This is a genomic window from Delftia sp. K82 (genome assembly GCF_002193035.1).
GTDB classification, from domain to species: domain Bacteria; phylum Pseudomonadota; class Gammaproteobacteria; order Burkholderiales; family Burkholderiaceae_C; genus Comamonas; species Comamonas acidovorans.
The window spans coordinates 1,584,830-1,811,730 of sequence record NZ_MYFL01000001.1 but is presented as its reverse complement, the minus strand read 5'-3'; the positions used below and the strand labels follow the sequence as shown (position 1 = coordinate 1,811,730).

Below are 226,901 nucleotides of genomic sequence, written 5' to 3'. Positions count from 1 at the left end.
GGTGGACGATGCCTGCCACCATGCGCGCCGAGGCGATCAGCCGGTCATCCAGCACGGTGCGCAGTTCGTTGCGCATGTCCGAGAACATCCAGGCCGCCACCCCGCCCCACAGCGTGCACAGCGCCAGGCACAGACATGCCAGCAGGCGCACGCGCAGGCTGCGCATCATGGGTGCAGGCCCAAGCGATAGCCCTCGCCGCGCACCGTCTCCACCAGTTCATGGCCCAGCTTGCGGCGCAGGTGGTGCACATGCACGTTGACGGCATTGCTCTCCACGTCCTGGCTGTAGCCGTAGAGGCTGTCGCGCAGTTGCTCGGTGCTCAGGATGCGGCCCGGCGACTGCAGCAGCGCGCGCAGCAGCGACCACTCGCGGCGCGACAGCTCCACCGTGCGGCCCTGGCGCTGGATATGGCCTGCAGCGGGGTTGATGCGCACCTCGCCCAGCTCGATCCAGTCCACGCTGCGGCCGGCCGCGCGGCGCAGCAGCGCATGCAGGCGCGCCGCCAGTTCGTGCAGGTCAAAGGGCTTGACCAGGTAATCGTCGGCGCCGGTCTGCAGGCCTTCGATGCGCTGTGACACGGCATCGCGCGCCGTCAGCACCAGCACGGGCACCTGCAGGCCCTGGCCGCGCCAGCGCGCCAGCAGCGAGAGGCCATCCTCGTCCGGCAGGCCCAGGTCCAGCACGCAGGCATCGAAATGCGAGGAACGGATGGCCGCATCCGCCTGCCCGGCCGAGGCCACGGTATCCACGCCGAAGCCCTGCAGCTGCAGGCCGGCTCGCACGCCGCTGGCCACCAGCGCGTTGTCTTCCACCAAGAGAACATGCATGTTGTTGTCCGCAGGGCCTGGCGCCAAGCCCCGCCGTCTGTATCCAAGTCGGGAACGAAAAGCGACTGAGCATCGCAGATTTGTAGCTAGGTGTGCGCCAGCATGCCGAATCTCGCAGGCACGCGTACAAGAATGCGGCCAGGCGGCCCGCTCAGGGCCGGGCCAGCAGCCCGCCCAGCAGCAGGTCCAGCGCCGCCGCGCCGCGCTCCAGCCGCAGGTCAGCGTCCTCGCCCTCGGCAATCCAGAAAGCCGCTTCGGCCAGGCTGCCGTAGATCAGCGATGCCAGCGCCTGCGGATCGGCCCGGGCCACGATGCCCTGCGCCATGAGGTCCGCAATCAGTGCCTGCATGGACGCAATGCAGTGGCGCTGCGATTGCGGCAGCGCACCGCCCAAAGCCGCGCGCGCATCGCGCAGCACGATGCGCTGGATTTCAGGCTCCAGCGCCATTTCCAGGTAGGCCCGGCAGCGGCTGCGAAAGCCCTGCCAGGGATCCTGGGCATGGGCGGTGATGGCCTTCAGGCGTTCATCCACCTCGGCATCGATCTGCTCGACCACGGCGGCCAGCAGGCCCTGCTTGTCGCCGAAATGGTGGTACAGCGCGCCCCGCGTCAGGCCCACCTGCGCGGTGAGATCGTCCATGGAGGCATCGGCGTAGCCCTGCTCTCCAAAGGCCTTGCGGGCCGTGGCCAGCAGCGTGGCGCGGGTTTCTTCCATCTCGGCGCGGGTGCGGCGAACCATGGCCAATCTCCTTGCATACGGCGTGCATGATTATTTACATACGCCGCGTATGTATATAGGATTCTATTCATACGCAGCGTATGTATTTTCTCTGTCCCGCGACGGCGGTGCAACACCCCCACCTGTTTGAAGGGATCTGGACTATGAATTCGTCTTCCTCCACGCGGCCCGAACCCGCCGCGCGCCGCCCGTGGCTGGCCGTGTCCGCCGTGGGCCTGGCCACCTTTTCCGTGGTGACCACGGAAATGCTGCCGGTCGGCCTGCTCACATCGATTGCCGGCAGCCTGGGCACCTCCATGGGCAGGGCCGGCCTGATGATCTCGCTGCCGGCGCTGCTGGCCGCGCTGTTCGCGCCGCTGGTGGTGATGGCGGCGGGCGGCATGGACCGGCGCCGCATCCTGTGCGGACTGCTGGCCCTGCTCGTGCTGGCCAACCTGGCCTCGGCGCTGGCGCCGTCGCTGATCTGGCTGCTGGCCGCGCGCGTCCTGGTGGGCTTTTGCATGGGCGGCATCTGGGCAATCGCGGGCGGGCTGGCGGCACGGCTGGTACCCCAGGCGTCGATGGGCCTGGCAACTTCCGTCATCTTTGGCGGCGTGGCGGCGGCCTCGGTGCTGGGCGTGCCGCTGGGCGCGCTGATCGGCGATTTCGCGGGATGGCGCTGGGCATTCGGTGGCATGGCAGGCTTCAGCGCACTGGTGCTGGCGCTGCACGTGGCCGTTCTCCCCTCCCTGCCTGCCACAGGCTCGGCCAACCTGCGCCAGTTCAGCCATCAGCTGGCCAACCGCAGGCTGCAGGCCGGGCTGGCACTGACGCTGCTGCTGGTGGCCGGGCATTTCATGTCCTTCACCTTCGTGCGCCCGCTGCTGCTGACGGTGTCGGGGTTCGATGCGCAATGGATGAGCGCGCTGCTGCTGGCTTACGGCATCGCGGGCATTGCGGGCAACTTCCTGGCGGGCATCATCGCGGCGCGCCGCACGGTGCCGAGTCTGACGGCGATCGCCATGGGCCTTCTGCTGGCGCCTGTGCTGTTCCTGTCCGTGGGCGAATCGCCAACCGGTGGTGGCGCCGTGCTGCTGGTCTGGGGCCTGGCCTACGGCGGCGTATCGGTGGGACTGATGACCTGGATGATGCAGGCTGCGCCACGCGCCGTGGAAATTGCCACGGCGCTGTACGTTGGCGTCTTCAACATCGGTATTGCGCTGGGCTCATGGGCAGGCGGCCAACTGGTCGATGGCTGGGGGCTGCACGCCACGCTCTGGCTGTCTGGCGGATTTGCCGCTGCGGCCTTGCTGCTGTCTGCGGCCATGGGATTGGTTGGGCGAAATGGACCGGTCGCAGCCTGATGGCCATGAGGCCGTTAACCCCCCGTTAATTCCCCGCTGCCAGCATCCACGACCTGTCAGCCCGCATGGCTGAAACTCCCTTCCATGCATCTCCGGTCATCCCCTCTTCTTTCGTCCTTCCTGCCCTTGCTTGCTGGCCTGCTGCTGGCGCCTTCGCCTGTTCTTGCCGGAGCGGCCGAGCCTGGCGGGCCGTCAGCGCTATCGGCGCTGGGCGCCTGGCTGCACCTGCCCGCCAGCCTGGCGCTGGGGCCGCTGGCCCTGCCGACGGGCGTGGTGGTGGCCATGCTGGCCTGGCTGCTGGCGCAGTGGCTGGCGCGCAGGAATGAAAGGCGCACGGGCCAGGCCGTGGATGCGCTGCTGTGGCAAAGCACCCTGGCCGGCCTGCTGGCGGCGCGACTGGCCTATGTCGCGCAGTGGTGGACCGAGGTCGCGCCGGCCCCCTGGGATTGGAGCGGGATGCCGGCCTTCGCAGGCCGCATCATCGATATCCGCGACGGGGGATGGAACCTCTGGGCCGGGCTGCTGGCCGCGCTGCTGTACATGCTGTGGCGCAGCCGCCGCTCCCCGGTGCTGCGCCGCGCCACAGGGCTGGCGCTGGGCGCGGGGGCGGCCCTGCTGGTGCTGGGCCGCCTGCTGCAGGCGCTGCCCTCCGCAGATGCACCGGCCCTGCCGACCTTCACCCTGGTCAACGGACAGGCGCAGCCGGTCTCGCTGCAGCAGTTGCAGCAGGCCGATGGCAAGCCCATGGTGATCAACCTCTGGGCCACCTGGTGCCCGCCTTGCCGGCGCGAGATGCCGGTGCTGGCCCAGGCCCAGCAGCAGCGGCCCGATGTGCGCTTCATCTGGATCAACCAGGGCGAGCCAGCCGAGACCGTGATGGGCTATTTGCAGCGCGAGCAGGCGACGGCCCCGCTGCCGCTGGCCCAGGTGCTGTTCGACCCGCAGCAGCAGGCCGGCCGGCACTGGCGCCAGCGGGGCCTGCCTTCCACCTATTTCTATGGCGCCGACGGCCGGCTGTGCGGCATGCGCATGGGCGAGCTGTCGCGCGCCAGCCTGGCCCAGCATCTGAAGGAATGTTCATGAGCGCTTCCCCCCTGTTCCCCCTGCCTGCACTGGCAGGAGCCCTGGCCCTGTCGGCAGCCTTGGCCCTGCCGGCCGCGGCGTCCGAGCTGCCATCGGAGGAGTTTCTGGCCCAGCAGGGACTGACCCTGGTGGGACCGCTGCCGGCCGTGGGCGGACTCAAGGCCTGGGCCGCCTACCGCGACCGCCAGCCCGTGCCCATCTACCGCATGCCCGACGGCAAGCACTGGGTGCTGGGCACGGTGATCGACGCCCAGGGCCGCGACGTGAACGCCCAGGCCCTGCAGGCCGCCGTGCAAAAGCCAATGGGCGAGCAGCTGTGGGGCGATGTGCAGCGCGCCCAGTCCATACCGGATGGCCGCGCCGACGCGCCGCGCACGGTCTATGTGTTCACCGACCCCAACTGCCCCTATTGCAACCAGCTGTGGAACGATGCCCGGCCCTGGGTGGAGAGTGGCCAGGTGCAGTTGCGCCACATTCTGGTGGGCATCCTCAAGCCCAGCAGCGAGGGCAAGGCCGCCGCCTTGCTGACCGCGCGCCAGCCCGAGCAGGCCCTGGCCGAGCACGCACGCGCCTATGCCAGGGCCGGCCGCGCCAGCGCAGAGGGCGCGGGCGCCACGCCGCTGGCCCCGGTGCCGCAGGCCACGCGGCAGGTGCTGGCCAACCATGCCTCGCTGATGTCCACCTGGGGACTGCGTGCCACGCCGGCCCTGGTCTGGAAGGATGACAAGGGAGTGGTGCAGGTACGCACCGGCCTGCCGCCGGGCCTGCTGGAAGAGGTCATGGGGCCGCGTGGCAGGAAATGACGAGGACGACCATGAGCACAAGCCGTTCTCCCGCCGCTTCCACCTCCTCCAGCGACTGGAGTGACCTGTTCCCCGCCCGGCCGGATGCGCCGCCGCTGCGCATCGTGCTGCATGCGCCCACGCCCGGCGCCCTGGCCCGTGCACGCAGCAATCTGGCCAACCTGCGCCAGGACCGGCCCGGTGCCGAGGTCCGCATCGTCATCAACGGCCCGGCCGTCGAGGCGCTGCTGGACGCCGCGCCGGGCACGCCGCAGCATCTGGATGCGGACGCCCTGGCTCATGCGCTGGTCTGCCCGAACACGCTCAGGAAGCTGGGCCGCGAGGCGCCTGCCGGCATGCGCGTGCTGCCGCAGGGCGGCATCGAGTCACTGGCCCTGCTGCAGCAGTCGGCCTGGTGCTACGTGCGCTGCTGAGCGGCCTGCGCCAGCGAGGCCAGGCAGCGCGCCTGCCATTGGTATTCAGGCTCGAACGATTCGCGGTCCGTGACGGCGCCGTGGCCGCCCTCGCCATAGACCATGGCGTAGGCCGCATAGTCGGCCGCCTGCAGCGCCCGGCCCGCCAGCCCATGGGCCGTGGCATAGGTGGCGGACACGGCGGCATGGCCGCAGCCGTCGAGGGAGCGTGATCCCTGGTGGTGGTTGGCCAGGCTGGCAGCCTCGCGGGCCAGGCGGTCCAGCTCCTGCCTGTCGATCTGGCCGTCCAGGTAGCGGCGAAGGCCTTGTGCGCAGCGGATGACGTCCGGGTCTTCCAGCAGGTGCGCGATGCGGTCCACGCAGGCCTGTGTGAATTGCAGCCTCAGGTGCTCGCCGGCTTCGGCGGCAAGGTCCAGTTCCGAAGCAAGGCTGTTCAGGGCATGGTTCATGGAGAACTCCTTGGCAGTGGCGACACAAGCAGCGTAGACCGGGGCCGCGCACGGAAACAAGAGGGTGATTTCCGATACGCGCCCTGCATTCCCGAGGAATGCAGTCACCCTGTTAACCCCGTCTTAATCCCTGCGCCACACGCTATGGACTGCCTTGGGCGCCTGTCCATGGCAGGCAGTCGGTGGCGCTTTGCAGGCACTCGGCAGCCACTTGGAAAGCCCATTGCTTGACTCACATCAAGCCACCAAGGCCCTGAATTTCATATATTAAATTCAATATAAAAAGCATATTTTTAATGCTTTATTGAGTTTGAGCGACCACGATCCGTGGCCGCAGGACGATGAAAGACAGGCCATGCCAAAAACATCCCGCGCCGGCAGCGGCTGCAACGACTGCAGCTGCAAGCCCTCCTCCCAGGACATCCCCGCCCCTACCCTCTCCCATGCGCAGCCCGCCGCCGGCAAGCGCGGCTTCCTGCAGGACCTGCTGGCCGCTGCCATGGCGGCCGTGGCCCTGCCCGTGGCGGCGGCCGCGCCCGACACCCCCGGTTTTCAACCGCCGCGCCGTCCCGGCGAGGCCGGCAGGCGCTACGGCATGCTGGTGGACCTGCGCCGCTGCATAGGCTGCCAGGCCTGCACGGTGAGCTGCTCCATGGAGAACCTGCCACCGCTGGGCCAGTTCCGCACCACGGTGCTGCAGTACGAGGTGCAGCACGCGGGCAACGAGGACCTGCCGCCGGCCATGCTCAACCTGCCGCGCCTGTGCAACCACTGCGACAACCCGCCCTGCGTGCCGGTCTGCCCGGTGCAGGCCACATTCCAGCGCAGCGACGGCATCGTGCTGGTGGACAACGAGCGCTGCGTGGGCTGCGGCTACTGCGTGCAGGCCTGCCCCTATGACGCACGCTTCATCAACCACGAGACGCAGACCGCCGACAAGTGCACCTTCTGCGAGCACCGCCTGGAAGCCGGACTGCTGCCGGCCTGCGTGGAAAGCTGCGTGGGCGGCGCCCGCGTGATCGGCGACCTCAACGACGAGGGCAGCGAGATCCGCCAGCGCATGCGCGAGCACGCCAAGGACCTCAAGGTGCTCAAGCCCGCCATGGGCACGGACCCGCATGTGTACTACCTGGGATTGCCCGACGCCTTCGTCGACGGCGTGGACGGGCAGGCCAGCGTGCGGCTGGTCACTTCCCACTGAACGCAAGGAGCACCCCATGCACATCGTCGAACTCCTGACCCCCGCCTACGAATCGGCCTGGCTGCCCTGGGCCGTGCAGTACTTCTTCCTGGCCGGCATTGCCACGGGCGCCGCCCTGCTGGCCGCCGCCTGCGCCTGGGCGCCGCGCGCCAGCGCCATGGCGCGCCTGCTGCCGGCCGCCGTGCTGGTGCTGGCCGTGAGCGCCATCGCCGCGCCCGTGTCGTTGCTGGCCGACCTGCACCAGCCTGCGCGCTTCTGGCATTTCTATGCGCACTTCACGCCGTGGTCGTGGATGTCGGTGGGCGCCCTGCTGCTGCCGGTCTTCGTGGGACTGGCGCTGGCCTTCGTGCTGGCCTGGTGGCTGGGCCGGCCGCAGTGGCTGCGCTGGCTGGCGCCGCTGCTGGCCGTGTCTGCGCTGACCATCACCGCCTATACCGGCGCCGAGCTGATGGCCGTGCGCTCGCGCCCGCTGTGGAACACGCTGTGGGTGCCGCTGAACCTGGCACTCACGGGCTGGCTGGCCACGGTGGGCTGCATGCTGGTGACGGCGCGCTTTCTGCCCGCCCGCCACCGCCCCGATGCCGGCGCCCTGCAGGCCCTGCGCGTGCTGGGCCTGGCGCTGGCGCTGTGCCTGCTGGCCATGGTGGCGGTCTGGGCCGTTGCCGGCTGGCTGGGCCAGGGCCGCTCCTTCCAGGCGGCGCTGCAGCTGTGGCAGCAGTTTCCGGTCTGGCGCCTGAGCATGCTGGGCTCGGCCGTGGCCGGTGCCGCCCTGCTGTGGGCGCTGGTGCGGGGTGGGCAGCGCATGGCCTGCCCGCGCTACACGCTGGCCCTGGGGCTGGGCCTGGCCGCCGCGGCCTGGGCCTTCCGCTGGGCGCTGTTCATGGGCGTGCAGGGCGTGCCCAAGTACGGCGCGGGCCTGTACATCTACCACATGCCGCTGGGCGGCGACGGCCTGCTGGGCATGCTGGGCGTGGCCGGCCTGTGCATCGCGCTGGTGACGCTGGCCACCTGGGCGCTGGAGCTGTTTCCCGCGCGCTCGGCCGCGGCCCGCGCCCTCTGACACCGCCGCCCTGACGACCCCTTACCCATTCACGGAGCGCGGCCCGCCACCGGCCGGCCGCGCCACAGAAAGCCTTTCATGACCGACAAGAAGAAACTCCCCCAAGCTCCCGAAGATTCCCTGGATGCCGAGGCCACATGCCGCCGCCTGCTGCTGCGCGGTGGCCTCACCGCCAGTGGGCTGGCCGCCTTTGCGGCCGGCTACGGTGAAACACTGGCGCGCGGTGCCAAGGGCCTGGTTGCAGGCACCTCGGGCACGCCCACGGCCAGCGCCACGCGCGGCAATTCGCTGACGCCGGAGTTCCGCATCGACCCGGCCACGGGCGCGCTCGCCACCCAGCCCGGCCAGGTGGTCAGCCCCTCCAGCTGCCTGGGCTGCTGGACGCAGTGCGGCGTGCGCGTGCGTGTCGATACCGCCAGCAACCGCATCCTGCGCGTGGCAGGCAACCCCTACCACCCGCTGGCCACCACGCGGCCAGCCGCCATGGACGAACCCGTGCGCGAGGTCTACGCCAAGCTGGGCAAGGAGCTGGGCCTGGAGGGCCGGGCCACGGCCTGCGCGCGCGGCTCGTCCATGCTGGAGCACCAGAGTGCGCCGCACCGCGTGCTCACCCCGCTCAAGCGCGTGGGCCCGCGTGGCAGCGGTCGCTGGCAGAGCATTTCCTTCGAGCAGCTGGTGCAGGAAGTCTGCGAGGGCGGCGATCTGTTCGGCGAAGGCCAGGTCGAGGGCCTGCGCGCCATCTGGGACACCAAGACGCCGCTGGACGCCGACAACCCCGAGTTCGGCCCGCGCTCCAACCAGTTGCTGGTGACCGACGCCTCCAACGAAGGCCGCGCCCAGCTGCTGCGCCGCTTTGCAGGGCCGTCCTTCGGCACCGTGAACGTCAGCAACCACGGCGCCTACTGCGGCCAGAGTTTTCGCGTGGGTGCGGCAGCGGCCCTGGGCGACCTGCCCGGCATGCCGCACGGCAAGCCGGACTGGAGCCATGCCAGCTTCGGCCTGTTCATCGGCGCGGCGCCCGCGCAGTCCGGCAACCCCTTCCAGCGCCAGGGCCGCGAGCTGGCCGAGGCCCGCTCGCGCGAGGACAACCGTTTCCGCTACGTGGTGGTCTCGCCCGTGCTGCCGACCTCGTCCAGCCTGGCTGCGGGCAGCGGCAACCGCTGGCTGGCCGTCAAGCCGGCCAGCGACCTGGCCCTGGCCATGGCGCTGATCCGCGTCATCCTGGACGAGGCGCGCCATGACACGGGCTTTCTCGCCCAGCCCGGCCCGGCCGCCATGCAGGCGGCAGGCGAGGCGTCCTGGAGCAATGCCACGCACCTGCTGGTCAACGACCCCGGCCACCCGCGCCATGGCAGCTTTCTGCGCGGCGCCGACGTGGGCTGGGCCCTGCCCGCGCCGGCCGAAGACGGCAAGCCGGCCCAGGATGTGTTCGTGGTGCAGCGTGCCGATGGCAGCCTGGCGCCGCACACCCAGGCCGAGCCTGCACAGCTGATGGTGCGCACCCGCGTGGCCGTGCCCGGCATGAAGGCCGAAGGCGCGGACCAGGCCCCCGAGCTGTCGGTCTGCTCCTCGCTGGCCAAGCTGCATGAGCAGGCCAGCCTCAAGACACTGGACGAATACGCGGCGCTGTGCGGCGTGGCGCGCGGCGAGATCGAGGCGCTGGCGCGCGAGTTCACCAGCCATGGCAAGCGCGCCGTGGCCGATGCGCACGGCGGCACCATGAGCGGCGCGGGCTTCTACACCGCCTACGCCATCAGCATGCTCAACACCCTGGTGGGCAACCTCAACGTGCAGGGCGGCCTGGTGCTGGATGCCGGCCCGTTCGGCCCCTTCGGCCCGGGTCCGCGCTACGACTTCGCCAACTTCGACGGCAAGGTCAAGCCGCGCGGCCTGGCGCTGTCACGCCACCGCCAGCCCTACGAGAAAAGCGCGGAATTCCAGCGCAAGCGCGAGGGCCAGCCCGAGGGCGCGAAGGACTACCCCGCCGCCCAGGCCCCGTGGTACCCGGCCGTGGGCGGCCTGTCCAGCGAGATGCTGGCCAGCGCGCTGGCCGGCTACCCCTACCGCGCCAAGGCCTGGATCAACCACATGAGCAACCCCGTCTACGGCATTGCGGGCTTTCGCAATGCGCTGGTGGACGATCTCAAGGACCCGAAGAAGCTGCCGCTGATCGTCTCCATCGACCCCTTCATCAACGAGACCAGCGCGCTGGCCGATTTCATCGTGCCCGATACCGTGACCTACGAGAGCTGGGGCATCTCGGCGCCCTGGGCCGACGTGGTGGCCAAAAGCTCCACCGTGCGCTGGCCCGTGGTGCAGCCCGCCGTGGCGCGCACGGCCGGCGGCCAGCCCGTGAATGTGGAGAGCTTCCTCTTCGCCGTGGCAGAACGGCTGGGCCTGCCCGGCTTTGGCGAGGCCGCCATCAAGGACGCCCAGGGCCAGCCCCATGCGCTGCGCTCGGCCGAGGACTTCTTCATCCATGCCCTGGCCAACGTGGCCTGGGCAGGCGGCAAGCCCGTGCCGGCGGCCAGCGATGACGACATCGCCATCACCGGCGTGGACACGCTGGTGCCCGCGCTGCGCCAGCGCCTGAAGGACGATGAATGGCGCCAGGTGGCCATGCTGCTGACGCGCGGCGGGCGCTTCGACCGCATCGAGGACGCCTGGAAGGACGGCCACACCCGCAAGGCCCACGCGCCTGCCCTGCAGGTCTGGAGCGAGGAGCTGGCCCGCATGCGCCACGCCATGACGGGCGAGCGCTACAGCGGCTGCCCCACCTGGTATCCGGCGCGGCTGGCCGACGGCAGCGCCATGCGCACGCATTTCGGCGAGCAGCAATGGCCGCTGCTGCTGACCTCGTACAAGTCCAACCTGATGAGTTCCATGTCGATTGCCGTCTCGCGGCTGCGCCAGGTGCATCCGCACAACCCGGTGTCCCTGCACCGCGATGACGCCGAGCGGCTGGGCATCGCCAACGGCGACACGGTGCGCATCCGCACGCCTGGCGGCGCGGTGACGGCCGTGGCCATGGTGCGCGATGGCGTGATGCCGGGCACCGTGGCCATCGAGCACGGCTACGGCCACCGCGAGCTGGGCGCGGGCCGCCACAGCATCGACGGCCAGCCCATGCCGGTGAACGCCGAGCATGCCAATGGCGTGAACCTCAACGACCTGGGCTTTGCCGATCCCACGCGGCCCGGCTGCAAAAACGTGTGGGTGGACTGGGTGTCGGGCGCCGCGGTGCGCCAGGGCCTGCCTGCGCGCATCGAGAAGGTCTGATCAGCGGGCGGGGCTGGCGACAGGTGCAGCGACTGGTGTGGTGGCGGCCTGCCAGCCGCCGCCCAGCGCCTGGTACAGCGCAATGGCGTTTTCCAGCTGGCTCTGGCGCAGGCGTATGACTTCCTGCTGGGCCTGGTAGAGATTGCGCTGGGCGTCCAGCTCTTCCAGGTAGCTGGCGTAGCCGGCCTCGTAGCGGTCCTTGGCAAAGCCCAGGGAGCGCTGCAGCACCGCCTCGCGTTCGCTGGCGTGCTGCCACTGCGACTGCAGGCGCCGGGTGCCGACCAGGGCGTTTTCCACATCGGCCAGGGCCTTGATCACCACGCCACGGTAGGCATAGGCGGCCTGGTCGCGCTGGGCGGCGGCGGCGTCGAACTGCCCCTGCAGCCGGCCGCCCGTGAACAGCGGCGCCAGCACGCTGCCACCCAGGGCCCAGACCGTGGCCGGGTGGTATTGCAGGGCGTTGACCAGCAGGCTGCCGGCGCTGGCCGTCAGCGAGACCTGGGGCAGGAAGGCGGTGCGCTGCACGGCCAGGCTTTCGTCGGCGGCCGCCAGTTGCAGCTGCGCCCGTGCAATGTCGGGGCGGCGCTGCAGCAAGGCCGAAGGCAGGCCGGCGGCCGGCGCAGGCGGCGGTGCGCCCAGCGCAGCGGACTGGCCGTCGGTTGTTGCCATGAGCGCGGCAGCCTGCTCGTCACCCTCGCCACCGGCCAGCAGCAGGAGCGCCGTGCGCTGGCGCGCCAGCGACAGTTCCAGCTGCTCCACGGCCTGCTGCACGCCCTGCAGCTCGGCCTGGGCCTGGGTGAGCTGCAATTGCGAGGTGTAGCCGACGCGCGCCTGCTCATCGGCCAGGCGCAGGGCCTGTTCGCGCGAGCGGGCCGTGGCCTGGGCCACTTGCAGCTGCGATTGCAGCGAGCGCAGGCCCACATAGGCCTGGGCCGTGGTGGCGGCCACGGCCAGGGCCACGGCGTCGCGGTCGGCCTCGCTGGCCTGCAGGCGCAGGGCGGCGGCCTTTTCCAGGTGGGCGATGCGGCCCCACAGATCAGGCTCCCAGCTGGCCTGCAGGCCGGGCTGAACCGAGCGCGTGTGCGCCAGGCCCCGCGCGCCCAGGCTGCGGCCCGTGGAGGCGCCGGCCGTGGCCGAGAGCTGGGGCAGGCCCGCAGCGCCTGCCACATCCAGGTTGGCCCGCGCCTCATCCACGCGCGACAGGGCCAGCAGCACATCGTTGTTGCGGGACTGGGCCAGTTCCACCCAGCGCGTGAGCAGCGGATCGCCAAAGGCCTGCCACCACGATGCCTGGACGGCGGCGGCCGGCTCCTGCCCTGCCCCGCTCCACTGGGCGGGCATGGCGGGCCGGGCCGCTTCGGGCGCGGTGCTCAGCGGCGGCACGCTGCAGCCGGCCAGCGCGGCGGCGCAGGCGATGGCCAGGACCAGTGCGCGGGCGGTCATGGGCGGGCCTCCGGTTGGGGTGCGGGCTGCTGTGCGAGTTGCGGTTCGGGCTGCTGTGCGGGTTGGGGCTCAGGCTGCGCCGTATCCAGCCGCACCACCACCGACATGCCCGCGCGCAGCCTGGCGGCCAGTTCCTGGTCGGGATCGATTGCAATCTTGACCGGCAGGCGCTGCACGACCTTGGTGAAGTTGCCCGTGGCGTTGTCGGCCTTGAGCACGCTGAATTCCGAACCCGTGGCCGGCGCGATCTCCAGCACGCGGCCCGTGAGGTGGGCGCCGCCCAGCGCATCGACGCTGAAGCGCACAGCTTGTCCTATGCGCACCTGGGCGGTCTGGGTTTCCTTGAAGTTGGCCACCACCCACAGCGTGTGCGGCACCACGTACATGAGCTGGGAGCCGGCCGTGACGTACTGGCCCCGGCGCACGCCGACTTCGCTGACCTGGCCATCGCCGGGCGCGTGCACCACGGTGTTGTCCAGGTTGATCTGGGCCTGGCGCAGCTGCGCCTCGGCCATCTGGACCTGGGCTTCGAGCGAGGCGCGGTTCACCGTCGTCGCCTTGATCTTCTGGGCGTTGATCTCGATGTCGGCCTGGGCCTTGGCCACGTTGGTGGACGCCAGGCGCGCGGTGGCACGCACCTTGTCGCGCTCGTTGAGCGAGACGGAGCCGCGCTCGGACAGCGCCTGCACGCGCTGCAGCTCGGCTGCGGCGCGGTCGGATTCGGCCTGCGCCGCCGCCAGGCCGGCGCGGCTGGCGCCCAGCGTGGCGCGGTTCTGGGCCTGGGTCTGGTCGGCATTGGCCAGCTGCGCGCGGGCATTGGCCAGCTGGGCCTGGGCCTGTGCCTGGGCAGCTTCGTAGGTGCGTGCGTCGATGCGCACCAGGGGCTGGCCGGCCTTGACGTTCTCGTAGTCCTGCACCAGCACCTCGGTCACATAGCCGCTGACCTGGGGCGCGAGCACGGTGACGGCGCCGCGCACATAGGCGTTGTCGGTGCTGACCACGGTGCCCGCGAAGGGGAACAGGTTCCAGGCACGCAGCACCAGCAGCACGCCGGCCAGTGCGACCACCAGCATCACCAGCACGCTGCGCAGCGAGGGCTTGATGAGCTTGGGCGATGGCGATGGCGATGACGATGGCGAAGGCGAAGGCGCCGCAGCGGGAGCCGGCGCAGGCGAGGCAGAGGCGGCCGTGCTGCCATTGGAATTTTCGGAGTCACTCATGTTGTTGTCTTTTCTCTGGGCGAACGGTTTCAGGCGCGGGCGACGGGTTGGGTGGGCGGCTGGCCCGGCGCGTCCTGCGGCGCGGCGGCATCGGTGCCGCGCATGGCCGAGGCATCGGCAGCGGCGGCGCGCATGCGCTCCACGAAGGCGCGCTGGCGTGCGCGGCCGGCCAGGGCCAGCATCCACAGCAGGTAGAGCACGGCCACGCCGGCCGTGAGGGCGAACACGTCGTTGTAGGCGCGCACATTGGCCTCGCGGCGTGCGGCCTGCGCCAGCTGGGCCGTGCCCTGAGCCGCACGCAGGGCCGGGTCGGCGATTACGCGGGCCAGGCTTTGCTGCTGCAGGCGCAGGCGGTCGGCCACGATGGGGTCGGTGGGATCGACGTCGGCCACGATGGCGGCCGAATACACCTGCTCGCGGTGCATCTGGTAGGTGCTCAGCAGGGCCGAGCCCATGAGCGCGCCCATGGCCTGCGTCATGGAGATGGTGACGATGGCCGTCAGCATGTAGTGCGCGCCGAACTTCAGGCCCTGCACCACGCCGATCAGCATCAGCGGCCCCATGAACAGGCCCGCGCCCACGGCCATGAGGAACTGGCTGCCGAAGAAGTCCTCGGGCCGGGCCAGGCTGGTGCGGCTGTGGTCCAGCCAGGCCGCCAGCGCGAACAGCACGATGGAGCCCACGATCTGCTTGCCCATGTTCTCCAGCCCGAAGGTCAGCGCCGACACGGCAATGCCCACGATGGTGCCCAGCAGGATGACGATGAACAGCGGCTGCATCTGGTCCACCGTCATGCCCAGCATGCGCTGCATGCCGATCACGCCATAGGTCTGCTCGGTGGTCAGAAAGCGCAGCAGCAGCGCACCGGTCACGAAGCGCACCGTGGGCGCCAGCACGAACCAGCGCGTCTGCAGCATGGGATTGCGGCGGTGGTGCTCGATGTAGAGCGCCACGCTCAGCAGGACGATGGAGCCGATCAGCATCCAGGCCAGCCAGGGCGTGTCCAGCCACCAGTGGTTGTAGCCCTGCACCAGCACGGCGATCAGCAGGCCCACGCCGGGCACCATGAGGAAGAAGGTCAGGAAGTCCAGCCGCTCGAAGCTGCGGATATGCACGCCCGGCGGCAGCTTGAGCACCACCACGCCCGCGAACGAGATCAGGGCCAGGCCGGCCTCGAACAGATAGAGGTTGTGCCACTCGCTGTTGAACAGCAGGCCCGGCGAGAGGATCCAGGCCAGCGGCGTGGCGATCTGCCCCAGCCCCACGCCGATGACCAGCATCTTGAGCACATGCTTGCGCGGCGCGGCCTGCAGCATGTAGAGCGTGCCCAGCGTGCTGCAGGTGGCGCCCGCCAGGCCGCTGGCCGCGCGCAGCATGAGCAGGCTGGTGTAGCTGCCCAGCACCAGGTGCAGCAGCGTCAGCAGCGCATACAGGCCCAGCCCGATCTCGGCGAACAGCCGCATGCCGAACTGCTGGCGGAACTTGTAGACCAGCAGGTTGGCCGTCATGTTGAGCATGACGTAGGCGCCGGTCAGCCAGGCGGCCTCGGAAGACGTCAGCCCCATCTGGCCCTGGATGGTGGGCAGGTTGGCCGTGAACAGTGCATTGCCCAGGCCGCCCGTCAGCGCCACCAGCACGGCGATCAGGCCATAGGCGGCGCGCACGGCCGGCTGGTGCAGCGGCATGGACGGCGAGCCCGGCAGGCTGGGCTTCTCATGCTCCTCCCAGTCCGGCGGGGGCTTGAGGTAGACGACGGGGGGCGACGGGGGCAGCACGGGCCCCGGTGGAGTGGGTGTGGTGGCCATGTCAGGCCTTCAAGCCTTGCCAGACGATCTGCAGCGCCTTGCGCGCCAGGGTGCGCCGCTGCTGCGGCGTCTCGCCGCGCAGCGAGGCGCCCAGCATGCCGAAGACCAGGGACAGCTCGGCCTGCGTCAGCGGCTGGCGGCAATGGCCACAGGCCACGGCCCGGTCCATGGCCGGCCGAAAGATCTGCCACATGGCAACGCGGGCCTGGGCGATGACCTCGTCGCCGCGCTCCACCGTGCGCCAGTAATCGGTGATGGGGGCCGAGACCGCAATGCGCTCGGCCAGGCGCGACAGCAGCTTGTAGAAGGCATCGTCGTCCTCGGCCATGGCCTCGGCCGCGAGGCGCATGTTGTCCAGCGAACGCTCCAGCAGCGCCAGCATCAGCGCACGCCGGTCAGGAAACTGCCGGTACAGCGTGGCGCGGCCGACTTCGGCGCGCTCGACCACCAGGTCCAGCGGCGCGGTCACGCCATGCTCGGAAAACACGGCATCGGCCGCGTCCAGCAACTGGGCGCGGCGGATATCGGCACTGGGTCTTTTGGAAGTCATGCGGACAATTATCGGACAAAGTTGTCCGTTAAATGTCCGCAACCGGCCTATCCCATGGCAAGGCCATGGACAAAAAAGCCAGCGGTTTCCAGCAGCGGCAAGGCCTCTACAGGTCGGTCAGCGGCAGCAACTGGCGGCGGCTGTCAAAGCGCCGCGACTGGCCGTCCAGAGGATCGGTGAAGGCCAGGCTGCGCGCCAGCAGTTGCAGCGGGCGCGAGTAGTCGCCCTCGGGCATGTCATGCACTTCGGGATAGAAGCCGTCACCCCACAGCGGCAGGCCCAGGGCGGCCATGTGCACGCGCAACTGGTGGCGCTTGCCGCTTTCGGGCTCCAGCCGGTAGCGCGCCCAGCGGCCGCGCTGCTCCAGCACCTGCATGTGGGTGCGGGTGTTGGGCGTGCCGGCCACCTCGTGCATGCGAAAGAAATGGCCGCTTTCCTCCATGCGGCTTTCATGCGTGCGCGGGAAAACCACGTCCTCGCGCCAGGGCGCGACGGCCTCGTAGGTCTTGTGGATGGCACGGTCGCGGAACAGCGCCTGGTAGATGCCGCGCGTGGCGCGCTGCACCGAAAACACCACCAGTCCCGCCGTGTCGCGGTCGATGCGGTGGATGGGCGACAGCTCGGGCAGGTCGAACGCGCGCTTGAGCCGCACCAGCAGCGTCTGCTGCAGGTACCTGCCGGCCGGCACCACGGGCAGGAAATGCGGCTTGTCGGCCACCAGCAGATGCGCGTCGCGGTGGAGGACCTCGGCCTCGAAGGGGATGGGCGGCTCGGCCTGCAGCTCGCGGTAGTAGTAGTAGCGCAGGCCCGGCGCAAAGGCCGTGTCTGCATCGGCGGCGCGGCCATGCTCGTCCACCACCTCGCGCAGCGCCAGGCGCCGCAGCCAGTCTTCGCGCGCCACGGCCGGCAGGCGCTCGGCCAGAAAATCGATCAGCAACCCGCGGCCCTGGCTGGGCAGCACCACGCAGCTGGGGCTGACGCCGTCGCGTATGGGAAGAACCTTGGGGTCGTGGGCGTTGTGCATGGGGCGGCGATTCTAGCGGCGCAGGACTTCCGGCGCGCCGTCATCCCCACCGCCCGCGGCACCATCGGCCGTCACCAGCACGCCCGCCGAAACGATGTAATCGGCCGCGCTTTCGATGTCGCCGCGCAGCGCCTCCTTGGCGGCTGGCGCATCGCCGCGACGCAGGGCCTCGACCAGGCGCGCGTGGTGGCCGACCGCCACCTGTTCGCTCACGCGGCGCGAGCCCGAGCGCATGTCGTGGTTGAGGATGGGACCTATGCGCAGCCACAGCGCCTCGATCATCTGCAGCAGCATGGGCATGCCGGCCGCGCTGTAGACGGCGAAGTGGAAATCCTTGTTGAAGGCGATGAGCCGCGCGCCGTCCGGCGCGGCGCTGGCCATCTCGGCCGCAAAGCGGTCCTGCAGGGCGGCGATGCGTTCCAGCTCGGCGGCCGGCAGTTGCCGTGCCGCCTGCTCCGTGGCCAGGCCTTCGAGGTTGACGCGGATGCGCGTGATCTCGCGGAAGGCGCTTTCCGTCATCAAGGGCACGCGCAGCGCGCGGTTGGGCGTGAGTTCCAGCGCCTGCTCGGCCACGAGCCGGTGCACGGCCTCGCGCACGGGCATGACGCTGACGCCCAGCGCGCTGGCCGTGGTGCGCAGCGAGATCTGCTCGCCCGGAATCATCTGGCCCGTGATCAGCAATTCCCTGAGCTGTGCATAGACATCGCTGCTGAGGGTCTGCCGTTTGAGTGGGGTGACTAGTTCGTTGATGGCCATGGCGGCGATGGTAGCGCGGCGCCGCCGCTGTCATGGCGCATAGGGTATTCACCATATTTGATCTGTGATCACAGATACAAAATCCAAACCCAACCCGAATCCCTTTCACCTTTGTTTGAGTTCCCAAGGAGTCCCCGCATGTGGAAAAACGATCTTCTGGCCGGCCAGCGCGTCCTGGTGACGGCGGGCGCCGCCGGAATCGGCCTGGAAATCAGCCGCGCCTTTGCCGAGGCCGGCGCGCGCGTCATGGTCTGTGACGTGGCCCAGGCCAGCCTGGATGCGCTGGCTGCCGCCCTGCCCGGCGCCAGCGGCCGTCTTGCCGATGTGTCGGATGCCTTGCAGGTGCAGGCCCTGTTCAAGGCCGTGGACAACGAATTGGGTGGCCTGGACATCCTCGTCAACAACGCCGGGGTGGCCGGCCCCACGGGCGCGGTGGAGACGCTGGACCTGGCCGACTGGCAGCGCACGCTGGATGTGAACATCACCGGCGCCTTCCTGTGCACACGGCTGGCCGTGCCCCGGCTTCGGCAATCGGCACGCGAGGGCCGGCAGGCGGCCATCGTCAACCTGTCTTCGGCGGCAGGCCACCTGGGCATGCCGGGCCGCACGGCCTATTCGGCGTCCAAGTGGGCCGTGATCGGCTTCACCAAGTCGCTGGCGCTGGAGCTGGGCGCCGACGGCATCCGGGTGAACGCCATCCTGCCGGGCGCCGTGGACGGCCCGCGCATCCGCGACGTGATTGCCGCCAAGGCGCAGGCGCGCGGCCTGCCGCTGGAGGACGTCACGCGCAGCTACACGCACCAGGCCGCGCTGGGCCGCATGGCCACGGCGCGCGACATTGCCAACATGGCCGTGTTTGCCGCCAGCCCGCTGGCCGGCCATGTCACGGGCCAGGAGCTGGCCGTCGATGGCCTGACCCAGGCGCTGAGCTGAGCGCCCTCTCCTCCTCCCCTCCTCTCGCCTTTTCACCGTTTGCAAGGACCTTCCATGGCCACCCGCACCAAAGCCATCATCACCTGCGCGCCCACGGGCGCCATCCACACGCCCAGCATGTCGCCCCACCTGCCCGTGACGGCCGAGCAGATTGCGCGCGCCGCCATCGATGCCGCCGAGGCCGGCGCCGCCATCGTGCACCTGCATGCCCGCGATCCCCGCGACGGGCGCCCTTCACAGGACCCGGAGCTGTTCCGCCCCTTTCTCAAGGCGATCCGTGCCGAGAGCGATGCCATCGTCAACATCACCACGGGCGGCAGCCCGCACATGACTGTGCCAGAGCGCATGCGGCCCGTGACCGAGTTCCAGCCCGAGCTGGCCTCGCTGAACATGGGCTCGATGAACTTCGGCCTGTTCCCCATGCTGGAGCGCTTCAAGAACCTGGAACACGCCTGGGAGCGCGAGCACCTGGAAAACAGCCGCAACCTGGTCTTCAAGAACACCTTTGCCGATATCGAAGGCATCCTGCGGCTGGGCCAAGCCCAAGGCACGCGCTTCGAGTTCGAGTGCTACGACATCAGCCACCTGCACAACCTGGCGCATTTCGTGGACCGGGGGCTGGTTCAGGGGCCCGTGTTCGTGCAGTCGGTGTTCGGCATCCTGGGCGGCATCGGCGGCCACCCGGAGGACCTGATGCACATGCGCCGCACGGCCGACCGCCTGCTGGGCAGCAACTACCAGTGGTCCATCCTGGGCGCCGGGCGCAACCAGCTGCCGCTGGCCACCATGGGCGCGGCCATGGGCTCGCATGTGCGCGTGGGGCTGGAAGACTCTCTGTGGATAGGCCCGGGGCAGCTGGCCACCTCCAGCGCCGAGCAGGTGCGCCGCATCCGCACCGTGCTCGAGGCCCTGAATGTCGACGTCGCCACGCCTGACGAGGCGCGCCGGATGCTGGGCCTCAAGGGTGCGGCCAATGTGGCCTTCTGAGCCCCCTTTCCCCCCATCCAGCACATAGCACCAGAGCCTGCAGCAGCAGGCCGGGCCGGTCCCTGGAAGTTCCGCCCCACGCCCCCCAAGCCTTGAAGGAGACAAGCACCATGTCCAGCCATTCCGTCCATGCGCCGCCGCCAGTTCCTGGCAATGCGGCCAGCAGTGCCAGCGCGGCGCTCAACGCCCGCATCTTCCGCAGGCTGATGCCGCTGCTGGTGCTGTCCTATGTGATCAGCTTTATAGACCGCACCAACATTGCGCTGGCCAAGTCGCACATCGAGGTGGACCTGGGCATCTCGGCGGCCGCCTACGGCCTGGGCGCGGGGCTGTTCTTCCTGAGCTACGCCCTGCTGGAGGTGCCCAGCAACCTTGTCATGCACAGGGTGGGCGCGCGGTTCTGGATCACACGGATCATGGTGACCTGGGGCCTGCTGTCGGCCGGCATGGCCTTCATCACCGGAGAGACCTCGTTCTACGTGATGCGCGTGCTGCTGGGCGCCGCCGAGGCGGGGTTGTTCCCCGGCGTGATGCTCTACCTTACCTACTGGTTCGGCCGCGAGGAACGGGCCCGCGCCATCGGCTACTTCCTGCTGGGCGTGTGCATTGCCAACATCCTCAGCGGCCCCGTGGGCGGCGCGCTGCTGCAGATGGACGGCTTCCTGGGCTGGCATGGCTGGCAGTGGATGTTCGTGATCGAGGGCCTGCCCGCCGTGGCCCTGGCCTGGGTGGTCTGGAAGAAGCTGCCCGACGGCCCGGCCAGCGCGCCCTGGCTGACGGCCGCCGAATCGCGCGAGGTACTGCAACGCCTGCAGGCCGAGCAGGACCAGCAGGCCAGCGCCGGCCAGGTGGGCCACTCGCTCCGGGACTGCCTGCGCGACCGCCAGATCTGGCTGGCCATCCTTGTCTACTTCTGCCACCAGATCAGCATCTACACGGTGATCTTCTTCCTGCCGGGCATCATCGGCACCTACGGCCAGCTCTCGCCGCTGCAGATCGGCACGCTCAATTCCGTGCCCTGGATTGCAGCGGCCATCGGTGCGGCCTGGCTGCCGCGCTTTGCCACCCACCCGCAGCGCTGCCGGCGCATGCTGCTGGCGGGCCTGGCCACCATGGCCGCCGGCCTGCTGGTGGCCGCGCTGGCGGGCAAGGCCTCGCCCGCCCTGGGCCTGCTGGGTTTCAGCCTGACGGCGCTGATGTTCTTCGTGGTGCAGTCCGTGGTCTTCCTGTTTCCCGCCTCGCGGCTGGCGGGCGCGGGGCTGGCGGGCGGCATAGCCCTGGTCAATACCTGTGGCCTGGTGGGCGGCTTCATCGGTCCCACGGTGATGGGGATGATCGAACAGGCCACGGGCAGCACGCGCAACGGCCTGTTCATCATGGCGGGCCTGCTGGTGGTGGCCGCCCTGGCATCCACCCGGCTGCGCCAGGGCCAGGAGACGCCGTGATGACGACCCCTTCCCCGCCGCAGGCCGCGCTGTAGGTCAATCTCCTGTATGCGGGCCTGCCGGCTGCCCGCCAGCGCGTCCCGGGCCTTGGCAAGCGTTTTCATGGCGATAGGATGGACCGAATCCCATTTAGCGGCCCCCTGCGCCATGACAGACACAGCGACCGACACAGCGAACCACAGCCCCGCCACACCAGCACCCCACCGCCCAGCCCGCCGCCGCTGGCTGCGCGCCCTTTTGTGGACGGTGTCGGCCTTGGTGCTGCTGCTCGCCGTGGTTGTGGTCCTGATCGCCACCTTCGACTGGAACCGGGCCAAGCCCTGGGTCAACGAGCGCGTCAGCGAAAGCACCGGCCGCCACTTCGCCATTGAAGGCGACCTGCGCCTGCGCTGGACCTGGCCACAGCCCCTGGACCAGGGCTGGCGCCATTGGGTCCCGGGCGTGACCATCGAGGCCGAGCAACTGGCCCTGGGCCAGCCCGAAGGCTGGCAGGTCGAGCAGGAGCCGGCCAAGGGCAGTGCCGAGCTGCCCGCCCTGCCTGCGCCGCCCGACCAGTTGAACAAGGGCCGCCTTCCCGAGGAAAAAGCCAAGGAACAGCCCAAGGGAAAGGCGAAGGACAAGGACGAAGGCAAGGACAAGGACTCGCAGGCCAGCCCTTCCGCGCCCAAGATCGACAGCGACAGCATCGTCCTGGCCGACGAGAAAATGGCCCCACCCCCGCGCGACGCCGACACCATGGCCACGGCCGCGCGCGCCACGGCCAGCCTGCGGCTGTGGCCGCTGCTGGGCCGGCATGTGCTGCTGGACCATCTGCAACTGGAAGGCCCTGACCTGGTCTTTGCCCGGCGCAAGGATGGCAGCAACAACTGGACCTTCAAGCGCCCCGAGCACACAGGGCCGCGCTGGCGTTTTCAGGTAGCGCAATTGAGCCTGCGCGGCGGCCTGGTGGGCTGGAGCGATGGCGTGCGCCAGATGGCGGTGCGCGCACGTCTGGACAGCCTTGTGCAGCCGCCCAGTCCAGACTTTCCGTATGGCATGCGCGTCGGCCTGACCGGCCGCATCGCCAAGGCCACGGTCGAGGCCCAGGGCCTCATCGGCCCCGTGCTGGACCTGCAAAGCGAACAGGCACGCTTTCCCGTGAAGCTGTGGGCCCATGCGGGCAGCCTGCGCGCCCGCGCCGAGGGCATTCTCGACAATCCCAGGGCGCTCAAGGGCATGGACCTGCAGGTGCGCCTGCGCGGCTCCAGCATGGCCGACCTGTTCCCGCTGACGGGTCTGCTGCTGCCGCGCACACCGCCCTTCGACACCAATGGCCATCTGGTCGGCAGCCTGGAGCCGGGGCGCGCCGTCTGGGATTACGAGGAATTCGATGGCCGCGTGGGCCAGAGCGATCTGCGCGGCACGCTGCACTACGCATCGGGCAAGCCGCGCCCCAAGCTCAGCGGCGATCTGGCCTCGCGCAAGCTGCGCCTGGCCGACCTGGGGCCGGTGGTGGGAGCACCGTCCACCAAGCAGGGACAGAAGACCCGGCAGGCGGCCAGCGGCAAGGCCCTGCCCGCGCAGCGCTTTGACACCAGCAAGTGGAATGCCATGGACATGGATGTGCGCTTCAAGAGCGACCGCATCGAGCGACCCCAGGCCCTGCCCATCGAGGACTTCAGCGTCCATGCCGTCATGGACAACGGCGTGCTGCGCCTGTCCCCGCTGCGCTTTGGCATGGCCAAGGGCAGGCTGGACATCGAGGCCGTGGTGGACAGCGGCGCCAAGCCGCCCAAGGCCAGCCTCCAGGGCAAGGTCCAGGGGCTGCAGCTGTCGGCCCTGTTCCCCGAGATCGAACTGATGAAGAAAAGCCTGGGCAGCATGGACGGCGCGCTGGGGCTGGAGGGCCGGGGCCAGTCCATTGCCGAATGGCTGGGCACCAGCTCGGGCGACATCCGCCTGTATGTGCGCGATGGCCGCTTCAGCAAGCAGCTCCTGGACCTGGCCGCGCTGAACCTGGGCAGCGTCATCGTCACCAAGCTGTTCGGCGCCGACAAGGAAGTGCAGCTCAACTGCGCCGTTGCCGACCTGACCGTGAAGCAGGGCATTGCGCGCACCCGCAACGTCAAGCTGGCCACGCCCGAGGCCATCATCGAGGCCACCGGACAGATCAGCCTGGCGCAGGAGACCATGGACCTGCGCATCGTGCCCGAGTCGCTGAAGTGGAAGTTCTTCTCGCTGCGCACGCCGCTGTACGTGCGCGGCAGTTTCGCCCAGCCCAAGGTGGGGGTGGAGCCCGGCCCGCTGCTGCTGCGCGCGGGCGCGGCCGTGGCCGCCGCCGTGGTGGCACCCGCCGCCCTGGCCCTGGTGCCGCTCACGGTGCCGGCCGCCGAGGAAGATGCGCAATGCCAGCGCCTGCTGGCAGAAAGCAGCAAGAAGTAGACGCGTGGCCCGGATGCGCGGCAAGCGCCGCGCTGCATTGGCGCAAAAAGGCTAGCAAACCCGGTGGCAATGTGACGAAATAGCGCCGCAGCACACAGGCATCGAGACGCGGCGCCGGCAGGTCAAGGGCCTCGCCAATGCACTCGCAGACGATGCGCAGGCAGCGGGCGCCCTGGCGGCAGCGGCAGCGCGCCGGCCCCGACGGCCCGTGTGCAGGAACGCTCTGCCAGAGCACCCCTTCGCTGTAGCGATCCATGCATTGCGTATTTCCCCTTAGCCCCTGTGACGGCGCAAGCCGTTGATTTCGCTTAACCTTGACGTTCGCTTTTCTCCTGTGCCAAGTCCTTTCCCCATGTCCTCCAAAGTCCAGTTCCGCCTGCGCGTATACAACGACAGCACCATTGCCATCGGTCCCGGCAAGGTGCAGTTGCTCGAAGCCATTGCCGAGGCGGGCTCCATCTCGGCCGCGGCCCGTTCGCTGGGCATGTCCTACCGGCGCGCCTGGGTGCTGGTCGACGAGATGAACCGTGCGTTGCAGACACCGGCCGTCAACACCAGCGCCGGCGGTGCCCACGGCGGCGGCGCCTCGCTCACCTCCACGGGCGAAGCCATCGTCAGGCATTACCGCTCCATAGAGACCACGGCGCGCATGGCGGCGGCGGCCGATATCGCCGCGCTGACACGCCTGCTCAATCCCCAGGGAACGAGCGCATGAGCGCGGCCGGCTCCACGGCGCAGGCCGTCGCCTGCCGCCCCATCGGCCATGTGCGCAGCCGCTTCACCGACCCGGTGGGCATGCCCATACAGACGGCGGGCGCGGCCGACGAGGCCGGCCGCGTGGAGCTGCTGCCCGAGTTCGAGGCCGGGCTGCGCGACATCGAAGGCTTTGACTACCTGATCCTCATCACCCACCTGCACCAGGCCGTGGAAAAGCTGGAAGTCGTGCCCTTCATGGACGACAGCAGCCACGGCGTGTTCGCCACGCGCGCCCCGGCGCGGCCCAACCGGCTGGGCCTGTCCATCGTGCGCCTGGTGCGGCGCGAAGGACTGCTGCTGCATTTCCTGGGCAACGACATGCTGGACGGCACGCCCGTGCTCGACATCAAGCCCTACGTGCCCAGGCTGGATGTACGCCAGACCGAGCGCATAGGCTGGTTCGGCAAGCGTATCGACCAGATGCCCGACATCCGCGCGGACGACCGCATGGCCTGAGCCTGCAGCGGCAGCAACGGCAACAGCCCTCAGTGGAAATTGCGGCTCGCCACGCCGGCGCCGCCCAGGCGGCCCAGCCAGCGGCTCATGTCGCGGGCGCGGTGCACGATGAGATGGCGCACGGCGGGCACCTCCTGGCTGGCCTGCTCTGCAGGCGCTGGCTCGCCGCAGTCCTTGCCGCCGCCCCAATCCGAGCTGCTTTGCCAGATGCCCTCCACCGCCAGCAGCCGCGCGCCCAGCAAGGGCTCGCCCCAGCGCGTGACGGTATCGGGCCAGACCACCAGGTTGACCGTGCCCGTCTCGTCCTCCAGCGTGATGAAGAGGGTGCCCTTGGCCGTGGGCGGGCGCTGGCGCACGGTGACGATGCCGCAGGCCCGCACGCGCATGCCCGCCAGCGTGTCGCGCAGCTCCAGCGCCGTGCGCAGCCCGTGGCGGCGCAGGCGGTCACGCAGCAGGGCCAGCGGATGGCGGCGCAGGCTCAGGCCCGTGGCCGCGTAGTCGAACAGGATTTCCTCGCCCTCGGGCGCGGCGGCCAGCTGCACGGGCACCTCGTGCACGGGCACGCCCGCGAACAGCGGCGGCTGCACCTGCAGGGCCGCCGCATCCCACATCTGCTGGCGGCGGTGGCCTGACAGGCCCTGCAGCGCATCGGCCGCCGCCAGGGCCTGCAGCTCGGCGCGCTGCAGCCGGGCGCGCAGAGCCAGGTCCTCGGTGCTCCTGAACGGCGCCTGCGCGCGGACCTGCGCCACGCGCTCGCCCGAAGTCTTTGGCAACTGCGCCACCATGCACAGACCCAGGCGCACGGCCGGCTGCGGCAGCTCGACGCCGGCAATGCGCTCGTGCGGCGCCTCCAGCGTGCAGTCCCAGTCGCTGTGGCGCACATCGACGGGCAGCACGCGCACGCCGTGGCGGCGCGCGTCCTGGATCAGTTGCGAGGGGGTGTAGAAGCCCATGGGCTGGGCATTGAGCAAGGCCATCAGAAAACAGGCCGGCTCATGGCGCTTGAGCCAGGCGCTGGCATAGGCCAGCATGGCGAAGCTGTAGGCATGGCTTTCGGGGAAGCCGTATTCGCCAAAGCCCAGCATCTGGCGGAAGATGGCCTGGGCAAATTCGGCGCTGTAGCCGTTGGCCAGCATGCCGTCGATCAATGGGCGCTCGAAGCGGTGCACGCCGCCCTTGCGCCGCCAGGCCGCCATGGAGCGGCGCAGCTCGTCAGCCTCGCCCGCCGAGAAGTTCGCCGCGATCATGGCGATCTGCATCACCTGCTCCTGGAAGATGGGCACGCCCAGCGTTCGTTTCAGCGCATCCTCGAGCGCGGGCTTTTCCAGGACCAGCTCGCCACCCTGCCGCCGACGCTCGCGCGCCTGCAGATAGGGATGGACCATGCCGCCCTGTATGGGGCCGGGCCGCACGATGGCGACCTCGACCACCAGGTCGTAGAACACGCGCGGCCGCAGCCGGGGCAGCATGCTCATCTGGGCGCGGCTCTCGATCTGGAAGGTGCCCACGGTGTCGGCGCGGCAGATCATGTCGTAGGTGGCGGCGTCCTCCTTGGGAATGTCGGCCAGCTCCCAGCGCGGCCCGCGCAGCGCGGCGCGTGCCTTCAGGCTGCCGCGCAGCACGGTGAGCATGCCCAGGGCCAGCACATCGACCTTGAGCAGATTCATGGTGTCCAGATCGTCCTTGTCCCACTGGATGACCGAGCGGCCCTCCATGGCGGCCGGCTCCACGGGCACCAGCCGCGTCAGCGGCCCGTCGGTCAGCACAAAGCCGCCCACGTGCTGGCTCAGGTGGCGCGGGCTGTCGCGCAGTTGCAGGGCCAGCTCCAGCCACAGCCGCGCACGCTGGGGCGACAGTTGCGGGCAGTCGTCGCCCAGCCGCTCGCGCAGCCGGGCCAGGCGCAGCAGCTTGGAGCGCACCCAGCCCAGGGCCGGGTCATCGGGTTCGGGCTCCGGCTCGGCCGCTTCGTCCTCGGCATCGCTGAACCAGTGGTGCTGCCGGGCCATGGCGTCGATCAGCACCGCATCCACGCCCAGGGCCTTGCCCGCGTCGCGCAGTGCACCACGTGTGCGCCAGCAGCTGACCACGGCCGTCAGCGCCGCACGGTCACGGCCGTATTTTTCGTAGATGTACTGGATGACGGTCTCGCGCCGCGCGTGCTCGAAGTCCACGTCGATATCTGGGGGCTCGCTGCGCTCGCGGCTGATGAAGCGCGCGATCAACAGCGTCTGCAAGGTTGGATCGACGGCCGTGATGCCCAGGCAGAAGCAGACCACCGAGTTCGCGGCCGAACCCCGGCCCTGGCACAGGATGTCCTGACTGCGAGCGAATCGCACGATGTCGTGCACGGTGAGGAAGTACATCTCGTAGCCACAGTCGGCGATCAGCGCCAGTTCCTCTTTGAGCTTGTCGCTCACCGCGTCGGGAATGCCTTGCGGATAGCGCCCCGCCGCTCCCTGCCAAGTATGCCAGGCCAAGGTCTGGCGCGCGTCCATGCCGGGCAGCACGCTTTCCTGCGGATAGTGGTAGCTGATCTCACTGAGCTTGAAATCGCAGCGCGCGGCAATCTGCAAGGTTGCATCCAGCATGGCGCGCGGATAGATGCCGCCCAGCCGAAACCGCGAGCGCAGATGCCGCTCGGCATTGGGGTGCAGCTCGAAGCCGCACTCGGCCACCGTGCAGCCCAGGCGCAGCGCCGTCACCAGGTCCTGCAGCGGCTTGCGCGAGCGCGCATGCATGTGCACGTCGCCGCAGGCCACGCAGGACAGGCCCAGTAACCCTGCCACGTCCTGCAGGCTTTGAAGCCACAGGCTGTCGTCGGGCGCCAGCAGCAGCTCCACGCCCAGCCAGCAGCCCGGCCCCAGCTGCGCCACGGCGGCCTGCACGGCCTCGGCCATGGCGGGCACATCGCCGGGCAAAAGCTGCGCACGCTGCGGCACAACGATGCATTCGCAGCCTTCACGCAGCAGATGCCAGGGGCTGTCCGCATCGACCAGGTACTGGCCCTTTTCGGCACGGGCGCGCGCCGCGCTGATGAATTCGCAGAGGTTGCCCCAGCCGTTCAGATCGCGCGCCAGCGCCACCACGCGCAGCGGCCCCCAGGCGAATTCGCTGCCATGGATCAGGGCCATCTCGCAGTCGCGCGCGGCCTCGAAGGCCCGCACGGCGCCGGCCACCGAGCATTCGTCGGTCAGGGCCAGCGCCTGGTAGCCCAGGGCCTTGGCGCGCTGCACCAGTTGGGCGGGCGAAGAGGCGCCGCGCAGAAAGCTGAAGTTCGACAGGCAGTGCAGCTCCGCATAGCCGGGCAGGCCCGGGCCCGATGCCATGCCGGACACCGGCCCGGTGGCCTGGGGTGGGGGCTGCAGCCGCTGCAACTGCGGGGGCGGCGGCTCCAGCAGGATGTCCTGTTCAGCCATAGATGCCTTGCGCAAACCAGGCGGCGGGCGACAGCAGGGCCGGCATGCCTGGCAGCCGCTCCGATGCAGGCGCGCGCTCGCGGTAGATCCAGACATGGCCGACAGCCGCGTTGCTGGCCACGAAATAGTCACGCACGGCCAGCGCCGCATCGGCCTGCGGCTCTCCCCACCAGCCGGCCTCCAGCCGATAGGGGCCGGCCAGCAATTGCAGCGGCCCCTGCCAGCAAGGGCGGCTGCCCTGCAGGAGCAGCGGCTGGGGCGGATCAAGCAGCCAGGGCGGCAGCAGGCCCTGCCAGGGGTTGGCCGCCTTGCGCGCGTGCGCGGGCCGCCGCGGCGCCTGCGGGGTCTGCAGGGCCTCGCAGGCCGGGGTCCAGCGCTGCATGGCCTCGGGCCGGTGGTCCGATTGCAGCTGCGCCACCCGCACGCCCTGCGCACCACGGCGGGCCGAGACGCGCTCCACCCATTCATGCCAGGCCATGCCGCTGGCTGCGTCTGTCGAGCCTGCCGCCTCGCCCAGCGGCGCCGGGCCGGGCGCGGCCGGTGGCAGGCAACTGCCGGCATCGGCCGCGAAAGGCGCGGTGTCCAGCGCCACCAGCTCCAGCATGTCCGCAGGCGCGCGCCAGGGCGTGCGGGCCAGGCGTTCGCGCAGCAGGCGCTCCATGTGCTCCAGCGCCTGGGCGGGGCGGGCCGTGCGGATGTCCAGCGCTTCCCAGGCCGGCAGCTGCGTGCCGTCCACGCGCCGCAGATCGTGGTGCCAGCGCAGCTGCAGGCCCAGCACGCCCTGGTGGCGGGCCTGCAGCCAGGCCTGCAGCGCACGCAACAGGGGCCGGGCGGCCTGCAGCAGGGCCTGGGCGTCGCTGGCCGGATAGCCCAGGTCGGCGCGCAATGCAAAGTGCTCGGGCAGCTCCAGCCAGTCCAGCGCATGGGGGCTGCTGCCATAGGCCTGGTCCAGCGCCAGCAGCGCCGGCAGCCCGATGCGCCGCGCCAGGCCCGCGCGCGGCAGGGCGCGCAGCTCGCCCCAGCGGCGGCAGCCCATGCGCTCCAGGGCCGGTGCATGCGGCTCCAGTGCGGGCAGTGTCCAGATGGGCAGTGCGTCGGCAGGCGGCCAGGGCTGGCGCGAATCCGTACCCTGCATGCGCCAGCGCAGACGCGCCAGCGCCTGCCATGCCGTGGCGCCCCGGGCCCAGGACGGCATCCGGGGGCCGCCCGCCTGGCCGCCCTCGGGCTGCTGTTCGCGCAGCGCGCGCAGCAGGCCCAGCAGCATGGCCTGGCGACCGCCCCACAGGCGCTCCACGCTGCCCACCTCCATCAACGCCACGGCCTGCCCTGCCCCGTACCAGAGAGCCACGCGCGGCGTCCAGCGCAGGGCCCACCAGGCCTGCTGCGCGCAGGCACTGCCTTCGCCATCACTGTCGCCGTTGCCCTGGCCATCGCCCTGCGCGACATGCAGCGGCCAGGCAATCCAGTGCAGTGCTTGATTCGGCTGTGCCATGGCATCTCACCCCAGGGTGTGCGCTGCCGCCTGCAGGGCGGGCGCTTCGGCGGGCAGCAGTTGCCCGTGTCCATGAAGCCAGCGCTGCGCCTCGTCCGCCTGCCGGGTGCGCCGCTGGGCCTGGGCCTGCAGCACGTCCTGCCAGGCCCAGTGGTGCAGGGGCAGCTTCAAGGGATGCTCCAGCGCAGGCCCCCGGCGCTTGAGCAACTGCACGCGCAGGCAGGCTGGCGTGCCGCCTTCGCCCGGCTCCCCCAACTCTGTCTCCACGCGCAGCCGCAGCGGCGCGGGCGAGGCCACCGTCTGCAGGGCGGCCGAGGCCTCGCGCCACAGCCACAGAATGCGCCCCTGCGCAGCGGCCGCCCATTGCAGCCGGCGCAGCGTGGCCATGGGCAGACCGGCTGGCAGCCAGGCCAGCACGGCCAGCACGTCGCGGCAGCGCAGTGCCTGCTCACAGACCCAGGCCAGCCCTGCCCCATCGCCTGCCGGGTGGGCGCCGGGGTGGGTGTCGGCCTCCACGCAGCACAGCCGATGCGCCGCCACGCCTGCCGCTTCCAGTCCCGGAGCAAAAGGCCTGCAAGGCGGCGCCACCAGAACCACCTGGCCCGCGCTGCGCTGCATCAGGGCCGCCAGGCCCGGCAGCAGCAGCGGCCACTCGGCATGGCCATGCGCGGGTTGCAGCAGCTCGACCATGGCACCCAGCGGCCAGCCCCCGCCCGGCAATTGCGCATCCAGCAGCGCATGGCCCGAAGGCTGGACCCGCTGTTGCAGCGCCTGCTGCCAGCCATCGCCCCGCCACACGCCCTGCAACTGAGGCAGCACACGCGCCGCGCCCGCCATGGGGGCGGGCTGCGCAGGTTGGGAGGCGTGGGGCGTGGTCATGGGGGAAATCTCAAATACTGTATGAATATACAGCACTCTTGATTTCCAAGAAATCCACGGATGTAAAAAAGCCGGGCAAGCCCGGCTGTCTCAGTGTGCTGGCGCTCTCGCTGCGCCGCCCGCTGGGGGTGTGGCGTCGATCTGCATGCAGGCTTCGCACCATTGCGCGACCGCTGTGTCCACGGCATGGGTGCGGGCGTTGATGGCGGGCCAGCGGCGCAGGCAGGCGTTGACGATGGCCTGCAGTTGCCACAGCGCCTCGCGGCTGAGCAGGGCCAGCTCGCTCATGCCCTGCACGTCGTCCTTGAGGTAGGCCAGCAGGTCGGTTTGCTGGCTGGGATGCAGGCCGGCCTCGGCCAGCTGCTTTTTCAGGCCGCCGATGCTGGAGTCGATGTAGACGGCCGCCTGGTGGTCGGGCATGGCCTGCCAGCGCTCGGGGAAGGCCTGGCTGAACGTGTCCCACATCTGGAAGGCGGCCGACAGCGCTGCCACGCTGTGCGTGACCTCGGCCTGCAGCGGCGGCAGCGGCGTGCCCGGCGAGATCTCGTCGTACAGCAGCGGCAGCAGGATGCCGACCAGATCGGCCGGATAGCGGCGGTGGTTCATGCGCAGCATCAGCGACAGGCGCTGGCCGGGCAGGTCCTGGAATTTGTCGAAGAAGGCCGAGACCACCTCGGCCAGCAACAGGATACGGCCCATTTTGGAGATGGCTTCGCCATGCACGCCGCGCGGATAGCCCGTGCCGTCCATGCGCTCGTGGTGCTCGAGCACGGCCATTTCCACGTCCTGCGAATACGCGCCTGCGCCACGCATGATGAGCATGCCCGTGACAGAGTGCGCCACCAGGTGCTTGCGCTCGGCGCCCGTGAGCCGGTAGTTGGGGTCGGTCCAGGCCGGGTCCATGTAGAGCATGCCCACATCGTGCAGCAGGGCCGCCGTGGCCAGCGGGCCGCATTCACGCTCGCTCCATTCGCTTTGCAGCGCCAGGTAGACGGCCACCAGCATCATCTGCAGGCTGTGGGCGAACAGCTCGGGCCGCTGCTCGCGCATGACCGTGAGCTTGAAGGCGATCTGCGGCGGCAGCACCATCAGGCGCAGCGGCGCCAGCAGCCGGTCCGTGCCGCCCAGCGACTGCACCAGGCGGCGCATCAGGTCCACGGTTTCGCACTGCACCATGGCCTGGGCCTCGATGGCCAGCACGTCCACGCGGTTGTCCACGCCCAGGTGCTTGTCGATGGGGTCGCGCAGCTTGTGCTTGACCAGGCGCTCGTACATGTTGCCGTCAATGCGCGCACCCTTGTCCACGAGCTTGACGCCCTTGTCGTTGAAGATGGGCTCGCCGGTGACCACGTTGCAATGCTCGGCCATGTCGGTGACGGCGCGCAGGAAATGCACGCCCTCGTCCTTCCATCCCTGCGCTGTCGGTGGATTGCGCACGGCCGCGACATCCGTCATAGAGGCTCCCATTGGCTCGAAATCTGAAATATAAGCAAAAGAGCCCGCGCAAGGCGGGCTCTCGTTGCGCAGGCCTGCCAAGGCAGGCCGTGCACGGCAACATCAGCGAATCAGCGTCACGCCGGTCTTGGACTGGATGTCCTCGAAGCTCACTTCGGGGGCCAGTTCCACGAGCTTCAGGCCCTGCGGCGTCACGTCCATCACTCCCAGGTCGGTGATGATACGGTCCACCACGCCCACGCCGGTCAAAGGCAGGGTGCAGGCGGGAAGAATTTTGAGATCGGTCGTGCCATCCTTCTTCTTTGCCACATGTTCCATGAGCACGATGACGCGCTTGACGCCCGCCACCAGGTCCATGGCGCCGCCCATGCCCTTGACCATCTTGCCGGGAATCATCCAGTTGGCCAGGTCGCCCTTCTCGGACACCTGCATGGCGCCCAGAATGGACAGGTTGATCTTGCCGCCACGGATCATGGCGAACGACTGGTCGCTGCCGAAGATGGACGAGCCGGCAATCGTCGTCACGGTCTGCTTGCCGGCGTTGATCAGGTCGGCGTCCACGGCATCCTCGGTCGGGAAGGGGCCGATGCCCAGCATGCCGTTTTCGGACTGCAGCCACACTTCCTTGTCACCCGTGTGGTTGGCCACCAGGGTGGGAATGCCGATGCCCAGGTTGACGTAGAAGCCGTCTTCGAGTTCTTGGGCCGCGCGGGCGGCCATCTGGTCTTGGGTCCACGGCATGGTCAGGCTCCTTGTTTTTCTGTGATGGTGCGCTTTTCGATGCGCTTTTCGGGATTCGGGTTGTGCACGATGCGGTGCACGTAGATGCCGGGCAGGTGGATGTCGTCCGGTGCGATCTCACCGACCTCGACCACCTCTTCCACTTCCACGATGCAGACCTTGCCGGCCGTGGCGGCGGCAGGGTTGAAGTTGCGCGCCGTCAGGCGGAACTGCAGGTTGCCGCTCTTGTCGGCACGGTGGGCCTTGACCAGGGAGACATCGGGCACGAGCGAGCGCTCCATCACATAGGTCTCGCCGTCGAATTCGCGCAGCTCCTTGCCCTCGGCCACCATGGTGCCCACGCCGGTCTTGGTGAAGAAGGCGGGAATGCCGGCGCCGCCTGCGCGCAGCTTCTCGGCCAGCGTGCCCTGGGGCGTGAATTCCAGCTCCAGCTCGCCGGCCAGGTACTGGCGCTCGAACTCCTTGTTCTCGCCCACATACGACGAGATCATCTTCTTGATCTGGCGCGTCTCCAGCAGCTTGCCGAGGCCAAAGCCGTCCACGCCCGCGTTGTTGGAAATCACCGTCAGGCCCTTGGCGCCGCTGTCACGCAGCGCGTCGATCAGGGCCTCGGGAATGCCGCACAGGCCGAAGCCGCCCACAGCCAGCAATTGCCCGTCGGCCACGACGCCCTGGAGCGCCTGCTCCGCGGAGGGGTAGAGCTTTTTCACACATGTCTCCTTCAGATTGGATGCGCTACGATACTACGTACTTGCATAGGTAGTTTTTCGTAAAGATTTGCCCATGGATATAGATTACCGGCTGGCGTTCGAAGCCGCCCCCGTCGGCCTCGTGATCTCGCGCAATCGCACCATGATCGACTGCAACCGCCAGGTCTGCGAGATGTTCGAGGCCTCGCGCGAGGTGCTGATCGGCCAGACCTTCCAGATCCTCTACCCCAGCGCCGACGAGTACGAGCGGCTGGGCGCACGCATCGCGCCCATTCTCAACGCCCGGGGTTTCTACTCGGACAACCGCATCATGAAGCGCGCCAACGGCGAAACGTTCTGGTGCCATGTCACGGGCCGCACGCTGGACCGCAGCGACCCGCATGCCTCGGGCATCTGGAGCTTCGAGGACCTCAGCGCCCACCGTCCCGTCAAGGCCGAGCTCACGGGCCGCGAGCGCGAGGTGGCCGCCCGCCTGCTGGAGGGGCTTACCTCCAAGGAAATCGGCCGCGCCCTGGCCATCAGCCACCGCACGGTGGAGATCTACCGCGCACGGCTGATGCGCAAGTACGGCGCCTCCACGGCTGCCGACCTGGTCCACAAGCTGGTCTCTGGCTGACAGGGCGACGGCCTACACGGGCCGTATCCGCCCGCGCAACACAATGCCTTGGCAAAAAGCATGCCCGGCACGGTGCATGCGGGAGGCGGTGAAATTTTTTGGCTATGGCGCAGTTGAGATTTGCCAATCGCCAAAGCCTTGCTGCATCCATAGAACGAAACAACAATAAAAGCAATTCGATAGCACGCAGCTATTGATTTTCCAAGCGCCGCGCTGCCTGAGTGCAAGCCGGCGCCGCTACCACCCCTCGATCAAGGAGAGACCATGACCCACAAGCTCACCACCGCCGCAGGCGCCCCGGTTGCCAACAACCAGGACTCGCTCACGGCCGGCCCGCGTGGCCCGATGCTGCTGCAGGACCTGTGGCATCTGGAAAAAATGGCCCACTTCAACCGCGAAGTGATTCCCGAGCGCCGCATGCACGCCAAGGGCTCGGGCGCCTTCGGCACCTTCACCGTGACGGGTGACATCACGCGCTACACCCGCGCCAAGGTGTTCTCCGACATCGGCAAGCAGACCGAAGTGTTCGCGCGCTTTTCCACCGTGGCCGGCGAACGCGGCGCGGCCGACGCAGAGCGCGATATCCGCGGCTTCGCCGTCAAGCTCTATACCGAGGAAGGCAACTGGGACCTGGTGGGCAACAACACGCCGGTGTTCTTCTTCCGCGACCCGCTCAAGTTCCCCGACCTGAACAAGGCCGTCAAGCGCGATCCGTACACCAACCTGCGCTCGCCCGAGAACAACTGGGACTTCTGGACCGGCCTGCCCGAGGCGCTGCACCAGATCACCATCGTCATGAGCGACCGGGGCATTCCGCGCGGCTACCGCCACATGCACGGCTTCGGCTCGCACACCTACAGCTTCATCAACGCCAGCAACGAGCGCCACTGGGTCAAGTTCCACTGGGTCTGCCAGCAGGGCATCGAGAACTTCGGCGATGCCGAGGCCGCCGCCGTGGTCGCCTCCGACCGTGAAAGCAGCCAGCGCGACCTGCTCGAAGCCATCGAGCGCGGCGAGTTCCCGCGCTGGAAGCTGTGCGTGCAGATCATGCCCGAGCATGAAGCCGAGACCTACCGCTTCCACCCCTTCGACCTGACCAAGGTCTGGAGCAAGAAGGACTACCCGCTGATCGAAGTGGGCGTGATGGAGCTCAACCGCAACCCGCGCAACTACCACGCCGATGTGGAGCAGGCCTCGTTCACGCCGGCCAACCTGGTGCCGGGCATCGGCCCCTCGCCCGACCGCATGCTGCAGTCGCGCCTGTTCTCGTATGGCGATGCCGCGCGCTACCGCCTGGGTGTGAACCACCACCAGATCCCCGTGAACGCGCCGCGCTGCCCCTACCACGCCTACCACCGCGACGGCGCCATGCGCGTGGACGGCAACTACGGCGGCACCATCGCCTACGAGCCCAACACCAAGGGCGAGTGGCAGGAGCAGCCCGCCTTCGCCGAGCCGCCGCTGGCCCTGCACGGCGCGGCCGACCGCTGGAACTACCGCGAGGACGATGCCGACTACTTCACCCAGCCCGGCGACCTGTTCCGCCTGCTCACGCCCGATGCGCAGCAGCGCCTGTTCGAGAACACGGCGCGCAACATCGCCGGTGTGTCCGAGCACATCGTGCAAAAGCACATAGCGCACTGCACCCAGGCCGACCCCGCCTACGGCAAGGGCGTGGCCGATGCCATTGCCCGCCAGAAGGCCGGCACGCTCTGACCGGCTGACGCCCACGGCAAAACGCCCCCGCATCGCCGGGGGCGTTTTTCATGGCGCGCCCTGCCCTCAGGCCACGGCCTTGAAGGCGGGAAGCTTGTCGCCCAGCCGCTTGCCCATCTCCGTGCCCAGCGCCTGCAGGCCGCTCATGGGGCGCACCATGACCTCGAATTCCCGGATCAGCCCCTGCTCGTCGAAGCGGATGAAGTCGATGCCCTTGAGGTTCTTGCCGCCCACGCTGGCGCTGAACTCCAGCACCACGTCCAGGCCGTCATCGCTGGCCATCTGGCGGTGGTAGGTGAAGTTCTCGAACACCTGGACCACGGTGGACAGCGCCAGCATCAGCGCGGGTGCCGAGGCATAGGGCGTGTTCGCCATGGGCGAGCGGAACACTGCATCGGGGTGGACGATGGTGTGCAGCTCGCCCAGGTCGCTGGCGGCAACCATGCGATGCCACAGCTGCAGGGAGCGGGCGACTGCGGGATGGGCGTTCTTCGGGGGCTGGGACATGCTTGTCTCCTGGTGGTTGAGGTGGAAAACGGAATCGGGCGGCGCCCTCAAAGGCTGGCCGCCAGCGTGGTGCCTTGCACGATGGCGCGCTTGGCGTCGAGTTCGGCCGCCACGTCGGCGCCGCCGATCAGGTGCACGCTGCAGCCCGCCGCGCTCAGGGCTGCATGCAGCTCACGCTGCGGCTCCTGGCCCGCGCAGAGCACGACGTTGTCCACCTCCAGCAATTGCGGCTGGCCGTCCACGGTGATGTGCAGGCCGGTGTCGTCGATGCGCTCATAGGCCACGCCCGAGCCCATGGCCACACTGCGTGCCTTCAGCGAGGTGCGGTGTATCCAGCCCGTGGTCTTGCCCAGCTGGTCGCCCACCTTGGTGGACTTGCGCTGCAGCAGGTGCACGCGGCGCGGCGAGGGCTCGACCTGCGGCTGCGCCAGGCCGCCGGCCTGGGCGTAGTCCGTGTCTATGCCCCACTCCGCATAGAACTTGCGGGGCGCCACGGCGCCGCTGTCGCCGGCATGGGTCAGGTACTCGGCCACATCGAAACCTATGCCGCCCGCGCCGATGATGGCCACGCGCTCGCCCACGGGCCTGTCGCCCTGCAGCACGTCCAGGTAGCCGAGCACCTTGGGATGGTCCACGCCGTCAATGGCGGGAACGCGCGGCCGTATGCCCGTGGCCAGCACGATCTCGTCATAGCCGCCCTCGATGAGCTGGGCCGCCTCCACGCGGTGGCCCAGGCGAAGGTCCACGCCGCCCAGCTCCAGCTGGCGGCGAAAGTAGCGCAGCGTCTCGTGGAACTCCTCCTTGCCGGGCACCTTCTTGGCAATGTTGAACTGCCCGCCGATCTCGCTGGCCGCATCGAACAGCGTCACCGCATGGCCGCGCTGCGCGGCGGTGACGGCAAAGCTCAGGCCTGCGGGGCCGGCGCCCACCACGGCAATGCGCTTGGCGGCGGGCGCGGGCGCAATCACCAGCTCGGTCTCATGGCAGGCGCGCGGGTTGACCAGGCAGGAGGTGATCTTGCCGCCAAAGGTATGGTCCAGGCAGGCCTGGTTGCAGGCAATGCAGGTGTTGATCTCGTCGGCACGGCCCTGGCGTGCCTTGCGCACGAAGTCGCCATCGGCCAGCAGCGGCCGGGCCATGGAGACCATGTCGGCATAGCCCTCGGCCAGCAGGCGCTCGGCCACTTCGGGCGTGTTGATGCGGTTGGAGGTGATCAGCGGGATGCCCACCTGCCCCATCACGCGCTGCGTGACCCAGGCATAGGCGGCGCGCGGCACCTTGGTGGCGATGGTGGGGATGCGCGCCTCGTGCCAGCCTATGCCCGTGTTCAGCAGCGTGGCGCCCGCGGCCTCGATGGCCTGGGCCAGCGCAATCACTTCCTCCAGCGTGGAGCCGCCTTCCACCAGGTCCAGCATGGACAGGCGGTAGATGATGATGAAGTCCCGCCCCACACGCTGGCGCGTGCGCCGCACGATCTCCACCGCAAAGCGCATGCGGCCCGCGTAGCTGCCGCCCCATTCGTCATCGCGGTGGTTGGTGCGCGCCGCAATGAACTCGTTGATCAGATAGCCCTCGGAGCCCATGATCTCCACGCCGTCGTAGCCCGCATGGCGGGCCAGGGCTGCGCAGCGCACGAAGTCCTCGATGGTCTGCTCCACCTCGTCGCCCGTCAGCGCATGCGGCACGAAGGGGTTGATGGGCGCCTGCAGCGCGCTGGGCGCCACCAGCCCGGGCTGGTAGGCATAGCGGCCGAAGTGCAGGATCTGCATGGCGATCTTGCCGCCCTCGGCATGGACGGCCTGCGTGACGATGCGGTGCTGGTCCGCCTCGTGTTCGTTGACCATCATGGCGCCGCCCTTCATGGGCCGGCCGCGCTCATTGGGGGCGATGCCGCCCGTGACGATCAAGCCCACCTCGCCGCGCGCCCGCTCGGCGTAGAAGGCGGCCATGCGCTCGAAGCCATTGGGCGCCTCTTCCAGGCCCACGTGCATGGAGCCCATGAGCACGCGGTTTCTGAGCGTGGTGAAGCCCAGGTCCAGTTCAGCATTCAGGTGGGGGTAGTGGGTCATGCCTGTCTCGCTTTTTTATGCAACTGATTGCATGAATGTAGTCAGCCTCCTTTATTTATGCAACTGGTTGCGCAAAAAATTGCAGAAATGACTGCAGCGCTTGGCCACACCTCCATGCAGGCCCGTAAGATGGCGCCCAGCTCCAGCGCCTTTCTTGTTGCCGATGTCCCTGCCACACGCCCTTCTCACTGCCCTGGTCGAGCATCCCTGCTCGGGCTCGGAACTTGCCGAGCGCTTCGACCGCTCCATCGGCTATTTCTGGAACGCCACGCACCAGCAGATCTACCGCGAACTCGCCCGGCTGGAGGAGGCGCAATGGATCGAGGCCCTGCCCGCCGAATCCGGCCGGGGCCGCAAGCGCCAGTACCGCATCCTGCCCACGGGCCGCAAGGAGCTCAAGCGCTGGGTGGCCGAGCAGGAAGACCCCAAGCCGCTGCGCGAGGAATGGATGGTCCGCCTGCGTGCCGAGGCGGTGGTGGGACCCTGCGGACTGCAGGACGAAGTGCAGCGGCTGCTGGCACTGCACCAGGCGCAGCTGGACGTCTACCAGCGGCTGGAGCAGCGCGACTTCCTGGACAAGCCGCCCACGCGCGAGCGGCGGCTGCAGCACCTGGTGCTCAAGGCCGGCATACAGCAGGAGCAGCTGTGGATAGGCCTGCTGCAGGAAGCCCGGGAGATCCTGGACATGCCGGCCAGGCCCTGAGCAACGGTTGCGACGACTGAGACGGCTGAGACGGTGCGACGGCCGCCTCAGCCCTTGCTCAAGCCGTGCAGCACCAGCCCCGGCGCCTCCAGCCGGGCACGCAGAATGCGCCCGTGCGTGGAGTCCGTCACATACAGCGTGCGGCGGTCCGCGCCGCCAAAGGCCAGGTTGGTGAGCGAGCTTCCCGGCACGCCACGCAGCACCTGCACGGGCTCGGCACGGTGGTTGAGCACCCACACCAGGCCCAGGCCCGGGTTGGCCACCAACAGCCGGCCCTGGTCATCCACGGCCAGCCCGTCGGGGCCGCTGGGGCCGTAGGAGGTGAAGAACTGCCCCACCTTGGCCACGCTGCCATCGGGCAGCAGGGGCACGCGCCAGACGCAGTTGCCGCGCGTCACGGCCAGGTAGAGAACGCGGCCGTCGGGCGACAGCGCCACGCCGTTGGGGCTGGGCACGTTGGCCAGCAGCAGGTCCAGCCGGCCATCGGGCCGCAGGCGGTACAGGCGGCCGCTGGGATCGTGCAGGCCGCTCTGGCCCTGGTCGGTGAAGTAGAGGTTGCCCTCGGCATCGAAGACCAGGTCGTTCACGCCCTTGAAGCGCTCGCTGTTGCGCCGCTGCAGATAGGGGCTGACGCGCCCCGTGGCCACCTCCAGGCGCATCAGGCCGTTCTTGTAGTCGGTGATCAGCAGCGTGCGCTCGTCAAGGAACTTCATGCCGTTGGGCTCGCCGTCGTACTCGGCCACCAGGGTCCAGGCGCCTTGCGGATCGATGCGGAACACGCGGCCCCAGGGAATGTCGGCCACGTACAGATGGCCGGCAGCGTCGAACACCGGCCCTTCGAGGAAGGAGTCGGTCACGGCGCCGCTGCGGTTGGCATCGGCCCAGTCGCTGCGCTCGGGGCGGCGCAGCGCGTCGGGCATGGTGGTGAACGATTCGAGGTCGCAGACCTGGGGGGCTTGCAGCAGGAACATGGTGTCTGTCTTTCTTGGAGTGTCAGGCCGCGCCGTCGAAGCCATACAGCCTTGCGGGGTTGTCCACCAGGATGCGGTCCATGGCCTCGTCCGTGCCGGCCCATGCCTGCAGCAGGTCCACCAGGTCGGCGTCATTGACGGAGCCCGGCGCCTCGGTGGTGTGCGGCCAATCGCTGCCCCAGACCAGGCGCTCGGGTGCGGCGCGCACCAGGTCGCGGCCCAGCGGCAGCGTGTCGGCATAGGAAGGGCCGCCCACCGATGAACGCATATAGGCGCCGGAGAGCTTGACCCAGGTGTTGCCGCCGTCGAGCAGCCGGCGCAGCGCGGCATGGGCCGCGCCCTCCACGCCAGCCACGCCCTCCATGCCCTGCATGCCCGCGGCCGGGTCGATACGGCCCAGGTGGTCCACGACCAGGGGGACGGGCAGCGCACCCAGCACAGGCTCCAGCGCCACCAGTTGCTCAGGCTGCACAAAGACCTGCACATGCCAGCCCAGCCGTGCGACCCGGTGCGCCAGCGTGACCAGCATGTGGGCCGTGGTCTCGCCCCAGGACTGCGGCGAGACAAAGTTCACGCGCAGCCCGCAGACGCGGTGCGCGGCCAGCCGGTCCAGCTCGGCATCGGCCACGTCGTGGGCGACCACGGCCACGCCGCGCGCCACATCGCCCAGGCGCTCCAGCGCATCCAGCGTGCAGGCGTTGTCCGTGCCATAGGTCGAGGGCGTGACCACCACGGCGCGCGAAGTGCCCAGGCGCTGCTGCAGTTGACGGTACATGGCCACGTCGGCCTGCGGCGGCGTGCGCGGCCAGTGCGGCGACGGCGCAAAGCGCGCATCGAAGATGTGCATGTGACTGTCGCAGGCCAGCGGCGGCAGCGTGCGGAAAGGCCGGTTCGTGCCGGCCGAATGTGCAACGGCGATGGTCGATGCGTTCATGGCCATGCGCTCAGTCCAGCACGATGGCGCCCTTGCGCACCACCTCGCCCCACTTGGCGTCTTCCTTCTGGAGGAAGGCCGCGAACTCGGCCGGCGTCGATGCCATGGGCTGGGCGCCCAGATCGCTCAGGCGCTGGCGCACCTCGGCTTCCTGCAGCACCTCGGACAGCGCCTGGTGCAGGCGCGCGGCCACGGGCTCGGGCGTGCCCGTGGGCAGGAAGATGCCGTTCCACTCATAGGCCTCGTAGCCGGGAATCACGGTCTCGGACACGGTGGGCACATCGGGCAGGCGGGCCGAGCGCTGGGGCGCCGCCACGGCCAGGGCGCGCAGCTTGCCACCCGTGACCAGCGGATAGGTGGCCGCCATGGTGCCGAACATGAAGTCCACCTGCCCACCCATCACATCGGCAATGGCCGGCCCGCCGCTCTTGTAGGGCACGTGGACCATGTCCAGATCCAGCCGCTGGCGGAACAGCTCGGCCGCCAGGCGCTGCACCGTGCCGCTGCCGCCAGAGGCGAAGTTGATCTTGCCCGGCTGCGCCTTGGCCCTGGCCGCCAGGTCGGCCACGCTGCGCACGGGCGAGTCAGCCTTCACCACGACCACATTGGGCATGAGCAGCACCAGCGACAGCGGCTGCAGCGCGCTGCGCGCATAGGGCAGCCTGGCGAAGAGATGCGGGTTGATGGAAAACGGCGTGGCGTCGTAGAGCACCGTGTACCCGTCGGCGCGCGCCTTGGCCACCTGGCTGGCGCCAATCGTGCCGCTGGCGCCGGGCCGGTTGTCCACGATGATGCTGGTGCCCAGCCGCGCGCCCATGCGCGTGGCCAGCAGGCGCGCGGCCGCGTCGGCGCCGCCGCCGGGCGCATAGGGCACGACCAGGGTGATGGGACGCTCGGGAAAGGCGGCCTGGGCCACGGCGGCGGCCAGGGCGCAGGCCGCGATCAGGGTTCCGGCAAGGAATTTCATGGCTTGTCTCCAGATTTTTTAGAGGGGGCGGCGGCCGAATCAATCCGCCTTCAGGTTCAGTTCGCGGGCGATCTGCGCATAGGACGCCACTTCGCCTGCCACGCGCTGCGCAAAGGCGCTGCCGCAGCTCGACTCGGCATCCATCCCCAGGCCGTGCAGCTTTTCCGCAGCCGATGCACTCTTGGCAAACTCCACGGCCACGCGCTCCAGCGCCTGGGCCACGCCGTCGGGAATGCCGGCCGGCGCGAGCACGCCGTACCAGACATCGGCCGAGTAGTCGCCGCCGCCCGCTTCTGCAAAGGTGGGCACCTGGGGCAGCAGGGACGCGCGTCTGGGCGAAGCCACGGCCAGCGCCGTGAGCTTGCCGCTGCGCACCTGGGGCAGCACCGAGCCCAGCGTGGCGAACGAGCTGTCGAGCTGGCCGCCCATGAGATCCGTGACCACGGGCGCCGCGCCCTTGTAGGGCACGTGGTTGAGCTTCAGGCCCTTGGCCCGCGCAAACATCTCGGTGGCGAAATGGCCCGAACTGCCCATGCCTGCCGTGCCGGCCGTGACGCTGCCGGGCCGGCTGCGCGCCTGGTCCATGTACTCCTGCAGGTTGCGCGCCGGCATGCCCGGCCCCACGACCAGCACCGTGGGGCTGCTGGCCACCGTGCACAGCGGCCGGAACGAGCGCACCACGTCGAACTTCACGCGGCCCTGGTACAGCGCCGGGATCATGCTGTGGTTGGTGGCGCCGAACAGCAGGGTGTAGCCATCGGCCGGCGCACCAGCCACGGCCTGCGCGGCCACGATGGTGTTGGCCCCGGGCTTGTTGTCCACCACGAAGGGCTGGCCCAGCGCCTTGCCCGCATGGTCGGCAAAGGCGCGCGCCACCACATCGGTGGGGCCGCCTGCCGCAAAGCCCACGACCAGCCGCACGGGCTTGGCCGGATAGTCCTTCTGCGCCAGCGCGGGCTGGGCGCCCAGCGCGGCCAGCCCCACGGCGGCCAGCAGGCCGCCGCGCAAGGCCAGGCGGCGGACCTCTTGAAAATTCCTCGACATCGCTTGTCTCCTCAAATCACATGCATGCACATGCATGGGCCAAGGGCGCGCACGGCGCCCCTGCCCTGGCTCAGGCGCCGGCCGCCGCAGGCACGCGGGCCAGCACCTCCAGCACATTGCGGGCCGCGCCCACGCCCATGTTCACGTAGGCATCGCCGGTCACGCCGCCGATATGGGGGCTGAGCACGATGTTTTTCTCGCCCTGGAACGGGTGGCCGGCCACCATGGGCTCCACCGCAAAGCTGTCCAGCCCTGCGGCCGCCACCTGGCCCGAGCGCACGGCGGCCAGCAGCGCGGCCTCGTCGATCAGGCCGCCGCGTGCGGTGTTGACCACGATCACGCCGCGCCTGCAGGCCGCCAGTGTGGAGGCGCCGAGCATGCCCCGGTTTTCCTCGGTCAGCGGGCAGTGCAGCGAAATCGCGTCGGACTCGCGCCAGATGGTTTCCAGGTCCACGGGCTGCACGTAGGCGGGCAGGTTCTTTGCGAAGGGATCGAAGCCGATCACGCGCATGCCCAGCGCATCGGCCATGCGCGCAAAGCGCAGCCCGATGGCGCCCAGCCCCACCAGGCCCACGGTGCGCCCGCCCAGCTCCAGGCTCTTGTGCGTGGCCTTGTCCCAGTGGCCTGCGTGCATGCGGGCATCCAGCGCCACCACCGACTTGGTGCAGGCCAGCAGCAGGGCCAGTGCCTGCTCGGCCACGGCCGCCGCATTGGCGCCAGCGGCGGCCACCACGGCAATGCCGCGTTCGGCGGCAGCCGCCTTGTCGATGGTGTCCGTGCCGCTGCCATGCTTGGAGATCACGCGCAGCGAGGGCGCCGCGTCCATCACGGCCGCACCCACCTTGCCGTAGCGCACGATGATGGCCACGGGATCATGGGCGCGGCACAGCGCAACCAGGTCCTCTTCGGTGGGCGTCTTGCCCGCATAGACGATCTCGTGCCGGGCCAGCAGGTCCAGCGCCTGTTGCGCCAGATCGGCGCCGGTGACGATGATGGTGCTCACAGCGATTCCCCTTCCTTGAGCACGCCGGCCGCGCGCAAGGCCGCGGGCAGCCACTTCGATGCCGTGTCGCCGCGCGCAATGGCCTCGATGCGGGCGGCCTCGTCGGCCACCTTCTTCACGGCCAGCTCCAGCATGGCGGGGGCCTTGGCGCGCTCGATGACGACCACGCCATCGGCATCGCCCACCACCAGGTCGCCCGGGTGAACCGTCGTGCCACCAGCGGAGATGGCGTGGTTGATGCGGCCCGGCACGAACTTGGTCGGGCCTGCGGGATTGAAGCCTGCGCTGAACACGGGAAAGTCCAGCTCCAGCAGCTCCAGCCGGTCGCGGATGGCGCCGTCCACGATGACGCCGGCCAGGCCCAGCTTCTTGCAGGCGCTGAGCATCAGCGTGCCCATGAGCGCCGCCGTCTGGTCGCCCTTGCCGTCGATGACCAGCACGTCGCCGGGCCGGGCCAGCGCGATGGCTGCGTGGATCATGAGGTTGTCGCCGGGGCGCACCTCGACGGTGAAGGCCGGGCCGGCCACCTTCATGCCCTGGTGCACGGGCGCCACGCGCGAATGCATGGTGCCGCGGCGGCCCGCCACGTCGGCCAGGATGGCGGCCTGAAAGCCGGCTGCGCGTTGCACGACTTGGGCGTCCACGCGCTCTATGTCACGGATGATTTCTGGGAGTTGGCTCATGATGGTCCAGTGAGATGGGGGGAAGAAAAACAGGAAGATCAGGAAGATGTGCGCGCGTCAGTCGGCCTTGATGCCGGCCTCGCGGATGAGTTGGGCCCACTTGGCGGAGTCGGATTTCTGCAGCTCGCCCAATTGCCGGGGGCGTGCCGCCGACCATGCCGGCCTCGGCCATGGGGGGCACGTCAGGCAGGGCCTTCAGGCGCGCCGCCGAGGTCACGGCCAGCGCGGGCGTGTCGCCCTTGTAGGGCACGTGGATGAAGCGCACGCCGCCCTGCCTTTGCAGCAGTTCGCCCTGCATCTGCAAGACGGTTCCGCTGCCGCCCGAGGCAAAGGCCAAACGGACGGGCACGGCAAGGCTGTCGCAGTCCATGGCGAGATCTCGATGGAGGAAGAAAAAGGAAGGGAGGAGGAAGCGCGGAGGAAGCGAAAGGGCTGGCGCCCCTGCCCCCGGGGCTCAGTCCAGGCTGGCGCCCGAGTCCTTGACGATGCGTGCCCAGCGCGGCACCTCGGCGCGCAGCAGCGCGGCGAACTTCTCGGGCGAGCCGCCCAGCACCTCGCCGCCTTCGGAGCGCAGCTTCTCGGCCACCTCGGGCACCAGCAGCGCGTCGTTGATGGCCTTGTTCAACTGCTGCACGATGGCTTGGGGCGTCCCGGCCGGCGCCAGCACCCCGAACCAGGTGACGGCCTCGAAGTCCTTGTAGCCCGACTCGGCCAGCGTGGGCGTCTGCGGCAGCTGGTCGGACCGCTTGAGCGAGGTCACCATCACCGCGCGCAGCTTGCCGTTGCGCACCTGGCCCAGCAGCGTGGGCACGGCGGACATGTAGAAATCGATCTGCCCGCCCACCAGGTCGGTCATGGCCTGGGCCGCGCCCTTGTAGGGCACATGGCGCAGCTTGATGCCGGCCGCGTTCTCGGCCAGTTCGCCGGCCAGGTGAGCCACCGTGCCGTTGCCCGAGTAGCCCAGCGTGAGGCCGTCGGGCTTGGCCTTGGCAGCCTTGACCAGGTCGTCAAAGGTCTTGTAGGGCGAGTTGGCGGGCGCGGCCATGACGATGGGCGCCGAGGACACCAGCGCCACGGGCACCAGGTCCTTCAGCGGGTCATAGGGCAGCTTGGCGTACAGCGAGGGGTTGATGGCCAGGTTGCTGGTCTGGCCCATGACCAGGGTATGGCCGTCCGGCGCGGCCTTGGCCACGGCATCCACGCCCAGGTTGCCGCCAGCGCCGGGCCGGTTGTCCACCACCACGGTCCACTTGTTGTGGTCCGCCAGCCGCTGGGCCACGGTGCGCGCAATCATGTCCGTGCCGCCACCGGGCGGAAACGGCACCACCAGGCGGATGGGCTTGCGGGGATAGGTGTCCTGGGCCTGGGCAGCGCCCATGGGCACGATGGCGGCAACGCCGACCAGGGCGGCAAGAAGGCGTGCGTTGAGGCAACGCGAAAGCGAGGGAATCGGCATGGCGGTTTGTCTCCGTTTGTTGTGTCCAACGCCCGCATGGCTGCGGTGCGTGGGACGAACTTTATGAAAACGTTTCAACCCATACAATGCCGTTTCATACAGCGCAACCAATTGCACGCCTTGCACCATGAACAAGTCCCCCAGCACGCCTTCCCCGGCGCAGCCATCCGATGACAAGGCCAGCCCGGCCAAGGACGGCGGCGTGATTGCCGTCACGCGTGCCTTGCAGTTGCTTGGCGCCTTCGCCCTCGGGGAGTCGCACCTGTCCCTGGCGGAACTGAGCCGGCGCTGCGCGCTGCACAAGACCACGGTGCTGCGGCTGGCGCGCACGCTGGCGCAGTCGGGCTTCATGGTGCAAAGGGACGATGGGGACTGGCGCCTGGGCCCGGCCGCAGGCTGGCTGGGTGCGCGCTACCAGGCGGGCTTTGATGTGCAGAACGTGCTGGAGCCCGCGCTGCGCGCGCTCACGCAGGCCAGCGGCGAGAGCGCGGCCTTCTATGTGCGCGAAGGCAATGTGCGCACCTGCCTCGTGCGCGTGGAAGGGCCGCAGGCGCTGCGCCACCATGCGCGCATGGGCGAGGGGCTGCCGCTGGACCAGGGCTCGCCGGGGCGCGTGATCCTGGCGTTTTCAGGCGAGCCGGGGCCGGTGTACGAGCAGATCCGCCAGCGCGGCTACCACTGGTCCATCGGCGAGCGCGAACAGGGCGTGGCCACGGTGTCGGCGCCGGTGTTCGGCATGCACTGGCGGCTGATGGGGTCGGTGTGCATCTCGGGGCCGGCATCGCGCCTGCCCGAGTCCCGGCTGGAAGCCATGGCGCAGACCGTGGTGGCGGCGGCCAACCAGCTGTCCTATGCGCTGGCGGGCAGCGCCAGAACACAGGCCCCTGTGGTGCGCGCCAGCCAGTGGCATCCCTGAGACCACCTTCCGGGGCGACGCCCGGAAGGTGGATGGCCGCTTACTGCAGCGCGCCCATGGGCAGGGCGATGGGCTTGCCGTTGAGCGTGACCTGGCCGGCCTGCATCTTGAGCGCGCTGACCAGCTTGTCGCCTTCCAGGCGGGCATAGCCCGTGGCCTGGGCCATGCCCAGCATGCCTTCCACATCCTCTGCCGAGACATCGGGCTTGCCCGATGCCTTGATCAGCGGCTCCAGCCAGGCCTTGGGCAGGCTGGCATTGGCCTGCAGTGCCGAGGTCTTGAGCAGCGCCGGCATCCAGCCGGCCTGGGCGACCTGCTCCTGCGTGGGCGCGCTTTGCACTTCGGCGCCGTACTCCAGGTGGCCGGTCTGGCCCTGGTAGGTGGCCTGCAGCTTCATGGAGTAGGCCGGCAGGGCCGCCACCAGGCGCGGGGCGTTCTGCATCAGCACGCCCATGCCCTGCTCTTCCAGCGATTCCAGCGCCTTGGCCAGGCCCTCCTTGCGGTAGCCCTCGACCATGACGCGCTGGAAGCCGCGCAGCGCCTCGATGTCCAGGCGCTGGATCTTTTCCTCGTAGCCCACGGACTCGAAATCGATGGGGCCGATGCGGCCCGTGCCCTTGACCTGGGTGGTCATGCCCAGCGTGGTCTTGTCGGACTCGATGACCGAGCTGCCGTCCACGTTCTTGAGGTCCAGCAGCGTCTTGGCCTCGCCGCCTTCGGCGGGCGTGCTGCTCATGCCGAAGCGGGCGATGCGCACGCTGGCCTTGCCGGGGCCCAGGCCCCACAGGCCGTCGATGACCTTGTTCTCGAAGCTGCTCTCCAGGCCCGTGAGCATGATGCTGGTGCGCTCCACGGGCACTGCGGCCGGCTGGGTGGGGAGGGCCTCGTCGTTGTCGGATTCCTCCTCCTCGCCCTCTTCCTCTTCCACGCCCATGGACTTGTCGCGGCTGGGCAGGCCCAGCAGGGCCACCTCGGGCCAGCGCCAGGTGCCCTTGACGCTGCCACCGCCCAGGGCCGTGTCCAGCACCATTTCCTGCCAGCGCATGGTGACTTCCTGGTCGCCCAGCTCGCCGGCGGGCAGCAGCAGGCGCACATCCTGGCCGCCCGTGAAGTGGTGCACGCTGGTCAGCGTGGGGGCTGCGGCCTTGGCCAGCATCTGCGTGCTCTTTTCGTCCAGGCCGTCGAGCGCAAAGCGCGTCTCTGAAACCGCTGCCGCCAGTCGGCCACCGGCCAGCGGGCCGTGGCGCACCGTGGTGTCCACCACCAGGCGCACGGGCTTGGACGCAGCGACCGGCTCTGCTGCGGCGGGCGCTTCAGCTGTGTCGGCTGCTTTTGCCGCGTCAGCCGTTTCAGCCGCTTCGGCGGCCTGAGCTTCCGCCGCAGGCCACTGCAGCACCAGCTTGGCCTGGGAGGAGAGGAATCCCTTGTGGTACTCGTCGGTCACGACGACTTTCTCGCCCAGCACCTTGCGCAATTCGGCCACGGCCTCCTTGTAGCCAGCCTCGGCCCGCTGGCCGGTATACCAGGTGGTTCCTCCATAGCCCACGACGGCCAATGCCACGGCAGCGGCCACTACGGTTTTCTTGTTGCTCATTGTGAATATCCCGTGATGAATAAGACCCTCCCCCTCGGGCGGGCCGCGCGACTGTATCAGTTCGGCGTTTCACCACGGAACGGCAATGGCCCATGCAATGGCGCACCTGCGCCGCCCGTGGCAGGCCCATGTGGGCACACGCCTTTGCGCAGCCCTTGCCAGGCCTTGTCTTGCGCCGTTCTCAAGGCCCGCGCCCATGGCATTGCCCAGGCGCGACAGGCGCCCGGGTTTTTCAATTGCTTACCATTGCCGCGCATGATTGGCATGCCAATGGAATGCGCAACGCACGCTATGCCGCCATGGATATGGCGTCAATCACGCCTTTGCGGAATTCTTCGGCTTTTGCGGTGTCTTCACTTGCCGTCAATGCGGCCTGCCAATGCGGCCTGTCATTGCGCCCCTATGCCGGCAACGTGCCTGCAATGGCCGCATTCACCCGGCCTGCAGCAAGAAAGGCAGGGCCGCGTCCAGCAGTGCATCGGGCGCCTCCTCGGCGATGTAGTGTCCACAGGCCAGCGGCCGGCCGCGCACATCGTCGGCCACGAGCTGCCACTCGCGCAGCGGATCGAAGCAGCGGTGCACCACGCCCTCCTCGCCCCAGAGCACCAGCAGCGGCATGGGCAGCCTGCGTCCCAGCCGGCGGTCTTCGCGGTCATGGTCGAGGTCGATGCCGGCCGATGCGCGGTAGTCCTCGCACATGCCGTGCGCGCTGCCCGGCAGCGCCAGGCAGCGCTGGTACTCGGCCAGCGCACGGGGATCGAAGGGCGCCAGGCCGGCGCTGCGCCGGCCCATGATCTCGCGCACATAGGCGGCGGGATCGGCCTCGATCAGGCGCTCGGGCAGCGGCGCGGGCTGGATGAGGAAGAACCAGTGCCAGTAGGCGCGCGCAAAGGCCTCGCCGGTCTGCTCGTACATGGCCAGCGTGGGCGCAATGTCCAGCAGCACCAGACGCTGCACGCTGGCGGGATAGTCCATGGCCAGCCGGTGCGCCACGCGCGCGCCCCGGTCATGCGCCAGCACGCTGAAATGCTCATGGCCCAGCCGCGCCATCAGCCGCAGCAGGTCGCGGGCCATGGTGCGCTTGCTGTAGTTGACATGCTCGGGGTCGCCGGCCGGGCGCGAGGAGTCGCCATAGCCGCGCAGGTCGGCCAGCACCACGGTGAACTGCTGCGCCAGCCGGGGCGCGACGCGGTGCCAGATCGCGCTGGTCTGCGGGTGGCCGTGCACCAGCAGCAGGGCCGGCCCCTGCCCGCCCACCCAGGCGTTGATCTCCACCCCGTCATCGACCGTGATGCGCTGCTGGCGCAGGCCCGGCATCCATGGATCTGTGTGCATCCCGGAGATTCCTTCTACGTTGTTCATGACTGTCAGCCTGCCATGCTAATCAGTAAACCAGGCTGCATAAATAGCAAAATACTGCATTGATCCATCAGTTCAATTTACGAATCAACCATCCACCGCATCCACCATGGACGGCTTTTCCGACCTGCGTTTCTTCTCGCTGCTGATCCGCGAAGGCAGCCTGGCCGCTGCGGCCCAGCAGATGGGCGTGACGCCGCCCGCCGTCAGCCGCCGCCTGTCCCTGCTGGAGCGGCGCCTGGGCGTGCGCCTGCTGCAGCGCACGACACGGCGCATCCACCTGACGCCCGAGGGCGAAGCCTACCTGCTGGACGGGGCGCGCATCCTGGCCGACCTGGAGGCGCTGGAGCGCAGTATCTCGGGCACGCGCGCCACGGCGCGCGGCCCGCTGTCCATTGCCTGCACGCTGGGCTTTGGCCGCCAGCGGCTGGCGCCCGCGCTGTCGGCCTTTGCGCGCGCGTATCCCGAGGTGCAGGTGCAACTGCAGCTGACGGACAGGCCCGTCAACCTGGTCGAGCAGGGCTTTGACGCCGTGGTGCGCTTTGGCGCCCTGCCCGACTCCGCCCTCACCGCCCGCCTGCTGCTGCCCAACCGCCGCGTGCTGTGCGCCGCGCCCTCCTACCTGGATGCCCATGGCGAGCCGCGCCAGCCCGCCGACCTGCAGGCCCACCGCTGCATCGTGATCCGCGAGAGCGACGAAACCTACGGCAGCTGGCGCCTGAGCCGGCGCACGCGCCAGGGCCTGAGCGAGCACAACATCAAGGTCAACGGCGTGATGAGCACCAACGACGGCGCTGCAGCCCTGGCCTGGGCGCTGGACGGCCACGGCATCCTGCAGCGCTCGCTGTGGGACGTGGCCGCGCCGCTGGCCGCAGGCGCGCTGCGCGAGGTCCTGCCCCAATGGCAGCTGCCTGCGGCCGACATCTACCTGGTGCACGCCACGCGCAGCGAGATGTCGGCCAGAATACGCGCGCTCACCGGCTTTCTGGGCGACTGGTTTGCACAACGGCCTGAGCCGGACATGGCGCCCGCCTGAGCCCGGGCGCAATCTGCAACCTCGGCGGCAGACAGGCTGTCATGCGCGTTCACCCCGCGCAGCGCAGGCCATGCGAACATGGCCCGCAACGACAACCACCACACCCAGGAGACAAGACACATGGCCACCGCCCGCTACCCCCAGCCCGAACTGTCCAGCCTGCCCGAGGACATCCGCACCCGCATCCTTGAAGTGCAGGAAAAGGCAGGCTTCATTCCCAACGTCTTCCTGGCCTTTGCGCGCCGCCCCGCCGAATGGCGCGCCTTCTTCGCCTACCACGATGCCCTCATGCTCAAGGAAGAAGGCAGCCTGACCAAGGGCGAGCGCGAGATGATCGTCACCACCACCAGCGCGGCCAACCAGTGCCTGTACTGCGTGGTGGCCCACGGCGCCATCCTGCGCATCTACGAAAAGCAGCCCTACGTGGCCGACCAGGTGGCCGTCAACTACCGCAAGGCCGACATCAGCGCCCGCCAGCGCGCCATGCTGGACTTCGCCATGAAGGTCTGCGAACGCAGCCATGAAATCTGCGAGGCCGACTTCGAGGCGCTGTACCCGCATGGCTTCGACGACGAGGACATCTGGGACATCGCCGCCATCACCGCCTTCTTCGGCCTGTCCAACCGCATGGCCAGCTTTGCCGGCATGCAGCCCAATCCCGAGTTCTTCCTCATGGGGCGCGTGCCGCGCGAGAAGAAATAAGGCGTCAGATTGGGACGGCTTCATGGAAAATCCAATCCCGTAGCCTCCAATGATCCTAGGAATAATCTGAAAATAAGCTGAGAGATATTCTGGAAAAATACCGACCAAAGGTCATGATTCGGTGCGCTTTTCAAGATGGACGCTTGGCTATTTTCTTTTCTTGACAGTCATTAACACGGGATTCCTGATGTAGCGCATTAGCTGGATTCCCGCACTCCGGCGTAAAAAGAACCGTTCGAAGCCACCCTGCCGCCCAAGGGGGCTCTCTTGCCGGCCTCCCTGAAGATGCACAGCATGGCCCCGCAGCCAGCCAAGAGCAGAACCAACTGCCCGAGCCGCGCGTGCGCACCTGTCCAGTTTCTTCAGGGAGAACCCATGAATTCGGCAATAAAGGCAATTGCGGGCAGCCTGGCGCTGCTGATGGCAATGGCGGCGTGGCCCGTCCATTCCCAGGAAGTCATTCCCGACTTCTACAAAGATCCGGGAATTCAACCCAATCGCAGCTATGTGAACCAGGTATTCGGTGAATTCATTGATCCATTCACCGGCGCACTGCAACTGCATTACGTGGATATCCACCTGCCCGGCAATGGCGGCTTCGACCTGAAAGTAGTACGTTCTTACAACAGCACATCGGTAGAGCCCACGAATCCGGCGCTCCATGAATCGCTGGCGGGCGTGGGCTGGAACATCCATTTTGGAAGGGTGCTCAAGTCCCGCGAAACCAGTATTTGCTTCAATAAGAACAGCCAGACCATCGCTGACAACCCCGTGCTGGAGCTGCCTGACGGCAGCCGCCAGCTGCTGGCTTTCACAGGCACGACCGCACCACTGCTGATCACCACGCAGCGTTGGCGCGCCGACTGCATCACCAGCGGCGCGGGTGGGCTGGCCATCACATCACCCGACGGCACGCGCTACGACATGAACCAACTGGTCAATCTGGGTGGCGGCCCATATCCCACATATGCCTGGTTGACGAGCCGCATCACGGACCGCAACGGCAACTACGCCACCATCCAGTACGCGGCGGCCGCCTCGCCGCAGATATCCAGCGTGGTCACAAGCGATGGTCGCTCAGTCCAGTTTTTCTATGCGGACAGCGGTATGGCGAGCCGGAGGATCACCGCCATCAGCGCGGCAGGCCAGACCTACCACTACGCCTATCAGGGCATCTCAAACGTCAGGGACAAATTCCAGCTCGGCTCCGTCACCCGGCCCGACGGTCTGCGCTGGATCTATGACTACAACGGGAACCTCAACAACACCCCCGGCAGCCACATCATGCGGCGCCTGACCTACCCTCAGGGGGGCTCCATCGGCTATCAATACGGTTTCGTCCACTTCGACACCCAGGCCAATCCCGCCAGCCGCTCTACCGTGGTCACGGCCAAGTCCACAAGCACGGGAGGCAACTGGTCCTTCAGCTACGCGCCCGGACGCCCCGGCGCACACGACGTAACCACCGTCAACACCCCCTCAGGCACCGTGACCTACCGGCACATAGGGCCCAATTACTCTAGCTCGGGCAGCGTATGGATGGTGGGCCTGCTGGCCTCCAAAAGCCTGGGTAGCAGCCAGACCGAGACCTACACCTGGGGCAAGCAGAAGATATCGAGCGAGAACAACTTCCGTCCCGGCGCCTTCGCTACCAAGGTCGATATCGGTGAATTCAACGCCCCGCTTCTTGCAGAGCGCACCATCACACGAGACAACGCCAGCTATACGACCCGCTACAGCAACTTCGACACCTATGGCAATCCTGGCACGATCTCCGAATACGGCCCATCGAGCGGCAACCGCACCACCAGCCTGAGCTACTACATCAACCCGTCCAAATGGATAGTGCGCCAGGTGCAAAGCGAAAGCCATGCGGGCGGCAGCATATCGCGCAGCTTCGACGGCAATGGCAACATGACCTCCATCACCCGCGATGGCATCCAGACCCGCCACGCGTATGACGGCCAAGGCAACCTGAGCGCCACCACCTTCCCGCGAGGGCTGACACACTACTACGGTGGCTACAGGCGGGGAATAGCCCAATCGGAATCGCAGCCCGAGGGCATTTCCATCTCGCGGACGGTCAGCGATGCGGGCAACGTCACTTACGAGACCCGGGGTGACGGCAGTACCTGGACCTATGGCTATGACGGTCTCAACCGCATCATCTCCGTCGGCTATCCCGCAGGCAACAGCGTCCAGATCAGCCATGGCACCACCACGCGCACCGTCAGCCGGGGAGCGCTCACCCAGACCACCAGCTTCAACGGCTTCGGCCAGCCGGTGTCCGTCAACCATGGCGGCATCGTGCGAAGTTTCAGCGTCGACGCGCTGGGCCGCAGAACCTTTGAATCCGACCCGGGCACCAGCGCAGGAACCGCCTACCGGCACGACATCCTGGACCGCGTCATCTCCATACGCCATGCGGATGGCAGCACGCAGGGCATAGGCTACGGCCCCGCCACACGCGCCGTGGTGGACGAACGCGGTCTGACAACCACCTACCGCTACCGCGCCTACGGCGACCCCGACCAGCCGCTGCTGATGGCCATCTCCACACCGGAGCCGTCCACCAACCTGTCCATCGGCCGCAATGCCAGGGGACTGGTGACCTCAGTCACGCAAGCGGGCATCACACGAAGCTACGGCTACAACGGCAGCTACCAACTGACATCCATCACACACCCAGAGACCGGCACCACAAGCCTGGGCCGCGATGCCGCAGGCAACATGATCTCAAGGATCACAGGGACCGTAGGCACCATCCAATACCGATACGACGGGCACAACCGCCTGCAGTCCATCAGCTACCCCGGCTCCACCCCGGACGTCACGCACAGCTACGACAGGGCCCACCGCCTGCTGAGCACGGCCACATCCGAAGCCACACGTCGCTTCACCTACGACCGCAACGGCAACCTCACGCGGGAGGAGTTGGCTGCAGGTGGCTTCAATTGGAATGCTGGCTACAGCTACAACGGCAATGACCAATTGGCATCCATCACCTACCCACTGTCTGGCTCCACCGTCAGCTACACACTGGACAGTCTGGGCCGGCCCACGGCCATGCCCGGCTACATCAGCAGCGTCAGCTACTGGCCGTCCAGCCAGATCCAGCGCATCGCCTATGCCAACGGAGTGCAGTCCGAATATGGCCAGAACGAAAGGCTGCTTCCCGCTTCGTTCGCCACCTCGCGCCAGGGCAGCTATTTCCACCGATCCATCCTGACCTATGACCGCACGGGCAATCTCACCAGCGTTAGGGACACGGCCGATGCGGACTATGACCGTACCTTCGGCTATGACGGCGTGCACAGACTGGTATCCATGGGCACCTCCAGGGGGCGCGGAAGCATCAGCTACAGCGGCTCCGGCAACATCACCCGCCAGAGCCTGGGCAGCGAACTGATCGACTACCGCTACGACAGCCGCCACCGCCTGTCCTCCATCACCGTCAATGGCGGCCCGACCAACCACTTCACCTACGACACGGCTGGCAACTTCATCCAGAGCAGCCAGAAGTCCTACACCTACGACGCCGTCCCCAACCTCGTGTGCGCCGACTGCTGGGGCAGTAGTCCCATCCGGTATGCCTACGACGGCGACCAAAAGCGCACAAGCACCGCCAAGGCAGGAGTCACCACCTACGAGTTCCACGGCGTGCACGGCAACCTGCTCGCGGAATACGGCAACGGCCAGCTCACCGAATACATCTACCTCAACGGCAAGCGCATTGCACAGAAAGTGAGCGCCCGATGAAGAACGCCATCCACCAATCCTGCCGGCGCCTGCTCGCAGCTGTCGCGCTGCTTCTGGCAGTCCTGCTGACCGCACCCGCTGCGCTGGCCCAGGCCACCATCACCTACTTCCACAACGACGCGGCAGGCACTCCCTGGCTGGCCACCAACCAGGCCGGTACCGTCCTCTGGAAGGAAAACTACCTGCCCTATGGCTACCGCCAGAAGGTGGAACCGGCCAGCGCGGACAACAAGCTGTGGTTCGCCGGCAGGCCCTACGACCCCGACACGGGCATGACCTACATGGGCGCGCGGTACTACATGCCGCTGCTGGGCCGGTTCACGGGCATGGACCCCAAGGAGGTGAGTCCCGAGCAGATCCACAGCTTCAACCGCTACGCCTACGCCAACAACAACCCGAACAAATACCTGGACCCGGACGGCAAGCTTGCGGAAACCGTCTGGGACGCGTTCAATATTTCCCTGGGCTTCCAGAGCCTGGTCAGCAATGTCCAGGAAGGGAACTGGAGCGGTGCCGCGGTGGATGCTGCAGGTATTGCGATTGATGGAGTTGCAGCGGCGATACCTGTGGTGCCTGGAGGGGTTGGGGCGAGTATTGCGGCGTATCGGGCTGTAGAAGGCACAGTATGGGGGCTATCCGTCTCCCAAACCAAGCTAGCCCTGTCTTCTGCACAAAATGCATATAAAGGCAGTACCGTTGTTGGACATGCTCTAGCGAAGCACTCGGGAAGACATCCTGAGACATGGGGAAAGATGAGCGGCTCTATGGGAACATGGAACGAGCAAGGAATGAATCATTTTCGCGACATAATTCGCTCCCCTGGGAAATTCACACAAAAGAAAGCTGAAAATGGGACAGCCTTTCTAGAAAAAAGAATTGAAGATGGACGTGGCGTAAGATTAAATATGGATGGAACATTTAAAGGATTTCTAGACTAATGACGACCGAACTTGTTGAGCTTGTTTTCGACAAAATTCCAGATAATTTACTTAATATTTTAGTTGCAAATATAATCCAATCCTACAACATTTTAGAAATATCTCATAGTGAATTGGGAAAAATTGCCGATCTCCATAATGATCAGGATTTTATACAACACCTCAAGTCCGGACCTACCCCTGCCTCCATTTTCATAACATCAACTTGGGCAAGCATTGGGAAAGTAAAGATTCGTCAGCCTCTCATCCGGCTACTTCGTTTTGAGCAGATAAATGAGGTAAGTATTATTTTCTCGAATAACGATATAGATGAAATTGATTCAAAAAATATCATCATGTCGCTTGCACTCGGCTCGAAATATCTTTCACAAATATCTCATTCAGATGATTACTACTGTGGTTACGAGCCAGCAACAGACCAAGAAACCAGATTTTTCTCAAAGGATACTATAGGACCTTTGAATAAAATATAGCGTACAAAATATCGCAAAGAACTGCCAAGTCCTTGAGGGATTGGGGCGAGTATTGCGGCCTATCGTTCAGGCGCCAAAAGCGTCACTGTTACAGAAGAGGTAATTCGTGCAGCCCTAAAGACTCCGATATGCAAACCACCCAAATATCGATATCACAGCCTGTGGTAGAGAGATATGTCCGACGCTTGGAAGCCGGAGACGTTGCACCGCCCATAAAATTTGATGAAAAAATTGTCGATGGTCACCATAGATATATGGTGGGAAGAGTTGTAGGAAAGGAACCTGCACAAACTCCTGGGGCTCTATCTCCAAGGCAGATAACAAAAATAAATCCCATACAAAATTTAGAAATAAAACATAGAGATTGGTAGAATAAATGATTATCATTAATTGTCAAACCGGTTCTAACATAGAGATTGATGCCGTATCTCCTCAAGGAGCCAATCTAAATTGATTGAACTTGCACAGAGCACTATTTGAGGAGGCAGACCTTTCTGGCGCCGGTTTTTCCAATGCAAATTTGCGAAGCGCACTATTTACACGTGCAGTATTAATTCAAGCAAATTTCGAAGGTCCAAAAATAATGAATGCGGTACTAACAGCAGCAAATCTAGAAAAAGCAAATCTTATGAACGCCGAATTGGATGCTGCAGATTTCTCTCAAGCCAATTTACGGGGAGCCAATCTACAAGGCGCAGAGCTCGATTCCTGCAGATTTTTTGGCGCAGATCTTAGAGGTGCAAATTTGGCTAACGTACGCATTACGAAAACAGACTTTAGAGATGCGTTATTTGATGAAAATACAATATTTCCAAAAGATTTTCAATCTTCTCGCACTTCATTTTAAAAGAATTATGAATTTTCGAAAATCGTTTCTAACAATCTCTCTACATCCGCCCGACGAAGTCATCCACCACGCAATTATCCTGAGCTATGAATATGTCAGAATACTATGGACCCACGGTAAAGGCCGCTGAAATGGTCGGTACCTTGATTGGAATAACCACTAGTGGCAAAGAACAGGATTGGGAAATAGAATTTGCAGATCCTGAAATTATTCCCAGATTATTGAATGCACTAGAATTGAGAGAATTCGACGACGAGGCAAAGACTGCACTCTATCTTTTGCTGCTTGCCTCCTTAGAACTAGAATTCTCTTCTGGAAAGAAAAATCAACTGCATATTGTCAGAACAAAAGAAATCATCGGCGGCGACAAAAACTCTTTAAAGAAGATGCAATTTTATTGGATAAATCTAAAAAAATCGGAACATCAATCTCTTATGAAAGATATCCTACATATTCAAAATTTCAATAGTTCTATTTAAAAAATAGCGCGCACGGCAATTCTTCCTGCAATACAGCAACGTTCAGCCATCCGAATACATTCGACTCAAAAGCAAGCGCGTTGACCGAGTTCTTCCTCATGGGGCGCGTGCCGCGCGAGAAGAAGTAGGCTGGCCGACATGCGCCCCCTGGCGCGCCGCAGCACCCTCTGCCAAACCCCGGCATATCTCCCCCACCTGCCCCACGGCCCCCAGCAGGCGCGGCGTGGGCTCGTTGGCGCAGTTCAGGCGCAGGTGGTTGGGCAGGTCCGAGCGCGATGAGAACAGCGGGCCGGGGCTGACGCCAATGCCCAGCTCCAGCGCGCGGCGGTGCACCTCCAGTGCATTGACCTGGCGCGGCAACTCCACCCACAGCAGAAAGCCCGCGCGCGGGGCCGAGACGCGGGTGCCGGGCGGAAAGCTGGCCTCGACCCTGGCCGTGACGGCCTGCACCCCGGCCTGCACGCGGGACTTGAGACGGCGCAGGTGCCGGTCGTAGTCGCCGCTGGCCAGCACCTCGCTCACGGCAGCCTCCAGCAGCGGCGCACCGGCCCAGTCGCCCGCCAGGCGCACCTGCAGCACCTGGGCATGGAAGCGGCCCGCCGCAATCCAGCCCACGCGCCAGCCCGGCGCCAGGGTCTTGGACACGGAGCCGCAATACAGCACGTTGCCGCTGCCGTCGAAGGCCTTGCAGGCCGGCGGGCGCTGGCCGTCGCCTGCAAGGTCGCCATAGACATCGTCTTCGATCAAGGGAATGCCCGCCCGCTCCAGCAGCGCCACCAGGGCCTGCTTGCGCTCCACCGGCATGCTGGCGCCCAGCGGGTTCTGCACGGTGGGCGATGCCAGCACGGCAGCCGGCCGGTGGCGGGCAATGGCCTCGGCCAGCGGCTCCAGCAGCAGGCCTTCGCGGGGATCGGTGGCAATCTCCAGCGCCTTCAGGCCCAGGTCCTCCAGCAGCAGCAGGCTGCCGAAATAGGCGGGCCGCTCTACGGCCACGACATCGCCGGGCTTGCACACGGCGCGCAGCGCCAGCCGCACGGCCTGGGTGGCGCCTGCCGTCAGAACAAGGTCATCGGGGCCGAAGCGCGCACCCCATTGCGCGGCCCGGGCCGCTATCTGGCCGCGCAGGTCGGCGCGGCCCGGCGGCATGCTGTAGGTCTGCCCGTGCGCGTCCAGGCGGCGCCCGGCGGTCTGCAGCGCGCGCTGCAGCCGGGCCGTGGGCAGCCAGGCCGGATCGGGCAATGCCGCACCCAGCGGGATCAGGCGCGTGTCGGGACTGCTGAACAGCGAGCGCGCCAGGGCCGACAGGGTCACGGGCACGGGGCGCGACGACGGGCGGGACGCCTGCAGCGCCGCGCCGCCCGTTGCCTGCCGCACAAAGTAGCCCGAGCGCGGGCGCGCCACGATCAGGCCCTCCGCCTCCAGGCAGCGCAGCGCCTCCAGCGCGGTCGGCAGGCTGACCTGCTCGCGCTCGGCCAGGCTGCGGGCGGAGATCAGCCTGTCGCCGGGGCGCAGTGCGCCACAGGCCAGCGTCTGGCGCAGGGCCTGGGCAATGCGGCGGTACTGGGGCAAGGGTTCGTTGGTGGTGGGCATGCCAATCTGTACAGGTCAGTTTTCTTGGATTCTGCTTATACAGGCATTGGTGGCCCCGATTTATCGTTGCAGCCATCAAGCAACCCGAGGAAACCCATGCAAGCCAGCAATTTCGATCTCCAGGCCTACTTCCGCCGCATCGGCTTCAGTACCGGGGACTCCGCCCAGGCGAATGCCGCCACCCTGCATGCGCTGATGCGCCAGCAGCTGTTTTCCGTGCCTTTCGAGAACCTCGACGTGCAGGCCGGCAAGATCGTCTCTCTGGTGCCCGAAGACATTGCGGGCAAGATCCTCGGCGGCGCCCGGGGCGGCTATTGCTACGAGGTGAACGGCCTGTTCGCCATGGCGCTGCAGGCCCTGGGCATTGCCTACCGCTTTGTGGCGGCGCGGCCCATGTTCTACCCTGCCCGCCGGCCCCGCACCCACATGGCCCTGGTGGCCGAGGTCGAGGGACGGCGCTGGCTGTGCGACCTGGGCTTTGGCAGCTACGGCATACGCGCCCCCATGGCCCTGGACGTGCTGGACACCGAGGTCCGCCAGGACGGCGACACCTTCCGCCTGAGCCTGGACGACCAGGGCGAATACCTGCTGCAGGCCCGCGTGGACGGTGAATGGGCCAACCAGTACGCCTTCAACCTGTCGCCCCAGGAGTGGGTGGATTTCGCCCCCGCCAACTACCTGAACTCCACGCACCCGGACGCCATCTTCGTGCAAAAGCGGGTGGTGGTGGTGCACCAGCCGGCCGGCCGCATGATCCTGGTGGGCGACGCGCTCAAGACCATCACGGCCAGCGGCACTGAGACCAGGCAGCTGGCGCCTGATGAGATCCAGCACGTGCTGGGCAGCCTGTTCGGACTGGCGCCCGAGCGCCAGGCGGCTGCCGTGTGCTGACCCTCTAAGCCAGGCGGGTCGAATCCCGCTCGATCAGCTCGAACCCCAGGTCGAACGCCGAGCGCCCGGCACTGTGGCCCTTGCAGCGTGCCAGCACGAGTTCGGCGGCCAGGCGGCCTATGCCCGGTCCGTCCACATGCACGGTGGTCAGCGACGGCAGCAGGTGGGCCGCGAAATCGGCATTGCCGAAGCCCGAGACGGCCAGGTCCACGGGCACGCGCAGGCCGCGCGCCTGGGCTTCCACCAAAATGCCGTGGGCCAGCATGTCCGAGCTGCAGACCACGGCCTGCAGATCGGGCTGCTGCGCCAGCAACTGGCCCAGCGCCTGCCGGCCCAGCTCCAGGCTGCCGGGCGCGGACACGGTGACCGTGGGCACCTCGCGGCCCCAGGCTGCAAGAAAGCCCTCGCGCCGCTGCTGGGCCCGGTGGTCGCTGCCCGTGGCCATGCCCACGCGCTGCAGGCCGCGCGAGAGGAAATAGCCGGCCAGCGCGCTGCCCACCTTCAGGTGGGAAAAGCCCACCACCATGTCCAGCGGCCGGTCGCTGAAGTCCCAGGTTTCCACCACGGGAATGCCGGTCCTGCGCAGCCGCTCGCGCGCCTTGTCGGACTGCACCAGGCCCATCATCACAATGCCGTCGGGCTGGCGCCCGATCATGGCGTTGAGCACCTCTTCCTCGCGCTGCTCGTCGTAGAAGGTCTGGCCCAGCAGCAGCTGATAGCCCTCCTGCGCCAGCGTTGCCGTCAATGACTGCACCGTGGGCAGAAACTGCGACACCGACAGCGCGGGCACTACGCCGGCCACCATTCGGCTGCGGCGGGACTTGAGCCCGCCCGCCAGCAGGTTGGGGATATAGCCCGTGGCCTCCACGGCCTGGCGCACGCGCTCGCGCGTCTTCTCCGAAACGATGGAAGGATTGCCCAGTGCGCGCGAGGCCGTGATCAGCGAGACGCCGGCCGCCTCGGCCACGTCGTGCAGCGTGGCGGGCCTGGGTGGTGTGGGTGTGTTCATGGGCAAGCGCGATCGCGGGCTGGTATCGGGGACGGGCCTGAAGATAGCAGACCGCCTTCCACGCACGGGCGCCAAGCCTGCCCTGCATCGCAGAAATCGTGATTGACAGCCAAAATGACAACGATATCATTTTGCTGAAAGCGCAAATCCTTGCATCTACAAATTGGCATCGGCGCTTTTTCATTTCCCCGGAAATGACAACGATGTCATTCACAAATCAGGAGACAAGATGAATCACATTCTTCGTGCCATGGCGCTGGCCCTGGCCGCGCTCGCTGCCTTTTCTGCATCGGCCCAGGCCTGGCCAGACAGGCCCGTCACCCTGGTCGTGCCCTTCCCTGCCGGCGGCTCCACCGACCAGGTCGCGCGCGCCGTGGCGCCCAGGCTGGGCGAGAAGCTCAGGCAGTCCTTCGTGGTGGAGAACAAGGCCGGCGCCACGGGCACCATCGGCGCAGCCTTCGTGCAGCGCGCGGCGGCGGACGGGCAGACCTTTCTCGTCACCTCGCTGGGCCCGCTGGTCATCGTGCCCCACCTGATCAAGAACCTGCCCTACGACGCGCTCAAGGACTTCGACCTGATCACCGTGGCCGTGCAGTCGCCCAACGTGCTGGTCGTGCCTGCCGCCTCGCCGCACAAAAGCGTGGCCGACGTGGTCGCCCACCTCAAGGCCCATCCGGGCAAGATGAGCTTTGCCTCGGCCGGCCACGGCTCCAGCGACCACCTGACGGCCGAACTGTTCTGGCAGCAAACGGGCACCCAGGGCGTGCACATCCCCTACAAGGGCGGCGCGCCCGCCCATGCCGACCTGATCGGCGGCCAGGTCGATGCCTCGTTCCAGAACATCAATGCCGTGATCCAGCACATCCGGGCCGGCAAGATGCGCGCCCTGGCCGTGACCAGCCCGCGCCGCTCGCCCGTGCTGCCGGACCTGCCCACGCTGGCCGAGGCCGGGGTGAAGAACGTGGAAGTCGCCTCCTGGCAGGCCATCGTCGCGCCCAAGGGCCTGCCGCCTGCGCTGCGCGACAAGGCCCATGCGGCCTTTGTCGAGGCGCTCAACGATCCCCGGGTGCGCGAGCAGTTCGTCTCCATCGGCTACGAGATGGTGGCCGGCACGCCCCAGCAGTTCGCCGAATTCCAGCGCCAGGAATACGCGCGCTGGAAGACGGTCATCGAGGCCGGAAAGATCAGCATCGACTGATGCCTGCCCCTGTCCTTTTTCCAACTACCGCACTCCCGCAGCCATGACTTCTTCCGCGCTCTCCGAAACCACCAGCCAGGACCGCATCCAGTGGATACGCCTGTCGTCCTGCTACCTCCCCCTGGCCAGGCCCATCAGTGATGCCAAGGTGCTCACGGGCCGCCAAAAGCCCATGACCGAGGTCGCCATGCTGTTCGCCGAGATCCAGACCCGCGACGGCCACCGGGGCCTGGGCCTGAGCTACGCCAAGCGCGCAGGCGGCCCCGGCCAGTTCGCCCATGCCAGCGAGATCGCACCCACCCTGCTGGGCGAAGACCCCAACGACATTGCACGGCTGTGGACGCGCATGTGCTGGGCCGGCGCCTCCGTGGGCCGCAGCGGGCTGGCCGTGCAGGCCATCGCGGCCTTCGACGTGGCGCTCTACGACATCAAGGCGCGCCGCGCGGGCCTGTCGCTGTCCAAGCTGCTGGGCTCGCAGCGCGAATCCGTGCGCTGCTACAACACCTCGGGCGGCTTTCTGCACACGCCGCTCGATGAGCTCAAGCGCAACGCCAGCGCCTCGCTGGAGCGCGGCATTGGCGGCATCAAGCTCAAGGTGGGCCAGCCCGACTGCGCGCTGGACATACGGCGCGTGGAGGCCATGCGCGCCCACCTGGGCGATGCCGCGCCCATCATGGTCGATGCCAACCAGCAATGGGACCGCCCCACGGCCCAGCGCATGTGCCGTGTCTTCGAGGAATTCAACCTGGTCTGGATCGAGGAGCCGCTGGACGCCTACGACCACGAAGGCCACGCCGCGCTGGCCGCGCGCTTCGACACGCCGATTGCCACCGGCGAGATGCTGACCAGCGCCGCCGAGCACGGCGATCTCATACGCCACCGCAGCGCCGACTTCCTCATGCCCGACGCGCCGCGCGTGGGCGGCATCACGCCCTTCCTGCAGATCGCGGCCCAGGCCGAACTGGCCCACCTGAGCCTGGCGCCCCACTTCGCCATGGAGCTGCACGTGCACCTGGCCGCCACCTGCGCCAACGAGCCCTGGGTGGAACACTTCGACTGGCTGGAGCCGCTGTTCAACGAACGCCTGGACATCGCCAATGGCCGCATGCTCGTGCCCACGCGCCCTGGCCTGGGGCTGAGCCTGAGCGAGCAGGCGCGGCGCTGGACGCGCGAAAGCGTGGAGTTCGGGGAGCGGGGCTGAGGGTGCCTACCCATCCAGCCCGTACTTGCGGATCTTGTCGTGCAGGGTGGTCTTGGGCATGGACAGGGCTTCGGCCGTGCGCGCCAGGCTGCCGGCGTGGCGGCGCAGAGCGTCGGCGATGAGGGCGCGCTCGAAGGCCTCGACAGCGGCGGACAGCGGCCGGGGCGCGGCGTCCTGCGCGGTGATGCCGGCCGGCTGGCCGAAGGGGGGCGAGCCGGTCTCGATGCCCAGCACCGTGCGCTCGGCCACGTTGCGCAGTTCGCGCACGTTGCCGGGCCAGTCATAGCCCAGCAGTTGCTGCACGCGCGCGGTGGTCAGCTCGGGCACGGGCCGCTGGTGGCGCGCCGCGCCCTGCAGCGCGAAGTGCTCGAACAGCAGCGGCACGTCCTCGCGCCGCTCGCGCAGCGGCGGCAGCGAGACCGTAGCCACGTTCAGGCGGTAGTAGAGGTCGGCGCGGAACAGGCCCTGCCTGCTGAGTTCGAGCAGATCCACCTTGGTGGCCGCGATCACGCGGCAGTCGATGGGGATCAGGGTGTTGGAGCCCAGGCGCTCCAGCACGCGCTCCTGCAGCACGCGCAGCAGCTTGATCTGCATGGGCAGGGGCATGCTCTCGATCTCGTCCAGGAAAAGCGTGCCGCCGCTGGCGTGCTCCAGCTTGCCGATGCGCTTCTTGCCCGCGCCGGTATAGGCGCCGGCCTCGCTGCCGAACATTTCGCTGTCGAACAGCGTATCGGGCAGGCCGCCGCAGTTGACGGCCACGAAGTTGCCATCGCGCCGCGCGCTGGCTTCGTGCAGACAGCGCGCCACCAGTTCCTTGCCCGTGCCGGTCTCGCCCTGGATCAGCACATCGGCCGCGCTCTGCGCCAGCCCCGTGAGCATCTGGCGCAGCTGCCGCATGTTGGGCGCGCGGCCTATCAGCCGGTGCTCCAGGCTGTCGCGCTGGTCCAGCTGCTGGCGCAGCGCCCGCACTTCCAGCACCAGGCGGCGGCGCTCCAGGGCGCGGCGCACGGCGCCGACCAGGGTTTCGGGGGCGAAGGGTTTCTGGATGAAGTCCTGGGCGCCGTCCTTCATGGCCTGTACGGCCATGGAGATGTCCCCGTGGCCGGTGATCAGCACCACGGGCAGTTCCGGGTCCATGGCCACCAGTTCGCGCAGGAAGGCCATGCCGTCCATGCGCGGCAGGCGGATGTCGCTGACCACGATGCCCGCGAAGTCGCGCGACAGGCGCCGGCGCGCCTGCTCGGCGCTGCCCACGCTTTCGCAGGCGATGCCTTCGAGCTGCAGCGCCTGCTCGCAGCCGAGCACGATGTCGGGGTCGTCCTCGATGATCAGGACTTTGAGGGCGTCGGTCATGGTGTGTCGGCAGAGGGTGTGGAGGGAGCCAGGGCCAGGCTCAGCGTGAAGACGGCGCCGCCGCCCGGATGGTTGCTGCCCGTCAGCGTGCCGCCGCATTCACGCACGATGCCGGCCGACAGCGCCAGCCCCAGGCCCAGGCCCACGCCCTCTTCCTTGGTGGTGAAGAACGGCTGGAACAGATGGGCCTGCGCCGCTTCGCTCAGGCCCGGGCCGTGGTCGCGCACGGTGACCTGGGCGCGGCCATCGGCCACGGCGCAGGCCAGCTCCAGGCAGGGCGCGGGCTGGCCGCGCATGGCGTCCAGGGAGTTGTTGATCAGGTTGATCAGCACCTGCTCGATGCGGTTGCGGTCGCACCAGGCCACGGCCTCGGGCACGCCGTCTTCGCGCAGGATGCGGGCGCCGGTCTCGGCCACGCGCGACTCCAGCACGGCCAGCGCATTGTCCAGCGCATGCGCCAGCGGCACGGCCTGGCTGGCGCCGCTGGACTTGCGCGCGAAGTTGCGCAGCTGGCCGGTGATGCGGCCCATTCGGTCGGCCAGCTGCGCCATGCGCTCCAGGTTCACGCGCGTGGTTTCGGTATCGCCGCGCTCCAGAAAGCGCTGGCTGTTGCCGGCCAGGGTGCGCAGCGCCGTCAGCGGCTGATTGAGTTCATGGGCGACGCCCGTGGACAGCTGGCCTATCACGGCCAGCTTGCCGGCCTGCACCAGCTCGTCCTGGGCGGCGCGCAGCGTGGCCTCGGCGTGGGTGCGCTCGGCCACCTCGGCCTGCAGCGCCTCGTTGGCGGCCGACAGGTCGGCCGTGCGCTGCTCCACCTTGCGCTCGAGCTCGTCGTGCGCGGCCTGCAGCGCCTCGCGCGCTGCCAGCCGGTCGCGCAGGTGGCGGCGGCGCTCGTTGACCATCATGGCCAGCAGCAGCACAAAGGCCGCGCCCACGGCCGCGGCCAGCGCGCGGCTCTGGGCCAGCTGGTCGACCTGCTCCAGGTGCGAGAGCACGGTGATCGTCCAGGGCGTGCCAGGCAGCTGGCGCGACTGGGCCAGGAAGCGGCCGCTGACCGGGTAGACCGAGCCTGGCGATTCCTCGCCATGGCGGGCAATGCGCACCAGGCGCGCGCCCTGGCCCAGGTCGCGCAGCACCTGCAGGCCCAGGGGCTCCAGCGCGCGGCGGTTGTACTGGCGCGTGTGGTCGAAGGCGGCGCGCGTGCCCTCGTCCAGCGTGCGCAGGGTGGTGAATTTCCAGTCGGAGACCGTGCCCAGGATGACGACGCCGTTCTCGTCGCCCACCAGCACGGGCGCCTCCACCGTGGACCACGATTGCTCCAGCTGGTCCAGGCTGACCTTGACCACGGCCACGCCCAGCGTGTGGGTGTCGTCACCCAGGGTGGAGGCCAGGTAGTAGCCGGGCTCGCCGCGCGTGGTGCCAATGCCGAAGAAGCGCGCGCCGCCCGTGGCCATGGCCGTGCGGTAGTAGGGGCGAAAGCTCAGGTCCTCGCCCATGTAGCTGTCGGAGCGCCGCCAGTTGCTGGAGGCCACAACGTGGCCGCGCGCATCGACCAGGTAGGCGGTCAGCGTGCCCGCGCGGTCGTTGAGCTGCTCCAGGTAGGCGTTGACGCGATTGGTGAGCTGCTCGTCGCCGGGCTCGGCCAGCAGCCTTTGCACATTGCCTTCCAGTGCCAGCACGTCGGGCAGGAAGGCGTATTTGCCGATCTCGCGCTGCAGGCTGGCGCCGTACAGCTCCAGCCGGTGCATGCCCGTGGCACGCAGATCGGCGATGCCCAGCCGCTGGGCCAGCAGGTACGCACCCCAGCCGCTCAGCCCGCTCAGGGCAAGCCACAGCAAAAGCAGGATGAGCTGGCGCAGGGGGCGGCGGGCGGGCATGGTGAAGGCACCGATGTTATCAGTGCCCCCCAGCGCCGCCTGGGCCTCAGGCCGAGACAGCGGGCCGCCCTTGCTCGGAATGGTCCGTGGGCAGCAGGGACTCGTCGTCATCCGTGGCCGCGGTCGGATCGACGGCGCCTTCCCACTTGGCCACCACGGCCGTGGCGATCGCATTGCCCAGCACATTGGTCAGCGTGCGGCCCATGTCCAGGAAGTGGTCGATGCCCAGGATCAGCAGGATGCCCGCCTCGGGCAGGCCGAACATGGGCAGCACGGCGGCCACCACCACCAGCGAGGCGCGCGGCACGCCGGCAATGCCTTTGCTGGACACCATCAGCACCAGCAGCATGGTGATCTGGGCCGTCAGCGTCATGTCGATGCCGTAGGCCTGGGCGATGAAGATGGCCAGGAAGGTGGTGTAGACCATCGAGCCGTCCAGGTTGAACGAGTAGCCCAGCGGCAGCACGAAGCCGATGATGCGCGGCTTGATGCCGAACTTCTCCAGCTGCTCCATCAGCTTGGGATAGGTCGATTCGCTGCTGGCCGTGGAAAAGCCCACCAGCAACGGGCCGCGGATCAGGTTCAGCAGGCGGAAGATGTCACGGCCCAGCACGCAGTAGCCGGCCACGATCAGCAGCACCCACAGCGTGGCCAGGGCCAGGTAGAAGCACAGCATGAACTTGCCGAACACCGACAGCATGCCCAGGCCATGGATGGTGATGGTGCCGGCCACGGCACCGAACACGCCCACGGGGGCGAAGCGCATCACGTAGTCGGTGACCTTGAGCATGATGTGGACCACTTCGTCCATCAGGCCCACCATGGAGCGCGCGGCCTGGTTGTGCAGGTTGCCCAGCGCAATGCCGAAGAACAGCGCGAACACCAGGATCTGCAGCACCTCGTTGGTCGCCATGGCCTCGAAGATGTTCTTGGGGAACACGTGGGCGATGAAGTCCTTGAGGTTCAGCGCCGAGGTCTTGAGGTTCAGGCCCTCGGCCGACGACGGCAGGGCCACGCTCAGGCCATGGCCGGGCTGCAGCACGTTCGCATAGATCAGGCCGATGGCCAGCGAGCAGAACGAGGCCACGATGAACCAGCCCAGCGCGCGGCCGCCGATGCGGCCCACGGCCTTGGCGTCGCCCATGTTGGCCAGGCCCGACACCAGGGTGGCGAACACCAGGGGCGCGATGATCATCTTGATCATGCGCAGGAAGACGTCGGTGAGGATGCCGAAGTAGCTGGCGATTTCCTTGGCGGCCTCGGGCGTGGGTGCGTAGCTGTTGCAGGCATAGCCCACCAGCACGCCGAGGACCATGGCCACGAGCACCATGGTGGTCAAGCGGTTGAATTTCATGCGGATTTTTTCGTTGGACGTATTTCGGTCTTGCAAGCGAGCCCGGCCGCCACGGCTGCCGGCCACGGGCCGGATGCCACAGCGAAGACGGGCTTGTCTCCCTGCATACACAACCACGATGCACGTGGCCTGCGCCTGACAGTGCACAGACCGTGCCAGCCACATCCGGCACCTGCACCCCGCGCTAACTGCTTGATTCGCCTATATCGACCTTACTTTTATGCATAAGGTGGCACGGAAATCCGAACGATGGAACGCCTGCATCGTTCGGAAAACCGGATGGCCGGGCCTGCCGCCTCCGGCCCTCCCGGCCGGCGCTATCATTCGCACCGGCCTCCTGTCACGGGGCCGGTGCTTCAAAACACCTCCATCACACAGCGGCACAACCTCTTCGAAAGCGAGGTCTGTCAATGCAATTCACGGATCAATGCAATCGCAAAGGCCAGTGAATTCGCTTTGCAATGGAGCATCAAGCATGAACACCGTTTTCCTCGCACTCGCCTGCGCGCCCTCTGCTGGCGCCGCCCCTTCCACACGGAGGGCCCAGGCATGAACCCCGCCCAGCCCAAATCCGCCACGGACAGCCACAGCACCCGGCAGCTGTCCAACGCCCTCACCCAGGTGGACCATCTTGTGCAGCAAGGCTGTGCAGAGATTTCCTCCATCGCCCAGCTGGCCCTGGCCTGGCTGGAGACCCCCAAGGGCCACCGCCACATGGACGTGGTGGCCCGCGCCCTGCAAAGCATCCGCGACAGCGCCGAGACGCTGGCCGACTACGCCGGCACCGAGGCCCATGCCATGGGCTGCGGGTTTGAAGACGCAGCCGAGATGCGCCGCGCCGAAGCGGCCGAGGCAGCCGCCAAAGCCATGGCGCAACTGTTTGAACGCCGGCCGGTGCCCGGGCAGGACGGCAGCAGCAGTTGATGTTCCGGCGCCTTTAGAGGGGCCCGCTCTCCCAGGGTCCCGCACCGTGTCTTCACCGGTGCGTCAACCCTGCGCCAACCCTGCCTCAACCCTGCGTCTGGGGCCCCAGGCGAAAAACACTCACGGACTGCACAAGGTCATGCGCTTGCTGCCGCAGGCTCGTGGCTGCCGCCGCCATTTCCTCCACCAGGGCTGCGTTTTGCTGCGTCGCCTGGTCCATCTGCGTGACCGCCTCGCCCACTTGTGCCACGCCGCTGCGTTGTTCGGCGGAAGCCGCGCTGATCTCTCCCATGAGGTCGGTGACGCTGCGTATGCTCGTCACCACTTCAGCCATGGTGCCCCCCGCACGGTCGGCCAGCACAGAGCCCTGCTCGACCCGCTCGACGCTGTCGGAGATCAGGGCCTTGATCTCCTTGGCCGCCGCCGCGCTGCGGCCGGCCAGGCTGCGGACCTCGGAGGCCACCACAGCGAAGCCGCGGCCCTGTTCACCGGCACGCGCAGCCTCCACCGCAGCGTTCAGCGCCAGGATGTTGGTCTGGAACGCGATGCCGTCGATGACGTTGATGATGTCGGCGATGCGGCGCGAACTTTCACTGATGCCCTTCATCGTGTCCACGACCTGGGTGACCACCTCGCCCGCCTGCCCGGCCACGCCGCTGGCCCGCTGCGCGAGCGCGTTGGCCTTGCCGGCACCCTCTGCGTTCTGGGTCACGGTGGCTCCGAGCTGTTCCATGGAGGCCGCCGTCTGTTCAAGCGCGCTGGCCTGGCTCTCGGTTCGCGAGGACAGGTCGGTGTTGCCCTGGGCAATCTGCGTGCTTGCACTCGCCACGGATTCGCTGCCGCTGCGCACGACGGCCACGACCTGCGATAGCGCATCACTCATCTCGCCGAGGCTGCGCAGCAGGGTCCCCACTTCATCGTGGGTGGTGGCCTCCACCCGCTGCGTCAGATCCCCGCATGCCACCGCGCGCGCCACCTGGATGGCCCGGCCGATGGGGCCCGTGATGGAGCGCGTGACCCAGGTACCCAGCAGAGCGGCCAGCACGACGGCCACCAGCGCGCCGCCCAGCTCGAACGCCAGCGTCATTGCCGCCAGCGACTCGGTGCGTGTCAGGCGCTCGGCCATGAGCTGCTCCTCCTCACGCACCAGGTCCGCCTGCAGTGCGCGCAGCCCATCCATGGCCGCCTTCTCGCGCCCCAGAGAGAACTCGCGGACCAGATCCTCGACCGTCGCCGTGCCGTCCTGGACTTGCCGCCGCAGCGCTTGCAGCGGCTGCACCGCCTGCACGAATTCACGGTGGCGCAGCCGGATACCGTCGAGCCGGCGCTGCTGGGCGGGGTTGTCCTCGGTCAGGCGTACGGCCTCCTGCCAGGAGGCCTCGAACTCCTTGAGTCCTTCATCCCAGGGGGCAAGAAAACGGGAGTCACCCGACAGGAGATAGCCTCGCGAGGCCGTCTCCATGTTGACCATGCCCGTGAGCATGCGCTGTCCCTGGGACATGACCTTGAAGGTGTGCTCGTTCCATTGCTGGGCCTCCTTGAGCCGGGACTGACTGCTCACGGCCAGCGCGATGACAAGAAGAAAAATGGCGATGACGCATGCGAAGGCAGCTGCGAGACGGCGGGCCAGTGGCCAGTTGGACAAATTCATGATGATCATCGGTACGAACTGCGTGGCCGGAAAGACTGCACAAGGGCGCGGCGATCATGGTGTGAAGCCTCGCCTGCGCCTGGGCAGTCATCTCCTGGCCGGGATCTACAAAGCACTCGCGCCAGCGGCCTGCCGGGTGGCGGCCAGCGGGTCCGCGCTTTGTTTCTCTATGTAATATATTGGACAAAACATATTTTTGTCCTAGACAATTCGCAAAATCCCTCAAAACATCCCGGCCATGGCCGGACGTTTTGTCCCCTTCAGATCAATGACGCCACTTTCTGACCCCCTGCCTTTGGCGCCTGGCCCCGGGCTGCCCATCTCGGCCGTCGAACGCGAGACCGGACTTGCCAAGGACACCCTGCGTGTCTGGGAAAGACGCTATGGCTTTCCAAGGCCTGAACGGGATTCGGCAGGCGATCGCCGCTACCCGGCAGACCAGGTTCGACAACTGACCCTGATCCGGCGGCTCATGGATACGGGGCTGCGCCCCAGCAAGCTGATGGGCGTGGATCTGGACGGCCTGCAGGCGCTGCTGGCCCGCGCCGACACCTCGCCGGGCAAGGATTTGTCCAGGACAAATTCAGAGAATGCAGCAGACTCTGACCGCTTCGCACCCATGCTCAACGCCATTGCCGCCCATGATCCCGCCCAGCTCAGGCATTGCCTGAGCCTGGCCCAGTCGCGCATGGGTCTGGCCGGTTTCGTGACCACGCTCGTGGCCCCGCTGACCGCAGCGGTCGGCGAATTCTGGGCACAGGGGCGTTTTGAAGTGTTCGAAGAGCACCTGTACACCGAGGTGCTCACCGGCGTCTTGAGGCAGGCAATCGCCTCGCTCGCCCCCCCTTCCCCGCCGTCCGCGCCCAAGGTGTTGCTGACCACGCTGCCGCAGGAGATGCATGGACTGGGACTGCTCATGGTCGAAGCCCTGCTGGCCCTGGAAGGCTGCAACTGCGTATCGCTGGGCACCCAGACGCCCATCGGCGACGTGGCACAGGCCGCGCGGGCGCATCGCGCCGACATCGTGGGGCTGAGCTTCAGCAGCGCACACAACGGAGCGATGGCGCAGGCTTGCCTGGGCGAGCTGCGCAGCCACCTGCCGCCGTCCATCGAGTTGTGGGCCGGTGGAGCATGCCCGGCGCTTTATTCCAGCCCGGTCGCAGGCATGACGCCGGTGCGCCATCTCACGGATCTGCAACCGCTGGTCGCCCGATGGCGGCAGACGACAAGAACATCAAGGACATACGCATGAACTTTCCCGCCCCCCGCCCTGTCTTCACCGCCAGGCGGCGCACCCTGCTGGCAGCGGCCCTTGGCGCCGGCCTGCTGGCCAGCGGTTGCGCCAGCATGCGCCCGCCCGGCTCGGTCACGCCCGTCTCACCGTTCGATCTGCAGCGCTACCAGGGCCTGTGGTACGAACTGGCTCGGCTGGACCATGGTTTCGAGCGGGGCATGACCGATGTGACCGCCGAGTACACGCCGCAGGCAGACGGCAGCGTGAAGGTGGTGAACCGGGGGTTTTCCGTGCCCCGGGGCCAGTGGCAGCGCGCCGTCGGCAAGGCCTTGTTCACGGGCAAGCCGGACACGGCTTCGCTCAAGGTCTCCTTCTTCGGCCCGTTCTACGGCGGCTACCATGTGGCCGCCCTGGACCCTGACTACCGCTGGGCGCTGGTCCTTGGGCCGGACACGCAGTACTGCTGGATACTGGCAAGGGAGCCGAAACTGCCCCCGCAGACGCTGCAATCCATCGTCGCCAAGGCCGCGGAACTGGGCGTAGATACCGGCGCGCTGATCTGGGTCAGCCATGAGCGGCACCAGGAAGCGCACAGCCAGGAGGCTTCGTGAACGGCGCGCCCCCCGTCGCGGTGATCGGCGCGGGAATGGCAGGTTTGGCATGTGCACAGCTGCTGGCCGAGGCTGGCTGCCGCGTGGATATCTTCGAGAAAAGCCGAGGCCCATCCGGGCGCATGAGCACGCGGCGCGCGCAGGATCCGCAGGGTGGGTGGCAGTGCGATCACGGCGCTCCATCGTTTGCGGCACAGGACCCGGAGTTTGTGCAGGAGGTGCGCCAGTGGGAGCAGCACGGCGTTGCCGCCGCCTGGCGTCCGCGCGCAGTGCGGCTGCAGGGCACGGACGTGGTGCCCGCAGAGGCAGGCCCCGACCGCTGGGTGGGCGTGCCGCGCATGACCTCTCCCGCAGCGTTTCTTGTCCAGCGGCTTGCACAACAGGGGCATGGCGCACGGCTGCACCTGCAAGCCACGGTTCAGCAGTTGCAGTACGAATCTGCCTGCTGGACTGTGCACTGTGCCGAACACGGGCAGATCGGATCGGAATACTGCGCCCTGGTTTTGGCAGTGCCTGCACCGCAGGCGGCAGCCTTGCTGGAGCCGGTCTCGCCCTATGCGGCGGCACTGGCTGCCAGCGCGCGCATGCAGCCTTGCTGGGTGGCCATGCTGCGCACCGACGCCCCCCTGCCGCTGGACTGGGATGCGGCAGAAATCACGGATGGCCCGCTGTGCTGGGTGGCACGCGACAGCGCCAAGCCAGGACGACAGGGGCCGCAAGTGCCGCAAGGACCTCAGACCTGGGTGCTGCATGCCAGTGCACGGTGGAGCCAGGATCACATCGAGTCGGACGCCGAATACGTGGCCCGGCAACTGCTGCAGGCATTCGAGGCCCTGGCCGGCCCACTGGCCGGCTCTCTGCCAGGCGGCCTGCGCGTCACTGCCCACCGCTGGCGCTATGCGCTGCCGGCGCCGCACCTGGTCAACCGCTGCTGGTGGGACGCACCTGCGGGCCTGGGCCTGTGCGGCGACTGGATGTGCGGCGCAGGGGTCGAAGGCGCCTGGCTCAGCGGACGGGCGCTGGCCCGGCGCGCCCTGGCCACGCTGACGCGCTGAACCACAGGAACGCCCGCACCATGCACAAGAAGCCCCACCTGCCCTCCAAGCTGTGCGCGTGCTGCGGTCTTGCGTTCACATGGCGCAAAAAATGGGCACGTGATTGGGACGAGGTCAAATACTGCTCGCAGCGCTGCCGCACCGCGCGACTGCCGCCTGATCCCACTCCCCCATCTGCAGGCCGTCAGCCAAGGCGCTGACCTCCAAACGGGCCATGCGTCCCGCACATCCTGGAGCCCGTGGCCGCAGTCATGCCGGCCCCATAATGCGCCACCCATTGATATCAAGGAATTGGCACCTATGTCTTCCGGCGGCTTTCACGTCCACGGCCCACACGATCACGAACTAGAACATGCTGCCCAGGGCGAGCATGGCCAAACCGCCCACCACGGCATCGGCGGCGGCAGCCTGACCAACCAGATCGCCATGTGCACGGCAGTCATCGCCACGGTGGGCGCCATCTTCGCGTACATGGGCGGCGCCACCCAGGCCAATGCCGGGCTGTACAAGAACGACGCAGCCATCAAGAAGACCGAAGCGGCCAACCAATGGGCCTTCTTCCAGGCCAAGAGCACCAAGCAATCGCTGTCCGAGTTCGCGCGTGATCTGGCGACCACGGAGGACAGGCGGGCGGCCTACCAGGCCAAGGTGGAGCGCTACGAAAAGGAAAAGGACGACATCAAGCGCGATGCCGACCGCCTGGAAGCCGAGGCCCGGCAATGGGACGAGAAGTCCGAGATGCAGATGCATCTGCATCACCGCTGGGCGCAGGCCACCACCGCGCTGCAGGTCGCCATTGCCCTTGCAGCCATCGCGCTGCTGACCAAGAAGAAATGGCTGGAATACGCCATGCTCGGCGTGGCAGCGCTAGGCCTTGGCGTGGGCGGGCTGGCCATGCTGCACATCTAGAGCGTGTGGCAAAGCCGCAAAGCCGCATATCCGCCTTGGAAGGCAGCTGTGAAACAGCCCCCTGATTCCCCGGCCTTGCCTGCGGCTCAGTCCTCGCTGGGACGGGGGTAGCCTGCCTCTGCCCAGGCTTGCGCAGACGTCCGGGTGAGCTGATGGTCCGGCCTGACTCCCACCTTGGCCAGCTCGCTGCCGTCGGCGGCAGTGGCGGTGAGCGTGGCGCTGGGATTGTCTTCATCGGGCTCGATATCCAGAGAGACGGTCACGCGTGACCCGCCCACCATGATCTGCACATCCTTGTGCAACTGCGCTGCCAGATGCTGCTCATGCCGGCGCATCACCTCGTGCGCCGTCTTCACCAGCGTGTTGAAGGCGGAAACGTCCAGCGGCTTGGGATTTTTCTTGTCGCGGCCCATGGTCCACGGGCCGACCAGGCTTGGCTCCACCTGGCCGTCCTGGGTCATGGCAACGGCCCAGCCATCGTCGTCTTCATTCTTGATGACGCGGGCCTCCCAGCCGTTGTGATGCCAAAGGCGGTCTTCGAAGATTGAGACGACTTCTTGTTCGAGTTCTGCGGACATGTCCAGACCCTTCCCTTGTGGAAACTATCGAGCCCGAAATTCTACTGTCTATCCATACAGTTCGCGCGCAGGGGTCTATTCCCAAACCGTGGACTCCCAAGAGACGAAAATGCTTCCCGATGGCACCGGAGACGGCATGAACAACGACCTTGCACACCAGGATCCTGAACTGTTGCGCCGGCTGCTGCGCGCGAAGGACAGCATTGACGCCGCATCGCACGAGGCCTGGCCTGTCGGGCGACTGGCGCAGGTCAGTGGCGTGTCCGAAGCGCACTTCGCCCGGTCGTTCAAGCAGGCCTTCGGCAGTCCGCCGCACCGGTACTTGCTCACGCGGCGCATCGAGCGGGCAATGACGCTGCTGCGCGAAACCGATCTGGCCATTACCGACATCGCCTTTGATACAGGCTGGGCAAGCCTGGGCACCTTCGGACGCACCTTCCGCGATATCACAGGCGACAGTCCCAGCGCAGTCCGGGTGCGCGCCCGGGCGACGATGCGCGAGCTGGGCCGCGTGCCCGCCTGCATCGTCAGCGCCGCGCACCGCCCCGACCTCACGACCGCAGTTTCGGAGAAGCGACGCCGGGCAACAAGCGATACAAACGAACCCGAACAACAGGAGATCCCATGATTCAAGGCGTTGAAGTGGTTGGTTTGTATGTGCGCGATCAAGACGAAGCACTCGCGTTCTATGTCGACAAGCTCGGGTTCCGCGTCCACACGGACGTGGCAAACGGCGACTATCGCTGGCTCACGGTGCAGCACCCGGAACAGCCGTCGTTCCAGCTCGGCCTGTTCACACCCGGCCCGCCCGTGCTCGACGCAGCAACGGCGCAGGCAGTGCGCGCGATTGTGGCCAAAGGCGCCATGCCGCCCCTCGTACTGACCGTGGATGACTGCCGCGCGGCCTACGACCGAATGCTAGCAAGCGGGGTGGAATTCACGCAGGAACCCGTGGCACGGTACGGCACCGTGGACGCAGGCTTCCGCGATCCGTCGGGGAACGGGTGGAAGATGATCCAGGCGCGCCGCTAAGAGAGGCCGCCTTGAACTGGAACCACCGGATCCGGCAAATCCACCGCTGGCTGTCCGTCGCCTTCACGGTCACCGTCCTCGCCAACTTCATTGTCCGGGCGCAGGGGGAACCTCCCTCCTGGGTCAGCTACTCGCCGCTGCCCCCGCTCTTTCTCTTGCTGTTGAGCGGTCTGTACCTCTTCGTGCTGCCGTACGTCTGCATGCGACGCAGTGGAACAAGGAAGCCAGGCGATGCGAGGTAGGTATCTTGGCCCTTGAATGGCCGCCAGCACGCATTCTTCGACAAGGGCACGTCGCGCTCGCCGCAAATTGCCGCTGGAGCGAAGGGCTTGCGAGTACGATAAGCTTCAAGCCTTGTTGAAGGTCAAGGAGCCCTTGTCGAAGGTTGCGCATGAACATTGGTGAACTGAGCAAACGCACAGGCCTGTCCACATCACGCATTCGTTTTTATGAGCAAAGCGGTCTGCTGCAAGCGGCTGAGCGTGGCTTGAATGGCTACCGCAGCTATCCGCCTGAGATGGTGCAGATGCTGGAGCTGATTGCGATGGCGCAAGGCGTGGGCTTCAGCCTGGATGAAATTCGTGCACTCTTGCCGCCCGGCCTGCAAGGCTGGGACCATGAGGCCGTCGTGGGCGCGCTGCGCCAAAAAATTGCCGATATCAAAGCCATGGAGAAAAAGCTGCAGACCAGCAAAAAGCAGTTGCAGGCTTTGTTGACTGATATTGAAGCGCGGCCAGACAACATGGATTGCCATGACAACGCACGCCGCGTGCTCTCCCATGTACTGGCCCAGCAATCCGAATCCCTGGCCTCTGAAGCAGCGGCCGAAGAAAAAATGGGCAAGCTCATGCGCACCGGACACAGGAAGCGGGCAAGCGTGGCATAGGCCTGCGGCAGTTTGGAACGCGGCCCTAGCGCCTTGCCAAAGCCTGCACCACCTGCTTTGCAGTCGCTTTGGCCGACCCCGGGTTTTGCCCGGTGATGAGGCGGCCATCGGCCACCACATACGAGATAAAAGGCAGCAAGGCTTTTTGATAGCGCGCACCGCGCATCTTCATTTCCTGCTCAGCGTTGTAGGGCATGGACCGGGCCACTCCGGCCAGGATTTCTTCCGTCCATGAAAAACCCGTGACCCGTTTGCCCGCGACCAGCAAAGAGCCGTCGCTGAGCTGCGTATTGAGCAGGCCGCAGTAGCCGTGGCAAACCGATGCAACGATGCCACTTCGCTCCCAGATGCTGCGTGTGATGCGCTGCAGCCCTGCACTATCGGGAAAATCCCACATCACCGCATGCCCTCCAGTGAAGTAGATGGCATCGAAATCGTTCGCATCGATATCGGCAGGTGCCGCAGTGTTCGCCAGCAGGGCCATGCGCGCGGGATCATCGAGCCAGGCTTTGGCCGAAGCATCGAAGAGCGGCCATTGGAGTGCGCGCGGCTCCAGCGGTACGGCGCCACCCAGCGGGCTCACCAGTTGCTGCGGGTACCCTTGCGAAGCAAACACATCCCAGGCATGGGTCAGCTCCGACAGCCACAGCCCTGTGGCGTGCGCAGGGTCGTCGTAATGAGCGACATTGGTGACGACATGCAAGACACGTGGCGTACTCATGAAGACTCCTGCGCGATTTGCTTGAGGCCCTGTGCGTAGCTGGTGACAGCAAAGTCGGGAAAGCGGCGCTTGAACTTGGACGAATCAAACACATTGTCGTGTGCGTAGCGTGGCAGCAGTTCACGCAGTTCGCGCACAGGCTTGGAGACCCAGCCAGCAACCACCATGACCAGGTGGCTCAGTACCTTGTAGCGCGACTCAACCCCAAAGGTTGCAGCCGCCAGGTTCACAAAGGCCTGATAGGTCAGCCGCTCGTCCCAGCAGGGCAGATGCCATGTCTGGCCATACGCATCTTGCGCATTGCCAATGGCAGCCATGGCGCGGCTTGCATCGGGCGTCCAGATCAGGGTGCGCAGCTTGTCGTCACGCACCGGCACTTTGGCCTTCTGGCCCGCCTTGAGCGGGCCGATCACCAGGGTGTTGGTGATGCTTTGGGTTTTGCCGGGGCCGTAGAACTCTGGCGCGCGGGCAATGGCGACGGGGATATCGCCGCGCTGCATCTCGGCCAGCACCATCTCGGCCATCAAGGCGCGCACGCGCCCCTTGCGGCCCACCGGGGCAAAGGCGGTTTCCTCGGTCTGCCGCTGCGCGGTTTGCGGGTACATGTAGGTGTTGTCGAAGTAGACAAATTTGGCCCCCGCTGCCCGCGTAGCATCGAGCGCATTGCGCAGCATGGCAGGAAATTGCCGCTCCCATAACTCGGTGTCTGGTGGCAGGCCAGCGGTGAAGTACACGACCTCGCTGCCACGCACGGCCTCCAGGGTTTGCGCGGAATTCATCAGGTCGGCGGACACCAGCTCGTCCGTATCGTTCACCTTGCGCGGCTTGCGGCTGACCAGGCGCAGGTTCTGCGTGTAGTTGCGATGGAGCTCGCGCGCCAGCTCCACAGCGATCTGGCCATTGGCGCCCAAAATGGTTTGCATATCGATCCTTGCAGCATCTTGTGTGATGAGAGGACAAGGAGCTTAAGCTTCAACTTGAGTTGAAGGTCAAGCGGCAAACTACAGATCCCTGATACCAGGTCAAAGACAAACCCGACGGCTCGCTGGCTGTCTGCAAAACCCCGGCGTCTCCATCATGCCGGGGAGCCTGGGGCCTGGGGCCTGGACACTGCGACCTGCTTTGGTGCACCTGGTGAAGGTCCGGTTCGGGCGCCTGTGCATGAGCCGCGATAGCGGACCTCCAGCAGTCGCCAGGCTGCGTTGGCGTTCACTGTCATTGGACTCAGCCGCCTTCACACGCCCGTATTGCATCGGAGTGTTTCCCCCCGCCCTGTCAAATGTTCTTCCCGTAGAACGGGACCAGCTTGGCCACCACGGCCTCAACGTATTCAGGGACCCAATAGGTTTCAATGTGGGTTGCTCCCTGGATCTTGAACAGCTCCTTGTCCTTGGCACCGCTGGCCTTGGCGAACGCCTCCTCGGTCATGTAGAGGCTGTCCGCCTTGCTGCCGGCAATCATCAACAAGGGTTGTTCGATCAGTTCGATCTGGTCAGTGGCGTCCCAGCGCATCAGGTCCAGCAGGCTGCTCGTCGTGTACTTGAAGGTCGAGCCGGGATGGGCATGCGTGCGCCAGTAGTACTCATAGCCCTGTCGGTACATCTCGAAGGGCAGCGCTGCGATCTGCTCGTCCGTCATGTCCGCGTCGCCCGAGTAGAGGATCTTGCCACCGGCCACCTGCTGAGCACGGGCATCCGAGGCCTGCTTCAGGCGCTGCTGGATCGTGGATAGCTGCGAGTCTGCGAAACCGTTGCGGCGGACCCTGCCGGAGTTGAACATGCTCAGCGTTGCGACGGACTTGAAGCGCTTGTCCGTCTTCGCCGCTGCCAGCGAATAGCCGCCGCCACCGCAGATGCCGAGGAGGCCGAGACGATCCGCATCGACGCCCGCGTAGGTGGTGATGAAGTCCGCCATGCCATGAATGTCCTCGATGCGGTTCATCGGCGTGTCCACTGAACGCGGCAGGCCACCGCTGCCGCCTTGATAGGCTGCATCGGCCGTGATCGCCACGTAGCCGTGCTCGGCCAAGCGTTGGGCATACAGACCGGCGGTCTGTTCTTTCACACCACCGTTGGGGTGTGCAACGACGACAGCGGGGTACTTCCTTGCCGGGTCGAAGTTCGCCGGCGTATAGACATTGGCCACGATGTCCAAGCCGCCGAGTTTGTACTTCACCGGGTGGATGTTCACCTTGCCAGGCAGGTTCTGCGTGATGGCGTCGCCATAGACGAGCGTGAAGGGGTTCTTCTTGTAATCGGCCGCTGATGAGGGCGAGGGAAAGGCCATGGCTGTAACTCCGAGGGCTGCTGCAGAAATTGCGATGGCAGAAGTGCCCAGGAACTCGCGGCGCTTCGTGTCAATGGATACGTGGGTCATGGGTCGTCCGATCTACTGAGACATCTGTGCGGTTCTTGCGAACCAGGCGAAAGGGTCAATCGAGCCTCTTCCTGGTGAGGAAGGAGGACACCAGGTCCGCGATCTGGACGTTGTTCAGGTCGGACATGGTGAAGTGGGTGTTCCCGCGTATGCCCACCTCAGGCAGATGCACGAGCTGCGCATCTCCGCCGTGCCTGTTGACGGCGTCCACCCAAAGGCGAGCCATGGCGAGCCGGACGCGCCAGTTGTCCTGGCCGCGCTCGGTGGTGGGCTCAGTCGGGAAGTTGTCTCCGTAGTAAATGACGATGGGGATGCGGGTGAGCTTTTGGAAGTCTTGTGCCGAGACAGCCTCCGGCGCCAGGGTTCCCGCAGCGCTGGGCATGGCGGCCGGCAATTCCCCCGGCGGGAAGATGAAGCCGCTGCCCGGCTCGAACGCCACGACGCCCTTGACGTTGGCGCTCTTGATGGCTGTCAGCCAGCCAGGTCCGCCGCCCTGCGAGTGCGTGAAGAGGATGGCCGGGCCTGTCTTGGTGAAGAGCGCAGCCATCGCCTCGGCGATCACGTTGGCGTCATAGGCGCCGGTGTTCGGCGTCACCGAGCGCAGGAACTGGTTCAGTGTCTCCGGCTGGCGGTCGAACTGCACGTTGTCGAAATAGCTCGGCCACTTGCCAAAACGGAACTGGTCGAAGAACAGCTGGTCGTAGGGCGTCGGCTCGGTCGTCGTGGCGACGGTGCTGTTGCCGGCCCTGCCTCGGCGCGGCTGATCGACAAGGTAGACCGGGAAGCCGCGGCGCAGGAACAGGTTCTGGAAGCCCTCGCGGCCATCCGACGTCGTTTCCCAGCTCCGAGCCGACTGGAAGGCGCCGTGCAGCATCACGATGGGCAAAGGCCTCGGATTCTGCGGGACCTGATAGAAGGCGTAGAGGTGATCGCCGTGGAAGCTTTGCCCTGCGCTTGTCGGCTTGTCGTTGTCGTAGACGCCGGGCACCGTCTTCACAACGCCACCGACCGCGAAGCTGCCCTGGCGCTGAATGGCCAGGGGCCTCGGCGAACTGTCCGAATGAGAGGCGCAGCCTGCCAGCGATACAGCCAAGACAAGTGCTCCTGCGCGGAAGATGGGGATGATGCTCATCATCAGCCTTTTGATGCAGCGTCGAGGGCCTGCACGAGTGCGTCATTGGCGCGGGCTGCCACCTCGGGGCCGACCTCTTGCGCCAGCGCTTGGCTCAGCTGCCGCAGTTGCGATGCGGTCAGACCCACGCGCAGGCTGGCTCGCATGTGGGACCGCAGCTGGTTCTCTGCACCCGGTGTCGCAGCCAGCGCTCCGACCGTGGCCAGCTCGCGGCTGCGCCAATCGAGGTTGTCGCGCTCGAAAATGTCGCCAAACAGGTGCGCCTGCAGAAACTGATTGATGATCGGCGCGAACTCGAACACCGGGCCCTGGACCGGTCCACCTGAAATCTCGGTCTGATTGGCCTGGCCGGCCAGCACCAACTCACGACCGGTGGACACGGCTCGGCTGGGGTCGTGACCCGGAGCGTCGTGCAGGCCGCGCTGCTTGCGCAGCTCGACGACCTTGAGCAGTTCACCGAGCGCATTGAGACTTCTGGGGAAGCCCGCGTAGGCATAGAGCTGCACCAGGACCTCCTTGGCCTCGCTGACTGTCATGCCCGCGTCCAGCCCCTGGTTCAGTGCCATGCCCAGCCGGGGCATGTCACTGATTGCCGTGAAGGCGGCGATGAGCGGAATGGCGCGTTGCCTGGGGCTCAGCGAATCGGACGCAGGCTGCACGACCCTCTGTGGCTCCTGTGGCTTCTGTGGCTTCTGTGGCTGCTGTGCCCTCTGGCCGGTCATCGCGGAAAGGCCTGCGCTCACCACGGCGGCCTGGTAGTCCTGCTCGCAGAGTTTGTCCTGCCAGGCCACGGAGCTGCCGTTTTCTTTCTCGGCGATGGCGATGTGGGTCATGGAGCCTGACGGCCCGGCGCCATGCCAGTGGCGCACGTTGGGCGGGATGGTCACGACATCGCCCGGGCGAATGATGAGCGCCGGCTGGCCTTGTTGTTGCACAAGGCCCTGTCCCTCGGTGACGATCAGCGTCTGACCGAGCGGATGGGTATGCCAGGCCGTCCGCGCACGGGCCGTGAACGTGACGGTCGCTCCACCGGCCGTTGCGGGGAGCAGCGCCTGAAAGGGTGAGCTGATGCGGACGTCGCCGGTGAACGTCTGGGCCGATCCAACGCTGACCTGCTGCGCAGACGCGGAGCGAACTTCGACGACGGGCGGCATTGCGCCAGGACCGGCAGACTGCGCCGCAGCGGCTGTCACCGCACCGCTCAGGGCCATTGAAAGCAGTGATTTCACGAGAGCGCCTCCTGTTGTGTCGCCTGATGGCGGCGGTGCGGCTTGACGATAAAGAACCACGAGACGATCAGCGCCAGGCCGAGCAGCAGAGCGGCCACGTCCATGACGGCAGCAATGCGATGCGCGAGGGCAGCACTGTCTTGTTGCTCGATGGACGAACCAGCGCTGGCGAAGACAAGAACCAGCAGTCCAAGCCCCAGTGCTCCCCCCAACTGGTGAGCCACGTTGACCAGGCCGGAGGCAGCACCCGCGTCCTCACGCGCCACTCCCGCCACACCGGCCGCGGTCAGCGGCGCCAGCAACAAGCCCTGGCCCAGTCCGATCAGGACCATGGGCGGGGCGATGCCGCTCCAATAGCTCGATAGCGCATGCGCTTGACCCAACCAGGCGAGGCCCACCACTCCGAGCAGCAGGCCGGCGAGAAGCAGCGTCTCGTTGCCGAAGCGGCGGGCCAGCCCGGGCACGGCCATGGCCGAGGCAAAGTTGGGCAGCGTCACGGGCAGGAAGGCAATGCCGGCTTGCATGGGCCGCAGATGCAGCACGCCCTGCAGAAACTGCGTGCAGAAGAACCAGAAGCCAACGGCGCCGCCCAGGAAGAGCATGCGCGTGATGTACGCACCGGCTCGCTGCGGGCTGGTGAACAGGCGCATCGGCAGGATGGGTTGCCGGACCCGGCGCTCAATGCCGATGAAGAGCAGGATCATCAGCATGCCGCCGACCAGGGCCCCCTGTGCGAGGCCATCGTGCCAGCCAGCTTCGGCTGCTCGAACCAGGCCGTAGACCAGCGCCGTCATCCCTATGGTCGAGCTGATGGCGCCGCCCACGTCGAACTGGCCTTCCTGCTTCTGGGTCTCGGCAATGTGGCCACGCGCAGCGACGATCAGCAGCAACCCTATCGGCAGGTTGATGAAAAAGCCTGCGCGCCAGGACACCAAATCAGCGAACAGGCCGCCCAGGACCAGGCCCAGGGTTGCGCCGACACCGGCAGCCGCCGCGTACAGCGAGAGCGCCCGGGTGCGGCCTGGCCCCTCCGCGAAATGCGTGGACAGCAGTGCGAGCGTGGACGGCGCAAGGACGGCGGCGCCTACACCTTGAATTGCGCGGGAGACCAGCAACCAGCTTGCGCCAGGCGCCAGGCCGATGGAGACGGAGGCGAGTGTGAACAGCGCCAGCCCCAGGATGAACATCCGCCGGCGGCCCAGGATGTCGCCAGCGCGGGCACCCAGGAGCAGCAAGCCACCGAAAGCCAGCGTATAGGCATTGGTCACCCAGGACAGTTGCGCCGAAGTGAAGCCCAGGCTTGCCTGGATGCGGGGCAGACCCGTGATGACGATGGAGATGTCCACGACGATCATCAGGTAGCTGGCAACGATGATGGCCAGGACCTTGTTCTCGTTGCGGCTTGGGCAGGATTGCGCGGCGTTCATCGCGGTCACTCAGATGTCCAGCCTGCGCTCGGACATCCACTTGACGATGGCCGGGTCGCGGTGAGAGAAGAAGCTGCTCGTGTTGGTGTCGAGCGTGGCGATGCTTGCCATGTGGGCGTCGCTGAGTGCGAAGTCGAAGATGGCGATGTTCTCTGCCATGCGCTCCTTGCGGACCGACTTCGCGAGCGCGACGACCCCGCGCTGTACCAGCCAGCGCAGCACCACCTGGCCGACCGACTTGCCGTAGTGCCGGGCGATGCCGAGCAGCACTTCGTTCTGGAAGAGGCCGTTGCGGCCTTCGGCAAACGGAGCCCAGGCCTCGGCCTGCACACCCGTCTCTCTCATGAACGGCACGGCTTCCAACTGCTGCTGGAAGGGATTCACTTCGACTTGGTTGACCGCCGGTGCAATCTCGTTGAACGCCTTGATGTCCATCAGGCGGTCCGGTTGGAAATTGCTGACGCCGATGGCGCGCAGCTTGCCCGCGCGGTAGGCGTCCTCCATCGCGCGCCACGAACCGTGGACGTCGCCGAAGGGCTGGTGAATCAGGTACAGGTCGAGGTAGCTGAGCTGCAGCCGACGCAGGGACTTGTCGATGGCTTGCTGCGTGCGCTCGTAGCCGGTCTCCTGCACCCAGAGCTTGCTGGTGACGAAGAGCTGGTCACGCGGCACGCCACTGGAGCGCAATCCCTTGCCGACCGCTTCTTCGTTCATATAGGAGGCGGCGGTATCGATCAGCCGGTAGCCGGCTTCGATGGCATCGACGACGCTGCGCTGGCACTCATTGGCATCGGCGATCTGGAAGACGCCATACCCGACCATGGGCATGTGAAGACCGTTGTTCAGAACGACGTGTTGCATGAGCTTTGCCTTGTAGAGGTTCGATGGCACGAACTTTAGGCAAGGGACTGGCATCTGGATATATGCATTTGAGTTGTTGAATTAACATCAATTCAATGACAATGAAAGCCGCGAGGAGGCCACTCATGGCGATCAACGAGCTTCGATCCATCACGACCTTTATCAAGGCAGCGGAACTTGGCAGCCTGCGCAAAGCTGCAGCAGACCTTGGCATCAGCCCCCAGGCGGCAAGCAAGGCATTGGCCCAGCTGGAAACCCATCTGGACGTGCGCCTGTTCCATCGGACAACGCGTGTGATGTCGCTGACCGATGCAGGACAGCGGCTGTTCGAAGACGTGCGGCCGGCCGTGACGGGAATGCACAGAGCGCTGCAGTCCGCCAAGTCGGCACGGGATGAATTTGCGGGCCCGCTGCGCATCACGGGACCTCGCACCACGTTCCAGCCGATTCTCTGGCGCCTGGTCGACGAGTTTTGCGATATGCATCCAGGGATCCAGCCCGACGTCCTGCTGGACGACCGTATCGGCAACTGGGTGGAGGATCGCGTGGACGTGGGCTTTCGCCTCGGCCCGTCGCCCCATGAGGGCGTGATTGCACGACGGCTGTTCCCTGTTCAGTTGCCCATCTGCGGCGCACCTTCTTACTTCGCGAAGCACGGTGTGCCCGAGTCGTTGGCTGACCTGGCCACACACCGCTGCAGCGCCTATCGGCATCCGAGCACGGGGAAAGTGCTGCCGTGGCGGGTGAAGATCGACGGCCAGGCCGCCGACCAGCCAGTCGCCCCGACGATCTGCAGCAACGACGAGCTGTTTGAGCTGCAAGCCGTCCTGGCCGGCAAGGTGCTGGCCCAGCTCGCGGGCGTCACCGCGGCACCGTTTATCCGCTCCGGCAAGCTGATCCCGATCCTCGTGGACCACATGCCGGACTACGCCAGCTACTTCGTCTACTTCGGAAGCAGGTCGTCCCAGCCAGTACGAGCCCGTGCATTCATCGATTTGGCCGTTCAACGTCTGGCGGACAACCCGGAGTACGTACTCAACCCGAGCGAGCTCCTGGGCAAAGTCGGGCGACCAGGCCGCGCTTGATGCGGCGCAAGCAACATCAGCCATGGCCCCGAACGCAAGGCGCCCCCTCCCCCTTCAACGCCCCCGCATCCCCATCAAAACCTCAATCGTCACCGTCGTCGCGTCGTCATCCGGCCGTTTGCGATGCGCGATGCCCAACGCCCTTGACAGTGCTGGCCGCAGGGGTCGCGTGGTGATGCGGGGGTCAGGCTGCGGTGCGCCGGCCTCATGGGGCAGCAGCGCGGCGCCGTAGCCCGCCGCCACCAGGCTCTTCATTGCGTCGTTGTAGTTCAGCTCGATCCGTGCCTGCGGCCGGGCGCCGCCTGCGGCAAACCATTCGGCGGTCTGGCGCGACAGCCGGGTGCCACGGTCGTTGGCGATCAGGGGACGGGCTGCAAGCCACGCGGGCGTGATGTGCCGCGGCGGCTCCCAGGCGGCCGGGATGAAGGCCAGCACGGGGTCCTGGCGCCAGGCCTGCACCTGCAGCCCGCGCAGCACAGGCTGCGGCAGGGCAACGATGCCGATGTCCAGGCTGCCGGCAGCCAGGCGCGCCAGGGCTTCCTCGCTGGTCATCACCGCCACTTGCACGTCGATCTCGGGATGCCGGGCGGCCAGGGTTTCCAGTGCCTGGGGCAAGAGGTGCGCGAGTGCGCCGGTGGAGGCGCCCAGGCGCACGCGGCCCCCGCGCGTGGCGATCTGGCGCTGCACGGTCTGCAGGAGATCGTCGGCCTCGGCCAGGAGCTGGCGCGCCTTGTCTATCAGCAGGCTGCCCGCCGATGTGGCGGTGACGCCGGCCGGTGCGCGGTGCAATAGACGTGTTCCCAGACGTTCTTCGAGCTGCGCCACATGCAGCGTCACCGTGGGCGGCGCCAGGTGCAGCACCTTGGCGGCGGCAGCGAATGAGCCCAGGTCGGCCACCGTCAGCAGGGTGCGCAGACGGTCCAGATTGATTTCGCGCATGGTGCGGTGTCCCAGGTTGTCAGCAATTCAGGAATCATGAATCCGTAGTTTGTCAGATTCAACTGGTCTGCATGCGGCAGGCGCTGCACCATGCGCTCCACACCCAATCGGAGCAACCCATGACCTCTCTTGTTTTCATCGATGGCGACCAAGGCACCACCGGCCTGCAGGTGCGCGAATGGCTGGCGGATCGGACCGACCTGCGCCTGCTGCAACTGCCGGCCGACCTGCGCAAAAGCACGGCGCACCGCGCCGAGGCGCTCAACGACTGCGACATCGCCTTGCTGTGCCTGCCGGACGAGGCTGCGCGCGAGGCCGTGGCGCTGGTGCGCCGGCCCGGCGTGCGCGTGATCGATGCGAGTTCTGCGCATCGCACCGCGCCGGGCTGGGTCTATGGCCTGCCGGAACTGGAGGCAGGCCAGGCTGAACGCATCGCCCATGCCCGGCGCGTCAGCAATCCCGGCTGCTATCCGACAGGTGCGCTGGCACTGCTCAGGCCCTTGATCGACGCGGGCCTGCTGCCCCCCGACTACCCGCTGGCCATTCACGCGGTATCGGGCTATTCGGGACGGGGCCGCGCAGGACTGCTGGACCATGAGGGCGCTGCCGCCGCGACTGCCGTGCCCCTGCAGGTCTATGGCCTGGGACTGCACCACAAGCACGTGCCCGAGATCCAGCAGCATGCCGGCCTGGCCCATGCGCCGGTGTTCGTGCCGGCCTATGGCCACTACCGGCAAGGCATCGTGCTGACCATCGCCCTGCATCTGCGGCTGCTGCCCGCTGGTGTGACCGCCCGCAGCCTGCACGCTGCCCTGCAGGCGCGGTACCAGGGCCAGCCCTGCATCGAGCTGCAACCCCTGGAGGAGGACGCCGATGCGCAGCGGCTCGATCCGCGCGCGCTCAATGGCAGCAACCGGATGCGGCTCGCGGTGTTCGGACAGCCGCAGGAGCAGCAGGTGCTGCTGACCGCCGTGTTCGACAACCTGGGCAAGGGCGCAGCCGGCGCGGCGGTGCAGAACCTTGATCTGATGCTCGGGCTGCAGCCAATGCTGCAGCCACTGCTCCAAGGCTCAACGAATCCGTCGCGCATTCCCCTCCCCCTCTGAGCAAGGGGGCATGCGCGCCCTGCCGAGCGCGGCGAGCTGGCCGCCGCCTCGCTGCTGGCGCGCATGGCTCATCCAGGCTGCCCCGCCAGCAGTTGCTGGCCAGACCGAAGCTGGTGCTGCGCAAGTCGGCCTGAATCCGGGCGTGCGATCAGCCGGGACTGGTGCCTGCGCCCACCATCTCCCGCACCCAGCCCGGCAACTCGATGGCCTTCTGCCTGGGAAAGTCCACCCAGATCACGGTGCCGCCGCCGGCCGCGCAGATGACGCCGGGTTCGGAGATGCGTTCCATGGTTCCCCAGGTCTCGAACGTTGTGCGGCCGGGGTCGCTGACGTACATCTTGAGCAGCACCTCGTCGGGATAGGCCAGCTGCTGGTGGAAGTTGCAGAACGCATTGACGATGACCGGCCCCTGCCCGCCCGGCGTAGGCGCCATGCCCGCTTCAACCATCCAGTCGATGCGGGCAGTCTCCAGATAGCGGAAGTACATGGCGTTGTTGACATGGCCCATGGCGTCCATGTCGCCCCAGCGCACTTTGAATCGCATCTCGTGAACCCATTTTTTATATTCTGGAATTTCTATGCGCATGCCTGCAGTCTCCTTGTTGTAGCGCCACCGCAAGGCACCATGCCCCACAGCCCCCGGTCACTGTGCAGCAGGGCGGATTCCCGCGCTGTCACCTATCAGCAACGACGGGGTCCACGCACGTCATAGAATCCACCGCATTGCGGCATTTGCGCTGCAGCCGAACGAACGTTCGGTCTGCCGAACATCCTGTTTTTTCAATATCCAAGCGAGACACCCCGATGACGAACGAAGAAATCCTGGCCCAGTATGGGCCGCGCGAAGCCATGGAATACGACGTGGTGGTGGTTGGCGGCGGCCCCGGCGGCCTGGCCACGGCCATCCGCCTCAAGCAGCTGGCGGCCGAAAAAGGCCAGGATGTCTCCGTCGTCGTGCTGGAAAAGGGCTCGGAGCCCGGTGCCCACATCCTGTCGGGCGCCATCATGGACCCGCGTGCGCTGACCGAGCTGATCCCTGACTGGAAGGAAAAGGGCGCGCCCCTGACCCAGCCCGTCACCGATGACGCCATGGTTTTCCTGGGCGAGAAATCCGCCCTGCGCACCCCCAACTTCCTGCTGCCGGCCTGCTTCCAGAACCATGGCAACTACATCGTTCGCCTGGGCTACGTGGTCAAGTGGCTGGGCGAGCAGGCCGAGGCACTGGGCGTTGAAATCTTCCCGGGCTTTGCTGCCGCCGAGGTGCTCTACAACGACGACGGCTCGGTCAAGGGCGTGGCCACCGGCAACATGGGCATCGGCAAGGACGGCGAGCCCACGGGCGAGTTCCAGCTGGGCATGGAGCTGCACGCCAAGTACACGATCTTTGCCGAAGGCTCACGCGGCCACCTGGGCAAGCAGATCATTGCCAAGTACCAGCTGGACGCCGGCAAGGACCCGCAAAGCTACGGCCTGGGCATCAAGGAGCTGTGGGAAATCGACCCGGCACGCCACAAGCCCGGCTTCGTGATGCACACGGCCGGCTGGCCCATGGACAGCAAGACCTACGGCGGCGCCTTCCTCTACCACCTGCACGACAACAAGGTCACGCTGGGCTTCATCACGGGCCTGGACTATGCCAACCCCTACCTGAGCCCCTTCGAGGAATTCCAGCGCTGGAAGACCCACCCCAACATCCGCTACTACCTGGAAGGCGACGAGTCCAAGGGCATCAAGCCGGCCAAGCGCCTGGGCTACGGCGCGCGCGCCATCACGGCAGGCGGCCTGCTGTCCCTGCCAAAGTTCGTGTTCCCGGGCGGCGCGCTCGTGGGCTGCGACGCAGGTTTCCTGAACGTCAGCCGCATCAAGGGCAGCCATGCCGCCATCAAGACCGGCATGCTGGCCGCCGAGGCCGCCTATGACGCCATCGTCGCGGGCCGCCAGGGCGACGAGCTGGGCGCCTATGTAGAGGCCTTCGAGAACAGCTGGCTGTACGAAGAGCTGAACAAGTCGCGCAACTTCAAGGCCTGGTTCAAGAAGGGCCTGACCACGGCCACGCTGATGAACGGCATCGAGCAGTTCGTGCTCAAGGGCAACATCCCCTGGACGCTGCACCGCGACAAGCCCGACCACGCCTACCTGAAGCCTGCGGCCGAGTGCAAGCCCATCGACTACCCCAAGCCCGATGGCAAGCTGACCTTCGACCGCCTGTCCAGCGTCTTCATCAGCAACACCAACCACGCCGAAGACCAGCCCGCCCACCTGACGCTCAAGGACGCCTCGGTGCCCGTGGCCATCAACCTGGCCAAGTACGCAGGCCCCGAGCAGCGCTACTGCCCGGCCGGCGTCTACGAGTTCGTGGACGACACGGCCCAGGGCGGCAAGCGCCTGCAGATCAACGCCCAAAACTGCGTGCACTGCAAGACCTGCGACATCAAGGACCCCACGCAGAACATCGTCTGGGTCACGCCCGAAGGCGGCGGCGGGCCGAACTACGCGGGCATGTGATCCGCACGCCACACCGGCCCTCCTCTGAAGCCTGCCCAAGCCTGCTTGTGCAGGCTTTTTCTTTGAGCGCCGTCAAAGCCATGCAGGCCCAGAAAGCATAGAAGGCCATCCGAAAGGCGCTTGCACGCAATAAAAATGCACGACAAAGCCCAAAACAAGCCCCTGAAGACGCAAACCTGCACCACCAAACCTGTCCAACACGCATGAAAAAGTTGCACCTAGGGCATTCCCCGCAGATTTCATGCCAATTTTTAGATACAAACCTATAGGTGAAAACCGGGTCGTCCAAACGCCAAGGCGTACAGGGCGGCTGCAGTAGACTTTGCCGCGAAGCGCCGCGACCGTCCTGTGCGGCCTTCTGCTGAGCAAACAGGAACAAACACAAGCACGTTGGAGATACACGTATGAAGCACTTGTCTTGGGCGCCCCTGGGCGCGCTGGCCCTGGCAATTTCCGCCATCACGGGCGGCGCCCACGCCGCTGACGAGAAGTCGGTCGCAGTGACCGCCATCGTCGAGCACCCTGCACTCGACGCCGTGCGCGACGGCGTGCAGGCCGCGCTCAAGGAAGCAGGCTACGAAGCCGGCAAGAACCTCAAGTGGCAGTACCAGAGTGCCCAGGGCAACACCGGCACGGCCGCGCAGATCGCACGCAAGTTCGTGGGCGACAAGCCTGACGCCATCGTGGCCATCGCCACGCCCTCGGCCCAGGCCGTGGTCGCATCGACCAAGACCGTGCCCGTGGTGTTCTCCGCCGTGACCGACCCCGTGGCCGCCAAGCTGGTGCCCAGCTGGGAGCCGTCCAAGAACAACGTGACCGGCGTGTCCGACCTGCTGGCCCTGGACAAGCAGATGGATCTGGTCAAGCAGGTCGTGCCCAACGCCAAGCGCGTGGGCATGGTCTACAACCCCGGCGAGGCCAACTCCGCCGTGGTGGTCAAGGAACTCAAGGCCCTGCTGCCCAAGCTGGGCATGACCCTGGTGGAAGCCGCCGCACCCCGTTCCGTGGACGTCAGCAGCGCCGCGCGCAGCCTGGTCGGCAAGGTCGATGTGATCTATACCAATACCGACAACAATGTGGTCTCGGCCTACGAGTCGTTGGTCAAGGTCGGCCAGGACGCCAAGATCCCGCTGGTGGCCTCGGACACCGACTCCGTCAAGCGCGGCGCCGTGGCTGCCCTGGGCATCAACTACCGCGATCTGGGCGAGCAGACCGGCCGCATGGTGGTGCGCATCCTCAAGGGCGAAAAGCCCGGCGACATGAAGACCGAAGTCAGCACCAAGATGGAGCTGTTCGTGAATCCCGGCGCCGCCGAGAAGCAAGGCGTCAAGCTGTCCGACGCGCTGGTCAAGTCGGCCGCCCAGGTGATCAAGTAATACCCGGGGTTTGCCTGCCCGGGAGCAACCCGAGCAGTGCGCCCACGGTGGCAGGCGCCATGGCAACATGGCCCTGCCCTTTTTTTAAGTCGTTTTCTGTCCCACGCGCCTGTCGCTCCTCCTATGTCTCTTTTCTCATTGCTCGGTGCCGTCGAGATCGGCCTGATCTTCAGCCTGGTGGCGCTGGGCGTCTTCATCTCGTTCAGATTGCTGCGCTTTCCCGACCTCACGGTGGACGGCAGCTTCCCGCTGGGCGGCGCCGTCTGCGCCATCCTGATTTCCACGGGCACCAATCCCTGGCTGGCCACGCTGGCCGGCACGGCCGCGGGCGCTGTGGCTGGCCTGATCACGGGCTGGCTCAATGTGCGCCTGAAGATCATGGATCTGCTGGCCTCCATTCTGATGATGATCGGCCTGTATTCGGTCAACCTGCGCATCATGGGCGGCCCCAACGTGCCGCTGATCAACGAGACGACGCTGTTCACCCTGCTGCAGCCCGACAGCGTGGCTGACTATGTGATGCGCCCGGTGATCCTGTTCGTGATCGTCGTGCTCGCCAAGCTGGGCCTGGACTGGTTCTTCGCCACCGAGCGGGGCCTGGCCATCCGCGCCACTGGCTCCAACGCCCGCATGGCACGCTCGCAGGGCGTGAACACCGGCGCCATGATCCTGCTGGGCATGGCGATCTCCAACGGTCTGGTCGGCCTGGCCGGCGCGCTGTTCGTGCAGACCCAGGGCGGCTCGGACATTTCCATGGGCATCGGCACCATCGTCATCGGCCTGGCTGCCGTGATCGTGGGCGAGTCCATCCTGCCTTCGCGCCGCATCGTCTGGGCCACGCTGGCCGTGGTGGTGGGCGCCATCGTGTACCGCTTCTTCATTGCAGCGGCCCTCAACAGCGATTTCATCGGCCTCAAGGCCCAGGATCTGAACCTCGTCACCGCCCTGCTGGTGACCGTCGCCCTGGTGATCCCCCAACTGAAGCGCAAATTGGCGCAAAGGAAATGACACCCCCTGAGCGGCTATGCCGCTTCCCCCCTCTCTACTCGCTCCGCGAGGGAGGGGAACGACGCCATCGCTGCGGGGCGGCCCTTGCTAGGCGTCCCTGAGTTTGGACCGCGTCAGTTCAAGCACCACGCCTTGAGCGACTGAACGAAGAAATACCGGAGATTGCACTCATGCTGAGCGCACAACAACTCGAAATCACCTTCAACCCCGGCACGCCCATCGAAACGCGGGCGCTGCGCGGCATGTCGCTGGACATTCCCGACGGCCAGTTCGTCACCGTCATCGGCTCCAACGGCGCCGGCAAGTCCACCTTCCTGAACGCCGTCTCGGGCGACCTGTCCGTGGACAAGGGCCGCATCGAGATTGCCGGCCAGGACATGACGCGCCTGCCCGTGTGGGCACGTTCCGAACGCGTGGCCCGTGTCTTCCAGGACCCCATGGCGGGCACCTGCGAGGACCTGACCATCGAGGAAAACATGGCCCTGGCCCAGCGCCGCGGCACCTTCCGCCGCCTGAGCCGCGCCGTCAAGGCCGAGATGCGCGACAACTTCCGCGAGCGCCTGTCCATCCTGGGCCTGGGCCTGGAAAACCGCCTGACCGACCGCATCGGCCTGCTCTCTGGCGGCCAGCGCCAGGCCGTGAGCCTGCTGATGGCGGCGCTGCAGCCTTCGCGCATCCTGCTGCTGGACGAGCACACCGCCGCGCTCGACCCGCGCACGGCCGACTTCGTGCTGCAGCTGACGGCGCGCATCGTCTCCGAGGCCAAGCTCACCACCATGATGGTCACCCACAGCATGCGCCAGGCGCTGGACGTAGGCGAGCGCACGGTGATGCTGCACCAGGGCCAGGTCGTGCTCGACGTCAGCGGCGAGGAACGCGCCCGCATGGACGTGCCAGACCTGCTGCACATGTTCGAGAAGGTGCGCGGCGAAAAGCTGGCCGACGACGCGCTGCTGCTGGGCTGAGCGCCCCGCACTTCCGGGAACAAGGGGCGCTGCGGCGCCCCTTGTTCATGGGATGGCTACGGGCTGGCTATACCCACACATCGTTGAGCGCCGTCCTCTCGCCGCCTTCCTCCCCGGTGTTCAGCACCCCGCGCGGCTCAATCAGCATGAGGCGGGCTTCCCGCTTGGCGCTGGGCTTGTGCTCCGTGCCTTTGGGGACCACGTAGAGCTCGCCCTGGCGCAGCAGCACATGGCCATCACGGAAGTCGATGCGCAGCTCGCCATCCAGCACCAGGAAGGCTTCATCCGTTTCGGCATGCGAGTGCCAGATGAACTCGCCCTGCACGCGCACGATCTTGAACTGGTAGTCGTTCATCTCGGCGACGACGCGGGGGCTCCACTGGCCGGTGAAGCGGCTGAATTTCTCGGGGAAGTTGATGGCCTCGTAGGGGCGGTTTCCAACGGGGAACGTCATGGGCAGACCTTATGAAAGCGTGTGAAGCCTCCATGCTAGGAAGCGCCATCCCTCCGGTCTTGCACGATCGTGCAGCTCAGGCCGCGCCCAGGCGCCTGAGCCAGCGCGCCGGCGGCACGCCATAGGCCATGGCGAACTGGCGCGCCATGTGGCTCTGGTCGAAGAAGCCGGCCTGCAGTGCAGCATCGGCCACGCCCTGCCCCGCCAGCAGCAGGCGCCGCACGGTGTCCAGCCGGCGCATGGTCAGGTAGCGGTAGGGGCTGGTGCCGTAGAGCGCGCGGAAGTCACGGCACAGCCGCCAGCGGTCCAGGCCACTGGCCCGGGCCAGGGCATCCAGGGTCACGCCCTGCTCCAGCGCGTCGTGGATGCAGGCGCGGGCGCGCTCCACGGCCCCCAGGTCGGGCAGGCGTCGGACGTTGCGCCGGCCCGCCACGGCGTCCAGCGCCCATGCCAGGTCGTAGATGGCGTCGTCGCGCGCCAGCGGTTCCAGGTCTTCATCCAGGCCCTGCAGCAGCGGCAGCAGCGCGGCCTTGAGCCGCGGATCGGCAGACAGCCCGCCCTCGACAAAGGGCAAGGGCCTGCCGCCCAGCACCTGCTGGATCAGGGCCGGCTCCACATAGACCATGCGGTAGCGAAAACCGGCTTCGGTGCCCGCGTGGCCGTCATGCAATTCGTCAGGGTGCAGCACCATGGCGCCACCGGGCAGGCTGTGCCGCTGGCTGCGGCGGTAGGCAAAGCTCTGCACGCCGGACAGCGTCAGGCCCAGTGCATAGGTGTCGTGCCTGTGGGGCGCATAGCCGTGCCCGCCGAAATAGGCCTCGATGCGCTCCAGGCCAGCGCCCAGTTGCGAATGCCGGACCCAGTCGCTGGAGATGCTCGTTTCTGCCATGGGGCTTGGTGGTGAGGGGTGTGCAAAGCAGCAGCAGATGGTAACTGCGGGCCAGTGACCTCAAGGCGAGCAGGCCGGCTGCTCCGCGCCCGGCACGGCCTGGCTTGCCGGTGCGCGGCGCATGCCCGCCGACACCACCCACCCCAGCAGCGCGATCAGTGCAGCACCCCATTCGGCCTGCTGCAGCCCCCGGGCGGTGGCCTCGCGCAGCGCATCGGGCACCGTAATGCCGGCCAGCGGCGCCGTGGCCACCATGACCAGCAGGGCCAACCCCAGTGCCGCGCCCACTTGCTGGGCCGTGGCCGCAATGCCCGAGGCCACGCCCTGCTGCGCAGCCGCCACGCCCTGGCCGGCCACCACCCACATGGCGGTCCAGCACGCGCCCTGGCCCAGGCTGAGCACCACGAAGCCGGGCACCAGCCAGACATAGCTGCCGCCCAGCGGCAGCGCCCAGGCCATGTAGGCCAGGCCGATGGTGCCTGCGGCCCAGCCCCCCATCAGCACGGCGCGCGGTGTGGAGCGGTGCAGCCAGTGTTCGGCCCAGCGGATGCCCAGCGTGCAGACCGCCGTGGGCAGCAAAAAGGCCATGCCGGCCTGCAGCGGGCTCCAGCCGAAGATCTGCTGGAAATACAGCGCCAGAAAGTAGTACTGCACGCCAAAGCTGCTCATGAAGAGCATGGTCAGCAGCATGGCCGCGCGCAGGCTGGGCACGCGCAGCAGGGACAGCGGCATCAGCGGCGAGACGATGCGGGCCTCGATGCGCCAGAACAGCGCCAGCGCCGCGATCGCCACGGCCAGCGTCCCCAGCGTGGCGGCGCTGGCAAAGCCCCATTCAGGGCCTTGCACCAGAGCCGTCACCAGCAGGCTGCTGCCCACGGTCACGCTCAGGCAGCCGGCCAGATCAAAGCCCTGGCCCGGCGCGGCGCGCCCGGTCTGGGCCGAGGGCGGCAGAAAGCGCAGCGCCGCCATGGCACAAGGCCAGGCCACGGGCACCAGCACCCACAGCACCCAGTTCCAGCCCAGCGTCTGCGTGAGCACGCCGCCCAGCAGCGCGCCGGCCGCCAGCCCGCCGGCCGACGCCATGCTCCACACGGCCAGGGCGCGGTTGCGCTCGGGCCCTGCCGCATACAAGGTGTTGATCAGCGACAGCGTTGCCGGAAACAGCAGCGCCCCGGCCACGCCCTGCCCTGCGCGGCCCAGCACCAGCTGCCAGGGCTGCGAGGCAAAGCCGCCGATCAGGGAGGCCAGGCCGAACAGCGCCATTCCCGCCACATACATGCGCCGCTTGCCCAGCAGGTCCGCGCAGCGTCCGCCCAGCAGCAGGCAGCCGCCAAAGGCCACGCTGTAGGCACTGACCACCCATTGCAGATGGTGCGCGTCCATCTGCAACTGCTGACCCATGGCGTCGAGCGCGACGAACACGATGGTGGCATCCAGCGCAATCAGCAGCTGGGACAGGGACAGCAGCGCCAGCGCGGCGCGCGGGTGGCGCAGGGCGCCGGGGGAATCGGTCATTGGCATGGCGCCGATCCTAATTAATGCACTTGTGAAGATAAACAGCAGATTTTCATTTTTCTTATGCAAAATTGCATTAATCGAATCTGGAGACATGCCATGGATCTCAACGCCGTGCACCTGCTCATCAAGGTGGCCGAAAGCCGCAGCTTCACCCAGGCCGCCACGCTGCTGGGCACCAGCCAGCCCCGCATCTCGCGCGCCGTGGCGCAGCTGGAGAAAGACCTGGGCACGCGGCTGCTGCACCGCAATACGCGCAGCGTCTCGCTCACGCCTGATGGCTGCGCGCTGGTGGACCGCTGCGCCCCGCTGATCGCCGGGCTGGAAGAGGCGCGCCAGCTGGTCAGCGACCGGCGCTGCGCCCCCAGCGGCGTGCTGCGCATGACGGCGCCGTCCATGCTGGGCCGCATCGTGCTGGTGCCGCTGCTGGGGCAGTTGCTGCGCGAGCATCCGCAGCTGCAGATCGACACCAGCTTCACCGACCGCATGGTGGACATGGTGGAAGAAGGCTTTGACGCGGCCGTGCGCATAGGCCCGCTGGCAGACAGCCGCATGATTGCCCGCGCCCTGCCGCCGCTGCGCTGGGTGACCGTGGCCTCGCCCGCCTACCTGGCGGCGCGCGGCACGCCGCAGACGCTGCAGGAGCTGGCGCAGCACAGCTGCATGGCCGTCTACAACCACTACCTGGGCCGGCGCGTGCCCTGGCAGTTCCTGGCCGGCAATGGCGAGACACTGGACTGGCCTGCGCCGCAGACCGTGACCTTCGACAGCGGCGATCCGCTGGTGGAAGGCTCGCTGGGCGGCCTGGGCGTGGCCCAGGTCATGGAGTTCGCGGTGCGCGAGCACCTGCAGGCGGGCCGGCTGGTGCGGCTGCTGCCCCAGCACGAGGGCCGAGCCCGCGAGCTGTCCCTGGTCTACCCGCGCACGCGCCAGGCCTCGCCGCGCATCAAGGCACTGGCCCAGCTGCTGCTGGCGCAGACGCAGTGGTAAGCAGGCAGGCGGGCCGCAGACGGCGTGGCGCCATGCACACAGTGGGTTCGGATTCAGTTCCGCTTATGTGGGTGAAGGGGGATTAAACTCCTGCCTTTCCACGATGGCAGCGTTCTCGGACAATCACGCCTTTTCGTGGTGCATGCACCTTGATGGGGCCGCGACACAGCGGCTCTTTTGTTTTTCCTGTTTTGCATTCCTGCCCCCGCGCCGGCCAGCGGCCGCGCGGGATCTGATCCACCAATCGACACATCCATGGCAGCAGACAACTCCAAGAATGCCGCTCCCACCGCGCTCAGGCGCGAACTCAAGGCGCGGCATCTGTCCATGATCGCCATCGGCGGCTCCATCGGCACCGGCCTCTTCGTTGCCTCGGGCGCCACCATCTCGCAGGCCGGCCCCGGCGGCGCCCTGCTGGCCTACATGATCGTGGGCCTGATGGTCTACTTCCTCATGACCAGCCTCGGCGAAATGGCCGCGAACCTTCCCGTCTCGGGCTCGTTCGCCACCTACGGCGCGCGCTATGTAGACGAAGGCTTCGGCTTCGCGCTGGGCTGGAACTACTGGTACAACTGGGCCGTCACCATTGCCGTGGACCTGGTGGCCGCCCAGCTGGTCATGGCCTACTGGTTCCCCGACGGCAACGGCATGCTGTGGAGCGCCCTGTTCCTGGCCATCATGTTCGGCCTCAACGCCATCTCGGTCAAAGGCTTCGGCGAGGCCGAGTACTGGTTCGCCGCCATCAAGGTGACCACCGTCATACTCTTCATCGGCGTGGGCGTGCTCATGATCCTGGGCATCGTGCGGGGCGGCGCGCCTGAAGGCGTCTGGGGCAACTTTGCCCTGTGGAGCCAGGGCGACGCGCCCTTTGCGGGCGGTTTCTCGGCGCTGATCGGCGTGGCCATGATCGTGGGCTTTTCCTTCCAGGGCACGGAGCTCATCGGCATTGCCGCTGGCGAATCCGAGAACCCCGCCAAGAACGTGCCCCGCGCCGTGCGCCAGGTGTTCTGGCGCATTTTGCTGTTCTACGTCTTCGCCATTCTGGTCATCAGCCTGCTGATCCCCTACACCGATCCGCACCTGCTCAAGAATGATCTGGGCGACATCAGCGTGAGCCCCTTCACCCTGGTCTTCGAGCGCGCGGGCCTGCTGTCGGCCGCTGCCGTGATGAACGCCGTGGTGCTGACCTCGGTGCTGTCGGCCGGCAATTCGGGCATGTACGCTTCCACGCGCATGCTCTACACGCTGGCCTGCCAGCGCATGGCGCCGCGCATGTTCTCGTATGTCAACAAGCGCGGCGTGCCCACGCTGGCCCTGCTGGCCACCACCGTGGTGGCGGCGCTGTGCTTCCTGACCAACATCTTCAGCCCGCAGCTGGTCTACATCTGGCTGCTGAATCTGTCGGGCATGACGGGCTTCATCGCCTGGCTGGGCATTGCCATCAGCCACTACCGCTTCCGCAAGGGCTTCGAGGCCCAGGGCCTGGACCTGAACCAGCTGCCCTACCGCGCATCCTGGTTCCCGTTCGGCCCCATCTTCGCCTTCGTGCTGTGCATGGTGATCACGCTGGGCCAGAACTACGAGGCCTTCATGGCCGACCGCATCGACTGGACCGGCGTGGTCGCCACCTACATCGGCCTGCCGCTGTTCCTGCTGATCTGGGGCGGCTACCGCCTGGTCAAGGGCACGCACATCGTGAAGTACAAGGACATGCAGCTGGGCTCCAACGTCGATTGACGCCCGGCCCAGTCCCCATGAAAAACAGCCCGCAGATGCGGGCTGTCGTCTTTCAGGCATCGGCCGACCATACGGCCAGTTCGTACCCGTCCGGATCGGTGAAGTGGAACCTGCGGCCACCCGGGAACGCGAACACCGCGCGGCTGATCACGGCCCCGGCAGCCTCCACGCGGCGCTGCGCCTCGGCCAGATCGTCGGCGTAGAGGATGACCAGCGGGCCACCGGGACGCACCTCCTCGCCCGTGGTGAAGCCGCCCGTCAGCCGGCCATCGCTGAACTCGGTGTAGGCCGGCCCGTAGTCGGTGAAGGTCCAGCCGAAGGCCTCGCCGTAGAACGCCTTGCTGCGTGCGATGTCGGCCACGTTGAACTCGATGTTGTCGATCTGGTGGTTCTTACCCCTGATGCCCATGTGCTGCTCCGTTGAATACTGGTAGGCCGCCATCATCGGCCACGCCGTGGCAGCGGTCTTGAACAAAACGGCCAGCCGGGCCGCTCAATCCAGCAGTTGCTGCAGGGCAGCGCTGGGCGTGATGCCGCACAGCGCCCTCACCTCGCGCGACAGATGCGCCTGGTCCGCGTAGCCCGCGTCCAGGGCCAGCGCCGCAAGACCTGCCTGCCGGTCCGACCGTGCCAGGGCCAGCAGGCGCTGAAAGCGCAGCACGCGCTCCAGCGTCTTGGGGCCGTAGCCAAACTGCGTGTGGCACAAGCGGCGCAGGCTGCGCTCCGGCATGTCCAGCTGCGCGCGCATGGCGGCCAGCACACCGGATTCATCCCGCCCGGCTGCAGCCGCCACATTGAACAGCTCCATGGCCTGCCGGTCCGGCGCTGGGGCGTCGCGGCCCATTTGCACCAGTCCATGGATGAACACGGCCTGCCCTCCGCCCGGCTGCGCATCGTTGATGCGATGCACCCACTCCCGCGCGCGCGGCCCCAGCAGATCGCCCAGTTCCACCGCCTGCCCCACGATCTCGTCCATGGGCAGGCCCAGCCAGGCGCTGGCCGCACCGGGGCCGAAGCGCGCCCCCCATACCTCGGACCCCGGCACCAGCGCAGGCCGCGCAGCCACCCTGTCAGGCCCCACGGCCAGCAGCCGCCCGCCTTTGCAGACGATGTCCACGCAGCCATCGGGCACCACGAGAAAGCCACCGGCATAGTCCGGGGCCACGGTGCTGCTCCACAGGCACTGGAAGTGCGGCTGCAAGGCGGGCGGCGGGGAGTGTTCGCGGTAGGGGGCGGGCGGCGGCGCCTGGCCAGAGGGCATGGACTTCAGACCCCCAGCGGCAGGTCGGCCTTCTTCAGCGTGCGCAGCACAAAGCTGGACTGGCTGTGGCGAATGCCCTTGATCTTGTAGAGCTTCTCGCGCAGCAGGCGCTCGTAGTCACGCGTGTCCTTGACGACGACGCGCAGCAGGTAGTCGTACTCGCCCGAGACCAGGTGCGCCTCCACCACCTCGGGAATGGTCGCCAGCATCTCGCCGAATTTCTCCAGCGTGTTGTCCGAATGGCTGTCCAGCGTGACCTGCACCAGCACCGTATCGCCCAGGCCCAGCGCCAGCGGGTTCAGGCGCACGGTATAGCCCTCGATCACCCCCGCCTCTTCCAGCTTCTTGATGCGCGCCCAGCAGGGCGAGGCGCTCAGGCCCACGGCCGCGCCGATTTCCTGCAGGCTGGCGCGCGCGTTGGCCTGCAGGGCGGAAAGAATCTTTCTGTCGAGGGTATCCATGGCCGGCAATCTACTGCAAAACAGGCAGACGCAGAATAATTTTCTGTAGCAACGCCTGTTTTGAAGAAATAAAGCAGCATTTTCTGAGGCCAAACGCGCACACTTGTCTGCATGGGAGCACGCTTACCGGCGCAGCAAAACCATTCACCCAGCCCCGCCGACTACCGCCAGCGCCCGGATGCGTGATCCAGACCAGGAGCCCGTTACAGGCCGCCCCGCTTATCCGCAGCGGGGCGGCCTGTTGCATTGGGGCACCTGGCAGAAGGCAGACAGCGCTTTCCCGCAATGGCCGCCGGTGCACAATGGCCCCCCGCAAGCCTGCACGGCGGACATATATGGGCGCACGCCACATCAACCAATCGGACCCTTGATCCACACGCAAGACAACCCCACCGAAGGCGGCCGGGGGCACTGGCAAACAGGTGCTGCAGCGCAATGGCTGATGCAGACCCTGGTGCAGGCCCTGGCAGCCGCAGCGCTTCTGGCACTGCTCACCCGCTTGCTGCCCAACCCACAGGCCGCCCAAGGCATTGCGGTCTTTCCCGGCAGGAGCATGGCGCCGGCCGCCATGCTGCTTTACGCGTACATGGGCTCGGCCCTGGCCATCACGCTGATGAGCCTGATCCTGTGGTGCTGGCTCAGGGAAAGGCTCTACATTCTTTGCGCCGCGCTCCTGGCAGCCGGCTTTGCCTACGCTGCTTTCCGTTACCGGCCCGAAGGCCTGTGGCTGCCCGGCGCCGACCAGCCCCAACATGCGCTGTCCATCGCCTACTGCAGCTTCTGTGTGGTGGCGACGGTGTTTTTCAGCCAATTGTTCGAGTTCCGTCGCCATTGGATCTGGGCTGCGCACCTCTTCAGCGTGGTTGCCTGGCTGAATGCCATCGCACTGGGCATGGCACTGTTGGGTGACTATCCGCAGATCTCGCGTGCCGTGGTGTTCACGGCCCTGGTGTCCACATCGTTCGGTGCGGTCTTCGTGCTGTACCTGCTGGTGGTTCGAAGGCAGTGGCAATACCTGCCGGGCGCGCTGGCGTTTGCGGTGCCTTCCGCCCTGGGCATCCTGAACCTGCTGAGAACCCAGGGCCTGCTGCCGGATGTTGCGCTGCCATCGGCCCAGATGCTCTGGTTTGCCGGGCGTGTTTCCGAGGCCATCCTGCTGGGAATGGCGGTGACCAATCGCACGCGGGTGGCGGAGCATGCCCTGCGCAGTGAGCGGATGCAGGCCCTGTCACGCGCCCAGGCGGCCGAGCGCGAGCTGGAATCCAAGGTCCTGCAGCGCACCGCACAGCTGCAAACAGCCCAGCAGGCCTTGCAGACCGCCTTGCACAGCGAGCGCGAGATGCGGCTGGAGCAGCGCCAGTTCTTCAACATGATCAACCACGAGTTCCGCACCCCGCTCACCATCGTGGACGGCGCCGCGACCGAGCTGCAGACGTTCCCGACGACGGACGCGGATTCCCTCATCGAGCAGGCGTCGCAGATACGCAGGGCTTCGCGCCGGCTGATGAACCTGGTGGACACCTGCCTGATCAACGACCGGCTGGACGCGGGCGCGTTCCGGCTGCAACTGGAACAGACGCCAGTGGATGAACTCCTGAAGGAGTCTGCAGAGCTCGTCGGCTGGTCCCGGCGGCATCGCCTGAAACTGGATCTGGAACACGGCCCGCAGCAATGGCAATGCGACCCTGTCCTGGTGCGCATTGCCATCTCCAACCTTGTCGGCAACGCCATCAAATATGCCAAGGCGGGTGACATCACCCTGGCCGCCCGCTGCGATGCGTCCGGTGACCTGCTGATTTCCGTCAGCGACCAGGGACCGGGCCTTGCGCCCGAAGCGGCAGGACAGGTTTTCGAGCCCTATGAACGCGCAAGCGCCACCCGGCACGTCAACGGGCATGGTCTGGGCCTGTCCGTGGTGAGGCGCATCGCCAGGCTGCACGCAGGCGACGCGTTCTTCCAGCCGGCCGCCGGAGGCGGGGCCTGCTTTGTCATCCGGCTGGGCCGGTTCCTGCCCGGCACGGCAGATGCCCGCCAGGAACGTCCGCCAACGGCAAGGCCGGCCGCCGTGCCGCCGGGCATGCCCGCCTGACGCGGGCAAGGCCGGGGCCTTCGCCGGTGAAGCAGGGCGTGCTCGCGGCGCTCATGGGGCCGCCGCTGCACGGGCCGTCCCGCCCTGCACCACCAGCAGCACGCCACCCAGGATCAAGGCCACGCCGGCCAGGCGCGTCGCATTGACCGGCCGTGCACCCAGGCCCATCAGGCCGAAGTGGTCGACCAGCACCGAGACCACGATCTGCCCCGCCACCACGCAGACCAGGAAGCCGCCTGCGCCCAGCCTGGGCGTGACGGCGGCCGCGCTGGCCACATAGATGGCCCCCAGCACACCGCCTATCCATAGCCACCATGGCCCCGCTGCCGCCTGGCCCATGGCCGGAGCGGGCGCGCGCAGCACCCACAGTGCAGGCACCACGACCATGACGCTCACGGCCAGCGAGACCAGCGCGCCCCACAGCGGGTGGCCCAGCAGGCGGCCCACCAGGGCGTTGCTGGCGGCCTGGAATGGCAGGATGGCCCCCGCCAGCAGCGCCAGCGCCACGGGAGCAAGAGCGGTGAATGTGCTTTTACCTGTCATGCAGCAAGACCTTTCTTCTTCTGTCAATCGATGCCTGCATGCTCTCGCATCCAGCACGTTGATGGAAATCGTTTGTGTGCACGGTCTATATTCATGGCATGGATGAACTGCGCCGGATCGACCTCAACCTGCTGCTGGCCCTGCACGCCCTGCTGGCCGAAAAACATGTGACGCGCGCGGCCCTGCGCCTGCACAAGAGCCAGCCGGCCATGAGCCATTCGCTGGCGCAGTTGCGCGAGCATCTGGGCGACCCGTTGCTGGTGCGGCGCGGCGGCCGCATGGCGCTGACGGCACGCGCGCAAGGCCTGGTGCAACCGCTGACTGATGCGCTGGGCAGCCTCAACGGCCTGCTGGCGCAGACGGAATTCGACCCGGCCCACGCACGCGGACGGCTGCGGCTGGCGCTGTCGGACTACGCATCGCGCATCGTGCTGCCGCCGCTGATGCGGCATCTGCGCCAGCACGCACCCGGGCTGGACCTGGCCATCAGCCAGTCCACGCGCGAGGTGATGCTGGCCCAGCTGGCCGATGGCGAACTGGACCTGGCACTGGGGCCCTTCCCCGACGCACCCGACCTACCCGAGGGCATCGAGGTGCAGGAACTGTTCCAGGAGCAGTTCGTGAGCGTGGCCGACCAGGCCGTGCTGCCGGCACGCGGCGGGCTGTCACTGCAGGACTGGCTGCAGCGTCCGCACGTCATGCTGGCCATGCGGCCCGACGCCAGCGAGGAGATCGAACGGGCGCTGGCCGCCCAAGGCCTGAGCCGCCGTGTGGTGCTGGCCCTGCCCCACTGGAGCGCGGCGCTGGAGGTGCTGGCAGGCACCGACCTCGTGCTGACCGTGGGCAGCCGCGCCATCGGTGACCTGCGCCGCCACAAAACGCTGCGCCGTTTCGCTCCGCCGCTGGAGCTGCCCTGGTTTGCCTACCAGCAGGCATGGCATGTGCGCAAGCAGGGGGATGCCATGCATCGGTGGCTGCGCAACTCGATGGTGCAGTGCTGTACTGCGCAGGGGCAAACACAGGCGTAAGAGCAGGAGTAAGCGCAGGCCGCAGCCTCAGGCCGTCACCCCCACCCTCAGCAACTGCTTCTGTATCTTCCCGCTGGCCGTCTTGGGCAGGGCCTCGCGGAAGTGGTAGCGGCGCGGGCGCTTGTAGGCGGCCAGGCGGTCGCCGTGGACCAGGAAGGCGTCCAGCGCCTCGGCAGTGGGCGTGGCGCCAGGCTTGGCGACCACGTGGGCGGCGACTATCTGGCCCCAGCGCTCGTCGGCCTCGCCGATGACGGCGACCTCGAGCACGTCGGCATGCTCGACCAGCGCGTCTTCCACCTCACGCGGATAGACGTTCTCGGCGCCCGAATTGATCATGTAGTCGATGCGGTCGCGGATCCAGAGGTAGCCATCGTCGTCGATGTGGCCCAGGTCGCCCGTGTGGTACCAGCCGTGCGCCAGGGCGCGGGTGTTGGCGTCGGGGCGGTTGAGGTAGCCGGCCATCATGCAGGGGCCGCGCACCAGGATTTCGCCCACCTCGCCTGGCAGGCAGGCCTCAGCCGGATCGGTGGGGGCGTTGTCTTCGCGCAGCCTGGCCACGATGAGGTCATGGCCCATGGAGGGCAGCCCGGCCGAGCCCGCGTGCGAGAGTTGCTCGCGCGGCAGGAGGATGGACATGCAGGGCCCCATCTCGGTGGTGCCGTAGACCTGGACCAGGTCGCTGCCGACCTTGCGCGTCCATTCGCGGATCAGGTGCGGCGCCATGGAGGCGCCGCCGTACTCCACCAGCCGCAGCGCGGGCGCCTGCTCAGGCGAGGCAATGGGGTCGGCCAGCAGAATGGTGACCATGGTGGGCGCCGCGAAGAAGAAGCTCACGCGCTCTTCGCGGATCAGGCGCCAGGCCTCGGTCACGTCAAAGCGGCGCAGCAGCACCTGGGTGGCCCCGGCCTGCAGGCGCGGCAAAAAGCTGGTGTGTAGCTCGGCCGTGTGGTTGAGCGGCGCCATGGCCAGGCCCACGTCGTCGCGCGTGAACTGCATGGTCTGGTGCATGAGGGCGTTGTGCGCCAGCTTGCTGCGGTGCGTATGCAGCACGCCCTTGGGCCGGCCCGTGGTGCCGCTGGTGTACATGAGGATGCAGGGGTCGCTCTCGCGCACATGGGCCTGGGGCGGCGCGCTGCTGCGGCCCCTGGCCAGGGCGGACAGGCGCTGCGTGGCCCAGACCGGCAGCGGGTCGGCCGGGGCATCGTCGGCAAAGATCCAGTGCTCGATGCCCGTGCCTGCGCCTGCGGCAGTGCCACCACCGCCTTCGGCCTTGAGCAGGGCCTGGGCGCGTGCGGCCACCTCGCCGCCCTCGTGCTCGAAGACCAGGGCGCGCGCTGCGCCGTCCTTGAGGATGAAGGCCAGCTCCTGGGCTGCCAGCCGGTAGTTGATGGGGTTGAAGATGGCGCCCAGGCGCGCGGCCGCCAGCATGGTGAAGACAAAGGCTGGCGTGTTGTAGAGAAAGGCCGCGACCACGTCGCCATGGCCTATGCCCAGCTCGGCCAGGCCGTGGGCGTGGCGGTTGACTTCGGCATCGAGCTGGGCATAGGTCCAGGCGCGGCGCTCGCCGCCCTCCCAAGCCACCAGGGCTTCCTTGTTCGGCAGGTAACGTGCCGGCCAGGCCAATGTGTCTCCCAGCGTCTGCTGCATGTGCGCTTCTTCCTTCTCGCTCACGAGATTTCATATATCGATGCATCTCAATGTAGGAGATTTTTTAGACAGTTATGCAATTTGCAAATGCATCCATGCAGGCAAGCGCATGGAGCTGCGGTCGGCCCGCGGAAATCCCGAAGCCGCGCGGACGCTGGCCGCAGCTAGAATGCGCCGGTCAGGAGAGAGTGCCCGCCCGGCCGCAATGGTCACAGGCAGCGGCACCGCCGAAGGCGCAGGGTTCGTCCCGAACGCTCAGGCAAAAGGACTGGCACCGCCTGCCGCCACGGCCGCAGGCGTTCCTAGCTGGAGAGAGATGCAGGGCACGGCGGTGTGCCCCATCCACCGAAGGAGCAAGCCCCACGCATGGAAGGTGCGGGTGAATCTCTCAGGTAAAGCGGACAGCAGGGCAGGACATCCCGGGATTCCGGGATGGCGTTGTGCCTTGCCCCTTGCCGAAAAGAGAGTCCCTCCTTGACCGCTGCCTCCACCACCGATCTGCTCAAGACCCCGCTGTTCGACCTGCACCAGGAACTGGGCGCGCGCATGGTGCCGTTTGCCGGCTACTCCATGCCCGTGCAATACCCGCAGGGGCTGATGGCCGAGCACCTGCACACGCGCGAGGCGGCAGGCCTGTTCGATGTCTCGCACATGGGCCAGATCAGCCTGCGCGGCCCGGATGCCGGCGCGGCGCTGGAATCGCTGCTGCCCATGGACGTGCTGGGCCTGGGCGAACACCGCCAGCGCTACGGCCTGCTGCTCAACGACGCGGGCGGCATTCTGGACGACCTGATGTTCGTGCGCCGCGAGGACGACCTGTTCCTGATCGTCAACGGCGCCTGCAAGCACGAAGACCTGGCGCACATAGAGGCCCGCATTGGCGGGCGCTGTGAAATCGAGCCCCAGTTCGACCGGGGCCTGCTGGCGCTGCAGGGCCCGCAGGCAGCAGCCGCCATGGAGCGCCTGCTGCCCGACACGGCCGGGCTGGTGTTCATGACGGGCGGCTACTTCGACTGGGAAGGCGCCGAGCTGTACATCACGCGCAGCGGCTATACCGGCGAGGACGGCTTCGAGATCTCCCTGCCCGCCAGCCACGCCGAGGCCTTTGCCCGTGCCCTGCTGGCCCAGCCCGAAGTCAGGCCCGTGGGCCTGGGCGCGCGCAATTCGCTGCGCCTGGAAGCCGGCCTGTGCCTGTACGGCAACGATCTGGACACGACCACCACCCCGGCCGAGGCCGCCCTGAACTGGGCCGTGCAGAAGGTCCGCCGCATTGGTGGCGAGCGCGAAGGCGGCTTTCCCGGCGCGGCCACCGTGCTGGCCCAGCTGCAGTCGCCCGAGCTGCTCACGCGCAAGCGCGTGGGCCTGGTGGCCCTGGAGCGCGTGCCCGTGCGCGAAGGCACGGAGCTGCTGGACGCCAGCGGCCGCAAGGTCGGCCAGGTCACCAGCGGCCTGCTGTCGCCCACGCTGAACCAGCCCGTGGCCCTGGCGTACGTGGAGCCGGGCAGCGCCGCCGTCGGCACCACGCTGCAGGCCATGGTGCGCGGCAAGGCCGTGCCCATGCAGGTGCAGGCCACGCCCTTCGTGGCGCCCCGCTATCACCGCGGTTGAGGACAGCCTGCGCGCTTGGCGTGGATCGAGTTCGGCGGATTCGTTTTTCCTGCCATCGCATGCCGCTACAGTGCGCACTGACCTTTCTCAAACCGCCTTTCACAGGTTTCTTTTTCAGTTTCTATCGGAGCAAGCCATGAGCATCCAGTATTCCAAGGACCACGAATGGATCAACGCCGCCAACCCTGACGCGGCCATCGTCGGCATCACCCTCCACGCGCAGGATGCGCTGGGCGACGTGGTGTTCGTCGATCTGCCCGCCGTGGGCACCAGCTTCAACCAGGGCGATGTGGCCGGCGTGGTCGAGTCCGTCAAGGCCGCCGCCGATGTCTACATGCCCGTCAGCGGCGAGATCGTCGAAGTCAACGAAGCCCTGCGCGACGACCCCTCCCTGGCCAACAGCGACCCGCTGGGCGAAGGCTGGTTCTTCAAGGTCAAGCTCAGCGACGCAGGCCAGCTGGCTGCGCTGCTCGACGAAGCCGCCTACACGGCCTTCGCACAGAGCAACTGACGCCACTTTCCGGCCAGGACGGGCGCCAGGGCCCGCCCTGGCGCTTTTCAGCTTTTGAGACAGGTCCCTCCATGCTGATGTCCTCCACCCAGCCCCTTGCCGCCCTCGAGAACGCCACCGAATTCGTGGCCCGCCATATCGGCATTGCGCCCGAAGACGAGGCCCACATGCTCAGCGCCATTGGCGCGGCATCGCGCGATGCGCTGATCGACGCCATCGTCCCGCCCTCCATCCGGCGCCACCAGCCCATGGCGCTGCCGCCGGCGGCCACCGAGGCCCAGGCGCTGGCCGAACTCAAGGCGCTGGCAGGCCGCAACCAGCTGCTCAAAAGCTTCATCGGCCAGGGCTACTACGGCACGCACACGCCCGGCGTCATCCTGCGCAACATTCTGGAGAACCCGGCCTGGTACACGGCCTACACGCCCTACCAGGCCGAGATCTCGCAAGGCCGCATGGAGGCCCTGGTCAACTTCCAGACCATGGTCTGCGACCTGACGGCCATGCCGATTGCCAACGCCTCCATGCTGGACGAGGCCACGGCGGCCGCCGAGGCCATGACGCTGGCCAAGCGCTCCGTCAAAAGCAAGAGCAACCGTTTCGTGGTGGCCGGCGATGCCCACCCCCAGACCATCGAAGTCATCCAGACACGCGCCGCGCCGCTGGGCATCGAGGTGCTGCTGGCCAACTCGCTGGAGGAATGGAACCAGCTGATGGAGGGCGACTACTTCGCCGTGCTGGCCCAGTACCCCGCCACCAGCGGCCGCATCGACGATCTGCGCGCCGACGTGGACAAGGCCCATGGCAAGCAGGCCGCCTTCATCGTGGCCACCGACCTGCTGGCGCTGACCCTGATCACGCCGCCCGGCGAATGGGGTGCCGACATCGTGGTGGGCACCACCCAGCGCTTTGGCATGCCCATGGGCGCGGGTGGCCCGCACGCCGCCTTCATGGCCTGCCGCGACGAGTTCAAGCGCTCCCTGCCCGGCCGCCTGGTCGGCGTGAGCGTGGACGTGCATGGCAAGCCCGCCTACCGCCTGGCACTGCAGACGCGCGAGCAGCACATCCGCCGCGAGAAGGCCACCTCCAACATCTGCACGGCCCAGGTGCTGCCCGCCGTCGTGGCCAGCATGTACGCCGTCTACCACGGCCCCGAGGGCCTGGAGCGCATCGCCCGCCGCGTGGCCTCGTACACGGCCATCCTGGCGCGTGGCCTGGCCGAGCTGGGCGCGCCGCTGCGCGAGGTGCCCAGCTTCGACACGCTGAGCCTGCACACGGGTGCGGCCACGCAGGCCATCGTGGAGCGTGCCGTGTCCCTGGGCGCCAACCTGCGTGTGTATTTCAAGGAATACCTATGCATCTCGCTGGACGAGACCACCACGCGCGCCGATGTCGAGCTGCTGTGGAAGATCTTCGCCCTGGACGGCCAGGCCCTGCCCAGCTTCGCCGCCTTCGAAAAGGGCGTGGAGCCGCTGATCCCTGACAGCCTGCGCCGCAGCAGCGACTTCCTCACGCACCCGGTGTTCAACACCCACCGCTCCGAGACCGCCATGCTGCGCTACATCCGCCAGCTGTCGGACAAGGACCTGGCGCTGGACCGCAGCATGATCCCGCTGGGCTCCTGCACCATGAAGCTCAACGCCACCAGCGAGATGATTCCCATCACCTGGCCCGAGTTCGCCCAGGTGCACCCCTTTGCCCCGGCCGACCAGCAGCAGGGCTATGCGGAACTGGACAAGCAGCTGCGCGACTGGCTGTGCCAGGCCACGGGCTACGCCGGCATCAGCCTGCAGCCCAATGCCGGCAGCCAGGGCGAGTACGCGGGCCTGCTGGCCATCAAGGGCTGGCATGCGAGCCGGGGCCAGTCGCACCGCAACGTCTGCCTGATTCCCAGCAGCGCCCACGGCACCAACCCCGCCAGCGCGCAGATGGTGGGCATGCAGGTGGTGGTCACCGCCTGCGATGCCAACGGCAACGTCGACATGGCGGACCTGGCGGCCAAGTGCGAGCAGCACAGTGCCAACCTGGCCTGCATCATGATCACCTACCCCAGCACGCACGGCGTGTTCGAGACCCAGGTCAAGGAGCTGTGCAAGCTGGTGCATGACCACGGCGGCCGCGTCTACGTGGACGGCGCCAACATGAACGCCCTGGTGGGCCTGGCCGCGCCGGGCAGCTTCGGCGGCGATGTCAGCCATCTGAACCTGCACAAGACCTTCTGCATTCCGCACGGCGGCGGCGGCCCGGGCGTGGGCCCGGTCTGCGTGGTCGAGGACCTCGTCCCCTTCCTGCCCGGCCATGCCACGGCAGGCCTTGCGGGCGGCACGGGTGCCATCAGCGCCGCGCCGCTGGGCAATGCGGCCGTGCTGCCCATCAGCTGGATGTACATCCGCATGATGGGCGCCCAGGGCCTGACCCTGGCCACCGAGACCGCCATCCTCAGCGCCAACTACATCAGCGCCCGGCTGCGCGACCACTACCCGACGCTGTACGCGGGCGAGCACGGCCATGTGGCGCACGAGTGCATCCTGGACCTGCGCCAGTTCAAGGAAAGCACGGGCGTCATGGCCGAGGACGTGGCCAAGCGGCTGATCGACTACGGCTTCCATGCGCCCACGCTGTCCTTCCCCGTGCCCAACACGCTGATGGTGGAGCCCACCGAAAGCGAAAGCCTGTACGAGCTGGACCGCTTCGTGGACGCGATGATCGCCATCCGCGAGGAAATCCGCGCCATCGAGCAGGGCCGCCTGCCCCAGGACGACAACCCGCTCAAGAACGCGCCGCACACGGCCGAGACGCTGCTGGCCTCGGAATGGGCCCACCCCTACAGCCGCGAGGCCGCTGCCTACCCGGTGGCTGCCCTGCGCCAGTCCAAGTACTGGTGCCCGGTGGGCCGCGTGGACAACGTCTACGGCGACCGCAACCTGTACTGCAGCTGCATCCCCGTGGACGCTTACCTGAGCTGAAGCACCTGCCACCGAAAGGGGCGCTTGTGGCGCCCCGCCTGGCGCGCGTACACTGCGGCCCTGCCCGCGCCGGGCTCCGGTAATCTGCCGGACGCCGGGCGCGGGCCACCAGGATTTGTGCGGCATGTGCCGCTTTCCCCAGCGCCAGCCCGCGATGAGCAGCCCAGACCATTCCGATCCGCCTCGCGACGACGAGCACCTGCCCCTGCATGCGCTGCTGGCGCCCGGCGCCGACCTGCCCCCCGTCGAACGCTTTCCCCTCTTCCAGCCCGAAGACGACCCGCTGCAGGCCCTGGTGGCCGAGCTGCGCAACTACCAGCGCGAACTGGAAATCCAGAACCGCGTGCTGGACTACAGCCAGGCCGTGGCCGAAAGCGCCTCCGAGCGCTTCGAGGCCCTGTTCGCCAGCATTCCCCTGCCCCTGCTGGTGGTGGACGAGCACGACATGGTGGTGCAGGCCAACGCCATGGCGCACAGCGCCTTCCAGCCCTCAGAGCATGACCGGCTGCTGGTGAACTTCGCGCCCTTCGTGCACCCGGACGACGCCGAGCGCGTGCGCGAGACCTTCTCCGCAGCACGCGAGCTGGGCCGCACCGAGGCCCACGAGGTCTGCTTCGAGATCACCGAGCAGCACCAGCTGCGCGCCGACCTGCACGTGGCCTGCATCGCCATCCCCCAGCAAAGCGGCCCGCCCATTGCCCAGTACCTGTGCGCCGTGGTGGACCAGGGCCCGCTGCTGGCCGAGCGCCTGGCGCTGCAGCAGCGCAACCACCAGCTGTTCCTGAGCGAGCGGCGGCTGGAATCGGTCATCAACTCGGCGCTGGACGCCATCATCTGCCTGGACTCGGACCAGCGCATCACCGTCTTCAATCCCACGGCCGCCGCCCTGTTCCTGTGCCCGCCGCACGACGCGCTGGGCAGTCCGCTGGAGCGTTTCCTGCCCGATGCGGCACAGGCCCTGTCCTTTGCACCGCTGACCACGCAGGCCGTGCTGGGCGAGATGACGGCGCGCACGGCCAGCGGCCGCGAGATTCCGGTCGAGGTCAGTGTCTCCTTCGAGCACCACAGCGGCGGCGAGACCACCACCGTGTTCGCGCGCGACCTCACCAGCCGCAAGAAGGCCGAGGCCCAGCGCAACGAACTGGAAGACCAGCTGCGCGAATCGCACAAGATGCAGGCCCTGGGCACCATGGCCGGCGGCATTGCGCACGACTTCAACAACATCGTGGGCGCCATCCTGGGCAACGTGGAGCTGGCCAAGGCCGACTGCGGCGGCAATGCCGCGGCCATCGAAAGCCTGCAGGAGATCGAAAAGGCCGGCCGCCGCGCGCGCGACCTGGTGCGCCAGATCCTGACCTTCAGCCGCAACGAGCCGCCCCAGCGCAAGCCTGTGCAGGCGCGCGAAGTCATGGGCGACACGGCGCGGCTGCTGCGCGTGACCCTGCCGCCCGCCGTGGAGCTGCAGGTGCATGTGCCGCCGCAGCTGCCCCCCATGCTGGCCGACGCCATGCAGGTGGAGCAGGCCCTGTTCAACCTGTGCACCAACGCCATGCACGCCCTGGGTGAGCGGCGCGGCCTGATCCAGATGGACGCCGACCTGGTGCGCCCCGACCAGCGCCTGTGCGAGCGCCTGGGCCTGCCGCCCGTCAGCTACGTGGCGCTGTCGGTGCAGGACAACGGCCCCGGCATGGATGCGCGCACGCTGCAGCGCATCTTCGAGCCCTTCTTCACCACCAAGCCCGTGGGCCAGGGAACGGGCCTGGGCCTGCCCGTGGTGCACGGCGTCATGCGCAACCACGGCGGCGCCGTGGACGTGTACAGCATTCCAGGACAAGGCAGCCGCTTCACGCTGTACTTTCCCCCGGCCGACGCCCTGGCGCCCGCCGAGCACGCACCAGCCCAGGCGCCCGTGGCCGAAACGCCGCCCAGCCTGCCGGAGCCGCTGGCAGCCGCAGAAACCCCGACCGGCCCGCAGTTCGCCCTGCTGCCCGACCCGCAGGCCGCACAGCAGCATGTGATGTACGTGGACGACGACCAGGCCCTGGTCTTCCTCGTGCAGCGCCTGCTGCGCCGTCGCGGCTACCAGGTCAGCGGCTTCACCGATCCGCACGAGGCCACCGAGGCGCTGCGCGCCGCCCCCCAGGACTACGACCTGCTGGTCACCGACTACAACATGCCCGGCTACAGCGGCATCGACCTGGTGTACGAGGCGCTGTCCATCCAGCCCCTGCTGCCCATCGCCCTGGCCTCGGGCTACATCACCGCCGAGATCGAGCAGGCCGCCATGGCCGCAGGCGCCCGGGCCCTGGTGCACAAGCCCAATGACGTGGAGGAGCTGTGCGCCACCGTGCACAGGCTCCTGAATGAACGGTGAGCGGCTCAAGCGCTGAACGGCTGCAGGAGTGCCCCGGTGCTGGTACTGCTGCCGATGCCGATGCAGATACCGATGCAGGTGTCTCCTGCCTGTACGAGGACGCCGAGCTGCTGGTGCTGGACAAGCCCTCCGGCCTGCTGTGCGTGCCCGGGCGCGGCCCCGACAAGCAGGACTGCCTGAGCGGCCGCGCCTTGCAGCGCTGGCCCGATGCGCTGGTCGTGCACCGGCTGGACCAGGCCACCTCGGGCCTGGTGGTCATGGCGCGCAGCCTGGCCAGCCAGCGCCTCCTGAGCAAAGCCTTTGCGCAGCGCCGCGTGCACAAGCGCTATGTGGCCGTGGTCGCCGGCCGCCCTGCCGCGCAGCAGGCCGACGCCTGGCAAAGCATCGACCTGCCGATAGCCGCCGACTGGGAACGGCGCCCCCTGCGCATCATCGACGCCCTGCAGGGCAAGCCCAGCCAGACCCTGTGGCGCGCCATGCCCGCAGCCACCGAAGACCATGGCACACCCACCACGCGGGTGCAACTGCAGCCCGTGACGGGCCGCACCCACCAGTTGCGCGTTCACATGGCGGCGCTGGGCCATCCCATCCTGGGCGATGCGCTCTATGCCGATGCCGCCGTGCAGGCCCTGTCGCCGCGCCTGCTGCTGCATGCGCACCAGCTGGAGCTGGCCCATCCCCTGTCGGGCCAAACGCTGCGTTTCGAATCCGCCGTGCCGTTTTGATCCACCGCAGAAACACGCAAACCGGCGCCCTCTGGCGCGTTGCTGCAATGCAACATTCCGTGTACGTGTTTCCCCTTCTTGCAGTCGGTCATATTGGTTTCATGCAGCACCGTCTGGGTGCACCGTCGGCATCAGGCGTTTTCGTCGCCCAAAACCGGCGTTGACAAGCGGCCTGCGATGGCATCCAGCCCTTAGCGAAAAGCCTGCATGCGCGCCAGCCCCGGGATACCCTGTTGCCATTGGTAACCAGGAGATTAATCTGTGCTTCTTTGCGCGGATCGCCCCTACAGGAGCCACCGCGTTTTTCAGAACGCTTTACCCAAAGTTGAAGGAAGTACTCATGAGCATTCCGTTCCGCATGCACACCGTCGTCGCCGCCCTGGGTTTGGCTGGTGCCGCCTTGTTCTCCACAGCGCATGCGCAAATCAAGATCGCCATGGTGGTTCCCACCACCGGCCCGCTGACGCAGTACGGCGACATGGTCAAGGAAGGCGTGAACACCGCCGTGGAAATGGCCAATGCGGCTGGCGGCGTCAATGGCAAGAAGATCGAGCTGGTGTCCGTCGATGACGCCTGCGAACCCAAGCAAGGCCCCGTGGCCGCCAACCGCGTGGTCAACGCCAAGATCGGCTACGTGATCGGCCCCGTCTGCTCGGGCGCATCGATTGCCGCCGCCCCGATCTACAACAACGAAGGCGTGGTCGTCGTGACCCCCTCGGCCACCTCCCCGGCCCTGACCGACGGCAAGAACTACCACTTCATCTTCCGCACCATCGGCCGCGATGACCAGCAGGGCCCAGCCGCCGCCAAGTTCATCCTGGAAAAGGCCAAGCCCAAGAAGGTTGCCGTGCTGCACGACAAGCAGTCGTATGGCCAGGGCATTGCCTCCTCCGTGCGCGACGACCTGAAGAAGGCCGGCGTGGAAGTGGCCCTGTTCGAAGGCATCAACGCCGGCGACAGCGACTACTCCGCCGTCATCACCAAGCTCAAGAGCGCCGGTGTGGACTTCGTCTACTACGGCGGCTACCACCCTGAAATGGGCCTGCTGCTGCGCCAGGCTTCCGAGCAGGGCCTGAAGGTCCGCATGATGGGCCCCGAAGGCGTGGGCAACCCCGAAGTCAACGCCATCGCCGGCAACGCCGTCGAAGGCATGCTGGTGACCCTGCCTGCAGACTTCTCGGCCAACCCCAAGAACGCCGCCGTGGTCAAGGCCTTCAAGGACAAGAAGCGCAATCCTTCGGGCGCCTTCCAGCTGACCGCATTTGCCGCCACGCAAGTGCTGCTGGACAGCATCAAGGCCGTGGGCGACAGCCCCGCCAAGGTGGCTGACCACCTGCACAAGTCCAACTTCGAGACCGTTCTGGGCTCGGTGGGCTGGAACAAGCAGGGCGACCTGAAGTCCTTCGACTTCCAGGTGTTCGAATGGCACAAGGACGGCAGCAAGTCGGTCGCTGCCAAGTAATCCCCCTCGTTGACTGGCCGGGGCACGCTTGCGCGTGTCCCGGTTGTCTGCATCCTGGCCTTTTAGGCCTTTTCCTGTTTTGGGGCGGCATTACACCATGTCAGAACTCTTACCTCAGCTGATACAGCAGCTGTTCAACGGACTGTCCCTGGGCGCCATCTATGCCCTGATCGCCATCGGCTACACAATGGTCTACGGCATCATCGGGATGATCAACTTCGCCCACGGCGACATCTACATGATCGGCGCCTACATCGGCCTGGTCACGCTGTCGGCCATCGGCACGACAAGCGGCCTGCCCGTGTGGGCCATCATCGGCCTGATGCTGGTGGTGTCGGTCTTCGTCACCGGCGTCTACGGCCTGGTGGTGGAACAGGTGGCCTACAAGCCGCTGCGCCGCAGCCCGCGCCTGGTGGCCCTGATCTCGGCCATCGGCATGTCCATCTTCCTGCAGAACTGGGTGGCCCTGGGCCAGGGCGCGCGCGACATGGCCGTGCCCTCGCTGCTGCCGGGCGCGCTGCGTTTCGGCGCCGAAGGTGGCTTCGAGATCTATGTGCCCTACTCGCGCATCCTGATCATCGTGGTCGCCATCGTGCTCATGGTGCTGCTGACGCTGTACATCCGCCATTCCCGCATGGGCCGTGCCTCGCGCGCCTGCGCCCAGGACATGCACATGGCCAGCCTGCTGGGCATCGACACCAACCGCGTGATCTCGTTCACCTTCGTGCTCGGCGCCATGCTGGCGGCCGTGGGCGGCGTGCTGATCGCGCTGGCCGTGGGCAAGCTCAACCCGTTCATCGGCTTTCTGGCCGGCATCAAGGCCTTCACGGCGGCGGTGCTGGGCGGCATCGGCTCCATCCCCGGCGCCATGCTGGGCGGCGTGCTGCTGGGCGTGGCCGAGACCTTTGCGGCGGCCTACATCTCGTCCGAGTACAAGGACATCGTGGCCTTCGGCCTGCTGGTGCTGATCCTGCTGTTCCGCCCCACGGGCCTGCTGGGCAAGCCTGAAGTGGAGAAGGTCTGATGAAAGCCAAACCCACCTTGAACCTGCGCGACGCCCTGATCGCCACGGTGATGACCGCCGTGGTCGTCACGCCCATCTTCGGCCTGCACCTGGAGCGCGCCGGCACCCGCACCATCATCAACCCCGACTGGACGGTGGTGGCCTGGGCCTGCGCCCTGGTCTTCCTGGTGCAGCTGCTGCGCCCGCTGATCGCGGCGAAGATGCCCAAGGTCTCGCTGCCCTCGCTGCCACACGCACGCCCCAGCCACCGCAACGGCCTGATCCTGGCCGCCCTGCTGATCGCCGTGTCCTGGCCCTTCTTCGCGGGCCGCAACGCGGTGGACATCGCCACGCTGGCCATGATCTACGTGATGCTGGGCCTGGGCCTGAACATCGTCGTGGGCTTTGCCGGCCTGCTGGACCTGGGCTTCGTGGGCTTCTACGCCGTGGGCGCCTACACCTATGCGCTGCTGTTCCACTGGGCCGGCTGGTCCTTCTGGGAAGCGCTGCCGCTGGCTGGCGCCGCTGCCGCGATGTTCGGCTTCGTGCTGGGCTTTCCGGTGCTGCGGCTGCGCGGTGACTACCTGGCCATCGTGACGCTGGGCTTTGGCGAAATCATCCGCCTGATGCTGGTCAACCTGACCAGCATCACGGGCGGGCCGGACGGCATCTCCAGCATCCCCAAGCCCACGGTGCTGGGCCTGGAGATGACGCGCAATCCCTCCACCGAGGGCGGCACGACCTTCCACCAGTTCCTGGGGCTGGAGTTCAGCTCGCTGCACATGGTGATCTTCCTGTACCTGATGGCGCTGCTGCTGGCCGTGATCACGCTGTGCATCTCCAACCGCCTGGTGCGCATGCCCATAGGTCGCGCCTGGGAGGCGCTGCGCGAGGACGAGATCGCCTGCCGCTCCCTGGGCCTGAACCCCATGAAGATCAAGCTGTCCGCCTTCACGCTGGGCGCCATGTTCGCCGGCCTGGGCGGCGCCTTCTTCGCGGCGCGCCAGGGCATCGTCAACCCCGAATCGTTCACCTTCATCGAATCGGCGCTGATCCTGTCCATCGTGGTGCTGGGCGGCATGGGCTCGCAGCTGGGAGTGATCATCGCGGCCATCTTGCTGACGGTGCTGCCCGAGCTGGCGCGCGAGTTCTCCGAGTACCGCATGCTGATCTTCGGCCTGGTGATGGTGCTGATGATGATCTGGCGCCCGCAGGGCCTGCTGCCCATGCGCCGCCACCATGTGGAGGTGCGCTCATGAGGCATGCCGACACCATGATTTTTGGGACAACAGATAGCAGCAAGGGCCGGCAATGAGCGAGTATTTGCTAGAAGTCAAAGACCTGTGCATGCGCTTCGGCGGCCTGCTGGCCGTGGACCATGTGGGCTTCAACGTGCGCCCGCAGGAAGTGTTTGCCATCATCGGCCCCAACGGCGCCGGCAAGACCACGGTGTTCAACTGCATCAGCGGTTTCTACCAGCCCAGCAGCGGCTCCGTCACGCTGGACGGCAGCGCCATCGAGGGCCGCAGCAGCCACCACGTGGCCAACCACGGCGTGGTGCGCACCTTCCAGAACGTGCGGCTGTTCAAGTCCATGACGGTGCTGGAAAACCTGCTGGTGGCACAGCACCGCCGCTCGGGCGTCAACCTGCTGTCGGGCCTGTTCAACACGGCAAGCTACCGCCGCAGCGAAGAGGAAAAGATCGAGAGCGCCCTGCACTGGCTGGACGTCATGGGCCTGCGCGAGTTCGTCAACCGCGAGGCCGGCAACCTGGCCTACGGCCACCAGCGCCGCCTGGAGATCGCGCGCTGCATGATCACCAAGCCGCGCGTGCTCATGCTCGACGAACCGGCCGCCGGCCTGAACCCGCAGGAGAAGAAGGACCTGCAGGGCCTGATCGACCAGCTGCGGCGCCAGTACGGCATTGCGGTGCTGCTGATCGAGCACGACATGGGCCTGGTCATGGGCGTGTCCGAGCGCATCCTCGTCATGGAGTACGGCAAACCCATCGCCATGGGCCTGCCGGACGCCATCCGCAACGATGAACGGGTCATCAAGGCCTACCTGGGAGAAGCCTGATGCCTGCCATGCTGCAACTGGAGAACATCTCCACCCACTACGGTGCCATCTGCGCGGTCGACAGCGTGAGCCTGCACGTCAACCAGGGCGAAATCGTCTCGCTGATCGGCTCCAACGGCGCCGGCAAGACCTCGCTGCTGATGACGGTGTGCGGCAACCCGCGCGCCAGCTCGGGCCGCATCTCGTTCGAGGGCGAGGACATCACCCAACTGCCCTCGCACCACATCATGCGCAAGGGCATTGCGGTCTCGCCCGAGGGACGGCGCATCTTCTCGGACCTCACGGTCACGGACAACCTGAAGATGGGCGGATTCTTCCTGGACAAGCCGCAGATCGAGGCCGGCATCGAACATGTGTTCGGCCTCTTCCCCCGCCTGCGTGAGCGCGCCCACCAGCGCGCCGGCACCATGTCGGGCGGCGAGCAGCAGATGCTGGCCATTGGCCGCGCGCTGATGAGCAAGCCCCGCCTGCTGCTGCTGGACGAGCCCACGCTGGGCCTGGCGCCGCTGATCATTGCGCAGATCTTCGAGATCATCCAGACCATCCGCACGGCCGGCGTCACGGTCTTCCTGGTCGAGCAGAACGCCAACCGCGCCCTGCAGATCGCCGACCGCGGCTATGTGCTGGAAACCGGCAAGGTGGTGCTGGAAGACACCGGCGCCAACCTGCTGACCAACGACGCCGTGCGCCGCGCCTACCTGGGCGCCTGACAACGCACAGGCGCCCAGCGCTCGACGGGCCCGCCCTTTGGCGGGCCTTTTTCTTTTCACGCGCAGATCGCGCAGTGGTCTGGTCATGGGCGGCCGATTGTGGGGTCTGCGGCCTGGGCGCAGGCGTTATAAAACACGTCCCTGCCTCTCATTGCTCCCCCACGCCCATGAACGCCTGCGCTCCCCAAGACATGCTGCAACCCCTGGCCATCGACGTGGTGTCCGTGCAGTCCCAGGTCGTCTACGGCCGCGTTGGCAACAACGTGGCCATGCCCACGCTGCAGGCGCTGGGGCTGGCGGCAGCGGCCGTGCCCACGGTGGTGTTCAGCAACACGCCGCACTATCCCAGCATCCACGGCGGATCAATTCCTGCCGAGTGGTTTGCGGGCTATCTGCAGGACCTGGGTGCGCGCGGCGGGCTGCGGCAGTTGCAGGCCGTGCTGGCCGGCTACCTGGGCGGGCCGGCCCAGGCCACGCTGCTGGCGGACTGGGTTGCCGGCCTGCTGGCGCAGCGGCCCGGCCTGCGCGTGGTGGTGGACCCGGTGATCGGCGACCACGACAGCGGCATCTATGTGGACCCCGCCATGGTCGAGGCCTACCAGCGCCACCTGCTGCCGCTGGCCGACGGGCTGACGCCCAACCATTTCGAGCTGGAGCGGCTGACCGCGCGCCCTGTGCGCGGCATGGACGATGTGGTCCAGGCCGCGCGCAGCCTGCTCAAGGGACGCACGCAGTGGGTGGCCGTGACCAGCGCATCGCCCGAGCTGGACGGCGAGCCCGCCCAGCGCATGCGCGTGGCCCTGGTCACGCGCGATGACGTGCATGTGATCACCCACGCGCGGGTGGATGCGGTGCCCAAGGGAACGGGCGATCTGTTCAGTGCCGCGCTCACCGGCCACTGGCTGCAGGGCGCCAGCCTGCACGAGGCGGCCGAGCGTGCCTGCGAACGCATCGTGCAGGCGCTGGAGCGCACCCGGCAGGCGCACAGCGCCGAGCTGCTGCTGCCATCGGACCCTGTCGCCGCCCAGGCAGCGGCCGGGCCGGCAGCACGGGCACAAGCGATACCATCGCCCGCATGAACAATGCATCGCCTCTTCTTTCCCTGACGATTCTTACCGGCGCCTCGCGCGGCATGGGCCAGGCCATGGCCCGGCAACTGCTGGATGCCGGCCATGAACTGGTCACACTGTCGCGCTCCACCAGCGAAGACCTGGCCCAGGCGGCCGCCACGGCGGGCGCGCCGCTGCAGCAGTGGAGCGTGGACCTGGGCGAGCCCGAGGCCGCGGCCCGCAGGCTGGGCGACTGGCTGGCCGGCCTGGACGCCGCGCGCTACGCCAGCGTCACCCTGATCAACAACGCGGGCGTGATTCCGCAGATTGCGCCGCTGTCGCAGCTGCAGCCCGCCGACATTGCCCAGGCCATGCGCGTGGGGCTGGAGGCGCCCATGCTGCTGACGGCCGCCTTTCTGGCCGCCACCGAGGGCTGGACGGCCGTGCCGCGCAAGGTGCTCAACATTTCTTCGGGCCTGGGCCGGCGCGCCATTGCCTCGCAGGCCTCCTACTGCGCGGCCAAGGCCGGCATGGACCATTTCAGCCGCAGCGTGGCGCTGGACGAGGCGCTCAAGCCCCACGGCGCGCGCATCTGCTCGCTGGCGCCCGGCGTCATCGACACCGACATGCAGGTGCAGCTGCGCAGCGCGGATACCGCCGCCTTCCCCGATGCAGGCAACTTCGCCCAGCTCAAGGAGGGCGGCAAGCTGTCCACGCCCGAGCAGGCGGCAGCCCAGGTGCTGGGCTGGCTGCAGCGTGCCGATTTTGGCGAGCAGGTGGTGGCCGACGTGCGCCAGCCCTGAGCATTTTCCGGATGGCTGCTTCAATGCGGCGATGAATATCCGGCAATGGAAAAAGGCATCGCCGCACTGACCTGAATAATCCGAATACCCGCCCTGGAAAATGTTCTGCAATAATTACCGATTGCAGGCAGCATTTTCCATATCCATCCTGCGCATTCGCTTGAAAATCGTCATCTGGCAAAGGATGACGTTTTTCATCTGCGTTTGCCAGTCCTGCATTTCCAATCCTCCTACAGCGGCGTCTATTGCGACTGGCAAGAATGGGGCACTCAACTCCAAGAAAGTCGGCCATGTCCATTGCCTATTCCGAATCCGCGCCCCTGGCTGAAGCGCCAGTGGTCAACACGGTCGCCACCGTAGATACCTCACGCAGCGGCGTTTCATGGGCCGCGATATTTGCCGGCGCCATGGCGGCGGCATCGCTGTCGCTGCTGCTGTTCATTCTGGGCACGGGCCTGGGCCTGTCGTCGGTGTCGGTATGGTCCGGTGAAGGCCTGGATGCCGGCGCCCTGGGTCTGACGGCCGTGGCCTGGATCGCCTTCACCCAGCTGGCCTCGGCCGGCGTGGGCGGCTATCTGGCCGGGCGGCTGCGCACACGCTGGCAAGGCGTGCACACGGACGAGGTCTACTTCCGCGACACGGCCCACGGCTTTCTGTCCTGGGCACTGGCCACGCTCGCCATGGTTGCCCTGATGGGCGCCGCTGCAGGCGGTGCCGTCTCCGGCGCCTTCAAGGCCGCGCAGACCGTGGCCACCAGCGCCTCCAACGTGGTGGGCGGCGCGATCGGCGCCGCCGGCGGTGCGGCTGCTGGCGGTGCCGCAGCCATGGCCGGTGCCTCGGGCGCCGATGCCTCGCCCCAGGGCCTGGCCTACTGGACCGGCAGCCTGTTCCGCAATTCAGGCGCCGCTACCTCCACCAGCAATGCCACCCCCGCCGACCTGGCCAGCGCCACCCGCGAGGCCGGCGTGATCTTTGCCCAGTCGCTGCGCACCGGCCAGCTGTCTCCCGCCGACGAGCAATACCTGGCCCAGCTGATTGCGCGCAATTCCGATATGTCCGTGGAAGATGCGCAAAAGAAAGTGCGTAGCACCTTTGATTCCGTGCAAATGCAGATAAAGCAGGCCGAGCAAAAGGCTGAAGAAGCCAAGCAAAAGGCCAAGCAGGCCGCTGAAGAAACGCGAAAGGCCACCGCCCATTCCATGCTCTGGCTGTTTGTTTCCCTGATGCTGGGCGCCTTTGTAGGCAGCCTGTGCGCCACCTGGGGTGGCCGCCAACGCGATGCCATTTGATTTTGCATCGCAGTCAACACCATCCAACCATTCATTGAACGGAGGCCATTCATGCGATCCATACTGCTTTTTCTTCTGGGCGTGCCCATTCCCATCATCATTTTGATTGCATTGATGTTCTGAAGGAGCGCCGCATGCCCGCACCGCGCCGCAGCCACCCGGTCACACAGCAGCCGCGGCGGGCTGCTGCGGCCGGCGGGCAGGACAAGGCTGCCGCTTCGCTAGCGGCCTACCGGCAAAAGCGCGACTTCACGCGCACGCCGGAGCCCTCGGCAGAACCTTCCAGCGACGCGATTGCAGGGCAGCCCGGCACGGGTGTCCTGCAATTCGTCATTCAAAAGCACTGGGCCAGCCATCTGCACTACGACTTCCGGCTGGAGCTGGACGGCAGCATGAAAAGCTGGGCCGTGCCCAAGGGCCCCAGCTACGACCCGGCCGACAAGCGCATGGCCGTGCAGGTGGAAGACCACCCCATGGCCTACAACCGCTTCGAAGGCCAGATTCCGCCGGGCCAGTATGGTGCGGGCAAAGTCATCATCTGGGACCGGGGTACCTGGTGGCCACAAGGCGACGCCGCCGAAGGCCTTCGCAAGGGCAAGCTCAGGTTCGAACTGCGCGGCCACAAGCTGCAGGGCCGCTGGACCCTGGTGCGCATGCGCGGCAAGGACGACGCCAAAAAGCCCGCCTGGCTGCTGATCAAGGAGCACGACGGCCTGGAACGTGCTGCCAGCGAATTCAACGTGGTCGAGGACATGCCCGACAGCGTGGCCGGCCTTCCCCTGCCCACCGCTACAGCGCCCGTCACCACACCCGTCACCACGCCCGTCGCTACGCCCGTCACCGCGCCCATGCCGCAGAGCATCGCCCCGCAGCTGGCAACCTTGGTGGACCATGCACCTGCAGAGGCCGGGCAATGGATCTTCGAGAGCAAGTTCGACGGCTACCGGCTGCTGGCGCGCATCGAGGACGGCGCCGTTTGCCTTTTCACACGCAACGGCAAGGACTGGACCACCAAAATGCCCGCCCTGGCCCGCGCCTTTGCCGCGCTGCCCCTGCAATCGGGCTGGGTGGATGGCGAGGTGCTGATGCTGGACAGCGACAGCCGCCCTGACTTCCAGTCCCTGCAAAACGCCTTTGACGGCGAGCGCACCGACCACCTGGTGTTCTTCGCGTTTGACCTGCTGTGGCAGGACGGCCAGGACCTGCGGCCCCAGCCCGTGGAGCAGCGCCGCCAGCAGTTGCAGGCCCTGCTGCACAAGGCGCCTTCGGACCACCTTCGCTTCAGCGAGGCCTTTGACGCCCCGCCCGCCGACCTGATGGCCGCCGCCTGCCAGCTGGGCCTGGAGGGCGTGATCGGCAAGCGGCGCGGCAGCGCCTATGCCTCGCGGCGCAGCGCGGACTGGATCAAGCTCAAGTGCGGCCTGCGCCAGGAATTCGTGATCGCCGGCTACACCGATCCCCAGGGCACGCGCACGGGCCTGGGCGCCCTGGTCCTGGCCGTGCATGGAGAGGATGGCCAGCTGCGCACGGCAGGCAAGGTGGGCACGGGGTTCAACAGGCGCACCCTGGCCGATCTGCGCCAGCGCCTGGAGCGCCTTGCCACCGGCACCTCGCCGCTGGCGGACAGCCGGAGCCTTGGCAGCGGGGTGCACTGGGTGCGCCCCACGCTGCTGGCCGAGGTCTCGTTCGCGCAGTGGACCGAGGACGGCCAGGTCCGCCATGCCGTATTCCAGGGCCTGCGTGCGGACAAGCCTGCACGCAGCATTGTCAAAGAGGAGCCACAGCACGTGCCATCGACCGCATCTTCCGCCAGCGCTGCAGCCACGCCTGGCGCCGCACGAACGCAAACCCGCAATGCCAGGGCGGCGCGACTGCCCGCCTCGATGACCATCACCCATCCCGAGCGGGTCATCGATCCCTCCACCGGCATCACCAAGATGGATCTGGCGCGCTACTACGCCACGGTGGCGCCCTTCATGATCACCCACCTCAAGTCCCGGCCCGTGGCCATGGTGCGGGCGCCGGACGGCATCGAGGGCGAGCTGTTCTTCCAAAAGCACCTCGACCAGGCGCCGCTGCAGGGCATCGCCGCCCTGTCGCCGCAACTGGACCCCGGCCATGCCCCGCTGATGGAGGTGTCCCGGCGCGAAGGCCTGGTGGCGGCGGCGCAGATGAACACCATCGAATGGCACACCTGGAACGCGCGCAAGGACCGCATCGACCGGCCCGACCGCATGACCTTCGACCTGGACCCGGGCGAAGGCGTGCCCTGGCAGCAGGTGCAGGAGGCCGCCAGCCTGCTGCATGTGCTGCTGCAGGAGCTGGAGCTGCCGGCCTTCCTCAAGACCAGCGGCGGCAAGGGGCTGCACGTGGTCGTGCCCATCAAGCGGCTGCTGGACTGGGACACCGTCAAGGCCTTCTCGCAGGCCGTGGTCCAGCACCTGGCCCATGCCGTGCCCCAGCGCTTCGTGGCCAAAAGCGGGCCGCGCAACCGCGTGGGAAAGATTTTTGTGGACTATCTGCGCAATGGCTTCGGCGCCACCACGGCCTGCGCGTGGACGGCCCGGGCGCGGCCGGGCATGGGCATCTCCGTGCCCGTGGCCTGGAACGAGCTGGACAGGCTCACGGGCGGCGCGCACTGGACCATTCGCTCGGTAGACCAGCGCCTGCGCCTGGGCAACTCCCCCTGGGAGCACTACGGCACGGCCGCCGTGGGCCTGGGCCGCGCCATGAAGGCGCTGGGCTTCGAGGCGCAGCACTGAGCACCGTCCTGCAGGAATCGAAGAAAGCACAGCCATGAAGAAAGCCGCCTCCCCCAAATCCAGCCCGTCCACCTCCGCGCGCAGCATGTGGAAGGGTGCCATCAGCTTTGGCCTGGTGCACATTCCCATCGGCCTGTACGCAGCCACGGCCAGCTCGGACATCGACTTCGACTGGCTGGACAAGCGCAACATGCAGCCCGTGGGCTACAAGCGCATCAACAAGGTCACGGGCAAGGAAGTGGCCACGGCCGACATCGTCAAGGGCGTGGAATTCGAGGAGGGCCGCTACGTGGTGCTGAGCGCTGAAGAGATTGCCGCCGCCTTTCCCAAGACCACGCAGACCATCGAGATCGAGGCCTTTGTCGATGCCCAGGACATCCCCTTCATCTACCTGGAACGCCCCTACTACACCGCCCCCCTGCACCGTGGCGAGAAGGTCTACGCCCTGCTGCGCGAGGCCCTGCGCAAAAGCAACAAGGTGGGCGTGGCCAAGGTGGTCATCCAGACCAAGCAGCACCTGGCCATCCTGATCCCCTGCGGCCGGGCGCTGGTGCTGAACCTGCTGCGCTGGGGCGGCGAGATCCGCTCCTTCGAGCAACTGGACCTGCCGCCTCTGGACGCCAAGGCCGCCGGCATCAAGAGCGCCGAGATGACCATGGCCATGGCCCTCATCAAGGACATGAGCCAGGCCTGGGACGCCGACCAGTTCCGCAACTCCTTCAGCGAGGAAATCCACCAGCTCGTGCAGGCCAAGGCGCATGCGGGCGATGTCCAAAACGTGGAAAAACAGGAGGCCACACCCGCCGCGCCGGCCAACGCGGCCGTGCTGGACCTGACGGCCCTGCTCAAGAACAGCCTGGGCAAGGGCGCAGGCGGACCATCCGCCACCGCAGCCAAGGAAAAAAATACCGCGTCAACGGTAAAAAATGCAAAGACGCCAGCGTCCAGAAAATCGACAAAATCCACAAAAACCCCGGCCAGGGCCCCTGCAAAACGCCCCGCCGCCAAATAACCCCATATTTGGCCTGGCTGCATTTTTTACAAAAGCAATTTCATTATAAGAAATACATCCATTTGTACCGACAAAATGGAACAAGGACACTCCATAGCAAATTCCAATGCTTTACCAAAAGTAATCTTCCAAATATCCTACAAGCCCGCCATTTTCACGGTCGCACAATGAAATTGCAGTGATGACGGCATCGCTGTTTACTTAAGGAGTACGGAAATGACGCAACAGACCAACAACCCTCAAGGCAACACGGCCAGCAACCAGCAAAACGACAAGAACAAGCAGCAGCAGCAACAGAACAATCCGGGGCAGCAGCAGCAAAGCAATCCCAACAACCCGAACAATCCCAACCAACAGCAGCAACAGAGCAATCCCCAGCGCAACCAACCAGGGGAACAGCAAAAGCAGGGCAGCCATCAGCAGCGTTAAGCTGCCGATAGCGTGAACTGGCAAAGGGCCCCCTGGGCCCTTTTTTTATCTCCAGAGCTTTGCTGACGATGCCCTTTGGTTCAGCCAATCGCCTCTTCCAATAATTATTGCCTCATACAACAGGCCATCCTCTTTCTTTCAAGGAGTAAATCGTGGCTAAGAAATCCCCTGGTGAAAAAAAATCGTCCAAGCAATCCCCCACAGGCCATGGCGGAGAATTACAGCAACAGGCCGACGGACAGCACCCCGGATTGACCACGCAGCAAGGCATTCCGGTTCCTGATAATCAGAACTCTCTCACCGCCTGGGAAAAAGGCCCTACGCTGCTGGAAGATTTCATTCTGCGCGAGAAAATCACGCATTTCGACCATGAGCGCATTCCAGAGCGAATCGTCCATGCACGCGGCACAGGCGCCCACGGTTATTTCCAGCTGACAGATTCGCTGGAGCAATACACCACCGCCAAGGTCCTGACCGAAACCGGCAAGCAAGTGCCGATCTTTGTGCGCTTCTCCACCGTGGCCGGTGGAGCAGGCTCGGTGGATACCCCGCGCGATGTGCGCGGTTTTGCCATCAAGTTCTATACCGAAGAGGGCAACTGGGATCTGGTGGGCAACAACATCCCGGTATTCTTCATCCAGGACGCCATGAAGTTTCCCGACCTGGTCCATGCCGTGAAGATGGAACCCGACCGGGGCTTTCCGCAGGCCGCCACGGCGCACGACACGTTCTGGGACTTCATCTCCCTCATGCCCGAGTCCATGCACATGGTCATGTGGATCATGAGCGACCGCACCATCGCGCGCAGCCTGCGCATGATCGAGGGCTTTGGCGTGCACAGCTTCCGGCTGGTCAATGCCCAGGGTGAAAGCACCTTCGTGAAATTCCACTGGCGGCCCGAGCTGGGCATCCAGTCCACGGTCTGGGATGAGGCCCTCAAGCTGCAGGCCGCAGACAACGACTACCACCGCCGCGACCTGTTCGAGGCCATCGAGGCGGGCGACTACCCGGCCTGGGAGCTGTGCGTGCAGCTGTTCTCGCAGGAGCAGGCAGACGCCCTGCCCTACGACCACCTGGACCCCACCAAGCTCATCCCTGAAGAGGAAATTCCGCTGCGCAAGATCGGCCGCTTCGTGCTGGACCGCTGGCCCGACAACTTCTTCGCCGAGACCGAGCAGGTGGCCTTCTGCCCGGCCAATATCCCGCCCGGCATCGATTTCAGCAACGACCCGCTGCTGCAGGGCCGCCTGTTCTCGTACCTGGACACCCAGCTGTCGCGCCTGGGCGGGCCCAACTTCACGCAGCTGCCCATCAACGCGCCCAAATGCCCGTTCGCCCACCACCAGCGCGACGGCCACATGCAGACCGAGGTGCCCAAGGGCCGCGTGGCCTATGAGCCCTCCAGCCTGCAGGCCGACAGCCCGCGCGCCTCGGCAGCCCGCGGCTTGCGGCACTTTGCCCAGCCCGCGCAGGAGGGCGCCAAGGGCCGCATCCGCCCCGAGAGCTTTGCCGACCACTACAGCCAGGCGCGCATGTTCTACCAAAGCCAGAGCGCGCAGGAGCAGGCCCACATCGCCAGCGCCCTGGTGTTCGAGCTGTCCAAGGTACAGACGCCGCATGTGCGCCTGGCCGTCGTCGGCCACCTGCAGGTGATTGACGCCGACCTGGCACAGCGCGTGGCCGACGGCCTGGGCCTGCCCCAGTTGCCGCCTGCCGCCAAGCCTGCCGTGCCCCCGCAAAAGCTGCCGCCCAGCCCGGCCACGCGCATCATCGATCGCATGAAGCCCACCTTGCAGGGCCGCTGCGTTGCCATCCTGGTGGACGAAGGCTCCAGCGCCCGGCACGTTGCCGCCTTCCACAAGGCGCTGGTGGCGCAAAAGGCCAGCGTGAAGATCATTGCGCCCAAGATCGGCGGCGCCACGCTGGACGACGGCAGCCACCTGCCGGCCGACGGCCAGCTGGCCGGATCGCCATCCGCGCAGTTCGATGCCGTGGTGTCCATCATCACGCTAGAGCGCGGCCAGGCGCTGGCCCATGAGGCAGCCGCGCAGGACTGGTTCCGCGACGCCTTCGGCCACCTCAAGGCCATTGCCGCCTGCAAGGCCACGCAGCACATCATGAAGACGGCCGGCATCACGCCGGACGAGGGCGTGTTTCCCATCGACAAGCCCGAACCCTTCATCGAAGGCGCCAAGAAGCGCTTCTGGGCCCGCGAAGCGAAGCTGAGAACGCTGGCCTGACCCCCGTCCCGGCGTGCGCCACATCATTGCCACCAGATGGCACCGCGCCGGACTTCAACCAACCTTGTACCCGGGCCATTTCCCTCGGGCCCAGGCATGGCGCTTGCCACGGCAACACCAAGGCCGGCCCGGCCTGCCACCTACAGGAGCAACTTCCCATGATCACTTCGGTACCTGCATCCCCTGTCACCCCGCCTGTCACCCCGCCTGTTGCGCCCCCGGTCAACCCGCCGCCCACCGAGCCGCTGGTTCCCCCCGTGGGCGACCCGCCACCGGCCCCTGCACCTTCGCCCTATTCCGACCCGCCCATTGCCCCGCCGCCACCGCCGCCGCAGGGGGTGCACTGAGCTCCGCGCCAGCCAGGGGCAGGGCAGCGAACGCAGACGGCCCCGGCCCTGCCCTGACCTATGTGAACGACCGCATGCCCGGCTGGCGCCGCGTGCGGCGCGGCAAGGGCTTTTCCTACGTGGCACAGGACGGCAAGCCCGTGCGCGATGCCCACGCGCTGGCGCGCATCCGCAAACTCGCCATTCCACCGGCCTATGTGGATGTCTGGATCTGCCCCGATCCCCAGGGCCACCTGCAGGCCACGGGCCGCGATGCGCGGGGCCGCAAGCAGTACCGCTACCACGCGCAGTGGCAAGAACAGCGCAAGCAGGTCAAGTTCGACCGCATGCGCGCCTTTGGCCGCCACCTGCCCGCCATCCGTCGGGCGGTGGCGCGCGACCTCAAGCCTGGCCGGCCGCAGCTGGACACCGTGGTGGCCGCCATCGTCTGGCTGCTGGACTGCACGGCCCTGCGCATAGGCAATGACGAGTATTCCGAGAGCAATGGCTCCTACGGCCTCACCACGCTCAGAAACCGCCATGCCCAGGTGCACGCAGGTGAGCTGACGCTGAGCTTCAAGGGCAAGAGTGGCGTGCTGCAGCAGGCCCGCGTGTCCGACCGGGCCGTGGCCCGCATCGTCAAGCGCTGCCAGGAGCTGCCGGGCCAGCGGCTGTTCCAGTTCATCGACGATGAAGGCGAAGTCCACCATGTGCGATCCGAGCATGTGAACGACTACATCCGCAGGATTTGCGGCAAGGCTGCGGCCCATGGGGCTGATGCCGGAGATAACTCAGACGGCCCGGATTTCAGCGCCAAGGATTTCCGCACCTGGCATGCCAGCGTGTACGCGCTGGAACTTGCGCTGACCGCAGGCAAGGCAGCGTCGCAAGAAGGCGCAGGCACCAGTGCGGCGGCGCTGAACGCTCTGGTCACGCAGGTCGCCCGGCGCCTGGGCAATACCTGTGCGGTTTGCCGCAAGTTCTACATCCATCCCCAGGTGCTGGCCCTGTGCGAGCAACCTGGACAGGACATTCCCACCGCACCGGACAGGCGCCCGCGCGGACTGAGCGCCAAGGAATGCCTGTTCCTGGGGCTGCTGCAGCCCCGCAGCGGCCGGCGCGCCAGCCGCCAGCCGCCTCCCTGATCCCGCCTCCCGCACGCCCGGCAAACACTGTGCCTGTGGACTGACAAAGACGCCTGCATGCTCGCCCTTAAACTGGCAGATCATGAAATTTTGTCAAAACGCGTTGCGGCGAGGACCCCTGGAGGCCATGCAATGAACCACGTGCTGATCGTCGATGACGATGCGGATTCCGCAGCGACCATGCGCGAACTCGTGGGCGTGGACCGCTTCTCGGTCGCCGTGGCCCACACCCTGCGCGATGCGCGCCGGCAGATGGCCATGCAGCCGCCCAGCCTGGTGCTGCTGGACCTGCAACTGCCCGATGGCAACGGCATGGACCTTTTTGGCGACCAGCAGGTGCCGCAGGACTCGCAGATCGTGCTGGTGACCGGCCACGCCAGCCTGGACTCCTCCATCGAGGCCCTGCGCCGCGGCGCCATGGACTATCTGGTCAAGCCCGTGGGCATCGGGCGGCTGGAGGACATTCTTTCGCGCTTTCTAATCCCCACGGCCGGCCTGCCGGAGACGGGCACCAGCACCGTCACGGGCGCGGCCTTCGACCAGATCACCCCGCAAGACAGGCCAGGCGCCGGCTACTGCGCGCAGGAAGGGCGCTTTGGCCGGCTGTGGGGCGGCTCGGCCCCCATGCAGCGGCTGTACCAGCAGATTGAGCGCGTGGCGGGTACCTCGGTCACGGTCTTTCTGACGGGCGAAAGCGGCACCGGCAAGGAAGTCGTGGCACAGACCCTGCATGAGTTGAGCCAGCGGCGCAGCCGGCCCTTCCTGGCGGTCAACTGCGGGGCCATTTCTCCGCACCTGATCGAAAGCGAGATCTTTGGCCACGAAAAGGGCAGCTTCACCGGCGCCGACCGCCAGCACCAGGGCTTTTTCGAGCGCGCGGCCACGGGCACGCTGTTTCTGGACGAAATCACGGAAATGTCGATGGAGCTGCAGGTCAAGCTGCTGCGCGTGCTGGAGACCGGGCGCTTCATGCGCGTGGGCTCCACCCAGACGCTGCAGACCGATGTGCGCGTGATCGCCGCCACCAACCGCTGCCCCTACGAGGCCGTGGCCAGCGGCAAGCTGCGCGAAGACCTGCTGTACCGCCTGAACGTCTTCCCCATCGAGCTGCCGCCGCTGCGCGAGCGCCTGACCGACGTTCCGCTGCTTGCGCAGCATTTCATGGAGGCCATCTCCCAGCGCGAGGGCCAGGCCAAGCAATTCACGGCATCGGCCCTCAAGCAGCTTGCGCAATACAGCTGGCCCGGCAATGTGCGCGAGTTGCGCAATGCCGTGCAGCGCGCCTATGTGATGGAGCCCGGCCCGCTGGTGAGCCAGGAATGGCTGCCCCGGCCGCCCGTGGCCATTGCCCAGCAGCCGGCCCCGGTGCATCCGGCCGCCCACGCCCTGCACCTGCCGCAAGTGCCGCAAATGCCACATATGCCGCAGGCGGGGTCCATGCCAATGAGCGCGCCATTGACCGCGCCACTGACAGCGCCATCGACCACGCCCATCACCCCCACCATCACAGCGCATGCGCCCGCCGACCACGCGCATGCAGCCGCCACCTACGACCTGCCCGACACGGAGCCGGCCACCATACAGCTGCCCATCGGCATGACCATGGCGCAGGCCGAGCGGCTGCTCATCCAGGCCACGCTCAAGCAGTGCAAGTACCAGAAGGAACGCACGGCGGCCGTGCTCGGCATCAGCCTCAAGACCCTGTACAACCGGCTCAGGGACTATGCGGGCGGCAAAAAGGGCGAGACGGACGCCGAGCACGGCTGACACCCAAACTTGCAGGCACGCTGCTTGCCACCTTGCTTGCACCTTCGTGCAACCAAGGACAAGCCCATGGACTCCTCTCCTCCCCGCGCCTACGGTGTCTTCAAGCCCGTGGGCCACATGGTGGTCTCGTTTCCCACAGCTGCGCAGGCTGATGACGGCGTGGCCGCGCTGCAGGCGCTGGACCTGCCCGCCCAGGACATCCAGCGCTATTCCGACCGGGAAATGCTGGCCCAGATCGATGAAGACCTGCGCCAGGCCAGCCCCGTTGCCTCCGTGGGCCAGGAGCTCAACCTGGTCAAGGCCCACCAGGCCCTGGCCGAACGCGGCTACCACTGGCTGGTGGTGCGCGTGGACAACGACGAGGACGCACGCACGGCCGCCGATGCCCTGAAGGCCGCTGGCGCCGAGCGCGCCCAACTCTATGGCCGCTTCATCATCGAGGAATTGATAGAGCACGCCGCCGACCTGCCCCAGGTCAGCGAGTCGCCCGACCGGGGCCTGGATGCCCAGACGCCTTCGGGCCATGAGGCGGAGCGTGCAGAGATTCGCCCTGCCTCGGACCAGGACACCGCCCCTGACAAGCCGAGGCTCTGAACGGCCTGCAGGAGCCGGGCACGCCGATTGCCCCTGACCACCAACCGTAACTTTTTCTCAAGGGCAATGCCATGGACTTCCTCATCTGGCTGATGGTGGGTGGCCTGATCGGCTGGATTACCAGCATGGTCACGAACACCCAGGCCGAGCAAGGCATTTTGCTCAACGTGGTCATAGGCGCCATTGGCGCACTGCTGGGCGGCTGGCTGCTGGCGCCGATGCTGGGGCCTTCGGCCATGAATGCGCAGACGGAGGCGCCGGCCACCTCCATGTCCATCTTCGTCTCTCTGGCCTGCGCCGTTGCGCTGCTGGCCATCTTCAACCTGTGCAAGCGGAGCGTGCCGCGCTGAAAGCGGCCAGGCAGCCTGTTAGTCCAGCCTTTGCGCCAGGCAGTCCTGCGCCGCCATGGCCACGCGCGGCAGCACCAGTGAGACCGCCAGGCAGCGGCCATGCTCGCCCTCGGCCCGCACCACGCCGCCGCGCTCCAGGCACAGGCGGCGCGCCAGGCTCAGGCCGCAAGTGGCGTCCGCATCGGCATCGTTCAATGGAGTGAAGACAGGCGGCGGGTCCTGCCTTTCCACACTTTCCAGCCGTGGCGCGCCCGCCTCGCCGGTACCGGAGCCGGTGCTGGCGGGGCCCGCCCCGTGGGCCAGGGCCTCGATGCGGATCTCCACCAGCGCATTCCCGCGAGAAGCTGCGGCCTGGGCCTGGGCCAGGTCCTCGGACAGGGGCCGGGCGGCCATGTGCACCTGCGCGCCATCGGTCATCGCTTCGCGGATGGCAAGAAAAATACTGATCAGCGCCAGCTCCAGCTCATCCGGGTCCACATGCACGCCCAATCGCGGCGCCGGCTGGCCGGGCTGACTGGCCTCGGCAGGCTCCGCCACCTCCAGCGCCATGCGCTTGCCCAGCACCACGGCCAGCGTGCCCTGCAGGCCGGGCAACCAGCGGTATAGGTCCACCACCAGCGCATGCGTGCAATGGTGCGCCCCAAAACGCAACAGTTGCTGCGTGAGGCGGCTGGCCGTGTCCACCGAGCGCAGCATGGCCTGGGCGGGCAGGCGCAGGCCCGGGTCCTCGGAGCGCCGCTCTATCAGATAGGCGCTGTTGCTCAGAATGCCCAGCTGGTTGTTGAACTCATGGGAAAACCGGCCTGCCAGCCGCCCCACCACCTGCAGGCGTTCGCTCTGGAGACGGGCAGCGGCCGCTTCGAGGCCGGCAGCGTCCACCGCAGCGCCTTCGGACAGGCCGGCATCACCGCCGCCCTGGCCCTGCCCATGGTCTTGCGCCTTGCCCCTCATTGCCGGCAACACCAGGGCCGCGCTGCCTCGCAGCGCCAGCCGCGCCAATCCCAGGCCCGCCACCGCAAACAAAACGATGGCCACCCAGATCACCCCCTTCAGGGGCCGGGAGCATGCGGGGTCCAGCGCAGAACAGGGGACCCAGCTCACCCAGGTCCAGCCCTGGGCGGACTTGCTGAAGAAGGCCCGCAGCGGCCCGCCCTGCGCATCTGGCAGATCCAGCCAGCCCTGCGAAGCGTCCTGCCCAGCGCTTTGCTCTGCGCCTTGCCCCGCACTTTTCACGCCGGGCGCAGCCTGCGCCAGGCTGGCCGCCAGCCGCTCGCTGAAATCGGCGGGCAAGGCAGGCAGGTCGGCTGCCGCGCCGGGCCCGGCCGGCAGGGCGCGGCCTGTGCTGTCCACCAGAAAGCCGGGCCAGCCGGAGTCCAGCAAGGGCCGCAGGGCCGCCAGCACCTGGTCGGCGCCGGCCGTGCGCGGCTCCTTGTCCAGCAAACGGGCCACGGCCATGCTGCTGACGCGCGCGGCCTGCTCCTGCGCCGCATGCTCGGATTGGTAGGCGCGCAACAGCAGCCAGGACGAGGCCGCCAGTACAAAGACCAGCAAGGCCAGCAGCAGCAGGACCAACCTCAGGCGTATGGACATGGGATCTTCGGGCAGGGCATCACGCGGCGCCTCCCGTGGAACGGAATTCTGGGCCCCCGGGGGCGGGACCGTATGGAAGCTGGTGGACTGGTACATGGCAAAGTTTGCAGAAAACCTTGCGCCCAAACGGCAATTTCTGCCGTGGACGCCATGACCGGCCCCGCTGTTCCAGAACCGATCCCCCGCAGCGGCGGCAAAACCCTGGGCCCCGTACCGCCTGCGCAGGGAGACCACAGCAGGTTTCGTGCCCAAAGTGTATCCAGACGATTCGCCGCCCGCATGGCGGCATGGAGCTTGCGTCTTCGGGTCATCGCACCAAGGAGATGAAATGGGTTCCATGCACCTCAGGGCGGACATACGCCAGTCCCAGACGCTTTCTCCCCGCCTGCAGCTTGCAGTGCGGATGCTGCAGATGTCCTCGCTGGACTTTGCCGCCGTGGTGCGCAGCAAGCTGGAGGACAACCCGTTCCTGGAAGACCCGCAGGATGCGCAGGACGGCGAGTACGAACAGGGGCTGCTCGACGGCAAGGAGCTGGGTGAAGAGGACCGGGAAGGCGGCATGGGCAGGCTGGCCCCGGAGGCAGGCCTGTCCCGGGACACGGGCATGGATGAAGGCATCGGCATGGGCATCGGTCTGGACATGGACCGCGATCTCCCCGGCACGCAGCACCCGCCCGACCCGGCCGACCACCTGCCCGGCCCCGCCACCGAACCCGCCGACGACCGCGACCTGTGGCTGGCCGACATGCATACCGGCGCGCGCCAGGGGGTGGATGGAGAAGGCACGGCCATGGATCTGGCGGCCTGCGAGACCACGCTGGCCATGCACCTGCACGGCCAGCTCAATGTGATGGCGATGACGCCGCGCGACCTGTGCATGGCCCGCGCCATCGTGGAGTCGCTGGACGACGACGGCTATCTGCGCACCGAGCTGCAGGAACTGGCCGGCCTGCTGGCCCTCAGCCCCGCACCTGACGCGCAGGAAATGCTCATTGCCCTGCGCCTGGTGCAATCGCTGGACCCGGCCGGCGTGGCCGCCCGCAGCGTGGGCGAATGCCTGTTGCTGCAATGCCCGCAGATCGGCGATGCCCACCTGCGCCAGCTGTCCCAGGCCATGGTGCAGGACCACATGGATGCGCTGGCCGCCCGCGACGTGCCCCGGCTGGCCCGGGCGCTGCAGGTGCCGCCCGCGCAGATCACGCAGGCGCTGGACTGCATACGTCGGCTGAATCCCAGGCCGGGCTGGAACTTCGGCTCCTCCCACGTGGACTACATCGTTCCCGACGTGATCGTGCGCCGGGGCCAGAACGGCTGGAACGTGCACCTCAACCCCGCAGTCGTGCCGCGCGTGCGCCTGAACCGCGTCTACGAGCAGCTGTTTCAGCGCCACCGCCGCAGCGGCCAGAACCAACTGGCCGACCACCTGCAGGATGCGCGCTGGACGGTGCGCAACGTGGAGCAGCGCTTTTCCACCATCCTCGACGTGGCGCAGGCCATCGTGCGCAAGCAGCAGCTGTTCCTGGAGTTCGGCGCCATGGCCATGAAGCCGCTGGTGCTGCGCGAGATTGCCGAGGAAGTGGGCGTGCACGAGTCCACCGTCTCGCGCGTGACCAACAACAAATACATGGCCACGCCCACGGGCGTGTTCGAACTCAAGCATTTCTTCTCGCGCCCCATGCTCAGCGCCAGCGGCAATGCCTGCTCGGCCACGGCCATCCGCGAGCTGATCGGCGACATCATCGCGGCCGAGTCCGATGCCCGGCCGCTGTCGGATGTTGAAATCGCACGCCAGCTCGGTGCCCAGGGCCTGGTCGTGGCGCGCCGCACCGTCACCAAATACCGCCAGCTGCTGCGCATAGAACCGGCCGACCGGCGCAGGCGCCACGCCTGAAACCTGGCTTGGTGGCAAGCGGCGTGCCTGTCCAAAAGCCTGTCCGGCCCGTCCTGCCAAGCCCCACCGCCGTGCAGCGGCTTGTCGCTCCCGCAGGGCATGCCTTGTCCGACAGGTGCAGGCCGCCGCCCGGCCTAAGGTGAAAGCTCATGGACTGAAGGAGCCCGCCATGGACAACTCACCCCGCCGAATGCATGCCCCCCTCGAACGCCAGCGCAGCGAGAACAACCACATCCGCGACGGACGCTGGCCCCTGCGCATAGGCGCACTCACCGCCGCCGTCGCACTGATCCTGGTGCTGATGTTCAATTTCATGGCCCCCAAGGGCCGGCTGGATGCGCCCAGCGCCACTGGAGCGACTGGAACGCCTTCGCCCTCACCGTCGCCCTCACCGTCTCCCGCGACACAGCCCGCGTCGCCGCCCGCGCCTTCCGCCGCGCCGCAGCAGGCTGATCCGGCCACGGCCCCTGCCCCCACCTCCACGCCTGCGCGCTGAGCCGGCATCCACCGCTCATCACCACACACCCCCAAAAGGACACGCACCATGAATCACCCTCTGCCCCACGCACCCAATATTCCCCAGGTGCCGACCACGCCCAACGACCCCGTGGCCCCCGATGATCCCAACCGCCAGCCCGGCCGCCCGCGCGGGCCCGAGCCCATCGACCCGCCCACCACGGCGCCGCCCATCGAGCTGCCACCGTCCCCGGAGCAGGAACAGACGCGCAAGGGAGAGTGACATGCCACAAGGTGACAAATCGGCCTATACCGATAAGCAAAAGCGCCAGGCTCGGCATATCGAAGACAGCTACGAGTCGCGCGGCGTGGGCCACGAAGAAGCTGAAAAGCGCGCCTGGGCCACCGTGAACAGGCAAAGCGGCGGCGGCAAGCTGTCGGGCTCGGGCCGGGGCAGGCAGGCGGGCCAGTCCAAGTCAAAATAGTCGCGACTGCGGCCAGGCCCGAGACCCGAGACCCGCAATTGCCGTGGGAGAAAGTGTGAACTCAGAAGACAGTTTTCGATTCCTGCCGCAGCGCGGCGAAATGCCGGCACGCGTGCGTTCCCACGACTGGGCGGCCACGCCCCTGGGAGCGCCGGACGGCTGGCCGCAGACCCTGCGCAACGCCGTGAGCCTGGCGCTGGGCTCGCGCTTTCCCATCACCATCTGGTGGGGCGAAGACTTCCGCCTGATCTACAACGATGGCTATATCCCCTTCCTGGGAACTAGCAAGCACCCCCAGGCGCTGGGCCAGGCCGGCGCGCACTGCTGGAGCGAGATCTGGAGCGATATCGGCCCCATGCTGGAAGGCGTGATGCGTACCGGCGAGGCCACCTGGTCCACCGACGCCCGCTACTTCTTCGACCGCGACCTGCCGCAGGAAGAGGTCTTCGTGACCTTCACCTACGGCCCCATCCTGGCCGATGACGGCGTCACCGTGCAGGGCGTGTTCTGCCCGTGCACCGAGACCACGGAAAAAATCGTCAGCCGCAGGCGCCTGGAGACGCTGCACCGCCTGGGCATACGCACGCTGGACATGCACAACGCCAGGGACGCCGCCCAGAAAGTCTGCGCCGTGCTGGACGAGAACCCCTATGACGTGCCGTTCGCCATCATCTACGAATGCGTGGACACCCCTGCCGCGGGCAGCGCAGGCGCCAGCGGCCCGGCCTTCAGGATGCTGTGCGCCACGGGCATGGATCTGGACATGGAGCTGGCGGCCGACCCCTCGCGCTGGCCGCTGGACCGGGCCGTGCAATCCGATCCATCGGACCGAGCGGACCTAACGGACCAGGCGCATCAGGCGGCCCAGCCGGGCCAGCCCGCCAATGTGGAACTGGCCTCCCTGGGCCTGTCCCTGCCCGGCGGCCCCTGGCCCGAGGCCTCGCGTCTGGCGCGCATCGTGCCTGTGCGGTGGTCGGGCGACGGCCAGGTCTCGGGCGTGATGGTGCTGGGCGTCAGCCCGCGCCGCCCGCTGGATGTGGACTACTGCGCCTTCCTCGACATGGTGGCAAGCCACACCGGCAGCGTGGTCGCGCACGCCCAGGCCTACGAGCAGGAAGCACGGCGCGCCAAGGCCCTGGCCGAGGTGGACCACGCCAAGACCGTGTTCTTCTCCAACGTCAGCCACGAGCTGCGCACCCCGCTGACGCTGATCCTGGGCCCGCTGGAAGATGCCCTGCGCGAGCACGGCGGCCAGGTGCCGGCCGGGCAGACGCAGATGATCCACCGCAACGCGCTGCGCCTGCAAAAACTGGTCAACGCCCTGCTGGACTTCTCGCGCATCGAGGCCGGGCGCATGCAGGCCAGCTACGAGCCCACGGACCTGGCCCGCACCACGGCCGAGCTGGCCAGCATGTTCCGCTCGGCCGTGGAGCAAGCCGGCCTGCGGCTGCGCGTGGATTGCCCGCCGCTGGACGGACCGGTCCATGTGGACCGCGACATGTACGAAAAAATCGTGCTCAACCTGCTATCCAACGCCTTCAAGTTCACGCTGCAAGGCGAAATCGCCGTGGCGCTGCGCGATGTGCATGATGCGCACGGCGCGGGGGGGGCCTATGGTGCCGTGGAGCTGTCCGTCACCGACACCGGATCGGGCATTGCGCCCCAACACCTGCCCCATCTCTTTCAGCGTTTTCACCGCATTCCCGGCAAGCCGGCCCGCACGCACGAGGGCACGGGCATCGGCCTGGCCATGGTGCAGGAGCTGGCGCGGCTGCATGGCGGCACCGTCACGGTCAGCAGCACGGAGGGCGAAGGCAGCCGCTTCACCGTGCGCCTGCCCAGGGGCCATGCGCATCTTCCGGCCGAGCACCGGCCCGCGCGCCCGCCTGCATCGCACCCGCAGGTGGATGAGGCCCTGCGCTGGCTGCCCGGCGAGCCTGCCCCGGCTATCGGCGACGAAGCCAGGCCCATGCAGCGGGACATGCAGCGGGACATGCACGGTGGTGCCCTGCCCCCGCGTGCCCGCATCGTCTGCGCCGATGACAACGCCGACATGCGCAGCTACATCGGCCAGTTGCTGGAGCCGCTGTATGACGTGGAGATCGTGGGCGATGGCCGCGCCGCGCTGGCCAGCATCCACCGCCAGCGGCCCGACTTGGTGCTGGCCGACGTGATGATGCCCGTGCTCGACGGCTTCGAGCTGCTGCATGCGCTGCGCAGTGACGAGACCACGCGCGCCATTCCCGTCATCATGCTGTCCGCGCGGGCCGGCCAGGAGGCCCAGGTCGAAGGCCTGCGCGCGGGCGCGGACGACTACCTGGTCAAGCCCTTTTCGGCGCGCGAGCTGCTGGCGCGCATCGCATCGCTGCTGCAGCTGGTGCGCGTGCGCGAACAGGTCCACGCCGCCGTGCAGGCCAACGAGAAAAAGCTGCGCGCCATCATCGACCAGATGCCTGCGGGCGTGGGCGTCTCCGACATGAGCGGCACCATGGTATTGAGCAATGCGCTCATGGACCGCTTCGTGCCGCGCGCCATTCCTTCCACCCTGGCGGACCGCATGCCGTGCTGGAAGGGATGGGATGACAAGGGCCAGCCCATTGCCCCCGAGAACTGGCCCGGCAAGCGCGCGCTGCGCGGCGAAGTGGTCATGCCGGGTCTGGAGATGCTGCACACCGACGACGATGGCCGCGAATGGTGGATGCGCGTCAGCTGCGCGCCGCTGCGCGATGACGACGGCCAGCTCATAGGCACCTGCTCCGTCATCCAGGACATCACCGAACTCAAACAGGCCGAGTACCACCTCAAGGAAGCCGACCGACGCAAGGACGAATTCCTGGCCACGCTGGCGCATGAGCTGCGCAATCCACTGGCGCCCATCAGCCACGGCCTGCAAATCCTCAAGCGCACCGCCAACGGCGACGACAGCGTGCGCCACAGCCACGAGATGCTGGAGCGCCAGGTCAACCACATGATCCGCATGGTGGACGACTTGCTGGAGGTCTCGCGCATCACCACGGGCAAGGTCCAGTTGCGCAAGGAACTGGTGGACCTGAACGATGTGCTGCAAGGCGTGGTGGCGGCCAGCGGCGCGGTCATGGAGGCAGGCAGCCACCAGTTGCGCCTGGAGCTGCCCGCCGCGCCCGTATCGCTGCTGGCCGACCCGATGCGGCTGGCGCAGATGGTCTCCAACCTGCTCAACAATGCCGCCAAGTACTCGCACTCCGGCGGCCACATCGTTCTGGCCGCCTGGACCGATGGCGCGCAGGCCGTGGTCTCGGTACGCGACAACGGCATCGGCATCCCGCCCGCCCTGCTGGGCAAGGTGTTCGATCTGTTCATGCAGGTGGACCGCAACGGCCGCCGTGGGCAGGGCGGCCTGGGCATCGGGCTGACCCTGGTGCGCAGCCTGGTCGAGATGCACGGCGGCAGCGTGCAGGCGCTCAGCGAAGGCAAGGGCCAGGGCAGCGAATTCAGGCTGCACCTGCCCCTGCCCACCCAGGCGCAGCCCCTGGCGGGACAGGCACCGAATGCCCAACCCGAGGATGCAACGGCCTTCGGCCGCATCCTGGTGGTCGATGACAACATCGACGCCGCCGACACCCTGGCCATGCTGCTCAGGCTGCTGGGCGCCGAAGTCGAGATTGCCCGCGACGGCCCCGGCGCCCTGGCCATGCACGCGGCGTTCAGGCCCGAAGTGGTGCTGCTGGACATCGGCCTGCCCGGCATGGACGGCCTGGAGGTCGCCCGCCGCATCCGCGCCGAGCACGGCCGCGACCAGGTCGTGCTGATCGCGCTCACGGGCTGGGGGCAGGAGGAGGACCTGAGACGATCGCGGGAAGCCGGCATGGACCACCACCTGGTCAAACCCGTGAGCTTCGACACCCTCGAGCGTCTGCTGGCGGGCCTGCGCCCCCTGCCGTGAGGACTGCTTTTTTCGCGCGAGAATTCGGGCTGCCCGATCCCAGCTGCTCCAGACGCCACCGAGACCGATGACCGCCCTGCCCGCTTCCTCCGCCCCCAACCTTCCCCCCATCAACGCCGAGCGCCTGTGGCGCCGCGTGGAGACCCTGTCCACCTTCACCCTGCCCGACGTGCCGTGGACGCGCCGCGCCTTCTCCCCTGAATTCGACCAGGCCCGCGCCTGGCTGCGCGGGCAGTTCGAGGCTGCGGGCATGCAGGTCCATCTGGATGAGGGCGGCAACCTGGTGGGCCGCCTGCCGGCTGCCCCAGGCCCGGTGCAACGCGCCCCCATCTCCACCGGATCGCACTGCGACACCGTGATGATGGGCGGGCGCTTCGACGGCATCATCGGCGTGCTGGCCGGCATCGAGGTCGCGCACTGCCTGCACGAAAACGGCATCGCCCTGCAGCACCCGTTCGAGGTGATCGACTTCCTGTCCGAAGAACCCAGCGACTACGGCATCTCCTGCATAGGCAGCCGCGCGCTGTCGGGCAAGCTGGACGCCGCCATGCTGGCCGCCCGCAACCCGCAAGGCGAAACCCTTGCCGAAGGCATGCGCCGCATCGGCGCGCGGCCCGAGGCACTGGACCGCCCGCTGCGCAGCGCCGGCGGCACGGCCGCCTTTGTGGAGCTGCACATAGAGCAGGGCCCGGTGCTGGAGCAGCGCGGCCTGCCCATCGGCGTGGTGACGAACATCGTGGGCATACGCCGCGTGAGCTTCACCGTGCGCGGCCAGGCCGACCACGCAGGCACCACGCCCATGGACATACGCCAGGACGCGCTGGTGGGCGCGGCGCGCATCATCGATACAGCCAACCGCAAGGCCGCTGCGCTCAGCGGCCAACCCCACTATGTGGTGGCCACCGTGGGCCGGCTATCGCTCACGCCCAATGCCTCCAATGCCGTGCCCGGCCTGGTGGAGATGATGATGGAAGTGCGCAGCGACCACGCCGGCGTGCTGGAGCGCTTCCCCGAGGAACTTCTGGCCGAAGTCCTGCCCGGCCTGGCCGCCTTGCGCGTGCGTGCCGAGATGGCCGACGTGAGCCGCTCCCAGCCCACGGACTGCGCCGCGCCCGTCATGCAGGGCGTGAAGCAGGCCTGCGACAACCTGGGCTACGCCCACATGCGCATGCCCAGCGGCGCCGGCCATGACGCCGTCTACATGGCGCCCACCGGACCCATGGGCATGATCTTCATCCCCTGCCTCCACGGCCGCAGCCACGCGCCCGAGGAGTGGATAGAACCCGCCCAGCTGCTGGACGGCACCCGGGTGCTGTACGAGACGGTGCGCGTGCTGGACAGGCAGTTGGCACAGGGCTGAGCGCCTGGCCTGCGGCCAGGGACCAAGGCGGCATAAAATAGCCCGCTTCCCTCTGGAGCAGGCACAAGCTGCTCCTTGGTGGAAGCCCCTGTGGCACAGATTGCGGAAATCCGCCCAAATAGCGGGTTTCCCAATGCAAGATGGCGGAACCACCCTCCCCGATCATCGACAACCCACCGCATGGGCGGGCCGGCACTGCCGGTCCGCTGCGAGAAGGTTGCACCGCCCCATCAGACCCTGGAGTTTCTTCTTTCATGTTCCGCCAACTGATCACCTGCACCGCCGTGGCCGCCGCCATGGGCCTGAGCTTTTCCGCATCCGCCCAAGGTGCGGCGGCCGACTATCCGAACAAGCCCGTGCGCATGATCGTGCCCTTCCCGCCCGGCGGCGGCACCGACATCCTCGCGCGCGTGGTGTCCAACAAGCTCACCGAAGTCAGCAAGTGGACCGTGGTGCCCGACAACCGCGCGGGCGCAGGCGGCACCATCGGTATCACCGAGGCCGCCAAGGCAGCGCCCACGGGCTACGACATGGTCATGGGCCAGAAGGACAACGTGGTCCTGGGTCCCTACCTCTACAAGAACCTGCCCTGGAACCCCGTCAAGGACCTGGTGCCCGTGGCCCACGTGGCCTACACGCCCATCGTGATCGCCACCAGCGTGAACTCGCCCTACAAGACCCTGGCCGACATCGTGGCCGCTGCCAAGCAGCACCCGGGCAAGGTGACCTACGGCTCGCCGGGCAATGGCACCAGCATCCACATCTCGGGCGTGCTGCTGGAGAAGGCGGCGGGCATCCAGCTGGTGCACGTGCCCTACAAGGGCTCCAATCCGGCATTGATGGACGCGCTGGCCGGCAACGTGGACCTGCTGGTGTCCTCCGTGCCCTCGGCCATCGGCCAGATCAAGGCCGGCAAGCTTCGCGCCATCGCCGTGACCTCGGCCAAGCGCTCGTCCTCGCTGCCCGACACGCCCACGCTGGCCGAAGCAGGCCTCAAGGGCTTTGACGTGAGCACCTGGTACGGCCTGTTCATGCCCAAGGGCACGCCCACGGCCGTCGTGACCAAGGTCAACGCCGAAGTGAACAAGCTGCTGGCCATGCCCGAAGTGCGCGACGCCATCCAGACCCAGGGCGCCGAACCCCAGTCCATGAGCGTGGCCGACTTCGACAAGATGTTCCAGGCCGACTTCAAGCAGTCCAAGCAGATCGTCGAGTCCTCGGGCGCCAAGATCGAGTGACATGCCTGCGGTGCCAGGGCGGCATGCCCGGCACCGCCTGCAACGGCCAACGCCGCATTTCATTGATGCAGATCAGCCTGATCTGCATCAAGGAGCTATGTGACAGTCCCGTGAATACTTCTCCGGAAATCACCGAATTCCTGGAGAACGTCATGGCATTGCTGGTCTGGGTCCCCGAGCTGGACACCGGGATTGCAGAAATCGACCGGCAGCACCGCCGCATCGTCGATTACATCAACAAGCTCTACGAGCTGCGCTCGTCGCCCGACCGTGAGGCCCTGGGCGATGTCATCGGCGAGATGATCGACTACACCGTCTCGCACTTCGTGTTCGAGGAAAGCCTGATCGAGAGCGCCGGCTACATGTTCGCCGGCCCGCACAAGAAGGTGCACGAGCTGTTCACGCGCCGCGTGATCGAGATGCAGACCCGCTTCGATGCGGGCGAGGACGTGGCCGCCGAGCTGCACGGCATGCTCTCGCGCTGGCTGTTCAACCACATCCGCAACGAAGACACCGGCTACGTGGACTCGGCCAAGGCCTATCTGCGCATGGCGCGCGAGTCCAGTCCTGCCGCCGAGAAGGAAAGGCTCAAGAACGAAGTGCTGCAGGAGCTGGAACTGCAGCGCAAGAAAAAGGGCTGGCTGGCACGGCTGCTCAATCGCTGAGCGCCCTCTCCCCCTGCAGCGCACCAACAAAAACGGCTCCCGAGGGAGCCGTTGACGTTTCACCCGGCAAAGGGCCGAGCGGCCCGGTGATTACTCGCGCACCACCAGCACCGGCACGCGCACGGCGCCCAGCACGCGCTGGGTCACGCTGCCCAGCATCAGCTTTTCCAGGCCACGGCGGCCTTGCGAGCCCATGATGATCAGGTCGGCGCCCGTGCTCTCGAGCACGCGCACGATGCCTTCGTGCACCGCATGGCCTTCGCCCACCACGGTGGTGGCGGTGATGCCGGCCTCGTCGGTGATCTTCTTGACGGCGTCCAGCGTGGTGTTGGCCTCGGCCGTGGCCGCGCTCAGGTACTGCGACTGGCCGTAGGCGAAGTCGGCGCCCACGCCCGTGAACGGATAGGGGTCCACCACGTAGACCGCCGTCAGCGTGCTGCCAAAGGCCTTGGCCAGCTCCACGCCCTTGTGAACTGCCAGCATCGAGCTGTTGGAGCCGTCCACGGGAACCAGGATGTGCTTGAACATGCGTTTTCTCCTTTGTGCTTGGCCGCCGTCAACAATCGGGGGCGGCCGGGTCGATGAACCAAAGTGTGCGCCCATCATGCGCCAGCGTCTTGAGCTGCATCAATCCTTGCGGCGACGCGTCAGCTCCGAGCCCTGGAAACCCTGGCGGCGATAGGTCAGCACCAGGGTATCGCGCACGCCGCCCGGCTGCTCGGGCTGGATGGGCGTGGTCTCGTGGATCATGCGGGCATCGTCCAGCAGCATCACCGACCAGGGCTCGGTGAGCGTGAAGCGCTGGCCGCTGGGACCCGTGGCCTCGAAGATGCGCGTCTCGCCGCCCTTCACGCCCTCGCGCCCGACCAGGATCACGGCCACCAGATCCACGCCGTCGCGGTGCGCGCCTTCGGGCGTGGGCCGGCCAATGCCGTCCGTGGTGTCGATGCGGAACTGGTGGGACTCGATGAACCAGCGCTCGTGCTGCACATCATTGCCCTGGGCGCAGAACACCTGGTCGGACAGGCCGGCCAGCGCCAGCAGCAGCCGGCTCCAGGTGGCGCTTTGCGCCGTGGCGTCGCGCATGGGATCGAACATGCGCAGCATGCCGCCATGCAGGGCGTTGTACTCCACCGGCTGCCAGTGCGCGCGGTGCTCCACCTGCTGCAGCCCGTCCTGCCCGGCGATGAAGCAGGAATGGCGGCGGCGCCGGTAGCGCCCGCCGTCCTTCAGAAAGGCATCGGGCGGCAGCTGGGCCCAGTCGGCATCGAGCGCATGCAGCTCGGTCAATGACACGCCTGCCCAGGCCGCGAATTCATCGGGGCGCAGCACCGCATAGCCTGCGTCGCGCAGCGACTGCGCTGCATTCTGGGGGGCGATATAGGGAGGGGGAAACGTGATGTGCGCCATAACCCGACAAGCTTACTCCTCGCCCGCACCCGTCCGGGCGAGGCGGGCTGCAAATTTGCGCAATGCTGTGGCGACAGGCGCGCATCAATGCGGGCGCAGCCTCGGCGGCGCCCGGGGCCTCACACCAGCCCTCACACCAGCGGCAGCCCCACATAGTTCTCCGCCAGCGAGGTCGAGCCTGCACGGGAGTTGACGATGTAGTCCAGCTCCGCCTCCTGCACCTTGGTGTCGAAGCCGCCCGCATCGGGGAAGCGGTGCATGAGCGAGGTCATCCACCACGAAAAACGCTCGGCCTTCCAGACGCGGCGCAGGCATTGCTCGGAGTAGCCGTCGATGCCTTCGGGCGCCTTGTCGCGGTAGTACTGCGCGAAGGCGCTGGACAGGTAGCCCACGTCCGAGGCGGCCAGGTTCAGGCCCTTGGCGCCCGTGGGCGGCACGATGTGGGCCGCGTCGCCGGCAAGGAACAGGCGGCCGAAGCGCATGGGCTCGGTCACGAAGCTGCGCAGCGGGGCAATGCTCTTTTCCAGCGAGGGGCCGGTCACCAGGCGCTCGCGGGCCTCGGGGTCCAGGCGCAGGCGCAGTTCGTTCCAGAAGGCTTCGTCGCTCCAGTCCTCGACCTTTTCGGTCAGCGGCACCTGCAGGTAGTAGCGGCTGCGCGTGGCGCTGCGCTGGCTGCACAGTGCAAAGCCGCGCTCGGTCTGGGCGTAGATCAGTTCGTGCGAGACGGGCGGCGTGTCCGACAGCAGGCCCAGCCAGCCGAAGGGGTAGACCTTCTCGAAGGTGCGCACCTTGTCCTGGGGCACGCTGGCGCGGCAGATGCCGTGAAAGCCGTCGCAGCCGGCGATGAAGTCGCATTGCAGCTCATGGACCTGGCCGTCCTTCTCATAGCGCACGACGGGGCTGTCGCCATCGAAGCCCACGGGCTGCACGTTGCTGGCCTCGTAGACCGTGGTCAGGCCCTCGGCGGCGCGCACTTCCATCAGGTCGCGCGTGACCTCGGTCTGGCCGTAGACCATGACGCGCTTGCCGCCGGTCAGGCCATGCAGGTCGATGCGGTGGCGCTGGCCGCCGAACAGCAGCTCGATGCCGTCGTGCGGCAGGCCTTCTGCGCGCATGCGGGCGTCGGCACCGGCCTGCTCCAGCAGATCCACCGTGACCTGTTCGAGCACGCCGGCACGGATGCGGCCCAGCACGTAGTCGGCGCTGCGCTGCTCGATGATGACGTTGTCTATGCCTGCGCGGTACAGCAGCTGGCCGAGAAGCAGGCCGGCAGGGCCTGCACCGATGATGGCGACTTGGGTGCGCATTGATTTGTCTCCGTTGCGTTGTTCGATGTCATGGCCGGTTCATGCCATGGCCTGCGCCCAAGATTAGTTTTGAGGCAGCGCAAAGACGAGGGGCTGCAGCAGGCGTTGCGCGGTGATCGCGCAATCTGCGCGACAATCGCGCACTACCTGCATGCCCGCCCTCCCCGCCCATGAACCAGCCCTTTCCCATCGACCCGGATGACTTCATCGCCGGACTGGCCAAGGGCCTGGCCGTGCTGGAGAGCTTCGACACCGAGCGCCAGCGCCTGAACGCCACCATGGCGGCCGAGCGCTCTGGCATCACCCGCACGGCCGCGCGCCGCCATCTGCTGACCTTGACGCACCTGGGTTATCTGGAGACGGACGGCAGCCATTTCTGGCTGGCGCCCAAGGTGCTGCGGCTGTCGGGCAGCTACCTGGCCTCGGCGCGGCTGCCGCGCATCGTCCAGCCCGTGCTCTACCGGCTGGCGGCGCAGACCCAGCTGTCGTTTTCCTGCGTGGTGCGCGATGGCCACGAGGTGGTCATCGTCGCGCGCAGCGCCCTGCACGAACGCGGCCAGCGCCTCATGGCCCACGGTCTGCACCTGGGCAGCCGCCTGCCCGCCCATGCCACCTCTACGGGCCGCGTGCTGCTGGCCGCCCTGCCTGCGGCCGAGCTCAGGCAATGGCTGGCATCGCACGATCTGCGGCGCCTGACCGCCCACACGGTCACCGACAGCGCAGCGCTGGAAGGCGTGCTGGACGAAGTGCGCCGCCAGGATTTCTGCCTGGCCCTGGAAGAGCATGAGCTGGCCGTGCAGGCCCTGGCCGTGCCGCTGCGCAACATGGAGGGCCGCACGGTGGCCGCGCTCAACATCGTGACCTCGCCCCAGCGCATGGCGCCCGCCGACATGGCGGCCGAGCTGCTGCCGCTGCTGCAGGAGGCGGCGCGGGAGCTGCGGCCGCTGCTCTGAGGCCTGGCTGAACTGCCGCCGTCGCTGCAGCCGCTCAGAGCGGCGCGCACACCTGCTGGCTCAGTTCGCGCAGGGCCAGCGAGGTCTTGCGGATCAGCGGCGTGGCCTTTTTCTTGGCCGACTGCGCCAGGCACAGCGTGCTCACCACATGGGGCGATTCGATGGGAATGCCCACCAGCTCGGCATCGGTCAGGTGGCTGCGCATGGCGCTGTCGGTCAGCGCAGCGTAGCCGTAGCCGCCGCGCACCAGGTCCAGGATGGCCGGCACGCTGGACACTTCCCAGACCACGTTGAGCTTGACCTGGGACAGCGTGGCCTGCGCTTCCATCAGCTTGCGGAAGATCTGGCCGTGCTGCGGCATGATCAGCGGAAACTGCGACAGCTCGTCAAAGCGCACGCCGCTGCGCCCGCCCAGGGTGCGCGCCGGGCCGATCAGGCACAGGCGCTCTTCCAGCACGGGCGTGACCTCGATGTGCGGATGCGGCTCGGGCGTATAGACCAGGCCCAGGTCCATGCGGCCCGAGGTCAGCCATTCGGCGATGTTCATGGAAAAGCCCTCGACCACGGCCAGGCGGGCCTTGGGCATGTCCTTGCTGAACAGGTCGATCAGCGGCAGCGTCAGGCGCCGCGCCAGGCTGGGCGGCAGGCCCACCACGATGCGGCCCACGGGCTCGTCGCGCTGGCTGCCCAGATCCTCCTTGGCCAGCGCCACACGCTGCATGATGGCGTGGCCGTGCTCCAGCAGGCGGCGGCCCGCGTCGGTCAGCGTCACGCCGCGGCCGGTGCGGATGAGCAGGGTTTCGCGCAGCTCGGTCTCCAGCGCCCGCACCTGGCGGCTCAGTGCGGGCTGGGCCGTCTCCAGCAGCACGGCCGCCTTGCTGAAGCTGCCGGTCTCGGCCACATGCACAAAGGTCTCTATCTGCTGCAAATTCATGTTCTATCGTCTCCTCACTTATGCCATTTTGCTATAGCTGCTAGCGGCGGCGATGGCTAGGTGCTTTGCGGCGAACTGACACAATGCGGCGACTGGATCATCCAGCCGCTCCCGCAAGAGAGCGTAAAAAACAAGAGCGGCCCGTGCATTCCCGGCATAGGGCCAAGCCACCCAGCAAGCCCAACAGCGACTCGGAGACAAACCATGAAAGACAGCGCCTTCAGCATCAATCGCCGCCAGGCGGGCCTCGCCCTTGGCGCCCTGGCCCTGGGCGCGCTGGCGCCAGCGCGTGCCCAGTCGGGTGCCGCCGCCAACTGGCCCACCAAGCAGGTGCGCATCATCAATCCGTTCCCCGTGGGCGGCGGGCCGGACGGCACTTCGCGCCTGGTGGCCGACAAGCCGGCGCGCCTGTGGAACCAGCCCGTCATCGTGGAAAACCGCCCCGGCGGCAACGGCTTCATCGCCATCGAGGCCTTCAAGCGCGGCGCCACCGACGGCACGGACATCATCCAGCTGGACAACGTCCACCTGGCCGCCTATCCCCATCTGTTCAAGAAGCTGCCCTACAACATCGACAAGGACTTCGAGGTCGTCCTGCCGCTGTTTCGCACCTTCTTCTTCGTCTGCGTGCCGGTCAACAGCCCCTACAAGACCGTGGCCGACCTGATTGCCGACGCCAAGGCGCGCCCCGGCAAGCTGAACTACGGCTCGTGGTCCGTGGGCAACCCGGTGCACCTGGGCTCGGCCCTGCTGGAGTCGCTGACAGGCACCAAGATGGAACACGTCATCTACAAGGAAACCAGCCAGCTGTACACCAGCGTGGCCACGGGCGAGCTGGCCTTTGCGCTGGGCTCCTCGGGCACGGCCGGCCCGCTGATGCGTTCGGGCAAGCTGCGCTTCCTGGCCGTGCTGGCACCCCACCGCCTCAAGGGCTACGAGGATGTGCCCACCGTGGCCGAATCGGGCGGCCCGGCCGACGCCGTGGTCACCGGCTGGAATGCTTTTGCCGTCTCCAAGTCCACGCCGCCCGCCGTGGTCGAGAAGATCCGCCAGGACACCATGAAAGTCCTGCGCGAACCCGACATCCAGCCCAAGTTCCAGACCTTCGGCTACGAGAACTACTTCCCCACGCCCGAAGAGTTCAAGGCCTTCATCGTCGAAGAGAACAAGCGCTTTGGCGACGTGATCCGCCGCGCCAAGATCGAGCTGTAAGCCACAGGCCACAGCAGGCCGCAGACGCAAAAAAGCCGCCGCGCCGCAAGGCCGGCGGCTTCTTTCATGCCGTCTTCAGCGCGACAGCCCGCGCGCCGCAATCGGCCACAGCGCGTGCACCACGCCGTCGTGCAGCACCACCAGCTCGTCGTGCAGGTTGAATGTCGGGTCCACATGGGAGGGCAGCAGCTGCAGCACGCTGCCCAGCGCCGGCGCCTGGGCGCCCGGCTCCACGCGCACCACGCTGTGCTCGTCGTTGATGGCCACGCAGCGCAGGCCCGGCGTGCCGTAAATGGCAGGCGGCCCGCATTCGGCCGAGGTGGACTTCAGGCCCACGTCCAGGATGACGCGGTCCGGCGCGGGCGTGCTCATCACCGTGGACAGCAGGAACAGGCTGCTGCGAAAGGCCAGCGCCCCGTCCCACTCGTTGGCGCCGTAGTCGCCATCCATGAAGGCATAGGAGCCCGGCTGCAGCTCGGTGTAGACGCCGCTGGCCGCGTCGAACTCCACGCTGCCCGTGCCGCCACCCGTGATGGTGCGGCAGGCCATGCCGTTGTCGCGCAGCAGTTGCGCGCATGCCGCCGCCTGGCGCGCCGCCTCCCGGCAGACCTGCGCACGCTCTTCGCGGCTGCGCCGGTGCTGCACCGCGCCGTGGTAGGCCTGCAGGCCCGCGAAATTCACGCCCGGCAGGTCGTGCGCCTGCCGCGCCAGGGCCAGCACGGCCTCGGCGCCCGTGACGCCGCAGCGGCCCTGGCCCACATCCACCTCCACCAGCACGTCGATCTCCACGCCCGCCTGCGACATGGTCTCGGACAACTGCACCAGGTTGGCCGCGTTGTCCACGCACACGGCCATGCGCGCCGTGCGCGCCAGCCGGGCCAGCAGCGCGTGCTTGGCTGGTCCCACCACCTCGTTGCTGATCAGGATGTCGCGCACGCCGGCCGCCACAAAGGGCACGGCCTCGCTCACCTTCTGGCAGCAGATGCCGCGCGCGCCCAGCGCCAGCTGGCGCAGCGCGATCTGCGGGCACTTGTGCGCCTTGGCATGCGGGCGCAGCGCCACGCCGTGGCGGTCGGCCCAGTCCTGCATGGTGCGCAGGTTGGCGTCGAAGACGGTCAGGTCCAGCGCCAGGCTGGGTGTATCGACCCGGTCGAGCGGATCGCCGGGCCGTGCGGCAGGCTCCATTGCCAGGCCGCTGGAGTCATCGTGCAGGGGCATGGGGCTGTGCCTCATTCCTGCGGGGGCGCGTATTGGGCGATGACCTCGGCCTCGGTCATGGTCGGCGTCTGGTTGGCGAAGTCGTAGTAGCCGGGCTTCTTGTCGATGTAGATCTGCGTGGCCAGCTCGAAGTCCTGCGACTCGAAGGCCCCGGCCGGCACAAAGTACTCGCCCGTGGCGTGCAGCCGGTAGTACAGGTGCGTGCCGCACTGCCTGCAGAAAGCGCGCTCGGCCCATTCGGAGGATGCATAGGTGCCGATGTTCTCGCCGCCCTCGAACTTCACATCGGGCCCGCAATGCACGGTCAGCATGGGGCCGCCGCCCCAGCGCCGGCAGTATCCACAGTGACAGGCCCCGATTTCCCGGGCCTGGGGAGAGACAAAGCTGACTGCGCCGCAAAGACAGTGACCGTTCATGGTGCGTGGACCTTTCCGTGGGTTGCAAGTAGCTGTGATTATTCACAGGTGCCGCGCATCATAGGCGATGGCGCAGCACCTGCAAACCGCGGCGCCCTACACTGCGCGCCATGCAGCTTTTTCACTTCAGCGAAGACGGAGATATCCGGCAATTCCAGCCCCGCCCGGTCCTGAAGGCGGCACCCCGCCGCCAGGGGCAGGAGTGGCTCAACGGCCCCCTGGTGTGGGCCATCGCCCAGACGCATCAGCGGCTGTACCTGTTTCCGCGCGAATGCCCGCGCATCGTCATATGGCCGCACGAGCACAGCACCAGCGAAGACAGGGCCCAATGGCTGAACGCCCTGCCCGATGGAGCGCTGGCCGTGGCCTATGTGGAGACCGCCTGGGCCGCGCGCCTGCAAGCGGCCCGGATACACCGGTACGAGCTGCCAGCCGATACGTTTGAAAGTCTGGAGGACGCCGGCATGTACGTCAGCCGGCAGGCCGTGCAGCCCCTGCGCCGGGACCTGCTGGTCGATCTGCCGCAAGCGCTAGCGGAATGCGGCACCGAGCTGCGCATCGTCGATTCGCTGCAGCCGCTGCGCGGCGTTTGGGACAGCTCGCTGCATGCCAGCGGCATACGGCTGCGCAATGCGGCCAGCTGGGCCTGAGAGCACTTGCATTCAAAGACCAACGCCTCTTTCCAACATGCCCCGCAATGACAACCGCCTCAAGGTCCTCTTCGTCTGCAGCCGCAACCAGTGGCGCAGCCCCACGGCAGAGCAGGTCTGGCGCAGGCACCCTGCCCTGCTGGTGCGCTCGGGCGGCACCAGTGCGGGCGCCCGCCACCGCGTGTCGGCCGACGATGTGGCCTGGGCCGAGGTGATTCTCGTGATGGAGGAAAGGCACCAGACCCGCCTCAAGGCCGATTTCGGCCGGCTGCTGGCGCAAAAGCGCGTGCATGTGCTCGATATCCCTGACGAGTACCGCTACATGGACCCCGAGCTGGTGGACATGCTGCAGACCGCCGTCAGCGCACTGCTGCAACTGGACTGAGCACCGGACGCCACGGCGACGGCAACCATAGGCAAGCACGTAGGCAAAAACAGTCAATTGCATTCGGACGTACGCTATAGTAACGAACGGTATCAAAAGCACGGTCTGCCGTATGACAAATGGACGACTGGATACCCTCCAGGAGGACCCCCAACCGAGGCTGAAATGCACGATGCCATCACCAACCCCACGCAAGCTGCGGTGACCCCGGTGGCGCCAGCCCCCCTGGAAATACCCGATTACGAACTGCTGGAAACCTTGGGATCGGGTGGCTACGGCACCGTCTACCGTGCGCGACACCGGCGCACAGGTGCATCGGTGGCCATCAAGGTCGTCAGGCTGCAGGAAGGCGGCCGCCAGGTGGAGCGCTTCCACCGCGAGACCATGCTGTGCGCGTCCCTGCACCATCCGCACATCGTCCAGTTGCTGGACAAGGGCGAGCAAGGCGACTGCGTCTACGGCGTCTTCGAATATGTGCCGGGCGAGACCCTCAAAAGCCTGATCCGCCGCCAGGGCGTGCTGACTGCCGCCGAGGCCGGCCGCCTCATGGCCGAGGTGCTCGATGCGCTGGACTGCGCGCATGCCGCCGGCATCGTGCACCGCGACCTCAAGCCCGACAACGTGATGGTCACCTCCACGGGCGCCGTGCGGCACGCCATGGTTCTGGACTTCGGCATCGGCACCGTCATTCCGCAGTTTGCCGGCCCGCAGGTCTCTCAGCTCACCATGGGCGACGAGTGCCTGGGCACGCCGGCCTACAGCGCCCCCGAGCAACTGCGCGGCGAGCCGCCCAGCGCACGCACCGACCTGTATGCCTGGGGACTGATGTTCCTCGAATGCCTGACGGGCACGCCCGCCGTGCAGGGCGCCTCGGTGGCCGAGATCGTGCACCGCCAGCTCAGCCCGCAGGAAGTGCAGCTGCCGCCCGCCATCTCCACCCACCCCATCGCCACCTTGCTGCGCAAGGCGCTCAAGAAGCGGCCAGCGGAGCGCAGCGACTCGGCGGCGGCCCTGCTCAGGGACCTCATGCGCGTGCGGCTGGACGATCTGGTGGGCCAACTGCCCGCCGCCGCCCAGGTGCAGCAGGCGGACCTGACACGCACCGTGGCCACCACACGCGTGTTCTCCGAAGTGCGCCAGCTCACCGTGCTGTGCTGCAGCGTCTCCCTGTGGCCGGGCAGCGACACCCACGGCATGGACAGCGCGGCACGCACCGCAGGCCAGCCCTCGCAGGGCCTGAACATCGAAGACATCGAACTGCTGCAGCGCGAAGAGCTCACGCTGTTCTCCGACGTTGCCACCCGGCGCGGAGGCATGCTGGCGGGCACGCTGGGCGACCGCATGCTGGTGCTCTTCGGCTACCCGCACACCAGCGACACCGATGCCCGCCAGGCCGGCATGACGGCGCAGGAGCTGCTGACGCTCAGCCGCAGCCGCGCGGCCGCCATCGAGCAGGTCCACGGATTGCACCTGGGAATCCGCATGGGCCTGCACACCGGCATGGCCGTGGTGGTCGGCGGCGAAGCACCCTCGGGCCATGCCGTCAACGTGGCCATGCGGCTGGAGGCCATCGCCGATGCGGGCACCCTGCTGGCCAGCGAAAGCAGCCATCGCCTGCTGGCCCGCCATGCGCGCTTCGAGAAGGCCGGCAGCCTGCGCCTGCCCGGCCAGCCCACGGGCATGCAGACCTATCGCCTGGAGCTGGAACAGCCGGCCGAGCTACTGCAGGGACCTGTGTCCGATGCGGCCTTGCAGTGCATAGGCCGCGAACCCGAACTGCAGCGCCTGCACGACGCATGGGCGCGGGCCCGCGAAGCTGGGGGCAATGCGCTGTGGATTCGCGGCGAGCCAGGCATCGGCAAATCCTGCCTGGCCGACATGCTGCTCGTCCACGCCAGGACACAGGGCGCGAACACCGTGGTGCTGCAATGCCAGCCTGAGCACCGCAACACTGCGCTGACCCCTTTCCTGGGCCTGATACGGCAGCGGCTGGAGGCGGCCGATCCCCCGCAGGACCACCGCGAGCAGATGCGCGAAGCCCTGCGCGCCGCAGGCTGCGATGCCGAGGCCGCCCTGCCCATTCTGTGCGCCTGGCTCTCGCTGCCCCTGGGCGACTGCGAGCCCAGCCGCATCTCGGCCGTCATGCAAAGGGCGCTTCTGCTGCAGTCCACGGCGCAATGGCTGCTGCACATGTCCGAAGCCGAGCCCCTGCTGCTGGTCGTCGAGGACGTGCACTGGGCCGACCCCACCAGCATCGAACTGCTGGAGCAACTGGTATCGCGCCTGCCCGGGCGGCGCGTGCTGCTGGTGCTCACGGCGCGTCCGCAGTGGCAGCCGCCCGAAGGCCTGCAGGCCCAGTGCGTGGACGTACGGCGCCTGGAAGACGCGCAGGCCACCGAGCTGGCCCGCCAGACGCTGGCGCCGCGCAGACTCAGCCCCGCCGTGATCCGCCACGTGGTGGAGCGCACCGACGGCGTGCCGCTGTTCATCCAGGAAATGGCGCGCATGCTGCTGGACGCCCACCTGGTGGAGCAGGACGGCGTCTGGGACTTTCGCCATGCCGGGCTGCCGGCCGCCATTCCGCTGACCCTGCGCGACTCGCTGGTCAGCCGCTTTGACCGCATCGGCCCTCTCAAGCCGCTGCTGCAACTGGCCGCCACCATGGGCCGGCACTTCGACTTCGGTCTGCTGTGCGCCTGCGTGGAACGCCCTCAAGGCGAGGTCGAGCAGGAACTGGCGCAACTGGGTCAGGCCGGCCTGGTCATTGCCGATGAACGTGCGGGCGCCGGCGCCTTCATGTTCCGCCACGCGCTGATCCGCGACACGGCCTACGAATGCATGCTGGCATCGCAGCGCCGGCTGCTGCACCGCGACGTGGCCCTGGCCCTGATGCAGCACCAGCCCCAGCGCGTTGCCGCAGAACCCGCAGGCGTGGCCCAGCACTGGGCAGACGCGGGCGACCATGCCCAGGCCGTGGCGCTTGCGGTGCGGCAGTTGCGCATCACGCAGCTGCGCTCGCTCAACGATGAAACCATTGCCTACGCGCGCCACATTGACGACTGGCTGCACCAGCTCCAGGGCGTGGCCCAGCGCGAGGCGCGGCTGGACGTCAACAGCTACGTGACCCAGGCGCTGATGAACAAGCACGGCTGGGCCCATGCCCAGGTGGTGGAAAGCATCGCGCTGTCGCAGGAGCTGCTGGCCGGCCCCGGCGCCAACGCGGTGGCCGACTACAAGCAGGTGCAGCACCTGTGGATGCTGATCACCTACCACCACGTGGCCAGCAACCGCGAGGAAGTGCGCCAGCTCAGCCACCGCCTGCTGGAGCAGGCCGTGCGCCAGAAGGACACGGGCGTGCTGGTGGCCGCGCAGACCTACCTGGGCCTGGCCCACTACTCCGACGGCCGATTCGAGCAGGCCGAAGAAGCGCTGACCGACGCCATCACCCGCTACGACCCAGTGGCCCATGCCCACCATGCGGCCGAGTTCGGCTTCGACACGCGCGTCTGGGCCACCTGCGGGCGTGCCCTGGTGCGCTGGTTCGCCGGCTTCGACCAGGCCGCGCTGGCCGACGCGAACGACGCCGTGCGCCTGGCGCACGAGGTCTCGCACATCCCCTCCCTGAGCATGGCCCTGCTCTACCAGGCCCTGGTCCACCAGGCACGTGGCGACAAGGAAAGCGCCTTGGGCACCACGGGCGAGCTGCTGGACATCACGGCCCGCTACGGCCTGCCCGCGTTCTCGGGCTATGCGGACATCATCCGCTGCTGGGCGCTGGGTGACAACGCAGGCAGCGCCAGCGCCGAGGGCATTGAACGCGCCAGCGGCACGGCGCAGCTGCTCTGGGACATGGGCTGCCGCTACTGCCAGACCTACTACCGCTCCTTCGTCGCCGAAATGCTGGCGGCCAGCGGGCGCTGGGCCGAGGCCCTGGACAAGATCGACGAATGCCTGCGCCTGGCCGACGTGCTGGACGAGCGGCTGCACAGCAGCGAGCTGCACCTGAAGAAGGCCCGCTTCCTGCTGGCCATGGGCGCCGACCACGCAGCCGTGCAGGACAGCCTGGCCCGGGCGGCAGGGACTGCGCGCACCGCCGGCAAGTACCGCACCGAAACCGAGGCACTGGCCCTGTCGCAGGCCCTGGCACCCGCCAGGCCGGACGTGGCCGCGCGCCTGAGTGAGCTGGCCGCGCTGCGGCCTGAACTGTCCGTGCTCCTGTCAGGGCCCCTGCCCGGCCAGGCGCATTTTTCTTGAACCGAGGATGAAGTCACATGACCACCCAGCTGCAGAATACTGAACCGTTGCTCGCATTCCGCCTTGCCTACCTGCGAGCCATCGCCCGCTCCTGGCAGGATGACGCCTACCGCCGTGATCTGCTGGGGCAGCGCGACATCCAGCCCATGCTGCACCGCGACTTCAGCCTGCCGACCCAGTGGCCCCAGGTCGATGTGTCGCTGCGCCTGAGCGACGACCCCACCCAGCGCGCCGAATGGAAGCCCGTGCTCACGGCCGGCTGGATCGGTCCCGACGATGAATTCGTCATCGTCCTGCCCCAGGCGCCCCAGACCCACGCCTCCGAGGCGCTGGCCGCCTACTACCAGCTGTTCCCCAACTTCATGGGCATCAGCACCTCGTTCGAGGAACCGAGCAACGGCACGCTCAAGGCCGCCCTGCCCACCGGCCTGGGCATCCCCGGCGGCGGCCCGGACTCGCTGCTGGCCTTTGGCGGCGTGGTGCTGCGCGCCATCGCCCTGGCCTGGCAGTCGCCCGAGTTCCACGCAGAGCTGACGCGTGACGACGGCAAGGACAAGGCCCCCGTGCTGAGCCAATGGCTGGGCTACAACAACCCGTTCAACTTCCAGGTGCGTTTCGAGACCGAGCAGGCCTTCACCTGGGATGCGGCACGCGGCGAATGGAACCTGCAGCGCGCAGACGGCACGGCCATCAAGAACGGCATCGTGCTGAACTACCCGGTGGCACCCGCCGAGCAGGACCTGTGGGCCATCGCCCTCACCTCCTACAACAACACCGGTGACGCCTACCCCTTCACCTGCTGATACGGCACCGGCGCAGCTGCAAGGGGTCACGGCCACCTTGCTGCTGACGCTGGCGGCACGTGCCCGGGCGGCAGGTCCGGCAGCTTCCTCGGAACTGCCGGACCTGCCGCCTTTTTCCGACCCCGAGGCGCGCCGCATTGCCGCCGCCCTGCCCCAGGCCAGCGAGGCCCATGCGGCCGACCCCGCCTTTGTACGCAGCGTGGTGTTGCGCTCGCAGCTGTTCGACCGGCTCACCACCGAATTTCTGACCGCCCATCCGTCCGGCCTGTGCATTGCGCTGGGTGCAGGCCTGTGCACGCGGCGCAACCGCCTGGCCCCCGAGGCCGGCACCGCACGCTGGCTGAACGTGGACCTGCCCGACGCCATCGCCCTGCGCGCGCAATACATTGCAGGCCCTGAAGCCAACCTCGCCTGCTCCATCCTCGACACCTCCTGGCTGGACACCGCCGCCCTGCCCGGCAACCAGCCCGTTCTGGTGCTGCTGGAAGGCGTCTGCCCCTATCTTCCCCAGGCTGCGCTGGAGGCCATGCTGCAGCAGCTGGCCCAGCGCTTTGCCGCGCCCGGCAGCCCGCCGTGCACCGTCGTGCTCGACCATGTGCACCCGGCCCTTGCACGGCTGCCCATGCAGGTGGGCGGAATGCGCCTGCCCGTCGTCTCGGGCTTTGCGGACGGCGCGCAGATAGAGCGCATCCACCCCGGCATCCGCATCAGCCTGCAAGAGCACCTGTATGCCCGCTTCTCGCAGCAGCACCAGCTGTTCGAGACCGCCTTCCACGCCACTACCGGCCAGCACCCCTATGCCGTCGTCCGCCTTGAACTCGGAGCACCGTCTCTTGCCTGAGCCCACGGCCCCGGACCTGTTCGCCCACGCCTTTCGCTGGCACGAGAAATTCCTGCCGCCCGTGCAGCAGGGCGACCGCCTTTTGCTGGCCAGCGAACGCGACACCCTGGCCCTGGGCTCTGCCGCCGTGCTGGCGCTGAACGCCCCGCTGCAGGCCGGCACCAGCCTCATGCAGCACTGCGCTGCGGTGCCCGATGCGCCGCTTGCACAGATGCTGCACGCCCTGGGCGCCCTGCTGCGCCAGGGCCTGGTACAGCCGGTGCTGCACAGCGACGTGAAAGGCCACGGTTATCTGCAACCGGATTTCTCGGCCCCGCCCGTGCGCCTGCAGGCATCGGAGCAGATCGACATCGTCATGCTGACTGCAGCGCTGGACAGCACAGCCGCCTGCCGCTGGGCTGCGGCCGCGGCCACGCAGGCACCCGCCCCGCTCACCATCGTTTTCTGCGACGACTATCTGGACCCGCGCCTGGGCGCCATCGACGCCAACCAGCGTGCCGCAGGCCGGCCCTGGCTGCTGGTGCGGCCAGCGGGCGAGCAGGCCATGGCGGGACCGCTTTTCAAACCCCGGGCAACGGCCTGCTGGCATTGCCTCGCACACCGCTGGCAACGCAACCATCCCGCACGCGGCGGCATGAACGGCCAGGCTCAGGACAACGACCGCTGCCCGCCCGTGCGCGCCGGCGCCGACCTCATCGCCACGCGGCTGCAGGCCCTGCTGCCCACGGTGCAGCGCCTGTTGGCGCACACCGATGCGGCGCAAACCGTGTGGACGCTGGAGCCTGAGCAGCCCCACCCGGTGGCCGCCCGCCCGCAGTGCCCGCATTGCGGCACGCCAGGGCTGATGGCCCTGCGCCAGCGCGAACGCATTGCGCCAGTTCCAGGCACGCATGCCGCGCGCGCCGATGGCGGCTGGCGCAGCGTGCCGGCCGAGACCACGGTGCAGCGCCTGTCGCAGCACGTCAGCCCGCTGACTGGCGTGATTGCCCGGGTCACGCCGCTGACGGCCGAGACCGACGAAGCGCTCACCGTTTACCGCAGCGAAATCTTCAGAACACCGGCCCCCGGCAGCACCAGCCTGGCCGGCTCCGGGACACAGCTGTGCCTGGGCAAGGGCCTGTCGGCCGTGCAGGCCCGCGCCAGCGCCATGTGCGAAGCGGTGGAGCGCTACGCCGCCTTCCACCAGGGCGACGAAGCCGTGGTCATCGCCCCCGCCGCCGAGCTGGACGCGCCCTGCATCGCGCCCACGGAACTGGCTCGCTTCAGCGACCAGCAAACCGCCGGCTTTGCCACCGACAAGCCACCGCATGCCGTGGCCCCCAGCGCCGGCCAGTGCGAACCCGTGTGGTGGGCTCCCGCCTGGTCCCTGACCGCCGATGCGCGCCGCTACCTGCCGCTGGCTTTCTGCCTGGCCCATGCGCCCGCGCAAAGCCTGCACCACGTGGGCTGGACCTCCAACGGCTGCGCGGCCGGCAACACGCGGGAAGAGGCCATCCTCCAAGGCTTCATGGAACTGGTGGAACGCGACGCCGCCGCCATCTGGTGGTACGGCCAGATCCGCAGGCCCGCCATTGCGCTGCAAGGCATCGACCAGGCCACGCGCCAGCGCCTGGACCGCAGTTGCGGCCCGCAATGGTCGTACTGGCTGCTGGACATCACGCATGACTTCGGCATACCGGTGGTCGTCTCCGTGGGCCGCCACGCTGACACCGGCCAATGGGCCGTGGGCTTTGGCTGCAGCCTGGACCGCGCCCTGGCCTGCGAACGCGCCCTCACCGAAATCAGCCAGCTGATCGCGGCCGGCAAAAGCTTTGCCGTGCCCGAGCCACTGCAGGCCTTCCTGCACCCTGCGGACAGCGCCGATGCGCCGCCGCAACAGCCTGCGCCACTGTCTGGGCACACGCCGGACACCGCGCCGCGAGACATTGCCCAGGCCATTGCGCGCTGCGTGGACATCGCACGCGGCCTGGGCCTGGAAACCATCGTCTACGACCACTCGCGCCCCGACATCCCTCTGCACACCGTCAAAGTCGTGATTCCCGGCCTGTGCCATATCTGGCCGGAACTGGGCAATCCACGGCTGCGCAACGTACCCGTGGCCCTGGGCTGGCGCAGCCGGCCGCTGCAGGAATCCGAACTGAATCCGCAGGCTCTGTACGTTTGACAAACTGAAAAGCGCAGCGGGCATGTACTCTCTCAGCTTGGCAACAGGCTGCCGGCTCCGGGCCAATGCGCCCCCAGCCCACCCCCTGTTCACACAAGCCCCAAGGAGAATTCGAGGCGATGGCCCTCTTTCGTAACCAACTCGACGGCCGCATCGTCGTGCTGCGGCCCCTGCATACCTTCGGCCGCCACCCCTCGGTCTGCCAGACCGTCATGAAGGCGCCCGACGTCTCCCAGGTCCACGCACTGTTCCGCTGGAACCGGCAGACCTGGGAAATCGTGGACCAGAGCCGCAACGGCACCATGCTCAACGGCGTGCGCCTGGTCGCCGGCCGCTGGACCGTTTTGGCGGTGGGCGCCAAGCTCAGCATGGGCGAAGGCGCAGAAGCGGCCTGGACCGTGGAAGACCTGGGACCTCCCGTCACCTGCCTGAGCCCCGGCCCGGGCCTGCCCCAGGACGGCCCCCTGGCACTGAACCCGCGCGGCACCCTGCTGCCCGACGCGCAGGAGCCCGAAGCCAACGTCTTCTTCGAGGACGGCCGCTGGCTTCAGGAGTCCGGCGACGGCACCGAGCCCCTGGTCGATGGCGCCATGGTCCACACCTCCGCAGGCAGCTGGGAATTCGTGCAATGCGACGACCTGGAATCCACGCGGGAAAGCAGCTTCGACCCGCGTGCGCCCAAGCCGCCGGAGGTGTCCTTTCGCTTCACCGTCAGCCAGAACGAAGAGCACGCCAGCCTGACCGTCATGAGCGACGGCAAGCCCATTGCGCTGGGCGAACGCATACACCACTACACCCTTGTCACCCTGGCCCGCGTGCGCCAGCAGGACGCAGACAAAGGCCTGGCCCCCGCAAGCCAGGGCTGGATAGAACTGGATGCACTCTCACGCATGCTGGGCGTGGAGCCCTCGTACGTGAACATCCAGATCTTCCGCGCCAAGCACCAGATCCTCAGCGCCCTGCCCGAATGCGCTGCCTCGCCCGCCCTGGTGGAGCGGCGGCGCGGCAGCCTGCGCTTCGGGGACTTTGCGTTCGAGATCGAAGGCGGGGCGCGCAGCGCCTGAACGGCGAACTGGAACGGCGAACTGGAACGGAGAACGGCAGGCACACGGCGCATCGCTCGCCGCATGTAATCAGCTGTAATTTTCTTGTTGTGCACACGTGAATAAAGTGGGAACCGGTTCTTGCCGCCTGCGGTGCGAACCCTCTCACCCTCCTCCCGGACCGGGTTGCCCGAGTCCACTGGCGCACCTGGAAGACGCAAATGAGCATGGACATGCGACGTGTACTGTTGATCCCCGCCAGCGCGCGGCCTGTTGACCCTGGCCTGGCCAGCCTTTCCATGGACGCACAGGTCTGGGAAAACGGCTATCCGCTGGTTGTAGGCAAGGCCCGCCACGGCCTGCTGCAGGACTTCTGGCGGCACTACTACGGCGAATCCGCCGCCATGTTCGTCGCCGCCGACCAGCTGCTGGAACTGCACAACGACATCATGGCCGCCATCCCCGCCTGCGTGGGCGAGATGCCCGTGCTGCGCTTTCTCAACGACCTCGGAAGAATGTGCCTGCAGGCGCATGGAGACGGCAGCGGGCTGCAGGTCATCGGCGACTGACGAAACGGATGACTCCTGGGGTTGCCGCGCATCCCTGTCGCGGCATTGGGCGCATGCACAATGGCATGCGCCTTTTTTGCGCCCGACCGACCATGAGCAACGCCCCGGATAGCCCCCCTCTTGCCCTGACCGGCAGCTGCCTGTGCGGCGCCATCGCCTATGAACTGCGGTCCAGCCCCAAGGCCGTGTCGCACTGCCACTGCCGCATCTGCCAGAAGGCCCACGGCGCCGCATTCGCCACCTACGGCAGCGTGCCGGCAAAGGACCTTGTCTTCACCCAGGGCCAGGAGCAATTGCGCTCCTTTGCCTCATCGCCCGGCATCACGCGCTGCTTTTGCCAGCAATGCGGCTCATCGCTGACGTGGCACAGCGCGCATTACGCAGAGGGCGCCTGGATCTCTGTTGCTTTGGCCACGCTGGATTCGGAATTTGTGGTGGGTGGGCAGCGGCATGTAAATCGGGGGGTGGGGATGGGGTGGGTGGACTGGGGAGGGGTTGATTAAACGGCTGGTTTCGGTTGTGACTTCAACCGGCCATTCGCGGTATAGGCAGAATCCATCCCTGCAAACTGGCATTCGAAGCGAGCATTGGACCTCGTGAAACACACCACCTATTTCCAGATTGAGCCATCAGCAGTTGCGCTGGTCACATTCCCATCAGTCCTCACGGCGGAAGAGGCGGACATGCTTCTGCAGCCGGTGCTGACAAGCAGGTGCTGGTCAGACAGGTCGGCGTGGCGCCAAGAGGCGGTTGCTATGGCGGTGAAACTGCTCTACCTTGCGCGCGTCCGTGAGTACGAATTCCTGTCCTCCTCTCTCGACGCCCATCGCGTTCTCGGCTCCGACGGCATCACCATTCAGGTGTTCGACCGCTGGTGGACTCTTCATGAGATGCCGTGGGAAGAGCCGTCCGAGCATTGGGAAGCCTACTTGGCCACGGTCTCGGACAAAGTTGAGGTGACGGGCGACGTTGCCGTTGACGATTTGCTCCGCGTCATCTCGCAGCGCCAAGCAGCCCAGCGGCGGACTGGGGGCGGCCAAGGGCCGACGGTCGATGTTTTCCCGGGGGCATAGGAATCAGGATGTTTGAGGCGACCCAAGAGATGCTTGAGGCGGCGCGTAGTGAGCTGGCAAGTCAGCCTCCCGCAACAGCCTTGCGAAAAGTCGCGCGCCGCTTCCAACTTTCAAGGACAGACTTGGCGTGGCTCGCCGTGAACGTTTACGAGAATGCCATGACGCCAGAGGTTCAAGCAATTTGGCATTGGGACCTAGTCGAGAACGGCCGTGGACACAACGACACAGAGCTCAACGACATGCTCTCCAGCCTAGTCTTACGCGTTTCGTAAGTTCGGCTATCGGCCAGGAGCGGTCCTCACAGACATCCCGGTAGATGACGGCTTCAGGCTGAACTGCGACATTCACGGCGCAGTGCGTGAGTGGCTGCAACGGTCAAGACCGGTCACTCGCTGGTTGTTCTGCAAGGCGCTGCCGGCGCCCAAGTTCCTGGCCTCGTGCACGACCGCCGAACACGCGGCATGGCATCGCATCAATGAGACCCTTGGCCTACTGCAGGCGACTGTTTGCCGAAGCGATCACGGATATGCCTGTGGAAGAACTGGGCCGCTGAGGGCCGCTGGCAGTCGCTGAGGGCACCCGCGCCCACTCCAGCCAAAGCCAGGGCGCAACGCCTGGACAGTCGAATCTGGATTGCCGCAGAACCACTGTTGCAGCATCCGAGTGCCAGCTCATAAATTTCTCTCTACCAAGGTTTTTTGAGCCGAGGATTGAGTGATCCGGCACGCCCTTGCCGTGTCGCGAGATTTTTGGATTGGCGGCCATGGCGCCTTCCGTGCGTGGCATTTCTTCACTTTTTAAAGTTGCGTAGGCCGGTCAGCGTTATTTTTGGATCTATTTTTGCTATTTTTCTGTTCGCCAGCGCACATCATGGAAAAAATATTTTGGATGCGCAATTAAATGACCTCATCTCGGATTCGGCAGCAGAACTGATTTTCATATAAAAAAGCCGCTTTCCCGGCAGCGGGCTTTGCGTACGCAGCCGCACATACATGGAATCAAAAAAGCACCATGATCAATAGTGCGGCCTGCTTGAACAGAAAAATCATCTGATGACCCGGCTTCAGCGTCAGTCATCGAGGTATCCATCACGAGAAATGAACGAAACTCATTTCATTGGAATTGTATGAAAAATTCGGGCACCCATCATGCCAATATTGAAAACAGGATAATACGCCTGCTTTATCCTGCATCGGCAGATCACTTTGTTGAGCACTGTGAAATCTTCGAATTGATCGCATTATCAGAATTGAGCAAAGCAGGCAACCCTCTGGAGCACGCTTACTTTCCTGAAAGCGGATGCATCTCCTTGGTTATGGAAATCAACAGCAACCATTCCCTGGGACATTCCCTGGGAATAGGCATGGTAGGGAATGAGGCGATGGTCGGGTCAGAAAGCATTCTAGGCAATGCAACACCTCCTCCTTGGAAGATCTTGGTACAACAATCTGGTACCTGCTGGCGAATAAGCCGCACGGATTTAGAAAAGCAGTGCACAGAGATCCCCATGCTCGGTGAACTGATTAAAAAATTCATACTTGTGCGCTTGCATCAACAGGCACGTTTCACAGTCTGCCTGAACTACCATACGGCAGCCTCCCGCCTGGCCCGATGGCTGTTGATGAGCAGCGACCGATGTGCCGGCAGCTTTCATGTCACACAGCAATTCATGGCATTGATACTGGGCGTACGGCGTGTCAGCATCACCAACATCGCCAGCAGATTTCAGAACGACGGCATGATTGCCTACAAACGTGGTGAGATGATGGTATTGAACCGCGCAGCGCTGGAAAACAGGGCGTGCAGCTGCTACGCGGCAGACAGACAAATCTATTCAAGAATCATGGGCACCCCGGCCTGAAAGACCAAAGTCAAAAATTCAAAAATCCAAGGACGTGCGCCAGCGCACAGACCATCGCTTGGGAACACGATGCAATGCAACTCTACGCCGTGCATTGCAAAGCGCCTTGGAGAGCATCATGAGTCTGACCACCATTCTTCTAATCATCCTGATCCTGGTGCTTGTTGGCGCTCTGCCTTCATGGCCCCACAGCCGTAGCTGGGGATACGCTCCCAGCATTGCGATAAGCCTGCTGGTGGTGGTGGTCGTGGTATTGCTGCTTACGGGGCGGGCCTAAGTGCCCTCAAAAACACTGAACTGATAGCCGCTGCGCATGCGCTTGGCCCGATACATGGCGCGATCCGCATCAGCAATCAATTGCTCCGCAGACACAGGCCATTCGTGTGCGATCACGATGCCCATGCTGGCCTCCACTTTCAGCTCCAGCCCGTTGCAGTGAATGGGGTTGGCTATTTCCCTGCAGATCATTCTGGCCAGGGCGCGCAGCTGCTCCATTTCCGGAGAGGGCTCCAGCAGGCATGCGAACTCGTCGCCTCCCAGCCTGCACACCAGATCCTCTCGGCGGATGAAGGATCTCAGGCGGCCCGATACGACCTTGAGGACTTCATCTCCTGCACTGTGGCCATGGAGATCGTTGATTGTCTTGAAGCCATCCAGATCCATATACAACACCGCGATGGGAATGGCCTGGGGCATGGCAAAGCCGATCGCCCTGGAAAGCCGATCCAGGAATGAGAACCTGTTCGGCAGGGAGGTCAGATGGTCATGTGTCGCCAGGTGATGCGCTGCGCGTTCATCCGCCTTGGTCCTGTCAAGCTCGAAATGCGCCTTTCCCAGGGCGATACGCGTGTTGTGCAACTCCTCGCGCAGTGAATCGCATTGCCGCTGCAGGCCTTGCAAACAGGCTTCAAGCCCCTTGCGCATTCGATTTTCCACGGAGACGCCCAGCCAGTGATTTCGCTCGAAATCCGACTGGATGGCGTGGGGGCGAAGGCCTGCTTCGTCTGCAAAAAAAGCACCTGTTCTTCTTGATCCGATGTGCCTTGGATACCTTTGAGCCATGGTGTTCCTCAGAATTCGCCATGCTTGAGGGAAACGGATGATTCGCAGATCCGGAAGATGAATATCGCCTTCACCATTTCACAGACAAGCCCTTGATCCGCCAGCGATTTCTACATGGCCATGCAGGATGCCAAGCCTGCATGGCCAGGTTTACTTCTTGTCCTTGCCGACCTGGTTGCCGATGACTCCACCGACCGCAGCACCACCGACCGTTCCCACAGCGCTGCCTCCTGTGAGCACGGCCCCGCCGATCGCTCCTGCACCCGCACCGATCGCCGTGCTTTGATCCCTTTTGGACATATTGCCGCAGCCGGCCAGGCCCATCAGCAGGACTGTCGCCGCCAGGGCGAGCGCATTGACCTTGATTTTTTTCATGGGAGAACCTCTTTGAAACGTAGTGGACTGGCGCATGGCGTGGAGGCTGCCCGCCCTGGTCAGGAACGCCGTCCACCGCACCCACGCGCTGCGCTGTGCCTGCCATGCCGTCCCACAGTGGCCTGTTCGCACATCGCCGTCGGTGCGGTAGGGCACATCGCCGCGTGTTGCCCGTGAATGTTCGTCTGCGCACAGACGCCGCGGCCTGCGCCCCCTACAAGAGGGCATGTGTCCAAGGGATTGCATCCGCGCAATCCGCACCAGGAGTTCCGCCCATGCCCCGCTTTTCCAACCTCGTCCCGACCTGGGACACCTCCTGCGTCGGCGGGCCTGCCAGCCTGTCCCAGATGGATCGCCTCATGCTCACCGAGCACCTGGCGCACTGCGATGCGCTGAGAAGGCCATTGCTCGCGCTTTGGACGGGATTCACGGCCATCCACCGCATGCTGGGCGAGCGCACGCTGACGGGAATGCTGCTGATCGCAACCCTGGCCGCCGTCGTGTGGCTTGCTCTGTAGTGCGCTGCCCGGAAGCCATGAATGCAAATGCGCAAGCGCTGGAAATGGATACCGCCACATATCAGCCACCTGCTGGATGCCCGCCATGGAGAAGTCCTGGCACCCATCAGGTCGGAGCTTTTTGGCTGCGCACACTTTGAACAGTATGGGATGACCCTGGGGGGCGCGCATGCCGTGGGCCGCCCACGTTTTGGCCAGGCGACGTTCTATCCACGTCTTGAAAACAATCTCAGATCCCTGCGCACCTCATTCAGGTACATCGCCGGCCTGCACCAGGAGGGCCATGAGCTGGGATCCGGCGCAGAGTGGCTTTTCGACAATTTCCACCTGATCGAGGATCAGCTGCGGGAGATCAGCGAAGGCCTTTCCACCCGCTACTACCGCTCGCTGCCCGTCTTGCAGGAGGCCCCGCTCACAGGCCTTCCTCGCATCTACCAGGTGGCATGGTCCTTTGTCGCCCACACCGATGGTGCCTTCGATGAATCGCTATTGACCTGTTTTCTTGACGCATACCAGAGCAAGAGCGAACTCAGCCAGGGTGAGCTCTGGGCGCTGCCCACCACGCTGCGGGTGATTCTGGTCGAGAATTTGAGGCGCCTGGCGGAGCGGATTGCGTGCCAGGCGGCGGCCAAGGAGGTGGCCACCCTGGCTGCGGGCCATATCGACAGGCTCGATGCCGCCGGCTTCCACGAAATCCACCGCTTGATGCAATTGCGCGGTGTAGGCCAGGTCTTCCTGTCCCATCTGGCGCAAACACTCTTTGGGCATCGCTCGGTCTTCAGCGACGGCGCGTACATGCAGATCGAAGAGTGGCTGCGCAGTGCAGTGCCCGATCTGGCGGCACTGCAGGTGCAGCAGCATGCCGACAGCGCGGCCGACCACCTGAGCGTGGGCAATGCGGTGGCCTCGCTGCGGCTGGTGGGCGCCGGGGACTGGCCCGGTATCGTGGGCAGGACCAGCCTGGTTGTGCGCGCACTGCAAGCCTCGCCCGTTTTCCTGGCCGAGGACGATGCCAGCCGCAACACTACGCTGCATGGCATAGAGCGCCTGGCCGCGCGCAGCCCTGATCGCTCCGAGGCCGCCGTGGCCAGGGCCCTCATCCGGTTGATGGGCCAGTCGCAGGGCGCAGCGCAACTGGCCGGGTACTGGCTGCAGGGCGAGGGACGCGCCCAACTGGAGGACATGTTCGGCGCGCGACGGCCCCTGTCGGACCGCTGGTATGCCATCCTCCTGCTGTCGCGCACGGTCACCTACATCGGCGCCGTTGTGGCGGCTTCGCTGGCCCTGGTGGCATGGATGCTGCACCTCAACGGCGCAGGCAATGCCGCCGCGATGCAGGGTCCGCTGGGGCCCCTGGGCCCGCTGGACGCATGGGTGGGCCATGCAGGCCTGGCCCTGCTGGGACTGCTCATGTTTTTCCCGGCCTCCGAGGCGGTTTTGGCCCTGGTGAACCGGCTCATATGCGAGTCCGCAACTCCAGCGCATCTGCCGCGCTTTCTCTTGAAGGAGGGGATCGGCCCCTCGGCGCGCACCCTGGTCGTCATTCCTGCGCTGCTGAGCAAGCCGGCTGCCATCTCCGAACTGGCACACCGCCTGCAGCTGCACTATCTCGCCAATCCCGAGCACTGTGTCCATTTCGCGCTGCTGAGCGATTGGGCGGATGCGGACCGGCAGGGCACGGCCGACGATGAGCCGCTGCTCGCGCAGGCACGCGAACAGATACAGGCGCTCAACCTGCGCTACCCCACCGGCGAGGGCCAGGCGCAGCGCTTTTTGCTGCTGCACCGCCCCCGGTCCTTCAGCGCGACGCAGGGCCTGTGGATGGGCTGGGAGCGCAAGCGCGGCAAGCTCGAGCAACTGGTGGCCGCGCTGGCGACGGAAATGCCGGCCCCCTTCCTGGAGATGGGCGTGCTGTCCGACCTGCCTGCCGGCGTGCGCTATGTGCTGACGCTGGACAGCGACACCGAACTGCCGCCGGGCCAGGTCAGGGCCTTGGTAGGCATCGCCGAGCACCCGCACAACCAGCCTGAACTGGATGCCACCGGGCGCAAGGTCATACGCGGCTACGGCATCCTGCAGCCGCACGTGGTGTCGCCCTTGCCGCAGACGCGGCAAACCTCTGCCTGGCAGTGGCTTTTTTCCGGACAGCGGGGCATGGACCCCTACAGCGCAGCCACTTCGGATGTGTACCAGGACCTCTTTGGAGAAGGCAGTTTCATCGGCAAGGGCCTTCTCCATGTGCAGGCCCTGCACGCCGTGCTGTCGCAGCGCCTGCCCGAGGACCGCATCCTCAGCCATGACCTGCTGGAAGGCTCGCTGGCCCGCTGCGCGGCGATCTCCGATGTGACCGTGATGGAGTCGGACCCGCTGCACAGCGACACGGCAGCAGCCCGGCTGCATCGCTGGGTGCGCGGGGACTGGCAATTGCTGCCCGTGCTGTGGCACGGCAGATACTGGCAACTGGCGGTCATCCACCGATGGAAGCTGTTCGACAACCTGCGCCGCTCCCTGGTTGCGCCCGTGTCGCTGCTGCTGATCGTGCTGTCCATGGCAGGACATGGCCTGGCCCTGCCTTTGTCCCTGGCACTGGCGGCGGCGGCCTGCATCACCGGGCCGTTGATAGGCGCCATCGCCGGTGCCCTTCCCCACCATGCGCGATTCGTGGGCAGCCGCTTCGCCCTGCAGTGCGCAAGGCAGTTGCTGCAGGTGGCACTGTCCGGCGTGTGGTACCTGGCGCAACTGCTGCCGCAGGCCATGCTCCACGCGGATGCCGTGGCCCGCACGCTGTACCGCATGGCCGTAAGCAAAAGGCATCTGCTGGAATGGACCACCGCCGAAGCATCCCATGCCGCCATCCGGCCCGGCTGGGCGCCGGCCTTGTCAAGGCACTGGCACAGCACCGTGCTCGCGCTTGCGCTGCTGGCGGCCCTGTGGCTGCTGCCCGCCCCGCTGCCAGCCGCGGCATGGCTGCTGCTGTCCGCCTGGGTTTTCACCCCGGCCTTGGTCTGGCTGTGCAATGCCCCGTGGCGGGCCCCTTTCAGCCATGCAGGGCTGCAGACCACAGACCGCGAACTGCTGCAGGACATTGCGCGTGACACCTGGCGGCTTTTCGAGCGCTGCGTGGGCGAAGGCGACAACCACCTGCCCCCGGACAACCTTCAGACGGCGCCGTTCGAGGTGCTCGCCCACCGCACCTCTCCCACCAACATCGGCCTTTATCTGCTCAGCGCCGCCTGTGCGCGGCAGTTCGGCTGGATCGGGACCCAGGATCTGCTGATGCGCCTGGAAGCGACCTCGGCCACGCTGGCCAGGATGGAGCGCCACAACGGCCACTTCCTCAACTGGTATGACACCCAGAGCCTGCAGCCGCTGCTGCCTCGCTATGTCTCCACCGTGGACAGCGGCAACCTCGGAGCCCATCTGCTTGCCGTATCCCGCGCCTGCCTTGAGCTGGCCCGCGCCCCGCTGGATCCTGCGGCCAGCCAGCAGGCGATCCGTGCGGCCAGGCGCCGGTTGAAACCCTGCCTGGCGGGCGCAGCGCGCCTGTTGCAGCGCCCGCTGCAGCAGACGGCTATCGGCCAGTTGCTGGACAGCCCCCTGGCCGATCCCGCAGACATATCGGCCCAGATGATGCTGCAGGGATTGCTGCGCGACGCCTTTGCGGAGCTTCACGCGCTCGATCTGCCGGAACCTGGGGCCGTGGCCGACACCCCGCCCGGGCCGCAGGACCCCTTGCCATGGCTGCTGGCCGACCTGCTGGCCACCCTGCAGTCGGCGGCCCTGGACGTCAGCGCCGTCGGCGCGGGGCAGCAAGATGGGATCTCCCTGCGCCTGCGGACGATGGCCCACACCCTGGAACAGCTGGCGTGGGATGCGGATTTCCGTTTCCTGCTCGACCCGCGGCGGCAATTGCTGCACATAGGATACCGGCTCGAGGAGCAGCAGCTCGACGCATCGTTCTACGACCTGCTGGCCTCCGAGTCCCGCACCACCAGCTTGCTGGCCATTGCCAAGGGCGACCTTCCCGCCAGGCACTGGAAGGCGTTGGGCCGGCCGTTCTTCGCCCATGGCCGCAACGCGATTTTGCGGTCCTGGTCGGGGTCCATGTTCGAGTACCTGATGCCTTCGCTGGTGGCAGTGGAGCCAGCGGGCAGCGCGCTGGACGAGGCCAACCGCTGCGCACTGCGCGAGCAGATGGCTTTTGCCAAGGGCCTGGGCATTCCCTGGGGCATGTCGGAAAGCGCCTATGCGGCGCGCGACCAATCGCTGGCCTACCAGTACGCCTCCCAGGGAGTGCCCTGCCTGGCACTGCGCCGCACGCCGATGGCAGAGAAAGTCATCGCCCCCTATGCCACGGCGCTGGCCTGCCAGGTGGCTGCGGTACCTGCGTGCGCGAACTTCCGCGCGCTGGCCGCCCTGGCTGCGCGCGGGCGCTATGGCTTCTACGAGGCCCTGGACTTTTCTGCCGCACGGCAAATCCATGGCGGAAGGTTCACGCTCGTCAGCACCTACATGGCCCATCACCAGGGCATGACCATCGTGGCCCTGGCCAATGTGCTGCTGCAAGGGGTTGCACAGCGCTGGGGCTCTGACCACCCCCGCATCCAGGCCATGTCCACGCTGCTGCAGGAGCGCACCCCCCGCGAGCTTGCAGGCCTGAGGCCCGGCGCGCTGGCCGCACCCTTTTTGCATGCCCAGTCCCGAAGGCCTGCCAACGCGATCCGCACCGTCGTCCCGGGGGCCCGGGCCCTGGAGCCGACCCTCTTGCTGAGCAATGGGCGCTACAGCGTTGCATTGCGCGCCAACGGAGCCGGGTGGAGCCGCCTGGGCAACACCCACATCACGCGTTGGCGCGATGACCTGCTGCGCGATGCGCACGGGAGCTTTGTCTACCTGCGAACGGACCGGGACAGCGCCCCGGTGTCCGTGACCCGCAGCCCGGCACCCGATCCGCAGGCGGCCTACACCAGCACGTTCCACCCGGACCGCATGTGCTTCGATGCCCGCTGGCCGCAATGGCGTGTGCGCACCACGGTCTGGATCAGCCCTGAAGACGATATCGAGCTGCGCAAGGTCGTGCTGAACAACCTGGGTAACCTGCCCATGGACGTGGAGCTGATATCGGCCATGGAGGTGATCCTGGCCGGCGCGGGCGCGGACGAGGCCCACCCGGCGTTCTCCAGCATGTTCGTGAAGGCGCAGTGGCTGGCGCAGCAGCAGGGCATGCGTTTTGAGCGGGTTGCCCGCCACAAGGAGGAGAAGGTGGTGCAGATGGCCCATTTCGTGGCCGGCACGCAGGGGGAGGTCCTGGGCCTGCGCTACCAGAGCGATCGGGCGAAATGGGCCGGCCGCAATCACGCGGCCAGCCAGCCGCAGGCGTGCCTGGAGCCCGCACCGGGTGAAGCTGTCGCGCTGGACACCGGCCTGGATCCCGTCGCCGTGCTGGGCGTGCGCATGCGCGTGGGCCCTGGCGGACAAGTGAGCGTGGTGTTTGCGACGGCTGCCTGCGACAGTGCCAGCACCCTCATGGCCATCCTGGACAAGTACCGCCAGCCCAGCTATGTGGAGCGCACCTCCGTGATCTCCGCCACCTTGGCGCAGGGCCAGGATGCCCTGCAGCACCGGCCCCGGCCCGAGTACCTGCCGGCACTGCAACTGCTGGGCACGGCGCTGATGTTCACCCTGCCCAAGCTGCAGCCCGGCCTGCACCCGCATCGCGCAGGCGCCGTCCGCCTGCCGCAGATCCAGGACCGGCGCGTGCTGTGGCAGTTGGGCCTTTCGGGCGACAGGCCGATCATCGTGGTGAGTGCCGCGGCGCCCCAGGGCCTGGGCCTGCTGCGCATACTGGGACAGGCCCTGGGCGAATGGTCGCGCGCCGGCGTGGCCTGCGACCTGGTCGTGCTCAGCAGCGAGTTCCACTCCTACTACATGCCGGTGCAGGCCGAGCTGAACGCCATCGGCGAACAGCATGAGGCGGCCGGCAACGCCCGCCCAGGGCTCAGCACGACAGGCTTTCATGTCCTGGGCCAGGACACGCTCACCCCCGCGCAGACAGCCTGCCTGGAGCGCCTGGCATGTGTGCGCCTGCATGCCGATGGCCGTGCATTGCTGCAACAGATCCATGCCTGGAGCGAGCAGTTCGAGGCCCAGGCCAGCCGGCGGCGCACAGCGCATCTGCCCCAGAAAATACCGGTCCAGCCAAGCCGGGGCTCGGCTGTCCCCGTATCGACCGGACAGTTCCTCGGCGACCATGGCCACTTCCAATTCGATGTCAGCGCATCCCGGCGTCCGGGCAGGCCCTGGATCAACGTCCTGGCCAACCCCGGCTTCGGAGGGCAGATATCCGAAAGCGGCGCAGGCAATACCTGGGCGATCAACAGCCGGCTCAATCAGGTCACGGCCTGGTCCAATGATCCCGTCTGCGACATGCCGTCCGAGTGGTTTTTTCTCCAGAACCGGCGCACACGCGAGACATGGAGCGTGGCCCCCAGCGCCTGGGGGCATGCCCAGGCCCGCTACAGCGTGGTGCATGGCCAGGGCTTCACTGAAATCGCCCACCGCCATGGCGACCTGGGCATCCGTGCGCGCTGGTGCGTGGACATCAGGACGGCCGTCAAGCAAGTGCGCATCACCGTGGTCAACCATGGCAACTCCAAGATGCACCTGAGGATGGCGGGCATGGTGGAGTGGATGCTGGGCGAGCGCCGGGCCGACCGCGCCACGCTGGAGACCATGGCCCTGTGGGCACCGGCGCCCGACAAGCGCTTTCTGGGCCTGCTATGCACCCAGACCGAGGCTGCGGGCGGCTTTGGCGGCGGCACGGCTTTCTTCTGCGAATCGCATGCCGGCGAAGGCACCCTCGCGGGAAAGCACGACAGCCTTGACTGGACCTGCGACCGCAGCGAGTTCTTTGCATCCGACGGACATTTGCAGCTCCCGGCACAGCTGGGGCAGCGCAGCGGATACGGGCTCGAACCCTGCGCAGCCCTGTCGCGCCTGGCCACGCTTCGGCCCGGCGTGACCTGGGAGCAGACCTATCTGATCGGCCATGCAACGAGTCCCGATGCGGCGCGCCAGTTGCTGGAGCAAGCCACCGTCCTGGCCCCCCAGGCACGAGAACGGGCCAACAGCGACTACTGGGATGGCCTGCTCCAGGCCACGCAGATCCACACGCCCGATCCGCTGATGGACGTGCTTGTGAACCGCTGGCTGCCCTACCAGACGGTCTCCTCGCGGCTGTGGTCCAAGGCCGGTTTCTACCAGGCGGGAGGCGCCACCGGTTACCGCGACCAATTGCAGGACGCCATGGCGCTTGTCTGGGCCGATCCCGGCGTGCTGCGGCAACAGATCACGCTGTGCGCCTCACGGCAATTCCTCGAAGGGGACGTGCAGCACTGGTGGCATGCGCCTTCGGGTGCCGGCGTGCGCACCCGCTGCAGCGACGACCTGCTGTGGCTGCCCTTCGCCTGCTCGCACTATCTCCAGGCCACTGGCGACACGGCGCTGCTGCAGCAGCAGGTTCCGTTCCTGGAGGCGCCCGCCATTGCCGACGGCGTGGACGACGTCTACGAAACACCGGGCATCAGCGAAGTTTCGGCATCGGTCTACGAGCATGCGGCGCGCGCCATCGACCGCAGCCTTGCCGTGGGCGTGCACGGCCTGCCCCTGATGGGCGCAGGAGACTGGAACGATGGCATGAGCGCTGTTGGTCACCAAGGCCGGGGCGAATCGGTATGGCTCGCCTGGTTCCTGTGCGCCATCGTCACGGACTGGATACCGCTGGCACGCGGCTGCGGCGACGAAGCACGGGCCGACGCCTGGCAGACAGCCCTGTCCGGCTGGCGCCAGGCCCTGGATGTTGCAGGCTGGGATGGGCGCTGGTACCGGCGGGCGTTCTTCGATGACGGCACGGTACTGGGTTCGGCCCGGCAGCCCGAGGCGCGCATCGATCTGATTGCGCAGGCCTGGTCGGTCCTGGTCACCACGTCAGGCACCTCGCGCCCGCGCATTGCCATGGAAGCGGTGGACACGGAGCTGGTCCAGCCCGATACAGGCCTGATCCCGCTGCTGGCACCGCCCCTGGTCCATGGCCTTCCCCATGCGGGCTATATCCAGGCCTACCCGGCAGGGGTGCGGGAAAACGGCGGGCAGTACACCCATGCCGGAGCGTGGGCCGTGATGGCCGCCGCTTCGCTGGCCCTGCGCCAGGCGGCGCACGCCACCGCCACCGGCAGCGAGCGCCTTCAGGACACACCCTACCGGTACTTCACCTACCTGAGTCCGGCCCATCGCGCCAGCCATCCCGTATGGGGCAGCCAATACGCCATCGAGCCTTACGCCATGGCTGCAGACGTATACACCCAGCCCCCTTTTGTCGGACGGGGCGGATGGAGCTGGTACACGGGCTCGGCTGCATGGATGCATCGCGCCGCAGTGGAATCCATCCTGGGGCTGCACATCCACGCCGGGGAACTGTTCTTCACCCCCTGCCTTCCTTCCCATTGGCCCCAGGCCGAACTGGTATTGAAACGGGAGGGCCGCAGCATGCGCTTTCTCCTGATCCGCGGCAGCACCGACGCGCTGGCGGCCAGGTGTGCCGGGGAGGGGGCAGTGATGCTGCAGGTATCGCAGAGGCTGCGCTGGACAGAGCTGGCAGCGCACAGCTGCTTTGTCATCCCTTTGCAAGAGGCCGCGATCGGGACCTAGCAAGCCGTGATGTCCGGCAGCAACCGGTCGTACTCTTTTCTCACCACCGCATAGCACTCGCAGGAGCGCTGCTCCAGGCCCGTACGGTCCAGCACACTGATGCGGCCACGCGAATAGCGGATGATCTCGGCGCGCTGCAGCTTCAGCGCGGCCTCGGTCACGCCCTCGCGGCGGACTCCGAGCATGTTGGAGATCAGCTCCTGCGTCATCACCAGGTCCGTGCCCTGGAGCCGGTCCAGGCTCAGCAGCAACCAGCGGCAAAGCTGCTGGTCAAGTGAATGGTGACGGTTGCAGACGGCGGTCTGGGCCATCTGGGTGATCAACGCCTGCGTGTAGCGCAGCAACAGGTGAAGAACCGGGCCACCGCGCTCGAACTCCGCCTGCATGGCGCCGACCTTCAGCCGATAGCCCCTGCCGGCGCTTTGCACGACCGCCCTGCTGGTCGTGGACCCTCCGCCCATGAAGAGGGAAATGCCCACAATCCCTTCGTTGCCCACCACCGCGATCTCCGCCGACGCACCGTTCTCCATCACGTACAGCAGGGAGACGATCGCCGTCGTGGGAAAGTACACGTGACTCATGACCCGGCCCGCTTCATACAGCACCTGGCCCAGGGCAAGCTCCACGGGCTCCAGCGCAGGCTCCCACCGCTGCCATGGCTCGGGTGGCAAGGAGTCGAGCAAATGATTGCCGGTGGACGCGGCGCAAGAGGGCATAAAGGCAATTCCAGTGCAGTCATCCCGGCACTTCAAGAGAGTCTGGAGGCAGCAGAAATGACGCTCTTGCATCTTACGGGCCAGGCCCACCAGCTCTGTGCGGTACCGCACATACCGGCAGTGGCATCTGTGCCTGGCCCTGCCGGCCCCCCGCATCCAGAAAGCCCGAAAACCCTTGTGCCGCCACGCTTACAACATAATCTGTCCGCGGCCGGTTTGACTACATCCCATCGCCTGGACCAGGAACACAGTGGACTTTCAGGAGCCATCTTGGCTTTTGAAGACCATAGGAGTTTCACATGTCCGTTTCCCAGAACACGCCAGGCAAAAGCCAGCAGCCCGTTGGCCAGCCCAGCAAGCCCCAGCCACAGCAAACTGCTCCCAAGCAGCATCAGCCGGGCTCCGCTGAAGAGCAAAAGAAGCAAGCCCATCAAGGGCAACCGAAGCAGTAATCCAGCCGCTCCGTAACGAAAAAGGGCCCTCGGGCCCTTTTTGATTTCAATGGACGCAAAGGACGGGTTTCTGCATTCGGCCGGTCCATCAATCCTTGTGTTTGATCCACGTGGCTCCAGCCGCCTCCCCGCATCCGGCGCCCACCAGGCCACCGACGGCGCCCCCAACGAATATTCCAACCGGTCCTCCCACGGCCGCGCCAAGTACAGACCCCAGTGCTGCGCCAAAAATCATGAAGCCGGCCACCATGGTCGATTTGGACTCCCGCAAGGCCTCTGCCTTGCCCATTCGAATCTGTGCTGCTTGGTCGGGGTCCTGCGAAGGAACGCCGTGCCCTGGGACCGCCTGATCGGCAAGATCAGGGTCCTGAGGCCTGCCAAGCAGTGACCTCAGTGAAATCGATGCAGTCATGGCCTTCTCCTCGAAGATGAGGAAGAGATAGATGCACCCCGCCTCGACCATGTTTTAAGCCCATGCCAGAATTTTCGATGAGGTCCGCCCCGCCGAAATTGCGTAAGCAAACAGCCTCATCAGGACGGCAGGGTGTCGAAGCCATGAATGGCAGGAGGTCAGGCGAGCAAACCGGCTACCGCGACGGTATGGCAGGCGCTGCCGGCAACCACGAACAGATGCCAGATGCCGTGCGCGTGGCGCATGCTCGCCAGACGACGGTAGAACACCGTTCCTGCCGAATAGAGCAGTCCGCCGGCGAGCAGCCAGGCCAGGGTCTGCGCACCATGGCGAAAGGCCACCGGCACCGCGCCCCCCAAGCTGAGCCAGCCAAGGCTGATGTACAGGGACAGGCGCGGCGGCGAATCGAAACCCAGTGCACGTATCGCACCCTGAAATGCGAGCCCCCATACGCCGCCAAGCAGCAGCCAAGCCCACAAGCCAGGGGGCGCCATCAAGGCAAAGGGCGTGTGGCTGCCGGCAATCAGCAGGTAAATGCAGGCGTGGTCGACGCGCTGCCAGAAACGCTTGCGCACCCCGGTACAGCCATGAAAGAGGGCCGATGCGCCAAACAGCGCCGCCAGAGACAGGCCAAACACCACAGCGCCCACAATCTTGCGCGCATCGCCGCCGGCCACCGTTTCGCAGATGAGAACCACACTGGCCGCCAGGCCCACGGGCAGGGCTGCCAGATGACTCCAGGTATTGAACCGTTCGCCGGGCTGGCCCCAAACGCAAGGGCCGTGCGGCGAGCCTGCCTGCAAATCTTGCATGGAGCCTCCTGGCGCATGGCTGAGCAACGCCGGGCGCGGTGGCCCGGCTCGGCCACCTTACGGCCCAGACGTGACAGGGCAATGATGGCAACGGACACGCTGGAGAGCCCGTCCACCGGACACCACACGACGTGCAGCGCCAAATTGAAACATCAGACCTTGAAACCATCCTCAAACCATCCATATGGATGGCATAAGGATGTTCCATGGCCACAACCACCTCCACCCCTCGCGTGAGCGAATCCGAGAAGCTCACCATCAATCTGGGCTATGTCGACCTGGGCCAAATCGACCTGCTGGTCGCCGAAGGCTTCTACGCAAACCGCAGTGATTTCATCCGTACAGCGATACGCAATCACCTGCGCAGCCACGCGGACGCGTTGCAACAGGTCGTCGCCCGCAAGATGCTGGTCCTGGGTATGCAGCATTTCTCCCAGGCCGATCTCATGCGGGTGCAGGCTGCCGGGGAAAAGCTGCAGATCCGGGTGCTGGGCTTGGCCAGCATCGCGCAGGACGTGCCTGCGCAGCTGGCCGCAGAAACCATCGAATCCATCACGGTGCTGGGAGCGCTCCAGGCCAGCCCCGCCGTTCGTGCCGCTCTGGCCGGCCGCATTACCTGAGAACCATTCCATGAAACAGCTTTTTCACGACATGCTGGGCGAGGCTACACGCCTGACGCGCACTGGCAATTTGCTGGAAGCAACCGAGCTGATTCAGCGCACGTTGCGAGGCGAAAGCGCGCCCGCGCCCGCGCCCCACGGCAAGACAGCCGCAACCAGTCACAGGGAAGAAGGCTGGATCGTCGATGCCGAAGCCCGTTTCATCGACGATGCTCCCGAACTCGCCGTGCCTGCGGGCTCATCGCAGGCAGACACCTCCAGCGACGAGCAATGGCTGCGCGGCAGCTACTCGCACGGAGGCCGGCAGTTGGCCTATCGGCTGTATGTGCCGCCAGGCAGTGCACTTGAAGCGGGGCCTCGGCCGCTCGTCCTCATGCTGCACGGTTGCACCCAAGGGCCGGAAGACTTCGCCGCCGGCACGCGCATGAATGACCAGGCACGCAGGGCTGGTGTATTGGTGCTCTATCCTGAACAAACACAGCATGCGAACTCGCAAAAATGCTGGAACTGGTTCAAGGCCCAGCATCAGCAGCGGGGCCGGGGCGAGCCAGCACTGCTGGCGGGCCTCACACGCCAGGTGGTGGCTGACCATGGCGCGGACGCATCGCGTGTCTATGTCGCCGGACTATCGGCGGGAGGTGCAATGGCGGACATATTGGGACGCACCTATCCTGAGCTGTTCGCCGCCGTGGGTGTGCATTCGGGCTTGCCCGCCGGTGCTGCGTCCAATCTGCCATCAGCCCTTGAGGCGATGCGAAGAGGCGCAGCATCAGGCTCGGCCAGCGGTCCCAGCGTGTGTCCAGTGATCGTGTTTCACGGCGATGCCGACACGACGGTGCACCACGACAACGGCGCGGCCGTGGTGAATGCTGCACGCAGCGCGCAAAGTCCCCAAGGCGCACCTCGCGTCATCCAGGGCCATGCGCCGAACCGCCAGCGATTCACCCGCTCTGCCTATGTCGCGGCCGACGGAAGTACCGCCATTGAACACTGGCAACTGCATGGCGCAGGCCACGCATGGTCCGGCGGCAGCTCAGAGGGCAGCTACACCACGCCAGGAGGAATCGACGCCAGCGCCGAGATGCTGCGCTTCTTCCTTTCGCACAAGCGTGCTCACGGCTGCTGACGCGCGGCACCGGCAGCGAGCTCGCGAGGAGGCCCTGGGCGGCAGCAACCGCTGCGGAGCAGCCGGCAGCTGCAGGTTTCCGAACAATGGTCTCAGGCTGAGAGCTGACACAGGAGCTTCAACATCGAACATCGGCGGCGATCAACAGCTGAACTGGATGGTCTCTGGCTGCAGTCTCCAAGAACCAGCATCCATGGATTTCCGCAGCCCTTATCGGCGTCCACCTCGGCCCGGCCCCTTGGCGACGATTCACCGTGCCATCAGGCAAAATCCGGAACATCGGGAAAGCTTGGCGTCAGGTCTGCCGAGAGGCCCAACTTGAAGAATGGAACAGTATCAATGGCACTGACGAAGAAGGGCGAGTTCTGGTACGGGACAACTTCCGGCGACACCCAAGCCGAGCTGCGCAGCTACAGCATTGCGAATCTTCATGAGGCCGTCCGGTTTGCCTCGTCCAAATGCGATTGCGGGTGCCGGACTTTTGCGCTGCAGACGGATGAGGAAGCCGGCGTGGCCATCCGCACCTGCACCGACTGCGGGCAGGAACACCTGATGGGCGACAGCGCGGAATATGTTGAAGAGGCCACCCCCGAGGCACACGAGTGCGTGTGCGAGAACGAGACGTTCGAACTGATGTCCGGTGTCTCCGTGTACGAGGGCACACACGACGTGCGCTGGTACTACATCGCTTGCCACTGCGTGGAATGCAATCTGGTTGGGGTCTTCGCAGACTGGAAGTGTGAAGCGGGTGATGCGGCGGCCTTCCTCGCCAAGGTATGAGCGCGTGGGATCAAGACGCGCTGCTCAAATATCTGGTCAAGCGGGTTTGCCGGGTGCATGCAGGCGATAGCGTAAAAAACGAGTCCCCTCAATATCCAATACGCCATCTGGCCGAAATCCCAGCTTGAGAATTCCTTTTATTCTGGTTCTTGAAGGTGGCAGCAAAATTGTGATGGAGTTCAGCCCCAAGCCAGTGAATGCACGTTTCACTATCTCTTGATAGATGGCTTTGCCACTTCCCCAGAACTTGGGGTGAAGCACCAAAGCGAGGTCGGCATCACCTTCCTCGTACTGCAAACCGCCCCAGCCGGCAAATTGCTGATCAATTTCAAACGCCCATGGCCCATAGCCGTATTGCTGCCACTGGGCATCCTTTTGCCGAGCCCATTCATTTGCTTTCGCCAGGTCGAAATCCGCACTTCCAAGCGGCATTTGTCGCAGCACATCTGGATTATTGTTCAGCGAAACAATGTGAGCCGGATCAACTTCAGTGAGCCGCTTAAATTTCAAATTCATGCCTGTATCTGGTTGTCTATCTGTCGCATCCCGTACGATCATATGGTCGCTTGTGAAACAGGTGCGGGTGGGTCTGGTACCAATCTTTCATGGCCTGCATCGGCGTACTGCTCTTGAGCGCTGACTGCGGCAACTGGTGGTTGTACAAGGCCACATAGCGCAGCAAGGTCTCCTCCATGTCCTCGCGGCTGTTGAACCGGTGGGTCTTCAGAACGTCCGCAATGCGTCCATTGAACCGCTCCACCATGCCGTTGGTTCTGGGCGTCCTGGGCTTGGTCAATCGGTGCTCTATGCCCAACTCCCGGCACAGTTGATCGAATTCATGGTTGCCGCTGGGTTCGCGTTCCTTGCTGGCAAACAGACGGTCCGTGAACTCTTTGCCGTTGTCGGTCAACAGCTTGTTGATCCTGATCGGACAGGCCTTGTGCAACGCCTTGAGGAAGGCCTGTGCACTGGCGGCGGTCTTGTTGGACTTGAGCTGCACAAACACCCAACGCGTGGCCCTGTCGATGGCCACGAATAGGTAGCGCCGGCTGCTCTCATCCTGCATCTGGGGCAGGTACTTCACGTCCATGTGCACGTAGCCTGGCTCGTAGCTCTTGAAGGCCTTGTGGGCTACCGCAGGCTCCTGGGGCTTGAGGGCGTTGAGGTTGCCCGCTCCATGGCGGCGCAAGCACCTGTCCAGCCCGGAGCGCGAGACATGGGGACAGATGAACTCCCGTGTCACGGCCAGCAGGTCATCCAAAGGTAGCAGCAAGGTACGGCGCAAGTGAACCACCACGGTCTCTTGCGCAGGCGTGAGCACCGTCTGCAGGCGATGGGCCGTGTGCGAGCGGTCTGCAAAGACATCGCGCTTCTTCCACTTGTAGACCGTCTGCTCAGTGATCCCAAAGCGCTGGGCCAGGATGCTGGCTGGTTCATCGCTGGCTGCGATCTCGGCACGCACGGCGGGCGTGGTGCGGGCGTTCTTGTGCAGGGCTATCAACATGGCTTCACTCCCTGGGTGGATTGCAAGGACTCTATCAACTCCTTTAGAACGGCTCGGGCCATGAAGAGTGGATAGCGTTTAGAGTCTATGCAATCGTCCGGGATGCGACATCTATCCATCAAATTCAAAGCGTACCAAAACGGTGGTTGCCGACCGTGTATCTGAGCGTCAACCAGGGGGGCAGCAGTCCACAGTAAGGGGTTGCTGCTGCAAGGCAGGCCCCATGCGAGCTGCGGCTTGGCTCCAGCTAGCCCTGGTGTCGCAGGTGAATAAGAGGATAAGGGCGTCCCTGCGAATCCACCTCCGAACGCCCTGTTTCAACGAACCCCATCCGTTGATAGAAGCCAACCGCTTGGGAGTTCTGCATGTTGACGTCTGTGCTCAATTGCCCGTGCAGCGCCAATCCATGCTGCAACAACCTGCGGCCGATGCCGGTGCCACGGACATCCGGATCGATGAACAGCGCCTCCATGTGCGTGCCATCGATCAGCATGAAGCCATGGGGCTGGTCATGTTCATCCACAGCAACAGTCACCGGCGCATGAGGCAGAAACTCGACCACTTCGGCATCAATGGCCTTTCGATCATCGGGACTGAGAAAGTGATGGGTGGCGTCTACGGAACGCCGCCAAAGGTCAACCAGAGCGGCACCATCTTCAGGACGTGATGTGCGGAGTGTGTACATGGCAACTGTGCAAATGATTCAGCGTTGCGTGAAGTATGACGGTACACAGCTGCGAAGTCGCCTCGACCCCAGTTGTACACACTGAACGGCGGCGCTGTTTCGGCAGCGCCTATGCATGGGCCGCAATAGGAAACTTTGCGGAGCCCCTGTGTCCCGCCGGCAACTCATCTGAAACCCGTCACTGGGGCGGCTTTGCCTTGGTGACAGTTTGGCTTCACTTTCTGATCAGCGGTGCGCAAGAACCGCCCAACGCTCGGCGACGCACCGCCACCAGACCCGCCGCCAGCAGCGAAAGCAGCGCCAGCGTCCAGGGGCCGAGTGCGGGGATAGCCTGCGGGGCCAGCAGCACGGGCATGCCGGGGTCGGTGATCTGGTTGGGCACGGAATCGCTGTCACCCACGCCGCCATCGGCCAGGGTGAAGGTCACGCTCAGGCCGTCGGGCGCAAACTGCGCGCCCGGCAGCGCATACCAGTGCGGCTGCGCGCAGGCAGCGCCGGTGCAGCCCAGCCCGTCGGGGCTGGGGCCGTATTTGTAATAAACGGCCCCCTGCGGCACTGGTGTGGTGAAGTGCACGGTCACCTGTGCATCTGCATTGCCAGCGACACGCCCCAGCACCAGGCCCAGCGGCGCGTGCACCGCACGCACATGGGACGGCAAGGGCGCGGGCAAGGTGGAGGCAAAGGCGGCGCTGCTGATCTCCCAGCCGTTCGCGCCGTCCACCTCCACCGCCCCCAGATTGCCGTTGCCGCCCGCACTCTGCCACGGTGCGCTGCACTGCTGCGCTGCGCCGCCATATTCACCGCTGCACTGCCATTTGTATTGGCCGCCAGCGGATAGCACGATCCCTGGCGTGCCCGTGGCGCATAGATTCGCGCTGGGCTTGAAGGCCACAGCGCCATTGGCCGCTGAGCCGCAGGTGGCATCGACCGGGTCGTGGGTGAAAGTGGCCGAAACGCTGCGCAGGCTGGTCACATTGGTGAGCTGGCATGCACCCGTGCCCGTGCAATCGCCCGACCAACTGGTGAAGTGATAGCCCGTATCGGGCGTGGCGGTGCAGCTTGCGCCCTGCCCATGGTTAACCGGGTTGGGTGCGCAGGTGACCGTGCCGTTGGTTGTGGCGGGGGTGATGCTGATGGGGTAGGTGTTCAGCGCGAAGGTGGCGCTCACGCTGCGCGGGCTGGTCACGTTGGTGAGCTGGCATGCACCCGTGCCCGCGCAATCGCCTGACCAACTGGTGAAGTGGTAACCCGCATCAGGCGTGGCGGTGCAGCTTGCGTCCTGGCCGTGGGTGACGGGGTTGGGTGCGCAGGTGACCGTGCCGTTGACGGCAGCGGGGGTGGCGATGGAGTGGGTGTTGGGCGTGAAGGTGGCCGAGACGGTGCGCGACGCGGTCACGCTGGTGAACTGGCATGCACCCGTGCCCGTGCAATCGCCCGACCAACTGGTGAAGTGGTAACCCGCATCGGGCGTGGCGGTGCAGCTTGCATCCTGGCCGTGGGTGACGGGGTTGGGCGTGCAGGTGACTGTGCCGTTGGCCGGGGCGGGGACGATGCCGATGGGATAGGTGTTGAGCACAAATGTGGCACCCACGCTGCGCGGGCTGGTCACGTTGTAGAGAATGCACGCGCTGGCAGTGCCCGAGCAATCTCCCGACCAATGGGTGAAGTGGTAGCCCATCGCGGGCGAGGCGACGCAGATCGTGTCTTGCCCATGGCGCACGGGGTTGGGCGTGCAGTTCACGCTGCCGCCGGTGACGGCGGGGGTGGCGATGGCGTAGGTAAGCGGCGTGAAGGTGGCTCCCACGCTGTGCGCGCTGGTCACGTTGGTGAACTGGCATGCACCCGTGCCCGCGCAATCGCCCGTCCAGCCGGTGAACTGAAAGCCCGTTTGCGGCGTGGCAGTGCAGCTAGCGCTCTGGCCGTGGGGCACGGGATTGGGCGTGCACGACATGCCCCCGCCCGTGGTGGCAGAGGTGGTGATGGCGTAGGTGATGAGCGTCGTGTTGGCAGAGACGGTGGTAGTCCCGAGAACCACGGGCTGGCAAGCTCCCGTGCCGCTGCATGCGCCGCCCCAGCCGCTGAAGGGGCGGGCGACAGGGTCGTGCACCGTGGCCGCGCAGGTGGCGCTGGAGCCATGGGTCACGGGGTTCGGGGTGCACTGTGCGCTGGCAATGCCCGCATCCGTGTTGACTGTCACCATGTATTGGCGCGGTGCCAGGCAAGTGGCCGTGGTGCCGCCGCTGATGCCCGCGCAATTCCAGCGGAAGGCATCGGCCGCGGCAGACTGGTTGGTGGCCGAACCGGCGCTGCACAAGAGGGTTGGCAAGGTGAGCGAAGGCGCCGTGCTGCCACACGCGCCGTTGGTGGGCGGCGGGGCGAAGGTGGCGCTGATGGTGCAATTGCCGGTAATGGTCGCAGTGGTGTAGGTGTTGCCCGCAAGCGATCCGCCGCAGCCGCTGACCTGCACCGTATAGCCCGGTGGCGTGGTGAGCGTGAAGCTGGCCTGCTGCCCCGCCGCTACATCGCGCCCCGCCTCGATGCTGCCGCCGCCCGTGGCCTGGGAGGTAACGAGGTAGGCGCGAGGCACGGAGCATTGCGGCGAAGGGTTGCCGCCGTAGCTGCTCTGGCACACCCAGGAGAAGGAGTAGGTTTCACCCATCACGCCGCTGGTCGTGCCCACGCTGCACAGCAAGGCGTCTGGCGGATAGCGGCGAGGCGTGGCGCTGCTGGCACTGCCGCACACGCCATCGAGCTGCACGGAACCGGCCTCGACCGTCATGCCGATGGAGGTCTGCGGCTCGGCCACCCAGGCCGGGTTGTGGCTTGCGCCTGAATACCAGGTCAGCCCGTCATTGGTGGCCGTGGTGATCTGGCGGCGGATCATGGTCTGGCCGATGCTGCGCACCACCACCCAGGCAAAGTCGCCCGCCGCCACGATGCGGTCGCCCGTGAACACGCGCATGCCTGGCACGGCCGCGTCGGCGGTGAAGGGGGCGCAGGCCGTCATGTCCGCGAACGGCGTGGCGGCGCTGGCGTCGGTTGCGCACACTTGCAGCTCGAACTGGTCGATCTGGGTGAGATTCATCTTCACCTGCGTGATGCGCAGCGACTGGCTGCCAATCGGGATCCGGTTGGCCACCCACAGGTTGGTGTGGTAGCTGGAGTTGTGCTGGATGAGCCACGGGTCATTGGCGGCTGCCAGGTTGTCGAATACCGTGACTGCACCAGCAGACACTGAAGCCGCCGCCGTCAGCAGCAGCATGGCAATTCGAAGGACAAGGGTTTTCATGGCGATGTGGTGGGTGGGTGGAGCTGTGTTCCACCCAGCCGCGATCGGCCATGAAAAATGCTTTCAGCGCTTGTGTATCAAGCGCTGAAAGCCATGTTTATGGAAGCATGTGGCACGGGTGGATGCGCACTGCCGGCCATCTTGCGGGCGCGCAGCCCTGGTGGCTTGACTGTGCGTTCGTGCCGCGCTTGACTGGACGTTTCGCAAGCCTCACCCCCCCCAAAAAAGGGGCGTTCCCCTCCCCTCCCGCGCTATCATCCGCCCCGGCCCCCTGTCCCGGGGCTGATGCTTCAAAACATCCGTCGTATAGCGGCACAGCCTCTCCGAAAGCGAGGCTTGGCACACCGAATCCATCAGTCAATGCAGATGCAATGGCCTGTGGATTCGATCCGCAATGGAGCACGGAACAATGAACGCCGTTTCTCTCGCCTGCGCGCCGTCTTTTGGCGCAGCCCCTCCCTCATGCCAGCCCTTTGTGCCCGGCCAACTGCGGAGGGACATGGCATGAACCCTACCCAGCCCTCCACCGCCACGGACAGCCACAGCGCCCGACAGCTGTCCAATGCGCTCACCCAGGTGGACCATCTCGTGCAGCAAGGCTGTGCAGAAATCTCCGCCATCGCCCAGCTGGCTCTGGCCTGGCTGGAGACCCCCAAGGGCCACCGGCACCTGGACGTGGTGGCACGCGCCCTGCAAAGCAACCGCGACAGCGCCGAGACGCTGGCCGACTACGCCGGCACCGAGGCCCATGCCATGGGCTGCGGGTTTGAAGACCCGGCCGAGATGCGCCGCGCCGAAGCGGCCGAGGCGGCGGCAAAGGCCATGGCCCACCTGTTTGAACGCCGCGCCAATGTGCCGATGCCTGCGCAGGACGGCAGCAGCTGATGCGTCAGCGCGCCGGCCGGTCGGCGTTCAGCCCACGTTCAGACCCCACTCAGCCCACACTCAGCCGCAGCGCAAGCGCGACAAGCGTGATGGCAAGGACCGGAAGGGTCAGGACGATGCCGACGCGCAGGTAGTAGCCCCAGCCAATCGTCATGCCCTTGCGGGCCAGCACATGGAGCCAGAGCAAGGTGGCCAGGCTGCCGATGGGCGTGATCTTGGGGCCCAGGTCACAGCCGATCACATTGGCATAGACCATGGCTTCCTTCACCAGCCCCGTGGCCCCGGAGTGCTCGATGGACAGGGCGCCCACCAGCACCGTGGGCATGTTGTTCATCACGGAAGACAGGCCCGCCGACAGAAAGCCGGTGCCTATTGCGGCGCCCCACACGCCGCCGCCCGCAAACACTTCCAGCACCCTGGCCAGGGCGCCGGTCAGCCCTGCGTTGCGCAGGCCATAGACCACCAGGTACATGCCCAGCGAGAACACGACGATCTGCCATGGCGCACCCTTCAGGACCCGGCCTGCGCTGATCACCCGGCCATGGGCGGCGACGGCCAGCAAGAGCAGCGCACAGGCCGCGGCCACGGCGCTGACGGGAACGCCCAGCGGCTCCAGCCCGAAGAAGCCCAGCATCAACAGCGCCAGCACGGCCCAGCCTGCACGGAAGGTGGCCAGGTCCCGGATGGCGGCCGATGGCGGCTGCAGGCGCTCCAAGGCGTAGGTGCGGGGCAGATCCTTGCGGAAGAACAGGAAGAGCACGCCCAGGCTGGCGGCCACGGCCACCAGGTTCACCGGCACCATGACCGACGCGTAGTCGTTGAAGCCGATGCCGAAGAAGTCCGCCGAGACGATGTTGACCAGGTTGGACACCACCAGCGGCAGGCTGGCCGTGTCCGCGATGAACCCTGCCGCCATGACGAATGCCAGGGTGCTTGCGGCAGAAAATCCCAGGGCCACCAGCATGGCCATCACGATGGGCGTCAGGATGAGCGCGGCGCCATCGTTGGCAAAGACCGCAGACACCACGGCGCCCAGCAGCACGATGAAGGCAAACAGGCGCCTGCCGCTTGCGCGGCCCCAACGGGCCACGTGCAGTGCAGCCCAAGCGAAGAACCCGGCCTCGTCCAGCAGCAGGCTGATGATGATGACCGCCACGAAGGTGGCGGTCGCATTCCAGACGATGCCCCAGACGACGGCGACATCGGCCCAGTGCACCACCCCCAGGGCCAGTGCCACGATGGCGCCGAGCGACGCGCTCCAGCCGATGCCCAGGCCTGCGGGCTGCCAGATGACCAGGACAAGGGTGGCTGCAAAGATCAGGAGGGCCGCAAGCATGTGTTGTTTTCTTCGAGGATGTGCAGGCGGCAGCGAGAGCCGCAGCGGTTTCGGTGGCGGGTGTCGGTAGCAGGTGTCAGTGGCAGGCTTCAGTCACGGGCCAGGTCGCGGGCAGACTGCTGCAGCGCGTGCCTGGCCAGGGACGATGGCGGCAGGTTGACGAGCCGCTCCAGGCGCTGCCGCATGGCCAGCAGGGTCTGGCGGAATGCGGCCTGCCGGCCTTCGTCGCTGCCTTCGGCCTGCGACGGGTCCGCGTAGCCCCAGTGCGCGGTGGCGGGCTGGCCCGGCCAATAGGGGCATGCCTCGCCAGCGGCGCTGTCGCAGACGGTGATGACCAGGTCCATAGGGGGCGCATCAGGCGCGCCGAACTCATCCCAGCTTTTGCTGCGCAGGCCTTCGGTGCACACGCCCGCCTGCTCCAGCGCCGCAATCGCCATCGGATGGGGCTGCTGGTTGTCGCGGGGGCTGCTGCCTGCGGAGTAGGCCTTGAAGCGCCCGCCGCCGAGGTGATTCAGAAGGCCTTCCGCCAGGATGCTCCGGGCAGAGTTGTGCGTGCACAGAAACAGGACGTTCAGGGGTTTGTCGGTAGTCATGGCAGGAAGTGTTCGGGGCGGGGAAACCGGGGGAGCAGCGTCAGCAGGACTTGCAGGACATGTCGGCCACCTCGCATGCCGCACCTGCGCAGCAGTTCTGCGTCAGGAAGCCGAGCAGGCCATTCATGCGCTCATAGGCGGCGCGGTACACTAGGTTGCGGCTGGCCCGCTCCTGCGTCACCAGGCCCGAGCGGGTCAGTTCCTTGAGATGGAAAGACAGCGTGGTGTTGGCGGCGCCCAGGCTTTCTGCCATGACGCCCGGCGTCAGCCCCTCGGGCCCGGCCACGACGAGCGCGCGGAAGATGCGCAGGCGCAAGGGGTGGGCAAGCGCGGCCAGGGATTCGACGACTTCAGATTCATCCATGGGCAAATCATACGATATTTCAACAAATATGGAAATATAAACCAGGCCGGCGCTGACCGATCGTGCCAGCCCATGCCAACCCACGCCACCCCATGCGGATGGGCACCCATGGCTGACCGCCGTGCCCGGTTGCCGAAAAAGCGCAGGCAACCGGGCACGGTCCGATCTCAGGCGCCCTGCGGCAGATAGCTTGGCCGGGCCGCTGTCATGCCGCGCTTGACCTGCTGGGTGAGCTCGTCGGCCAGCACTTCATCGAGCCCGGCCTCCAGTCCGTCCAGCGCGCGCCTGACGATGTCCTCGGGGCTGGACTTCGGCGCTTCAAGCCCGCGCGTGAGGTCGGTGTCGACATAGGCCATGTGCAGGCCCAGCACCTGTGTCTTCTGCCCTGCAAGCTCGCTGCGCAGGGCGTTGGTGAGCGACCAGGCGGCCGACTTGCTGGCCGAATAGGCGGCCAGCTCGCCGCCGTTCACCCAGGAGGCCACCGACAGCACATTGAGCAAGGCCCCGCCGCCGTTGGCCTTGAGAACCGGCGCGAAGGCCTGGCTCATGCGCAGCACGGCGAAGAAGTTGGTCTCGAAGATGCGCCTGGCGACCTCTTCGCTGTCGGGCGCCATGAAGCCGCCGGGCTGGGCGATGCCGGCGTTGTTGATCACCAGCGTGACGTCCGACGCCAGCGCGGCGGCGGCGGCCACGTCTTGCGGGCGGTTCACGTCCAGCTGCAGGGCATGCACGCCGGGCTGGGTGACCGTGGCGGGGTCGCGCGCGCCGGCGTAGACCTTGCGGGCACCACGGGCAAGCAGCTCGCGTGCGAAGGCCAGGCCGATGCCGCGATTGGCACCGGTGACGAGAACAACAGCGTTTTCAATTTTCATGGATCGCTCCAGGGGTGGGGAAAAAAGCGGGTCAACGGATCTTGATGACGACCTTGCCCTTGGCATGGCCGGCTTCGGCATAGGCAAGGGCCTCGTTGGTGGATTCGAATGCGAAGACCTTGTCGACGACCGGGCGGATTGCGCCCGCTTCGATGAGGCGGGTGATCTCGCGCAGCTGGCCGCCGTTGGCCCGCATGAAGAGGAAGGAGTAGTCAATGCCACGGCCTCGCGCCCGGCGCCTGACGCCGGAGCTGAGCAGCCGCATCACCAGCCGCACGAATGCCGGCGCTGCGATGTTTCTGCCAAATGCGGGATCGGGCGGGCCGGAGATGGAGACCAGCTTCGCGCCGCCCTTGAGCACGCGCAGGGATTTGCCAAGCGTCTTGCCGTCCTGGCTGTTGAGCACCACGTCGTAGTCGTGCAGGACGTCCTCGAAGTCCTGCGTGCGGTAGTCGATGACGACATCCGCCCCCAGGCTCTTGACCAGCTCGAAGTTGGCCGCGCTCGTGGTGGTGGCCACAGTGGCGCCCAGGTGCCTGGCCAGTTGGATGGCGAACGTGCCCACGCCGCCGGAGCCGGCCTGGATGAAGACCCTTTGCCCCTTCGTCAGCTTCGCTGTCTCCACCAGTGCCTGCCAGGCCGTCAGGCCCACCAGGGGGATGGAGGCGGCCTCTTCCATCGTGAGCCCCTTGGGTTTTGGCGCCAGCGACGACTCCTTGACCGGCACGAACTCCGCGAACGTACCGATCCGGAAATCGTCCGTGCGTGCATAGACCTCGTCGCCGGGCTTGAACTGCCGCACGCGCGGGCCGGCCTTGACCACCACGCCGGCCACGTCGTGGCCCAGGACCAGGGGCAGGCGATAGGGCAGGATGAGCTTGAATTGCCCGTCCTTGATCTTGGAGTCCAGCTGGTTCACGCCTGCGGCATGGACCTGGACCAGGACTTCATCGTCACGCAGCTGCGGCTCGGGTACCTCTGCCAGCTGCAAGGCCCGGTTCGCTCCATAGCTTTCCAGAACAAATGCCTTCATGGTCTTCCTTTATATGATGGTCATCATATGTAATGGCGAAAAAAATCCAGGCACATGCACAGGGCATGCGCCATCAATGGCTGGCCGGCGCCAGGTGCTTGAGTGCTGCCTCGCGAAGGCTGTCGGACAGGGCCGGATCATCCACTGCCCGTGCCAGCAGCAGGCTGCCGACCATGGTGGACAAGGTGACGAGCGCGCGCTCATGGGCACCGGGCTGTCCCCAGTCCGGCGATTGGCGGGCGATGAGATCGACCATTTCCTTGATGTGGCCCGTGGCCACGCGGCGCACCTCCGGCGCCTGGCGCGACGTCTCGGAGCCCAGGGCCGCCAGGGGGCAGCCCACCTCGGCGCGCTGGACATGTTCCTTGGAAAGATAGGCAGCCAGCATGGCCTGCAGCACCATGCCGGGCGGTGCCTTGGCCACCACGTCGGCGACAGCGGCACAGGACTCGGCACAGGCCTTGCCCGCCGCTTCGGCCAGCATGGCATCGCGCGAGGCGAAATGGGCGTAGAAGGCGCCGTGCGTCAGGCCCGCCTCCTTCATGATGTCCGCCACCCCGGTGCCGCCATAGCCGCTGCGGCGGATGGCCCGCGCCGCCACGGAGACGATGCGCTCATGCGTGGCCTCCTTGGCGGAAGCCCGGGCGCTGGAATTTGTGTTTCGCATGATGGTCATCATACATTGTTTGCGCCATGCACGCGCCGCAGATGGGACATCCACCCGCAGCCATTGCATGGACAATCCCGGCATGTCTGCTGCTGCTTCACACAACAATCCATCCCGCCCCGTGCTCATTGCCGGCGGCGGCATCGGTGGCATGGCCACTGCCCTCACGCTGCACCAGATCGGCGTGCCCTGCATCGTGTTCGAGTCGGTGGCGCAGCTGCAGCCGCTGGGCGTGGGCATCAACCTGCAGCCGAACGCGGTGCGGGAACTGCATGACCTGGGTTTCGGCAACGATGTGCTGGACACCATCGGCCTGCAGGCGCGGGAATGGGCGCTGGTGGGCCGCAACGGCAACGAGGTGTATGCCGAGCCGCGCGGGCTGCAGGCGGGCTACCACTGGCCTCAGTACGCGGTGCACCGGGGGCAGCTGCAGATGATGCTGTTCAACGCCGTGCGGGAGCGCCTGGGCGACGATGCCGTGCAACTGGGCCGGCGCGTGGTGGGCTACCGGCAGGATGCCGACGGCGTGACCGCGCTCATCGACACCCGCGATGGCCAGCGGCTGGAGGTGCAGGGCTCGCTGCTGGTGGCGGCCGATGGTCTGCACTCGGCCGTGCGCGCGCAGATGCACCCCGCGCAGCCGCCCATCCAGTGGGGTGGTGCCATCATGTGGCGCGGCACCACGCCGGGCGTGCCGGTGCGCACCGGTGCGTCCTTCGTGGGCGTGGGCTCGCTGCGCCATCGCGTGGTGCTGTACCCCATCACGCCGCCGGACCCCGTCACGGGCCTGGCCACCATCAACTGGATCGCCGAGATCACGGTGGACAACGACGGCGGCTGGCAGCAAGGCGACTGGAACCGGCGCGTGGCGCTGGAGGAATTCATCCACCACTTCGACGGCTGGGACTACGGCTGGCTGGACGTGCCGGCCATGCTGCGCGGCGCCACGGATGTCTTTGAGTACCCCATGATCGACCGCGACCCCGTGCCCACCTGGGTGGACGGTCGCGTGGCCTTGCTGGGCGATGCGGCGCATGTGATGTACCCGGTGGGCTCCAACGGCGCCAGCCAGGCCATCGTGGACGCGCGCGTGCTGGGCGCGCAGTTGCTGGACCACGGCGTGGGTTCGCAGGCGCTGTGCGCCTATGACGACAGGCTGTGCAAGGACATCTCGGCCCTGGTGCTGCGCAACCGCGGGGCCGGCCCCTTCGGCCTGCTGGGGCTGGTGGACGAGCGCTGCGGCGGCGTCTTCGACCATATCGACGAGGTGCTGCCGCGCGAGGAGCGCGAGGGCTTCATGGCCCGCTACAAGGCAGCGGCCGGCTATGCGATCGAGACGCTCAATGCCGCAGCCCCCACCATCGCACCCGGTCGGCGCATGGCCGGGACGTGACCTGCGCATGACCGGCGCACGACCGGGGACTGAGCCCTTGTGCGGCAGCAAGGGCCGCGAGTCGCCATAATCGGCGCTTGCCCCTGGCAGCCATCCCCAGATTTACATCACAGACCAAGCAGGAAGACCACATGCCCATCAAATCCATTCTGAAATCCACCGTGGTGACGCTGGCGATCGTGGGCAGTGGATCGCTTTTTGCGCAGGGCGCGCCCCTGAACACAGCGGCGTTTGACGCCCTGGTGGCGCAAGGCCCCGTCGCCGACGCCGCGACCATTGCATCGAGCACCTGGGCCAGCAAGATCAAGCAGGCCGGCACGCTGCGCCTGGGCAGCACCCAGACCTCGAATCTGTTCTCCCTGCTCAACGAGAAGGACGGCAAGATCCGCGGCTTCGACGCAGGCTTGGCCCAGCTGCTCACGCGCTACATCCTGGGCGATGCGTCCAAGTACCAGTTCGCACAGGTGACCTCGTCCACGCGCGAGCAGGTACTCATCAACAACCAGGCGGACATGGTGATCGCCACCTACTCCATCACCCCCGCACGCGCCGAGAAGATCTCGTTTGCCGGCCCCTACTACACCTCGCAGGCTGGGGTGCTGGTCAAGGCAAGCAACAAGACCGTGCAGTCCTACAGCGACCTGGCAGGCAAGAAGGTGGCCACGCAGGCCGGCTCCACGGGTCCCGCCATCTTGGCGCAGCACGCGCCCAAGGCGGTCGTGCAGGAGTTCCAGACCCACCAGGAAGCGCTGGACTCCCTGCGCCAGGGCCGTGTGGATGCCTATGTGACCGACTACACCCTGCTGCTCAACACCCTGAGCCTGGGCACCGGCGACGCGCGGCTGGCAGGCGCGCCCTTTGGCGCCCAGGATTCCTACGGCATCGGCCTGCCCAAGGGCTCGGACGGCGTGGCCTTCATCAACGCCTTCCTGAAGAAAATCGAAGCCGATGGCACCTGGGCCAAGCTCTGGACCATCTCCATCGGACAGCGCACCGGCAGCACGGCCGTTCCCACGCCGCCCGCCCTGCCCTGAACGATGGGTGACATCTCCCGGCTCCTTTCCGACCACGGGCCTGCCTTCTGGCAGGCCCTCTTGCTGACCTGGAAGCTCACCGCCTTCTCGTTCCTGCCCGGCTTCCTGCTGGGCGTGGTCGTCACGGTGCTCAGGCTTCTTCCGCTGCCGCCGCTGCGCTTCGTGCTGACGGGCTACGTCGAGATCTTCCGCAACATTCCCAGCGTGGCGCTGCTGATCTTCATCGTGTTCGCGCTGCCCGATCTCAACGTCGTGATCGACTATGAGCCCAGCGTGATCCTGGCCCTGACCCTGGTTTGCTCCGCGTTCACGGCGGACTATCTGCGCGCGGGCATCAACACCATTGCCGGCAGCCAGATCGAGGCCGCGCTCAGCCTGGGCATGCGGCCCATGCAGATCATCTCGGCCGTGGTGCTGCCGCAGGCGCTGCGCTCGGTGGTGCAGCCGATGACGTCGCTGCTCATTGCGCTGATGCTGTCCACCTCGCTGGCGTCCCAGGTGCCGCTGGCGGGCCGGGAGCTCACGGCGCTCGTGTCCAAGATCGCCAACGACTCCGCCGCCGGCATGGCCGCGTTCGCGGTGGCCGCCGCCCTGTACGTGGCCACCGGATTGCTCATTGCCTGGGTGGGCGCCATCCTGGAAAAGAAGCTGCGGATACTGCGATGAGCCGTTCTCTGGAAGACATTCTGTTTGGCGCGCCCAGCCCGCAGGCCAGGAAGATCACGCAGGTGGTCAGCCTGATCGCCGCGGCCGGGCTGATTGCGCTGGCTGCGGGCGTCGTGTGGCGTTTTCATTCCGCAGGCCAGCTCGAGGCCCGGTTCTGGGAATTCTTCGCCTGGCCCACCACCTGGGCCTTTCTGGCCAAGGGCCTGCTCGGCACGCTGGCATCCTCGGCCATGGCCGCCGTCATTGCGCTGAGCCTTGGGCTGGTGCTGCTGGCGGGGCGCCTGGCGCGGCCCCGCATCGTGCGCTGGCCCAGCATCGCCGTCATCGAATTCCTGCGCGGCACGCCCACGCTGCTGCTCATCTACGTGTGCTTTCTGGTGCTTCCCGCAGCCGGCATCAAGCTCGGCACGTACTGGATGCTGACCCTGCCCATAGGCCTGAGCACCGCCGCCGTGGTGGCCGAGGTCTACCGCGCAGGCGTGCTGGCCGTCCCTCGCGGCCAGACCGATGCCGCGCGAAGCCTGGGGCTGACCGAGGTCCAGGTCTTCCGGTTCGTCGTCTTCCCGCAGGCCCTGCGCTACATCGTCCCGGCCCTGGTCGCGCAGCTGGTCATCGTGGTCAAGGACACCACCTTCGGCTACATCGTCACCTATGGCGAACTCATGCAGAACGCCAAGGTGCTCATCGCCAACTACCACGCGCTGGTGCCCGTGTACCTGGTGGTGGCGGTGCTGTACTGCCTGGTGAACTACGCGATATCGAGGGCGAGCAGGCGGCTGAGCCGGCCGGTGCACTGAGCCTCGTCACGAACGGCTTGTCGCGAGAGCACGGCTTGCAACTGCCATTGCCATGGCCAGGGCAACGACGATCAGAACGGCCGTGACTGCGAACGTGATCCGCATCGCGTTGGCAACGGCCTCGGGATGCGCCGTTGCGATGTCGGGCGTCTTTGAAGCGAGCGCGAAAACGGTCCCCATCGTGGATGCCCCGGTGATGAGCCCGAGGTTGCGCGACAGGCTGAGCATGCCCGAGATGACGCCGCGCTGGTCTGGATGGACATTCGCCATGACGGCCGTGTTGTTGGCCGCCTGGAAGAGCTGATATCCAGGGGTCAGGACGACGATGGCCGCAACGTATCCCGCCACGCCGAACATCGACGCAAGCACGGACAGTGCAAATGCCCCCGCAGCCATGGCGATGAGCCCGACGACGGCCATGGATGGCGCGCCCCAACAATCGACGGCACGGCCAGAGGGGACACCGCTCAATATGGCGATCAATGGGCCCACCGCCATCACGATGCCAACAATGGCTTCGTTGAGCCCGAGCGCACGGGCGAGGTAGAACGGCCCCACCACCAGCGTCGACATCATCACCGTCGAGACGAGCGCATTCATGGCAAGGCTTGCGCTGAAGCCTGGATCACGGAACATCGCCAATCGAATCAAGGGCGATGCGGCTTTCGCCTCGGCAAGCACGAAGAGCACGGCACCCAGGGCAGTGGTCAACACAAGAGCCCCGTTGAGCGGACCGAAACTTCCGCGCCCCAGCGTCATGGCCAGTGCGTACGCCACAAGCGTCACAGCCAGCAGCAAGGTGCCCAGATTGTCGAAGCGGGCCCGCCCGGTCTTCTCCCCCCGGCAATCGGCGGGCAGGTAACGGTGCGCGAGAACCCATGCCACGATACCCAGCGGTACGTTGACGAGAAAGATCGCCTGCCAACCGAGTCCGGCGATCAGAATGCCGCCCAGCGATGGACCGAGAGCGGTGCCCATTGCGGACATCGTTCCGAGCAGTCCCATGGCGCTGCCGGTCCTTTCCTTCGGCACCGTCCCGGCGACAAACGCCATGGTGAGGGCCATCATGATGGCCGCGCCAAGACCCTGCACCGCCCGGGCGGCAATCAGCAGCCGGAGCGTGGGCGCCAGGCCGCAAAGGACCGAGGCCAGCGTGAACAGGAAGATGCCGACCAGCAGCAGCCGTCGGCGGCCCATGACGTCGCCGAGCCGCCCGACGCTGACGATCAGGGCGGTGATGGCCAGCAGATAGGCAAGGACGACCCACTGGACCTGCTGGAAAGAGGCGCCGAACGCCTGAGCCAAGGTCGGCAACCCCACATTGGCGATGCTGGTGCCCAGCGATGACAGCAACATCGATAGCGAAAGGCTGGCAAGCACCCACCGAATCGACGGCGTCTGCTCTGCACTGTCAGCGGCCATCCCATCTCTTGCTGTCGTGGCTGATTCTGGTGTGATTTTCATCGTTGGCGACTCCCGAAATTGAGCTATCGGAAGCGTAGTTCCCTGCCCGGCATGGCGGAAGGCGCACCACTTTCACTTTATTCATGCGTCTGGCGCCATGTCACCGCACGCCGTGCTACGGTCGATCCATGTCAAGACCCGATCTCAACCTGCTTGTCACCCTGGATGTGCTGCTTGCGGAAGGCAACGTGGCGCGCGCCGCCCAACGGTTGCGGCTGAGCCCGTCAGCGATGAGCCGGGCGTTGGCGCGTTTGCGGGAGACGACGGGCGATCCGCTGCTGGTCCGGGCCGGGCGCGGCCTCGTTCCCACAACTCGGGCGCTCGAACTCCGCGAGCGGGTCAGCCAGCTCGTGCAGGACACGGAAGCGGTTCTGCGCCCTGCCGAGCAGCCCAACCTCCAGCAGCTGGTCCGAACGTTCACACTGCGGACCAGCGAAGGCTTTGTGGAGAATTTCGGACCGGACCTGATTGCCCGCGTCGGCGAGCAAGCGCCTGGCGTTCGCCTTTGCTTTGTGCAGAAATCAAACAAAGGGAGCGGCCCGCTTCGCGACGGCACGGTCGATCTGGAGACCGGCGTTGTCGGGAGCACGATAGGTCCGGAGGTGCGTGCGCAGGCGTTGTTCCGAGACCGTTTCATTGGCGTCGTGCGAATGGGGCACCCGCTGAGCCAGGGCGAGATCACGCCCGCGCGCTATGCGGCCGGCAGGCATATCCTCGTGTCCCGGCGAGGGCAGGACAAGGGGCCCATCGATGAAGCCTTGAGTTCTCTCGACCTGCAACGGCAGATCGTTGCGATCGTTGGCGGCTTTTCAGCGGCGCTGGCCTTGGCCCGGGCCTCCGACCTGATCGCCAGTGTTCCCGAACGGCACACGGGGAACCTGCGTGCCGGAATGCACAGCTTCCCCCTCCCCGTCCCTGTGCCGGAGATTACGGTCTCACTCCTGTGGCACCCGAGGCTGCATGCCGATCCGGCGCACCGGTGGCTGCGCGGGTGCGTACGGGAGATCTGCTCGGAACAGCACAGCGATTCCTGGCCATGCGAAAAAGAGGCCGAAAGCCCGGCGTGAGAGCCAGCGCGTGAAACCGATGGCTATCCGAAGTGCGGCAGCGTGACTACAGCGTGGCCACAGCGTGAAATGAACATGGCGCAGCACACCGTCCCCGGCTATGCTCGGTGCCTTTGCCGTTGCGCAGTCGGTGCCCGCCGGCTCTCCAACGGACCTTGCCTGTTCAGGACCTCCCATGCACATCGAACCCGGCGTCGTCAGCCCCGAGAAAATCGCCCTCAGTTACGTCACTGCCGCAGCGGCCTTCGGCCTGACCGCCGCCCTGGCACGGCAAAGCCTGCGCGACAACGGCGGTGCGCTCGCGCTGCTGGTGCGCAGTGTGATCACCACCGCGCTGGTGTTCAGCTTCTTCGAGGTGTTTCCGCATGAGCCGGTCGGCGTATCCGAGGTCCATCTGATTCTGGGCTCGACCTTGCTGCTGATGTTCGGCGCGGGTGCTGCGGCCATTGGCCTGGCGTGCGGCCTGCTGGTCCAGGGCCTGTTCTTTGCACCCTTCGACCTGCCGCAGTACGGCATGAACGTCACCACCTTGCTGGTGCCGCTGTATGCGGTGAGCCAGCTGGCGCGCCGGCTGATTCCGGCCGGCACGGCCTATGTGGAAATCAGCTACCGGCAGGCCCTGGCCCTGTCCACCACCTACCAGGGCGGCATCGTGCTGTGGGTCGCCTTCTGGGCCATCTACGGCCATGGCGCCAGCCTGGCCACCATGACCGAGGTCGCAAGCTTTGGTGCCGCCTACATGTGCGTGGTGCTGGTGGAGCCCCTGGTGGACCTGGCCGTGCTGTGGCTGGCCAAGCGTCTGGCCGCCTTCACGCAAGGGCCGCTTTTCAATACCCGCCTGCACGCAGCGGCCATCTGACAGCCGGCTTCCCGGTCACCGCACCCTTGGTGCTCCGCTCTGGCGGGCTGCTCACGACTCCAGCCGCATCCGCGCTGACCAGCACCACGGCGGCTGCATCACGGAAATCAGGCCGAAAATCAGGCAACGGGCTCCCGTTCACGGGCCGCCCGATCCGTGACTTCCTCCCAACGGACTGCCGCGCAGCAAGGGCCTGAAGGCCCGCATCCTGCGACAATTCGGCCCGCGCGCTCCGCTCCATTTCAATGCGACGGCCCCGACCTGCGCCGCATTGCTCCTTGCCTGGCAGCTATTGCACGGGGCCTGCCTGCGCCGATATCTTCATCGTCCATGGTTCTCGATCCCTTCACCCTGCTTGTTCTCACCACGGCCATGGCCGCCGCCTCGGCGCTGTATCTGGCTGCGGAATGGGGCAGCGTGCGCGAACGCTCGCTGCTGCTGTGGAGCGGGGGGTTTGCCATCATCGCCGTGGGCTGTATGCTGGCCCTGCTGCGCTCCAGCGGCCATGTGCTGCTGGGCATCTGGTTTCCCAACGGCTTGCTGATCTGCGCGCACTGGCTGTTCCTGGCCGGCGTTGCCGCGTTCACGCACACCCGGCTGCCGCGCCTGTGGTGGCTGGTGGCCGTCGTCTGGCTGGCAATGCTGTTCATTCCCGGCGGACCGTGGTGGTCCAGGGCAATGCTGGGCATCCAGTCGCTGCTGATCGCCGTCATCAGCCTGCGCGCCGGCCTGCTGCTGCGCCCGCACGGCGGCACGCTGGGCGTGGGCGCGGCGCAGCTGCGCTTTGTTCTGCTGGCCCACGGCCTGTTCTATTTCGCCAAGGCCGCCTCGGCCGTGGCGCTGGACACCTTCATCAACTTGGCCAATTTCCACGGCACGGTGATCCTGGTCTCGCTGGTGGAAGGTGTGATGGCGATCATGCTGCTCGCCATGTCCATGACCGGCACGGAGCGCCATCGCCGCGAGGAACGCATCGCGCAGATCGCCGCCCGCGACCCGCTCACCGCCCTGGACAACCGCCGCGCGCTCTATCTGCGCGCACCCCAGTTGCTGGAGCAGGCCTCACCGGCCAGCCCCTGCGCCCTGCTGCTGATCGATATCGACCACTTCAAGCAGGTCAACGACCTGCACGGCCACGATGCCGGCGACCGCCTGCTGCTGACCCTGAGCGATCTCATCCGCAGCGCGCTGCCGCGCGGCGCACTGGCCGCACGGCTGGGCGGGGACGAGTTCGTGATCGTGCTGCGCAGCGTCGACCACGCGGCAGCGCAGGCGCTGGGCCAGGACTTGCGCGAGGCCTTCGCGCAGCAGGCGCGCACCCTGTTCGAGACGCCGGAGCCGGTGTCGCTGAGCATCGGTGCCACCCTGTTCGACCAGCCCGGGGTGGAGCTGTCCCACTGGCTCAAGCAGGCCGACGAAGCCCTCTACACCTCCAAGCGCAAGGGACGGGACCGGATGGAACTGGTCCCGCTTGCGCCCGGGCGGCCGCACTGAGGGCGCCGGGGGTGCCCTGGCCCTGGGCATGCCTCACGCCAGCTCTTCATCGGCCAGCGCCAGCGCTGCTTGCGCCAGCAGTTCGGCGGCATGCGCATCGTTGCCGGGGATGAAGACCCGGTGGCGCTGCCGGTCCAGCGGCGGACCCCGGTCCACTTCGCCGGCTTGCGAGGCGACCACGCTGCGCGTGCCCAGGGCAGCAGCCATCATGGAGACGGTGGTGTTGTTGCAAACGGCCACGCTGGCAGATGCCAGCGCCGCGCCCAGCATCCAGATGTCGGTGCGGCCGCTCAGGTCCAGCGCGGGGTGGCGCATTTGCGCGGCCACCGATGCCACCAGGGCGCGCTCGTCCTCGCTGCCGGTGAGCAGCACTTCCAGCCCCGCCTGCGCCAGCCGGTCGGCCACGGCCGCGAAGCCGCTGGCGGACCAGCGGCGCACAGCCAGCCGCGCGCCCGGGTGCACGATGGCGTAGCGGCGGCTTGCGGGCAGCAGCGGGCGGACGCGGGCGCGGTCATCGGCATTCAACGGCAGGTCCAGCTTGAGACCGCGGCGCGGCAGGCCCATGTAGTCGGTCAGGGCCAGCAGGCCCAGCACTTCGCTGCCCTGCCCCGGCCAGGGCACAAAGCGCAGCGCATCCGCCTCGGGCACCCAGTCATCGGGGTCCGCAAAGCCCGCATTGCGGCGCGCGCCAAAGTTGGCGACCAGGGCATTGGTGTTGCGGCCCGAGTCGTGCAGCTGCACCACCAGGTCAAAGCGGCGCGAACGCATGCGGCGCTGGAAGAAGCTGTATTCATCGGCCTTGGCCGAGGGCACGCCGGGCAGATCGGGCCAGCCGGGAAACAGCTCGAAGTCATCGACCGAAGACAGCCTTTGCGCCAGGCCTTCGGCCTCGGGCAGCCCGACCAGGGTGATGCGTGCCTTGGGCCAGGCCGCAGCCAATGCACGCAGAACGGGCGTGGCGCATAGCAGATCCCCGAAGCGGCGCGCGCGGAACAGGCCGATTCTTCGCAATTGCGGCAAGACGGCCGACGTGCGGTGGTCCGTGTATTTGCCGGGCCTGAGGACCGAGGTTGAATCGGCCAGCCTCAGCAAGGGGTGATTCATGGAATTCATGGGCACTCTCCGCCTGTGGTTGCAGGCCATGGATGCATAGCAATCGGCGTGCCCGCTGCGCGCCCTCCCCCTGCAAAAGTCGGACGCCGTCTACCACGCCTGGCTGGGTTGCCCCGTCACACCCATGAAACATGGGCTGCAGACAATGCCGGACTTTGTCAATCAGAGCGCCCCGCGCAACACGAAGAATGCAAGTCTGGAAATTGGGAATGGTGGCCGGTGCCGCAGCGCTGGCCCTGGCGGGTTGTGGTGGCAGCGATGGCGATAGGGCAGATGGGGGAACGAACAGCCAGGCCGTGGCCTTCATGGCCGATGTGCACTTCCAGGACGTGTACGGCGACCTCAAGAACAGCAGCTTCAAGGGCGTGCCCACGGCCAATGGCATGTTCGCCACCATCCGCACCATGTATGCGCAGCTGACTTCCACGCGGCTGTTCAACGAGAACTACTTCGCCTTCCGCGCCGCGCTGGACGATTCGCTGGCCAAGGGCGTGAAGCTGGTGGCCTTTCCCGGCGACTTCTCCGACGACGGCCAGCCGCTGAACGTGAACGGCTTTCGCGCCGTGCTGGCCGAGTACGAGAAAAAGGGCATGCGCTTTTTCATCGCGCCCGGCAACCATGACCCTGTCGCCCCCTACGACGATGACGAAAAGGGCAAGGACGACTTCATGGCCGCCAACGGCAGCACGGTCAAGGTCTACGCCAAGAACTACCAGGGCTGCCTGAACGCCGAAGCCAACGTGGTCTGTACCGACCAGTTGATGGAGCAAGGCTATGCCTCGCTGCTGCGCGACCTGGCCCCCTACGGCCTGATGCCCAATGAGAAGGACGTGTACTGGGAGACGCCCTACAGCACCTACGCGCAGGACAAGTACAGCTATGCCGAGGCGGCCAGACAGGCCCAGCTGGGCCAGCGCAGCTACGAGATCTGCAAGGAAGGCGAAGGCGGCAAGTTCAAGCAGGCCGGCTACACCAATTGCACCAGCATTGCCGATGTGAGCTACCTGGTCGAGCCCGTCAAGGGCCTGTGGCTGCTGTCGGTGGACGCCAACGTCTTCGTGCCGGACAAGCTGGACCCCGCCAAGCCCAACTCGCCCAAGGGCTTCACCGGCGCCGGCAATGCGGGCTGGAACAAGATGACCACGCACAAGAAGAGCGTGATGGCGTGGATCGAATCGGTGAGCGCGCGCGCCAAGGCCCAGGGCAAGCAGCTGGTGGCCTTCTCGCACTACCCGACCATGGACTTCTACGCCAACCAGACCGACGCCATCAAGGCCGCCTTCAAGCCCGGCGCCTTCCAGACGGCGCGCGTGCCCGAGCAGGCCACGGCCGAGGCGGTGGCCGCCACGGGCCTGCCGCTGCACATCGGCGGCCACATGCACTTCAACGGCACCAACGACTACCTGAGCAAGAGCGGCAAGTACCTGGTGAACGTGCAGTCGCCGTCGCTGGCCGTCTATGGCGCGGCCTACAAGATCGTGCGCTTCGACACGCCGCGCAAGGTGGACGTGCAGACCGTGGCGCTGAACAACGTGCCGCGCTTCAACGAGCTCTTTCCGCTGTACGAGATGGAATGGAAGTACGTGGAAGGCAGCAGCAAGCCCGAGGACGCCAAGCGCCGCTGGGACAAGGCCATTCTGTCCAGCACCAGCTATGGCGACTTCACCAGCCGCTACTTCGGCGAGCTGTCGCGCCTGCGCTTCCTGGACGAGTACTGGGCCTGCGACATGAAGGACCTGGTCAGCCAGCTCAATCTGCAGCATATGCTGACCATGGCCCAGCTGGACACCAAGGTCACCTACGCCCAGCTCGCCGGCCTGGCCGCGCAAGGCGTTGCCGTGCCCTTCAAGCCCAGCGCCGGCTGCCTGCAAGGCAGCCCCGTGGCCGGCAATGCCGCGCAGTGGGCATCCGACTGGAGCGTTGCCGAGAACGCCGCCCGCGCCAAGGCCCAGGCCGCAGGCGTGGACTTCAACGCGCTGGCCAATGTGTCGGCCTATACCTTCTACGGCGACTTCCACCGCACCGTCTACGCGGGCGGCCTGTCGCTGAACGACATGGGCAAGCAGCGCGTGGAGCAGTACCGCCTGCTGATGAGCGCCTTCCCTGCCCTGACCTCGGCGCCCCAGAAAACAGGCGACAAGCTGGCCGACAGCACGCCCGTGGGCCAGCCCTTCCAGTACAGCTTCAAGCAGGTGTTCTCCATCCTCAAGGGCCTGGGCTCGGGCAAGCCCAGCGACCATTTCTCGGTGGACTTCGACACCAGGACGCTGCGCGCGGAAGGCAGTGACAGCCTGAAGTTCTGACAAACAAGGCGCGGCCTGTACAGCGCTGATCTGTGCCAGGGGTGTCCTGCCCCTTCGTGCAGGTCAGCGCTTTCTTGCATTTGCGCAGGCTTGACTACACGGCTTCCGATCTTTCCTACACCTGGATTTCACGGCGCGCCACACACTTGCTGCATTCCTCCCGCAACCCCTAAAGACCGGCGGCATCGGCCCCAGCCGCCACCCGCCGGATCAGGAGTTCTCTCCATGAAGCAGCTCATTCCCATGGCGGGGTCCCATCACCGTTCGTATGTCCCCATGCAGATGGGCCAGCCCATCAGCGACGGCAACTACACCCAGCAGCAGACCAAGGCCAACCAGCGCCAGATAGGCCAGCCCTTGCCGCAAAAGCAGCAGCAATGAGGGCGATGCCGCGCCTGTAAGGCCGGCCACGTCAATCCAGGCCTGGAACACCCTCCTCCTCTTGCACAAGCCCCCGCAAGCCCTGCCCGCCAGCGCTTGTGGGGGCTGGTTGTCGTTGGGCCCCGCAGCCGCCCAGGCACAGGGGGCAAGCAGGATGGTTACATATGCAACAACGGGTTGCGCACCTACGTGACCCCCCTCGCGCAACGCATACCATCGCCGCCCAACAACTCAGAAAGGGGGAGGGTATGCAAGAAAATTCTCTCGAATGTTTCCTTTATCACAGCCAGCTGGCCCCAGGGGCTGACACCACATGCATCGCGGCGATCATCAAGGCGGCGCGCACCTTCAACTGGTCGGCCGGCATCACGGGCATGCTGGTTTTCGACGGTGAACGCTTCTTCCAGTATGTCGAAGGGCCGCCAGAGCAACTGGCGCTGCTGGTGGAGTCCATCTCGCGCGATGAAAGACACATCAACTTCACGCCCCTGTTTCCGCAGGCACGCCTTGATCAAAGGCGTTTTGCCAAGTGGTCCATGGCCTATGTGATTGTGGAAGACACGGAGCCGCTGGGCACCATCTCCGAGCTTCAAGGCCCAGGCGCACTGGAAAAACTGCAGGAGCTTTTACCGCTGCTGGACGCCCAGTAATCCCTTTGACCCCAAAGGCGCGGCAGTTTTATAGTATGGGTTCACTGAGGCAGGAAATAGATGCTTACCCGTTGGACTACCGAATCCGAGAAAGAGCAACTGCTCGGACTGCAGACCGCTGAAATCCTGGACTTGAACGCCAGAAAGGAATTCCAGCGCATCACCCAGCTCACCAGCCGCATGTTCATGGCTCCGATTGCCATCATCACGGTTCTGGACGAGCACAGGCAATGGTTCAAGGCACCGGTGGGTGTGGATATGGATGGCAGCCTCCGCACGGATGCCTTCTGTGACCACACCATCAGAAACGAAGGAATCATGGTGATTCCCGATACGCACCTGGACAGCAGATTTTCAGAAAATCCCCTGGTCACCCATAAGCCCAATATCAGGTTCTATGCAGGTGTGCCTTTGATAATGGAATCCGGCCACGCCATCGGCAGCCTGTGCATCATCGATACCCAGCCCAGGACATTCTCCGAAGAGCAAGGCCAGCAACTGCAAGCCATGGCCGCCATCGTTCAGGCTCAACTCCAATACCATCACAGAATTGGAAAAACAAACGAAGTCACGGGCCTGCCAAATCGCACGCAACTCAAGCTGGACCTGAAGAGCCTTTGCATTCTGGCCCCGGGAGCGGCACGCGGTCTGGTATTGATGGAGGTGCTCAACCACGCCAGCCTGCTGGAAATGAGCAATGCGCTGGGCTTGAACTATGTCGAGCAGCTCATGCGTGACATTGCCAAGGCAGTCACGGACATGACGGGGCCGCACGCAACCGTCTACCACGTGGGCCTGGCCAGGTTTGCCTGGGTGATCAGCGCCGGCAGGCAAGAAGATGAGGAGGCATTGGTCAACCAATTGCTGGAGTACCTGCAAAAACCCATCACCAGCGCCGATCTGCGGTTTGAACTTCAACCCAGGGCAGGCGTGGTGCGGTTCTACCTGAACCAGGACGAGGTGGACGATGTCATTCGCAAGGCGATGGTGTCCGTGCAGCAGGCCGGATACAACGCACGATCATTTCACCGCTATGAGGAGAACGAGGACAGTCTCCAGCAAAGATCCTATCGGCTCCTGCGGGACTTCGGGCATGCGCTGGGCAATGGGCAGCTGCGGCTGGTGTACCAGCCCAAATTCGACAACCACAGTTTCAGCTGCAAGGGGCTGGAGGCCCTCATACGCTGGAAGCATCCACAAATGGGAGAAATCCCACCCAGCGAATTCATCCCCCTGGTTGAAGCCACGCCGTTGATCCACAGCCTGACACGGTTCGTGATCAAAACGGCGCTGGCGCAGGTGGCGGCCTGGAAAGCCGAGAAACTCGATCTTCAGGTCTCCATCAACATCTCCCCGCGCAATCTGGATGAGGTCGATTTTCCGGACTACCTGAACGCCATGTGCAACCAGCACGGCGTTCCGCTGAAAAACATCGTGATCGAGTGCACAGAAAGCGATGTGCTGACAGGCCAGGGCACGGTTCAGGCGCTTCAACACATCAGGAAACTCGGCATAAAGGTTGCACTGGATGATTTTGGCGCCGCATATTCCAATCTTGCATCGCTCAAGAATCTGCCTGCCGAGATATTGAAGATAGACCGGTCCATGGTCTGCGACATCGATACCAATGACCGGGCCCTGTCCGTATTGAAATCCATCATGACCATGGCCTCGGATCTTGGCTATCGCCTGGTGGCAGAGGGTGTTGACAGCGCCGAAGTCTTTGATTTACTGGTTTCCCTGGGTTTCGATGAAATACAGGGCTACTATTTCAGCAGGCCCATTGAAGCGTCGGAAATCAGGAAATTCGTTGAAGAGCGCAACCGGTACGCCAACGGAAAATAGCGGCAGCCACGAAGATACGAATCATTTCCAGAGAGCCGCATGCCGATGGGGGCATAGGCCCCGGTCACGCCCTGCGCTCCTAGAATCACGCATCCCTTGGGGAGTAGCCTGCTTGCAACCTGCAAGCGCCTGCGTCAACACACTCGGCATCCTGCATGCTGTGGCGCAGGCATCCGTTCTTCGGTTGGCGAGACCATCGGCATTTCACCGCGACACAGGTCACAAGGTCGGGCGGCGGTGAAGTGCCGTTGTGCGCTTGCCCGGCCGTGAAGAACCCCTCCCAGATGAACGCCGCATCCATCCTGCTCCTGGCCTTTGCCATGTCCACCGACGCCTTTGCCGCTGCCGTGGGCAAGGGCTCCGCCCTGCTCAAGCCCCGCTGGTCCGAAGCCCTGCGCACAGGCGCCATATTCGGCGTCATCGAAGCCCTGACGCCGCTGGCCGGCTGGGCGCTGGGCTATGCGGCTTCCGACTACGTCAAGGCATGGGACCACTGGATTGCCTTCGTGCTGCTGCTGGTGCTGGGCGGCCGCATGCTGCTGGGCGCCCTCAAGGCCGCTGACGGCGAAGAAGAGGCCAAGCCCGCCCGGCACGGCTTCTGGCTGCTGGTGGCCACCGGATTCGCCACCAGCATCGACGCCATGGCCGTGGGCGTGGGCCTGGCCTTCCTGGATGTGAGCATCACCGCCGTGGCCCTGGCCATCGGTTTTGCCACCTTCGCCATGGTGACCCTGGGCGTCATGGTCGGCCGCCTGCTGGGCAGCATTGCGGGCCGCTGGGCGGAGGCCGTTGGCGGTGTGCTGCTGATCGGCATCGGCTCGGTGATTCTGTATGAGCATCTGAGCGCCATCTGATTGGGGGCCTGCACCCCGCCAGCGCACGGTTGCGGGAGCTTGTAGGCAGGCTCCTCGCCGCGCCGCTCGATTGGCTGACAGGCCTTTGCTTGCTTTTCCGATCTCCGTGCGCTTGGGCAGCGCTCCTAATGAGGGCTTCAAATTTTGTTTTCCAGGAGTTCTCTATGACAGGTCACAAGACGCTGAAGATGGGTTTGATCGCCGCCGCACTGATCGCAGGCGCAGCCTCCACCAGCTGGGCCCAGCCCGTGGCGGGCACCACCACGCTGGGCGTGGCAGCCACTGAAGTCCAGGCCGTGGCCACGGGCTGGAGCCTGAAGAAGTCCGTGCTGGGCAAGAGCGTCTACAACGAGGAAGGCAAGGCCGTGGGCAAGATCGACGATGTGATCGTCGCACCCGACAAGGCCGTGTCGTACGCCATCATCGGCGCAGGCGGCTTCCTGGGCATGGGCAAGCATGACGTGGCCATTCCCGTGAACCAGTTCCGCGTAGAAAACAACAAGATCACCCTGCCCGGCGCCACCAAGGACGCGCTGAAGGCGCTGCCCAAGTTCGAATACGCGAAGAAGTAAGCCAGGCGCGCCCTGTCCCCTCATTCACAAGCCCTGCACTGCAGGGCTTTTTCGTGGGCGCGTGGCTGGCAGCCAGGCAAGCGTCCAGGGTGGCCGTGGAAGGCAATATGATCGCGGCGGATCAGATTCATACAAAAAATCCACGAGCAAATGAAAATACTCTTCGCCGCGTCATTGGGAATATCGTTGGTCATTCAGGCATCGCCCTCCTTTGCGGACAACAGCAATGGGAAGCAGCTCTATTCATCGAGATGCGCCATGTGCCACGGGGCAGACGCCAGGGGCACGGGCCCGCTGGCCAACAAGAGCAACCCTCCCACGCCCGACCTGACGACCGCCGCCTTCAGAAAAAGGCTGCATGATTATCCGGGCGTGATTGTCTCGTCCGTCATTCTTCGCCCGAATGGAGATTTGATTCCCCGGACCTTGCGGGAAAACGGCGTGAAAGTACCGCCCCATGCCTGGACGGTGAAGGATTTTCGTGACCTGAATGAGTATTTCAGTGGCCTGATCACGAAGAAATAAATTCAAATTGCGATTTCCTGCCTGTGCACATGCTCGCGCACTGCATCGACCAGGATGCGCGCAAGGCGGTCCACGGGCTCCGGGGCATCCAGCGCGGCGCGGCCCAGGATCAGGTCCATGGACGGCAGGGCCGGCAGGCCAAGGGCCTGCGCATCCAGCGGCCTGACGTGGGCGGGCAGGCCGAACGGCGTGCGCACGGACAGGCCCAGGCCGGCCGCCGTGGCGGCCCAGACGGCGGTCAGGCTGGCGCTGTTGAAGGCGTGCCGCCAGGCCAGGCCCTTTTTGTCCAGGGCGGCCGTCACGATGTCCCGCAGAGGGCAAGGCGCCTCAAGCATGGCCAGGGGCAGCGCCTCATCGCCCTGCGCCCCGCCGTTGAGGCCGCGCGCCCAGCCGGCCTCGGCCGCATCCAGCGATGCCGGGCCAATCCACTGAAGCGGCAGCCGCATGATGTGCTCGCCATGCACGCAGGCATGGTTCATGCCCACATCCCAGAGCAGCGCCAGGTCGAACTGGCCCAGGGCCATGCGTTCGCGCAGTTCATCGCTGCGGGCCACGCTGGCCTCGATGCGCACGTGCGGGTGAGCACGTGCGAACTGCCCCAGCACATGGGGCAGCACGCTTTCGCCCAAGTCTTCCTGCAGGCCCAGGCGCACCAGGCCGCGCAGCTCGCTGCCGCGCACGGCCGCCACGGCGCGGTCGTTGAGTTCCAGCAGGCGCAGCGCGTAGCCGCGCAAGGTTTCCCCCGCCTCCGTCAGCACCAGCCCCCGGCCGGACTTGCGCAGCAAGGGCGTGCCGCATTGGGACTCCAGCTTTTTGAGCTGGGCACTGACGGCGGATGTGGAACGGCCCAGCCGGTCCGCCGCCCGGGCAAAGCTGCCCAGTTCGACGCCGGTGCAAAAGGTGCGCAGCACATCCAGGTCATAGAGAACGCGTGTCATTGCCAAGCCCTCAATCGTGCTGAAAAAATGGATTGTAGATACGAAATTATGTGATTTTCAGGATGGTTGAGGCCCAACATACTGCCGCCCATGACCTCCTCTTCTCCTGCACCCAGCGCCGATCCGGGCCCCCTCCTGCCCTTGCCCTCCCCGCCCCGTCACCGATGGAAGGTGCTGGCGGCAGGCGTCATCGCCAATGCCGCGTTTTCCGTGGCTTTCAGCGGGATTCCCATGACGGCCATCCTCATGCGTTCGGGCTACCAGCTGGACACCCGGACGCTGGGCCTGGCGCTGGGGCTGATGGGCCTGGGCATTGCGCTCAGTGAATTGCCCTGGGGATTGCTGACGGACCGCTGGGGTGACCGGCCGGTGCTGCTGCTCGGCCTGTGCGGCACGGCCGTGGCCCTGGCGGCCATGGCGCTATGGGCTTCGCCATCGCCGGCCCATATCCCGCCGTTTGGCTTGCTGGCTGGCGGCCTGGTGCTGGTGGGGCTGCTGGGCGGCAGCGTGAACGGCGCCAGCGGCCGGGCAGTCATGGGCTGGTTTGCCGAAGGCGAGCGCGGCCTGGCCATGAGCATCCGCCAGACCGCCGTGCCGCTGGGTGGCGCCATCGGCGCGCCCTTGCTGACCGGCCTGGCCACGCATGCAGGCTTTGCCGCCGTCTATGGCGTGCTGGCTGCGCTGTGCCTTGGGGCTGCCGCATTCGCCGCGCTGTGGATTCAGGAGCCGCCGCAGTCACCGCTTCGAAGCAAAGCCGCCGCGCCGCACCACGCCGGAACCGACACACCCGGCCCATTGCGCGATCTGCAGGCCTGGCGCATGGCCGCCGGCATCGGCATCCTGTGCGCCCCGCAGTTCGCCGTGCTGTCCTTCGGTACGGTGTTCCTGCATGACTATGCCCAGTTGGGGCTGGGCGCGGCAGCGGCCGTCATGTCGGTCGTGCAACTGGCTTCCATGGCCTTGCGGATCTGGAGCGGCCGCTGGACCGACAGGCACCGGAACAGGCCTGCCTTTCTGCGCGCCTGCTGCCAGCTCACCCTGGCGCTGTTCGCGGGCCTTGCGGTCCTGAGCTGGGCCGGCCACCCGGCCGGGTCTGCTGCAATGGGTGCGGCTCTCATGGTGATGCTGGGCATCTGCGGCATCTGCGTGTCCGCCTGGCATGGCGTGGCCTACACGCAGCTGGCCGGGCTGGCCGGTGCAGCCCGCGCGGGCACGGCGCTGGGCATGGCCAATACCTCCGTGTTCGCGGTCTGCTTTCTGGTGCCCCTGGCCATACCGCATCTGCTGTCGGCCCAGGGCTGGGGGCTGGTCTGGGCCTGTGCGGCGGCCTGCGCGGGCTGGGCCATGCAGCTGTTTGCACGGGCCGGTGCCATTCGCAACGCCACGGCCGCGAAGCCCCCCCAATTGCACGAGAATGTTGGCTGTCTTCCCCCTCCGACCTCCCCCCGATCATGACCATCGCCCACTGGCTTGTTTTCTGCGGCGTCTCGCTGTTGATGTGCTTCACCCCCGGCCCCGCCGTGTTGCTGGCCATCTCCAACTCGGTGGACGTGGGCGCAAGGCGAACGGCACTGAGCTCGCTGGGCAGCTCGGTAGGCATCTTTGTGGTGTCCGGGCTGGCGATGATCGGCATGGGGACCATCCTCGCCATGTCGGCCCATGCATTTCTGGTCATGAAGGTGGCGGGCGCCATGTACCTGATCTGGCTGGGCGTCAAGCGCTGGCGCAGCAAGGACGGCTTGCTGGGCAGCGATGCGGGCCTGGCCCCCACCCAGCGGCGCGAGCGCAAGAACTGGCAACTGGTGGCCCAGGGCATGGGCGTGTCGCTGACCAATCCCAAGGCCATCCTGTTCTTCTCGGCGCTGTTTCCCCAGTTTGTCGTCCCGGGCGAGCCGCTGCTCACGCAGTACCTGGTGCTGACCACCACCTTCGCGGTCTGTGCCCTGATCTCGCACGCCTGCTACGTGCTGCTCATCTCCCTGATCAAGGGCCACCTGGTGGCACACGCCAAGCTGTTCAACCGCATCGTGGGCGGCACCTTCATCGCGCTGGGTGTGGGACTGCTCAGGACACGGCACAAGCTGGGCTGAGTGCGTGCGCAGCCCCTACTCGCAATTGCTCGCAAGGGCTGGCCCGCTGCTACTCACCCTCTTCGAACAAGACAGCGGCGTAGTCCATTGCGCCGTGCAGGATGTGAAGAATGATGGTCCGCTCTTCTTGCTCGGCCACGCGGTAGAAGATCAGATAGTTGCCATGCACGCGCCGACGAATGCCGTGGCCTTCATACCGGGGTACCAGCGGAAAAGCGAATGGCCTGCGTGCCAGGGCTTCGCACTTGTCACGCAACTCCTGCACGAATGACAGTGCGCGGCGCGGATTGTCCTGAGCTATGTAGTCAGCGATGTGCTCCAGGTCGCATTCCGCATTGCCCGTGAATTCAACAATCATGCGGACTGGTTGTTCTTTTCGGCCTGTTCGGCCATTGCGCGGTATTTGGCTTCCAGTCTGTCGAACACAGCGCCAGCTGGCTTGGTGCGCCCCGCGTCCGCATCAGCCAATCCGCGCCTGATGGACGCGTCAAGCGCAGTCAGCCTGGTTTCCCTGTCCTGCACCAGCCGAACCCCCTCACGCAACACTTCGCTCTTGGATCCGTACCGCCCGGTGTCGACAAGCTGCTGGACATAGCCTTCGAGTTGCTTGCCCAAATCTGCAGAAATCATGCTGCGCCCTCCTCGTGGGGTTTGAAACTGCAACAAAGCCTAGCGCATTTATCAACAGTTATCAAATCAATACATTGCTGCCGATGTGCCATACCAGCCCTGAAACGCTGCGTATGCAAGAGGATGAGGCGAATGCAAGCCCGCCCCCAGCGCCGGCCACGCCCGCCACGCCCAAAACGGGCGGGCGGCACGGCCGCAGATGCCAGGCTCAGTTCGCCCGCGCATCCCTCACCACGAAATGCTCCACATGCGGTGCCTGCGCAAAGTACGGGCCGATGATGGCGCGCCACTGCGCGAAGGCGGGTGACTCGCGAAAGCCCACGGTGTGGTCTTCCAGGGTCTCCCAGTTCACCTGCAGCACGTAGCGGCCGGGCGTTTCCATGCAGGCAAGAATGCTGTGCCCACGGTATCCAACGGCCTTGGACAGCACGTCGGCCACGGCCTGGGTCAGGGCCTGGCCGAATTCCTCGTGCCTGGCGGGATCGACCCTCAGTTCGGCAATTTCAACAATCATGGATATCTCCTGGAGAGGCGGCTCGATGTCGGCGCGGGAGGGCGGCCGAGGGCATCGCTCCTGGTTGAGAGACTGGATGCGCGCAGGGCTGCGCGCATCCGGAGACTTGGAATATTGCAGAACTTGAGGATTCCTGCCCAGGGGATGCGCGCCCCGGGCAGGCGCCTTACTGCCCGGCCTGCTAAGGGATCAGCAGCAGCTTGCCCACGCTCTGGCCCGATTCCATGCGCCGGTGCGCCTGCGCGGCCTCGGCCAGCGGGTAGGTGCTGTCGATCACCGGGCGGATGGTGCCGGCCGCCAGCGCGGGCAGCCAGCGCTGGGCGAAGCGCTGGACCATGGCCTGCTTGACTTCGGACGGGCGCGACTTCATCACCGTCCCGAAGATCCGCAGGTGCTTGTACAGCAGCACATCCATGGGCACGGCCGCCGCCAGCGCGCCGCCCAGCAGGCCCACGCAGACCATGCGCCCGCCCATGCCCAGCGAGCGCATATTGCGCTCCAGGTAGGGGGCGCCAATGAAATCGACCACCACGTCCACGCCCTTGCCGCCCGTCCTGTCGGCCACCACGGCCTGGAAGTCTTCGCTGCGGTAGTCGATGAACACATCGGCGCCAAGGCCCGTGACGGCGTCCCGCTTGTCGCCGCTGGCCGTGGCAAACACGCGCGCGCCGGCCGCATGCGCCAGTTGCACGGCCGCCGAGCCCACGCCGCTGCCCGCCGCGTGGATCAGCACCGATTCGCCGGGCTGCAGGCTGGCCAGGTGGAACAGCGCCTCATGCGCAGTCACGAAGACTTCGGCCACCGCGCCGGCGTCGATCAGCGACAGGCTCTCGGGCACATGCATGGCCATGCGATGGTCAATGCGCGACAGCTCGGCATAGGCGCCGCCGCCCACGATGCCCATGACGCGGTCGCCCACGGCAAAGCCCTGCACCTGCGCGCCCACCTCCACCACGGTGCCGGCGATCTCCAGGCCCATGAGGTCGGATTCGCCAAAGTGGGCGCGGCCATAGGCGCCCTTGCGGTGGGATACATCGGCACGGTTCACGCCAATCGCGGCGTTGCGCACCAGAAGGTCATGGGGCCGGACTTCGGGCCGGGCCACGTCGCGGGCCACGAGCACTTCGGGGCCGCCGAAGTCGTCGAAAACAATGGCTTGCATGCTTGTGCTGTCTTTCATTGCGCAATGAGTATTCAAAAAAGGGTTGAAGGTCCGATACCCAAAGCTTACGACTGCTCCAAGCCGCTCAAACGCAGCGATTTCGCTCTACAGTGCTGCAAATCTGCATCACCAAAACCGCCATGAACTGGGATGACACCCGCATCTTCCTCGCGCTGACGCGCACGCCCTCCCTGCGCGCCGCCGCGCGCAGCCTGGGCGTGGACCAGGCCACTGTGGGCCGGCGCCTGAACGCGCTGGAAGCCGAGCTGGGCAGCAAGCTGTTTTTGCGCGCCAGGGATGGCTACCTGCTCACCGCCGCTGGCGAGGCCGCGCTGGGCGCCGCGCGGCGCATGGAAGGCGCGGCGCTGGACCTGCGCACGCGCATCGAGGGGCTGGACGACAGCCCGGCCGGCCTGGTGCGAGTGACCAGCACCGACTCGATCGCCACCGAATTCCTGCTGCCCGCCATAGAGCGCCTGCAGCAGCGCTGGCCCGGCATCCGCGTGGATCTGGAGGTGTCCACGCACATGCTGAACCTGGGCCGCCGCCAGGCCGATATCGCGTTTCGCAACGTTCGCCCCGAGGCACCCGAGTTGGTGGTGCGCCGCGTGGTCGCCTGGCCCGTGGGACTGTTTGCGAGCGCTGCCTACGTGGCGCGCTTTGGCCAGCCTTCGGCAGAGGACGAGTTGCGCGGCCACCACCTCGTGGTCTATGGCCCCTTTCTGGAGCAGCGGCCCGTTCCCACCATGGTCGATGTGCCCGCGCGCCAGGCCCGGATCGCCATGGCCGCCAACTCCAGCCTGCTGGTGCGCAAGGCCGTGGCGGCCGGCATCGGCCTGGGCGAAATGCCCGTGAGCATGGGCGAGCGCGAAGGCCTGCTGCGCATCTGGCCCCAGCGCCAGCGCTCGGACGACTACGAGGTCTGGCAGGTCATGCACCCCGACCTGCAGCGCACGGCCCGGGTGCGCGTCACGGCCGAGTTCCTGGCCCAGGCGCTGGGCCAGACGATCAGCCCTGCTCCAGCAGCACCCGGATGAGGAGGTGCGGCTGCAGCGGCTTTTCCAGATAGTGGTCAAAGCCTGCCTGCAGCGCCTGGGTGCGGTCCTGCTCCCGGGCGAAGGCGCTGAGCGCCACGATCTTCACCTGTCTTGTTCCGCCAAAGTGCGCGGCCTCCGCTTCGCGCAGGGCCTTGACCAGCTGGAACCCGTCCTTTCCCGGCAGCCCTATGTCGCTGACGATGAGGCTGGGCCACTGCGCCTGGACCAGGGCCATGGCCTGGTCGAAGTTCTCGGCACTCCTGACGGTCGCGCCCTGGTCGGTCAGCACCACTTTCAGCATTTCGCTGGTGTCCGCATTGTCTTCAACGATGACGATGTCCTTGCCTTCCAGGGATTCGCCATTTTCAAGATGCACATTCATCGGGTCGGCCTGGGAGGCGCTTGCCTCGTGCAGCGGAATCTCCACCCGCATGGTGACGCCAAGGCCCACGCCTTCGCTGTGGGCACGCACGGTGCCCCCATGCAGCTCCACCAGGTGCTTGACGATGGACAGCCCCAACCCCAGGCCGGAATGCCCACGGGTGGCGGGGGCGGAGGCCTGCGAGAAGCGCTCGAAGACATGGGGAAGAAATTCAGGCGCGATGCCCACGCCCTCGTCCGCCACGCTCATCACCAGGCTTTCGTCCCTGATTTCAAGGCCCACCTTCACCACGCTGCGCGCATTGGAGAACTTGATGGCGTTGGAGACCAGGTTCCACAGGATTTGCTGGAATCGCGTGACATCGATCCACGCCATGATGTCATCGGACGGCGCCTCGAACTGCAGGGTAATGTTCTTGTCGGCGGCGTTGTCGCGCAACGGCTCCAGGCTTTGCACGGCCAATGAGCAGACATTGACCTCCTCGCGGTGCAGATTGAGTTTTCCCGTCGTCAGGCGCGAGATATCCAGAATGTCCGCAATGATGCGACTTTGTGCCTTCACGCCTTTCTCGATGGCATCTATGCCCTTCTTGAGCATGGCCTCGCTGAGGTTGGCGCGCTTGAGCAAATGCGTGCCCCCGTTGAGCAGGGACAGCGGGGTGCGCAGTTCATGCGAGAGCACGGCGACAAAATCATCCTTGGTGCGGCTGATGCGCTCTGCGGCCACGCGCGCCGCCTGCTCCTGCTCCAGCATCTGCTGGCGCTGCCTCTCGAACTCCAGCGACTCCGTCAGGTCCTGGGCCACAGCCAGGCGGATGCCGGGCTCGATGGGATCGGAGAACTTCCAGGAGATCAGGCGCTCCTGCCCGTCTGCCGGGAGGATGGGGAACTCGCCGCGCCAGGACTTTTCGGGGTCTTCGGCCAATTGCTGCGCAGCTTTTTCCCGAACGGCCTGCGGAACAAAGCCGGTCAGCGGCTTGCCCGCCAGGTCGTCAATGCCGCGCTGCAGCAGTGCCTGCGCCTGGGAGTTGGCATCGCTGATCAGACCGTCGGCGCTGACCAGCATCATGGCCGCCGGCGCCTGGTCATAGATGGCGCGAAAGCGTGACTCGCTGCGGCGCAGCCCGTCTTCCGCCAGGCGTGCGCGGATCAGGGCATGCAGCGTGGCAATCAGCAGCTGCGGCTCCACGGGGTGCACCATGTAGGCGTCGGCCCCGGCGTTGAGGCCCGCCACCTGGTGGTTGCTTTGCACATACTCGGCCGACAGGTGCACCACGGGAATCAGGCTGGTATGCCGCGCACCGCGGATGGTGCGGCATACGTCAAAGCCCGAGATATCGGGCAAGTGCACATCCAGCACCACGGCTGCCACGCCGGTCTCCGACAGGGCAATGGCCTTTTCCCCGGTTTCCGCCTCGACCGTCTGGAATCCCGCCGCCCTGATGACCCGTGCCGTGGAGTAGCGCGTGGCAGGGTTGTCGTCAACGACAAGAATGGTGTGCAGGCTTCGGTCGAATGAGGGAAGAATCATTCCAGTCGTGTTCTTGGGCATGATGTTCCTGTTGTTTTTGATGGGATGAAGACCGGCTTGGCCGTATCAGGCCTTCAGATCCTTGGTATCGACCGGAAGATGCGCGGGAACGATCACGGAAAAGGTCGAGCCTTCGCCCAGGGCGCTTTGCACTTCCACCCAGCCCCCCAGAAGCTGTGCCAGCTGCTTGGACAGGGCCAGGCCCAGGCCCGTGCCCCGCAGGCGCTTCTGGATGGGTGAATCGACCTGGGTGAAGTCATTGAAAATCGCGTCGTGGAATTCCGAGGCGATGCCTATGCCGGTATCCGCCACCGAGAATTTCACCAGCATGTCCCCCACCAGTTCTGCCGACACCTTGATCTCACCCTGCGGCGTAAATTTCAGTGCATTGGAGATGAAGTTTCTGAGGATCTGCGAGAGCTTGCGGTTGTCGGTGTAGAAGCGCGGCAGATCACCGGGCTCTTCGAACACCAGGCTCAACTCCACGTTGTCCGCCATGGCCTTGAACATGCCGCGCAAGGCAGCAAACAAATCCATCATCTCGAACCAGCCCGGCGAGATTTCCAGGCGGCCCGCCTCGATCTTGGCCAGGTCGAGCAGGTCGTTGACCATCTCGGAAAACTCGGCGGCGGTTTCCTGGATGAAGCCGACCTGCCGGGTCTGCTCGGTGGTGAGCGGTCCATCCACATGGTCCAGCAGCAGGCGCGCATTGCTGCGGATGGCGCCTATGGGCGTGCGGAACTCATGGCTCATGTAGGAGAGGAAATGGCTCTTGAGTTCGGTGGCCTTGCGCAGCTTCTCGGCCTGCACATCCAGCTCGCCGTAGAGCGCGACCACGCCGCGATTGGTCTCGTCCAGCTCCTCGCGCAAGGACCTGACCTCGGCGCGGCACAGTTCCAGTTCAGCTTTGAGATCGTCTTCGTTCATTGCTCTTCCTCGGCCTTGAGGACGACCACGGTGGCGTCATCCCTGCTGCGGGTGTTGTGCCAGAGAAGGCAGGCGGCCAGCAGGCCGGGGTCCCTGCCCAGCAGGCCCGCATAGTCCTCATGCTTCCAGCGGGCGGACACGCCGTCGGAGTGCAGCACCAGAACGCCATGGTCAAGGCTGGAGCAGTCGGCCACCCTGGGCCGCGAGATCTGTACACCTGCCGTGCCGTGCTGGCTGCTCAGGGAAAGGCTGGCCACGCCATTGAAAAGCCTGCCAATGATGTTTCCCGCACCGCAGCTGTGCACGGCCTGTGCGCCGAAGCGCACCGCCAAAAGGGCCGCCCCGCGCGTGCCGCGCAGCGCTGCATGGGCCTGGGCCACGAACTCCTCCAGCGGCATGGCGGCATCGGCACCGCCGCTCCGGTTCTCGTTCCCATTCCCGTTCTGCGACGCAAAGACATCAACCGCCGCACGGGCCGCCTCGCCCGCCAGCGGTCCATGGCCCAGGCCATCGGCCACCAGCACCTCGGCCAGCCCCGCACCCGACCTGACCGCCCAGGCGTCGCCGCTGATGGTCTCGGGCGCAACGGCCAGGCAAACGGCGCCCATGCGCAGCGACAGTGCCGACGGCGCCCTGCGGCCTTCGCGCAGCCGCGCCAGGCTCACCGTGCCGGTGGCTTCGGATACGACAAAGAAGTCGTCGGCCACCCTGGAGATGGCCCCCAGGCCCGTGCCCGGCGAGCCCGAGCCGGTGCTCACCCCGTCCTGCATGGCGGTGGCAATGTCCTCGATGCCCGGGCCGCGGTCGACACAGATGATTTCGATGTCGTGCAGGGGCGGCCGCGCGGCTATCCAGATTTCAGCGTCCCGGGCATGCCGCACCAGGTTGGTGGCCAGCTCGGTCGCCACCAGCGCAGAACGGCCCATGTCCTCGTCGCCCCAGCCCATGTCGGAGGCCAGTGCAACCACATGGCGCCTGACCTCGCCCACACGGCTCGCATCGCCTATTGGAAATGAACGATGGGTCCAGCCCCGGATTACTTCCACTTGGTGATACTCACTCGTGTGCCCTGGCCCAGCTCGGTTTCTATCTTGAAATCATTCACCAGCCGCTTGCTTCCCGGCAGGCCCAGGCCCATTCCCGTGCCGGTGGTGAAGCCATCGGTCATGGCCATTTTCAGATCCTTGATTCCGGGTCCTGTGTCTTCAAAAATCAATTGCAAGGCCTGTTTTCCATTGACTTCGATGATGGCCCAGTTCATGTGGCCACCTTTTCCATGAATCAGCGTATTGCGGGACAGCTCGCTTGCAGCGGTAATCATCTTTGTCTGATCGACCAGCGAGAACTTCAGCATCTGGCAAAGCGAGCGCACCGTTTGGCGCGTGGCAACAATCTGCTGCTCGTTTTGTAACGGCATTTGGCCGCTGCGATCATGTTCCAAGGGTGGCTCCCGACTGCTGGGCCCGCAAAAGGGCCATTCCCCTCTCGACGGTCATCGCCGTCCTGACCCCGCCAAGGGACAGGCCCAACTCCACCAGGGTGATTGCAACGGCAGGCTGCATGCCCACCACGACGGTGGCGGCAGACAGGATGCGGGCAATGCCCGAGATGGTCACCAGCATGCGCCCGACGAAGGAGTCCACCACCTCCAGCGCCGAGATATCGATCATGACGCCGCTGGCGCCCGTGCTCGCGATGCGCTCGGCCAGGTCGTCCTGGAGCGCCAGCGCCGTCTGGTCCTGCATGTCGATCTGGATGGAAACCAGCAGCACATCGCCCATGCGCAGGATTGGAATGCGGTCCATGGATGGCTCACTCCTGTGTCTGGCGGGTGATGCGCCAGCCGGTCTTGCCCATGGCCAGCTTGAGCGCCTCGGCCAGCGTGGCCTTGGTGGTGATGTCGCGCATGTCGATGCCCAGGTGCACGATGGTCTGGGCAATCTGGGGCCGGATGCCGCTGATGATGCATTCCGCGCCCATCAGGCGAATGGCCGTCACGGTGCGCAGCAGGTGCTGGGCCACCAGCGTGTCCACCGTGGGCACGCCGGTGATGTCGATGATGGCCAGCTCCGACTCGGTCGACACCAGGCTTTGCAGCAGGGATTCCATGACCACCTGGGTGCGGTTGCTGTCCAGCGTGCCGATCAGCGGAATGGCCAGCACCCCCTCCCACAGCTTGACGACGGGGGTGGACAGCTCCAGCAATTCTTCCTGCTGGCGGATGATGATCTCCTCGCGTGCCTGCTGGAAGCTGCTGACCGTGTGCTGGGCCATGTTGTCCACCAGCACGGTGGCTTTCCAGATTTCCTGGATGGCCGCAGCAGGATCGCCCGACAGCCCGCGCTGGATGTGCTCGAACAGCGGCTTTTTCAGCGACAGGATGAACTGGCTGGTTTCACCGGCACGCTGGCCCTGGGCGGCGCGGGTGCGGGACAGCTCGGCCAGCAGGCGCCGCGCGGGATTCCAGCCCTCGTCCGAAAACCTTTGCGGATCGGCGCCGGAGGCGAAGGCGCCCACAATGGCGTTGATAATCCCGCGCGCTTCTTTTTCAGCATTCTTTCCAAGCGTGGAATCACCCACGCTGGCCTGGGCCATCCAATCATGGATCAAGGCATCAATATCATTTTGGAGTGTTTGCTGGATAATTCCGGTCATAGATATTTGCTGGATTTCAAATAAATTATTCGTTGAGGCTGCCAGGGAACTGCATTGGTGAAAATACAGCTGGTGTACCAACCATATTTTTCTACAGATTATTCACTGATGCCCTCGCCACGCGAGACACAATTTGTAATATCAAATGGCATCTTCCTGTAAGGGTTTTTCGACAGATGCATGTCCGCCAAGCCGCCACCTGGTCAGCAAGCCCCAGGTCAGCAAGCTCCCGGTACGCAGCCACGGGGGACGTGGGCACGCCGGTTCCGCCCTTCCTGGAGGGCGGAACCGGCACCGGAAGCAGCCCGCAACCCGTGTGCTCACAGGTTTTTTCATCCGTCAAACTGCGCAATACATGCCCTTGGAAAATCCCAAGGGCATTTCACACCTGCGCGCGGCAAGGCCATACACTGCCCAGCCTTTCTGAAATACGCCATGCCTGATATTGACCATGCAAACAACGCCTTCCACAAAAACCATCGTCAATCAGATTTTTGATGAGGACCGTTTGTCGGAGCTATTGAAACAAGAAGCCTCTGATGGCCTGGGTTTCGAGCAATGCGAATTCGATGGATTGAATCTCTATCAACTCGATTTGCAGGGTGCGCAATTTGTGGAGTGCAGTTTTGCCGACACCTGCTTTGAAAGCTGCCAACTGGCCGGCACCCGCTGGCTGCATTGCAAGGCGGGCCGCGCCGATTTTCGGCTGGCAAACCTGACGGATGCCCTGTTTTGCCAGAGCGACCTGAACAACACCAACTGGGAATTGGCCAAGCTGGCCTCAGCGCGCTTTCTTGAAGTCAAGCTGACCGGCGCCAGGTTTGGCGGAGCGCAAACCCTGGGCATTGATTTTCATGAGTCCCTGCTGATTGGTGCCGATCTGCGCGGCATGTCCTTCCGCAAGAAAACGCTGGAGGGCCTGAACTTCAGCGATGCCGATCTGGCCGGCTGCGACTTCCGCGATGCCGTTTTCCACAAGGCAAGCCTGCGCGATGCCCATCTCAAGAATGCCCGGTTCGATGGCGCGGACCTGCGCTCCGCGGACTTGCGCGGCTTGACGATTGCCTCGCTCAGCCAGCATTTCAAGGGCAGCCTGATCTCGCATGAGCAGGCTGCCGAGTTGGTGGGCGGGCTGGGCGTGCGCGTGATGTGAAGTCGAGGCGGGTGCGCCGCCACCGCCATCCGCACTCAGTAAACGATGTCGTGCTCGTACAGCAGCCTGGAGATGTCCTTGGGCACAAAGCCTGTCAGCAGCGAGTTCTCGTCCAGCAGATTGATGAACTCCCCCACCGTGCAGGACTTGGAGTGGTCAATGATGAAGTCCAGGAACTCCTCGCTGACGCGGTCACCGTCCTGCTCGAAGGACCAGCTGTGCTCCTGGCCGCCCGATTGAAAGCGCAGCGTGACGGTGTCGCCCTCCATGCCGGATTCGATGCCCTCATAGCCGATGGCGCCACCGCAAGCCTTGGCGAAGCGCTTGAGCAGGGCCACGTAGTCTTCGTCGGCCTCGTTGTCTTCGCCAATGCCGCCATCGAACAATTTGACCTGGGCGGCCTTGGTGTGCTGGCGCAGTGCCGCCATCAAGGCGTACTCGTCCTCGATGGAGGCGATGTCGAAATCCGCAGGCACGATGCCGTGCGTCTTCATGGCGGAGGCAATCACGGCGACAGGGTTCTGGCTCTGGGTCATGGTGGTGTCTGAAAGGGTTGCGGGATCGGAGACGGTGCCGATGATAGGCACAGCCTGTGCCTGCGCACTGGACATCTTGTCCGGTGGCATCCGGCTTGCGCCTTCAGTCTGTGGAGGCGGGCCTGCGCCTGTCCTTGCGCAGCATGTCCAGATAGAGCGCTTCCACCTTCTCGCGCGCCCAGGGCGTCTTGCGCAGGAATTTGAGGCTGGAGCTGACGCTGGGGTCCAGCGTGAAGCAGCGCACCGGAACCTGCCGTGCCAGGGCGGGCCAGCCATAGCGGGCCTCCAGGGCACAGACGATGGCTTCAAGCGTGACGCCGTGCAGCGGATTGCGGGGCTGAGCGGCGGGGGACGGAGTTTCTTGCATGGGGTGATTCTCCCTTGTGATGGCAGGACCTAAAGCCTGGCGGCGCGGTGCACGCGCTGGTGCCGAAGTTGGCAGCGGCAGGACAGGTCCCGCAGAAACGGGGCCGCGCCGGCACTGTGCGAGCGCGGAAAAATTTGTAAACACATGAAACCAAAGAAGAAGTTTCTGTAGCATTCACAGCGTCCCTGCCTCTTCTTCGAACCCGCTTCCATGCCTGCCCTGTCCCTTCGCCAGAAACTGCTGGCTCCGCTGGTTTTCTGCCTGCTGGCGCTGCTTGCGCTGACCCTGTTCAACGCCTACCAGGCACGCAGCAAGGCCTATGAGGCCCGGCAGCAGGCGCTGCGGGACTTTGTCGATTCGGCGGACAGCCTGATTGCCGCCATTGCGGCAGAGGCCAAGGCCGGCAAGCTGCCTGAAGAAGACGCCAAGGCCACGGCCATTGCCCGCGTGGGGCAGCTGCGCTATGCCGGTGGTGCGGGCTACATCACCAGCATCACGACGGATTCCGTGGTGCTGAACAACCCCGCAAGCCCGGGCATCAACGGCAAGAACATGGCCGGCTTCCAGGACGCCAAGGGCAGCTACCTCTACCGCAGCATTGCCGCCGTGGGCGCTTCTGCCCAGGGCAACGGCTACCTCACCTACTGGTGGCCCCGTCCCGGCGCGAAGGAGGCCAGCGAGAAGCTGGCCTATGCCAAGCGATCCACTTCCTGGAACTGGGACCTGATCGCGGGTGACTATGTGGACGACATCCAGCAGGCCTTCATCGCCACTATCATCAAGTCGGTGGCGGCGCTGGCGGTGCTGGGCGCACTGCTGTCGTTGATCGCCTGGATGGCCACGCGCAGCGTGCTCCAGGCCATCGGCGGAGAGCCGGCCGTGGCGGCAGCGATCGCCAACCGCATCGCCGCCGGGGATCTGTCGCAAACCGGGCTGGAGGGGGCTTCGCACGCACCGGAAGGCAGCGTGATCGCGGCGGTGCAGCGCATGAGCGAGCAGCTGCGCCAACTGGTGACGCGCATCCATGACACGGCGGGCATCATCCACCGCTCGGCCGGCGAGATTGCCACGGGCAGCCTGGACCTGTCGCAGCGCACGGAGCAGCAGGCCAGCTCGCTGGAGGAAACGGCGGCGTCCATGGAGCAGTTGACCGCCACCGTGCACCAGAACGCGGAAAACGCGCAGCAGGCAAGCCAGATCGCCTCGGGCGCCTGCGCGGTGGCCGAGCGCGGCGGCACCGTGGTGGACCAGGTGGTGAGCACGATGGGCGAGATCAATACCTCGTCGCGCCGCGTGGTGGACATCATCGGCGTGATCGACGGCATCGCCTTCCAGACCAACATCCTCGCGCTGAACGCGGCCGTGGAGGCTGCCCGTGCTGGCGACCAGGGGCGCGGCTTCGCGGTCGTGGCGGGCGAGGTGCGCACCCTGGCGCAGCGCAGCGCCTCGGCCGCGCGCGAGATCAAGACGCTGATCCAGGCCTCGGTGGAGCGTGTGGATGCCGGCGCCACCCTGGTGGACCAGGCCGGGCAGACCATGCGCGAAGTGGTCACCACGGTGCACAATATCACAGGCATCGTGACCGAGATCGCCTCGGCCAGCCGCGAGCAAAGCAGCGGCATCGAGCAGGTGGGCCATGCCGTGACCGACATGGACCGCGTGACCCAGCAGAACGCCGCACTGGTGGAGCAGTCCTCGGCCGCCACGCAGGTGCTGCAGCAGGAGTCGGAGAAGCTCTCCCGCCTGACGGCATCGTTCAAACTCTAGGCTTCGCTTCCCTTCTCTTTTCAGACATGATCACCTGCTACCTGCGCTACATCATCGACCCGTTCAAGGCCAAGGAATTCGAGGAGTACGGCAAGACCTGGATTCCGCTGGTCGAGAAATTCGGCGGCAAGCACCACGGCTACTTCCTGCCGTCCGAAGGCGCCAACAATGTGGCGCTGGCCATGTTCAGCTTCCCCAGCATGGCGCTGTACGAGGAGTACCGCATCAAGTCCATGCAGGACCCCGAGTGCCAGGCCGCCTTCCGCTACGCGGAGGACACGCGCTGCATCCTGAGCTACGAGCGCAGCTTCATGCGCCCGGTGTTCGGCTGA

208 protein-coding genes, 1 pseudogene and 3 riboswitches (1 of these 212 cut by a window edge) are annotated in these 226,901 nt (G+C 66.6%); of the genes and pseudogenes, 119 read left to right on the top strand and 90 right to left on the bottom strand.

The genetic code is table 11. The features are described 5' to 3' along the window. The 3 genes from KDK82_RS07840 to KDK82_RS07830 form a co-directional block, all read right to left on the bottom strand. Positions 1-169 carry the start of an ATP-binding protein gene (locus KDK82_RS07840; RefSeq protein ID WP_088164478.1) on the bottom strand. It extends 1,373 nt beyond the left edge of the window, so only the first 169 of its 1,542 coding nucleotides appear in the window; its start codon is at positions 167-169; its stop codon lies off the left edge, out of view. Then, entirely contained in the window at positions 166-828 is a 663-nt protein-coding gene (locus KDK82_RS07835) for a response regulator transcription factor (RefSeq protein ID WP_012206042.1), read from the bottom strand. The genes KDK82_RS07840 and KDK82_RS07835 overlap by 4 nt, the downstream gene beginning before the upstream one ends. Before the next feature lie 151 nt (positions 829-979). After that, positions 980-1,567 (bottom strand): TetR/AcrR family transcriptional regulator, encoded by a 588-nt coding sequence (locus KDK82_RS07830; protein WP_088164477.1) that lies wholly within the window; start codon positions 1,565-1,567, stop codon positions 980-982. Positions 1,568-1,710: 143 nt separating this feature from the next. Between KDK82_RS07830 and KDK82_RS07825 the strand changes: the two genes are divergently transcribed. The 4 genes from KDK82_RS07825 to KDK82_RS07810 all read left to right on the top strand — a co-directional run bounded on the left by KDK82_RS07825 (position 1,711) and on the right by KDK82_RS07810 (position 5,209). Continuing rightward, positions 1,711-2,910, top strand: a complete 1,200-nt coding sequence (locus KDK82_RS07825) for an MFS transporter (RefSeq protein WP_088164476.1) — start codon at positions 1,711-1,713, stop codon at positions 2,908-2,910. A gap of 84 nt (positions 2,911-2,994) precedes the next feature. Beyond that, positions 2,995-3,993, top strand: coding sequence for a TlpA disulfide reductase family protein (locus KDK82_RS07820; protein WP_088164475.1), 999 nt, complete (start codon positions 2,995-2,997; stop codon positions 3,991-3,993). Further along, a complete protein-coding gene (gene dsbG / locus KDK82_RS07815) occupies positions 3,990-4,796 on the top strand; it encodes a thiol:disulfide interchange protein DsbG (protein WP_088165462.1) in 807 nt (268 codons plus the stop codon). Before KDK82_RS07820 ends, dsbG begins: the two co-directional genes overlap by 4 nt. A gap of 11 nt (positions 4,797-4,807) precedes the next feature. Continuing rightward, the gene (locus KDK82_RS07810) at positions 4,808-5,209 is read left to right on the top strand and encodes a hypothetical protein (RefSeq protein ID WP_088164474.1); all 402 of its coding nucleotides are present in this window, start codon (positions 4,808-4,810) and stop codon (positions 5,207-5,209) included. On the opposite strand, the gene KDK82_RS07805 is transcribed toward KDK82_RS07810, so the two are convergent. Further along, the gene (locus tag KDK82_RS07805; RefSeq protein ID WP_012206046.1) at positions 5,194-5,658 is read right to left on the bottom strand and encodes a hypothetical protein; all 465 of its coding nucleotides are present in this window, start codon (positions 5,656-5,658) and stop codon (positions 5,194-5,196) included. The genes KDK82_RS07810 and KDK82_RS07805 overlap by 16 nt on opposite strands. Positions 5,659-6,013: 355 nt before the next feature. Here KDK82_RS07805 and dsrO point away from each other — a divergent pair, with 355 nt between their 5' ends. The 3 genes from dsrO (at position 6,014) to KDK82_RS07790 (ending at position 11,198) form a co-directional block, all read left to right on the top strand. After that, positions 6,014-6,859: a sulfate reduction electron transfer complex DsrMKJOP subunit DsrO gene (gene dsrO / locus KDK82_RS07800; RefSeq protein ID WP_088165461.1), complete on the top strand. Its 846-nt coding sequence runs from the start codon at positions 6,014-6,016 to the stop codon at positions 6,857-6,859. A 16-nt stretch (positions 6,860-6,875) separates the two neighbouring features. Continuing rightward, positions 6,876-7,919, top strand: a complete 1,044-nt coding sequence (gene nrfD / locus KDK82_RS07795) for an NrfD/PsrC family molybdoenzyme membrane anchor subunit (protein WP_088164473.1) — start codon at positions 6,876-6,878, stop codon at positions 7,917-7,919. 78 nt (positions 7,920-7,997) lie between these two features. Further along, complete coding sequence (locus tag KDK82_RS07790; protein ID WP_088164472.1) at positions 7,998-11,198, top strand: tetrathionate reductase subunit A; 3,201 nt, start codon at positions 7,998-8,000, stop codon at positions 11,196-11,198. Here KDK82_RS07790 and KDK82_RS07785 read toward each other — a convergent pair whose 3' ends face one another. From KDK82_RS07785 to KDK82_RS07760, 6 genes are all read right to left on the bottom strand, one after another. Beyond that, complete coding sequence (locus KDK82_RS07785; protein ID WP_088164471.1) at positions 11,199-12,641, bottom strand: efflux transporter outer membrane subunit; 1,443 nt, start codon at positions 12,639-12,641, stop codon at positions 11,199-11,201. It lies immediately after the preceding gene. Further along, positions 12,638-13,861, bottom strand: a complete 1,224-nt coding sequence (locus KDK82_RS07780; protein ID WP_088164470.1) for an HlyD family secretion protein — start codon at positions 13,859-13,861, stop codon at positions 12,638-12,640. The genes KDK82_RS07785 and KDK82_RS07780 overlap by 4 nt, the downstream gene beginning before the upstream one ends. Positions 13,862-13,890: 29 nt before the next feature. Beyond that, positions 13,891-15,666 (bottom strand): MFS transporter, encoded by a 1,776-nt coding sequence (locus KDK82_RS07775; RefSeq protein ID WP_088164469.1) that lies wholly within the window; start codon positions 15,664-15,666, stop codon positions 13,891-13,893. 1 nt (position 15,667) lies between these two features. After that, a complete protein-coding gene (locus KDK82_RS07770) occupies positions 15,668-16,216 on the bottom strand; it encodes a TetR/AcrR family transcriptional regulator (protein WP_013802028.1) in 549 nt (182 codons plus the stop codon). 106 nt (positions 16,217-16,322) lie between these two features. Further along, complete coding sequence (locus KDK82_RS07765; RefSeq protein ID WP_088164468.1) at positions 16,323-17,240, bottom strand: pseudouridine synthase; 918 nt, start codon at positions 17,238-17,240, stop codon at positions 16,323-16,325. A gap of 12 nt (positions 17,241-17,252) precedes the next feature. Further along, on the bottom strand, positions 17,253-17,996 hold the full coding sequence (locus KDK82_RS07760; RefSeq protein WP_088164467.1) for a GntR family transcriptional regulator: 744 nt from the start codon (positions 17,994-17,996) through the stop codon (positions 17,253-17,255). A gap of 138 nt (positions 17,997-18,134) precedes the next feature. On the opposite strand from KDK82_RS07760, the gene KDK82_RS07755 reads away from it, so the two are divergent. The 6 genes from KDK82_RS07755 (at position 18,135) to tsaA (ending at position 24,994) form a co-directional block, all read left to right on the top strand. After that, on the top strand, positions 18,135-18,929 hold the full coding sequence (locus KDK82_RS07755) for an SDR family oxidoreductase (RefSeq protein ID WP_088164466.1): 795 nt from the start codon (positions 18,135-18,137) through the stop codon (positions 18,927-18,929). A 54-nt stretch (positions 18,930-18,983) separates the two neighbouring features. Next, complete coding sequence (locus tag KDK82_RS07750) at positions 18,984-19,916, top strand: 3-keto-5-aminohexanoate cleavage protein (RefSeq protein ID WP_088164465.1); 933 nt, start codon at positions 18,984-18,986, stop codon at positions 19,914-19,916. A gap of 110 nt (positions 19,917-20,026) precedes the next feature. Next, positions 20,027-21,361 carry an MFS transporter gene (locus KDK82_RS07745; protein WP_088164464.1) on the top strand — a complete coding sequence of 445 codons (1,335 nt, stop codon included), beginning with the start codon at positions 20,027-20,029 and terminating at the stop codon, positions 21,359-21,361. A gap of 147 nt (positions 21,362-21,508) precedes the next feature. Next, positions 21,509-23,782 (top strand): AsmA family protein, encoded by a 2,274-nt coding sequence (locus KDK82_RS07740; protein ID WP_088164463.1) that lies wholly within the window; start codon positions 21,509-21,511, stop codon positions 23,780-23,782. A gap of 352 nt (positions 23,783-24,134) precedes the next feature. Beyond that, positions 24,135-24,497: a winged helix-turn-helix domain-containing protein gene (locus tag KDK82_RS07735; protein WP_013802017.1), complete on the top strand. Its 363-nt coding sequence runs from the start codon at positions 24,135-24,137 to the stop codon at positions 24,495-24,497. Continuing rightward, the gene (gene tsaA, locus KDK82_RS07730) at positions 24,494-24,994 is read left to right on the top strand and encodes a tRNA (N6-threonylcarbamoyladenosine(37)-N6)-methyltransferase TrmO (protein ID WP_013802016.1); all 501 of its coding nucleotides are present in this window, start codon (positions 24,494-24,496) and stop codon (positions 24,992-24,994) included. Before KDK82_RS07735 ends, tsaA begins: the two co-directional genes overlap by 4 nt. 29 nt (positions 24,995-25,023) lie before the next feature. On the opposite strand, the gene KDK82_RS07725 is transcribed toward tsaA, so the two are convergent. The 6 genes from KDK82_RS07725 to KDK82_RS07700 form a co-directional block, all read right to left on the bottom strand. Beyond that, positions 25,024-28,410 (bottom strand): error-prone DNA polymerase, encoded by a 3,387-nt coding sequence (locus KDK82_RS07725; RefSeq protein ID WP_088164462.1) that lies wholly within the window; start codon positions 28,408-28,410, stop codon positions 25,024-25,026. Further along, on the bottom strand, positions 28,403-29,902 hold the full coding sequence (locus KDK82_RS07720) for a DNA polymerase Y family protein (protein WP_088164461.1): 1,500 nt from the start codon (positions 29,900-29,902) through the stop codon (positions 28,403-28,405). Before KDK82_RS07720 ends, KDK82_RS07725 begins: the two co-directional genes overlap by 8 nt. A gap of 6 nt (positions 29,903-29,908) precedes the next feature. Further along, on the bottom strand, positions 29,909-30,781 hold the full coding sequence (imuA, locus tag KDK82_RS07715; protein WP_013802013.1) for a translesion DNA synthesis-associated protein ImuA: 873 nt from the start codon (positions 30,779-30,781) through the stop codon (positions 29,909-29,911). Positions 30,782-30,871: 90 nt separating this feature from the next. Further along, positions 30,872-32,236 (bottom strand): HD-GYP domain-containing protein, encoded by a 1,365-nt coding sequence (locus tag KDK82_RS07710; protein ID WP_034394715.1) that lies wholly within the window; start codon positions 32,234-32,236, stop codon positions 30,872-30,874. A 102-nt stretch (positions 32,237-32,338) separates the two neighbouring features. Then, positions 32,339-32,977, bottom strand: coding sequence for a 3-oxoacid CoA-transferase subunit B (locus tag KDK82_RS07705; RefSeq protein ID WP_012206068.1), 639 nt, complete (start codon positions 32,975-32,977; stop codon positions 32,339-32,341). Between the two features lie 2 nt (positions 32,978-32,979). After that, on the bottom strand, positions 32,980-33,687 hold the full coding sequence (locus KDK82_RS07700) for a CoA transferase subunit A (protein WP_013802011.1): 708 nt from the start codon (positions 33,685-33,687) through the stop codon (positions 32,980-32,982). A gap of 73 nt (positions 33,688-33,760) precedes the next feature. Between KDK82_RS07700 and KDK82_RS07695 the strand changes: the two genes are divergently transcribed. Both KDK82_RS07695 and KDK82_RS07690 read left to right on the top strand, forming a co-directional pair. Continuing rightward, positions 33,761-34,303: a PAS and helix-turn-helix domain-containing protein gene (locus KDK82_RS07695; protein WP_012206070.1), complete on the top strand. Its 543-nt coding sequence runs from the start codon at positions 33,761-33,763 to the stop codon at positions 34,301-34,303. Positions 34,304-34,567: 264 nt separating this feature from the next. After that, positions 34,568-36,019 carry a catalase gene (locus KDK82_RS07690; protein ID WP_013802010.1) on the top strand — a complete coding sequence of 484 codons (1,452 nt, stop codon included), beginning with the start codon at positions 34,568-34,570 and terminating at the stop codon, positions 36,017-36,019. A gap of 66 nt (positions 36,020-36,085) precedes the next feature. On the opposite strand, the gene KDK82_RS07685 is transcribed toward KDK82_RS07690, so the two are convergent. Then, positions 36,086-36,526, bottom strand: a complete 441-nt coding sequence (locus KDK82_RS07685) for a nuclear transport factor 2 family protein (protein ID WP_088164460.1) — start codon at positions 36,524-36,526, stop codon at positions 36,086-36,088. 47 nt (positions 36,527-36,573) lie between these two features. Further along, positions 36,574-38,595, bottom strand: a complete 2,022-nt coding sequence (locus KDK82_RS07680) for an NADPH-dependent 2,4-dienoyl-CoA reductase (RefSeq protein WP_088164459.1) — start codon at positions 38,593-38,595, stop codon at positions 36,574-36,576. Positions 38,596-38,758: 163 nt separating this feature from the next. Here KDK82_RS07680 and KDK82_RS07675 point away from each other — a divergent pair, with 163 nt between their 5' ends. After that, the gene (locus KDK82_RS07675; protein WP_016446262.1) at positions 38,759-39,298 is read left to right on the top strand and encodes a PadR family transcriptional regulator; all 540 of its coding nucleotides are present in this window, start codon (positions 38,759-38,761) and stop codon (positions 39,296-39,298) included. A gap of 47 nt (positions 39,299-39,345) precedes the next feature. Here KDK82_RS07675 and KDK82_RS07670 read toward each other — a convergent pair whose 3' ends face one another. The 8 genes and pseudogenes from KDK82_RS07670 to KDK82_RS07635 all read right to left on the bottom strand — a co-directional run bounded on the left by KDK82_RS07670 (position 39,346) and on the right by KDK82_RS07635 (position 46,356). Further along, positions 39,346-40,269 (bottom strand): SMP-30/gluconolactonase/LRE family protein, encoded by a 924-nt coding sequence (locus KDK82_RS07670; protein ID WP_088164458.1) that lies wholly within the window; start codon positions 40,267-40,269, stop codon positions 39,346-39,348. 22 nt (positions 40,270-40,291) lie between these two features. Beyond that, positions 40,292-41,209 (bottom strand): amidohydrolase, encoded by a 918-nt coding sequence (locus KDK82_RS07665; RefSeq protein ID WP_179217865.1) that lies wholly within the window; start codon positions 41,207-41,209, stop codon positions 40,292-40,294. A gap of 4 nt (positions 41,210-41,213) precedes the next feature. After that, complete coding sequence (locus KDK82_RS07660; protein WP_088164457.1) at positions 41,214-42,170, bottom strand: tripartite tricarboxylate transporter substrate binding protein; 957 nt, start codon at positions 42,168-42,170, stop codon at positions 41,214-41,216. Between the two features lie 39 nt (positions 42,171-42,209). Continuing rightward, a complete protein-coding gene (locus KDK82_RS07655; RefSeq protein WP_088164456.1) occupies positions 42,210-43,214 on the bottom strand; it encodes a tripartite tricarboxylate transporter substrate binding protein in 1,005 nt (334 codons plus the stop codon). 70 nt (positions 43,215-43,284) lie between these two features. Further along, the gene (locus KDK82_RS07650; protein WP_088164455.1) at positions 43,285-44,217 is read right to left on the bottom strand and encodes an NAD(P)-dependent oxidoreductase; all 933 of its coding nucleotides are present in this window, start codon (positions 44,215-44,217) and stop codon (positions 43,285-43,287) included. Further along, a complete protein-coding gene (locus KDK82_RS07645) occupies positions 44,214-44,900 on the bottom strand; it encodes an RraA family protein (RefSeq protein WP_016446268.1) in 687 nt (228 codons plus the stop codon). The genes KDK82_RS07650 and KDK82_RS07645 overlap by 4 nt, the downstream gene beginning before the upstream one ends. Before the next feature lie 57 nt (positions 44,901-44,957). Then, a pseudogene (locus tag KDK82_RS07640) lies at positions 44,958-45,258 on the bottom strand (tripartite tricarboxylate transporter substrate-binding protein); the annotation flags it as partial. 96 nt (positions 45,259-45,354) lie between these two features. Beyond that, positions 45,355-46,356, bottom strand: a complete 1,002-nt coding sequence (locus KDK82_RS07635; RefSeq protein WP_013802001.1) for a tripartite tricarboxylate transporter substrate binding protein — start codon at positions 46,354-46,356, stop codon at positions 45,355-45,357. A gap of 127 nt (positions 46,357-46,483) precedes the next feature. On the opposite strand from KDK82_RS07635, the gene KDK82_RS07630 reads away from it, so the two are divergent. Then, positions 46,484-47,272 (top strand): IclR family transcriptional regulator, encoded by a 789-nt coding sequence (locus tag KDK82_RS07630; RefSeq protein ID WP_088164454.1) that lies wholly within the window; start codon positions 46,484-46,486, stop codon positions 47,270-47,272. Between the two features lie 40 nt (positions 47,273-47,312). Here KDK82_RS07630 and KDK82_RS07625 read toward each other — a convergent pair whose 3' ends face one another. Both KDK82_RS07625 and KDK82_RS07620 read right to left on the bottom strand, forming a co-directional pair. Then, the gene (locus tag KDK82_RS07625; protein WP_088164453.1) at positions 47,313-48,866 is read right to left on the bottom strand and encodes a YdgA family protein; all 1,554 of its coding nucleotides are present in this window, start codon (positions 48,864-48,866) and stop codon (positions 47,313-47,315) included. 432 nt (positions 48,867-49,298) lie between these two features. Beyond that, the gene (locus KDK82_RS07620; RefSeq protein ID WP_088164452.1) at positions 49,299-50,201 is read right to left on the bottom strand and encodes an alpha/beta fold hydrolase; all 903 of its coding nucleotides are present in this window, start codon (positions 50,199-50,201) and stop codon (positions 49,299-49,301) included. Positions 50,202-50,334: 133 nt separating this feature from the next. Here KDK82_RS07620 and KDK82_RS07615 point away from each other — a divergent pair, with 133 nt between their 5' ends. The 8 genes from KDK82_RS07615 to KDK82_RS31815 all read left to right on the top strand — a co-directional run bounded on the left by KDK82_RS07615 (position 50,335) and on the right by KDK82_RS31815 (position 58,459). Beyond that, a complete protein-coding gene (locus tag KDK82_RS07615) occupies positions 50,335-51,261 on the top strand; it encodes a LysR family transcriptional regulator (protein WP_063325566.1) in 927 nt (308 codons plus the stop codon). A gap of 120 nt (positions 51,262-51,381) precedes the next feature. Beyond that, positions 51,382-51,963 carry a peroxidase-related enzyme gene (locus KDK82_RS07610; protein ID WP_013801997.1) on the top strand — a complete coding sequence of 194 codons (582 nt, stop codon included), beginning with the start codon at positions 51,382-51,384 and terminating at the stop codon, positions 51,961-51,963. A gap of 375 nt (positions 51,964-52,338) precedes the next feature. Further along, the gene (locus tag KDK82_RS32955; protein WP_218827064.1) at positions 52,339-55,722 is read left to right on the top strand and encodes a DUF6531 domain-containing protein; all 3,384 of its coding nucleotides are present in this window, start codon (positions 52,339-52,341) and stop codon (positions 55,720-55,722) included. Then, positions 55,719-56,660, top strand: coding sequence for an RHS repeat domain-containing protein (locus KDK82_RS32950; RefSeq protein WP_088164451.1), 942 nt, complete (start codon positions 55,719-55,721; stop codon positions 56,658-56,660). Before KDK82_RS32955 ends, KDK82_RS32950 begins: the two co-directional genes overlap by 4 nt. Beyond that, a complete protein-coding gene (locus tag KDK82_RS31825) occupies positions 56,660-57,133 on the top strand; it encodes a hypothetical protein (RefSeq protein ID WP_143343406.1) in 474 nt (157 codons plus the stop codon). Before KDK82_RS32950 ends, KDK82_RS31825 begins: the two co-directional genes overlap by 1 nt. Positions 57,134-57,261: 128 nt before the next feature. Then, complete coding sequence (locus tag KDK82_RS31820; RefSeq protein ID WP_143343405.1) at positions 57,262-57,504, top strand: hypothetical protein; 243 nt, start codon at positions 57,262-57,264, stop codon at positions 57,502-57,504. Positions 57,505-57,587: 83 nt separating this feature from the next. Beyond that, entirely contained in the window at positions 57,588-57,980 is a 393-nt protein-coding gene (locus tag KDK82_RS07595) for a pentapeptide repeat-containing protein (protein WP_088164450.1), read from the top strand. 92 nt (positions 57,981-58,072) lie between these two features. Further along, positions 58,073-58,459 (top strand): hypothetical protein, encoded by a 387-nt coding sequence (locus KDK82_RS31815; protein ID WP_143343404.1) that lies wholly within the window; start codon positions 58,073-58,075, stop codon positions 58,457-58,459. Positions 58,460-58,555: 96 nt separating this feature from the next. On the opposite strand, the gene KDK82_RS07590 is transcribed toward KDK82_RS31815, so the two are convergent. Next, complete coding sequence (locus KDK82_RS07590) at positions 58,556-60,049, bottom strand: PLP-dependent aminotransferase family protein (RefSeq protein WP_088164449.1); 1,494 nt, start codon at positions 60,047-60,049, stop codon at positions 58,556-58,558. Positions 60,050-60,145: 96 nt separating this feature from the next. Between KDK82_RS07590 and KDK82_RS07585 the strand changes: the two genes are divergently transcribed. Continuing rightward, the gene (locus tag KDK82_RS07585) at positions 60,146-60,940 is read left to right on the top strand and encodes an arylamine N-acetyltransferase (protein ID WP_088164448.1); all 795 of its coding nucleotides are present in this window, start codon (positions 60,146-60,148) and stop codon (positions 60,938-60,940) included. A 4-nt stretch (positions 60,941-60,944) separates the two neighbouring features. Here the strand turns inward: KDK82_RS07585 and KDK82_RS07580 are convergent, their stop codons facing one another. Next, the gene (locus tag KDK82_RS07580; RefSeq protein WP_034394769.1) at positions 60,945-61,949 is read right to left on the bottom strand and encodes a LacI family DNA-binding transcriptional regulator; all 1,005 of its coding nucleotides are present in this window, start codon (positions 61,947-61,949) and stop codon (positions 60,945-60,947) included. A gap of 229 nt (positions 61,950-62,178) precedes the next feature. On the opposite strand from KDK82_RS07580, the gene KDK82_RS07575 reads away from it, so the two are divergent. Together KDK82_RS07575 and KDK82_RS07570 are read left to right on the top strand one after the other, a co-directional pair. Continuing rightward, positions 62,179-63,147, top strand: a complete 969-nt coding sequence (locus tag KDK82_RS07575; RefSeq protein ID WP_047216940.1) for a tripartite tricarboxylate transporter substrate binding protein — start codon at positions 62,179-62,181, stop codon at positions 63,145-63,147. A gap of 43 nt (positions 63,148-63,190) precedes the next feature. Next, positions 63,191-64,348: a mandelate racemase/muconate lactonizing enzyme family protein gene (locus KDK82_RS07570; RefSeq protein WP_088164447.1), complete on the top strand. Its 1,158-nt coding sequence runs from the start codon at positions 63,191-63,193 to the stop codon at positions 64,346-64,348. A gap of 6 nt (positions 64,349-64,354) precedes the next feature. On the opposite strand, the gene KDK82_RS07565 is transcribed toward KDK82_RS07570, so the two are convergent. From KDK82_RS07565 to KDK82_RS07555, 3 genes are read right to left on the bottom strand one after another with little or no spacing between them, the layout of a single operon-like run. After that, positions 64,355-65,701, bottom strand: coding sequence for a sigma-54 dependent transcriptional regulator (locus KDK82_RS07565; RefSeq protein WP_088164446.1), 1,347 nt, complete (start codon positions 65,699-65,701; stop codon positions 64,355-64,357). Further along, the gene (locus KDK82_RS07560; RefSeq protein ID WP_088164445.1) at positions 65,698-67,578 is read right to left on the bottom strand and encodes an ATP-binding protein; all 1,881 of its coding nucleotides are present in this window, start codon (positions 67,576-67,578) and stop codon (positions 65,698-65,700) included. The genes KDK82_RS07565 and KDK82_RS07560 overlap by 4 nt, the downstream gene beginning before the upstream one ends. Positions 67,579-67,624: 46 nt before the next feature. Beyond that, a complete protein-coding gene (locus tag KDK82_RS07555; protein ID WP_043821572.1) occupies positions 67,625-68,932 on the bottom strand; it encodes a dicarboxylate/amino acid:cation symporter in 1,308 nt (435 codons plus the stop codon). A gap of 549 nt (positions 68,933-69,481) precedes the next feature. On the opposite strand from KDK82_RS07555, the gene KDK82_RS07550 reads away from it, so the two are divergent. Continuing rightward, on the top strand, positions 69,482-69,856 hold the full coding sequence (locus tag KDK82_RS07550; RefSeq protein ID WP_088164444.1) for a hypothetical protein: 375 nt from the start codon (positions 69,482-69,484) through the stop codon (positions 69,854-69,856). An 85-nt stretch (positions 69,857-69,941) separates the two neighbouring features. Here the strand turns inward: KDK82_RS07550 and KDK82_RS07545 are convergent, their stop codons facing one another. Further along, a complete protein-coding gene (locus KDK82_RS07545; protein WP_088164443.1) occupies positions 69,942-71,516 on the bottom strand; it encodes a methyl-accepting chemotaxis protein in 1,575 nt (524 codons plus the stop codon). 259 nt (positions 71,517-71,775) lie between these two features. Between KDK82_RS07545 and KDK82_RS07540 the strand changes: the two genes are divergently transcribed. The 5 genes from KDK82_RS07540 (at position 71,776) to KDK82_RS07520 (ending at position 75,316) form a co-directional block, all read left to right on the top strand. Further along, positions 71,776-72,759: a MerR family transcriptional regulator gene (locus tag KDK82_RS07540; protein WP_088164442.1), complete on the top strand. Its 984-nt coding sequence runs from the start codon at positions 71,776-71,778 to the stop codon at positions 72,757-72,759. Then, positions 72,720-73,352, top strand: a complete 633-nt coding sequence (locus tag KDK82_RS07535; protein ID WP_088164441.1) for a lipocalin family protein — start codon at positions 72,720-72,722, stop codon at positions 73,350-73,352. The genes KDK82_RS07540 and KDK82_RS07535 overlap by 40 nt, the downstream gene beginning before the upstream one ends. Then, entirely contained in the window at positions 73,349-74,407 is a 1,059-nt protein-coding gene (locus KDK82_RS07530; RefSeq protein WP_088164440.1) for an NAD(P)/FAD-dependent oxidoreductase, read from the top strand. The genes KDK82_RS07535 and KDK82_RS07530 overlap by 4 nt, the downstream gene beginning before the upstream one ends. 20 nt (positions 74,408-74,427) lie before the next feature. Beyond that, positions 74,428-74,607 carry a DUF2256 domain-containing protein gene (locus KDK82_RS07525; protein ID WP_013801983.1) on the top strand — a complete coding sequence of 60 codons (180 nt, stop codon included), beginning with the start codon at positions 74,428-74,430 and terminating at the stop codon, positions 74,605-74,607. A gap of 100 nt (positions 74,608-74,707) precedes the next feature. Beyond that, on the top strand, positions 74,708-75,316 hold the full coding sequence (locus KDK82_RS07520) for a DUF4337 domain-containing protein (RefSeq protein ID WP_012206105.1): 609 nt from the start codon (positions 74,708-74,710) through the stop codon (positions 75,314-75,316). 86 nt (positions 75,317-75,402) lie between these two features. On the opposite strand, the gene KDK82_RS07515 is transcribed toward KDK82_RS07520, so the two are convergent. After that, positions 75,403-75,894: a hypothetical protein gene (locus tag KDK82_RS07515; RefSeq protein ID WP_013801982.1), complete on the bottom strand. Its 492-nt coding sequence runs from the start codon at positions 75,892-75,894 to the stop codon at positions 75,403-75,405. A 136-nt stretch (positions 75,895-76,030) separates the two neighbouring features. Between KDK82_RS07515 and KDK82_RS07510 the strand changes: the two genes are divergently transcribed. The 4 genes from KDK82_RS07510 (at position 76,031) to KDK82_RS07495 (ending at position 77,812) form a co-directional block, all read left to right on the top strand. After that, entirely contained in the window at positions 76,031-76,522 is a 492-nt protein-coding gene (locus KDK82_RS07510) for a helix-turn-helix domain-containing protein (RefSeq protein ID WP_088165458.1), read from the top strand. Continuing rightward, complete coding sequence (locus KDK82_RS07505) at positions 76,519-76,926, top strand: VOC family protein (protein WP_013801980.1); 408 nt, start codon at positions 76,519-76,521, stop codon at positions 76,924-76,926. Before KDK82_RS07510 ends, KDK82_RS07505 begins: the two co-directional genes overlap by 4 nt. A gap of 11 nt (positions 76,927-76,937) precedes the next feature. Next, on the top strand, positions 76,938-77,168 hold the full coding sequence (locus tag KDK82_RS07500; RefSeq protein ID WP_088164439.1) for a hypothetical protein: 231 nt from the start codon (positions 76,938-76,940) through the stop codon (positions 77,166-77,168). A 149-nt stretch (positions 77,169-77,317) separates the two neighbouring features. After that, the gene (locus KDK82_RS07495; protein ID WP_043821582.1) at positions 77,318-77,812 is read left to right on the top strand and encodes a MerR family transcriptional regulator; all 495 of its coding nucleotides are present in this window, start codon (positions 77,318-77,320) and stop codon (positions 77,810-77,812) included. Between the two features lie 25 nt (positions 77,813-77,837). On the opposite strand, the gene KDK82_RS07490 is transcribed toward KDK82_RS07495, so the two are convergent. From KDK82_RS07490 to KDK82_RS07460, 7 genes are all read right to left on the bottom strand, one after another. Next, positions 77,838-78,533: a type 1 glutamine amidotransferase domain-containing protein gene (locus KDK82_RS07490; protein WP_088164438.1), complete on the bottom strand. Its 696-nt coding sequence runs from the start codon at positions 78,531-78,533 to the stop codon at positions 77,838-77,840. Continuing rightward, entirely contained in the window at positions 78,530-79,456 is a 927-nt protein-coding gene (locus tag KDK82_RS07485; protein WP_088164437.1) for an NAD-dependent epimerase/dehydratase family protein, read from the bottom strand. Before KDK82_RS07485 ends, KDK82_RS07490 begins: the two co-directional genes overlap by 4 nt. Positions 79,457-79,808: 352 nt before the next feature. After that, a complete protein-coding gene (locus KDK82_RS07480; protein ID WP_088164436.1) occupies positions 79,809-80,909 on the bottom strand; it encodes an alpha/beta hydrolase in 1,101 nt (366 codons plus the stop codon). Between the two features lie 55 nt (positions 80,910-80,964). Continuing rightward, on the bottom strand, positions 80,965-82,041 hold the full coding sequence (locus KDK82_RS07475) for an alpha/beta fold hydrolase (RefSeq protein ID WP_179217917.1): 1,077 nt from the start codon (positions 82,039-82,041) through the stop codon (positions 80,965-80,967). A 2-nt stretch (positions 82,042-82,043) separates the two neighbouring features. Next, positions 82,044-83,270 (bottom strand): carboxymuconolactone decarboxylase family protein, encoded by a 1,227-nt coding sequence (locus KDK82_RS07470; RefSeq protein WP_088164435.1) that lies wholly within the window; start codon positions 83,268-83,270, stop codon positions 82,044-82,046. Further along, positions 83,267-84,697, bottom strand: coding sequence for an MFS transporter (locus KDK82_RS07465; protein ID WP_088164434.1), 1,431 nt, complete (start codon positions 84,695-84,697; stop codon positions 83,267-83,269). Before KDK82_RS07465 ends, KDK82_RS07470 begins: the two co-directional genes overlap by 4 nt. 9 nt (positions 84,698-84,706) lie before the next feature. Continuing rightward, complete coding sequence (locus KDK82_RS07460) at positions 84,707-85,558, bottom strand: aldo/keto reductase (protein WP_088164433.1); 852 nt, start codon at positions 85,556-85,558, stop codon at positions 84,707-84,709. A gap of 125 nt (positions 85,559-85,683) precedes the next feature. On the opposite strand from KDK82_RS07460, the gene KDK82_RS07455 reads away from it, so the two are divergent. Next, positions 85,684-86,643: a LysR family transcriptional regulator gene (locus KDK82_RS07455; RefSeq protein WP_088165456.1), complete on the top strand. Its 960-nt coding sequence runs from the start codon at positions 85,684-85,686 to the stop codon at positions 86,641-86,643. Positions 86,644-86,697: 54 nt separating this feature from the next. Here the strand turns inward: KDK82_RS07455 and KDK82_RS07450 are convergent, their stop codons facing one another. Next, positions 86,698-87,582, bottom strand: a complete 885-nt coding sequence (locus KDK82_RS07450; protein WP_088164432.1) for a LysR family transcriptional regulator — start codon at positions 87,580-87,582, stop codon at positions 86,698-86,700. Positions 87,583-87,701: 119 nt separating this feature from the next. On the opposite strand from KDK82_RS07450, the gene argC reads away from it, so the two are divergent. Then, positions 87,702-88,688 (top strand): N-acetyl-gamma-glutamyl-phosphate reductase, encoded by a 987-nt coding sequence (gene argC, locus KDK82_RS07445; protein WP_088165455.1) that lies wholly within the window; start codon positions 87,702-87,704, stop codon positions 88,686-88,688. Positions 88,689-88,836: 148 nt separating this feature from the next. On the opposite strand, the gene KDK82_RS07440 is transcribed toward argC, so the two are convergent. Continuing rightward, positions 88,837-89,274, bottom strand: a complete 438-nt coding sequence (locus KDK82_RS07440) for a thioesterase family protein (RefSeq protein WP_088164431.1) — start codon at positions 89,272-89,274, stop codon at positions 88,837-88,839. Between the two features lie 218 nt (positions 89,275-89,492). Between KDK82_RS07440 and KDK82_RS07435 the strand changes: the two genes are divergently transcribed. The 4 genes from KDK82_RS07435 (at position 89,493) to KDK82_RS07420 (ending at position 94,542) form a co-directional block, all read left to right on the top strand. Beyond that, positions 89,493-91,193 (top strand): electron transfer flavoprotein-ubiquinone oxidoreductase, encoded by a 1,701-nt coding sequence (locus KDK82_RS07435; protein WP_088164430.1) that lies wholly within the window; start codon positions 89,493-89,495, stop codon positions 91,191-91,193. 404 nt (positions 91,194-91,597) lie between these two features. Continuing rightward, the gene (locus KDK82_RS07430; protein WP_034394850.1) at positions 91,598-92,569 is read left to right on the top strand and encodes an ABC transporter substrate-binding protein; all 972 of its coding nucleotides are present in this window, start codon (positions 91,598-91,600) and stop codon (positions 92,567-92,569) included. A 123-nt stretch (positions 92,570-92,692) separates the two neighbouring features. Continuing rightward, complete coding sequence (locus KDK82_RS07425) at positions 92,693-93,577, top strand: ABC transporter permease (protein WP_088164429.1); 885 nt, start codon at positions 92,693-92,695, stop codon at positions 93,575-93,577. Between the two features lie 170 nt (positions 93,578-93,747). Then, positions 93,748-94,542, top strand: a complete 795-nt coding sequence (locus KDK82_RS07420) for an ABC transporter ATP-binding protein (protein WP_012206116.1) — start codon at positions 93,748-93,750, stop codon at positions 94,540-94,542. Between the two features lie 67 nt (positions 94,543-94,609). Here the strand turns inward: KDK82_RS07420 and KDK82_RS07415 are convergent, their stop codons facing one another. From KDK82_RS07415 to KDK82_RS07405, 3 genes are all read right to left on the bottom strand, one after another. Next, the gene (locus tag KDK82_RS07415) at positions 94,610-94,996 is read right to left on the bottom strand and encodes a cupin domain-containing protein (protein WP_088164428.1); all 387 of its coding nucleotides are present in this window, start codon (positions 94,994-94,996) and stop codon (positions 94,610-94,612) included. A 76-nt stretch (positions 94,997-95,072) separates the two neighbouring features. Continuing rightward, on the bottom strand, positions 95,073-95,885 hold the full coding sequence (locus KDK82_RS07410; RefSeq protein WP_088164427.1) for an AraC family transcriptional regulator: 813 nt from the start codon (positions 95,883-95,885) through the stop codon (positions 95,073-95,075). A gap of 60 nt (positions 95,886-95,945) precedes the next feature. Beyond that, entirely contained in the window at positions 95,946-97,406 is a 1,461-nt protein-coding gene (locus tag KDK82_RS07405) for an MFS transporter (protein WP_088164426.1), read from the bottom strand. A 93-nt stretch (positions 97,407-97,499) separates the two neighbouring features. On the opposite strand from KDK82_RS07405, the gene KDK82_RS07400 reads away from it, so the two are divergent. Together KDK82_RS07400 and KDK82_RS07395 are read left to right on the top strand one after the other, a co-directional pair. After that, the gene (locus KDK82_RS07400; RefSeq protein WP_088164425.1) at positions 97,500-98,390 is read left to right on the top strand and encodes a LysR family transcriptional regulator; all 891 of its coding nucleotides are present in this window, start codon (positions 97,500-97,502) and stop codon (positions 98,388-98,390) included. Positions 98,391-98,645: 255 nt separating this feature from the next. Then, the gene (locus KDK82_RS07395) at positions 98,646-100,127 is read left to right on the top strand and encodes an amino acid permease (RefSeq protein WP_013801947.1); all 1,482 of its coding nucleotides are present in this window, start codon (positions 98,646-98,648) and stop codon (positions 100,125-100,127) included. 52 nt (positions 100,128-100,179) lie between these two features. Here the strand turns inward: KDK82_RS07395 and KDK82_RS07390 are convergent, their stop codons facing one another. The 3 genes from KDK82_RS07390 to KDK82_RS07380 all read right to left on the bottom strand — a co-directional run bounded on the left by KDK82_RS07390 (position 100,180) and on the right by KDK82_RS07380 (position 101,849). Continuing rightward, complete coding sequence (locus KDK82_RS07390) at positions 100,180-100,536, bottom strand: VOC family protein (protein ID WP_088165454.1); 357 nt, start codon at positions 100,534-100,536, stop codon at positions 100,180-100,182. 84 nt (positions 100,537-100,620) lie between these two features. Further along, positions 100,621-101,388 carry a DUF6597 domain-containing transcriptional factor gene (locus KDK82_RS07385; RefSeq protein WP_088164424.1) on the bottom strand — a complete coding sequence of 256 codons (768 nt, stop codon included), beginning with the start codon at positions 101,386-101,388 and terminating at the stop codon, positions 100,621-100,623. A gap of 5 nt (positions 101,389-101,393) precedes the next feature. Continuing rightward, positions 101,394-101,849 carry an Lrp/AsnC family transcriptional regulator gene (locus KDK82_RS07380; RefSeq protein WP_016446324.1) on the bottom strand — a complete coding sequence of 152 codons (456 nt, stop codon included), beginning with the start codon at positions 101,847-101,849 and terminating at the stop codon, positions 101,394-101,396. Positions 101,850-102,291: 442 nt separating this feature from the next. On the opposite strand from KDK82_RS07380, the gene KDK82_RS07375 reads away from it, so the two are divergent. Beyond that, positions 102,292-103,938: a sensor histidine kinase gene (locus tag KDK82_RS07375; protein ID WP_088165453.1), complete on the top strand. Its 1,647-nt coding sequence runs from the start codon at positions 102,292-102,294 to the stop codon at positions 103,936-103,938. A 51-nt stretch (positions 103,939-103,989) separates the two neighbouring features. On the opposite strand, the gene KDK82_RS07370 is transcribed toward KDK82_RS07375, so the two are convergent. Next, positions 103,990-104,481, bottom strand: coding sequence for a DMT family transporter (locus KDK82_RS07370; protein WP_088164423.1), 492 nt, complete (start codon positions 104,479-104,481; stop codon positions 103,990-103,992). Positions 104,482-104,579: 98 nt separating this feature from the next. On the opposite strand from KDK82_RS07370, the gene KDK82_RS07365 reads away from it, so the two are divergent. Continuing rightward, positions 104,580-105,509, top strand: a complete 930-nt coding sequence (locus tag KDK82_RS07365) for a LysR family transcriptional regulator (protein ID WP_088164422.1) — start codon at positions 104,580-104,582, stop codon at positions 105,507-105,509. 27 nt (positions 105,510-105,536) lie between these two features. On the opposite strand, the gene KDK82_RS07360 is transcribed toward KDK82_RS07365, so the two are convergent. Next, positions 105,537-107,156: a fatty acid--CoA ligase gene (locus KDK82_RS07360; protein WP_088165452.1), complete on the bottom strand. Its 1,620-nt coding sequence runs from the start codon at positions 107,154-107,156 to the stop codon at positions 105,537-105,539. Positions 107,157-107,325: 169 nt separating this feature from the next. Beyond that, positions 107,326-107,437, top strand: a riboswitch (glycine riboswitch). Positions 107,438-107,452: 15 nt separating this feature from the next. Beyond that, a riboswitch (glycine riboswitch) is annotated at positions 107,453-107,571 on the top strand. A 17-nt stretch (positions 107,572-107,588) separates the two neighbouring features. Between KDK82_RS07360 and gcvT the strand changes: the two genes are divergently transcribed. The 22 genes from gcvT to KDK82_RS07255 all read left to right on the top strand — a co-directional run bounded on the left by gcvT (position 107,589) and on the right by KDK82_RS07255 (position 134,357). Further along, positions 107,589-108,764 (top strand): glycine cleavage system aminomethyltransferase GcvT, encoded by a 1,176-nt coding sequence (gene gcvT / locus KDK82_RS07355; protein WP_088164421.1) that lies wholly within the window; start codon positions 107,589-107,591, stop codon positions 108,762-108,764. Positions 108,765-108,900: 136 nt separating this feature from the next. Then, complete coding sequence (gene gcvH, locus KDK82_RS07350; protein WP_012206130.1) at positions 108,901-109,275, top strand: glycine cleavage system protein GcvH; 375 nt, start codon at positions 108,901-108,903, stop codon at positions 109,273-109,275. Positions 109,276-109,346: 71 nt separating this feature from the next. Further along, entirely contained in the window at positions 109,347-112,238 is a 2,892-nt protein-coding gene (gene gcvP, locus KDK82_RS07345) for an aminomethyl-transferring glycine dehydrogenase (protein WP_088164420.1), read from the top strand. A 154-nt stretch (positions 112,239-112,392) separates the two neighbouring features. Continuing rightward, positions 112,393-114,612, top strand: a complete 2,220-nt coding sequence (locus KDK82_RS07340; protein WP_063325948.1) for a PAS domain-containing sensor histidine kinase — start codon at positions 112,393-112,395, stop codon at positions 114,610-114,612. Between the two features lie 20 nt (positions 114,613-114,632). After that, positions 114,633-115,337 (top strand): RluA family pseudouridine synthase, encoded by a 705-nt coding sequence (locus KDK82_RS07335; protein WP_088165451.1) that lies wholly within the window; start codon positions 114,633-114,635, stop codon positions 115,335-115,337. Between the two features lie 340 nt (positions 115,338-115,677). After that, positions 115,678-116,799 carry a branched-chain amino acid ABC transporter substrate-binding protein gene (locus tag KDK82_RS07330; protein WP_034394886.1) on the top strand — a complete coding sequence of 374 codons (1,122 nt, stop codon included), beginning with the start codon at positions 115,678-115,680 and terminating at the stop codon, positions 116,797-116,799. A 97-nt stretch (positions 116,800-116,896) separates the two neighbouring features. Further along, positions 116,897-117,823 (top strand): high-affinity branched-chain amino acid ABC transporter permease LivH, encoded by a 927-nt coding sequence (gene livH / locus KDK82_RS07325; RefSeq protein WP_012206135.1) that lies wholly within the window; start codon positions 116,897-116,899, stop codon positions 117,821-117,823. Next, positions 117,823-119,061 (top strand): high-affinity branched-chain amino acid ABC transporter permease LivM, encoded by a 1,239-nt coding sequence (locus tag KDK82_RS07320; RefSeq protein ID WP_043824703.1) that lies wholly within the window; start codon positions 117,823-117,825, stop codon positions 119,059-119,061. Before livH ends, KDK82_RS07320 begins: the two co-directional genes overlap by 1 nt. 52 nt (positions 119,062-119,113) lie before the next feature. Then, entirely contained in the window at positions 119,114-119,881 is a 768-nt protein-coding gene (gene livG / locus KDK82_RS07315; RefSeq protein WP_012206137.1) for a high-affinity branched-chain amino acid ABC transporter ATP-binding protein LivG, read from the top strand. A gap of 8 nt (positions 119,882-119,889) precedes the next feature. Continuing rightward, on the top strand, positions 119,890-120,591 hold the full coding sequence (locus tag KDK82_RS07310; protein ID WP_034398706.1) for an ABC transporter ATP-binding protein: 702 nt from the start codon (positions 119,890-119,892) through the stop codon (positions 120,589-120,591). 167 nt (positions 120,592-120,758) lie between these two features. Further along, positions 120,759-121,670, top strand: coding sequence for a pyridoxine/pyridoxal/pyridoxamine kinase (pdxK, locus tag KDK82_RS07305; RefSeq protein ID WP_088164419.1), 912 nt, complete (start codon positions 120,759-120,761; stop codon positions 121,668-121,670). Next, positions 121,667-122,443 (top strand): SDR family NAD(P)-dependent oxidoreductase, encoded by a 777-nt coding sequence (locus KDK82_RS07300; RefSeq protein ID WP_088164418.1) that lies wholly within the window; start codon positions 121,667-121,669, stop codon positions 122,441-122,443. The genes pdxK and KDK82_RS07300 overlap by 4 nt, the downstream gene beginning before the upstream one ends. A 290-nt stretch (positions 122,444-122,733) precedes the next feature. Further along, positions 122,734-123,732 (top strand): hypothetical protein, encoded by a 999-nt coding sequence (locus tag KDK82_RS07295; protein ID WP_088164417.1) that lies wholly within the window; start codon positions 122,734-122,736, stop codon positions 123,730-123,732. A gap of 134 nt (positions 123,733-123,866) precedes the next feature. Beyond that, positions 123,867-126,494, top strand: a complete 2,628-nt coding sequence (gene ligD, locus KDK82_RS07290) for a DNA ligase D (RefSeq protein ID WP_088164416.1) — start codon at positions 123,867-123,869, stop codon at positions 126,492-126,494. A gap of 34 nt (positions 126,495-126,528) precedes the next feature. Next, positions 126,529-127,506, top strand: coding sequence for a Ku protein (locus KDK82_RS07285; RefSeq protein WP_065347135.1), 978 nt, complete (start codon positions 126,529-126,531; stop codon positions 127,504-127,506). A 216-nt stretch (positions 127,507-127,722) separates the two neighbouring features. Beyond that, a complete protein-coding gene (locus tag KDK82_RS07280; protein WP_012206144.1) occupies positions 127,723-127,935 on the top strand; it encodes a hypothetical protein in 213 nt (70 codons plus the stop codon). A gap of 152 nt (positions 127,936-128,087) precedes the next feature. Beyond that, positions 128,088-130,175, top strand: a complete 2,088-nt coding sequence (locus KDK82_RS07275) for a catalase (RefSeq protein WP_088164415.1) — start codon at positions 128,088-128,090, stop codon at positions 130,173-130,175. 158 nt (positions 130,176-130,333) lie between these two features. After that, positions 130,334-130,522, top strand: coding sequence for a hypothetical protein (locus KDK82_RS31805; protein WP_143343403.1), 189 nt, complete (start codon positions 130,334-130,336; stop codon positions 130,520-130,522). A gap of 74 nt (positions 130,523-130,596) precedes the next feature. Further along, entirely contained in the window at positions 130,597-131,646 is a 1,050-nt protein-coding gene (locus tag KDK82_RS07270) for a DNA topoisomerase IB (protein WP_088165450.1), read from the top strand. A gap of 132 nt (positions 131,647-131,778) precedes the next feature. Beyond that, the gene (locus tag KDK82_RS07265) at positions 131,779-133,413 is read left to right on the top strand and encodes a sigma-54 dependent transcriptional regulator (protein WP_088164414.1); all 1,635 of its coding nucleotides are present in this window, start codon (positions 131,779-131,781) and stop codon (positions 133,411-133,413) included. Between the two features lie 66 nt (positions 133,414-133,479). Beyond that, the gene (locus tag KDK82_RS07260; RefSeq protein ID WP_088164413.1) at positions 133,480-134,007 is read left to right on the top strand and encodes a hypothetical protein; all 528 of its coding nucleotides are present in this window, start codon (positions 133,480-133,482) and stop codon (positions 134,005-134,007) included. A 71-nt stretch (positions 134,008-134,078) separates the two neighbouring features. Next, the gene (locus KDK82_RS07255) at positions 134,079-134,357 is read left to right on the top strand and encodes a GlsB/YeaQ/YmgE family stress response membrane protein (RefSeq protein ID WP_013801923.1); all 279 of its coding nucleotides are present in this window, start codon (positions 134,079-134,081) and stop codon (positions 134,355-134,357) included. Positions 134,358-134,375: 18 nt separating this feature from the next. Here KDK82_RS07255 and KDK82_RS07250 read toward each other — a convergent pair whose 3' ends face one another. Next, positions 134,376-135,947, bottom strand: a complete 1,572-nt coding sequence (locus KDK82_RS07250; protein ID WP_256974408.1) for a hypothetical protein — start codon at positions 135,945-135,947, stop codon at positions 134,376-134,378. 328 nt (positions 135,948-136,275) lie between these two features. On the opposite strand from KDK82_RS07250, the gene rpoN reads away from it, so the two are divergent. From rpoN to KDK82_RS07210, 8 genes are all read left to right on the top strand, one after another. After that, complete coding sequence (gene rpoN, locus KDK82_RS07245; protein ID WP_088164411.1) at positions 136,276-137,838, top strand: RNA polymerase factor sigma-54; 1,563 nt, start codon at positions 136,276-136,278, stop codon at positions 137,836-137,838. Positions 137,839-138,007: 169 nt separating this feature from the next. After that, complete coding sequence (locus KDK82_RS07240) at positions 138,008-138,334, top strand: hypothetical protein (RefSeq protein WP_088164410.1); 327 nt, start codon at positions 138,008-138,010, stop codon at positions 138,332-138,334. 48 nt (positions 138,335-138,382) lie between these two features. After that, positions 138,383-138,577 (top strand): hypothetical protein, encoded by a 195-nt coding sequence (locus tag KDK82_RS07235; RefSeq protein WP_012206153.1) that lies wholly within the window; start codon positions 138,383-138,385, stop codon positions 138,575-138,577. 1 nt (position 138,578) lies between these two features. After that, complete coding sequence (locus KDK82_RS07230; RefSeq protein WP_013801919.1) at positions 138,579-138,779, top strand: hypothetical protein; 201 nt, start codon at positions 138,579-138,581, stop codon at positions 138,777-138,779. 55 nt (positions 138,780-138,834) lie between these two features. After that, the gene (locus KDK82_RS07225; RefSeq protein ID WP_218827063.1) at positions 138,835-142,701 is read left to right on the top strand and encodes an ATP-binding protein; all 3,867 of its coding nucleotides are present in this window, start codon (positions 138,835-138,837) and stop codon (positions 142,699-142,701) included. 67 nt (positions 142,702-142,768) lie between these two features. Then, complete coding sequence (locus tag KDK82_RS07220; protein WP_088164408.1) at positions 142,769-144,061, top strand: Zn-dependent hydrolase; 1,293 nt, start codon at positions 142,769-142,771, stop codon at positions 144,059-144,061. Positions 144,062-144,315: 254 nt separating this feature from the next. Continuing rightward, on the top strand, positions 144,316-145,299 hold the full coding sequence (locus tag KDK82_RS07215) for a tripartite tricarboxylate transporter substrate binding protein (RefSeq protein WP_088164407.1): 984 nt from the start codon (positions 144,316-144,318) through the stop codon (positions 145,297-145,299). A 110-nt stretch (positions 145,300-145,409) separates the two neighbouring features. Beyond that, complete coding sequence (locus KDK82_RS07210) at positions 145,410-145,964, top strand: bacteriohemerythrin (protein ID WP_256974407.1); 555 nt, start codon at positions 145,410-145,412, stop codon at positions 145,962-145,964. Positions 145,965-146,054: 90 nt separating this feature from the next. Here the strand turns inward: KDK82_RS07210 and KDK82_RS07205 are convergent, their stop codons facing one another. From KDK82_RS07205 to pobA, 3 genes are all read right to left on the bottom strand, one after another. Then, on the bottom strand, positions 146,055-146,492 hold the full coding sequence (locus KDK82_RS07205; protein WP_012206159.1) for a universal stress protein: 438 nt from the start codon (positions 146,490-146,492) through the stop codon (positions 146,055-146,057). Positions 146,493-146,591: 99 nt separating this feature from the next. Further along, entirely contained in the window at positions 146,592-147,374 is a 783-nt protein-coding gene (locus KDK82_RS07200) for a 2OG-Fe dioxygenase family protein (protein WP_013801915.1), read from the bottom strand. A 131-nt stretch (positions 147,375-147,505) separates the two neighbouring features. Then, positions 147,506-148,681 carry a 4-hydroxybenzoate 3-monooxygenase gene (gene pobA / locus KDK82_RS07195; RefSeq protein WP_013801914.1) on the bottom strand — a complete coding sequence of 392 codons (1,176 nt, stop codon included), beginning with the start codon at positions 148,679-148,681 and terminating at the stop codon, positions 147,506-147,508. Between the two features lie 170 nt (positions 148,682-148,851). Here pobA and KDK82_RS07190 point away from each other — a divergent pair, with 170 nt between their 5' ends. Continuing rightward, positions 148,852-149,634 carry an IclR family transcriptional regulator C-terminal domain-containing protein gene (locus KDK82_RS07190; protein WP_012206162.1) on the top strand — a complete coding sequence of 261 codons (783 nt, stop codon included), beginning with the start codon at positions 148,852-148,854 and terminating at the stop codon, positions 149,632-149,634. A gap of 34 nt (positions 149,635-149,668) precedes the next feature. Here the strand turns inward: KDK82_RS07190 and KDK82_RS07185 are convergent, their stop codons facing one another. Next, entirely contained in the window at positions 149,669-150,568 is a 900-nt protein-coding gene (locus KDK82_RS07185) for a LysR family transcriptional regulator (RefSeq protein WP_013801913.1), read from the bottom strand. Between the two features lie 204 nt (positions 150,569-150,772). Here KDK82_RS07185 and KDK82_RS07180 point away from each other — a divergent pair, with 204 nt between their 5' ends. Beyond that, positions 150,773-151,780, top strand: a complete 1,008-nt coding sequence (locus KDK82_RS07180) for a tripartite tricarboxylate transporter substrate binding protein (RefSeq protein WP_088164406.1) — start codon at positions 150,773-150,775, stop codon at positions 151,778-151,780. 75 nt (positions 151,781-151,855) lie between these two features. On the opposite strand, the gene KDK82_RS07175 is transcribed toward KDK82_RS07180, so the two are convergent. Next, complete coding sequence (locus tag KDK82_RS07175) at positions 151,856-152,998, bottom strand: DSD1 family PLP-dependent enzyme (RefSeq protein WP_088164405.1); 1,143 nt, start codon at positions 152,996-152,998, stop codon at positions 151,856-151,858. Positions 152,999-153,009: 11 nt separating this feature from the next. Further along, entirely contained in the window at positions 153,010-153,414 is a 405-nt protein-coding gene (locus tag KDK82_RS07170) for a GFA family protein (RefSeq protein ID WP_088164404.1), read from the bottom strand. 110 nt (positions 153,415-153,524) lie between these two features. On the opposite strand from KDK82_RS07170, the gene KDK82_RS07165 reads away from it, so the two are divergent. From KDK82_RS07165 to KDK82_RS07120, 10 genes are all read left to right on the top strand, one after another. Next, on the top strand, positions 153,525-154,064 hold the full coding sequence (locus KDK82_RS07165; RefSeq protein WP_043825556.1) for a DUF6886 family protein: 540 nt from the start codon (positions 153,525-153,527) through the stop codon (positions 154,062-154,064). Positions 154,065-154,101: 37 nt separating this feature from the next. Then, positions 154,102-154,449 (top strand): low molecular weight protein tyrosine phosphatase family protein, encoded by a 348-nt coding sequence (locus KDK82_RS07160; protein WP_088164403.1) that lies wholly within the window; start codon positions 154,102-154,104, stop codon positions 154,447-154,449. Between the two features lie 165 nt (positions 154,450-154,614). Then, positions 154,615-158,703, top strand: coding sequence for a TOMM system kinase/cyclase fusion protein (locus KDK82_RS07155; protein WP_088164402.1), 4,089 nt, complete (start codon positions 154,615-154,617; stop codon positions 158,701-158,703). A gap of 17 nt (positions 158,704-158,720) precedes the next feature. Next, a complete protein-coding gene (locus tag KDK82_RS07150; RefSeq protein WP_088164401.1) occupies positions 158,721-159,506 on the top strand; it encodes a BMA_0021/BMA_0022 family TOMM bacteriocin in 786 nt (261 codons plus the stop codon). Next, positions 159,481-160,347 carry a class I SAM-dependent methyltransferase gene (locus KDK82_RS07145; protein WP_256974406.1) on the top strand — a complete coding sequence of 289 codons (867 nt, stop codon included), beginning with the start codon at positions 159,481-159,483 and terminating at the stop codon, positions 160,345-160,347. Before KDK82_RS07150 ends, KDK82_RS07145 begins: the two co-directional genes overlap by 26 nt. Continuing rightward, a complete protein-coding gene (locus KDK82_RS07140; protein ID WP_088164399.1) occupies positions 160,304-162,511 on the top strand; it encodes a TOMM precursor leader peptide-binding protein in 2,208 nt (735 codons plus the stop codon). The genes KDK82_RS07145 and KDK82_RS07140 overlap by 44 nt, the downstream gene beginning before the upstream one ends. Before the next feature lie 119 nt (positions 162,512-162,630). Continuing rightward, positions 162,631-163,575: an FHA domain-containing protein gene (locus KDK82_RS07135; RefSeq protein ID WP_088164398.1), complete on the top strand. Its 945-nt coding sequence runs from the start codon at positions 162,631-162,633 to the stop codon at positions 163,573-163,575. Between the two features lie 212 nt (positions 163,576-163,787). Continuing rightward, positions 163,788-164,123 (top strand): hypothetical protein, encoded by a 336-nt coding sequence (locus KDK82_RS07130; RefSeq protein ID WP_225970979.1) that lies wholly within the window; start codon positions 163,788-163,790, stop codon positions 164,121-164,123. Between the two features lie 92 nt (positions 164,124-164,215). Beyond that, on the top strand, positions 164,216-164,626 hold the full coding sequence (locus KDK82_RS07125) for a GFA family protein (RefSeq protein ID WP_088164397.1): 411 nt from the start codon (positions 164,216-164,218) through the stop codon (positions 164,624-164,626). Positions 164,627-164,719: 93 nt separating this feature from the next. Next, entirely contained in the window at positions 164,720-165,196 is a 477-nt protein-coding gene (locus KDK82_RS07120) for a hypothetical protein (protein ID WP_141831497.1), read from the top strand. A gap of 936 nt (positions 165,197-166,132) precedes the next feature. Here KDK82_RS07120 and KDK82_RS32650 read toward each other — a convergent pair. Continuing rightward, positions 166,133-166,273, bottom strand: a complete 141-nt coding sequence (locus KDK82_RS32650; protein ID WP_179217863.1) for a hypothetical protein — start codon at positions 166,271-166,273, stop codon at positions 166,133-166,135. Between the two features lie 49 nt (positions 166,274-166,322). Between KDK82_RS32650 and KDK82_RS07110 the strand changes: the two genes are divergently transcribed. Continuing rightward, positions 166,323-167,057: a Crp/Fnr family transcriptional regulator gene (locus KDK82_RS07110; protein ID WP_088164395.1), complete on the top strand. Its 735-nt coding sequence runs from the start codon at positions 166,323-166,325 to the stop codon at positions 167,055-167,057. 118 nt (positions 167,058-167,175) lie between these two features. Further along, entirely contained in the window at positions 167,176-167,334 is a 159-nt protein-coding gene (locus tag KDK82_RS07105) for a DUF3309 family protein (RefSeq protein ID WP_088165448.1), read from the top strand. Here the strand turns inward: KDK82_RS07105 and KDK82_RS07100 are convergent. Both KDK82_RS07100 and KDK82_RS07095 read right to left on the bottom strand, forming a co-directional pair. Next, complete coding sequence (locus KDK82_RS07100; RefSeq protein WP_080736917.1) at positions 167,331-168,119, bottom strand: GGDEF domain-containing protein; 789 nt, start codon at positions 168,117-168,119, stop codon at positions 167,331-167,333. The two genes, KDK82_RS07105 and KDK82_RS07100, sit on opposite strands and share 4 nt — an antisense overlap. Before the next feature lie 150 nt (positions 168,120-168,269). Continuing rightward, positions 168,270-168,443 (bottom strand): glycine zipper 2TM domain-containing protein, encoded by a 174-nt coding sequence (locus KDK82_RS07095; protein ID WP_085929082.1) that lies wholly within the window; start codon positions 168,441-168,443, stop codon positions 168,270-168,272. A gap of 326 nt (positions 168,444-168,769) precedes the next feature. On the opposite strand from KDK82_RS07095, the gene KDK82_RS07090 reads away from it, so the two are divergent. After that, positions 168,770-169,012 carry a hypothetical protein gene (locus KDK82_RS07090; RefSeq protein ID WP_013801897.1) on the top strand — a complete coding sequence of 81 codons (243 nt, stop codon included), beginning with the start codon at positions 168,770-168,772 and terminating at the stop codon, positions 169,010-169,012. A 21-nt stretch (positions 169,013-169,033) separates the two neighbouring features. Next, the gene (locus KDK82_RS07085) at positions 169,034-177,718 is read left to right on the top strand and encodes a glucoamylase family protein (protein ID WP_088164394.1); all 8,685 of its coding nucleotides are present in this window, start codon (positions 169,034-169,036) and stop codon (positions 177,716-177,718) included. On the opposite strand, the gene KDK82_RS07080 is transcribed toward KDK82_RS07085, so the two are convergent. Further along, on the bottom strand, positions 177,715-178,434 hold the full coding sequence (locus KDK82_RS07080; RefSeq protein ID WP_034398720.1) for a Crp/Fnr family transcriptional regulator: 720 nt from the start codon (positions 178,432-178,434) through the stop codon (positions 177,715-177,717). The genes KDK82_RS07085 and KDK82_RS07080 overlap by 4 nt on opposite strands. Before the next feature lie 299 nt (positions 178,435-178,733). Between KDK82_RS07080 and KDK82_RS32645 the strand changes: the two genes are divergently transcribed. Further along, positions 178,734-178,886: a hypothetical protein gene (locus tag KDK82_RS32645; protein WP_013801894.1), complete on the top strand. Its 153-nt coding sequence runs from the start codon at positions 178,734-178,736 to the stop codon at positions 178,884-178,886. Positions 178,887-178,974: 88 nt separating this feature from the next. Here KDK82_RS32645 and KDK82_RS07075 read toward each other — a convergent pair whose 3' ends face one another. Together KDK82_RS07075 and KDK82_RS07070 are read right to left on the bottom strand one after the other, a co-directional pair. Further along, positions 178,975-179,298: a hypothetical protein gene (locus KDK82_RS07075; RefSeq protein WP_071957174.1), complete on the bottom strand. Its 324-nt coding sequence runs from the start codon at positions 179,296-179,298 to the stop codon at positions 178,975-178,977. Between the two features lie 158 nt (positions 179,299-179,456). Beyond that, complete coding sequence (locus KDK82_RS07070) at positions 179,457-180,110, bottom strand: hemolysin III family protein (RefSeq protein WP_088164393.1); 654 nt, start codon at positions 180,108-180,110, stop codon at positions 179,457-179,459. A gap of 206 nt (positions 180,111-180,316) precedes the next feature. On the opposite strand from KDK82_RS07070, the gene KDK82_RS07065 reads away from it, so the two are divergent. The 3 genes from KDK82_RS07065 (at position 180,317) to KDK82_RS07055 (ending at position 182,636) form a co-directional block, all read left to right on the top strand. After that, positions 180,317-180,730, top strand: a complete 414-nt coding sequence (locus KDK82_RS07065) for a CopG family transcriptional regulator (RefSeq protein WP_013801892.1) — start codon at positions 180,317-180,319, stop codon at positions 180,728-180,730. A 10-nt stretch (positions 180,731-180,740) separates the two neighbouring features. Then, the gene (locus KDK82_RS07060; protein WP_088164392.1) at positions 180,741-181,856 is read left to right on the top strand and encodes a PHB depolymerase family esterase; all 1,116 of its coding nucleotides are present in this window, start codon (positions 180,741-180,743) and stop codon (positions 181,854-181,856) included. 339 nt (positions 181,857-182,195) lie between these two features. After that, the gene (locus KDK82_RS07055; RefSeq protein ID WP_013801890.1) at positions 182,196-182,636 is read left to right on the top strand and encodes a hypothetical protein; all 441 of its coding nucleotides are present in this window, start codon (positions 182,196-182,198) and stop codon (positions 182,634-182,636) included. 36 nt (positions 182,637-182,672) lie between these two features. Here KDK82_RS07055 and KDK82_RS07050 read toward each other — a convergent pair whose 3' ends face one another. From KDK82_RS07050 to KDK82_RS07035, 4 genes are all read right to left on the bottom strand, one after another. After that, positions 182,673-183,152: a GNAT family N-acetyltransferase gene (locus KDK82_RS07050; protein WP_088164391.1), complete on the bottom strand. Its 480-nt coding sequence runs from the start codon at positions 183,150-183,152 to the stop codon at positions 182,673-182,675. Between the two features lie 16 nt (positions 183,153-183,168). Next, positions 183,169-184,140 carry an IS481 family transposase gene (locus KDK82_RS07045; RefSeq protein WP_024570529.1) on the bottom strand — a complete coding sequence of 324 codons (972 nt, stop codon included), beginning with the start codon at positions 184,138-184,140 and terminating at the stop codon, positions 183,169-183,171. 247 nt (positions 184,141-184,387) lie between these two features. Beyond that, positions 184,388-184,825 carry an acetyltransferase gene (locus tag KDK82_RS07040; protein WP_088164390.1) on the bottom strand — a complete coding sequence of 146 codons (438 nt, stop codon included), beginning with the start codon at positions 184,823-184,825 and terminating at the stop codon, positions 184,388-184,390. A gap of 214 nt (positions 184,826-185,039) precedes the next feature. Beyond that, entirely contained in the window at positions 185,040-188,114 is a 3,075-nt protein-coding gene (locus KDK82_RS07035; RefSeq protein WP_256974404.1) for a choice-of-anchor U domain-containing protein, read from the bottom strand. A gap of 504 nt (positions 188,115-188,618) precedes the next feature. Between KDK82_RS07035 and KDK82_RS07030 the strand changes: the two genes are divergently transcribed. Further along, complete coding sequence (locus KDK82_RS07030; RefSeq protein WP_088164388.1) at positions 188,619-188,999, top strand: hypothetical protein; 381 nt, start codon at positions 188,619-188,621, stop codon at positions 188,997-188,999. A 49-nt stretch (positions 189,000-189,048) separates the two neighbouring features. On the opposite strand, the gene KDK82_RS07025 is transcribed toward KDK82_RS07030, so the two are convergent. The 6 genes from KDK82_RS07025 to KDK82_RS07000 all read right to left on the bottom strand — a co-directional run bounded on the left by KDK82_RS07025 (position 189,049) and on the right by KDK82_RS07000 (position 193,876). Beyond that, positions 189,049-190,335 carry an arsenic transporter gene (locus tag KDK82_RS07025; RefSeq protein WP_034395822.1) on the bottom strand — a complete coding sequence of 429 codons (1,287 nt, stop codon included), beginning with the start codon at positions 190,333-190,335 and terminating at the stop codon, positions 189,049-189,051. Positions 190,336-190,424: 89 nt separating this feature from the next. Next, positions 190,425-190,928 carry an arsenate reductase ArsC gene (locus KDK82_RS07020; RefSeq protein WP_088164387.1) on the bottom strand — a complete coding sequence of 168 codons (504 nt, stop codon included), beginning with the start codon at positions 190,926-190,928 and terminating at the stop codon, positions 190,425-190,427. A 40-nt stretch (positions 190,929-190,968) separates the two neighbouring features. Next, positions 190,969-191,292, bottom strand: coding sequence for a helix-turn-helix transcriptional regulator (locus KDK82_RS07015; protein WP_012206185.1), 324 nt, complete (start codon positions 191,290-191,292; stop codon positions 190,969-190,971). A gap of 167 nt (positions 191,293-191,459) precedes the next feature. After that, positions 191,460-192,164 (bottom strand): SDR family oxidoreductase, encoded by a 705-nt coding sequence (locus KDK82_RS07010; RefSeq protein WP_088164386.1) that lies wholly within the window; start codon positions 192,162-192,164, stop codon positions 191,460-191,462. Between the two features lie 31 nt (positions 192,165-192,195). Then, a complete protein-coding gene (locus KDK82_RS07005) occupies positions 192,196-193,197 on the bottom strand; it encodes an NADP-dependent oxidoreductase (protein ID WP_088164385.1) in 1,002 nt (333 codons plus the stop codon). A 73-nt stretch (positions 193,198-193,270) separates the two neighbouring features. Further along, positions 193,271-193,876 carry a TetR/AcrR family transcriptional regulator gene (locus tag KDK82_RS07000; protein ID WP_088164384.1) on the bottom strand — a complete coding sequence of 202 codons (606 nt, stop codon included), beginning with the start codon at positions 193,874-193,876 and terminating at the stop codon, positions 193,271-193,273. Between the two features lie 70 nt (positions 193,877-193,946). On the opposite strand from KDK82_RS07000, the gene KDK82_RS06995 reads away from it, so the two are divergent. The 4 genes from KDK82_RS06995 to KDK82_RS06980 all read left to right on the top strand — a co-directional run bounded on the left by KDK82_RS06995 (position 193,947) and on the right by KDK82_RS06980 (position 197,754). Then, a complete protein-coding gene (locus KDK82_RS06995; protein WP_088165447.1) occupies positions 193,947-195,257 on the top strand; it encodes a flavin-dependent oxidoreductase in 1,311 nt (436 codons plus the stop codon). A gap of 131 nt (positions 195,258-195,388) precedes the next feature. Then, positions 195,389-196,291, top strand: a complete 903-nt coding sequence (locus KDK82_RS06990) for a glutamate ABC transporter substrate-binding protein (protein WP_088164383.1) — start codon at positions 195,389-195,391, stop codon at positions 196,289-196,291. A gap of 3 nt (positions 196,292-196,294) precedes the next feature. Beyond that, positions 196,295-196,957 carry an amino acid ABC transporter permease gene (locus tag KDK82_RS06985; RefSeq protein ID WP_012206191.1) on the top strand — a complete coding sequence of 221 codons (663 nt, stop codon included), beginning with the start codon at positions 196,295-196,297 and terminating at the stop codon, positions 196,955-196,957. After that, a complete protein-coding gene (locus tag KDK82_RS06980; protein ID WP_013801876.1) occupies positions 196,954-197,754 on the top strand; it encodes an amino acid ABC transporter permease in 801 nt (266 codons plus the stop codon). Before KDK82_RS06985 ends, KDK82_RS06980 begins: the two co-directional genes overlap by 4 nt. 6 nt (positions 197,755-197,760) lie before the next feature. Here the strand turns inward: KDK82_RS06980 and KDK82_RS06975 are convergent, their stop codons facing one another. After that, complete coding sequence (locus tag KDK82_RS06975; RefSeq protein WP_088164382.1) at positions 197,761-199,218, bottom strand: MFS transporter; 1,458 nt, start codon at positions 199,216-199,218, stop codon at positions 197,761-197,763. Between the two features lie 128 nt (positions 199,219-199,346). Here KDK82_RS06975 and KDK82_RS06970 point away from each other — a divergent pair, with 128 nt between their 5' ends. From KDK82_RS06970 to KDK82_RS06960, 3 genes are all read left to right on the top strand, one after another. Next, complete coding sequence (locus KDK82_RS06970) at positions 199,347-200,285, top strand: LysR family transcriptional regulator (protein ID WP_088164381.1); 939 nt, start codon at positions 199,347-199,349, stop codon at positions 200,283-200,285. 175 nt (positions 200,286-200,460) lie between these two features. Beyond that, positions 200,461-201,144 (top strand): energy-coupling factor ABC transporter permease, encoded by a 684-nt coding sequence (locus KDK82_RS06965; protein ID WP_088164380.1) that lies wholly within the window; start codon positions 200,461-200,463, stop codon positions 201,142-201,144. 330 nt (positions 201,145-201,474) lie between these two features. Beyond that, complete coding sequence (locus KDK82_RS06960; RefSeq protein ID WP_088164379.1) at positions 201,475-202,638, top strand: GGDEF domain-containing protein; 1,164 nt, start codon at positions 201,475-201,477, stop codon at positions 202,636-202,638. A gap of 33 nt (positions 202,639-202,671) precedes the next feature. On the opposite strand, the gene KDK82_RS06955 is transcribed toward KDK82_RS06960, so the two are convergent. After that, positions 202,672-203,751, bottom strand: coding sequence for a glycosyltransferase family 9 protein (locus KDK82_RS06955; protein WP_088164378.1), 1,080 nt, complete (start codon positions 203,749-203,751; stop codon positions 202,672-202,674). Positions 203,752-203,939: 188 nt separating this feature from the next. Here KDK82_RS06955 and KDK82_RS06950 point away from each other — a divergent pair, with 188 nt between their 5' ends. The 7 genes from KDK82_RS06950 to KDK82_RS06925 all read left to right on the top strand — a co-directional run bounded on the left by KDK82_RS06950 (position 203,940) and on the right by KDK82_RS06925 (position 210,881). Further along, positions 203,940-206,054 carry a metallophosphoesterase gene (locus KDK82_RS06950; protein ID WP_088164377.1) on the top strand — a complete coding sequence of 705 codons (2,115 nt, stop codon included), beginning with the start codon at positions 203,940-203,942 and terminating at the stop codon, positions 206,052-206,054. 225 nt (positions 206,055-206,279) lie between these two features. Next, positions 206,280-206,435: a hypothetical protein gene (locus KDK82_RS32640; protein WP_012206197.1), complete on the top strand. Its 156-nt coding sequence runs from the start codon at positions 206,280-206,282 to the stop codon at positions 206,433-206,435. 164 nt (positions 206,436-206,599) lie between these two features. Next, on the top strand, positions 206,600-207,085 hold the full coding sequence (locus KDK82_RS06945) for a BLUF domain-containing protein (RefSeq protein ID WP_306417358.1): 486 nt from the start codon (positions 206,600-206,602) through the stop codon (positions 207,083-207,085). Positions 207,086-207,145: 60 nt separating this feature from the next. Continuing rightward, the gene (locus tag KDK82_RS06940; protein ID WP_088164376.1) at positions 207,146-208,930 is read left to right on the top strand and encodes a bifunctional diguanylate cyclase/phosphodiesterase; all 1,785 of its coding nucleotides are present in this window, start codon (positions 207,146-207,148) and stop codon (positions 208,928-208,930) included. An 86-nt stretch (positions 208,931-209,016) separates the two neighbouring features. Further along, positions 209,017-209,197, top strand: a riboswitch (yybP-ykoY riboswitch). Between the two features lie 17 nt (positions 209,198-209,214). Further along, positions 209,215-209,784 carry a manganese efflux pump MntP gene (mntP, locus tag KDK82_RS06935; RefSeq protein ID WP_088164375.1) on the top strand — a complete coding sequence of 190 codons (570 nt, stop codon included), beginning with the start codon at positions 209,215-209,217 and terminating at the stop codon, positions 209,782-209,784. A 164-nt stretch (positions 209,785-209,948) separates the two neighbouring features. Then, the gene (locus KDK82_RS06930) at positions 209,949-210,356 is read left to right on the top strand and encodes a PRC-barrel domain-containing protein (protein ID WP_034395775.1); all 408 of its coding nucleotides are present in this window, start codon (positions 209,949-209,951) and stop codon (positions 210,354-210,356) included. Between the two features lie 150 nt (positions 210,357-210,506). Further along, positions 210,507-210,881: a cytochrome c gene (locus tag KDK82_RS06925; RefSeq protein ID WP_034395772.1), complete on the top strand. Its 375-nt coding sequence runs from the start codon at positions 210,507-210,509 to the stop codon at positions 210,879-210,881. Between the two features lie 2 nt (positions 210,882-210,883). Here KDK82_RS06925 and KDK82_RS06920 read toward each other — a convergent pair whose 3' ends face one another. Beyond that, positions 210,884-211,819, bottom strand: a complete 936-nt coding sequence (locus KDK82_RS06920; protein WP_088164374.1) for a LysR substrate-binding domain-containing protein — start codon at positions 211,817-211,819, stop codon at positions 210,884-210,886. A gap of 90 nt (positions 211,820-211,909) precedes the next feature. Between KDK82_RS06920 and KDK82_RS06915 the strand changes: the two genes are divergently transcribed. Both KDK82_RS06915 and KDK82_RS06910 read left to right on the top strand, forming a co-directional pair. Continuing rightward, positions 211,910-213,274 carry an MFS transporter gene (locus KDK82_RS06915; protein WP_088164373.1) on the top strand — a complete coding sequence of 455 codons (1,365 nt, stop codon included), beginning with the start codon at positions 211,910-211,912 and terminating at the stop codon, positions 213,272-213,274. Further along, complete coding sequence (locus KDK82_RS06910) at positions 213,271-213,909, top strand: LysE family translocator (RefSeq protein WP_088164372.1); 639 nt, start codon at positions 213,271-213,273, stop codon at positions 213,907-213,909. Before KDK82_RS06915 ends, KDK82_RS06910 begins: the two co-directional genes overlap by 4 nt. 49 nt (positions 213,910-213,958) lie before the next feature. Here KDK82_RS06910 and KDK82_RS06905 read toward each other — a convergent pair whose 3' ends face one another. From KDK82_RS06905 to KDK82_RS06890, 4 genes are all read right to left on the bottom strand, one after another. After that, positions 213,959-214,267, bottom strand: a complete 309-nt coding sequence (locus tag KDK82_RS06905) for a type II toxin-antitoxin system RelE/ParE family toxin (RefSeq protein WP_013801863.1) — start codon at positions 214,265-214,267, stop codon at positions 213,959-213,961. Next, entirely contained in the window at positions 214,264-214,539 is a 276-nt protein-coding gene (locus tag KDK82_RS06900; RefSeq protein WP_088164371.1) for a type II toxin-antitoxin system ParD family antitoxin, read from the bottom strand. Before KDK82_RS06900 ends, KDK82_RS06905 begins: the two co-directional genes overlap by 4 nt. A 208-nt stretch (positions 214,540-214,747) precedes the next feature. Next, on the bottom strand, positions 214,748-215,053 hold the full coding sequence (locus KDK82_RS06895) for an antibiotic biosynthesis monooxygenase (protein WP_088164370.1): 306 nt from the start codon (positions 215,051-215,053) through the stop codon (positions 214,748-214,750). A gap of 181 nt (positions 215,054-215,234) precedes the next feature. After that, the gene (locus KDK82_RS06890; RefSeq protein ID WP_088165446.1) at positions 215,235-216,215 is read right to left on the bottom strand and encodes an NAD(P)H-quinone oxidoreductase; all 981 of its coding nucleotides are present in this window, start codon (positions 216,213-216,215) and stop codon (positions 215,235-215,237) included. Between the two features lie 140 nt (positions 216,216-216,355). On the opposite strand from KDK82_RS06890, the gene KDK82_RS06885 reads away from it, so the two are divergent. Beyond that, complete coding sequence (locus tag KDK82_RS06885; protein ID WP_034398816.1) at positions 216,356-217,252, top strand: LysR family transcriptional regulator; 897 nt, start codon at positions 216,356-216,358, stop codon at positions 217,250-217,252. Here the strand turns inward: KDK82_RS06885 and KDK82_RS06880 are convergent. From KDK82_RS06880 to KDK82_RS06855, 6 genes are read right to left on the bottom strand one after another with little or no spacing between them, the layout of a single operon-like run. Next, positions 217,224-219,185, bottom strand: a complete 1,962-nt coding sequence (locus tag KDK82_RS06880; RefSeq protein ID WP_088164369.1) for a response regulator — start codon at positions 219,183-219,185, stop codon at positions 217,224-217,226. The genes KDK82_RS06885 and KDK82_RS06880 overlap by 29 nt on opposite strands. 45 nt (positions 219,186-219,230) lie before the next feature. Continuing rightward, positions 219,231-220,091, bottom strand: coding sequence for a sensor histidine kinase KdpD (locus KDK82_RS06875; protein WP_013801857.1), 861 nt, complete (start codon positions 220,089-220,091; stop codon positions 219,231-219,233). Then, entirely contained in the window at positions 220,088-221,080 is a 993-nt protein-coding gene (locus KDK82_RS06870; protein WP_256974403.1) for an ATP-binding protein, read from the bottom strand. The genes KDK82_RS06875 and KDK82_RS06870 overlap by 4 nt, the downstream gene beginning before the upstream one ends. Positions 221,081-221,127: 47 nt before the next feature. Next, positions 221,128-221,532 (bottom strand): anti-sigma regulatory factor, encoded by a 405-nt coding sequence (locus KDK82_RS06865; protein ID WP_080736943.1) that lies wholly within the window; start codon positions 221,530-221,532, stop codon positions 221,128-221,130. Beyond that, the gene (locus KDK82_RS06860) at positions 221,522-221,896 is read right to left on the bottom strand and encodes an STAS domain-containing protein (RefSeq protein ID WP_012206213.1); all 375 of its coding nucleotides are present in this window, start codon (positions 221,894-221,896) and stop codon (positions 221,522-221,524) included. Before KDK82_RS06860 ends, KDK82_RS06865 begins: the two co-directional genes overlap by 11 nt. Positions 221,897-221,903: 7 nt before the next feature. Further along, positions 221,904-222,746: an STAS domain-containing protein gene (locus tag KDK82_RS06855; protein ID WP_013801854.1), complete on the bottom strand. Its 843-nt coding sequence runs from the start codon at positions 222,744-222,746 to the stop codon at positions 221,904-221,906. Between the two features lie 451 nt (positions 222,747-223,197). Between KDK82_RS06855 and KDK82_RS06850 the strand changes: the two genes are divergently transcribed. Next, complete coding sequence (locus KDK82_RS06850; protein WP_013801853.1) at positions 223,198-223,899, top strand: pentapeptide repeat-containing protein; 702 nt, start codon at positions 223,198-223,200, stop codon at positions 223,897-223,899. Positions 223,900-223,934: 35 nt separating this feature from the next. On the opposite strand, the gene KDK82_RS06845 is transcribed toward KDK82_RS06850, so the two are convergent. Together KDK82_RS06845 and KDK82_RS06840 are read right to left on the bottom strand one after the other, a co-directional pair. Then, positions 223,935-224,435, bottom strand: a complete 501-nt coding sequence (locus tag KDK82_RS06845) for a hypothetical protein (RefSeq protein WP_088164367.1) — start codon at positions 224,433-224,435, stop codon at positions 223,935-223,937. A gap of 103 nt (positions 224,436-224,538) precedes the next feature. After that, positions 224,539-224,802, bottom strand: coding sequence for a VF530 family DNA-binding protein (locus KDK82_RS06840; protein ID WP_088164366.1), 264 nt, complete (start codon positions 224,800-224,802; stop codon positions 224,539-224,541). Between the two features lie 210 nt (positions 224,803-225,012). On the opposite strand from KDK82_RS06840, the gene KDK82_RS06835 reads away from it, so the two are divergent. After that, positions 225,013-226,569 (top strand): methyl-accepting chemotaxis protein, encoded by a 1,557-nt coding sequence (locus KDK82_RS06835; protein WP_088164365.1) that lies wholly within the window; start codon positions 225,013-225,015, stop codon positions 226,567-226,569. Positions 226,570-226,595: 26 nt separating this feature from the next. Next, positions 226,596-226,901: an NIPSNAP family protein gene (locus tag KDK82_RS06830; RefSeq protein ID WP_012206218.1), complete on the top strand. Its 306-nt coding sequence runs from the start codon at positions 226,596-226,598 to the stop codon at positions 226,899-226,901.

Coding starts and splice junctions, on each gene's coding strand:
- KDK82_RS07835 (WP_012206042.1), bottom strand. CDS start 828: ATGCATGTTCTCTTGGTGGAAGACAACGCGCTGGTGGCCAGCGGCGTG.
- KDK82_RS07830 (WP_088164477.1), bottom strand. CDS start 1,567: ATGGTTCGCCGCACCCGCGCCGAGATGGAAGAAACCCGCGCCACGCTG.
- KDK82_RS07825 (WP_088164476.1), top strand. CDS start 1,711: ATGAATTCGTCTTCCTCCACGCGGCCCGAACCCGCCGCGCGCCGCCCG.
- KDK82_RS07820 (WP_088164475.1), top strand. CDS start 2,995: ATGCATCTCCGGTCATCCCCTCTTCTTTCGTCCTTCCTGCCCTTGCTT.
- dsbG (WP_088165462.1), top strand. CDS start 3,990: ATGAGCGCTTCCCCCCTGTTCCCCCTGCCTGCACTGGCAGGAGCCCTG.
- KDK82_RS07810 (WP_088164474.1), top strand. CDS start 4,808: ATGAGCACAAGCCGTTCTCCCGCCGCTTCCACCTCCTCCAGCGACTGG.
- KDK82_RS07805 (WP_012206046.1), bottom strand. CDS start 5,658: ATGAACCATGCCCTGAACAGCCTTGCTTCGGAACTGGACCTTGCCGCC.
- dsrO (WP_088165461.1), top strand. CDS start 6,014: ATGCCAAAAACATCCCGCGCCGGCAGCGGCTGCAACGACTGCAGCTGC.
- nrfD (WP_088164473.1), top strand. CDS start 6,876: ATGCACATCGTCGAACTCCTGACCCCCGCCTACGAATCGGCCTGGCTG.
- KDK82_RS07790 (WP_088164472.1), top strand. CDS start 7,998: ATGACCGACAAGAAGAAACTCCCCCAAGCTCCCGAAGATTCCCTGGAT.
- KDK82_RS07785 (WP_088164471.1), bottom strand. CDS start 12,641: ATGACCGCCCGCGCACTGGTCCTGGCCATCGCCTGCGCCGCCGCGCTG.
- KDK82_RS07780 (WP_088164470.1), bottom strand. CDS start 13,861: ATGAGTGACTCCGAAAATTCCAATGGCAGCACGGCCGCCTCTGCCTCG.
- KDK82_RS07775 (WP_088164469.1), bottom strand. CDS start 15,666: ATGGCCACCACACCCACTCCACCGGGGCCCGTGCTGCCCCCGTCGCCC.
- KDK82_RS07770 (WP_013802028.1), bottom strand. CDS start 16,216: ATGACTTCCAAAAGACCCAGTGCCGATATCCGCCGCGCCCAGTTGCTG.
- KDK82_RS07765 (WP_088164468.1), bottom strand. CDS start 17,240: ATGCACAACGCCCACGACCCCAAGGTTCTTCCCATACGCGACGGCGTC.
- KDK82_RS07760 (WP_088164467.1), bottom strand. CDS start 17,996: ATGGCCATCAACGAACTAGTCACCCCACTCAAACGGCAGACCCTCAGC.
- KDK82_RS07755 (WP_088164466.1), top strand. CDS start 18,135: ATGTGGAAAAACGATCTTCTGGCCGGCCAGCGCGTCCTGGTGACGGCG.
- KDK82_RS07750 (WP_088164465.1), top strand. CDS start 18,984: ATGGCCACCCGCACCAAAGCCATCATCACCTGCGCGCCCACGGGCGCC.
- KDK82_RS07745 (WP_088164464.1), top strand. CDS start 20,027: ATGTCCAGCCATTCCGTCCATGCGCCGCCGCCAGTTCCTGGCAATGCG.
- KDK82_RS07740 (WP_088164463.1), top strand. CDS start 21,509: ATGACAGACACAGCGACCGACACAGCGAACCACAGCCCCGCCACACCA.
- KDK82_RS07735 (WP_013802017.1), top strand. CDS start 24,135: ATGTCCTCCAAAGTCCAGTTCCGCCTGCGCGTATACAACGACAGCACC.
- tsaA (WP_013802016.1), top strand. CDS start 24,494: ATGAGCGCGGCCGGCTCCACGGCGCAGGCCGTCGCCTGCCGCCCCATC.
- KDK82_RS07725 (WP_088164462.1), bottom strand. CDS start 28,410: ATGGCTGAACAGGACATCCTGCTGGAGCCGCCGCCCCCGCAGTTGCAG.
- KDK82_RS07720 (WP_088164461.1), bottom strand. CDS start 29,902: ATGGCACAGCCGAATCAAGCACTGCACTGGATTGCCTGGCCGCTGCAT.
- imuA (WP_013802013.1), bottom strand. CDS start 30,781: ATGACCACGCCCCACGCCTCCCAACCTGCGCAGCCCGCCCCCATGGCG.
- KDK82_RS07710 (WP_034394715.1), bottom strand. CDS start 32,236: ATGACGGATGTCGCGGCCGTGCGCAATCCACCGACAGCGCAGGGATGG.
- KDK82_RS07705 (WP_012206068.1), bottom strand. CDS start 32,977: ATGCCGTGGACCCAAGACCAGATGGCCGCCCGCGCGGCCCAAGAACTC.
- KDK82_RS07695 (WP_012206070.1), top strand. CDS start 33,761: ATGGATATAGATTACCGGCTGGCGTTCGAAGCCGCCCCCGTCGGCCTC.
- KDK82_RS07690 (WP_013802010.1), top strand. CDS start 34,568: ATGACCCACAAGCTCACCACCGCCGCAGGCGCCCCGGTTGCCAACAAC.
- KDK82_RS07685 (WP_088164460.1), bottom strand. CDS start 36,526: ATGTCCCAGCCCCCGAAGAACGCCCATCCCGCAGTCGCCCGCTCCCTG.
- KDK82_RS07680 (WP_088164459.1), bottom strand. CDS start 38,595: ATGACCCACTACCCCCACCTGAATGCTGAACTGGACCTGGGCTTCACC.
- KDK82_RS07675 (WP_016446262.1), top strand. CDS start 38,759: ATGTCCCTGCCACACGCCCTTCTCACTGCCCTGGTCGAGCATCCCTGC.
- KDK82_RS07670 (WP_088164458.1), bottom strand. CDS start 40,269: ATGTTCCTGCTGCAAGCCCCCCAGGTCTGCGACCTCGAATCGTTCACC.
- KDK82_RS07665 (WP_179217865.1), bottom strand. CDS start 41,209: ATGGCCATGAACGCATCGACCATCGCCGTTGCACATTCGGCCGGCACG.
- KDK82_RS07660 (WP_088164457.1), bottom strand. CDS start 42,170: ATGAAATTCCTTGCCGGAACCCTGATCGCGGCCTGCGCCCTGGCCGCC.
- KDK82_RS07655 (WP_088164456.1), bottom strand. CDS start 43,214: ATGTCGAGGAATTTTCAAGAGGTCCGCCGCCTGGCCTTGCGCGGCGGC.
- KDK82_RS07645 (WP_016446268.1), bottom strand. CDS start 44,900: ATGAGCCAACTCCCAGAAATCATCCGTGACATAGAGCGCGTGGACGCC.
- KDK82_RS07635 (WP_013802001.1), bottom strand. CDS start 46,356: ATGCCGATTCCCTCGCTTTCGCGTTGCCTCAACGCACGCCTTCTTGCC.
- KDK82_RS07630 (WP_088164454.1), top strand. CDS start 46,484: ATGAACAAGTCCCCCAGCACGCCTTCCCCGGCGCAGCCATCCGATGAC.
- KDK82_RS07625 (WP_088164453.1), bottom strand. CDS start 48,866: ATGAGCAACAAGAAAACCGTAGTGGCCGCTGCCGTGGCATTGGCCGTC.
- KDK82_RS07620 (WP_088164452.1), bottom strand. CDS start 50,201: ATGCACACAGATCCATGGATGCCGGGCCTGCGCCAGCAGCGCATCACG.
- KDK82_RS07615 (WP_063325566.1), top strand. CDS start 50,335: ATGGACGGCTTTTCCGACCTGCGTTTCTTCTCGCTGCTGATCCGCGAA.
- KDK82_RS07610 (WP_013801997.1), top strand. CDS start 51,382: ATGGCCACCGCCCGCTACCCCCAGCCCGAACTGTCCAGCCTGCCCGAG.
- KDK82_RS32955 (WP_218827064.1), top strand. CDS start 52,339: ATGAATTCGGCAATAAAGGCAATTGCGGGCAGCCTGGCGCTGCTGATG.
- KDK82_RS32950 (WP_088164451.1), top strand. CDS start 55,719: ATGAAGAACGCCATCCACCAATCCTGCCGGCGCCTGCTCGCAGCTGTC.
- KDK82_RS31825 (WP_143343406.1), top strand. CDS start 56,660: ATGACGACCGAACTTGTTGAGCTTGTTTTCGACAAAATTCCAGATAAT.
- KDK82_RS31820 (WP_143343405.1), top strand. CDS start 57,262: ATGCAAACCACCCAAATATCGATATCACAGCCTGTGGTAGAGAGATAT.
- KDK82_RS31815 (WP_143343404.1), top strand. CDS start 58,073: ATGTCAGAATACTATGGACCCACGGTAAAGGCCGCTGAAATGGTCGGT.
- KDK82_RS07590 (WP_088164449.1), bottom strand. CDS start 60,049: ATGCCCACCACCAACGAACCCTTGCCCCAGTACCGCCGCATTGCCCAG.
- KDK82_RS07585 (WP_088164448.1), top strand. CDS start 60,146: ATGCAAGCCAGCAATTTCGATCTCCAGGCCTACTTCCGCCGCATCGGC.
- KDK82_RS07580 (WP_034394769.1), bottom strand. CDS start 61,949: ATGAACACACCCACACCACCCAGGCCCGCCACGCTGCACGACGTGGCC.
- KDK82_RS07575 (WP_047216940.1), top strand. CDS start 62,179: ATGAATCACATTCTTCGTGCCATGGCGCTGGCCCTGGCCGCGCTCGCT.
- KDK82_RS07570 (WP_088164447.1), top strand. CDS start 63,191: ATGACTTCTTCCGCGCTCTCCGAAACCACCAGCCAGGACCGCATCCAG.
- KDK82_RS07565 (WP_088164446.1), bottom strand. CDS start 65,701: ATGACCGACGCCCTCAAAGTCCTGATCATCGAGGACGACCCCGACATC.
- KDK82_RS07560 (WP_088164445.1), bottom strand. CDS start 67,578: ATGCCCGCCCGCCGCCCCCTGCGCCAGCTCATCCTGCTTTTGCTGTGG.
- KDK82_RS07555 (WP_043821572.1), bottom strand. CDS start 68,932: ATGAAATTCAACCGCTTGACCACCATGGTGCTCGTGGCCATGGTCCTC.
- KDK82_RS07550 (WP_088164444.1), top strand. CDS start 69,482: ATGAACCCCGCCCAGCCCAAATCCGCCACGGACAGCCACAGCACCCGG.
- KDK82_RS07545 (WP_088164443.1), bottom strand. CDS start 71,516: ATGATCATCATGAATTTGTCCAACTGGCCACTGGCCCGCCGTCTCGCA.
- KDK82_RS07540 (WP_088164442.1), top strand. CDS start 71,776: ATGACGCCACTTTCTGACCCCCTGCCTTTGGCGCCTGGCCCCGGGCTG.
- KDK82_RS07535 (WP_088164441.1), top strand. CDS start 72,720: ATGGCGGCAGACGACAAGAACATCAAGGACATACGCATGAACTTTCCC.
- KDK82_RS07525 (WP_013801983.1), top strand. CDS start 74,428: ATGCACAAGAAGCCCCACCTGCCCTCCAAGCTGTGCGCGTGCTGCGGT.
- KDK82_RS07520 (WP_012206105.1), top strand. CDS start 74,708: ATGTCTTCCGGCGGCTTTCACGTCCACGGCCCACACGATCACGAACTA.
- KDK82_RS07515 (WP_013801982.1), bottom strand. CDS start 75,894: ATGTCCGCAGAACTCGAACAAGAAGTCGTCTCAATCTTCGAAGACCGC.
- KDK82_RS07510 (WP_088165458.1), top strand. CDS start 76,031: ATGAACAACGACCTTGCACACCAGGATCCTGAACTGTTGCGCCGGCTG.
- KDK82_RS07505 (WP_013801980.1), top strand. CDS start 76,519: ATGATTCAAGGCGTTGAAGTGGTTGGTTTGTATGTGCGCGATCAAGAC.
- KDK82_RS07495 (WP_043821582.1), top strand. CDS start 77,318: ATGAACATTGGTGAACTGAGCAAACGCACAGGCCTGTCCACATCACGC.
- KDK82_RS07490 (WP_088164438.1), bottom strand. CDS start 78,533: ATGAGTACGCCACGTGTCTTGCATGTCGTCACCAATGTCGCTCATTAC.
- KDK82_RS07485 (WP_088164437.1), bottom strand. CDS start 79,456: ATGCAAACCATTTTGGGCGCCAATGGCCAGATCGCTGTGGAGCTGGCG.
- KDK82_RS07480 (WP_088164436.1), bottom strand. CDS start 80,909: ATGACCCACGTATCCATTGACACGAAGCGCCGCGAGTTCCTGGGCACT.
- KDK82_RS07475 (WP_179217917.1), bottom strand. CDS start 82,041: ATGAGCATCATCCCCATCTTCCGCGCAGGAGCACTTGTCTTGGCTGTA.
- KDK82_RS07465 (WP_088164434.1), bottom strand. CDS start 84,697: ATGAACGCCGCGCAATCCTGCCCAAGCCGCAACGAGAACAAGGTCCTG.
- KDK82_RS07460 (WP_088164433.1), bottom strand. CDS start 85,558: ATGCAACACGTCGTTCTGAACAACGGTCTTCACATGCCCATGGTCGGG.
- KDK82_RS07455 (WP_088165456.1), top strand. CDS start 85,684: ATGGCGATCAACGAGCTTCGATCCATCACGACCTTTATCAAGGCAGCG.
- KDK82_RS07450 (WP_088164432.1), bottom strand. CDS start 87,582: ATGCGCGAAATCAATCTGGACCGTCTGCGCACCCTGCTGACGGTGGCC.
- argC (WP_088165455.1), top strand. CDS start 87,702: ATGACCTCTCTTGTTTTCATCGATGGCGACCAAGGCACCACCGGCCTG.
- KDK82_RS07440 (WP_088164431.1), bottom strand. CDS start 89,274: ATGCGCATAGAAATTCCAGAATATAAAAAATGGGTTCACGAGATGCGA.
- KDK82_RS07435 (WP_088164430.1), top strand. CDS start 89,493: ATGACGAACGAAGAAATCCTGGCCCAGTATGGGCCGCGCGAAGCCATG.
- KDK82_RS07430 (WP_034394850.1), top strand. CDS start 91,598: ATGAAGCACTTGTCTTGGGCGCCCCTGGGCGCGCTGGCCCTGGCAATT.
- KDK82_RS07425 (WP_088164429.1), top strand. CDS start 92,693: ATGTCTCTTTTCTCATTGCTCGGTGCCGTCGAGATCGGCCTGATCTTC.
- KDK82_RS07420 (WP_012206116.1), top strand. CDS start 93,748: ATGCTGAGCGCACAACAACTCGAAATCACCTTCAACCCCGGCACGCCC.
- KDK82_RS07415 (WP_088164428.1), bottom strand. CDS start 94,996: ATGACGTTCCCCGTTGGAAACCGCCCCTACGAGGCCATCAACTTCCCC.
- KDK82_RS07410 (WP_088164427.1), bottom strand. CDS start 95,885: ATGGCAGAAACGAGCATCTCCAGCGACTGGGTCCGGCATTCGCAACTG.
- KDK82_RS07405 (WP_088164426.1), bottom strand. CDS start 97,406: ATGCCAATGACCGATTCCCCCGGCGCCCTGCGCCACCCGCGCGCCGCG.
- KDK82_RS07400 (WP_088164425.1), top strand. CDS start 97,500: ATGGATCTCAACGCCGTGCACCTGCTCATCAAGGTGGCCGAAAGCCGC.
- KDK82_RS07395 (WP_013801947.1), top strand. CDS start 98,646: ATGGCAGCAGACAACTCCAAGAATGCCGCTCCCACCGCGCTCAGGCGC.
- KDK82_RS07390 (WP_088165454.1), bottom strand. CDS start 100,536: ATGGGCATCAGGGGTAAGAACCACCAGATCGACAACATCGAGTTCAAC.
- KDK82_RS07385 (WP_088164424.1), bottom strand. CDS start 101,388: ATGCCCTCTGGCCAGGCGCCGCCGCCCGCCCCCTACCGCGAACACTCC.
- KDK82_RS07380 (WP_016446324.1), bottom strand. CDS start 101,849: ATGGATACCCTCGACAGAAAGATTCTTTCCGCCCTGCAGGCCAACGCG.
- KDK82_RS07375 (WP_088165453.1), top strand. CDS start 102,292: ATGCAGACCCTGGTGCAGGCCCTGGCAGCCGCAGCGCTTCTGGCACTG.
- KDK82_RS07370 (WP_088164423.1), bottom strand. CDS start 104,481: ATGACAGGTAAAAGCACATTCACCGCTCTTGCTCCCGTGGCGCTGGCG.
- KDK82_RS07365 (WP_088164422.1), top strand. CDS start 104,580: ATGGATGAACTGCGCCGGATCGACCTCAACCTGCTGCTGGCCCTGCAC.
- KDK82_RS07360 (WP_088165452.1), bottom strand. CDS start 107,156: ATGCAGCAGACGCTGGGAGACACATTGGCCTGGCCGGCACGTTACCTG.
- gcvT (WP_088164421.1), top strand. CDS start 107,589: ATGGCGTTGTGCCTTGCCCCTTGCCGAAAAGAGAGTCCCTCCTTGACC.
- gcvH (WP_012206130.1), top strand. CDS start 108,901: ATGAGCATCCAGTATTCCAAGGACCACGAATGGATCAACGCCGCCAAC.
- gcvP (WP_088164420.1), top strand. CDS start 109,347: ATGCTGATGTCCTCCACCCAGCCCCTTGCCGCCCTCGAGAACGCCACC.
- KDK82_RS07340 (WP_063325948.1), top strand. CDS start 112,393: ATGAGCAGCCCAGACCATTCCGATCCGCCTCGCGACGACGAGCACCTG.
- KDK82_RS07330 (WP_034394886.1), top strand. CDS start 115,678: ATGAGCATTCCGTTCCGCATGCACACCGTCGTCGCCGCCCTGGGTTTG.
- livH (WP_012206135.1), top strand. CDS start 116,897: ATGTCAGAACTCTTACCTCAGCTGATACAGCAGCTGTTCAACGGACTG.
- KDK82_RS07320 (WP_043824703.1), top strand. CDS start 117,823: ATGAAAGCCAAACCCACCTTGAACCTGCGCGACGCCCTGATCGCCACG.
- livG (WP_012206137.1), top strand. CDS start 119,114: ATGAGCGAGTATTTGCTAGAAGTCAAAGACCTGTGCATGCGCTTCGGC.
- KDK82_RS07310 (WP_034398706.1), top strand. CDS start 119,890: ATGCTGCAACTGGAGAACATCTCCACCCACTACGGTGCCATCTGCGCG.
- pdxK (WP_088164419.1), top strand. CDS start 120,759: ATGAACGCCTGCGCTCCCCAAGACATGCTGCAACCCCTGGCCATCGAC.
- KDK82_RS07300 (WP_088164418.1), top strand. CDS start 121,667: ATGAACAATGCATCGCCTCTTCTTTCCCTGACGATTCTTACCGGCGCC.
- KDK82_RS07295 (WP_088164417.1), top strand. CDS start 122,734: ATGTCCATTGCCTATTCCGAATCCGCGCCCCTGGCTGAAGCGCCAGTG.
- ligD (WP_088164416.1), top strand. CDS start 123,867: ATGCCCGCACCGCGCCGCAGCCACCCGGTCACACAGCAGCCGCGGCGG.
- KDK82_RS07285 (WP_065347135.1), top strand. CDS start 126,529: ATGAAGAAAGCCGCCTCCCCCAAATCCAGCCCGTCCACCTCCGCGCGC.
- KDK82_RS07280 (WP_012206144.1), top strand. CDS start 127,723: ATGACGCAACAGACCAACAACCCTCAAGGCAACACGGCCAGCAACCAG.
- KDK82_RS31805 (WP_143343403.1), top strand. CDS start 130,334: ATGATCACTTCGGTACCTGCATCCCCTGTCACCCCGCCTGTCACCCCG.
- KDK82_RS07270 (WP_088165450.1), top strand. CDS start 130,597: ATGCCCGGCTGGCGCCGCGTGCGGCGCGGCAAGGGCTTTTCCTACGTG.
- KDK82_RS07265 (WP_088164414.1), top strand. CDS start 131,779: ATGAACCACGTGCTGATCGTCGATGACGATGCGGATTCCGCAGCGACC.
- KDK82_RS07260 (WP_088164413.1), top strand. CDS start 133,480: ATGGACTCCTCTCCTCCCCGCGCCTACGGTGTCTTCAAGCCCGTGGGC.
- KDK82_RS07255 (WP_013801923.1), top strand. CDS start 134,079: ATGGACTTCCTCATCTGGCTGATGGTGGGTGGCCTGATCGGCTGGATT.
- KDK82_RS07250 (WP_256974408.1), bottom strand. CDS start 135,947: ATGTCCATACGCCTGAGGTTGGTCCTGCTGCTGCTGGCCTTGCTGGTC.
- rpoN (WP_088164411.1), top strand. CDS start 136,276: ATGGGTTCCATGCACCTCAGGGCGGACATACGCCAGTCCCAGACGCTT.
- KDK82_RS07240 (WP_088164410.1), top strand. CDS start 138,008: ATGGACAACTCACCCCGCCGAATGCATGCCCCCCTCGAACGCCAGCGC.
- KDK82_RS07235 (WP_012206153.1), top strand. CDS start 138,383: ATGAATCACCCTCTGCCCCACGCACCCAATATTCCCCAGGTGCCGACC.
- KDK82_RS07230 (WP_013801919.1), top strand. CDS start 138,579: ATGCCACAAGGTGACAAATCGGCCTATACCGATAAGCAAAAGCGCCAG.
- KDK82_RS07220 (WP_088164408.1), top strand. CDS start 142,769: ATGACCGCCCTGCCCGCTTCCTCCGCCCCCAACCTTCCCCCCATCAAC.
- KDK82_RS07215 (WP_088164407.1), top strand. CDS start 144,316: ATGTTCCGCCAACTGATCACCTGCACCGCCGTGGCCGCCGCCATGGGC.
- KDK82_RS07205 (WP_012206159.1), bottom strand. CDS start 146,492: ATGTTCAAGCACATCCTGGTTCCCGTGGACGGCTCCAACAGCTCGATG.
- KDK82_RS07200 (WP_013801915.1), bottom strand. CDS start 147,374: ATGGCGCACATCACGTTTCCCCCTCCCTATATCGCCCCCCAGAATGCA.
- pobA (WP_013801914.1), bottom strand. CDS start 148,681: ATGCGCACCCAAGTCGCCATCATCGGTGCAGGCCCTGCCGGCCTGCTT.
- KDK82_RS07190 (WP_012206162.1), top strand. CDS start 148,852: ATGAACCAGCCCTTTCCCATCGACCCGGATGACTTCATCGCCGGACTG.
- KDK82_RS07185 (WP_013801913.1), bottom strand. CDS start 150,568: ATGAATTTGCAGCAGATAGAGACCTTTGTGCATGTGGCCGAGACCGGC.
- KDK82_RS07180 (WP_088164406.1), top strand. CDS start 150,773: ATGAAAGACAGCGCCTTCAGCATCAATCGCCGCCAGGCGGGCCTCGCC.
- KDK82_RS07175 (WP_088164405.1), bottom strand. CDS start 152,998: ATGCCCCTGCACGATGACTCCAGCGGCCTGGCAATGGAGCCTGCCGCA.
- KDK82_RS07170 (WP_088164404.1), bottom strand. CDS start 153,414: ATGAACGGTCACTGTCTTTGCGGCGCAGTCAGCTTTGTCTCTCCCCAG.
- KDK82_RS07165 (WP_043825556.1), top strand. CDS start 153,525: ATGCAGCTTTTTCACTTCAGCGAAGACGGAGATATCCGGCAATTCCAG.
- KDK82_RS07160 (WP_088164403.1), top strand. CDS start 154,102: ATGCCCCGCAATGACAACCGCCTCAAGGTCCTCTTCGTCTGCAGCCGC.
- KDK82_RS07155 (WP_088164402.1), top strand. CDS start 154,615: ATGCACGATGCCATCACCAACCCCACGCAAGCTGCGGTGACCCCGGTG.
- KDK82_RS07150 (WP_088164401.1), top strand. CDS start 158,721: ATGACCACCCAGCTGCAGAATACTGAACCGTTGCTCGCATTCCGCCTT.
- KDK82_RS07140 (WP_088164399.1), top strand. CDS start 160,304: ATGCCGTCGTCCGCCTTGAACTCGGAGCACCGTCTCTTGCCTGAGCCC.
- KDK82_RS07135 (WP_088164398.1), top strand. CDS start 162,631: ATGGCCCTCTTTCGTAACCAACTCGACGGCCGCATCGTCGTGCTGCGG.
- KDK82_RS07130 (WP_225970979.1), top strand. CDS start 163,788: ATGCGACGTGTACTGTTGATCCCCGCCAGCGCGCGGCCTGTTGACCCT.
- KDK82_RS07125 (WP_088164397.1), top strand. CDS start 164,216: ATGAGCAACGCCCCGGATAGCCCCCCTCTTGCCCTGACCGGCAGCTGC.
- KDK82_RS32650 (WP_179217863.1), bottom strand. CDS start 166,273: ATGACTGACGCTGAAGCCGGGTCATCAGATGATTTTTCTGTTCAAGCA.
- KDK82_RS07110 (WP_088164395.1), top strand. CDS start 166,323: ATGAAAAATTCGGGCACCCATCATGCCAATATTGAAAACAGGATAATA.
- KDK82_RS07105 (WP_088165448.1), top strand. CDS start 167,176: ATGAGTCTGACCACCATTCTTCTAATCATCCTGATCCTGGTGCTTGTT.
- KDK82_RS07100 (WP_080736917.1), bottom strand. CDS start 168,119: ATGGCTCAAAGGTATCCAAGGCACATCGGATCAAGAAGAACAGGTGCT.
- KDK82_RS07095 (WP_085929082.1), bottom strand. CDS start 168,443: ATGGGCCTGGCCGGCTGCGGCAATATGTCCAAAAGGGATCAAAGCACG.
- KDK82_RS07090 (WP_013801897.1), top strand. CDS start 168,770: ATGCCCCGCTTTTCCAACCTCGTCCCGACCTGGGACACCTCCTGCGTC.
- KDK82_RS07085 (WP_088164394.1), top strand. CDS start 169,034: ATGCAAATGCGCAAGCGCTGGAAATGGATACCGCCACATATCAGCCAC.
- KDK82_RS07080 (WP_034398720.1), bottom strand. CDS start 178,434: ATGCCCTCTTGCGCCGCGTCCACCGGCAATCATTTGCTCGACTCCTTG.
- KDK82_RS32645 (WP_013801894.1), top strand. CDS start 178,734: ATGTCCGTTTCCCAGAACACGCCAGGCAAAAGCCAGCAGCCCGTTGGC.
- KDK82_RS07075 (WP_071957174.1), bottom strand. CDS start 179,298: ATGACTGCATCGATTTCACTGAGGTCACTGCTTGGCAGGCCTCAGGAC.
- KDK82_RS07070 (WP_088164393.1), bottom strand. CDS start 180,110: ATGCAAGATTTGCAGGCAGGCTCGCCGCACGGCCCTTGCGTTTGGGGC.
- KDK82_RS07065 (WP_013801892.1), top strand. CDS start 180,317: ATGGCCACAACCACCTCCACCCCTCGCGTGAGCGAATCCGAGAAGCTC.
- KDK82_RS07060 (WP_088164392.1), top strand. CDS start 180,741: ATGAAACAGCTTTTTCACGACATGCTGGGCGAGGCTACACGCCTGACG.
- KDK82_RS07055 (WP_013801890.1), top strand. CDS start 182,196: ATGGCACTGACGAAGAAGGGCGAGTTCTGGTACGGGACAACTTCCGGC.
- KDK82_RS07050 (WP_088164391.1), bottom strand. CDS start 183,152: ATGAATTTGAAATTTAAGCGGCTCACTGAAGTTGATCCGGCTCACATT.
- KDK82_RS07045 (WP_024570529.1), bottom strand. CDS start 184,140: ATGTTGATAGCCCTGCACAAGAACGCCCGCACCACGCCCGCCGTGCGT.
- KDK82_RS07040 (WP_088164390.1), bottom strand. CDS start 184,825: ATGTACACACTCCGCACATCACGTCCTGAAGATGGTGCCGCTCTGGTT.
- KDK82_RS07035 (WP_256974404.1), bottom strand. CDS start 188,114: ATGAAAACCCTTGTCCTTCGAATTGCCATGCTGCTGCTGACGGCGGCG.
- KDK82_RS07030 (WP_088164388.1), top strand. CDS start 188,619: ATGAACCCTACCCAGCCCTCCACCGCCACGGACAGCCACAGCGCCCGA.
- KDK82_RS07025 (WP_034395822.1), bottom strand. CDS start 190,335: ATGCTTGCGGCCCTCCTGATCTTTGCAGCCACCCTTGTCCTGGTCATC.
- KDK82_RS07020 (WP_088164387.1), bottom strand. CDS start 190,928: ATGACTACCGACAAACCCCTGAACGTCCTGTTTCTGTGCACGCACAAC.
- KDK82_RS07015 (WP_012206185.1), bottom strand. CDS start 191,292: ATGGATGAATCTGAAGTCGTCGAATCCCTGGCCGCGCTTGCCCACCCC.
- KDK82_RS07010 (WP_088164386.1), bottom strand. CDS start 192,164: ATGAAAATTGAAAACGCTGTTGTTCTCGTCACCGGTGCCAATCGCGGC.
- KDK82_RS07005 (WP_088164385.1), bottom strand. CDS start 193,197: ATGAAGGCATTTGTTCTGGAAAGCTATGGAGCGAACCGGGCCTTGCAG.
- KDK82_RS07000 (WP_088164384.1), bottom strand. CDS start 193,876: ATGATGACCATCATGCGAAACACAAATTCCAGCGCCCGGGCTTCCGCC.
- KDK82_RS06995 (WP_088165447.1), top strand. CDS start 193,947: ATGTCTGCTGCTGCTTCACACAACAATCCATCCCGCCCCGTGCTCATT.
- KDK82_RS06990 (WP_088164383.1), top strand. CDS start 195,389: ATGCCCATCAAATCCATTCTGAAATCCACCGTGGTGACGCTGGCGATC.
- KDK82_RS06985 (WP_012206191.1), top strand. CDS start 196,295: ATGGGTGACATCTCCCGGCTCCTTTCCGACCACGGGCCTGCCTTCTGG.
- KDK82_RS06980 (WP_013801876.1), top strand. CDS start 196,954: ATGAGCCGTTCTCTGGAAGACATTCTGTTTGGCGCGCCCAGCCCGCAG.
- KDK82_RS06975 (WP_088164382.1), bottom strand. CDS start 199,218: ATGAAAATCACACCAGAATCAGCCACGACAGCAAGAGATGGGATGGCC.
- KDK82_RS06970 (WP_088164381.1), top strand. CDS start 199,347: ATGTCAAGACCCGATCTCAACCTGCTTGTCACCCTGGATGTGCTGCTT.
- KDK82_RS06965 (WP_088164380.1), top strand. CDS start 200,461: ATGCACATCGAACCCGGCGTCGTCAGCCCCGAGAAAATCGCCCTCAGT.
- KDK82_RS06960 (WP_088164379.1), top strand. CDS start 201,475: ATGGTTCTCGATCCCTTCACCCTGCTTGTTCTCACCACGGCCATGGCC.
- KDK82_RS06955 (WP_088164378.1), bottom strand. CDS start 203,751: ATGAATTCCATGAATCACCCCTTGCTGAGGCTGGCCGATTCAACCTCG.
- KDK82_RS06950 (WP_088164377.1), top strand. CDS start 203,940: ATGCAAGTCTGGAAATTGGGAATGGTGGCCGGTGCCGCAGCGCTGGCC.
- KDK82_RS32640 (WP_012206197.1), top strand. CDS start 206,280: ATGAAGCAGCTCATTCCCATGGCGGGGTCCCATCACCGTTCGTATGTC.
- KDK82_RS06945 (WP_306417358.1), top strand. CDS start 206,600: ATGCAACAACGGGTTGCGCACCTACGTGACCCCCCTCGCGCAACGCAT.
- KDK82_RS06940 (WP_088164376.1), top strand. CDS start 207,146: ATGCTTACCCGTTGGACTACCGAATCCGAGAAAGAGCAACTGCTCGGA.
- mntP (WP_088164375.1), top strand. CDS start 209,215: ATGAACGCCGCATCCATCCTGCTCCTGGCCTTTGCCATGTCCACCGAC.
- KDK82_RS06930 (WP_034395775.1), top strand. CDS start 209,949: ATGACAGGTCACAAGACGCTGAAGATGGGTTTGATCGCCGCCGCACTG.
- KDK82_RS06925 (WP_034395772.1), top strand. CDS start 210,507: ATGAAAATACTCTTCGCCGCGTCATTGGGAATATCGTTGGTCATTCAG.
- KDK82_RS06920 (WP_088164374.1), bottom strand. CDS start 211,819: ATGACACGCGTTCTCTATGACCTGGATGTGCTGCGCACCTTTTGCACC.
- KDK82_RS06915 (WP_088164373.1), top strand. CDS start 211,910: ATGACCTCCTCTTCTCCTGCACCCAGCGCCGATCCGGGCCCCCTCCTG.
- KDK82_RS06910 (WP_088164372.1), top strand. CDS start 213,271: ATGACCATCGCCCACTGGCTTGTTTTCTGCGGCGTCTCGCTGTTGATG.
- KDK82_RS06905 (WP_013801863.1), bottom strand. CDS start 214,267: ATGATTGTTGAATTCACGGGCAATGCGGAATGCGACCTGGAGCACATC.
- KDK82_RS06900 (WP_088164371.1), bottom strand. CDS start 214,539: ATGATTTCTGCAGATTTGGGCAAGCAACTCGAAGGCTATGTCCAGCAG.
- KDK82_RS06895 (WP_088164370.1), bottom strand. CDS start 215,053: ATGATTGTTGAAATTGCCGAACTGAGGGTCGATCCCGCCAGGCACGAG.
- KDK82_RS06890 (WP_088165446.1), bottom strand. CDS start 216,215: ATGCAAGCCATTGTTTTCGACGACTTCGGCGGCCCCGAAGTGCTCGTG.
- KDK82_RS06885 (WP_034398816.1), top strand. CDS start 216,356: ATGAACTGGGATGACACCCGCATCTTCCTCGCGCTGACGCGCACGCCC.
- KDK82_RS06880 (WP_088164369.1), bottom strand. CDS start 219,185: ATGCCCAAGAACACGACTGGAATGATTCTTCCCTCATTCGACCGAAGC.
- KDK82_RS06875 (WP_013801857.1), bottom strand. CDS start 220,091: ATGAACGAAGACGATCTCAAAGCTGAACTGGAACTGTGCCGCGCCGAG.
- KDK82_RS06860 (WP_012206213.1), bottom strand. CDS start 221,896: ATGGACCGCATTCCAATCCTGCGCATGGGCGATGTGCTGCTGGTTTCC.
- KDK82_RS06855 (WP_013801854.1), bottom strand. CDS start 222,746: ATGACCGGAATTATCCAGCAAACACTCCAAAATGATATTGATGCCTTG.
- KDK82_RS06850 (WP_013801853.1), top strand. CDS start 223,198: ATGCAAACAACGCCTTCCACAAAAACCATCGTCAATCAGATTTTTGAT.
- KDK82_RS06845 (WP_088164367.1), bottom strand. CDS start 224,435: ATGACCCAGAGCCAGAACCCTGTCGCCGTGATTGCCTCCGCCATGAAG.
- KDK82_RS06840 (WP_088164366.1), bottom strand. CDS start 224,802: ATGCAAGAAACTCCGTCCCCCGCCGCTCAGCCCCGCAATCCGCTGCAC.
- KDK82_RS06835 (WP_088164365.1), top strand. CDS start 225,013: ATGCCTGCCCTGTCCCTTCGCCAGAAACTGCTGGCTCCGCTGGTTTTC.
- KDK82_RS06830 (WP_012206218.1), top strand. CDS start 226,596: ATGATCACCTGCTACCTGCGCTACATCATCGACCCGTTCAAGGCCAAG.